Source organism: Klebsiella sp. WOUb02, from assembly GCF_050058015.1.
Taxonomy (GTDB): domain Bacteria; phylum Pseudomonadota; class Gammaproteobacteria; order Enterobacterales; family Enterobacteriaceae; genus Klebsiella.
Window position 1 is genome coordinate 3,226,094 of record NZ_CP170110.1, and the last position, 229,290, is coordinate 3,455,383.

General features: G+C 57.5%; 198 protein-coding genes, 5 tRNA genes, 33 pseudogenes and 1 riboswitch (2 of these 237 only partly in view). Of the genes and pseudogenes, 106 read left to right on the plus strand and 130 right to left on the minus strand.

Annotation, left to right across the window (positions count from 1 at the left end; all coding sequences use genetic code 11):
- Together ABOC21_RS22555 and ytfE are read left to right on the plus strand one after the other, a co-directional pair.
- Positions 1–180: the 3' end of a DMT family transporter gene (locus ABOC21_RS22555; protein WP_426815563.1), read on the plus strand. It extends 795 nt beyond the left edge of the window; only the last 180 of its 975 coding nucleotides appear in the window; the start codon falls outside the window, past its left edge; its stop codon occupies positions 178–180.
- An 82-nt stretch (positions 181–262) separates the two neighbouring features.
- Positions 263–925: an iron-sulfur cluster repair protein YtfE gene (gene ytfE / locus ABOC21_RS22560; protein WP_426813343.1), complete on the plus strand. Its 663-nt coding sequence runs from the start codon at positions 263–265 to the stop codon at positions 923–925.
- Between the two features lie 190 nt (positions 926–1,115).
- On the opposite strand, the pseudogene cycA reads toward ytfE, so the two are convergent.
- The 3 genes and pseudogenes from cycA to ABOC21_RS22575 all read right to left on the minus strand — a co-directional run bounded on the left by cycA (position 1,116) and on the right by ABOC21_RS22575 (position 3,699).
- Positions 1,116–2,520 (minus strand): annotated as a pseudogene (cycA, locus tag ABOC21_RS22565) (D-serine/D-alanine/glycine transporter).
- 307 nt (positions 2,521–2,827) lie between these two features.
- On the minus strand, positions 2,828–3,448 hold the full coding sequence (gene fklB / locus ABOC21_RS22570; RefSeq protein ID WP_426813344.1) for an FKBP-type peptidyl-prolyl cis-trans isomerase: 621 nt from the start codon (positions 3,446–3,448) through the stop codon (positions 2,828–2,830).
- A 26-nt stretch (positions 3,449–3,474) separates the two neighbouring features.
- On the minus strand, positions 3,475–3,699 hold the full coding sequence (locus tag ABOC21_RS22575; protein WP_426813345.1) for a hypothetical protein: 225 nt from the start codon (positions 3,697–3,699) through the stop codon (positions 3,475–3,477).
- Between the two features lie 80 nt (positions 3,700–3,779).
- Between ABOC21_RS22575 and ABOC21_RS22580 the strand changes: the two genes are divergently transcribed.
- Positions 3,780–4,445, plus strand: coding sequence for a LysM-like peptidoglycan-binding domain-containing protein (locus tag ABOC21_RS22580; protein ID WP_426813346.1), 666 nt, complete (start codon positions 3,780–3,782; stop codon positions 4,443–4,445).
- An 85-nt stretch (positions 4,446–4,530) separates the two neighbouring features.
- Here ABOC21_RS22580 and rplI read toward each other — a convergent pair whose 3' ends face one another.
- The 4 genes and pseudogenes from rplI to rpsF all read right to left on the minus strand — a co-directional run bounded on the left by rplI (position 4,531) and on the right by rpsF (position 5,968).
- The gene (gene rplI, locus ABOC21_RS22585) at positions 4,531–4,980 is read right to left on the minus strand and encodes a 50S ribosomal protein L9 (protein WP_041143727.1); all 450 of its coding nucleotides are present in this window, start codon (positions 4,978–4,980) and stop codon (positions 4,531–4,533) included.
- Positions 4,981–5,019: 39 nt separating this feature from the next.
- Complete coding sequence (gene rpsR, locus ABOC21_RS22590; RefSeq protein ID WP_002210155.1) at positions 5,020–5,247, minus strand: 30S ribosomal protein S18; 228 nt, start codon at positions 5,245–5,247, stop codon at positions 5,020–5,022.
- 4 nt (positions 5,248–5,251) lie between these two features.
- Positions 5,252–5,566 carry a primosomal replication protein N gene (gene priB, locus ABOC21_RS22595; RefSeq protein WP_095104380.1) on the minus strand — a complete coding sequence of 105 codons (315 nt, stop codon included), beginning with the start codon at positions 5,564–5,566 and terminating at the stop codon, positions 5,252–5,254.
- 5 nt (positions 5,567–5,571) lie between these two features.
- Positions 5,572–5,968, minus strand: a pseudogene (gene rpsF, locus ABOC21_RS22600) (30S ribosomal protein S6).
- Between the two features lie 340 nt (positions 5,969–6,308).
- Between rpsF and ABOC21_RS22605 the strand changes: the two are divergent.
- Complete coding sequence (locus ABOC21_RS22605) at positions 6,309–6,584, plus strand: DUF1471 domain-containing protein (protein WP_095104384.1); 276 nt, start codon at positions 6,309–6,311, stop codon at positions 6,582–6,584.
- 62 nt (positions 6,585–6,646) lie between these two features.
- Here the strand turns inward: ABOC21_RS22605 and yjfP are convergent, their stop codons facing one another.
- Positions 6,647–7,363: an esterase gene (gene yjfP, locus ABOC21_RS22610; protein ID WP_426813347.1), complete on the minus strand. Its 717-nt coding sequence runs from the start codon at positions 7,361–7,363 to the stop codon at positions 6,647–6,649.
- Between the two features lie 209 nt (positions 7,364–7,572).
- Here yjfP and bsmA point away from each other — a divergent pair, with 209 nt between their 5' ends.
- Positions 7,573–7,881, plus strand: coding sequence for a biofilm peroxide resistance protein BsmA (gene bsmA, locus ABOC21_RS22615; RefSeq protein WP_426813348.1), 309 nt, complete (start codon positions 7,573–7,575; stop codon positions 7,879–7,881).
- A 137-nt stretch (positions 7,882–8,018) separates the two neighbouring features.
- A complete protein-coding gene (gene yjfN, locus ABOC21_RS22620) occupies positions 8,019–8,294 on the plus strand; it encodes a DUF1471 family protease activator YjfN (protein ID WP_164846733.1) in 276 nt (91 codons plus the stop codon).
- Here yjfN and ABOC21_RS22625 read toward each other — a convergent pair.
- Positions 8,285–9,922, minus strand: a complete 1,638-nt coding sequence (locus ABOC21_RS22625) for an isovaleryl-CoA dehydrogenase (RefSeq protein ID WP_426813349.1) — start codon at positions 9,920–9,922, stop codon at positions 8,285–8,287. The genes yjfN and ABOC21_RS22625 overlap by 10 nt on opposite strands.
- A 193-nt stretch (positions 9,923–10,115) precedes the next feature.
- On the opposite strand from ABOC21_RS22625, the gene ABOC21_RS22630 reads away from it, so the two are divergent.
- Positions 10,116–11,411, plus strand: a complete 1,296-nt coding sequence (locus tag ABOC21_RS22630) for an MFS transporter (RefSeq protein WP_426813350.1) — start codon at positions 10,116–10,118, stop codon at positions 11,409–11,411.
- Positions 11,412–11,427: 16 nt separating this feature from the next.
- Here the strand turns inward: ABOC21_RS22630 and rlmB are convergent, their stop codons facing one another.
- The 14 genes and pseudogenes from rlmB to nnr all read right to left on the minus strand — a co-directional run bounded on the left by rlmB (position 11,428) and on the right by nnr (position 27,456).
- Positions 11,428–12,159: a 23S rRNA (guanosine(2251)-2'-O)-methyltransferase RlmB gene (gene rlmB / locus ABOC21_RS22635; protein ID WP_426813351.1), complete on the minus strand. Its 732-nt coding sequence runs from the start codon at positions 12,157–12,159 to the stop codon at positions 11,428–11,430.
- Positions 12,160–12,237: 78 nt separating this feature from the next.
- The gene (gene rnr, locus ABOC21_RS22640) at positions 12,238–14,685 is read right to left on the minus strand and encodes a ribonuclease R (RefSeq protein ID WP_426813352.1); all 2,448 of its coding nucleotides are present in this window, start codon (positions 14,683–14,685) and stop codon (positions 12,238–12,240) included.
- A gap of 38 nt (positions 14,686–14,723) precedes the next feature.
- Positions 14,724–15,149 (minus strand): nitric oxide-sensing transcriptional repressor NsrR, encoded by a 426-nt coding sequence (nsrR, locus tag ABOC21_RS22645; RefSeq protein ID WP_041143718.1) that lies wholly within the window; start codon positions 15,147–15,149, stop codon positions 14,724–14,726.
- Between the two features lie 149 nt (positions 15,150–15,298).
- Positions 15,299–16,597, minus strand: a complete 1,299-nt coding sequence (locus tag ABOC21_RS22650) for an adenylosuccinate synthase (RefSeq protein WP_426813353.1) — start codon at positions 16,595–16,597, stop codon at positions 15,299–15,301.
- 102 nt (positions 16,598–16,699) lie between these two features.
- Positions 16,700–16,897, minus strand: a complete 198-nt coding sequence (locus ABOC21_RS22655; protein ID WP_128879251.1) for a DUF2065 domain-containing protein — start codon at positions 16,895–16,897, stop codon at positions 16,700–16,702.
- A gap of 219 nt (positions 16,898–17,116) precedes the next feature.
- Complete coding sequence (gene hflC / locus ABOC21_RS22660) at positions 17,117–18,121, minus strand: protease modulator HflC (RefSeq protein ID WP_426813354.1); 1,005 nt, start codon at positions 18,119–18,121, stop codon at positions 17,117–17,119.
- Between the two features lie 2 nt (positions 18,122–18,123).
- Positions 18,124–19,381 (minus strand): annotated as a pseudogene (gene hflK / locus ABOC21_RS22665) (FtsH protease activity modulator HflK).
- 65 nt (positions 19,382–19,446) lie between these two features.
- Entirely contained in the window at positions 19,447–20,727 is a 1,281-nt protein-coding gene (gene hflX, locus ABOC21_RS22670; protein ID WP_426813355.1) for a ribosome rescue GTPase HflX, read from the minus strand.
- A 196-nt stretch (positions 20,728–20,923) separates the two neighbouring features.
- Complete coding sequence (hfq, locus tag ABOC21_RS22675) at positions 20,924–21,232, minus strand: RNA chaperone Hfq (RefSeq protein ID WP_426813356.1); 309 nt, start codon at positions 21,230–21,232, stop codon at positions 20,924–20,926.
- 92 nt (positions 21,233–21,324) lie between these two features.
- Positions 21,325–22,275: a tRNA (adenosine(37)-N6)-dimethylallyltransferase MiaA gene (gene miaA / locus ABOC21_RS22680; protein ID WP_426813357.1), complete on the minus strand. Its 951-nt coding sequence runs from the start codon at positions 22,273–22,275 to the stop codon at positions 21,325–21,327.
- Positions 22,268–24,134 (minus strand): annotated as a pseudogene (gene mutL, locus ABOC21_RS22685) (DNA mismatch repair endonuclease MutL). Before mutL ends, miaA begins: the two are co-directional and overlap by 8 nt.
- Before the next feature lie 10 nt (positions 24,135–24,144).
- On the minus strand, positions 24,145–25,482 hold the full coding sequence (amiB, locus tag ABOC21_RS22690; protein ID WP_426813358.1) for an N-acetylmuramoyl-L-alanine amidase AmiB: 1,338 nt from the start codon (positions 25,480–25,482) through the stop codon (positions 24,145–24,147).
- Positions 25,483–25,493: 11 nt separating this feature from the next.
- Positions 25,494–25,952 (minus strand): tRNA (adenosine(37)-N6)-threonylcarbamoyltransferase complex ATPase subunit type 1 TsaE, encoded by a 459-nt coding sequence (gene tsaE, locus ABOC21_RS22695; RefSeq protein ID WP_041143708.1) that lies wholly within the window; start codon positions 25,950–25,952, stop codon positions 25,494–25,496.
- Complete coding sequence (gene nnr, locus ABOC21_RS22700) at positions 25,945–27,456, minus strand: bifunctional ADP-dependent NAD(P)H-hydrate dehydratase/NAD(P)H-hydrate epimerase (protein ID WP_426813359.1); 1,512 nt, start codon at positions 27,454–27,456, stop codon at positions 25,945–25,947. The genes tsaE and nnr overlap by 8 nt, the downstream gene beginning before the upstream one ends.
- Before the next feature lie 13 nt (positions 27,457–27,469).
- On the opposite strand from nnr, the gene queG reads away from it, so the two are divergent.
- Positions 27,470–28,609, plus strand: a complete 1,140-nt coding sequence (gene queG, locus ABOC21_RS22705) for a tRNA epoxyqueuosine(34) reductase QueG (RefSeq protein WP_426813360.1) — start codon at positions 27,470–27,472, stop codon at positions 28,607–28,609.
- Positions 28,610–28,880: 271 nt separating this feature from the next.
- Here queG and ABOC21_RS22710 read toward each other — a convergent pair.
- From ABOC21_RS22710 to ABOC21_RS22720, 3 genes are all read right to left on the minus strand, one after another.
- A tRNA-Gly gene (locus tag ABOC21_RS22710) sits at positions 28,881–28,956 on the minus strand.
- Between the two features lie 23 nt (positions 28,957–28,979).
- Positions 28,980–29,055: transfer RNA gene (locus tag ABOC21_RS22715), tRNA-Gly, on the minus strand.
- A gap of 85 nt (positions 29,056–29,140) precedes the next feature.
- Positions 29,141–29,216, minus strand: a tRNA-Gly gene (locus ABOC21_RS22720).
- Between the two features lie 287 nt (positions 29,217–29,503).
- Here ABOC21_RS22720 and ABOC21_RS22725 point away from each other — a divergent pair.
- A pseudogene (locus ABOC21_RS22725) lies at positions 29,504–30,236 on the plus strand (transporter substrate-binding domain-containing protein).
- A 28-nt stretch (positions 30,237–30,264) separates the two neighbouring features.
- Here ABOC21_RS22725 and orn read toward each other — a convergent pair.
- Positions 30,265–30,810 carry an oligoribonuclease gene (gene orn / locus ABOC21_RS22730; RefSeq protein WP_426813361.1) on the minus strand — a complete coding sequence of 182 codons (546 nt, stop codon included), beginning with the start codon at positions 30,808–30,810 and terminating at the stop codon, positions 30,265–30,267.
- A 94-nt stretch (positions 30,811–30,904) separates the two neighbouring features.
- Here orn and rsgA point away from each other — a divergent pair, with 94 nt between their 5' ends.
- The 3 genes and pseudogenes from rsgA (at position 30,905) to mscM (ending at position 36,435) form a co-directional block, all read left to right on the plus strand.
- On the plus strand, positions 30,905–31,966 hold the full coding sequence (rsgA, locus tag ABOC21_RS22735) for a small ribosomal subunit biogenesis GTPase RsgA (RefSeq protein ID WP_426813362.1): 1,062 nt from the start codon (positions 30,905–30,907) through the stop codon (positions 31,964–31,966).
- A 191-nt stretch (positions 31,967–32,157) separates the two neighbouring features.
- Positions 32,158–33,085, plus strand: a pseudogene (asd, locus tag ABOC21_RS22740) (archaetidylserine decarboxylase).
- A gap of 22 nt (positions 33,086–33,107) precedes the next feature.
- Positions 33,108–36,435 (plus strand): annotated as a pseudogene (gene mscM, locus ABOC21_RS22745) (miniconductance mechanosensitive channel MscM).
- Between the two features lie 79 nt (positions 36,436–36,514).
- Here the strand turns inward: mscM and epmA are convergent.
- Positions 36,515–37,492 carry an elongation factor P--(R)-beta-lysine ligase gene (epmA, locus tag ABOC21_RS22750; RefSeq protein ID WP_426813363.1) on the minus strand — a complete coding sequence of 326 codons (978 nt, stop codon included), beginning with the start codon at positions 37,490–37,492 and terminating at the stop codon, positions 36,515–36,517.
- 273 nt (positions 37,493–37,765) lie between these two features.
- Between epmA and frdA the strand changes: the two genes are divergently transcribed.
- The 5 genes from frdA (at position 37,766) to ABOC21_RS22775 (ending at position 41,701) form a co-directional block, all read left to right on the plus strand.
- Positions 37,766–39,556 (plus strand): fumarate reductase (quinol) flavoprotein subunit, encoded by a 1,791-nt coding sequence (gene frdA / locus ABOC21_RS22755; RefSeq protein WP_426813364.1) that lies wholly within the window; start codon positions 37,766–37,768, stop codon positions 39,554–39,556.
- Positions 39,549–40,283: a fumarate reductase iron-sulfur protein gene (gene frdB / locus ABOC21_RS22760; protein WP_426813365.1), complete on the plus strand. Its 735-nt coding sequence runs from the start codon at positions 39,549–39,551 to the stop codon at positions 40,281–40,283. Before frdA ends, frdB begins: the two co-directional genes overlap by 8 nt.
- 10 nt (positions 40,284–40,293) lie before the next feature.
- Positions 40,294–40,689: a fumarate reductase subunit FrdC gene (frdC, locus tag ABOC21_RS22765; protein ID WP_426813366.1), complete on the plus strand. Its 396-nt coding sequence runs from the start codon at positions 40,294–40,296 to the stop codon at positions 40,687–40,689.
- A 10-nt stretch (positions 40,690–40,699) separates the two neighbouring features.
- Complete coding sequence (gene frdD / locus ABOC21_RS22770) at positions 40,700–41,059, plus strand: fumarate reductase subunit FrdD (RefSeq protein ID WP_426813367.1); 360 nt, start codon at positions 40,700–40,702, stop codon at positions 41,057–41,059.
- Positions 41,060–41,170: 111 nt separating this feature from the next.
- Entirely contained in the window at positions 41,171–41,701 is a 531-nt protein-coding gene (locus ABOC21_RS22775; protein WP_426813368.1) for a lipocalin family protein, read from the plus strand.
- Here the strand turns inward: ABOC21_RS22775 and sugE are convergent.
- The 4 genes and pseudogenes from sugE to efp all read right to left on the minus strand — a co-directional run bounded on the left by sugE (position 41,698) and on the right by efp (position 43,235).
- Positions 41,698–42,015: a quaternary ammonium compound efflux SMR transporter SugE gene (gene sugE, locus ABOC21_RS22780; protein WP_426813369.1), complete on the minus strand. Its 318-nt coding sequence runs from the start codon at positions 42,013–42,015 to the stop codon at positions 41,698–41,700. The two genes, ABOC21_RS22775 and sugE, sit on opposite strands and share 4 nt — an antisense overlap.
- Positions 42,016–42,155: 140 nt before the next feature.
- Positions 42,156–42,302 carry a lipoprotein toxin entericidin B gene (ecnB, locus tag ABOC21_RS22785; RefSeq protein WP_004097935.1) on the minus strand — a complete coding sequence of 49 codons (147 nt, stop codon included), beginning with the start codon at positions 42,300–42,302 and terminating at the stop codon, positions 42,156–42,158.
- Between the two features lie 153 nt (positions 42,303–42,455).
- Positions 42,456–42,587: an entericidin A/B family lipoprotein gene (locus ABOC21_RS22790; RefSeq protein WP_426813370.1), complete on the minus strand. Its 132-nt coding sequence runs from the start codon at positions 42,585–42,587 to the stop codon at positions 42,456–42,458.
- 80 nt (positions 42,588–42,667) lie between these two features.
- Positions 42,668–43,235: pseudogene (efp, locus tag ABOC21_RS22795) on the minus strand (elongation factor P).
- Positions 43,236–43,275: 40 nt separating this feature from the next.
- Here efp and epmB point away from each other — a divergent pair.
- Entirely contained in the window at positions 43,276–44,304 is a 1,029-nt protein-coding gene (epmB, locus tag ABOC21_RS22800) for an EF-P beta-lysylation protein EpmB (protein WP_426813371.1), read from the plus strand.
- A gap of 40 nt (positions 44,305–44,344) precedes the next feature.
- Here the strand turns inward: epmB and ABOC21_RS22805 are convergent, their stop codons facing one another.
- From ABOC21_RS22805 to ABOC21_RS22815, 3 genes are all read right to left on the minus strand, one after another.
- Positions 44,345–44,698, minus strand: a complete 354-nt coding sequence (locus ABOC21_RS22805; protein WP_004856962.1) for a DUF4156 domain-containing protein — start codon at positions 44,696–44,698, stop codon at positions 44,345–44,347.
- A gap of 133 nt (positions 44,699–44,831) precedes the next feature.
- Positions 44,832–46,478: a chaperonin GroEL gene (gene groL, locus ABOC21_RS22810; RefSeq protein WP_426813372.1), complete on the minus strand. Its 1,647-nt coding sequence runs from the start codon at positions 46,476–46,478 to the stop codon at positions 44,832–44,834.
- 44 nt (positions 46,479–46,522) lie between these two features.
- Positions 46,523–46,816, minus strand: a complete 294-nt coding sequence (locus ABOC21_RS22815; RefSeq protein WP_003855929.1) for a co-chaperone GroES — start codon at positions 46,814–46,816, stop codon at positions 46,523–46,525.
- Between the two features lie 232 nt (positions 46,817–47,048).
- Here ABOC21_RS22815 and yjeH point away from each other — a divergent pair, with 232 nt between their 5' ends.
- The gene (gene yjeH, locus ABOC21_RS22820; RefSeq protein ID WP_426813373.1) at positions 47,049–48,311 is read left to right on the plus strand and encodes an L-methionine/branched-chain amino acid transporter; all 1,263 of its coding nucleotides are present in this window, start codon (positions 47,049–47,051) and stop codon (positions 48,309–48,311) included.
- Positions 48,312–48,381: 70 nt separating this feature from the next.
- On the opposite strand, the gene ABOC21_RS22825 is transcribed toward yjeH, so the two are convergent.
- Positions 48,382–48,852 carry an FxsA family protein gene (locus tag ABOC21_RS22825; RefSeq protein ID WP_426813374.1) on the minus strand — a complete coding sequence of 157 codons (471 nt, stop codon included), beginning with the start codon at positions 48,850–48,852 and terminating at the stop codon, positions 48,382–48,384.
- 339 nt (positions 48,853–49,191) lie between these two features.
- Here ABOC21_RS22825 and aspA point away from each other — a divergent pair.
- From aspA to ABOC21_RS22860, 7 genes and pseudogenes are all read left to right on the plus strand, one after another.
- Positions 49,192–50,629: pseudogene (aspA, locus tag ABOC21_RS22830) on the plus strand (aspartate ammonia-lyase).
- A gap of 116 nt (positions 50,630–50,745) precedes the next feature.
- Complete coding sequence (locus ABOC21_RS22835) at positions 50,746–52,047, plus strand: anaerobic C4-dicarboxylate transporter (RefSeq protein WP_426813375.1); 1,302 nt, start codon at positions 50,746–50,748, stop codon at positions 52,045–52,047.
- Between the two features lie 95 nt (positions 52,048–52,142).
- Positions 52,143–52,466: a divalent cation tolerance protein CutA gene (gene cutA, locus ABOC21_RS22840; protein ID WP_426813376.1), complete on the plus strand. Its 324-nt coding sequence runs from the start codon at positions 52,143–52,145 to the stop codon at positions 52,464–52,466.
- A complete protein-coding gene (locus ABOC21_RS22845) occupies positions 52,442–54,247 on the plus strand; it encodes a protein-disulfide reductase DsbD (protein WP_426813377.1) in 1,806 nt (601 codons plus the stop codon). Before cutA ends, ABOC21_RS22845 begins: the two co-directional genes overlap by 25 nt.
- A 35-nt stretch (positions 54,248–54,282) precedes the next feature.
- Positions 54,283–54,858: a transcriptional regulator gene (locus ABOC21_RS22850; RefSeq protein WP_426813378.1), complete on the plus strand. Its 576-nt coding sequence runs from the start codon at positions 54,283–54,285 to the stop codon at positions 54,856–54,858.
- 69 nt (positions 54,859–54,927) lie between these two features.
- Positions 54,928–57,015 carry a DUF1176 domain-containing protein gene (locus ABOC21_RS22855; RefSeq protein WP_426813379.1) on the plus strand — a complete coding sequence of 696 codons (2,088 nt, stop codon included), beginning with the start codon at positions 54,928–54,930 and terminating at the stop codon, positions 57,013–57,015.
- Between the two features lie 115 nt (positions 57,016–57,130).
- Positions 57,131–57,206 (plus strand) — tRNA-Phe (locus ABOC21_RS22860).
- A 777-nt stretch (positions 57,207–57,983) separates the two neighbouring features.
- Here ABOC21_RS22860 and sigJ read toward each other — a convergent pair.
- Both sigJ and ABOC21_RS22870 read right to left on the minus strand, forming a co-directional pair.
- A complete protein-coding gene (gene sigJ / locus ABOC21_RS22865) occupies positions 57,984–58,883 on the minus strand; it encodes an RNA polymerase sigma factor SigJ (protein WP_426813380.1) in 900 nt (299 codons plus the stop codon).
- Position 58,884: 1 nt separating this feature from the next.
- Positions 58,885–59,328, minus strand: coding sequence for a carboxymuconolactone decarboxylase family protein (locus ABOC21_RS22870; protein WP_095104460.1), 444 nt, complete (start codon positions 59,326–59,328; stop codon positions 58,885–58,887).
- A 375-nt stretch (positions 59,329–59,703) separates the two neighbouring features.
- On the opposite strand from ABOC21_RS22870, the pseudogene ABOC21_RS22875 reads away from it, so the two are divergent.
- Positions 59,704–59,817: pseudogene (locus ABOC21_RS22875) on the plus strand (IS110 family transposase); the annotation flags it as partial.
- Here ABOC21_RS22875 and ABOC21_RS22880 read toward each other — a convergent pair.
- Positions 59,814–59,954: a hypothetical protein gene (locus tag ABOC21_RS22880; protein ID WP_426813381.1), complete on the minus strand. Its 141-nt coding sequence runs from the start codon at positions 59,952–59,954 to the stop codon at positions 59,814–59,816. The pseudogene ABOC21_RS22875 and the gene ABOC21_RS22880 overlap by 4 nt on opposite strands.
- Positions 59,955–60,373: 419 nt before the next feature.
- On the opposite strand from ABOC21_RS22880, the gene ABOC21_RS22885 reads away from it, so the two are divergent.
- Both ABOC21_RS22885 and ABOC21_RS22890 read left to right on the plus strand, forming a co-directional pair.
- Entirely contained in the window at positions 60,374–61,342 is a 969-nt protein-coding gene (locus ABOC21_RS22885) for a helix-turn-helix transcriptional regulator (protein WP_426815564.1), read from the plus strand.
- Between the two features lie 195 nt (positions 61,343–61,537).
- Positions 61,538–63,568: a TonB-dependent siderophore receptor gene (locus ABOC21_RS22890; RefSeq protein WP_426815565.1), complete on the plus strand. Its 2,031-nt coding sequence runs from the start codon at positions 61,538–61,540 to the stop codon at positions 63,566–63,568.
- A gap of 100 nt (positions 63,569–63,668) precedes the next feature.
- Here ABOC21_RS22890 and ABOC21_RS22895 read toward each other — a convergent pair whose 3' ends face one another.
- The 5 genes and pseudogenes from ABOC21_RS22895 to ABOC21_RS22915 form a co-directional block, all read right to left on the minus strand.
- On the minus strand, positions 63,669–63,869 hold the full coding sequence (locus ABOC21_RS22895; protein WP_426813382.1) for a LysR substrate-binding domain-containing protein: 201 nt from the start codon (positions 63,867–63,869) through the stop codon (positions 63,669–63,671).
- 85 nt (positions 63,870–63,954) lie between these two features.
- Positions 63,955–64,146 (minus strand): annotated as a pseudogene (locus ABOC21_RS22900) (hypothetical protein); the annotation flags it as partial.
- Between the two features lie 129 nt (positions 64,147–64,275).
- Positions 64,276–65,088: a MetQ/NlpA family ABC transporter substrate-binding protein gene (locus ABOC21_RS22905; RefSeq protein WP_095104466.1), complete on the minus strand. Its 813-nt coding sequence runs from the start codon at positions 65,086–65,088 to the stop codon at positions 64,276–64,278.
- Between the two features lie 17 nt (positions 65,089–65,105).
- Entirely contained in the window at positions 65,106–65,774 is a 669-nt protein-coding gene (locus ABOC21_RS22910; protein WP_426813383.1) for a methionine ABC transporter permease, read from the minus strand.
- On the minus strand, positions 65,767–66,792 hold the full coding sequence (locus ABOC21_RS22915; RefSeq protein ID WP_426813384.1) for a methionine ABC transporter ATP-binding protein: 1,026 nt from the start codon (positions 66,790–66,792) through the stop codon (positions 65,767–65,769). The genes ABOC21_RS22910 and ABOC21_RS22915 overlap by 8 nt, the downstream gene beginning before the upstream one ends.
- 538 nt (positions 66,793–67,330) lie before the next feature.
- Here ABOC21_RS22915 and ABOC21_RS22920 point away from each other — a divergent pair.
- The 5 genes and pseudogenes from ABOC21_RS22920 (at position 67,331) to ABOC21_RS22940 (ending at position 71,272) form a co-directional block, all read left to right on the plus strand.
- A pseudogene (locus ABOC21_RS22920) lies at positions 67,331–68,211 on the plus strand (glycine betaine ABC transporter substrate-binding protein).
- A 9-nt stretch (positions 68,212–68,220) separates the two neighbouring features.
- On the plus strand, positions 68,221–69,765 hold the full coding sequence (locus tag ABOC21_RS22925) for an HAL/PAL/TAL family ammonia-lyase (protein WP_426813385.1): 1,545 nt from the start codon (positions 68,221–68,223) through the stop codon (positions 69,763–69,765).
- Positions 69,765–70,388 carry an ABC transporter permease gene (locus tag ABOC21_RS22930; protein ID WP_426813386.1) on the plus strand — a complete coding sequence of 208 codons (624 nt, stop codon included), beginning with the start codon at positions 69,765–69,767 and terminating at the stop codon, positions 70,386–70,388. The genes ABOC21_RS22925 and ABOC21_RS22930 overlap by 1 nt, the downstream gene beginning before the upstream one ends.
- Positions 70,385–71,017, plus strand: coding sequence for an ABC transporter permease (locus ABOC21_RS22935; protein ID WP_331833680.1), 633 nt, complete (start codon positions 70,385–70,387; stop codon positions 71,015–71,017). The genes ABOC21_RS22930 and ABOC21_RS22935 overlap by 4 nt, the downstream gene beginning before the upstream one ends.
- A gap of 12 nt (positions 71,018–71,029) precedes the next feature.
- Positions 71,030–71,272 (plus strand): ATP-binding cassette domain-containing protein, encoded by a 243-nt coding sequence (locus ABOC21_RS22940; protein WP_426813387.1) that lies wholly within the window; start codon positions 71,030–71,032, stop codon positions 71,270–71,272.
- A 160-nt stretch (positions 71,273–71,432) separates the two neighbouring features.
- Here the strand turns inward: ABOC21_RS22940 and tnpC (ABOC21_RS22945) are convergent, their stop codons facing one another.
- The 13 genes from tnpC (ABOC21_RS22945) to ABOC21_RS23005 all read right to left on the minus strand — a co-directional run bounded on the left by tnpC (ABOC21_RS22945) (position 71,433) and on the right by ABOC21_RS23005 (position 85,442).
- Positions 71,433–73,046 (minus strand): IS66 family transposase, encoded by a 1,614-nt coding sequence (gene tnpC / locus ABOC21_RS22945; protein WP_426811793.1) that lies wholly within the window; start codon positions 73,044–73,046, stop codon positions 71,433–71,435.
- 20 nt (positions 73,047–73,066) lie between these two features.
- Positions 73,067–73,414, minus strand: a complete 348-nt coding sequence (tnpB, locus tag ABOC21_RS22950; protein ID WP_426811792.1) for an IS66 family insertion sequence element accessory protein TnpB — start codon at positions 73,412–73,414, stop codon at positions 73,067–73,069.
- The gene (locus ABOC21_RS22955; RefSeq protein WP_426811791.1) at positions 73,414–73,827 is read right to left on the minus strand and encodes a transposase; all 414 of its coding nucleotides are present in this window, start codon (positions 73,825–73,827) and stop codon (positions 73,414–73,416) included. The genes tnpB (ABOC21_RS22950) and ABOC21_RS22955 overlap by 1 nt, the downstream gene beginning before the upstream one ends.
- Before the next feature lie 23 nt (positions 73,828–73,850).
- A complete protein-coding gene (locus ABOC21_RS22960; RefSeq protein ID WP_426813388.1) occupies positions 73,851–75,464 on the minus strand; it encodes a rhodanese-like domain-containing protein in 1,614 nt (537 codons plus the stop codon).
- Between the two features lie 10 nt (positions 75,465–75,474).
- Positions 75,475–76,677, minus strand: a complete 1,203-nt coding sequence (locus tag ABOC21_RS22965; RefSeq protein WP_426813389.1) for an acyl-CoA dehydrogenase family protein — start codon at positions 76,675–76,677, stop codon at positions 75,475–75,477.
- Positions 76,674–78,068 carry an ABC transporter substrate-binding protein gene (locus ABOC21_RS22970; protein WP_426813390.1) on the minus strand — a complete coding sequence of 465 codons (1,395 nt, stop codon included), beginning with the start codon at positions 78,066–78,068 and terminating at the stop codon, positions 76,674–76,676. The genes ABOC21_RS22965 and ABOC21_RS22970 overlap by 4 nt, the downstream gene beginning before the upstream one ends.
- A 297-nt stretch (positions 78,069–78,365) precedes the next feature.
- Positions 78,366–79,574, minus strand: coding sequence for an acyl-CoA dehydrogenase family protein (locus ABOC21_RS22975; RefSeq protein WP_426813391.1), 1,209 nt, complete (start codon positions 79,572–79,574; stop codon positions 78,366–78,368).
- A complete protein-coding gene (locus ABOC21_RS22980; RefSeq protein WP_426813392.1) occupies positions 79,571–80,566 on the minus strand; it encodes an ABC transporter ATP-binding protein in 996 nt (331 codons plus the stop codon). Before ABOC21_RS22980 ends, ABOC21_RS22975 begins: the two co-directional genes overlap by 4 nt.
- Positions 80,563–81,351, minus strand: a complete 789-nt coding sequence (locus tag ABOC21_RS22985) for an ATP-binding cassette domain-containing protein (RefSeq protein WP_375216067.1) — start codon at positions 81,349–81,351, stop codon at positions 80,563–80,565. The genes ABOC21_RS22980 and ABOC21_RS22985 overlap by 4 nt, the downstream gene beginning before the upstream one ends.
- Positions 81,351–82,196, minus strand: a complete 846-nt coding sequence (locus ABOC21_RS22990; protein WP_375216068.1) for an ABC transporter permease — start codon at positions 82,194–82,196, stop codon at positions 81,351–81,353. Before ABOC21_RS22990 ends, ABOC21_RS22985 begins: the two co-directional genes overlap by 1 nt.
- The gene (locus ABOC21_RS22995; protein ID WP_426815566.1) at positions 82,193–83,119 is read right to left on the minus strand and encodes an ABC transporter permease; all 927 of its coding nucleotides are present in this window, start codon (positions 83,117–83,119) and stop codon (positions 82,193–82,195) included. Before ABOC21_RS22995 ends, ABOC21_RS22990 begins: the two co-directional genes overlap by 4 nt.
- 65 nt (positions 83,120–83,184) lie before the next feature.
- Complete coding sequence (locus tag ABOC21_RS23000; protein ID WP_426813393.1) at positions 83,185–84,258, minus strand: LLM class flavin-dependent oxidoreductase; 1,074 nt, start codon at positions 84,256–84,258, stop codon at positions 83,185–83,187.
- Positions 84,259–84,578: 320 nt separating this feature from the next.
- Positions 84,579–85,442: a LysR substrate-binding domain-containing protein gene (locus tag ABOC21_RS23005; RefSeq protein WP_426813394.1), complete on the minus strand. Its 864-nt coding sequence runs from the start codon at positions 85,440–85,442 to the stop codon at positions 84,579–84,581.
- 403 nt (positions 85,443–85,845) lie between these two features.
- On the opposite strand from ABOC21_RS23005, the pseudogene ABOC21_RS23010 reads away from it, so the two are divergent.
- A pseudogene (locus ABOC21_RS23010) lies at positions 85,846–86,247 on the plus strand (TonB-dependent receptor plug domain-containing protein); the annotation flags it as partial.
- A 699-nt stretch (positions 86,248–86,946) separates the two neighbouring features.
- Here ABOC21_RS23010 and ABOC21_RS23015 read toward each other — a convergent pair.
- Positions 86,947–87,072, minus strand: coding sequence for a hypothetical protein (locus ABOC21_RS23015; RefSeq protein ID WP_426813395.1), 126 nt, complete (start codon positions 87,070–87,072; stop codon positions 86,947–86,949).
- Positions 87,073–87,174: 102 nt separating this feature from the next.
- A tRNA-His gene (locus tag ABOC21_RS23020) sits at positions 87,175–87,264 on the minus strand.
- 408 nt (positions 87,265–87,672) lie between these two features.
- Between ABOC21_RS23020 and ABOC21_RS23025 the strand changes: the two genes are divergently transcribed.
- Genes ABOC21_RS23025 through ABOC21_RS23040 form a run of 4 tightly spaced genes read left to right on the plus strand, consistent with a single transcriptional unit; the run spans position 87,673 to position 90,636 of the window.
- Positions 87,673–87,933, plus strand: a complete 261-nt coding sequence (locus tag ABOC21_RS23025) for a hypothetical protein (RefSeq protein WP_426815600.1) — start codon at positions 87,673–87,675, stop codon at positions 87,931–87,933.
- Entirely contained in the window at positions 87,933–88,880 is a 948-nt protein-coding gene (locus tag ABOC21_RS23030; protein ID WP_426813396.1) for an ABC transporter substrate-binding protein, read from the plus strand. The genes ABOC21_RS23025 and ABOC21_RS23030 overlap by 1 nt, the downstream gene beginning before the upstream one ends.
- Positions 88,877–89,626, plus strand: a complete 750-nt coding sequence (locus ABOC21_RS23035) for a class I SAM-dependent methyltransferase (RefSeq protein ID WP_426813397.1) — start codon at positions 88,877–88,879, stop codon at positions 89,624–89,626. The genes ABOC21_RS23030 and ABOC21_RS23035 overlap by 4 nt, the downstream gene beginning before the upstream one ends.
- A 2-nt stretch (positions 89,627–89,628) precedes the next feature.
- Entirely contained in the window at positions 89,629–90,636 is a 1,008-nt protein-coding gene (locus ABOC21_RS23040; protein WP_426813398.1) for a FecCD family ABC transporter permease, read from the plus strand.
- 93 nt (positions 90,637–90,729) lie between these two features.
- Here ABOC21_RS23040 and ABOC21_RS23045 read toward each other — a convergent pair whose 3' ends face one another.
- Entirely contained in the window at positions 90,730–91,677 is a 948-nt protein-coding gene (locus ABOC21_RS23045; RefSeq protein ID WP_426813399.1) for an AraC family transcriptional regulator, read from the minus strand.
- A 457-nt stretch (positions 91,678–92,134) separates the two neighbouring features.
- On the opposite strand from ABOC21_RS23045, the gene ABOC21_RS23050 reads away from it, so the two are divergent.
- Together ABOC21_RS23050 and ABOC21_RS23055 are read left to right on the plus strand one after the other, a co-directional pair.
- Positions 92,135–92,842: an SDR family NAD(P)-dependent oxidoreductase gene (locus ABOC21_RS23050; protein WP_426813400.1), complete on the plus strand. Its 708-nt coding sequence runs from the start codon at positions 92,135–92,137 to the stop codon at positions 92,840–92,842.
- A 156-nt stretch (positions 92,843–92,998) separates the two neighbouring features.
- On the plus strand, positions 92,999–93,457 hold the full coding sequence (locus ABOC21_RS23055) for a flavin reductase family protein (protein ID WP_426813401.1): 459 nt from the start codon (positions 92,999–93,001) through the stop codon (positions 93,455–93,457).
- A 148-nt stretch (positions 93,458–93,605) separates the two neighbouring features.
- Here the strand turns inward: ABOC21_RS23055 and ABOC21_RS23060 are convergent, their stop codons facing one another.
- From ABOC21_RS23060 to ABOC21_RS23070, 3 genes are all read right to left on the minus strand, one after another.
- The gene (locus tag ABOC21_RS23060; RefSeq protein WP_426813402.1) at positions 93,606–94,580 is read right to left on the minus strand and encodes an ATP-binding protein; all 975 of its coding nucleotides are present in this window, start codon (positions 94,578–94,580) and stop codon (positions 93,606–93,608) included.
- Between the two features lie 66 nt (positions 94,581–94,646).
- Positions 94,647–95,357, minus strand: a complete 711-nt coding sequence (locus ABOC21_RS23065; protein WP_426813403.1) for a response regulator transcription factor — start codon at positions 95,355–95,357, stop codon at positions 94,647–94,649.
- Positions 95,358–95,800: 443 nt separating this feature from the next.
- On the minus strand, positions 95,801–96,694 hold the full coding sequence (locus tag ABOC21_RS23070; protein ID WP_426813404.1) for a LysR family transcriptional regulator: 894 nt from the start codon (positions 96,692–96,694) through the stop codon (positions 95,801–95,803).
- 100 nt (positions 96,695–96,794) lie between these two features.
- On the opposite strand from ABOC21_RS23070, the gene ABOC21_RS23075 reads away from it, so the two are divergent.
- From ABOC21_RS23075 to ABOC21_RS23090, 4 genes are all read left to right on the plus strand, one after another.
- The gene (locus tag ABOC21_RS23075; protein ID WP_426813405.1) at positions 96,795–97,124 is read left to right on the plus strand and encodes a YciI family protein; all 330 of its coding nucleotides are present in this window, start codon (positions 96,795–96,797) and stop codon (positions 97,122–97,124) included.
- A gap of 175 nt (positions 97,125–97,299) precedes the next feature.
- Positions 97,300–97,479: a helix-turn-helix domain-containing protein gene (locus ABOC21_RS23080; protein ID WP_426815567.1), complete on the plus strand. Its 180-nt coding sequence runs from the start codon at positions 97,300–97,302 to the stop codon at positions 97,477–97,479.
- Positions 97,480–97,783: 304 nt separating this feature from the next.
- Complete coding sequence (locus ABOC21_RS23085; RefSeq protein WP_426813406.1) at positions 97,784–98,758, plus strand: aliphatic sulfonate ABC transporter substrate-binding protein; 975 nt, start codon at positions 97,784–97,786, stop codon at positions 98,756–98,758.
- Between the two features lie 19 nt (positions 98,759–98,777).
- Positions 98,778–100,136 (plus strand): LLM class flavin-dependent oxidoreductase, encoded by a 1,359-nt coding sequence (locus ABOC21_RS23090; RefSeq protein ID WP_426813407.1) that lies wholly within the window; start codon positions 98,778–98,780, stop codon positions 100,134–100,136.
- 166 nt (positions 100,137–100,302) lie between these two features.
- On the opposite strand, the gene ABOC21_RS23095 is transcribed toward ABOC21_RS23090, so the two are convergent.
- Positions 100,303–101,094, minus strand: a complete 792-nt coding sequence (locus ABOC21_RS23095; protein ID WP_426813408.1) for a DsbA family protein — start codon at positions 101,092–101,094, stop codon at positions 100,303–100,305.
- 235 nt (positions 101,095–101,329) lie between these two features.
- Between ABOC21_RS23095 and ABOC21_RS23100 the strand changes: the two genes are divergently transcribed.
- From ABOC21_RS23100 to cbpM, 3 genes are all read left to right on the plus strand, one after another.
- The gene (locus ABOC21_RS23100; protein ID WP_426813409.1) at positions 101,330–101,992 is read left to right on the plus strand and encodes a TerC family protein; all 663 of its coding nucleotides are present in this window, start codon (positions 101,330–101,332) and stop codon (positions 101,990–101,992) included.
- Between the two features lie 168 nt (positions 101,993–102,160).
- A complete protein-coding gene (cbpA, locus tag ABOC21_RS23105; protein WP_426813410.1) occupies positions 102,161–103,078 on the plus strand; it encodes a curved DNA-binding protein in 918 nt (305 codons plus the stop codon).
- On the plus strand, positions 103,078–103,383 hold the full coding sequence (gene cbpM / locus ABOC21_RS23110; protein WP_426813411.1) for a chaperone modulator CbpM: 306 nt from the start codon (positions 103,078–103,080) through the stop codon (positions 103,381–103,383). Before cbpA ends, cbpM begins: the two co-directional genes overlap by 1 nt.
- Before the next feature lie 102 nt (positions 103,384–103,485).
- Here cbpM and ABOC21_RS23115 read toward each other — a convergent pair whose 3' ends face one another.
- The 3 genes from ABOC21_RS23115 to ABOC21_RS23125 form a co-directional block, all read right to left on the minus strand.
- A complete protein-coding gene (locus tag ABOC21_RS23115) occupies positions 103,486–103,863 on the minus strand; it encodes a plasmid partitioning/stability family protein (RefSeq protein ID WP_426813412.1) in 378 nt (125 codons plus the stop codon).
- A gap of 9 nt (positions 103,864–103,872) precedes the next feature.
- Positions 103,873–104,829 carry a plasmid segregation protein ParM domain-containing protein gene (gene parM / locus ABOC21_RS23120; protein WP_426813413.1) on the minus strand — a complete coding sequence of 319 codons (957 nt, stop codon included), beginning with the start codon at positions 104,827–104,829 and terminating at the stop codon, positions 103,873–103,875.
- Positions 104,830–105,265: 436 nt separating this feature from the next.
- Positions 105,266–106,612, minus strand: coding sequence for an alpha-glucosidase/alpha-galactosidase (locus ABOC21_RS23125; RefSeq protein ID WP_426813414.1), 1,347 nt, complete (start codon positions 106,610–106,612; stop codon positions 105,266–105,268).
- 241 nt (positions 106,613–106,853) lie between these two features.
- Between ABOC21_RS23125 and melR the strand changes: the two genes are divergently transcribed.
- Positions 106,854–107,789 (plus strand): transcriptional regulator MelR, encoded by a 936-nt coding sequence (gene melR, locus ABOC21_RS23130; protein ID WP_426813415.1) that lies wholly within the window; start codon positions 106,854–106,856, stop codon positions 107,787–107,789.
- A 64-nt stretch (positions 107,790–107,853) separates the two neighbouring features.
- Here the strand turns inward: melR and proP are convergent, their stop codons facing one another.
- Both proP and ABOC21_RS23140 read right to left on the minus strand, forming a co-directional pair.
- Positions 107,854–108,753, minus strand: coding sequence for a glycine betaine/L-proline transporter ProP (gene proP, locus ABOC21_RS23135; RefSeq protein WP_426813416.1), 900 nt, complete (start codon positions 108,751–108,753; stop codon positions 107,854–107,856).
- Positions 108,662–109,357, minus strand: coding sequence for an MFS transporter (locus ABOC21_RS23140; RefSeq protein ID WP_426813417.1), 696 nt, complete (start codon positions 109,355–109,357; stop codon positions 108,662–108,664). The genes proP and ABOC21_RS23140 overlap by 92 nt, the downstream gene beginning before the upstream one ends.
- A gap of 542 nt (positions 109,358–109,899) precedes the next feature.
- On the opposite strand from ABOC21_RS23140, the gene ABOC21_RS23145 reads away from it, so the two are divergent.
- From ABOC21_RS23145 to phnP, 12 genes and pseudogenes are all read left to right on the plus strand, one after another.
- Entirely contained in the window at positions 109,900–110,235 is a 336-nt protein-coding gene (locus tag ABOC21_RS23145) for a zinc ribbon domain-containing protein YjdM (RefSeq protein ID WP_426813418.1), read from the plus strand.
- Positions 110,236–110,468: 233 nt separating this feature from the next.
- Positions 110,469–110,903 (plus strand): VOC family metalloprotein YjdN, encoded by a 435-nt coding sequence (gene yjdN / locus ABOC21_RS23150; RefSeq protein ID WP_426813419.1) that lies wholly within the window; start codon positions 110,469–110,471, stop codon positions 110,901–110,903.
- 160 nt (positions 110,904–111,063) lie between these two features.
- A pseudogene (phnF, locus tag ABOC21_RS23155) lies at positions 111,064–111,790 on the plus strand (phosphonate metabolism transcriptional regulator PhnF).
- Positions 111,791–112,243, plus strand: coding sequence for a phosphonate C-P lyase system protein PhnG (gene phnG, locus ABOC21_RS23160; RefSeq protein ID WP_426813420.1), 453 nt, complete (start codon positions 111,791–111,793; stop codon positions 112,241–112,243).
- Positions 112,240–112,824 (plus strand): phosphonate C-P lyase system protein PhnH, encoded by a 585-nt coding sequence (gene phnH / locus ABOC21_RS23165; RefSeq protein ID WP_426813421.1) that lies wholly within the window; start codon positions 112,240–112,242, stop codon positions 112,822–112,824. Before phnG ends, phnH begins: the two co-directional genes overlap by 4 nt.
- Positions 112,824–113,889 (plus strand): annotated as a pseudogene (locus tag ABOC21_RS23170) (carbon-phosphorus lyase complex subunit PhnI). Before phnH ends, ABOC21_RS23170 begins: the two are co-directional and overlap by 1 nt.
- The gene (locus tag ABOC21_RS23175) at positions 113,882–114,730 is read left to right on the plus strand and encodes an alpha-D-ribose 1-methylphosphonate 5-phosphate C-P-lyase PhnJ (RefSeq protein ID WP_095104511.1); all 849 of its coding nucleotides are present in this window, start codon (positions 113,882–113,884) and stop codon (positions 114,728–114,730) included. The pseudogene ABOC21_RS23170 and the gene ABOC21_RS23175 overlap by 8 nt, the downstream one beginning before the upstream one ends.
- On the plus strand, positions 114,727–115,485 hold the full coding sequence (gene phnK / locus ABOC21_RS23180; RefSeq protein ID WP_426813422.1) for a phosphonate C-P lyase system protein PhnK: 759 nt from the start codon (positions 114,727–114,729) through the stop codon (positions 115,483–115,485). The genes ABOC21_RS23175 and phnK overlap by 4 nt, the downstream gene beginning before the upstream one ends.
- 84 nt (positions 115,486–115,569) lie before the next feature.
- Complete coding sequence (gene phnL, locus ABOC21_RS23185) at positions 115,570–116,256, plus strand: phosphonate C-P lyase system protein PhnL (protein WP_426813423.1); 687 nt, start codon at positions 115,570–115,572, stop codon at positions 116,254–116,256.
- Positions 116,253–117,389: an alpha-D-ribose 1-methylphosphonate 5-triphosphate diphosphatase gene (gene phnM / locus ABOC21_RS23190; protein WP_426813424.1), complete on the plus strand. Its 1,137-nt coding sequence runs from the start codon at positions 116,253–116,255 to the stop codon at positions 117,387–117,389. Before phnL ends, phnM begins: the two co-directional genes overlap by 4 nt.
- Positions 117,389–117,952: a ribose 1,5-bisphosphokinase gene (phnN, locus tag ABOC21_RS23195; protein WP_426813425.1), complete on the plus strand. Its 564-nt coding sequence runs from the start codon at positions 117,389–117,391 to the stop codon at positions 117,950–117,952. Before phnM ends, phnN begins: the two co-directional genes overlap by 1 nt.
- 51 nt (positions 117,953–118,003) lie before the next feature.
- On the plus strand, positions 118,004–118,762 hold the full coding sequence (phnP, locus tag ABOC21_RS23200; protein WP_426813426.1) for a phosphonate metabolism protein PhnP: 759 nt from the start codon (positions 118,004–118,006) through the stop codon (positions 118,760–118,762).
- On the opposite strand, the gene yjdP is transcribed toward phnP, so the two are convergent.
- Both yjdP and ABOC21_RS23210 read right to left on the minus strand, forming a co-directional pair.
- Positions 118,759–119,109: a DDRRRQL repeat protein YjdP gene (gene yjdP / locus ABOC21_RS23205; protein ID WP_426813427.1), complete on the minus strand. Its 351-nt coding sequence runs from the start codon at positions 119,107–119,109 to the stop codon at positions 118,759–118,761. The genes phnP and yjdP overlap by 4 nt on opposite strands.
- Before the next feature lie 83 nt (positions 119,110–119,192).
- Positions 119,193–121,560, minus strand: a pseudogene (locus ABOC21_RS23210) (ATP-binding protein).
- Positions 121,561–121,752: 192 nt separating this feature from the next.
- Between ABOC21_RS23210 and ABOC21_RS23215 the strand changes: the two are divergent.
- From ABOC21_RS23215 to ABOC21_RS23225, 3 genes are read left to right on the plus strand one after another with little or no spacing between them, the layout of a single operon-like run.
- Entirely contained in the window at positions 121,753–123,273 is a 1,521-nt protein-coding gene (locus ABOC21_RS23215; protein WP_426813428.1) for a sugar ABC transporter ATP-binding protein, read from the plus strand.
- The gene (locus ABOC21_RS23220) at positions 123,270–124,271 is read left to right on the plus strand and encodes an ABC transporter permease subunit (RefSeq protein WP_426813429.1); all 1,002 of its coding nucleotides are present in this window, start codon (positions 123,270–123,272) and stop codon (positions 124,269–124,271) included. The genes ABOC21_RS23215 and ABOC21_RS23220 overlap by 4 nt, the downstream gene beginning before the upstream one ends.
- Before the next feature lie 36 nt (positions 124,272–124,307).
- Positions 124,308–125,249 (plus strand): ABC transporter substrate-binding protein, encoded by a 942-nt coding sequence (locus ABOC21_RS23225; RefSeq protein ID WP_426813430.1) that lies wholly within the window; start codon positions 124,308–124,310, stop codon positions 125,247–125,249.
- A 53-nt stretch (positions 125,250–125,302) separates the two neighbouring features.
- Here ABOC21_RS23225 and ABOC21_RS23230 read toward each other — a convergent pair.
- A pseudogene (locus ABOC21_RS23230) lies at positions 125,303–126,029 on the minus strand (response regulator).
- Positions 126,030–126,425: 396 nt separating this feature from the next.
- Between ABOC21_RS23230 and ABOC21_RS23235 the strand changes: the two are divergent.
- Positions 126,426–127,110 (plus strand): annotated as a pseudogene (locus ABOC21_RS23235) (tetratricopeptide repeat protein).
- Positions 127,111–128,020: 910 nt separating this feature from the next.
- On the opposite strand, the pseudogene gltP reads toward ABOC21_RS23235, so the two are convergent.
- Positions 128,021–129,332, minus strand: a pseudogene (gene gltP / locus ABOC21_RS23240) (glutamate/aspartate:proton symporter GltP).
- Positions 129,333–129,746: 414 nt separating this feature from the next.
- On the opposite strand from gltP, the gene acs reads away from it, so the two are divergent.
- The 3 genes from acs to actP all read left to right on the plus strand — a co-directional run bounded on the left by acs (position 129,747) and on the right by actP (position 133,853).
- The gene (gene acs / locus ABOC21_RS23245) at positions 129,747–131,702 is read left to right on the plus strand and encodes an acetate--CoA ligase (RefSeq protein ID WP_426813431.1); all 1,956 of its coding nucleotides are present in this window, start codon (positions 129,747–129,749) and stop codon (positions 131,700–131,702) included.
- A gap of 190 nt (positions 131,703–131,892) precedes the next feature.
- Entirely contained in the window at positions 131,893–132,207 is a 315-nt protein-coding gene (locus tag ABOC21_RS23250; RefSeq protein ID WP_426815568.1) for a DUF485 domain-containing protein, read from the plus strand.
- Positions 132,204–133,853, plus strand: coding sequence for a cation/acetate symporter ActP (gene actP, locus ABOC21_RS23255; RefSeq protein ID WP_426813432.1), 1,650 nt, complete (start codon positions 132,204–132,206; stop codon positions 133,851–133,853). The genes ABOC21_RS23250 and actP overlap by 4 nt, the downstream gene beginning before the upstream one ends.
- Positions 133,854–133,886: 33 nt before the next feature.
- On the opposite strand, the gene ABOC21_RS23260 is transcribed toward actP, so the two are convergent.
- Positions 133,887–134,576, minus strand: a complete 690-nt coding sequence (locus ABOC21_RS23260) for an LrgB family protein (protein ID WP_426813433.1) — start codon at positions 134,574–134,576, stop codon at positions 133,887–133,889.
- On the minus strand, positions 134,569–134,979 hold the full coding sequence (locus tag ABOC21_RS23265; protein WP_426813434.1) for a CidA/LrgA family protein: 411 nt from the start codon (positions 134,977–134,979) through the stop codon (positions 134,569–134,571). Before ABOC21_RS23265 ends, ABOC21_RS23260 begins: the two co-directional genes overlap by 8 nt.
- Positions 134,980–135,082: 103 nt before the next feature.
- Between ABOC21_RS23265 and ABOC21_RS23270 the strand changes: the two genes are divergently transcribed.
- Positions 135,083–135,967, plus strand: a complete 885-nt coding sequence (locus ABOC21_RS23270) for a LysR family transcriptional regulator (RefSeq protein WP_426813435.1) — start codon at positions 135,083–135,085, stop codon at positions 135,965–135,967.
- Between the two features lie 84 nt (positions 135,968–136,051).
- On the opposite strand, the gene ABOC21_RS23275 is transcribed toward ABOC21_RS23270, so the two are convergent.
- The 4 genes and pseudogenes from ABOC21_RS23275 to soxR all read right to left on the minus strand — a co-directional run bounded on the left by ABOC21_RS23275 (position 136,052) and on the right by soxR (position 140,979).
- Positions 136,052–137,698: a Na+/H+ antiporter gene (locus tag ABOC21_RS23275; RefSeq protein ID WP_426813436.1), complete on the minus strand. Its 1,647-nt coding sequence runs from the start codon at positions 137,696–137,698 to the stop codon at positions 136,052–136,054.
- A 149-nt stretch (positions 137,699–137,847) separates the two neighbouring features.
- Positions 137,848–139,198, minus strand: a pseudogene (locus ABOC21_RS23280) (NCS2 family permease).
- A 393-nt stretch (positions 139,199–139,591) separates the two neighbouring features.
- Positions 139,592–140,262: pseudogene (locus tag ABOC21_RS23285) on the minus strand (glutathione S-transferase family protein).
- 257 nt (positions 140,263–140,519) lie between these two features.
- A pseudogene (gene soxR / locus ABOC21_RS23290) lies at positions 140,520–140,979 on the minus strand (redox-sensitive transcriptional activator SoxR).
- A gap of 86 nt (positions 140,980–141,065) precedes the next feature.
- Between soxR and soxS the strand changes: the two are divergent.
- Positions 141,066–141,395, plus strand: coding sequence for a superoxide response transcriptional regulator SoxS (gene soxS, locus ABOC21_RS23295; protein ID WP_426813437.1), 330 nt, complete (start codon positions 141,066–141,068; stop codon positions 141,393–141,395).
- Here soxS and ABOC21_RS23300 read toward each other — a convergent pair.
- The 3 genes and pseudogenes from ABOC21_RS23300 to ABOC21_RS23310 all read right to left on the minus strand — a co-directional run.
- Positions 141,380–142,669: pseudogene (locus tag ABOC21_RS23300) on the minus strand (EAL domain-containing protein); the annotation flags it as partial. The gene soxS and the pseudogene ABOC21_RS23300 sit on opposite strands and share 16 nt — an antisense overlap.
- Before the next feature lie 30 nt (positions 142,670–142,699).
- Complete coding sequence (locus ABOC21_RS23305; RefSeq protein WP_426813438.1) at positions 142,700–143,647, minus strand: IS30 family transposase; 948 nt, start codon at positions 143,645–143,647, stop codon at positions 142,700–142,702.
- Positions 143,648–143,704: 57 nt separating this feature from the next.
- Positions 143,705–144,064, minus strand: a pseudogene (locus ABOC21_RS23310) (CSS-motif domain-containing protein); the annotation flags it as partial.
- A 493-nt stretch (positions 144,065–144,557) separates the two neighbouring features.
- Between ABOC21_RS23310 and ABOC21_RS23315 the strand changes: the two are divergent.
- The gene (locus ABOC21_RS23315; RefSeq protein ID WP_426813439.1) at positions 144,558–144,839 is read left to right on the plus strand and encodes a YjcB family protein; all 282 of its coding nucleotides are present in this window, start codon (positions 144,558–144,560) and stop codon (positions 144,837–144,839) included.
- 55 nt (positions 144,840–144,894) lie between these two features.
- Here the strand turns inward: ABOC21_RS23315 and ABOC21_RS23320 are convergent, their stop codons facing one another.
- The 4 genes from ABOC21_RS23320 to ABOC21_RS23335 all read right to left on the minus strand — a co-directional run bounded on the left by ABOC21_RS23320 (position 144,895) and on the right by ABOC21_RS23335 (position 148,869).
- Positions 144,895–145,737 (minus strand): ABC transporter permease, encoded by an 843-nt coding sequence (locus ABOC21_RS23320; RefSeq protein WP_426813440.1) that lies wholly within the window; start codon positions 145,735–145,737, stop codon positions 144,895–144,897.
- 14 nt (positions 145,738–145,751) lie between these two features.
- Positions 145,752–146,582: an ABC transporter permease gene (locus ABOC21_RS23325; RefSeq protein ID WP_426813441.1), complete on the minus strand. Its 831-nt coding sequence runs from the start codon at positions 146,580–146,582 to the stop codon at positions 145,752–145,754.
- Between the two features lie 68 nt (positions 146,583–146,650).
- Positions 146,651–147,790, minus strand: coding sequence for an extracellular solute-binding protein (locus ABOC21_RS23330; protein ID WP_426813442.1), 1,140 nt, complete (start codon positions 147,788–147,790; stop codon positions 146,651–146,653).
- A 29-nt stretch (positions 147,791–147,819) separates the two neighbouring features.
- Positions 147,820–148,869 carry an ABC transporter ATP-binding protein gene (locus tag ABOC21_RS23335; RefSeq protein WP_426815569.1) on the minus strand — a complete coding sequence of 350 codons (1,050 nt, stop codon included), beginning with the start codon at positions 148,867–148,869 and terminating at the stop codon, positions 147,820–147,822.
- Between the two features lie 172 nt (positions 148,870–149,041).
- On the opposite strand from ABOC21_RS23335, the gene ABOC21_RS23340 reads away from it, so the two are divergent.
- Genes ABOC21_RS23340 through ABOC21_RS23350 form a run of 3 tightly spaced genes read left to right on the plus strand, consistent with a single transcriptional unit; the run spans position 149,042 to position 151,600 of the window.
- Positions 149,042–149,812, plus strand: a complete 771-nt coding sequence (locus ABOC21_RS23340) for an MBL fold metallo-hydrolase (RefSeq protein ID WP_426813443.1) — start codon at positions 149,042–149,044, stop codon at positions 149,810–149,812.
- Positions 149,809–150,828 carry a LacI family DNA-binding transcriptional regulator gene (locus tag ABOC21_RS23345; RefSeq protein ID WP_426813444.1) on the plus strand — a complete coding sequence of 340 codons (1,020 nt, stop codon included), beginning with the start codon at positions 149,809–149,811 and terminating at the stop codon, positions 150,826–150,828. The genes ABOC21_RS23340 and ABOC21_RS23345 overlap by 4 nt, the downstream gene beginning before the upstream one ends.
- A 10-nt stretch (positions 150,829–150,838) precedes the next feature.
- Positions 150,839–151,600 (plus strand): inositol monophosphatase family protein, encoded by a 762-nt coding sequence (locus ABOC21_RS23350; RefSeq protein ID WP_426813445.1) that lies wholly within the window; start codon positions 150,839–150,841, stop codon positions 151,598–151,600.
- A 14-nt stretch (positions 151,601–151,614) separates the two neighbouring features.
- Here ABOC21_RS23350 and ABOC21_RS23355 read toward each other — a convergent pair.
- From ABOC21_RS23355 to ssb1, 6 genes and pseudogenes are all read right to left on the minus strand, one after another.
- Positions 151,615–151,788 (minus strand): annotated as a pseudogene (locus tag ABOC21_RS23355) (hypothetical protein); the annotation flags it as partial.
- Positions 151,789–151,918: 130 nt separating this feature from the next.
- Positions 151,919–152,092, minus strand: a pseudogene (locus ABOC21_RS23360) (fimbrial adhesin EcpD); the annotation flags it as partial.
- Between the two features lie 92 nt (positions 152,093–152,184).
- Positions 152,185–153,529 (minus strand): annotated as a pseudogene (locus ABOC21_RS23365) (carbohydrate porin).
- A gap of 275 nt (positions 153,530–153,804) precedes the next feature.
- On the minus strand, positions 153,805–155,199 hold the full coding sequence (locus ABOC21_RS23370; RefSeq protein ID WP_159237611.1) for an MFS transporter: 1,395 nt from the start codon (positions 155,197–155,199) through the stop codon (positions 153,805–153,807).
- A 45-nt stretch (positions 155,200–155,244) separates the two neighbouring features.
- On the minus strand, positions 155,245–156,333 hold the full coding sequence (locus tag ABOC21_RS23375) for a 1,4-beta-xylanase (protein WP_426813446.1): 1,089 nt from the start codon (positions 156,331–156,333) through the stop codon (positions 155,245–155,247).
- A 498-nt stretch (positions 156,334–156,831) separates the two neighbouring features.
- A complete protein-coding gene (gene ssb1 / locus ABOC21_RS23380; protein WP_426813447.1) occupies positions 156,832–157,362 on the minus strand; it encodes a single-stranded DNA-binding protein SSB1 in 531 nt (176 codons plus the stop codon).
- A 252-nt stretch (positions 157,363–157,614) separates the two neighbouring features.
- On the opposite strand from ssb1, the gene uvrA reads away from it, so the two are divergent.
- Positions 157,615–160,440, plus strand: coding sequence for an excinuclease ABC subunit UvrA (uvrA, locus tag ABOC21_RS23385; RefSeq protein ID WP_426813448.1), 2,826 nt, complete (start codon positions 157,615–157,617; stop codon positions 160,438–160,440).
- Here the strand turns inward: uvrA and ABOC21_RS23390 are convergent, their stop codons facing one another.
- From ABOC21_RS23390 to dnaB, 5 genes and pseudogenes are all read right to left on the minus strand, one after another.
- The gene (locus ABOC21_RS23390; protein ID WP_426813449.1) at positions 160,441–160,797 is read right to left on the minus strand and encodes an MmcQ/YjbR family DNA-binding protein; all 357 of its coding nucleotides are present in this window, start codon (positions 160,795–160,797) and stop codon (positions 160,441–160,443) included. It lies immediately after the preceding gene.
- Between the two features lie 237 nt (positions 160,798–161,034).
- A pseudogene (gene aphA / locus ABOC21_RS23395) lies at positions 161,035–161,749 on the minus strand (acid phosphatase AphA).
- 288 nt (positions 161,750–162,037) lie between these two features.
- Complete coding sequence (gene tyrB / locus ABOC21_RS23400; RefSeq protein WP_426813450.1) at positions 162,038–163,231, minus strand: aromatic amino acid transaminase; 1,194 nt, start codon at positions 163,229–163,231, stop codon at positions 162,038–162,040.
- A 220-nt stretch (positions 163,232–163,451) separates the two neighbouring features.
- A complete protein-coding gene (gene alr, locus ABOC21_RS23405) occupies positions 163,452–164,531 on the minus strand; it encodes an alanine racemase (protein ID WP_426813451.1) in 1,080 nt (359 codons plus the stop codon).
- 137 nt (positions 164,532–164,668) lie between these two features.
- Positions 164,669–166,084, minus strand: a complete 1,416-nt coding sequence (dnaB, locus tag ABOC21_RS23410; protein ID WP_426813452.1) for a replicative DNA helicase — start codon at positions 166,082–166,084, stop codon at positions 164,669–164,671.
- A gap of 63 nt (positions 166,085–166,147) precedes the next feature.
- Between dnaB and ABOC21_RS23415 the strand changes: the two are divergent.
- Positions 166,148–167,130, plus strand: a pseudogene (locus tag ABOC21_RS23415) (quinone oxidoreductase).
- A gap of 459 nt (positions 167,131–167,589) precedes the next feature.
- Here the strand turns inward: ABOC21_RS23415 and pspG are convergent.
- Entirely contained in the window at positions 167,590–167,832 is a 243-nt protein-coding gene (gene pspG, locus ABOC21_RS23420; RefSeq protein WP_426813453.1) for an envelope stress response protein PspG, read from the minus strand.
- Between the two features lie 138 nt (positions 167,833–167,970).
- Complete coding sequence (gene dusA, locus ABOC21_RS23425) at positions 167,971–169,008, minus strand: tRNA dihydrouridine(20/20a) synthase DusA (RefSeq protein ID WP_426813454.1); 1,038 nt, start codon at positions 169,006–169,008, stop codon at positions 167,971–167,973.
- Positions 169,009–169,097: 89 nt separating this feature from the next.
- Between dusA and ABOC21_RS23430 the strand changes: the two genes are divergently transcribed.
- The gene (locus tag ABOC21_RS23430; RefSeq protein ID WP_426813455.1) at positions 169,098–170,192 is read left to right on the plus strand and encodes a tyrosine-type recombinase/integrase; all 1,095 of its coding nucleotides are present in this window, start codon (positions 169,098–169,100) and stop codon (positions 170,190–170,192) included.
- Between the two features lie 779 nt (positions 170,193–170,971).
- Here ABOC21_RS23430 and ABOC21_RS23435 read toward each other — a convergent pair.
- From ABOC21_RS23435 to ABOC21_RS23470, 8 genes and pseudogenes are all read right to left on the minus strand, one after another.
- Positions 170,972–171,577, minus strand: a complete 606-nt coding sequence (locus tag ABOC21_RS23435; RefSeq protein ID WP_426813456.1) for a DUF7736 domain-containing protein — start codon at positions 171,575–171,577, stop codon at positions 170,972–170,974.
- Positions 171,578–171,579: 2 nt separating this feature from the next.
- Positions 171,580–171,855, minus strand: coding sequence for a hypothetical protein (locus ABOC21_RS23440; protein ID WP_426811934.1), 276 nt, complete (start codon positions 171,853–171,855; stop codon positions 171,580–171,582).
- 9 nt (positions 171,856–171,864) lie between these two features.
- Positions 171,865–173,745: a hypothetical protein gene (locus ABOC21_RS23445; protein ID WP_426813457.1), complete on the minus strand. Its 1,881-nt coding sequence runs from the start codon at positions 173,743–173,745 to the stop codon at positions 171,865–171,867.
- 23 nt (positions 173,746–173,768) lie between these two features.
- Positions 173,769–174,347 (minus strand): tail fiber assembly protein, encoded by a 579-nt coding sequence (locus ABOC21_RS23450; RefSeq protein WP_426813458.1) that lies wholly within the window; start codon positions 174,345–174,347, stop codon positions 173,769–173,771.
- Positions 174,347–174,856, minus strand: a pseudogene (locus ABOC21_RS23455) (phage tail protein); the annotation flags it as partial. The gene ABOC21_RS23450 and the pseudogene ABOC21_RS23455, both read right to left, overlap by 1 nt.
- 275 nt (positions 174,857–175,131) lie before the next feature.
- The gene (locus ABOC21_RS23460; protein ID WP_426813459.1) at positions 175,132–175,905 is read right to left on the minus strand and encodes a DUF2612 domain-containing protein; all 774 of its coding nucleotides are present in this window, start codon (positions 175,903–175,905) and stop codon (positions 175,132–175,134) included.
- The gene (locus ABOC21_RS23465) at positions 175,902–177,101 is read right to left on the minus strand and encodes a baseplate J/gp47 family protein (protein ID WP_426813460.1); all 1,200 of its coding nucleotides are present in this window, start codon (positions 177,099–177,101) and stop codon (positions 175,902–175,904) included. Before ABOC21_RS23465 ends, ABOC21_RS23460 begins: the two co-directional genes overlap by 4 nt.
- Positions 177,101–177,454 (minus strand): hypothetical protein, encoded by a 354-nt coding sequence (locus ABOC21_RS23470; RefSeq protein ID WP_426813461.1) that lies wholly within the window; start codon positions 177,452–177,454, stop codon positions 177,101–177,103. The genes ABOC21_RS23465 and ABOC21_RS23470 overlap by 1 nt, the downstream gene beginning before the upstream one ends.
- Before the next feature lie 434 nt (positions 177,455–177,888).
- On the opposite strand from ABOC21_RS23470, the gene ABOC21_RS23475 reads away from it, so the two are divergent.
- From ABOC21_RS23475 to tnpC (ABOC21_RS23485), 3 genes are read left to right on the plus strand one after another with little or no spacing between them, the layout of a single operon-like run.
- Entirely contained in the window at positions 177,889–178,302 is a 414-nt protein-coding gene (locus tag ABOC21_RS23475; protein WP_426811791.1) for a transposase, read from the plus strand.
- On the plus strand, positions 178,302–178,649 hold the full coding sequence (gene tnpB / locus ABOC21_RS23480; RefSeq protein WP_426811792.1) for an IS66 family insertion sequence element accessory protein TnpB: 348 nt from the start codon (positions 178,302–178,304) through the stop codon (positions 178,647–178,649). The genes ABOC21_RS23475 and tnpB (ABOC21_RS23480) overlap by 1 nt, the downstream gene beginning before the upstream one ends.
- A 20-nt stretch (positions 178,650–178,669) precedes the next feature.
- Complete coding sequence (gene tnpC, locus ABOC21_RS23485) at positions 178,670–180,283, plus strand: IS66 family transposase (RefSeq protein WP_426811793.1); 1,614 nt, start codon at positions 178,670–178,672, stop codon at positions 180,281–180,283.
- Between the two features lie 28 nt (positions 180,284–180,311).
- Here the strand turns inward: tnpC (ABOC21_RS23485) and ABOC21_RS23490 are convergent, their stop codons facing one another.
- Both ABOC21_RS23490 and ABOC21_RS23495 read right to left on the minus strand, forming a co-directional pair.
- Complete coding sequence (locus ABOC21_RS23490) at positions 180,312–180,494, minus strand: hypothetical protein (protein ID WP_426813462.1); 183 nt, start codon at positions 180,492–180,494, stop codon at positions 180,312–180,314.
- Positions 180,494–181,249, minus strand: a complete 756-nt coding sequence (locus tag ABOC21_RS23495) for a Gp138 family membrane-puncturing spike protein (RefSeq protein ID WP_426813463.1) — start codon at positions 181,247–181,249, stop codon at positions 180,494–180,496. Before ABOC21_RS23495 ends, ABOC21_RS23490 begins: the two co-directional genes overlap by 1 nt.
- 148 nt (positions 181,250–181,397) lie before the next feature.
- Between ABOC21_RS23495 and ABOC21_RS23500 the strand changes: the two genes are divergently transcribed.
- Positions 181,398–182,015, plus strand: a complete 618-nt coding sequence (locus tag ABOC21_RS23500) for a hypothetical protein (RefSeq protein ID WP_426813464.1) — start codon at positions 181,398–181,400, stop codon at positions 182,013–182,015.
- A 413-nt stretch (positions 182,016–182,428) separates the two neighbouring features.
- Here the strand turns inward: ABOC21_RS23500 and ABOC21_RS23505 are convergent, their stop codons facing one another.
- The 5 genes from ABOC21_RS23505 to ABOC21_RS23525 are packed head-to-tail and all read right to left on the minus strand — an operon-like array spanning position 182,429 to position 186,685.
- Entirely contained in the window at positions 182,429–182,779 is a 351-nt protein-coding gene (locus ABOC21_RS23505; protein WP_426813465.1) for a hypothetical protein, read from the minus strand.
- On the minus strand, positions 182,776–183,804 hold the full coding sequence (locus tag ABOC21_RS23510) for a hypothetical protein (RefSeq protein WP_426813466.1): 1,029 nt from the start codon (positions 183,802–183,804) through the stop codon (positions 182,776–182,778). Before ABOC21_RS23510 ends, ABOC21_RS23505 begins: the two co-directional genes overlap by 4 nt.
- Before the next feature lie 2 nt (positions 183,805–183,806).
- Positions 183,807–184,109 (minus strand): phage baseplate plug family protein, encoded by a 303-nt coding sequence (locus tag ABOC21_RS23515; RefSeq protein WP_426813467.1) that lies wholly within the window; start codon positions 184,107–184,109, stop codon positions 183,807–183,809.
- Positions 184,110–184,709: a phage baseplate protein gene (locus ABOC21_RS23520; RefSeq protein WP_426813468.1), complete on the minus strand. Its 600-nt coding sequence runs from the start codon at positions 184,707–184,709 to the stop codon at positions 184,110–184,112. It abuts the gene before it with no gap.
- On the minus strand, positions 184,709–186,685 hold the full coding sequence (locus tag ABOC21_RS23525; RefSeq protein WP_426815570.1) for a transglycosylase SLT domain-containing protein: 1,977 nt from the start codon (positions 186,683–186,685) through the stop codon (positions 184,709–184,711). Before ABOC21_RS23525 ends, ABOC21_RS23520 begins: the two co-directional genes overlap by 1 nt.
- Here ABOC21_RS23525 and ABOC21_RS23530 point away from each other — a divergent pair.
- Both ABOC21_RS23530 and ABOC21_RS23535 read left to right on the plus strand, forming a co-directional pair.
- Positions 186,676–186,768, plus strand: a pseudogene (locus tag ABOC21_RS23530) (TraR/DksA family transcriptional regulator); the annotation flags it as partial. The gene ABOC21_RS23525 and the pseudogene ABOC21_RS23530 sit on opposite strands and share 10 nt — an antisense overlap.
- Positions 186,769–186,826: 58 nt before the next feature.
- Complete coding sequence (locus tag ABOC21_RS23535) at positions 186,827–187,078, plus strand: pyocin activator PrtN family protein (RefSeq protein ID WP_426813469.1); 252 nt, start codon at positions 186,827–186,829, stop codon at positions 187,076–187,078.
- A gap of 238 nt (positions 187,079–187,316) precedes the next feature.
- Here ABOC21_RS23535 and ABOC21_RS23540 read toward each other — a convergent pair whose 3' ends face one another.
- Positions 187,317–187,805, minus strand: a complete 489-nt coding sequence (locus ABOC21_RS23540) for a cupin domain-containing protein (protein WP_426813470.1) — start codon at positions 187,803–187,805, stop codon at positions 187,317–187,319.
- Between the two features lie 114 nt (positions 187,806–187,919).
- On the opposite strand from ABOC21_RS23540, the gene zur reads away from it, so the two are divergent.
- Complete coding sequence (gene zur / locus ABOC21_RS23545; protein WP_426813471.1) at positions 187,920–188,435, plus strand: zinc uptake transcriptional repressor Zur; 516 nt, start codon at positions 187,920–187,922, stop codon at positions 188,433–188,435.
- 92 nt (positions 188,436–188,527) lie between these two features.
- Here the strand turns inward: zur and ABOC21_RS23550 are convergent, their stop codons facing one another.
- From ABOC21_RS23550 to ABOC21_RS23565, 4 genes are all read right to left on the minus strand, one after another.
- Entirely contained in the window at positions 188,528–188,737 is a 210-nt protein-coding gene (locus tag ABOC21_RS23550) for a CsbD family protein (protein ID WP_426813472.1), read from the minus strand.
- A gap of 126 nt (positions 188,738–188,863) precedes the next feature.
- Positions 188,864–190,180 carry an MATE family efflux transporter DinF gene (gene dinF / locus ABOC21_RS23555; RefSeq protein WP_426813473.1) on the minus strand — a complete coding sequence of 439 codons (1,317 nt, stop codon included), beginning with the start codon at positions 190,178–190,180 and terminating at the stop codon, positions 188,864–188,866.
- A 71-nt stretch (positions 190,181–190,251) separates the two neighbouring features.
- Entirely contained in the window at positions 190,252–190,860 is a 609-nt protein-coding gene (lexA, locus tag ABOC21_RS23560) for a transcriptional repressor LexA (protein ID WP_426813474.1), read from the minus strand.
- 214 nt (positions 190,861–191,074) lie between these two features.
- Positions 191,075–191,443, minus strand: a complete 369-nt coding sequence (locus ABOC21_RS23565; protein WP_426813475.1) for a diacylglycerol kinase — start codon at positions 191,441–191,443, stop codon at positions 191,075–191,077.
- Between the two features lie 129 nt (positions 191,444–191,572).
- Between ABOC21_RS23565 and plsB the strand changes: the two genes are divergently transcribed.
- Positions 191,573–193,996 (plus strand): glycerol-3-phosphate 1-O-acyltransferase PlsB, encoded by a 2,424-nt coding sequence (gene plsB, locus ABOC21_RS23570; protein WP_426813476.1) that lies wholly within the window; start codon positions 191,573–191,575, stop codon positions 193,994–193,996.
- Positions 193,997–194,061: 65 nt separating this feature from the next.
- Here the strand turns inward: plsB and ubiA are convergent, their stop codons facing one another.
- The 5 genes from ubiA to malK all read right to left on the minus strand — a co-directional run bounded on the left by ubiA (position 194,062) and on the right by malK (position 199,196).
- Entirely contained in the window at positions 194,062–194,931 is an 870-nt protein-coding gene (gene ubiA, locus ABOC21_RS23575) for a 4-hydroxybenzoate octaprenyltransferase (RefSeq protein WP_426813477.1), read from the minus strand.
- A 12-nt stretch (positions 194,932–194,943) separates the two neighbouring features.
- Positions 194,944–195,441: a chorismate lyase gene (gene ubiC / locus ABOC21_RS23580; RefSeq protein WP_426813478.1), complete on the minus strand. Its 498-nt coding sequence runs from the start codon at positions 195,439–195,441 to the stop codon at positions 194,944–194,946.
- A gap of 187 nt (positions 195,442–195,628) precedes the next feature.
- Positions 195,629–196,567: a maltose operon protein MalM gene (gene malM, locus ABOC21_RS23585; RefSeq protein ID WP_426813479.1), complete on the minus strand. Its 939-nt coding sequence runs from the start codon at positions 196,565–196,567 to the stop codon at positions 195,629–195,631.
- A gap of 106 nt (positions 196,568–196,673) precedes the next feature.
- Complete coding sequence (locus ABOC21_RS23590) at positions 196,674–197,984, minus strand: maltoporin (protein WP_426813480.1); 1,311 nt, start codon at positions 197,982–197,984, stop codon at positions 196,674–196,676.
- 102 nt (positions 197,985–198,086) lie between these two features.
- On the minus strand, positions 198,087–199,196 hold the full coding sequence (gene malK / locus ABOC21_RS23595; protein ID WP_426813481.1) for a maltose/maltodextrin ABC transporter ATP-binding protein MalK: 1,110 nt from the start codon (positions 199,194–199,196) through the stop codon (positions 198,087–198,089).
- Between the two features lie 368 nt (positions 199,197–199,564).
- Here malK and malE point away from each other — a divergent pair, with 368 nt between their 5' ends.
- From malE to malG, 3 genes are all read left to right on the plus strand, one after another.
- Positions 199,565–200,755 carry a maltose/maltodextrin ABC transporter substrate-binding protein MalE gene (malE, locus tag ABOC21_RS23600; protein WP_426813482.1) on the plus strand — a complete coding sequence of 397 codons (1,191 nt, stop codon included), beginning with the start codon at positions 199,565–199,567 and terminating at the stop codon, positions 200,753–200,755.
- A 120-nt stretch (positions 200,756–200,875) separates the two neighbouring features.
- Entirely contained in the window at positions 200,876–202,420 is a 1,545-nt protein-coding gene (gene malF / locus ABOC21_RS23605; protein WP_426813483.1) for a maltose ABC transporter permease MalF, read from the plus strand.
- 14 nt (positions 202,421–202,434) lie between these two features.
- Positions 202,435–203,325: a maltose ABC transporter permease MalG gene (gene malG, locus ABOC21_RS23610; RefSeq protein WP_045853513.1), complete on the plus strand. Its 891-nt coding sequence runs from the start codon at positions 202,435–202,437 to the stop codon at positions 203,323–203,325.
- A gap of 194 nt (positions 203,326–203,519) precedes the next feature.
- Here the strand turns inward: malG and psiE are convergent, their stop codons facing one another.
- On the minus strand, positions 203,520–203,930 hold the full coding sequence (psiE, locus tag ABOC21_RS23615) for a phosphate-starvation-inducible protein PsiE (RefSeq protein WP_426815571.1): 411 nt from the start codon (positions 203,928–203,930) through the stop codon (positions 203,520–203,522).
- Positions 203,931–204,076: 146 nt separating this feature from the next.
- On the opposite strand from psiE, the gene ABOC21_RS23620 reads away from it, so the two are divergent.
- A complete protein-coding gene (locus tag ABOC21_RS23620) occupies positions 204,077–204,595 on the plus strand; it encodes an N-acetyltransferase family protein (protein ID WP_426813484.1) in 519 nt (172 codons plus the stop codon).
- Positions 204,596–204,597: 2 nt separating this feature from the next.
- A complete protein-coding gene (locus ABOC21_RS23625; protein WP_426813485.1) occupies positions 204,598–205,056 on the plus strand; it encodes an acyltransferase in 459 nt (152 codons plus the stop codon).
- Between the two features lie 44 nt (positions 205,057–205,100).
- Here ABOC21_RS23625 and pgi read toward each other — a convergent pair whose 3' ends face one another.
- Complete coding sequence (gene pgi, locus ABOC21_RS23630) at positions 205,101–206,750, minus strand: glucose-6-phosphate isomerase (protein WP_426813486.1); 1,650 nt, start codon at positions 206,748–206,750, stop codon at positions 205,101–205,103.
- Positions 206,751–207,214: 464 nt separating this feature from the next.
- A riboswitch (Lysine riboswitch) is annotated at positions 207,215–207,447 on the plus strand.
- Between the two features lie 173 nt (positions 207,448–207,620).
- Here pgi and lysC point away from each other — a divergent pair.
- The 3 genes and pseudogenes from lysC (at position 207,621) to ABOC21_RS23645 (ending at position 210,456) form a co-directional block, all read left to right on the plus strand.
- Positions 207,621–208,971: pseudogene (lysC, locus tag ABOC21_RS23635) on the plus strand (lysine-sensitive aspartokinase 3).
- Positions 208,972–209,115: 144 nt separating this feature from the next.
- Positions 209,116–210,039, plus strand: coding sequence for a ketopantoate/pantoate/pantothenate transporter PanS (panS, locus tag ABOC21_RS23640; RefSeq protein ID WP_426813487.1), 924 nt, complete (start codon positions 209,116–209,118; stop codon positions 210,037–210,039).
- Between the two features lie 144 nt (positions 210,040–210,183).
- Entirely contained in the window at positions 210,184–210,456 is a 273-nt protein-coding gene (locus ABOC21_RS23645; RefSeq protein WP_123757723.1) for a DUF3811 domain-containing protein, read from the plus strand.
- On the opposite strand, the gene rluF is transcribed toward ABOC21_RS23645, so the two are convergent.
- Positions 210,453–211,322: a 23S rRNA pseudouridine(2604) synthase RluF gene (rluF, locus tag ABOC21_RS23650; protein WP_426813488.1), complete on the minus strand. Its 870-nt coding sequence runs from the start codon at positions 211,320–211,322 to the stop codon at positions 210,453–210,455. The genes ABOC21_RS23645 and rluF overlap by 4 nt on opposite strands.
- Before the next feature lie 458 nt (positions 211,323–211,780).
- Here rluF and ABOC21_RS23655 point away from each other — a divergent pair, with 458 nt between their 5' ends.
- The 8 genes from ABOC21_RS23655 to pepE all read left to right on the plus strand — a co-directional run bounded on the left by ABOC21_RS23655 (position 211,781) and on the right by pepE (position 218,436).
- Positions 211,781–212,734, plus strand: a complete 954-nt coding sequence (locus ABOC21_RS23655; protein WP_426813489.1) for a sugar-binding transcriptional regulator — start codon at positions 211,781–211,783, stop codon at positions 212,732–212,734.
- 69 nt (positions 212,735–212,803) lie between these two features.
- The gene (locus ABOC21_RS23660; protein ID WP_426813490.1) at positions 212,804–213,607 is read left to right on the plus strand and encodes an SDR family oxidoreductase; all 804 of its coding nucleotides are present in this window, start codon (positions 212,804–212,806) and stop codon (positions 213,605–213,607) included.
- A gap of 9 nt (positions 213,608–213,616) precedes the next feature.
- The gene (locus ABOC21_RS23665) at positions 213,617–214,024 is read left to right on the plus strand and encodes a mannose/fructose/sorbose PTS transporter subunit IIA (RefSeq protein ID WP_426813491.1); all 408 of its coding nucleotides are present in this window, start codon (positions 213,617–213,619) and stop codon (positions 214,022–214,024) included.
- Positions 214,024–214,518 carry a mannose/fructose/sorbose PTS transporter subunit IIB gene (locus ABOC21_RS23670; RefSeq protein WP_426813492.1) on the plus strand — a complete coding sequence of 165 codons (495 nt, stop codon included), beginning with the start codon at positions 214,024–214,026 and terminating at the stop codon, positions 214,516–214,518. The genes ABOC21_RS23665 and ABOC21_RS23670 overlap by 1 nt, the downstream gene beginning before the upstream one ends.
- Before the next feature lie 93 nt (positions 214,519–214,611).
- A complete protein-coding gene (locus ABOC21_RS23675; protein ID WP_426813493.1) occupies positions 214,612–215,409 on the plus strand; it encodes a PTS mannose/fructose/sorbose transporter subunit IIC in 798 nt (265 codons plus the stop codon).
- Positions 215,410–215,420: 11 nt separating this feature from the next.
- A complete protein-coding gene (locus tag ABOC21_RS23680) occupies positions 215,421–216,245 on the plus strand; it encodes a PTS system mannose/fructose/sorbose family transporter subunit IID (RefSeq protein WP_426813494.1) in 825 nt (274 codons plus the stop codon).
- Between the two features lie 75 nt (positions 216,246–216,320).
- The gene (gene sorE / locus ABOC21_RS23685; RefSeq protein WP_426813495.1) at positions 216,321–217,550 is read left to right on the plus strand and encodes an L-sorbose 1-phosphate reductase; all 1,230 of its coding nucleotides are present in this window, start codon (positions 216,321–216,323) and stop codon (positions 217,548–217,550) included.
- A 196-nt stretch (positions 217,551–217,746) separates the two neighbouring features.
- Positions 217,747–218,436 (plus strand): dipeptidase PepE, encoded by a 690-nt coding sequence (pepE, locus tag ABOC21_RS23690; protein WP_426813496.1) that lies wholly within the window; start codon positions 217,747–217,749, stop codon positions 218,434–218,436.
- Between the two features lie 87 nt (positions 218,437–218,523).
- On the opposite strand, the pseudogene ABOC21_RS23695 reads toward pepE, so the two are convergent.
- Together ABOC21_RS23695 and metH are read right to left on the minus strand one after the other, a co-directional pair.
- Positions 218,524–220,158: pseudogene (locus ABOC21_RS23695) on the minus strand (Na/Pi cotransporter family protein).
- Positions 220,159–220,368: 210 nt separating this feature from the next.
- Complete coding sequence (gene metH / locus ABOC21_RS23700) at positions 220,369–224,052, minus strand: methionine synthase (protein ID WP_426813497.1); 3,684 nt, start codon at positions 224,050–224,052, stop codon at positions 220,369–220,371.
- A gap of 195 nt (positions 224,053–224,247) precedes the next feature.
- Between metH and iclR the strand changes: the two genes are divergently transcribed.
- The 5 genes from iclR (at position 224,248) to ABOC21_RS23725 (ending at position 227,829) form a co-directional block, all read left to right on the plus strand.
- Positions 224,248–225,075: a glyoxylate bypass operon transcriptional repressor IclR gene (gene iclR, locus ABOC21_RS23705; RefSeq protein ID WP_426813498.1), complete on the plus strand. Its 828-nt coding sequence runs from the start codon at positions 224,248–224,250 to the stop codon at positions 225,073–225,075.
- Position 225,076: 1 nt separating this feature from the next.
- Complete coding sequence (locus tag ABOC21_RS23710) at positions 225,077–225,505, plus strand: ASCH domain-containing protein (protein WP_426813499.1); 429 nt, start codon at positions 225,077–225,079, stop codon at positions 225,503–225,505.
- 98 nt (positions 225,506–225,603) lie between these two features.
- Positions 225,604–226,266, plus strand: a complete 663-nt coding sequence (locus ABOC21_RS23715) for a CDP-alcohol phosphatidyltransferase family protein (RefSeq protein WP_426813500.1) — start codon at positions 225,604–225,606, stop codon at positions 226,264–226,266.
- Positions 226,263–226,904 carry a lysophospholipid acyltransferase family protein gene (locus ABOC21_RS23720; protein ID WP_426813501.1) on the plus strand — a complete coding sequence of 214 codons (642 nt, stop codon included), beginning with the start codon at positions 226,263–226,265 and terminating at the stop codon, positions 226,902–226,904. The genes ABOC21_RS23715 and ABOC21_RS23720 overlap by 4 nt, the downstream gene beginning before the upstream one ends.
- Positions 226,897–227,829 carry a phosphatidate cytidylyltransferase gene (locus ABOC21_RS23725; protein WP_426813502.1) on the plus strand — a complete coding sequence of 311 codons (933 nt, stop codon included), beginning with the start codon at positions 226,897–226,899 and terminating at the stop codon, positions 227,827–227,829. The genes ABOC21_RS23720 and ABOC21_RS23725 overlap by 8 nt, the downstream gene beginning before the upstream one ends.
- Here ABOC21_RS23725 and aceK read toward each other — a convergent pair.
- Positions 227,820–229,290, minus strand: partial view of a bifunctional isocitrate dehydrogenase kinase/phosphatase gene (gene aceK / locus ABOC21_RS23730; RefSeq protein ID WP_426813503.1) — the 3' portion only. It continues 287 nt past the right edge of the window; the window shows 1,471 of its 1,758 coding nt (coding positions 288–1,758); its start codon lies off the right edge, out of view; its stop codon occupies positions 227,820–227,822. The two genes, ABOC21_RS23725 and aceK, sit on opposite strands and share 10 nt — an antisense overlap.

Consider the following 229,290-nt stretch of genomic DNA (forward strand, 5'->3'; position numbering starts at 1 on the left):
CCGCTTATCGTCTTCGAGACGCTTGCCGGCCTGCTGTATACCTTCCTGCTGCGCCAAAGCCTGCCGCCGCTGCTGACGCTCAGCGGTATCCTGCTGCTGGTCGTGGGCGTTATCTCCGCCGTGCGCGCCCGGCCGGAAAAGCCGCGGCTGGTGGCGCAGGTCAGCGTGAACAGAAAATAGCCTGGTATCCGAAAGGGGTATTTCCTTGCCAATAAGATGCATTTAAAATACAACTTATATTCTTGATGACGAGGTAATTGCTATGGCTTTCCGTGACCAACCTTTAGGCGAGCTGGCGCTGACGATCCCACGCGCCTCCGCGCTGTTCCGTAAATACGACATGGACTACTGCTGCGGCGGGAAACAAACGCTGGATCGCGCGGCATCGCGCAAAGAGCTGGACGTCGCGGTCATCGAGGCGGAGCTGATGAAGCTTGCGCAAGAGCCGGCGGAGCGCGACTGGCGCGTCGCGCCCTACGCCGAGATCATCGACCATATTATCGTGCGCTATCATGACCGCCATCGCGAGCAGCTGCCGGAGCTTATTCTGCAGGCCACCAAGGTTGAGCGCGTGCATGCCGATAAGCCCAATGTGCCGAACGGCTTAACCAAATACCTGACCATGCTGCATCAGGAACTCTCCAGCCACATGATGAAGGAGGAGCAGATCCTGTTCCCGATGATTAAGCAGGGCATGGGAACCCAGGCCGCTGGCCCTATCAGCGTGATGGAAAGCGAGCACGACGAAGCGGGTGAACTGCTGGAAGTGATCAAGCACGTCACCCATAACGTAACGCCGCCGCCGGAAGCCTGCACCACCTGGAAAGCGATGTACAACGGCATTAATGAACTGATCGACGACCTGATGGAACACATCAGCCTGGAAAATAATGTCCTGTTCCCACGCGCCCTTGCCGGAAAATAAATAAAAAAAGGCGCCCGCGGGCGCCCTCGATACTGTCAGTCTTATTGGCCACTCCGGGTGGCCTTTTTTTATGACGGGCGTCCTGCCCGTCCCCCTACGGGCCGTTGCAAGCAACGTTAAAAATCTTTCCCGAAGATTTTTTATGACGGGCCGTTGCAGGCAACGTTAAAAATCTCTCCCGAAGATTTTTTTATTTCGCCAGACGCTTCTTACCGGCAAAGAACCAGCCGGCCGCCAGCAGAATAAACCACAGCGGCGTGACCATCAGCGCTTCGCGCGTATCGGTTTCCAGGGTCAGCAGCACCAGAACGAAGACGAAGAACGCCATACAAACCCAGCACATCAGCTTGCCCAGCGGCATCTTATATTTGGACTGCTCGTGCAGCTGCGGACGCTTTTTGCGATAGACCAGATACGAACACAGAATAATCGTCCAGACGAACATAAACAGAATGGCCGAAACCGTGGTGATCATGGTGAACGCGGAAATCACGCTCGGATTGACCATCAGCATCACCACCCCGCCCAGCAGGCACATGCAGGAGAAGGTCAGGCCCTTCGCCGGTACCGCGCGTTTCGACAGCCTGGCGAACATCGCCGGCGCCTGGCCATCCTGCGCCAGACCAAACAGCATCCGGCTGGTGGAGAATACGCCGCTGTTCGCCGAAGAAGCCGCGGAGGTCAGCACCACGAAGTTAATCAGGCTGGCGGCGGCCGGCAGGCCCACCAGCACAAAGAGTTCGACGAACGGGCTCTTGGTCGGCACCACCGAGCTCCACGGCGTCACCGACATAATCACGATCAGCGCGAAGACGTAGAACATAATAATACGCAGCGGGATCGAGTTAATCGCGCGCGGCAGGGATTTCTCCGGATCTTTGGTTTCCGCAGCGGTGGTACCCACCAGCTCAATCCCGACAAAGGCGAAGACCGCAATCTGGAAACCGGCAAAGAATCCGCTAATCCCTTTCGGGAACCAGCCGCCGTCATTCCACAGGTGAGCAAAAGAGGCTTCCACGCCGGTCGGCGATTTGAAATGCATCAGCACCATCACCAGGCCGACGACAATCAGCGCCACGATAGCGACGATCTTGACCATCGCAAACCAGAACTCCATTTCACCAAACATTTTCACGGTGGCAAGGTTCAGGCTCAGCAGCAGCAGGATCACCGCCAGCGAGGCCACCCAGTCGGAGAGGCCCGGGAACCAGAACTGGGCGTAGGCGGTAATCGCCACAACGTCCGCCATCCCGGTCACCACCCAGCAGAACCAGTAGGTCCAGCCGGTAAAGTATCCGGCCCACGGCCCCAGAAGATCGGCGGCGAAATCGCTGAACGATTTATATTCCAGATTCGACAGCAGCAGTTCGCCCATCGCACGCATGACGAAAAACAGCATGAAGCCAATGATCATATAGACAAAAATGATGGATGGCCCGGCGAGGCTAATTGTTTTACCGGACCCCATAAATAACCCGGTACCGATAGCGCCGCCGATGGCAATCAGTCTGAATATGCCGGTTTGTGAGATTTCGCCGCAGCGATTGTTCCGTCGGAGCCAGCTCTTCAGCGGCGACTTTAACCTGATCTACCATGTGATATTTTCCTGTTATACCTGTCTGTGTTGTTCGAGTCTCTACTGGCCCGTCATTGGTCATTACCCCTGGAAAAGGGCTTATCGATATTAGGTAAGAATCGGAAGGATGAATACTATGATTTAGATATAATGTTAATTTTATGTTTAAAGTGAGTGTTATATCACTCCACTCACGCGAAACAGCTCACAAAGCTACGCCAAAAAATCATTTAAGCAAGATTAAACTCTAACAAAATTCAAACTTAAGCGTTTTACGCTACTTTTAAGCTGCTTCCCCGCCATTAAGGAGAGGAAGCCACTACTGCTTAGATAATATCCAGCAGATCTACTTCAAAAATCAGGGTGCTGAACGGAGGAATCGATGCGCCCGCGCCGCGCTCGCCGTAGGCCAGGTTGTGCGGAATAGTCAGCTCCCATTTTGAGCCAACCGGCATCAGGGTCAGCGCTTCAATCCAGCCGCCGATCACGCCGGTTACCGGGAATTCCGCCGGCTCGCCGCGCGCAACGGAGCTGTCAAAAACGGTACCGTCGATCAGTTTACCGGTGTAGTGCACGCGAACGTGGTCGGTACGCGCCGGGATAGCGCCTTCGCCCTGGGTCAGGACGCGGAACTGCAGCCCGGATTCGGTGCTGTTCACGCCTTCGCGCTCGCGGTTTTCATCGAGGTATTTCTGGCCATCTGCCGCCAGCTCCTGGAAACGTTCGCGGCGTACCGCATCGGCACGTTCGTGAATTTCACGCAGCGCGCGGTGAACGGCTTCAACCGGCACCTGCGGCTGATTGCCTTCCAGCGCATCAACAATACCGGCTACCAGCGCCTCAGGCAGCAGCCCCTGCAGGCCAGATTCGCTCAGCTGTTGTCCAACCTGCAAGCCGATACCGTAACTTGCCTGCGCTTCGATAGTGTCAAAAGTCGGGGTTGCCATCTTTGTTCCTTTTTTGGGTGGAAAATTCATACGCTATAAACTTCGGCCTGCGGGAAGGCGGCGGGCTCCTGAACTGCGGCGGCATAAATAACGCCATACGCGAAGCGAGCCGGCAACCCGAAAGACGACGAGTATAAAGCGGTGGGCAGCATATCAGCCACAGCGCGATGGGTAAAACTTTGTCGCTGGATGATGACAAATCTGAGGGAAACAGAAACAATAGGCAATATCAGGCTGACCTCACGAAACATATCTTTGTCTCGTCCATCAGGAAGTTAGCCATCTATACTCTACGGAGCAGCATAAAAATATGCGGAGCAGGAGGAAAGCCATGCCCGGGCGCTTTGAAATGACACCTACCCTGGCGAAGATCTGGCACGCCCCGGATCACATTCGCATTATGGATCCGCTGCCGCCAATGCACCGTCGGGGCATTATCGCCGGAGCCCTGCTGGTGGTTATCGGCATACTGCTCCCCTCCGAGGACAGCAGCACGTCCGCCCAGGTCAGCCGCGACGCCAGCCTCGACATGCAATCGCAGTCCCAGCCGCAATCGTCATCGTCGCAGGCGATGCCGCTGCCGCCGATTACCTCAACGCCCACGGTAAGCGACGCCGACCAGATGGCGCCGGTAGCCCCGGAGCCCGTTCAGGATGAGCAGCCGGCCGAGCAGCAGAATCAGACCTACTCTCAGCCTCAGCAACAGCAGCAGCAATCTGCGCCGGGAATCGAGCAGCAGTGGCGCACCTATCGCATCGAGTCAGGCAAAACCCTCGCCCAGCTGTTCCGCGACCATAACCTGCCGCCAACCGACGTCTACGCCATGGCTCAGGTCGAAGGTTCGGGCAAACCGCTCAGCACGCTGCAAACCGGGCAAACGGTACAGATCCGGCAGAATGCGAATGGCGTGGTAACCGGCCTGACTATCGATATCGGCGGCGGGCAGCAGGTGCTGTTTACCCGTCAGGCAAACGGCAGCTTTATCCGCGTGCGATAATCGGCGCGCATAAAGCGCCGTGGGGAGCGCAGAAAAGCAAAACGCCGGCACAAGGCCGGCGTCTCGACGCGAGCAGAGTAAAAAATTACTCAGCTACAACGTTAACAACCAGTTTCGCGAATACTTCGCTGTGAACCTGGAAGTCCACTTCGTGCTCACCGGTGGTGCGCAGAACGCCGTTCGGCAGACGAACTTCGCTCTTAGCGACGGCAACGCCAGCTGCAGTTACAGCGTCAGCGATGTCGCGGGTACCGATGGAACCGAACAGTTTACCTTCGTCGCCTGATTTAGACGCGATGGTAACGTTGCCCAGTGCATTGATTGCTTCAGCACGTGCGTTGGCAGCTGCCAGAACGTCAGCCAGCTTGGCTTCCAGTTCAGCGCGACGCGCTTCGAAGAATTCAACGTTTTTCTTGGTAGCTGGAACAGCTTTACCCTGTGGAACCAGGAAGTTACGAGCGTAGCCCGCTTTAACATTAACCTGATCGCCCAGGCTGCCCAGGTTTGCTACTTTATCAAGCAGAATAACTTGCATTACCTTATCCTCTTAAAGTCGTTAATAGACAGCGGCCGATTACTGATGACGATCGGTATATGGCAGCAGGGACAGGTAGCGAGCGCGCTTGATGCAGCGAGCCAGCTGACGCTGGTATTTTGCGCGAGTACCGGTGATACGGCTCGGGACAATTTTACCGCTTTCGGTAATGTAGTTTTTCAGCGTAGCGATGTCTTTGTAATCAATCTCTACAACGCCTTCCGCGGTGAAACGGCAGAACTTGCGACGACGGAAATAACGTGCCATTTGGCTAGTCTCCAGAATCTATCAATTCAATCTGCTCGGCATGCAGAACCATTTTGCTCAGGCCGTTCTTTGCCTTGTGGCAAGAGATGAACCCCCGAACGATTACTGCACTACCGACCGTTATACTGTGAGTAATGGCCTGGTTTTGGTGTCCGCTAATAATAACGGGCATTTGGCACCATGCCTGCCGGTGAAAACCGGCTTCCTCCTGCACTGAACGATGCTCAAGCACGAACTGGCAGTGTGGAATTCCTGACGGGCTGACCTTACGAATTGGCGTCCTGCAGATAGTGCCGGACAGCTCCAGACGGTTGGTCATCAGGATTACTCTTCAGAATCCCCAGCTTCGGAATCATCGGTGGTTTCGTTTGCGAAATCTTCGCGACGCTCACGGCGCTCGTCTTTCGCTTTAACCATCGGAGATGCTTCGGTAACTGCGTGCTTAGTACGCATTACCATGCTGCGGATAACGGCGTCGTTGAAGCGGAAGTTTGTTTCCAGCTCATCGATCGCTTCCTGCGGGGCTTCAACGTTCAGCAGAACGTAGTGAGCTTTGTGCAGTTTGTTGATCGGGTAAGCCAGACTGACGGCGGCCCCAGTCTTCCAGACGGTGGATCGTACCTTCTGCTGCAGTGATTGCACCAGTGTAACGTTCGATCATACCCGGAACCTGTTCGCTCTGGTCAGGATGGACCATAAAAACGATTTCGTAATGACGCATCGAATTGCTCCTTACGGATTATTCAGCCTCCTGTCTGGGTCAGCCGCGGCCCATGGAGGCAAGGAACGTGGTTAAAGGGCGGCTGAAAAATTGACGCGTCATTCTACGTTCGGCGCCCCAGGAAGACAAGCGAATTGCGCAAATAATTCGCACTAACGGCAAAGCCGCGCTAAGTCGGTGATTTAAAATTAATCAACGGCGGCTGCGACACTTTTTTGAACAACTTCATCAGAAATGGTCGCGATGCACCCGGCAGGGAGTGATTACACTTATATCAAGAGTCATCCATAGCCCAAGGGAACCCGGGTTAACGTCAGGACAGTTATAAGGAGCGTTGATTATGAAATACATCCTCATTGCCGTAATGGCTGCGCTTTTATTGAGCGCCAACGCGCTGGCAGCCATCAAAATAGATGGACGCCAGGCACGTAACATGGACGATGTACAGAGCCTGGGCGTTATCTATATCAACCACAATATGGCCACCGAGCAGGAGGCCGACAAGGCCCTTAACCAGCTGAGCGACGCGCAGGGGGCGAAATACTTCCAGCCGATCCTGATCCATGAGCCTGAAAGCAACGGCGCGATCCACGCCAGCGCCGCAATCTATCGCTAACCGCGGATCTTTTACCCCTTCGCCTCCGCTACGGAGACGAAGGGGCCAGCCCGCCGCCGCGCTTAAAGCGTACGCTTAAAGAACCCGACCGTTTCCTCCAGCGCCTCTGGCGTAATGCGATGGCGAACGCCCTGCTGCCAGACGCAGGTCAGGTTGCCGGCCAGGACGCTTTGCTGCAGGGCCTGCTGGAGACGGAAGGTTTCGCCCGGCGGCACCACGTCGTCTTCATCGCCGTGCCAAAGCAGCAGCGGCCTGTTGGCAAGCGTCGCCAGCTGATGGCTGACGTCCCACTCGCTCAGCCGCGCCGCGTCCAGGGAGGGTGAAGGAAACAGGCTCTGCGCCAGGCTGCTGAAATAGCCGGATCCCATCAGGCAGGCGACGCTTTTCAGCTCCGGATGATGGGTCATGATGCCCAGCGCCGTCATTCCGCCCATCGATGCGCCAGCGACCGCCAGCCTGCCGTCCGCAATCCATCCCTGCGCGGCGATCGCGTCGCGCAGCGCGCTGAACTCGGTGAAGTTCTCCAGCAGAATGGGCCAAAAGCGCTGCATTCGCCCTTTTTCATCACCGCGGTAGCGCGCGCCATGCTCCGGGGCATCGGGCATAATGACCCGAAATCCCGCTTCCGCCAGCGCCACGGCAAAATAGCTATAGACCAGCTTCGAAGAGGTGAATCCGTGATAAAAAACGATACACGGCAGAGGCCGGTCTGACGCATTTTGCGGACAGGCATGAAGCACCTCGCCGCCCGCGAGATTACGCACTTCCAGTACAATCATTTATCGTCTCCAGTCTCTAGAGTAGCGCTGTACCATGGGCTAACATATAGCCCATGGCGTGGGTTCAGCCGCGATTTATAATGTTGAGAACTGGGTTACGCTTTCACAACATTTTCATTCGAAAATCGCGTCAGAAATAACAATTCGGGAACATTCCCCGGAAATGTCATTCAGGCTACCACTACACTGTGACTAACAGGAAACGAGATATGGTTATGCGTAGGTTTACACCGTGGCTACTGGCGATCGTTCTGAGCGGCTGTAGCGCCCTGCAGGGAACGCCGGAAGCCCCGCCACCTGCGACCAGTCATCCGCAAGAGATCCACCGTAACCAGACCAGCGGGCTACAAAAAATGGCGACGGTGAGCGTGCTGATGTACGGTTCGCCGATGGATGTTGAAGCTGCGCTGAAGGTCAAAGCAGAAGCGGCTAAAGCGGATTACTACGTCATCATAATGATTGATGACACCGTGGTTCCCGGCCAGTGGTATTCGCAGGCAATTTTGTACCGTAAATAACGATGCAACGTCTTTAACCCCGCTTTACATTGCTTTGCATCCGTTCACGTTCTCCTGTGCATAATAACGTTCAGCCAGTCAACCTGGCAGGACGTTAGCAACGGACTGCCCTCGGGCCACGCAAAATGGAGCTGACGATGAAACGATCATTTACCCTACCCAGCCTGCTGTTTAACGCTACAACGGCGCATACTGCAGCACAGTCCGCAGAGTTTGCCAGCGCGGACTGCGTCACTGGCCTGAATGAAATCGGCCTGATTTCCGTCAACAATATTGCCGGCAGCCAGCAGGACGTCGAGCGTGCCATCGCCGTGAAGGCCGATGAGCAGGGCGCCTCCTGGTATCGCATCGTCCAGATGTACGAGGAACAGCAGCCGGATAGCTGGCGAGTACAGGCCATTCTCTACGCCTGAGGCGCCTGGCGCCCGCGTCCGGTGCCGCGCAGCAGCAGGTCATCCAGCGTTTGCGCGTCCAGCCGCATCCCGCCGCGCGGGTCGAGCATCATTCGACACCAGGCCTGAGCCAGCGGCGGCGAGGCGTAACGCAGCATCTGCGCTCCCGCGCCGAGTCGGTACACCAGCCGGGTTATCTCCCGGCCCTGCTCTTCCGCCGGCCGCCTCAACAGCTGCTGCAGCTGACGCCATGCGCGATCGAAATGGCGATTCTGCCCTTTGACTTCCGCACACTCCGCAGCCAGCAGCTCCAGCGACGCCGGCTGCTTGCTCAGCGCCCGCATGACGTCGAGACACATAATATTCCCGGAGCCTTCCCAGATACTGTTCACCGGCATCTCCCGGTACAGGCGCGGCAGCTCGCTCTCCTCGCAGTAGCCGATACCGCCCAACACCTCCATCGCTTCGGCAACAAACGAGATCCCGGATTTGCAGATAGCGAACTTCGCCGCCGGGGTAAACAGGCGGGCCCACAGCGCCTCCTGCCCATCGTTGCGCCTGTCCCACGCGCGCGCCAGGCGAAATAAAAAGGCGGTTTGCCCCTCAAGCAGCAGCGCCATCTGACCCAGCACCTGGCGCATCATCGGCTGCTCGACCAGGCTTTTACCGAACGCCTGACGCTGAAAGGCGTGATAGAAGGCGACCGACCAGGCGCGACGCATTAGGGCATGGCTGCCCAGCGCGCAGTCGAAGCGGGTCAAACCGCCCATTTTGAGAATTTGCCGTACGCCGTCCCCCTCTTCGCCCACCAGCCAGCCGCTGGCGTCATAGAACTCCACCTCGCTGCTGGCGTTAGAACGGTTGCCGAGCTTATCTTTGAGCCTTTCGAGATGCAGCGCATTGCGCTGGCCGTCCGGCAGCAGGCGCGGCACAAAGAAACAGGAGAGCCCGCCGGGCGCCTGCGCCAGCACCAGGTGCGCATCGCTTTGCGGTACCGAGAAAAACCACTTGTGGCCCACCAGACGATAAAACCCGTCTGCGCTCTTCTCTGCGCGGGTGGTATTGCTCAGCACATCCGATCCCCCCTGCTTTTCCGTCATCCCCATGCCGATCAGCAGCCCGCGCTTCTGATTGCCCGGCGCCAGATGCGGATCGTAGCGGTCGCTCAGCAGCGGCGACAGCCAGTCGCTAAACGGAGCGGGGAGCGACTGCTGCAGCAGAGGCGTAGCGGCGAACGTCATGGTTATCGGGCATAATGTCCCGGCCTCCACCTGCGCATGCAGCATAAAGCGGGCCGCCCGGGCCACGAAAGCGCCGGCGCGCGCGTCCTCTTGCCAGGCGAGATTATGCACCCGGTTAGCGCACAGCCCCTGCATCAGCAGATGCCAGGCGGGATGAAAGCGTACATCGTCAAGCCGCGTGCCGGTCGCGTCATAGCGCAGCAGCTCCGGCGGATTAACGTTCGCCAGCCTCCCCAGCTCCAGCGACTCTGCCGTTCCCAGCTGCTGGCCGATGCTGGCCAGCAGATCGCCATCCCAGGCGGCGCCCTCTCGGGCTACCGCTTCGCGCAGCGCGCTGTCGGACAAGAATAAGTTGCTGTTCAGCAGCGGCGTCGGCTGATTAAACACGGTATGAGTTGGCCAGCGCATAGTGTTCCCTCCGTCAATGGCGTTGTACTCAGTATGGTCAGCCTGGGCCGGGAGCGCCCGCGAGCCGGGTCACAAAAAAACATCCGCCCCTTCGTGAAGCGCATCACAGGCATAAGAATTTAAAATTTCACTGGAAGAAAGTTGTGGAATAATTTATTCACTTGCCGTTTTTTTATTGAAATCAGGATGGCCTATGCAGACCGCGACACGCCCTACGGGCGCGCACAAGCGCGCGCTGATCGCCGGATCTATCGGCAACTTTATTGAATGGTATGAGTTTGCGGTCTACGGCTTTCTGGCGACGGTTATCGCGCGGAATTTCTTTCAGCTGGCCGGCGAGGCGCCGCTGACGGGCCTGATCCTGACCTACGCCTCCTTCGCCATCGCCTTTTTCTTCCGCCCGCTCGGCGCCATTATTTTTGGCCGTATCGGCGATCGCATCGGCCGCAAGCCGACGCTGATCGTCGTCCTGGTGATGATGACGCTCGCCACCGCGGCAATTGGCCTGGTGCCGGTTTATGCCAGCATCGGGGTGGCGGCCCCTCTGATTTTAACCGGGCTGCGCATTCTGCAGGGGCTGTTTGCCGGCGGGGAGTATGGCGGCGCCGTCTCGCTGATGACCGAGTTTGCGCCGCGCGGCAGGCGCGGTCTGTACGGCGCCTGGCAATCCTTCACCGTCGCCCTCGGCCTGCTGGCCGGGGCCGGGATCGTCGCCCTAATCTCCGCGGTGCTGAGCCCGGAAGAACTCCACGCCTGGGGCTGGCGAATTCCGTTCTTCCTCGCCATCCCGCTGGGGATCGTCGCGCTCTGGCTGCGGGTAAAAATGGAGGAGACGCCGGGCTTTCTCCGCCAGCAGCAGCAACGTCAGCATTCGCAGGCCAGCGCCGGCCTGAGCCAGACTCTGAAAGCGATTATCACCGGCATCGGCCGCCTGATGGTCTGGTCCGCAGCAGGCTATACCTACCTGGTGATTATGCCCGCCTACCTGCAGTCGTCGCTGCATACCGGCTTTAACCAGGCGCTGCTGATCGCGGTGATCTCCAATATTGGCTTTGCGTTGACCATTCTTCCCGCCGGGATCCTCAGCGATAAATGGGGTCGACGTAACGTGATGGTGCTGGCCGCGGCGCTGCTGCTGATACTGGCGCTGCCGCTGCTGAAAATTCTTCAGGCAGAGTCCAGCACGCTGCTGATAAAAGGCGCGGTGGTGCTCGTTGCCGGCGGGCTGGTGGGAATACTGGCAGGTCCGGGACCGGCGATGCTGGCGGAAATGTTCCCGACAAGGGTGCGCTATACCGGCCTTGGGCTGGCCTATTCGCTCTCTAATGCGGTGTTTTCCGGCTGCGCCGGGCTGATTATTACCGGCCTGATTAAACAGACCGGTAATCTTGATATTCCGGCTTATTACGTCATGGCGACGGCGGTCGTCAGCATTATTGCGCTGATGACCCTCAATAAGCACGATCACCTGCGCTCGCTGGACGAGTAGCCGCGCCCGGCGTCAATCAGCTGCGCTGGCGCACGGCTTCAAACAGGCAGATGCCGGTCGCGACGGAGACGTTCAGCGAGGAGACGCTGCCGGCCATCGGAATGCTGATCAGTTCATCGCAGTGTTCACGGGTCAGGCGGCGCATCCCTTCACCTTCAGCGCCCATCACCAGCGCCATCGGGCCGGTCATCTTGCTCTGGAAAAGAGTATGGTCCGCTTCACCGGCGGTGCCGACGATCCAGACGTTCTCTTCCTGCAGCAGACGCATGGTGCGCGCAAGGTTAGTCACGCGGATCAGCGGGACGCTTTCCGCCGCGCCGCAGGCCACTTTTTTCGCCGTCGCGTTCAGCTGCGCCGAACGGTCCCGCGGCACGATCACCGCGTGCACGCCGGCGGCATCGGCGCTGCGCAGGCAGGCGCCAAGGTTGTGTGGATCGGTAACGCCGTCGAGAATCAGCAGCAGCGGCTGATCGAGGGAGGCGAGCAGGTCAGGCAGGTCGTTCTCCTGATACTGACGCCCCGGCTTAACGCGGGCAATAATCCCCTGATGCACGGCGCCTTCGCTTTTATCGTCGAGAAACTGGCGGTTAGCGACCTGAATCACCACGCCCTGGGCTTCCAGCGCATGGATCAGCGGCAGCAGGCGTTTATCCTCGCGGCCTTTCAGAATATAGACTTCCTGAAAACGCTCGGGAGCGCGCTCCAGCAGGGCCTGCACCGCGTGGATGCCGTAAATCATTTCACTCATTGATGTACTCGTTGCTTGTTAATATTGCCGTTTCGGCTTTACGGACCGGATGTCCCGGCCCGTAAGATTGATGCCCGCTTACTCAGCGGTTTTCTTTTTCGCCGCGCGTTTCGCTTTGGTTGCCGCCGCTATTTTCTGCGTTTTAGCCGACGGCTTCTTCGCTTTTTTCTCGCCTTTAGGCTGAGCGGCTTTGGGCTGAGACTTGCCTTTTTCTTTACGGAAGGCGCTGTCCGGCTCGAAGTTGGCCTGCTTTCCGACCTGGCGACGACGCCCGGAAGGTTTGCCGGCGTTCGACTTTTTCGCCTTCTCACGTTCGGTCTTGCCGACGTTGCGCGGGGCGCGTTCGCTGGAGATTAGCGAGAAGTCGATTTTGCGCTCGTCCATGTTGACCGCTTCCACGCGGACTTCCACGCGATCGCCCAGCCGGTAGGTCTGACCGCCGGACTCGCCGATCAGCCGCTGCCCGACCTGGTCGAAGCGATAGTAGTCGTTATCCAGCGATGAAACGTGCACCAGGCCGTCGATAAACAGCTCGTCCAGGCGGACGAAGAAGCCAAAGCCGGTGACGCTGGCAATCACGCCCTTAAAGACGTTGCCCACCTGATCCAGCATAAAGTCACACTTCAGCCAGTCAGAGACTTCGCGGGTCGCTTCGTCAGCGCGACGTTCGGTCATCGAACAGTGCGCCCCCAGCTGCAGCATCTCTTCCATGCTGTAGTGCCAGCCGCCGGTTTCGGTGCTATTGCCTTTGTGCCCCTGCTCTTTCGCCAGCAGATACTTAATGGCGCGGTGCAGCGACAGGTCCGGGTAGCGACGGATCGGCGAGGTGAAGTGCGCGTAGGACTGCAGCGCCAGGCCAAAGTGGCCGCGGTTTTCCGGATCGTAGACCGCCTGCTTCATCGAGCGCAGCAGCATGGTTTGCAGCATCTCATGGTCAGGACGATCGGCGATGGAGGTCAGCAGCTCGGCGTAGTCGCGCGGCTCCGGCTTGTTGCCGCCGGGCAGCTCCAGGCCGAGCTCCGCCAGTACCGTGCGGAAAGCGGTGATCGCTTCAGTGGTCGGCTTATCGTGAATACGGAACAGGGCCGGCTCCAGCGCCTTCTCGACGAAGCGGGCGGCGGAGATATTCGCCAGAATCATACACTCTTCGATCAGCTTATGGGCGTCGTTGCGCTGGGTCTGCTCAATGCGCTCGATGCGGCGTTCGGCGTTAAAGATGAACTTCGCTTCTTCACTTTCAAAGGAGATGCCGCCGCGCTCTTCGCGAGCGCTATCCAGAACCTTGTACAGGGTGTGCAGCTCTTCGATATGTTTCACCAGCGGCGCGTACTGCTCGCGCAGCTCACCGTCGCCCTGCAGCATATGCCATACCTTGGTGTAGGTCAGACGCGCGTGCGAGCTCATTACCGCTTCATAGAATTTGTAGCCGGTCAGACGGCCTTTTGACGAAATCGTCATTTCGCAAACCATGCACAGGCGATCGACCTGCGGGTTGAGCGAGCACAGGCCGTTGGAGAGCACTTCCGGCAGCATCGGCACCACCTGCGACGGGAAGTAGACCGAGGTGCCGCGGCTGCGCGCTTCGCCGTCCAGCGGCGTGCCGGGGCGCACGTAGTAGCTCACGTCGGCAATGGCCACCCACAGGCGCCAGCCGCCGCCGCGTTTCTTCTCGCAGTAAACCGCATCATCAAAGTCGCGGGCGTCCTCGCCGTCGATGGTGACCAGCGGCAGGTCGCGTAAATCAACGCGGCCGATCTTCGCCTCTTCCGGCACCTGCTCTTTCAGCACCGAGACCTGTTTTTCCACCGCCGGTGGCCAGGTATAAGGGATTTCATGGGTGCGCAGCGCCATATCGACCGCCATGCTGGTGCCCATGTTATCGCCCAGCACTTCAACAATTTTGCCCACCGCTTTAGTACGACGGGTCGGACGCTGGGTCAGCTCAACGACCACCACAAAGCCCATCCGCGCGCCCATGACTTCTTCCGGCGGGATCAGGATATCAAAGCTCAGACGGCTGTCGTCAGGGACCACGAAGCCCACGCCGGCGTCGGTGAAGTAGCGGCCGACGATCTGGCTGGTTTTTGGCACCAGGACGCGCACGATACGCGCTTCGCGGCGGCCTTTACGGTCCGCGCCCAGCGGCTGCGCCAGCACCTGATCGCCATGAATGCAGGTTTTCATCTGCTCAGACGACAGGTACAGGTCGTCTTTGCGCCCCTCAACGCGCAGGAAGCCAAAGCCGTCGCGATGGCCGATAACCACGCCTTTGAGCAGGTCAAGACGCTCCGGCAGCGCGTAGCACTGACGGCGGGTAAACACCAGCTGCCCGTCGCGCTCCATTGCGCGCAGGCGGCGGCGCAGCCCTTCCAGCTGCTCTTCGCCTTCGATATTCAGTTCTATCGCCAGCTCGTCCCGGCTGGCCGGTTTTTCACGTTTTGCTAAATGATCGAGGATAAATTCCCGGCTAGGGATTGGGTTCGCGTACTTTTCAGCTTCGCGCTCCAGGAAAGGATCTTGTGACATGTCGGTTCCTCCGTTGTCATCTCTGATGAGAGTTTACGTCACTCCACCAGCAATAATTTATAAAGCGGTTGATTCTCTTCAACCAAATCAGCCAGCGTGTAGTTATCCAGTTCCTTGAGAAAACTTTGCGCCGCTTCTGCAAGCGCCTGCTTCAGGCGACAGGCCGGGGTTATGTGGCAGAATTCGCTGCTGCAATTGACCAGCGATAGCGGCTCAAGATCGCGAACCACATCACCAACGCGAATCGTTTTTGCCGGCTTACCGAGGCGAATCCCCCCGTTCTTCCCCCGTACTGCCATAACGTAACCAGAGCGGCTCAGCTGATTGATTATCTTAACCATATGATTACGCGACACGCCGTAGACTTCCGTCACTTCGGAGATACTCGTCATTCGACCATCAGGTAACGACGCCATATAGATAAGCGCTCGTAATCCGTAATCAGTAAAACTCGTTAACTGCACAGCAACCTCAGGGTAAGGGGAAAGCGGTGGATCCGCAGGGTGTGACTATATTGATGATAAACCAGCCGACGCTCAGGCCGCTAATTTATTTGAAATGGGGCGGGTAGGCAGCAAAACAAGGGGCGCCCAACCGGCGCCCCTGAAGATAATTATGCGTCGAACGGATCGCGCAGAATCATCGTCTCGGTACGGTCAGGACCGGTGGAGATAATATCAACCGGTACGCTGGTCAGCTCTTCAATACGCGCGATGTAGTTCAGCGCCGCCTGCGGCAGGCCGCTACGCTCTTTCACGCCGAAGGTGCTTTCGGACCAGCCCGGCATGACTTCATAGATCGGCTCAATACCTTCCCAATTGTCGGCTGCCAGCGGAGTGGTGGTCACTTCGCGGCCGTCCGGCAGACGGTAAGCTACGCAGATTTTCACTTCTTTCAGGCCGTCCAGCACGTCCAGCTTGGTCAGGCAGAAGCCGGACAGGGAGTTGATCTGCACCGCGCGACGAATCGCCACGATATCCAGCCAGCCGGTACGACGACGGCGGCCGGTAGTGGCGCCGAATTCGTTACCCTGCTTGCACAGGAACTCGCCGATGTCATCAAACAGCTCGGTCGGGAACGGACCTGCGCCTACACGGGTAGAGTAAGCTTTGATGATACCCAGAACGTAATCCACATAGCGCGGACCCAGGCCGGAGCCGGTTGCCACGCCACCCGCGGTGGTGTTGGAGGAGGTTACGTACGGATAGGTACCGTGGTCGATATCCAGCAGCGTGCCCTGCGCGCCTTCGAACATCACGAAGTCGCCGCGCTGACGCGCCTGATCCAGCAGATCGGAAACGTCTACAACCATCGCCGTCAGGATGTCGGCAATCGCCATAACGTCATCAAGGACTTTCTGATAATCAACCGCTTCCGCTTTGTAGAAGTTCACCAGCTGGAAGTTGTGATATTCCATCACTTCTTTCAGTTTGCTGGCGAAGGTGGCTTTATCAAACAGATCACCCACGCGCAGGCCGCGGCGAGCGACTTTATCTTCGTAGGCAGGACCGATGCCGCGACCGGTGGTACCGATAGCTTTCGCACCGCGCGCTTTTTCACGCGCAACGTCCAGCGCAACATGATAATCGAGGATAAGCGGACAGGCTTCGGACAGCAGCAGACGCTCACGGACAGGGATACCACGGTCTTCCAGTCCTTTCATCTCTTTCATCAGCGCAGCCGGAGACAGCACAACGCCGTTACCGATGATGCTGGTGACGTTTTCGCGCAGAATGCCTGATGGAATAAGATGCAGGACGGTTTTTTCACCGTTGATTACGAGAGTATGGCCTGCGTTGTGACCACCCTGGTAGCGCACAACATATTTAGCCCGTTCAGTCAGGAGATCGACGATCTTCCCTTTACCTTCGTCACCCCATTGGGTGCCCAGTACGACGACGTTGTTGCCCATTTTTCAAAATCACCGTTTGCTTAAAAATGGATTCTACCATCGCTTTTTCAGAGTTACAGCACTTTTTGCACTCAATATCAGGCAGGTCTGGCCACTTTTTGATCAGCTCAGCGATTTCGTCAACATGTAGTAGATGACTATTCCGGCAACCACAAGACCGCCGCCAAAACGGCGTAATAAATTATCCGGCAGCTGGCTCATCGTGGCGATCATCCGTCGCCAGGCGCGCGGATAAAGCAGCGGACCCAGCCCTTCAAGTACTAAAACCAGCGCTAGTGCCAGCCAGATTGTTGAGTTCATGATTAACCCTTAGAGATAAACGAAACTACCGTCGCCGGACAGCATCAGGGCCTGAGCCAGGATGCTTTTTAGCCGTGTCGCCCATTGTCCGGCATTTTGCGTTGATTATGCACTTTTTTTGAGAAAAAACGTATAACTCGTTGTGTTAAAAGTTATTTCTCAACTCAACAATATAAAAAAGGCGCCTTTCTCAAGGCGCCTTTTCGCTGACTAAATCGCTTATTTACGAGCGGAGTCAGGTGACTTCATGTAGCGGAAGAAATCGCTGTCCGGGCTGAGAACCATGACATCCTGGTTACCCTGGAAGCTGTTCTCATAGGCACGCAGGCTGCGGATAAAGGCGTAGAAGCCCGGATCCTGGCTAAACGCGTCGGCAAACAGCTTCGCCGACTCGGCATCACCTTCACCGCGCGTGATGCGGCCCTGGCGCTCAGCTTCAGCCAGCGTCCTGGTCACTTCATAGTCCGCGGTAGCACGCAGCTTCTCAGCCTCTTCCTGGCCCTGTGAACGGTGGCGACGAGCAACCGCTTCACGCTCGGCGCGCATACGGTTATAAATCGCTTCAGACACTTCGGCCGGCAGGTTGATCTGCTTGATGCGTACGTCGACGACTTCAATACCCAGCGCCGCCATACTGTTCGGGTTAATCACCGGAACCTTACCGTTGGTTTCTGCCGATACGCGCTCCGCCGCTTTGGCGATCGCATCGTCGGCGGCCGGCGTGCTGACTTCATCTTCGGTACCCGCTGAGCCGGAGTTCAGGGCATCGCGGACTTCCAGAGTCAGGCGACCGCGGGAATCGGTTACGATATCCTTCACGTCCAGACGACCGATCTCAGAACGCAGACGGTCAGAGAATTTACGCTTCAGCAGCACCTCGGCCTGGGAAACATCGCCGCCGCCGGTTGCCAGATAGTAACGGCTGAAGTCGCTGATCCGCCACTTGATGTAGGAGTCGACGATCAGGTCTTTCTTCTCTTTGGTTACAAAGCGATCGGCCTGGTTATCCATGGTCTGAATGCGCGCATCCAGCGTTTTCACTGACTCAATCAACGGGATCTTGAAGTGCAGGCCCGGCGCATACACCAGCGGTTTATTTTCGCTATCGCGCAGTACCTTACCAAAGCGCAGCGTAATACCGCGCTCGCCCTCTTTAACCACAAAGATAGACATGTAAAGCACTACCAGCACGATGGCAATAATCGCAATTACAGGTTTACGCATCGTTATTCCCCCTGACGCTGGTAGTCGTTACGCTGCGCGTTGGCGCGACGTTGGTCCATAATGTTGCCATCCGTCGTGGTCGACGTGGTGCTGGCGCTGCTTGAGCTGGAGGCCGGCGGCAGGCGCAGCAGATCGTTCGCAGCGCTGCTATTGCCCTTTGCTGCCGGCGTACCGGCGCCTTTCAGCATCTGGTCCAGCGGCAGAACCATCAGGTTGCCGCCCTTATCGTTAACCAGCACTTTGCGGGTGTGGCTCAGCACTTTTTCCATGCTTTCGATATACAGACGCTCGCGGGTAATTTCCGGCGCGGCTTTGTACTCAGGCAGAATCTTCGCAAAGCGCGCGACTTCACCCTGAGCTTCAAGAACGGTCTGAGTCTTGTACGCACGCGCCTCTTCGAGGATACGCTGCGCGGCGCCGTTAGCGCGCGGCTGAACTTCGTTGGTGTAAGCTTCGGCTTCGCGGATGTACTGCTGCTCGTTCTCACGCGCGGCAATCGCATCATCAAACGCGGCCTTCACCTCTTCCGGCGGACGCGCCGTCTGGAAGTTGACGTCCAGCAGGGTAATCCCCATGTCGTACGGACGAATCGTCTCTTCCAGCTCGCGCTGGGTATCGCTACGAATCACGGTACGGCCTTCGGTCAGAATACGGTCCATGGTGTACTTGCCGATCACGCCGCGCAGGGCGCTGTCGGTTGCCTGACGCAGGCTATCGTCGGCGCTGGCAACGCTAAACAGGTAGCGTTCCGGGTCGGTTACCCGATACTGCACGTTCATCTCAACGCGCACGACGTTTTCATCAGAGGTCAGCATGACGCCGGAGGCCGCCAGTTCACGTACCGATTCAACGTTAACGGCCTGGACGTTATCGATAAAGGTTGGCTTCCAGTTAAGACCCGGCTCAACCAGATGGCTGAATTTCCCAAAGCGAGTCACCACGCCACGTTCCGCTTCCTTGATGGTATAGAAACCGCTGGCAGCCCAGATAATAACCGCGGCGGCGGCAACAATGCCGACAATGCGTCCACCCATAGGGCCGCGAGATCCCTGAGAGCCTGCTAACGCCTCCCGATCCCCCTTTGCCGCCACCAAGACCGCCAAGTTTTTTACTTAACTTGCGGAAGATATCATCCAGATCGGGCGGCCCCTGTTCGCGACCACCTTTATTGCCATTTCCCCCGGAGTTGCCGCCTTGGTTATTGCTGCTCCCCCACGGGTCGCGGTCCTGTCCGTTATTACCGGGCTGATTCCACGCCATGTATATGCTCCATATTTGTTTTTGATATCCCCACAGGGGTTAATATCTTCAGGCAAGCTGCAAGGTCAAATCACGTAATCAACCAGCGCTGGCTCTTGTTTACAGAGGCGACGCCAGTCAACGATCGGCATGCGCACCTGCAGACTCACGCTGCCGTCATCCTCCAGCCACTCTTTTTCTATCGCCTGAAGCTGATAGAACCGACTTCTCAGCCGCCCTTCCTGCGGCGGTAGGCGCAGAGTGCGCTGAGCCACTTCACCGGAAAGTCGTTCCGTCAAAGCCTGAAAAAGCAGCGGTACCCCAATTCCGGTCTGTGCAGAGAGCCAGACCCGAATCGGTTTATTCTCTTCATCCCGGTCAATACGTGGTTCAAAATCGTCAAGCATGTCGATTTTGTTCATCACCAGCAGCACCGGGATCTCATCGGCCTCGATTTCGGCGAGAACCGTATTTACGGCATCAATATTTTCCTGCAGACGGACGTCGGCTGCGTCAATCACGTGCAGCAGCAGCGTCGCCTGACGCGTCTCCTGCAGCGTGGCTTTAAACGCGGCGACCAGATCGTGCGGCAGGTGACGAATAAAGCCCACAGTGTCCGCCAGGACGGTTTCGCCAACGTCAGTGACGTCGATGCGGCGCAGCGTCGGGTCCAGGGTCGCGAACAGCTGGTCCGCCGCGTAAACCTGGGCTTCGGTTATCTGGTTAAACAGCGTTGATTTCCCGGCGTTGGTGTACCCCACCAGCGACACGGTAGGAATATCGGCTTTGGCTCGTGACCGCCGTCCCTGTTCGCGCTGCTTCGATACTTTTTCCAGCCGCCCGAGGATCTGCATAATGCGGTTACGCAGCAGTCGACGGTCAGTTTCGAGTCGGGTTTCACCCGGGCCACGCAAACCAATCCCGCCCTTCTGTCTTTCAAGGTGGGTCCAGCCGCGCACCAGGCGCGTCGCCATATGACGCAGCTGCGCCAGCTCAACCTGTAGTTTCCCTTCGTGGGTGCGCGCTCGCTGGGCGAAAATATCTAAAATAAGCCCCGTACGGTCGATAACCCGGCATTCGCACAGGCGCTCCAGGTTACGTTCCTGGGCCGGACTCAGGGCATGATCGAACAGCACGACCGACGCGCCGGTCGCTTTTACGGCTTCCGCAATTTCGACAGCCTTACCTTCACCAACAAAATATTTCGGGTGCGGTGCTTTACGGCTACCGGTAATCACCTGCATTGCTTCGACACCGGCAGAGGAGACCAGGGATTCAAACTCCTGAAGGTCTTCCATATCTTTGTCTTGCGAAAAATAGATGTGTACCAGCACCGCCTGCTCACCGGCATCATAACGGTCAAACAAGCGTAAACCCCTTCTAAAATACCAGCGGGGAACACAGTCACTCGTGGTCTTTCTGGCTGCGTGAGTATTGGCCTTACTCGTTTACCCCAGCCATTTACGGCTGTAAACGCCTGGGGATTCACTACATGCCGCCTTCCTGCAACCTAAAACTCATCGAGTAAAATCTGGCTCCCCGGTCTGGGAAAACAGCATTACCTTATTCGGCGTCTTCGCTGTCTTGCTGCGGCGCAGAAGAACCCTGCGCGCTACCACCGTGGTGATAGTTGTTTGTACCGCCGCCAGCATTATTGCTGTGATGAGACACCGGGCGAGACGGAACAACGGTAGAAATTGCGTGCTTGTAGACCATCTGGCTGACCGTGTTCTTCAACAGGATCACGAACTGATCGAAAGACTCAATTTGCCCTTGCAGCTTAATACCATTCACCAAATAAATAGAAACCGGAACGCGTTCCCGACGCAAAGCGTTCAGGAACGGATCTTGTAAAGATTGCCCCTTAGCCATTCTCTCTTTTCCTTATATGTATGCTTGTTTTGTACTCAGAACCTTACGATTCTTAAAAAAAATTACGCACGATACAGTTTAATTGTACACGTTCAGTCCTGGCTCGCACCAACTACCTGTAATACTTTGTTGAGCGACTGTTCAGGTTGTTCACTGTCTAACCAGTGAATATCTTCCCAGCCGCGCAACCAGGTTATCTGACGCTTGGCTAACTGTCTCGTGGCGCAAACACCTCGATAAACCATTTCATCATACGGGATCTCGCCATCAAGATATGACCACATCTGGCGGTATCCGACACAACGAATGGAAGGCATATCCGTATGCAAATCTCCGCGGGCAAATAACGCCCCTACTTCTGCTTCAAAACCTGAAGCCAACATCTGATGAAAACGCTGTTCTATGCGTTGATGGAGCAGTTCACGGCTCGCCGGGGCGATGGCGAACTGATGCACCTTATACGGCAGAGCGTCTCCCGAAGTTTGCGTCAGTTCCGTTAAAGTTTTACCCGAAATGAAAAAAACTTCCAGTGCTCGGGAAAGTCTTTGCGGATCATTTGGATGAATACGCGCGGCGGCGACGGGATCGATCTCCTGTAGCTGCCGGTGCAGTGCGTGCCACCCCTGCTCTGCTGCCTGTTGCTCAATCTTTGCCCTGACCTGGGGATCCGCCGACGGTAACGGCGACAGCCCTTCCAGCAACGCTTTGAAATACAACATTGTTCCGCCAACCAGCAGCGGAATGCGCCCGGCAGCGACGATATCCGCCATCTCTGCCAGCGCGTCGCGACGAAAGTCCGCCGCGGAGTAAGCCTCTGCCGGGTCGAGAATATCCAGCAGTCGATGCGGCGCTGCGCTCAGCTCTGCCGCATCCGGCTTGGCCGTACCAATGTCCATTCCTCGATAGATAAGGGCGGAATCGACACTAATCAACTCTACCGGTAAAATTTTACGCAAAGCAATGGCCAGCGCGGTTTTACCGGAGGCCGTTGGGCCCATTAAAAATATTGCCTTAGGCAGGCTCGCCTCAGTTACATCACTCATCTTTCAGGGCATTCATCGCCGAATCCAGGTCAACGGGTTGTAACAGACCACCCGGCGGAGCTTTTACCAGCTGCGGACATAAACGCTCTACGTCCGCCAGCACGCTAATCGCCTGCGCCATATTCCACTGCGCATGCTCGCTCGCCAGATTGCGCGCGATCCACTGCGCGATGTCACCGACGTCAAATGCCTTTCGCTGCGCCAGGTAGCCTATCAGTTCAGGAATCAAGATTTGTAAATTTTGTTGTCTTAAGGGTAAAGGCACCGCGCGAACCGTCAAATGCTGCGCATCGGACTGCAGATCGATCCCCAAAGCCACCAGCGCCGCCTGCGCTTTCGCCAGCGCGTCCTTTTCCGCGCCCGATACTTTTAGCCGCAGCGGGATCAGCAGCGGCTGCCCGCAAACCGGCTCCCCGGCGGGCGTCAGCTGCGCCTGACGCAGCCAGCGTTCGGCCACCGGCAGCGCCAGAAGCGCCAGCCTGCCGTCACGCTCCAGCAGCGCGCAGTCGCCTTTCACGATGGCCAGCACGCGGCCGAAGCTCTGGCTGTGCCCGGATAACCCCTCCGCGGCAGGCGCCGGGGCGCTGCTTTTACGCTCGACGGCCGGCGTCTCCAGCAGCTGCCGATACAGCGCTCCCTGCTGCTTTTGGTATCCCGGCTGCGCGTGCGGCCAGCCGGCGCCGCCTCCGCCTGCCGGGCCGGAGGAGTCGCGCGGCGTTTCGCGGCCGTAGCGCGCCGCGGCCGGCTCACGCGCGGAGAGCGGCTGAGCAAAATGGTTAGCGCCCGCCGCGACCCGGTTCTCCGGTACCTGAAGGCGCGCCGGCTGGCTCTCATCTTCTTCCGCCAGCGGCGCGCTGAGCTGCTGCTGGAGGACGCTCAGCACTCCCTGATAGATAAAATCGTGGACCAGGCGAGACTGGTGAAAGCGCACTTCGTGCTTAGCCGGGTGGACGTTTACATCCACCTGGTGCGGGTCAATCTCAAGGTAGAGGACAAAAGCCGGCTGCTGGTCGGCTCCGAGCTTATCTTCGCAGGCCTGGCGAATGGCGTGGTTGATCAGCCGGTCGCGCATCATACGGCCGTTGACGTAGCAGTACTGGATCTCCGCCAGCGCCGGATTGGTATGCAGCGGATCGGCCACCCAACCGCTAAGGGTCAGATCGCCGTGCTGCCACTCAATCGCCAGCGCCTGCTCGAGGAACGGCGTACCGCAGATAGCGCCCAGCCGCCGCTCGCGCTGGCCGCCCGCGGGTACGGCGCGATACTGGCGCATCGCCTTGCCGTTATGGCTGAGATTAATCGTGACGTCGAAACGCGCCAGCGCGATGCGGCGGACGATTTCATCGATATGGTTAAATTCCGTCTTTTCGGTACGCATAAATTTGCGGCGGGCCGGGGTGTTATAGAACAGATCCAGCACTTCCAGCGTGGTGCCGACCGGATGCGCCGCCGGCTTGACGGTCACGTCCTGATCGCGCCCTTCGGCGTAGGCCTGCCAGGCCTCCTGCTGCTCCGCCGTGCGGGAGGTCAGAGTCAGCCGCGCCACCGAGTCTGATGCTGGCCAGCGCTTCGCCGCGAAAGCCGAGGCTGATGATGGCTTCCAGATCGTCGAGAGAGGCTATTTTACTGGTGGCGTGACGAGCCAGCGCCAGCGCCAGCTCGTCTTTTTTGATGCCGCAGCCGTTGTCACGAATGCGGATAAGCTTCGCGCCGCCGCGTTCGATATCAATATCAATGCGGGTCGCGCCGGCATCAAGGCTGTTTTCGACCAGCTCCTTAACCACCGACGCCGGACGTTCCACCACCTCACCTGCGGCAATCTGGTTGGCGAGCTGCGGCGGTAGGACCTGAATCGGCATGGCTGACTCCTTAATTTATCAACGTCCTGCCAGGCGACGCGGCGCTGGCCGTTTGCGCGGGTTCTCCGCGCGGGGCTGATTGCAGCGGGTGCTGCATAAAGTAATTACGCAGACCGTTATAAATCGCTTCGGCAATCTGCTGCTGATAGCTGTCGCTCCCCAGCAGCCGCTCTTCGCCGGTATTGCTGATAAAGCCGGTTTCGACAAGGATCGACGGAATATCCGGCGAACGCAGCACGCCGAGGCTGGCGTGTTCCGGACGGCGCTTATGGAGATCGCCGACCCGCTGCAACTGGCTCAATACGTCAGTCGCTACATCATACCCGACGCGCTGGGAATGGCCGAACTGTAAATCCAGCACCGCCTGGCTCAGATAGGGATCCGACTGGCTGTTTGCCAGCACGTCGCCCGCGCCGCCGAGCAGCTCGGACTGCTTCTCATGCTGCTCAAGCCAGCCCGCCATTTCGCTATTGGCGCGACGGTTGGACAGCACCCATACCGAAGCGCCGGTGGCGTCACGGTTCGGCGCCGCATCGGCGTGAATCGACACCAGGAAGTTGGCATTCTGCTTACGGGCGACGTCGGAACGGCCCATCACCGAAATAAAGTAATCGCCGTCGCGGGTCATCACCGGCCTGAACATCGGGTCGGCGTTCAGCAGCGTACGCAGCTTGCGGGCAATGGCGATGGTTACGTTCTTCTCTTTGGTGCCGTTCTGGCCGATCGCCCCGGGATCCTGACCGCCGTGGCCGGCGTCGATCGCAATAATAACCTTATCGTCCGTTGCCGCGGCACGAGCGGCCGGACGCGTCGCGGGATGGCTCTCGGTCATAACCATTTGCCGTTCGCTAGCGGATGACTTAAACGGATTGCGCGCGGGCGCCACCGGCACCGGACGCGGCGCGATCGTCGGCGTTTCCACCCGCTTCACGACCGCCGGAGGCGGTGGAGGCGGCGGCGGAACATCGGCGTTAATCGTGAACACCACGGTATAGTTAGAGCCGTTTTGCTGCTTCACCGCGCGGGTTTTGCCATCTTCAGTCAGGTCCACCAGCAGGCGCAGAGACTGCGTATCCTGCGCGGCGCCCGAGCGAATGCTTTTCACCAGGTTGCTGCCGCTAAACAGCAGCGGTAATCCCTGCAGGGTGCCGGTCTGCTTGATATCCAGCGCCACCGTGCGTTTGCCTTGCGGGCTGAAGGAGTATTCGGGATCGCCGATAAAGCTAATGGTAATACGGGCCTGCCGTTCTCCGTTAGAGACCTGGATATCGGATAAGCTTGCCGCAAGGGTCTGCATGCTAAACAGCATCAGCGCCGCGGCCAGCCAGGGGGTTATGCGATATTTCATCCCGCGATCCTTCAGGCTAAACGCGCCAGTAAAGACTCACCCAATGAGGAGACTGCCGTTACGCGCGCCTCACGCCCTTGTGCCTGATACTCAAGATGAATTTCAACATCCGGCTCGGGCAGCACGCCCGCGCCCTGCTGCGGCCATTCAACCAGGCAGATAGCATCGTCAGTAAAATAGTCGCGGATCCCCATAAACTCGAGCTCTTCGGGGTCCGCCAGGCGGTAGAGATCGAAGTGATACACCATCAGGTTTTCGAGGGTGTACGGCTCCACCAGCGTGTAGGTCGGGCTTTTGACATTCCCGCGGTGGCCGAGTGCGTGTAAAAAGCCGCGGCTGAAGGTCGTTTTACCCGCGCCTAAATCGCCATACAGATAGATGACCGTGGCGCCCGTACAGAGCCGCGCAATGCGGTTGCCAAGGTCTAAGGTTGCCTGCTCGTCGGGTAAAGGAATCACTCGGTTAATCATGGTCTACGTCAATCACATCCGGGTTAACAACACGCCTGAGCGTGGAAAAGAGATCGGTCGCCAGCATCCCACGGGCGCCATCTCTGGCAGCCAGTCGGTCTGCGGCTTCGCCGTGCGCCACGCAACCGGCGCAGGCAGCATCATACGGCGTCAGCTTTTGCCCTAACAGAGCGGCAATAATACCGGTGAGCACATCGCCCATTCCGCCGCTGGCCATACCGGCATTGCCGGCATCGATAATACCCATCTCGCCTGCTTCACTGGCCACCACCGTCCCCGCGCCTTTTAGCACGACCACGCCACCATAACGTTTTACCAGACGTTGAGCAGAATGTAAGCGATCGCTTTCAATTTCTGCCACGCTGCAGTTAAGCAGGCGGGCAGCTTCGCCGGGGTGTGGCGTCAGCACGCGATTGTGACGTGTATCGGCATTGATTGCCAGCAGGTTCAACGCATCCGCATCCCACACCATCGGTTTCGCAAAGCTCTCCAGCTGGCGTAGCGCCCGCGTCGCCCATTCGCTTTGGCCGAGGCCCGGACCGATCGCCACCACATCAGCCCACTGCAGGCTTTCATCGAGGCTCTGCGCGGTGAGCTCATCCACCATTAGCTCAGGTCTGGCGGTAATAATCGGCGCAATGTTTTCCGGATGGGTCAACACCCGGACCAGCCCCGCTCCCGCCCGCAGCGCCGCTTCTCCGGTCATCCTGATGGCGCCGGCGGTGCCGCGGGCGCCGCCAACGATCGCCAGCCTGCCGTGATCGCCTTTATGGGAGGTTGCGCGGCGCGGCGGCAGCCAGCCCGCCAGCTGCGAGGCATCAAAGCGCGTCAGCGGGAACGGTTGCCCGGCAAGCCAGCTATCGAGGCCCAGGGAGCAATAGCGCAGCTGACCCACCACGTCGCGGGCTTTACCGGTTAGCAGCCCCGGCTTAAGGGCGATAAACGTTAGCGTGTGGGCCGCATGGATCACCGCCCCCGGCGCGGTTCCGGTCTGCGCGTTGAGTCCGGAGGGGATATCCAGCGCCACTACCGGCGCCGGATGCGCGTTTGCGCGCGCGATCAGCACGGCGGCAGGCCCGCGCGGAGCGCTGCGCAGGCCGGTGCCCAGCACGCCGTCAATAATCAGCGAGATCTCTTCCGGCCAGGCAATATCCGCCGCGTGGATCGTCCCGCCGGCGTTGAGCCACTCTTCGCGAGCGGCATGCGCCTCCTCCGGCAGCGGCTTCTCGCTCTCCAGCGCCAGCAGCGTCACCTCAATCCCTTCAGCCTGCGCCAGGCGCGCAACGACGTAGCCGTCGCCTCCGTTGTTGCCGTGGCCGCAAAGAATTAGCCAGCGCCGGCTGGCGGGGTACTGGCTTCGCGCCAGCTGAAAAGCCGCTTCGCCGGCCCGGCGCATCAGCTCAAACAGGGTCAGCCCGAGGCTATCGGCGGCCTCTTTTTCCGCACGCCGTAGCGCCTCTGCAGGCCAGATGAAGTGTGGTATACTGACAGGGTTTCTCGTCATTGTATGGTCCATCATGTTACAGCCCCTCGATCTCAATAAGTTAGCGCAACAAATCAAGCAATGGGGCACTGAACTAGGGTTTCAGCAGGTGGGTATCACCGATACCGATCTCAGCGTCAGCGAACCCAAACTGCAGGCATGGCTGGACAAACAGTACCACGGAGAGATGGAATGGATGGCGCGCCACGGCATGATGCGCGCGCGCCCTCATGAGCTTCTTCCCGGTACGCTACGCGTCATCAGCGTACGGATGAACTACCTGCCTGCAAATGCCGCGTTTGCCCGCACCCTGAAAGATCCCGGTCTTGGCTACGTCAGCCGTTATGCCCTTGGGCGTGATTATCATAAGCTGCTACGTAACCGCCTGAAAAAACTCGGTGAGATGATTCAGGAACAGTGTGCTTCGCTCAATTTTAGACCGTTTGTCGATTCCGCGCCTATTCTGGAGCGTCCTTTGGCGGAAAAAGCGGGTCTTGGCTGGACAGGTAAGCACTCACTTATTATTAACCGCGATGCCGGCTCGTTCTTTTTCCTCGGCGAGCTGCTGGTTGATATTCCCCTGCCCGTCGATCGGCCGGTCGCCGAAGAGTGCGGGCGCTGCGTGGCCTGCATGACGATCTGTCCGACCGGCGCAATCGTCGAGCCCTATACCGTCGACGCCCGCCGCTGCATCTCCTATTTGACCATTGAGCTGGAAGGCGCGATCCCCGTCGAGTTTCGCCCGCTGATCGGCAACCGCATTTACGGCTGCGACGACTGCCAGCTGATTTGCCCGTGGAACCGCTTCTCTCAGCTTACGGATGAAGAGGATTTCAGCCCGCGAAAAGCGCTGCATGCGCCGCCGCTGGTGGAGCTGTTTGCCTGGAGTGAGAGCCATTTTCTGAAGGTAACCGAAGGTTCGGCAATTCGCCGTATCGGCCATCTGCGCTGGTTACGCAATATTGCCGTTGCGCTGGGAAATGCGCCGTGGGATGAAGCGAATCTCAAGGCGCTGGAAAGCCGCAGAGGTGAGCACTCACTACTCGATGAACACATTGAGTGGGCGGTGGCGCAGCAAATTGACAAGCGCAATACCAACGTCGTTGAGGTGCAGCTGCCTAAAAAACAGCGGCTGGTCAGGGTGGTTGAAAAAGGCCTTCCGCGAGACGCCTGATTCATTCACAGGCTGTGAATAAAAACAAAAACACATTGCGTTTCAACATGCAGACGAACGTCAAGTGATCGTATTAACACTTTGAAATGAAATTTTATTATTAAATTTCAATAAGATGAACTGATATTATTCAAAAGTCGAAGTTTTTCAGCAACAAGTTGCTGACATCTAACCTGTGGATAACTCTGTTTACAGTATTTTCCCGTATGCAACGGAAGGCATCCCCGGCGCGCTATTGCACTGTGGATAAATTGAGCATGAGGAAGAAATTTGGAGCGGGAAACGAGACTCGAACTCGCGACCCCGACCTTGGCAAGGTCGTGCTCTACCAACTGAGCTATTCCCGCTTGGGTGTGGTAACTATCAAATTTGGAGCGGGAAACGAGACTCGAACTCGCGACCCCGACCTTGGCAAGGTCGTGCTCTACCAACTGAGCTATTCCCGCTTAATCTTCGTCTTTCAACCTGCGCTACTTGGGTAGTTTTATCGCAAGCCGAAATCCTGTGATTAGGATAGTGCCTTTCAAATTTTGGAGCGGGAAACGAGACTCGAACTCGCGACCCCGACCTTGGCAAGGTCGTGCTCTACCAACTGAGCTATTCCCGCGTACTTCTTGCCATATTTCTATGGCGTCGTGATTTGCATTTCTGCTTCGTCACGGGAGGCGCATTATACGAGAATTCGATTTAGCTGCAACCCCCCTGCGCGCACTTTTTTTCTATTTTTGTCTGAATGGACATTTTATCGCCATATAGCGCGCTGAATTGTATAAATAAGCAGCGCGTAAGGCAAAATAACTTTTTCCAGCCTTGCTAAAGGCGCAAAATCGCCCCGGTCCGCGGGTGCGATCGCCCCATTGACGGTCAACAACAACGACAAACAGGGAAATGAAAATGAAACAAGCGCTCTCCGTCCTGCTGCCGATCGTGATGGCGATGGGAACGGCATCGGCAACGACGCTGCATTTTGGCACCACGACGGCCAATCCGCCCTTTGAAACCGTCAACGCCAGGAACCAGCCTGCCGGTTTTGATATCGATCTCGCCAGGGCGCTCTGTAAACAGATGCAGGCTGAGTGCACGTTCACCCCTCAGGGCTTTGCGACCCTGATCCCGGCGCTGCGCTTTAAGAAATTCGACGCCATCATCGCCGGCATCGAAGTTATCCCGATGCGCGAAAAGCAGGTCGCCTTTACTCAGCCCTATCGCCAGCAGGCTCTCCGGCGTGGTGGTCACCGCGAAGAATAGCGCCCACGGTTTTGCCGACCTGAAGGGACAAAAGATCGGCGTCGCTAAGGGCAGCATTCACCAGCGCTATCTGCACGATAAGCAAAAAGAGGTGGACGTCGTCTCGTACGATAGCGACGCGGCCGCGTTCAGCGCGCTGCAGGAGGGAGGCATTAACGGGGTGATGAGCGATCGCGCCAGCGCCGAGACATGGCTGCAGGAGAATCCGGATTACGCCATCATCGACGAGCAGGCAACCGATGCCAAATACTATGGCAAGCAGCTGGCGATCGCGGTGCGTCAGGATGATCCTGAGCTGCTCAATGCGCTGAATGCCGCGCTGGAGGTCGTCAAGGCCTCCCCTGAATTCGGGCAAATGGAGCAGAAGTGGTTTAAATAGCCGGGACCGCGTGACCCCGGCAGCATGATTACAGCTTGATAAAGTGCTCGCGGTAGTAGGCCAGCTCCGCCACCGATTCGCGAATGTCGTCCATCGCCTGATGGGTGCCCTGCTTTTTAAAGCCGTTGAGAATTTCCGGCTTCCAGCGGCGCGCCAGCTCTTTCAGGGTGCTGACGTCAAGGTAGCGGTAGTGGAAGTACTCTTCCAGCTCGGGCATATACTTGAAGAGGAAGCGGCGGTCCTGGCCAATGCTGTTGCCGCAAATCGGCGATTTACCCGCGGGCACCCACTGCCTGAGGAAGTCGATAGTCGCCAGCTCCGCCTCGCGATCGCCCACGGTGCTGGCCTTGACGCGCTCCACCAGACCGCTGCCGGTATGCGTGCGCACGTTCCACTCGTCCATCAGCGCCAGCTGCGCGTCAGACTGGTGTACCGCAATGGTCGGCCCTTCCGCCAGAATGTTGAGGTTTGCATCGGTCACCAGGGTGGCGATTTCGATGATGCGATCGCGCTCCGGATCCAGCCCCGTCATTTCAAGATCGATCCAAATCAGGTTGTTTTCATCTGCACTCATGCTATTTTCCACCCTTCTTGCGTGACTATATTCATCTAAAATAGCGTGTATCATAGAGGTTTTGCCCCTACAGGGCGACCAGGAGCCAGTTCGATTGAGTAAAAATAAACTCTCCAAAGGCCAACAGCGCCGCGTCAAGGCCAACCACCAGCGCCGCCTGAAAACGACTTCGGAGAAGGCCGACTACGATGACAATCTGTTTGGCGAGACTTCCGAAGGCATCGTCATCAGCCGTTTCGGCATGCATGCCGACGTCGAATCCGTTGACGGTGGCGTCCACCGCTGCAACATTCGCCGGACGATCCGTTCGCTGGTAACCGGCGATCGCGTAGTCTGGCGCCCGGGCAAAGACGCCGCCGACGGCGTGAGAGTAAAAGGTATCGTTGAGGCCGTGCACGAACGGACCTCGGTCCTAACGCGTCCGGATTTCTATGATGGCGTTAAGCCCATCGCCGCCAACATCGATCAGATCGTCATCGTTTCCGCGATTTTACCCGAGCTGTCGTTAAACATTATTGACCGCTACCTGGTGGCGAGCGAGGCGCTGGACGTCGAGCCGCTGATTGTGCTCAACAAAATCGATCTGCTGGACGAAGACGCCTTAGCGTTCGTCAACGAACAGATGGATATCTACCGCAAAATCGGCTATCCCGTGCTGATGGTATCAAGCCGCACCCAGGACGGCCTGAAGCCGCTTGAAGAGGCCCTCACCGGCCGCATCAGCATCTTTGCCGGGCAATCAGGGGTGGGTAAATCCAGCCTGCTGAACGCGCTGCTGGGCCTCGGCGACGACCTAATCCTGACCAACGACGTCTCTGACAACTCGGGCCTCGGCCAGCACACCACCACCGCCGCGCGCCTCTACCATTTCCCGCACGGCGGCGACGTGATCGACTCCCCCGGCGTGCGCGAATTTGGCCTCTGGCACCTTGATGCGGAACAAATCACCAACGGCTTTGTCGAATTTCACGATTATTTAGGCCGTTGCAAATATCGCGACTGCAAGCATGATACCGATCCGGGCTGCGCGATTCGCGAAGCGGTTGAAAATGGCAGCATCAACGCGCACCGTTTTGAAAACTACCACCGCATCCTGGAAAGCATGAACGAAGTACAGGTAAAAACGCGTAAAAGCTTTTCATCATCCGATGACTGACATTTAAGCTGAACATCGCTATACGCTTCATCCTTCAGGCTGGCTGCGCCGCTCTCCCCGTCCGCATAATGCGCTATGCCGCCGGGGCCCTGATGTCGCCCGGATGAGTTTACGTATAGAATCGACCCCTTTTTTAGATCCCCGACGTGCTGCGGGGGTCAGGAACGACAAATAATGGCCTGGAGGCTACCTTGTTAAACGATCTTAAACTTTCGCTGCAATACATTCTGCCTAAACTGTGGCTTACCCGCCTCGCAGGCTGGGGTGCGAGCAAACGAGCGGGTTGGCTGACTAAACTGGTCATCGATCTGTTCGTAAAGTGCTACAAGGTCGATATGAAAGAGGCGCAGAAGCCCGATACCGCCAGCTACCGCACCTTTAACGATTTCTTTGTGCGACCGCTGCGCGATGAAGCGCGCCCGCTGAACACCGACCCGAACGTGCTGGTCATGCCCGCCGACGGCGCCATTAGCCAGGCTGGGCGCGATTGAAGACGATAAAATCCTGCAGGCCAAAGGCCACAATTACACCCTGGAAGCGCTGCTGGCCGGCAACTATCAGATGGCCGAGCTGTTCCGCCACGGTAACTTCGCGACCACCTATCTGTCGCCGCGCGACTACCACCGCGTGCACATGCCGTGTAACGGTATTCTGCGCGAAATGATCTACGTCCCGGGCGATCTGTTCTCGGTAAACCACCTCACCGCGCAGAACGTCCCGAATCTGTTCGCCCGCAACGAGCGCGTCATCTGCCTTTTCGATACTGAATTCGGCCCGATGGCGCAAATTCTGGTCGGCGCGACCATCGTTGGCAGTATTGAAACCGTGTGGTCCGGTACCGTGACCCCGCCGCGTGAAGGTGTGATTAAGCGCTGGACCTGGCCTGCGGGCGACAGCGAAGGCTCCATTGCCCTGCTGAAAGGCCAGGAGATGGGCCGCTTCAAGCTTGGTTCGACGGTAATCAACCTGTTTGCCCCGGGCAAGGTCAAGCTGCTCGAACAGCTGCAGAACCTTTCCGTGACTAAGCTTGGTCAACCGCTGGCAACCGCCGTTGAGGCCATGCCCACGACCGAAGCCAACGCCAGCACTCTGAGCGGCGATACGCAAGACGAAGGTTAATAGCTGATAAAAGGGTTATGCCGTGCGCCTGATATATATTTTTCTGCTGGCCTGGAGCCTCAGTCTGGGGGCGTACGCAGCGACAGCTCCCGACGCGAAACAGATAGCTCAGGAGCTGGAACAGGCGAAGGCGGCAAAACCCGCTCAGCCTGGAACCGTAGAAGCGCTGCAGACCGCGCTGAACGCGCTCGAGGAGCGTAGCGCTTCCCTCGAACGCACGCATCAGTACCAGCAGGTTATCGACAACTTCCCTAAGCTGTTCCAGACTCTGCGTTCGCAGATCAACAATCTGGCCGATGAACCGCGCCAGGTATCCACGACGCTCTCCTCCGATGCCCTGAACCAGGAGATCCTGCAGGTCAGCAGCCAGCTGCTCGAAGCCAGCCGTCAGGCCCAGCAGGAGCAGGAGCGCGCCCGCGATATCGCCGACTCGCTCAACCAGCTTCCGCAGCAGCAAACCGACGCCCGCCGTCAGTTGAACGACGTTGAGCGTCGCGTCGGCTCGCAGACCAGCAATACGCCGTTGGCACAGGCGCAAAATCTGAGCCTGCAGGCGGAATCCGCACGTCTGAAGGCGCTGGTCAACGAGCTGGACCTCGCTCAGCTCTCCGCCAACAATCGCCAGGAGTTGTCGCGCATGCGCGCCGATCTGGCGCAAAAGCAGAGCAAGTTGCTCGACGGCTACCTGCAGGCCTTGCGTAATCAGCTCAACAGCCAGCGCCAGCGCGAAGCCGAAAAGGCGCTGGAAAGCACCGAGCTGCTGGCGGAGAACAGCGAAAACCTGCCGCCGGAGCTGGTGGCCCAGTTTAAAGTTAACCGCGAGCTGTCGCAGGCGCTGAACCAGCAGGCTCAGCGCATGGACCTGGTTGCTTCACAGCAGCGTCAGGCCTCCAGCCAGACGCTCCAGGTGCGCCAGGCGCTCAATACGCTGCGCGAGCAGTCGCAGTGGCTGGGCGCCTCCAGCCTGCTGGGCGAAGCGCTACGCGCCCAGGTCGCCCGTCTGCCGGAGACGCCAAAACCCCAGCAGCTGGATACCGAAATGGCCCAGCTGCGGGTGCAGCGGCTGCGCTTTGAGGACCTGCTCGGCAGCCAGACGCAGCTCCGCCAGCTGCGCCAGGCCGATGGTCAGGCGCTGACCAGCGAGCAGAATCGCATTCTTGAAGCGCAGCTGCGCACGCAAAGCGAACTGCTCAACTCGCTGCTGCAGGGCGGCGATACGCTGATTCTGGAGCTGACCAAGCTCAAAGTGGCCAACGGCCAGCTTGAAGACGCCCTGAAAGAGATGAACGAAGCGACCCACCGCTATCTGTTCTGGACCTCGGACGTCAGCCCAATCGGTTTTTCATGGCCGCTGGAAATTGCCCACGATCTGCGCCGCCTGGTCTCTCTCGATACCGTCAGCCAGGCTGGGCAAAGCCAGCGCGATGATGCTAACCAGCAAGGAGACGCTGCTGCCGCTGTTTGGCGCGCTGATCCTGGTAGGCTTCAGCATCAGCTCGCGTCGCCACTTCACCCGCTTCCTTGAGCGTTCCAGCGCCCGCGTGGGCAAAGTGACCCAGGACCATTTCTGGCTGACGCTACGCACCGTGTTCTGGTCGATTCTGGTGGCCTCGCCGCTGCCGGTATTGTGGATGACCCTCGGCTATGGTCTGCAATCCGCCTGGCCCTTCCCGCTGGCGGTAGCCATCGGCGAAAGCGTCACCGCCACGGTACCGCTGCTGTGGGTGGTGATGGTTTGCGCGACCTTTGCGCGTCCGAACGGCCTGTTTATCGCCCACTTCGGCTGGCCGCGTAGCCGGGTCACCAAGGCCATGCGCTACTACCTGATGAGCATCGGGCTGATCGTCCCGCTGATCATTGCGCTGATCATGTTCGATAACCTCAACGACCGTGAGTTCTCGGCCTCCCTCGGCCGCCTGTGCTTCCTGCTGATTTGCGGGGCGTTGGCGCTGGTCACGCTGAGCCTCAAGCACGCCGGTATTCCGCTGTATCTCGATAAATCGGGGAGCGGCGATAATATGGTTAACCGCATGCTGTGGAACCTGCTGCTGGGCGCGCCGCTCATTGCCATGCTGGCGGCGGCCATCGGCTACCTGGCGACCGCTCAGGCGCTGCTGGCCAGGCTGGAAACGTCGGTGGCGATCTGGTTCCTGCTGCTCGTGGTCTATCACATCATCCGCCGCTGGATGCTGATTCAGCGCCGCCGGCTGGCCTTCGATCGCGCCAGACATCGGCGGGCGGAAATTCTGGCCCAACGCGCGCGGGGCGAAGATGAGGTCGCGCACTCCAGCAGCCCGGAAGGATCGGCGGAGATCGAAGTCAGTGAAATCGATCTCGATGCGATCAGCACCCGGTCGCTGCGGCTGGTGCGCTCGCTGCTGATGCTGGTCGCCCTGGTCTCGGTGATCGTGCTGTGGTCAGAAATCCATTCGGCGTTCGGCTTCCTCGAAAATATCTCGCTGTGGGACGCGACCTCGACGGTACAGGGCGTTGAAAGCATCGAGCCGATTACGCTTGGAGCGGTACTGATCGCGATTCTGGTGCTGATTATCACCACCCAGCTGGTACGCAACCTCCCTGCGCTGCTGGAGCTGGCAATCCTGCAGCACCTGGATCTCACGCCGGGCACCGGCTACGCGATCACCACCATTACCAAATACCTGCTGATGCTGATTGGCGGCCTGGTGGGCTTCTCGATGATTGGCATTGAGTGGGCGAAGCTGCAGTGGCTGGTAGCGGCGCTCGGCGTCGGCCTCGGTTTTGGCTTACAGGAGATCTTCGCCAACTTTATCTCAGGCCTGATTATTCTGTTTGAAAAGCCGATACGTATCGGCGATACGGTGACCATCCGCGATCTGACCGGCAGCATTACCCGTATCAACACCCGCGCCACGACCATCAGCGACTGGGACCGGAAAGAGATTATCGTGCCGAATAAGGCGTTCATCACCGAGCAGTTTATCAACTGGTCGCTGTCTGACTCCGTCACCCGCGTGGTGCTGACGGTGCCGGCCCCGGCGGATGCGAATACCGAAGAGGTCACGCAGATCCTGATTAACGCCGCCCACCGCTGTTCGCTGGTTATCGATACGCCGGCGCCGGAGGCCTTCCTCGTCGATCTGCAGCAGGGGATTCAGATTTTCGAGCTGCGTATTTACGCCGCCGAGATGGGCCACCGTATGCCGCTGCGTCACGAGATCCATAAGCTGATTCTGGCGGGCTATCGTGAACACGGTATTGATATGCCGTTCCCGCCGTTCCAGATGCGTCTGGAGAGCATCGACGGCAGGAAGAGCAGCAGAGCGATGAGCTCTGCAGGAAAATCCAGCCGCACGGCGGGCAGCCTGTAAGTTCAACCTGGCCGGCGGCTCGTGCGCCGGGTCAGGTTAGCTCTCCGCCCCGGGATGGCCGAAGCGCGATTCGCTCGGGTCAGGCGCGATCGACGGTAAAGGCGATCACTTCGCCGATGCTTTCGGCGCCCAGCGCCAGCATCACCACGCGATCGACCCCCAGCGCCACGCCGGAGCAGTCCGGGAGGCCCGCTTTCAGGGCTTCCAGCAGGTTGCCGTCAATCGGCTGCTGCGGCAGGCCGCGGGCCGCACGCTTGCGGTTATCCTGCTCGAAACGCTGCTGCTGTTCGCGGGCGTCGGTCAGCTCATGGAAGCCGTTGGCCAGCTCAATTCCCTTGTAATAGACCTCAAAACGCTCCGCGACGCGGTGATCTTCGGTGCTGATCTGCGCCAGCGACGCCTGGCTGGCCGGGAAGTGATAGATAAAGGTCGGACGCTCTTTACCGATATGCGGCTCGACGCCCATGGTAAACAGCAGTTGCAGCAGCGTGTCCTTATCTTCTTCCGTATCGGCGATGTTGCTCAGATCGAGCTTAGCCGCCGCTTCGCGCAGCTGGGTCTTGTCGGCCGATAGCGGGTCGAGTTCGAGATGACGCAGGAACGCCTGCTGATAGGAGAGGCTTTCCGCCGGCTGGCACTCCAGCACCTGCTGCAGCAAATCATCGACCTCATTAATCAGACGATACATGTCATAGCACGGACGATACCACTCCAGCATGGTGAATTCCGGGTTGTGGTGACGCCCCATCTCTTCATTGCGGAAGCTGCGGCACAGCTGGAAGACCGGACCGCAGCCCGCGGCCAGCAGGCGCTTCATATGGTATTCCGGGCTGGTCATCAGATAGAGATCCATCCCCTGCGAATAGCCGGGGCCGACGAAACGGGTCTGGAACGGAAAGAGGTGAATATCCGTTACCGTTGCCTGACTCATGCAGGGCGTCTCCACCTCCAGCACGCCACGGTCGGTAAAGAAACGACGAATTTCCGCCATCACAGCCGCGCGTTTTAACAGGTTTGGAATAGACGCGCTCGGCTGCCAGGTTGCCGTCTCGCTCATGGTACTTTCTCCGATTTCAGACAAGGGCACGAAGTCTACTCGTAACCGGCGGGTGAGACAAATTTTGTGCTCGCGGCGGCGTAAAGAATAACGAAAATTTATTCACCGCCAGGAAGCATAAATTGTGTTGATAAATCACCGCATATATCGATAAAAAATCGAACACGTCAATTTTCCCTACCGACCCTAAGGCTATACTCCTTTACCTATAAAGGAGCAGTGACACATTTTCGCCAGCCCGGCGGCGAAATAAACAAAAACTGGAGGAATGTCGTGCAAACTTTTCAAGCCGATCTTGCCGTAATTGGCGCTGGCGGAGCAGGTCTTCGCGCTGCAATCGCCGCAGCGCAGGCTAATCCAAATGCCAAAATCGCACTGATTTCAAAAGTCTACCCCATGCGCAGCCACACCGTTGCGGCTGAAGGCGGCTCCGCCGCCGTAACCCAGGATCATGACAGCTTTGAGTACCATTTTCACGACACCGTCGCCGGCGGCGACTGGCTTTGTGAGCAGGACGTCGTCGACTATTTTGTCCATCATTGCCCGACGGAAATGACCCAGCTTGAACAGTGGGGATGCCCGTGGAGCCGCCGTCCGGACGGCAGCGTCAACGTCCGTCGCTTCGGCGGAATGAAAATCGAACGCACGTGGTTCGCCGCGGACAAAACCGGCTTCCATATGCTGCACACCCTGTTCCAGACCTCCCTTCAGTTCCCGCAAATCCAACGTTTCGACGAACATTTCGTCCTCGACATTCTGGTCGATGACGGCCAGGTCCGTGGCCTGGTGGCGATGAATATGATGGAAGGCTCGTTGGTGCAAATCCGCGCTAACGCGGTGGTGATGGCCACCGGCGGCGCGGGGCGCGTCTATCGCTACAACACCAACGGCGGCATCGTCACCGGCGACGGGATGGGCATCGCGCTCAGCCACGGCGTTCCGCTGCGCGATATGGAGTTCGTGCAGTATCACCCGACCGGCCTGCCCGGCTCCGGTATTCTGATGACGGAAGGCTGCCGCGGCGAAGGCGGCATTCTGGTCAACAAGAACGGCTACCGCTACCTGCAGGATTACGGCATGGGCCCGGAAACGCCGCTCGGCGAGCCGAAAAACAAATATATGGAGCTTGGCCCGCGCGACAAGGTCTCCCAGGCCTTCTGGCACGAATGGCGTAAAGGCAACACCATCCCGACGCCGCGCGGCGACGTGGTTTATCTCGATCTGCGCCACTTAGGCGAGAAAAAGCTGCTGGAGCGTCTGCCCTTTATCTGCGAACTGGCGAAGGCCTACGTCGGGGTTGACCCGGTTAAAGAGCCGATTCCCGTACGCCCAACCGCGCACTACACCATGGGCGGCATCGAAACCGACCAGAACTGTGAAACCCGCATCAAGGGGCTGTTCGCCGTAGGCGAATGCTCGTCGGTCGGCCTTCACGGCGCCAACCGTCTTGGCTCCAACTCGCTGGCCGAGCTGGTGGTCTTTGGCCGCCTCGCCGGCGAGCAGGCCATCAGGCGGGCGGCGGAAGCGACAGAAGCCAACGCCGGCGCGCTGGATGCGCAGACCGCCGACGTCGAAAAACGGCTGAAAGATCTTATCAATCAGGATGGCGACGAGAACTGGGCGAAGATTCGCGACGAGATGGGCATGTCAATGGAAGAAGGCTGCGGGATCTACCGTACGCCGGAGCTGATGCAGAAAACCGTCGATAAGCTGGCCGAGCTGCAGGAGCGCTTCAGGCGCGTACGCATTACCGACAGCTCCAGCGTGTTCAATACCGACCTGCTGTACACCATCGAGCTGGGTCACGGGCTGAACGTGGCGGAATGTATGGCCCACTCGGCCCTTGCGCGTAAAGAGTCCCGCGGCGCACATCAGCGCCTGGATGAGGGCTGCACCGAGCGTGACGACGTCAATTTCCTCAAGCATACGCTCGCATTCCGCGATGCCGATGGCGCCACGCGCCTCGAGTATGGCGATGTGAAGATCACCACTCTGCCGCCGGCAAAACGCGTATATGGCGCAGAAGCGGAAGCAGCCGAGAAGAAGGAGACGAGCAATGGCTGAGATGAAGAACCTGAAAATCGAGGTGGTGCGCTACAACCCGGAAGTGGACACCGCACCGCACAGCGCGTTCTATGAGGTTCCTTATGACGAGCAAACCTCGCTGCTCGATGCGCTGGGCTATATCAAAGACAACCTCGCGGCGGATCTCAGCTACCGCTGGTCCTGCCGGATGGCGATCTGCGGCTCCTGCGGGATGATGGTCAACAAGGTGCCGAAGCTGGCATGTAAAACCTTCCTGCGTGAATACACCAAAGGCATTAAGGTCGAAGCGCTGGCTAACTTCCCGATCGAGCGCGATCTGGTGGTCGATATGACCCACTTCATCGAGAGCCTGGAAGCGATTAAGCCCTATATTATCGGCAATTCGCGTACCCCGGATCAGGGGCCAAACAAACAGACTCCGGCGCAGATGGCGAAGTACCATCAGTTCTCCGGCTGCATCAACTGCGGCCTGTGCTACGCCGCCTGTCCACAGTTTGGCCTTAACCCCGAGTTTATCGGCCCGGCGGCCATCACCCTCGCCCATCGTTACAACGAGGACAGCCGCGACCACGGGAAAAAGGAACGTATGGCGCAGCTTAACGGTCAGAACGGCGTCTGGACCTGTACCTTCGTGGGCTACTGCTCGGAAGTCTGTCCGAAACACGTCGACCCGGCGGCCGCCATTCAGCAGGGCAAGGTAGAAAGCTCGAAAGACTTTCTTATCGCCACCCTGAAACCACGCTAAGGAGTGCATTATGACCACGAAACGCAAGCCCTACGTGCGGCCGATGACCTCCACCTGGTGGAAGAAGCTGCCGTTTTATCGCTTCTACATGCTGCGTGAAGGAACGGCTGTACCGGCCGTCTGGTTCAGCATCATCCTGATTTACGGACTGTTTGCTCTGAAACACGGGGCGGAAAGCTGGGCGGAATACGTTGGTTTCCTGCAAAATCCGCTGGTGGTGATCCTGAACCTGATCGCCCTGGGCGCCGCGCTGCTGCATAGCAAAACCTGGTTTGAACTGGCGCCGAAAGCCGCCAATATCATTGTCAAAGGCGAGAAAATGGGGCCAGAGCCGGTTATTAAAGGGCTGTGGGCGGTGACTGCGATAGCAACGGCGGCGATCCTGCTTATCGCCCTGTTCTGGTAAGGAGGCTGGAATGATCAATCCCAACCCAAAACGTTCCGATGAACCGGTATTCTGGGGGCTGTTTGGCGCCGGCGGCATGTGGAGCGCCATTATTGCTCCGGTGATGATCCTGCTGGTCGGTATTTTGCTGCCGCTGGGCCTGGCGCCCGCTGACGCCTTCAGCTACGAACGCATACTCGGCTTTGCCCAGAGCTTTATTGGCCGGGCATTTCTCTTCCTGATGATCGTCCTGCCGCTGTGGTGCGGGCTCCACCGCATTCATCACACCATGCACGACCTGAAAATTCACGTCCCTAACGGGAAGTGGGTCTTTTACGGCCTGGCCGCCATCCTGAGCGCGGTCACGCTGGTCGGCGTATTGTTTATCTAAGCGTCCCGATGCCCGGTAGCGGAGTGTTACCGGGCTCTCTTTTGCAGAATATTTCCCCGTTTTTTCCCCGCCAGAATCTACACTTAGCAAAAAACCAGTAAGGAAAATAGTATGCGTCTGCTGCCAATGGTTGCCGCTGTTGCCGTCTCGTTTCTGGTTGTTGCCTGTAGCACCCCGACGCCTCCGCAGGGCGTGACGGTGGTCAGTCCGTTTGATACCCAGCGCTATCTCGGCACCTGGTATGAAATCGCCCGCTTCGACCATAGCTTTGAGCGCGGCCTGGAGAAGGTCACCGCCACCTACAGCCTGCGCGACGACGGCGGGCTGAACGTCGTCAACAAAGGCTATAACCCCGATCGCGGCATGTGGCAAAAAACGGATGGCGTGGCCTACTTCACCGGCGAGACCAATCGGGCAGCGCTAAAAGTCTCCTTTTTTGGCCCCTTCTACGGCGGCTACAACGTGATTGCGCTGGATAAGGATTATCGCTACGCGCTGGTGTGCGGACCGGATCGGGATTACCTCTGGCTGCTGGCGCGCGCGCCGAAAATCGAGCCGGAAGTGAAACAGCAGATGCTGGATATCGCCTCCCGGCAGGGCTTCGACGTGAGCAAACTTATCTGGGTCAACCAGCGCTATTAATGGGCGCTGAGCTTGAGGCCGATAATACCGATGACGATGCACGCCAGGCTGGCAATACGCAGCGGGCTGGCGGACTCGCCCAGTAACACAATACCGGCAATCGCCGCGCCGATAGCGCCAATGCCGGTCCACACCGCGTAAGCGGTGCCTACCGGCAGCGTTTTCATCGCCCATGACAGCAGCGCCATGCTGACCACCATCGCCACGATGGTGATGACGCTGGGTAGCAGGCGGCTAAAACCGTGGGTGTACTTCAGACCAACCGCCCAGACCACTTCCAGCAGACCGGCGATAAACAAAATTAACCAGGACATAAGGCTCCCTTGATGGGGCCGTCCCCGGATGCGGTACGCTTACGGGTCGTCCCGCAAGGTGAGTGAAAAAGCGCAGATATTATAAAACAGTAGCGCAGGAGATGAAAAGAACGGTACGGCCGGCGACCGTACCGTCAGGTCTATTGCTGGGCTTTCGTCGCCGCGCCGGAAATGGCACTGCCGCCTTCCGAAATATCCTGACCGACGCCGCGCGTTGTATTACATGCGGTCAGCACAGAGGAGAGAGCCAAAACCGTAAAGAACGCTGCAATCGCTTTTTTCACCATAATGTCATCCTTATTTACCAGTTTTAGTTATCGTGCCCTATAAGCATAGACAAACTGACCAGATATGAAGGGATCTCAGCGTTTTTTAAGAACAAAAGCGATGCGGTACGCCAGGAAGCGCAAATTCAGAAGAAGAGGAGAGAAAGTCGGTGCTTAGCTGGCGGCGTGAGAGATGGCGTGTCCCAGGCTGCGGATATCTTCCCCAACGCCGTGGACCGTATGACAGCCGGCCAGCAGAGCGCCGCTAAGCAGCAGCAGTGCCATAAGCTTTAAGCTGTTGTTCATCGTCCTTGCCTGCTTATCGGTAGCTTGCGCGTCATAGAGGGCGCAGCATCGCTGCTGCGCCAATCATCTGATGACGTGAATTACTTCACGCGGGATACGTATTCGCCAGAGCGGGTATCCACTTTAATCACTTCGCCAATCTGCACAAACAGCGGAACTTTAACCACTGCGCCAGTGGTCAGGGTCGCCGGTTTACCGCCGGTGCCCGCGGTGTCGCCTTTCAGACCCGGATCGGTTTCAACGATTTCCAGCTCAACGAAGTTCGGCGGGGTTACGGAGATAGGCTGACCGTTCCACAGGGTCACGATGCACTCAGCCTGATCCAGCAGCCATTTCGCGTTATCGCCAACGGCTTTCGCATCGGCAGCCAGTCTGCTCGAAGGTGGAGTTGTTCATGAAGTGGTAGAACTCACCGTCGTTGTACAGGTAAGTCAGGTTCATATCGACAACGTCTGCGCCTTCAGCGGAGTCGGTAGACTTGAAGGTTTTTTCTACGCGGGTGCCGGTCAGCAGGCGACGCAGCTTAACGCGGGCGAAAGCCTGACCTTTTCCTGGTTTTACGAATTCACTCGCTTCAACGGCATAAGGTTCACCGTCCATCATGATTTTAAGACCGGCACGAAAATCGTTGCTATAGTAAGTCGCCATAAGGCCCTCTGAAATTGTTAATTGGTAGCTAAGCCACAAAATGGCGCATATTGTAACCCTAAATACCCCATCCAGAGAAGATTGGTTAACGCAACTTGCCGATGTTGTGACCAGTCCTGATGAACTGCTGCATCTTTTAAATGTAGACGCTGATGCAAACTTATTGGCGGGGCGCGACGCGAAGCGCCTCTTTGCGCTGCGCGTTCCCCGGGCCTTCATCGCCCGCATGGAGCGAGGAAACCCCAACGATCCTCTTTTGCGTCAAGTACTTACTTCGCAGGAAGAGTTCATCGCCGCCCCCGGATTTTCCACCGACCCGCTGGAGGAACAGCACAGCGTGGTGCCCGGACTGCTGCACAAATACGCCAACCGCGCGCTGCTGCTGGTTAAAGGCGGCTGCGCGGTAAATTGTCGTTATTGTTTCCGCAGACACTTCCCGTACGCCGATAACCAGGGCAATAAGCGTAACTGGCAGGCGGCGATGGACTATATTTCCGCCCATCCGCAGCTCGATGAGATTATTTTTTCCGGCGGCGACCCGCTGATGGCGAAAGATCATGAGCTCGACTGGCTGCTCACCGAGCTGGAGGCGATCCCGCATATCAAACGCCTGCGCATTCACAGCCGGCTGCCCATTGTGATCCCGGCGCGCATCACCGAAGCGCTGACGGCGCGTTTCGCCCGCTCCTCGCTGCAGATACTGCTGGTGAACCATATCAACCACGCCAATGAAATCGACGCCGAGTTTCGCGCGGCGATGGCGCGTTTACGCCAGGCTGGCGTTACGCTGCTTAATCAAAGCGTGCTGCTGAGGGGGGTCAACGATAGCGCGCAGACGCTGGCTAATCTGAGCAATGCGCTATTTGATGCGGGGGTGATGCCGTATTACCTGCACGTGCTGGATAAGGTCCAGGGCGCGGCCCACTTTATGGTCGAAGATGAAGAAGCCCGGGCCATCATGCGCGAGCTGCTGACGCTGGTATCCGGCTATATGGTACCGAAGCTGGCGCGAGAAATCGGCGGCGAGCCGAGCAAGACGCCGCTGGATTTGCAGCTACGGCAGCGCTAGCGTTCCTTCCCCTCTCCCCAATGGAGAGAGGGGAAAGCGATCAGTTCGGGCACTTATAGACCTGACCGTTCATTTCGCTATCGGTCGGCACAAAGCTCGACAGCAGGTTCTGCGTCGGGCTGCTGACGCCGTAAATCACGTTGCCGCCCATTGCCGCGGCCTGGTTACGCAGCGCATTAGCCGCGCCGCGCATAGAGCCACCCTCGTCGCCGTTCTGCCCGGAGAGCCAGTTGCTCTGTTTACCCGTCGCGGTCCCCAACAGCTGGCAATCCGCCCCCGGCTTATCTTCAACAAAGCGTACGCTCTGCCCACCTGAGCTCAGTTCGTTGCTGGAACTGCAACCCGCTAACAGTAGTGCTGCGCCGACAATCCCTGCTAAATATCTTACCTGCATGTTATTCCCCATGATCAATGAGCTGGACGCGCTGGCCCGGATGTACACCTTATACTAAAAAGAGGGAAAAAAGAAAAACCCCCGAGCATTTCTGCCCGGGGGTTTCTTTGTTTCTAAGGGGTAGAGCACATGATTACATCATGCCGCCCATTCCACCCATACCGCCCATGCCGCCAGCAGCACCTAAGTCAGGCGCATCGCTTTTCGGCAGATCGGTCACCATGCACTCGGTGGTGATCATCAGGCCAGCAACGGAGGCCGCGTACTGCAGCGCAGAACGGGTCACTTTAGTTGGGTCGAGGATACCGAAGTCGATCATGTTGCCGTATTCTTCGGTCGCCGCGTTGTAACCGTAGTTACCTTCGCCCGCTTTCACGTTGTTAGCTACCACCGACGGCTCTTCACCGGCGTTGGATACGATCTGACGCAGCGGCGCTTCCATTGCGCGCAGCGCAACTTTGATACCGACGTTCTGATCTTCGTTCTGAGCAGTCAGGCCAGCCAGTTTAGCCGCAACGCGCACCAGCGCGACGCCACCACCGGCAACCACGCCTTCTTCTACCGCAGCACGGGTCGCGTGCAGGGCATCGTCAACGCGCGCTTTCTTCTCTTTCATTTCAACTTCGGTCGCTGCACCGACTTTGATAACCGCAACGCCGCCTGCCAGTTTAGCAACGCGTTCCTGCAGTTTTTCACGGTCGTAGTCAGAAGTCGCTTCTTCGATCTGCTTACGGATCTGAGTCACGCGGCCCTGGATAGCGCCTTCTTCACCCACGCCATCGATGATGGTGGTGGTGTCTTTGTTGATGACAACGCGTTTTGCCTGACCCAGGTCTTCCAGAGTCGCTTTTTCCAGCTCCATACCGATCTCTTCAGAGATAACGGTACCGCCGGTCAGAGTTGCGATGTCCTGCAGCATAGCTTTACGACGGTCGCCGAAGCCCGGAGCTTTAACCGCAGCCACTTTAACAATGCCGCGCATGGTGTTAACCACCAGGGTCGCCAGCGCTTCGCCTTCAACGTCTTCAGCGATGATAACCAGCGGCTTGCCGGCTTTCGCTACCGCTTCCAGAACCGGCAGCATTTCGCGGATGTTGGAAACTTTTTTGTCAGCCAGCAGGATGAACGGGCTTTCCAGCTCAACGGCACCGGTTTCCGGCTTGTTGATGAAGTACGGGGAGAGGTAGCCGCGGTCGAACTGCATACCTTCAACTACGTCCAGTTCGTCTTCCAGACCGGTACCGTCTTCAACGGTGATCACGCCTTCTTTACCGACTTTATCCATCGCTTCAGCGATCAGTTTACCTACGGTTTCGTCGGAGTTAGCGGAGATAGTACCAACCTGAGCAATCGCTTTAGAGTCGGAGCACGGTACGGACAGGGATTTCAGTTCTTCAACGGCGGCAACGACGGCTTTGTCGATACCACGTTTCAGATCCATCGGGTTCATGCCCGCAGCAACGGCTTTCAGGCCTTCAGCGATGATCGCCTGAGCCAGTACGGTTGCGGTGGTGGTACCGTCGCCCGCAGCGTCGTTCGCTTTAGAGGCAACTTCTTTCACCATCTGTGCGCCCATGTTCTCGAACTTGTCTTCCAGCTCGATTTCACGCGCTACGGAAACGCCGTCTTTAGTGATGGTCGGTGCGCCGAAGGATTTGTCCAGAACAACGTTACGGCCTTTCGGGCCCAGAGTCACTTTAACTGCATCTGCCAGTACGTTTACGCCGCGCAGCATTTTCACACGAGCGTCGTTACCGAATTTTACGTCTTTAGCTGCCATTTTTATCTTTCCCTTAAATTCGTATGTTCAGTGTCGTTCGCAGATTAGGCTTCAACAATCGCCAGGATGTCGCTTTCGGACATGATCAACACTTCTTCATTGTCGATCTTTTCAGATTTCACGCCGTAGCCGTCGTTGAAAATGACGATATCGCCAACTTTCACGTCCAGAGGCTGCACGGTTCCGTTTTCCAGGATGCGGCCCTTACCGACAGCGATGATTTCGCCACGAGTTGATTTGGCTGCCGCAGAACCGGTCAGAACGATGCCGCCAGCAGATTTGGTTTCAACTTCTTTACGTTTGACGATCACACGATCATGTAACGGACGAATACTCATTGATAGCTCTCCTTTGAGAAAGTCATTATCAGTTATGGATGACACCGGCCCGTATACGGTTTTCCGGCTAGTGACCTGAGAGATGGGGATGGACTTTTACTGCTTCAAGGGGCGAAATGAAAAAAAATTTTTCGCGCGTCCGGGCGGCACACGTTCACGGCGCGTCGGTCAGACATCATAAGCAAAAACGATTGTGATACCATTCGGGTTTTGCCGGCGACAGGGTTGCATCATGAGTGGTTTGAAACAGGAGTTGGGGCTGGCTCAGGGAGTGGGTCTACTCTCCACATCATTACTGGGCACCGGCGTCTTCGCCGTTCCCGCGCTGGCCGCGCTGGTTGCGGGTGATAACAGCCTGTGGGCGTGGCCGGCGCTGATCCTGCTGGTCTTCCCGGTAGCCATCGTCTTTGCCGTACTCGGCCGCCACTACCCCAGCGCCGGCGGCGTGGCGCATTTCGTCAGCATGGCGTTCGGCCCTCGCATGGAGCGCGTCACCGGCTGGCTATTTTTATCGGTCATTCCGGTCGGATTACCCGCCGCTTTGCATATCGCCACCGGCTTTAGCCAGGCCCTGTTTGGCTGGCACGACGGCCAGCTGCTGTTCGCTGAACTGGGGACGCTGGCCATTATCTGGTGGGTGGGTTCGCGCGGAGCCAGCTCCAGCGCCAACCTGCAAACGCTGGTAGCGATACTGATTGTGGCCCTGATTGTCGCCATCTGGTGGCGCGGCGGTATCGATCCGGCGAGTATCCCCTTCCCGGCGCCGCAGAATATCGACCGGCCGCAGCTTTTTGCCGCGCTGTCGGTCATGTTCTGGTGCTTCGTCGGCCTTGAAGCTTTTGCCCACCTGGCTTCCGAATTTAAATCGCCGGAGCGCGATTTTCCGCGCGCGCTGATGATTGGCCTGCTGCTGGCCGGTACGGTCTACTGGGCCTGTACCGTGCTGGTGCTGCATTTTCACGCCTACGGCAAGGAGATGGCCGCCGCCGCATCGCTGCCGGATATCGTGGTGCGCCTGTTCGGCGTACAGGCGCTGTGGATCGCCTGCGTTGTGGGCTACCTCGCCTGCTTCGCCAGCCTCAATATCTATATTCAGAGCTTCGCCCGCCTGGTCTGGTCGCAGGCGCAGTACAGGCCGCAGAGCCGCCTCGCCCGCCTGTCGGCCCGGCAAATCCCGCGCAATGCGCTCAATGCGGTGCTGGCCTGCTGCGTTATCAGCACCCTGGGCATCTACTGGCTCGATATCAACCTCGACGCGCTGATCGTCTACGCCAACGGCATTTTTATTATGATTTACCTGCTGTGTATGCTGGCGGGCTGCCGGCTGCTGCAGGGACGCTATCGGGTGCTGGCGATCATCGGTAGCGTGCTGTGCCTGCTGCTGCTGGCGATGGTCGGCTGGAAAAGCCTGTACGCGCTGACGGTGCTGGTGGCGCTGTGGCTGCTTTTACCCCGGCGCCGACCGCTGAGCGAAACCCCGGGCGCTCGCCAATAAAAAAGCCGGATCGCGCTGCGCGTATCCGGCCTGTCGCTCCACGCGCCCGGCGGCTGCCGGGCCGGCTGGATTAGCGATCGTCTTTGTGATCCAGACGGTCGCGCTCATCATCTTTACGCTGATACTCTCCGTCAAAGGTCTCACCGCCTCCGGTTCCGGCGCTAAATCCGCCGCCCGGCATCCGGCTAAAGCGCAGATGCGGCATCAGCTTCAGGGTCAGGTGTTTTTGCACCGGCGGCAGCAGCAGAAGCAGGCCGAGGAAGTCGGTAAAGAAACCCGGTATCAGCAGCAGTAGGCCGGCAATAATCAGCGATACGCTTTTGATCATTTCCGCCGCCGGGCTTTCGCCGGCCGCCATTTTTTGCTGCATCAGCATCAGGTTTTTAAAACCCTGGTTGCGCACCAGCGACATCCCGACCACCGAACTAAAAATCACTAAAATCAGCGTCAGCAGCACGCCCAGGACATGGGAAACCTGGATAAAGATCGAGATTTCAATATAAACGTATAAAAAAAAGGCCAAAAACGGAATCCAACGCACCGGCGTCTCCTTCATTGGCGTGCGCCGCTATCGGCACCCGCAGCTTTAAGATGTGCTATTCGCATCCCATCAATATTGGGCTAACGCGACACATTTCAATCAGCAGAAACGCTTATTTTTTTCAAGAACTGCAAAGCGGTGACTCATTTCACAGATTAATAATTCTTATAGACCCCACTACATAATAAGTGATCAAGATTACTGATATTCGCTATCATCAGCATATGATCGTGGGCACCAGGCCGATTAAGGAAATAATCTTCGGCGAGAAAATGCGCTTAACCCTATAAATTCTGCGTATTTGGTGAATTCATTGGCAGCTTGAAAAAGAAGGTTCACATGTTAAACAACATTCGTATCGAAGAAGATCTGTTGGGTACCAGGGAAGTTCCAGCTGACGCCTACTACGGCGTTCATACTCTGAGAGCGATTGAAAACTTCTACATCAGCAATAGCAAAATCAGCGATATTCCCGAGTTTGTACGCGGCATGGTGATGGTGAAAAAGGCCGCTGCCATGGCCAACAAAGAGCTGCAAACCATTCCTAAAGGCGTTGCGAATACCATTATTGCCGCCTGTGATGAAGTGCTGAATAACGGCAAGTGCATGGATCAGTTCCCGGTTGATGTGTTCCAGGGCGGCGCGGGGACCTCCGTCAACATGAACACCAACGAAGTGCTGGCGAACATCGGCCTTGAGCTGATGGGCCACCAGAAAGGCGAATACCAGTACCTGAACCCCAACGACCACGTTAACAAATGCCAGTCCACTAACGACGCCTACCCGACCGGTTTCCGCATCGCGGTTTATGCCTCCCTGCTGAAATTAACCGATGCCATTCACCAGCTCGGCGAGGGCTTCCAGAGTAAGTCCGTTGAGTTCCAGGACGTGCTGAAAATGGGTCGTACCCAGCTGCAGGACGCGGTACCGATGACCCTTGGTCAGGAATTCCACGCCTTCAACGTGCTGCTGAATGAAGAAACAAAATGCATTCTGCGTACCGCAGAGTCTGCTGCTGGAAGTGAACCTCGGCGCCACCGCCATCGGTACGCGCCTGAATACCCCGGACGGCTATCAGCAGCTGGCGGTACAAAAACTTGCGGAAGTCAGCAACCTGCCGGTTATTCCGGCGGAAGACCTGATTGAAGCCACCTCCGACTGCGGCGCCTACGTTATGGTGCATAGCTCGCTGAAGCGCCTGGCGGTGAAGCTGTCTAAAATCTGTAACGACCTGCGCCTGCTCTCTTCCGGCCCGCGCGCTGGCCTGAACGAAATCAACCTGCCGGAGCTGCAGGCGGGTTCGTCCATCATGCCGGCCAAGGTTAACCCGGTGGTGCCGGAAGTCGTCAACCAGGTGTGCTTCAAGGTGATCGGCAACGACACCACGGTCACGATGGCCTCCGAAGCCGGCCAGCTGCAGCTGAACGTGATGGAGCCGGTCATCGGCCAGGCGCTGTTCGAGTCCATTCATATCCTGACCAACGCCTGCTATAACCTGCTGGAGAAATGCGTCAACGGCATTACCGCCAACAAAACGGTGTGCGAAAGCTACGTTTACAACTCCATCGGCATCGTCACCTACCTCAACCCGTTTATCGGCCACCACAATGGCGATATCGTCGGCAAGATTTGCGCCGAAACCGGTAAGAGCGTGCGGGAAGTGGTGCTGGAACGAGGTTTGCTCACCGAAGCGGAGCTGGACGATATTTTCTCTCCGCAAAACCTGATGCACCCGGCCTATAAAGCAAAGCGTTTTACCGATGAAAGCGAACAGTAAGCTTTCAGGTTAAACTAGCCAAAGGCATGTCAGCAATGACATGCCTTTTTGCTTTTCTGGGTTTACGAAATGACAACAATTCAATATCAACTTGTTAAAAAACAAGGAAGGAACATATGTTTGGTGCAGAACTTGTTATTGTCCTGCTGGCTATCTACCTGGGAGCCAGGCTGGGTGGCATCGGTATCGGATTCGCCGGGGGACTGGGCGTCCTCGTCCTGACCTTAATATTTCAAATTAAACCCGGCGCGATCCCCTTCGACGTCATTGAGATCATCATGGCGGTCATCGCCGCGATTGCCGCCATGCAGGTTGCCGGCGGTATGGACTATCTGGTCAGCCTTGCAGAGCGTTTGCTGCGCCGTCATCCGAAGTACATCACCTTTCTCGCCCCGCTGGTCACCTGGTTTATGACGGTCCTCGCCGGCACCGGCCATACCGCCTTCTCGACCCTGCCGGTGATCACCGAAGTCGCAAAGGAACAAGGCATTCGCCCCTCCCGCCCGCTGTCGATTGCCGTGGTGGCTTCGCAGATTGCGATTACCGCCTCGCCAATTTCCGCCGCGGTGGTGTTTTTCGCCGGCATTCTTGAGCCGCTGGGCGTCAGCTACCTGACGCTGCTGGCAATCTGTATTCCGGTGACGCTGATCGCCGTGATGATCACCGCCGTGGTGTGTAACTTCCTCGGCTGCGAGCTGAAGGATGACCCGATTTACCAGGCGCGCCTGGCGAAAGGGGAAGTCAAACTGCGCGGAAGCCAGGTGTTCAAGCTGAAGCCGCACGCCAAACGCTCCGTGCTGCTGTTCCTGATCGGCATCGTCGCGGTCATGTTCTACGCCACCGCCATCAGCGATACCGTCGGGCTGATTCAGAACCCGGTGCTGCCGCGCAACGAAGCGATCGTGGTCTTCATGCTGACCATCGCCACGTTGATTAGCATCACCAGTAAGATCGATACCAGCGAAGTGCTGAACGCCAGCACCTTTAAATCCGGGATGAGCGCCTGCGTCTGCGTGCTCGGCGTCGCCTGGCTGGGCGATACCTTCGTGAAGGCGCACATCTCTGATATCCAGGCCGTGGCGGGCGATCTGCTGCACAACTACCCGTGGCTGCTGGCGGTGGTGCTGTTCTTCGCCGCGACCCTGCTCTACTCCCAGGCCGCCACTACCAAAGCGCTGATGCCCGCGGCGCTGCTGCTCGGCGTGAGCCCGCTGACCGCTATTGCCTCTTTTGCCGCGGTCTCCGCGCTGTTCGTCCTGCCGACCTACCCGACGCTGCTGGCGGCGGTCGAAATGGACGACACCGGCTCTACCCGAATCGGCAAGTACGTCTTCAACCACGCCTTCCTGATCCCCGGGGTGATCGCCATTACCCTGTGCGTCATTTTGGGGTTCGTCATCGGCGGCATCGTGCTGTAAAACTGCTTAAATTCGGGCCACATCGTGGCCCGTTTCATTAATCCCCCCGCAGCTTGCGTGCTATAGTGCCTCTTTTCGCTGATACGAGGTTCACGATGACTACGCCTGATGCCGTTGTTGTACTCTGTACCGCGCCGGATGAAGCGACCGCCCAGGATTTAGCGGCCAAAGCGCTGGCAGAAAAACTGGCCGCCTGCGCCACTCTTCTGCCGGGCGCGACCTCCCTCTACTACTGGGAAGGCAAGCTCGAGCAGGAGTATGAAGTGCAGATGCTGCTCAAAACCGACCGCGCCCATCAGCAGGCGCTGCTGGAGTGCCTGAAGTCCCATCACCCGTATCAAACCCCCGAATTACTGGTTTTGCCCGTCACTCACGGAGACACTGATTACCTCTCATGGCTCAACGCATCATTACGCTGATTCTGCTGCTCTGCAGTACGTCCGCCTTCGCCGGGCTCTTTGATACGCCCGGCCGCTCAAATTTTGTGCCCGCTGACCAGGCTTTTGCCTTTGATTTTCAGCAGAGCCAGCACGAGATAAACCTGACCTGGCAAATCAAGGAGGGTTACTATCTCTACCGCAAACAGATCAAGCTCAGCGCCGCTGACGCCGCTTTTATTGAGCCATCGCTGCCGTCCGGCGAGTGGCACGACGATGAGTTTTACGGCAAAAGTGAGATTTATCGCCAGCGGCTAAGCGTGCCGGTTACGCTCACCCAGGCCGCCAAAGGGGCTACGCTGACCGTGACCTGGCAGGGCTGCGCCGACGCCGGTTTTTGCTATCCGCCGGAAAGCAAAGTGGTGCCGCTCAGCGCGGCGCTGGCGCTCTCCAGCGATGGCCAGTCTCCCGCTCGTCCGGCCCTTCCCGGCGTCGGAGAGCCGAAGCTTAACCCGCCGCTCCCGGTAGAACCGCGTCCGGCGCTCGCGGAGCAGCCGCTGGTGACAACCGCCGCGCCCTCCGCGTCGGACCGGTCCGTCACCGCGAGCGGCCAGCTTCCGTTTTCCGCGCTCTGGGCGCTATTAATTGGTATCGGTATCGCATTTACGCCCTGCGTACTGCCGATGTATCCGCTGATCTCTGGTATCGTGCTCGGTGGCGAACGCCGGCTCTCCACCGCCCGCGCTCTGCTGCTGGCGGTTATCTATGTCCAGGGGATGGCGCTAACCTATACCGCGCTGGGTATGGTGGTTGCCGCAGCGGGCCTGCAGTTCCAGGCGGCGCTGCAGCATCCGTACGTGCTGATCGGCCTGTCGGCGGTCTTTATTCTGCTGGCGCTGTCGATGTTTGGCCTGTTTACCCTGCAGCTGCCGTCATCGCTGCAGACGCGTCTGACGCTGATGAGCAATACCCAACGGGGCGGTTCAGCCGGCGGCGTGTTTGCCATGGGCGCCATCGCCGGGCTTATCTGCTCGCCCTGTACGACGGCGCCGCTGAGCGCGATTCTGCTGTACATCGCGCAAAGCGGTAACCTGTGGCTGGGCGGCGGCACGCTGTATCTTTACGCGCTCGGCATGGGGCTGCCGCTGATTCTGGTCACCGTGTTTGGCAACCGCCTGCTGCCGAAGAGCGGCCCGTGGATGGCCCATGTGAAGACCGCGTTTGGTTTTGTTATCCTGGCGCTGCCGGTCTTTTTACTGGGGCGCATTGTGGGTGAGGTCTGGGGTCTGCGCCTGTGGTCGCTGCTGGCGGTGGCCTTCTTTAGCTGGGCATTTATCACCTCCCTCGGCGCCACGCGTCCGTGGCAACGCATCGTGCAGATCGTGCTGCTGGCCGCCGCGCTGGTGAGCGTTCGTCCGCTGCAGGATTGGGCGTTCGATGCGCCGACGGCGCAGCAGCAGGCGCACCTCGCGTTTACCCGCGTCAGCACCGTCGATGAGCTCGACCGCGCGCTGGCGCAGGCTAAAGGCCGACCGGTCATGCTCGATTTGTACGCTGACTGGTGCGTTGCCTGTAAAGAGTTCGAAAAATACACCTTTAGCACACCGGAAGTGCAACAGGCCCTGAAAGATACCGTTCTGTTGCAGGTAGATGTTACGAAGAACAGCGCGCAGGACGTAGCCCTGCTGAAGCATCTGCAGGTGCTCGGCCTGCCGACGATTCTGTTCTTCAATGCGCAGGGAGAGGAGCAGCCCGCGCAGCGCGTAACCGGCTTTATGGATGCCGCGGCATTCAGCGCCCATTTGCGCGATCGGCAACCGTGAACGACACTTTAGGAGGTAAAATGGAGGAGAAAACCGTGCAACGTGAAGATGTTCTGGGTGAGGCCATACAAATTCTTGAAACCGAAGGTATCGCCAACACCACGCTGGAGATGGTCGCCGAGCGCGTTGCTTATCCGATCGATGACCTCAAGCGCTTCTGGCCAGACCGCGAAGCGCTCCTGTATGACGCCCTCCGCTATCTCAGCCATCAGGTTGATACATGGCGTCGCCAGCTGCTGCTGGACGAGACGCTAACGACGGAGCAGAAGCTGCTGGCGCGCTATGCGGCGCTGACCCGCTGCGTGAGCAATCACCGCTATCCCGGCTGCCTGTTTATTGCCGCCTGTACTTTTTATCCGGATGCTCAGCATCCGATTCATCAGCTGGCTGAACAGCAGAAGCAGGCTTCGCTCGCCTATACGCACGAACTGCTGACCCAGCTGGAAGTGGACGATCCGGCGATGGTCGCCAAACAGATGGAGCTTATCATCGAAGGCTGTCTGAGCCGTCTGCTGGTGAAGCGCAGCCAGGCCGACGTCGATACCGCCCAGCGCCTGGCGGAAGACATCCTGCGCTTTGCCCAGTGTCGAATGGGCGGCGCGTTAACCTGATTCCGATATCTTAACCGATCCTTCGCGCATATAATTTCCCTCTCACCGATATGCTGACAGGGTTTTTATATGCGTTCTCTCCTTTGGGCTGCCATCATCGGGCTATGTCCGATATCGCTGCTGGCGGCTCCCGTACAGGGTTTTTCTTTCGCGTATAAAGACTGGGAAGCGGCCTGCGATAATACCGGCACCTGCCGGGCCGCGGGCTACGGCGTCAACGTTGGCGAAGTCAGCGTTCTGCTAACCCGCAGCGCAGGCCCGGAGCAGCGCGTAAGCGGCCAGGTGACCTTTGCCCAGACCGATCGTGATATTCCCCCTGACGCCACCGTTCGCCTGCTGATCGACAATCAGGATCGCGGGACGCTGGATGCCAAAGACGACAGCCACTTCCGCTTCGATAGCACGCAAACGGCCGCGCTGATTCAGGCCCTCGAGCATGAAAGCCGGATTGAGATTTCGCTCAACGGAGAGCGCAAACCGCTCTCGAGCGCGGGCAGCAGCGCGGTGTTTCTCAAGATCGATGAATTTCAGCAGCGCCTGGGTACCGCGGATGCGCTGCTGCGCAAAGGCGATGCCGACGATAGCAATACGCTGAACGCGCTGCCCGCCCCGGAGATTATCGCCGCCCCCACGCTCGCCAACGCGCAGCCGGAACCGCTGACCGCCAAACAGAGTCAGCGCTTCCTGCCGGAGCTGGTCCCGCTGCTGAATAGCCGCTGTGATGACTGGCAAAACAAAGATATTCCCGCGCAGGAGCGGCAAATCACCGCCACCGCGATCGATAAAAGCCATTTGCTTCTCCAGGCGCTGTGCTGGCGGGCCGCCTATAACGACGGTTACGCCATGTGGGTGGTGGATAGCGCGCCGCAGGCTAAACCTCAGCCGATCTCCACCGATGCCTCCAGCTATGCCGATGGCGTCATCGCGTTCTTCAACAAGGGCCGCGGCATCGCCGACTGCGTGAGCGGGGAGGAGCGGGTCTGGGATGGCAAAGCGTTTGTCCAGAGCCTGAAATATACCACCGGCATGTGCCGCGAAATCACCCCCGGCGGGACCTGGATGCTGCCGACCTTCGTCAGCCAGGTGCGCCCAAAGCAGCAGAAAGACGCCGATAATCTCGCGCTCAAGGCGCTGTATAGCGCCGTGCTGAAAGAGCAAAAGGCCAATCCGGAGCTGGAGCTAAATAAAATCGCCGAGCAGTTCCCGCTCACCGGGCACGTCACCAACTTTACGCTGACCTATGCCGACGATACTTTAGTGTCAACAAACAAGCCTTCCGCCGATATCAGCGACGATGAGTGGCAGGCGTTTCTTCATTCTGATATCAGCGCTGATTCGGAAAACGGCAAGGTCAGCTTCACGCTTATCGACCTCGATAACGACGGCAGGCGCGACTTAATAATCGATAGCTACGTCGGCGGAACCGGCTTGTTCAGCTATACCGGGGTCTTAAAACGCGGTGATGACACCTTCGATAGCGTCAACGGCAGCGATAGCGATGACGACGATGATTTTGACGCCGGCGTGCCCGGCGCGCTGTACTCCCTCAACGGGCGCGGGGCCAACCAGTGGAGCCGGTGGGTCAGAATTAACGGCCAGGTATATGCGCTTTGGTACAACGGCCAGTTTGGCGAGGATAATCTGTATCTGCTGCGTCCGTTCAGCCCGACGGACAGGACCCCTGCGGTGACGATTCGCTACCGCTATACGCTGGATACCATCAGCTCGCCGGAGAAAGACCAGCCGTTAACGCCGGCGCTGAATGCCAGGGATAAGGCGGATTTACTTAAGTCGCTGGAGATCATGCAGGGCAGCCTGCTGAAGGATAAGCCGCAAACCGATAGCGACGCGCCAATTTGCCCCATTCCTCCCGGCACCTCCTCCGACGACGCGGATAACTACTACAGCGGCATCCCCTCCAACTATATTTATGAAACGGTAGCCTATATTCCCGTCTGGCTGAACGATAAATGCTTCATCGGCACGATTTTTAGCCACCACGGGACCTACCGCCACGGCGTCGATGCGGAGATTACCATCAGCTCGCCGCGCGAAGATGAAGAGGTGATCGGCGACTATACCCTCTCCGGTTTACGCCACGTCATCTCTGCGGTCAGCGGCTGGAAAATTCGTCAGGGCGACAACGGGATGATGTGAATAATGGCCAAAACGCGGCGTCTGATGCAAAACTGCCGCAAAGTTAAGCAATCGGCAGGAAAATCAAGAAATGTGGTTGACGCGCGAAGTGGATTACGGTTTAATGCGCCCCGTTGCCCGGATAGCTCAGTCGGTAGAGCAGGGGATTGAAAATCCCCGTGTCCTTGGTTCGATTCCGAGTCCGGGCACCACAATTTAGAAGAACCAGCCTACGGGCTGGTTTTTTGCTTTTCTGCAGCCGGACTCTCCATCGAACTACGTTCGATTATTCGCCGCCAGCGGCTCCCCCCTGCGGGGCCGGCGCGACAGGCGCGCCGTTCAACGCCTTCGGCGTTAGTCCGAGTCCGGGCACCACTATTCAGAGAACCCAGCCTATGGCTGGGTTTTTGCTTTTCTACAGCCGGACTCTCCATCGAACTACGTTCGATTATTCGCCGCCAGCGGCTCACCCCTTCGGGGCCGGCGCGACAGGCGCGCCGTTCAACGCCTCCGGCGTTAGTCCGAGTCCGGGCACCACAATTTAGAAGAACCAGCCTACGGGCTGGTTTTTTGCTTTTCTGCAGCCGGACTCTCCATCGAACTACGTTCGATTATTCGCCGCCAGCGGCTCACCCCTTCGGGGCCGGCGCGACAGGCGCGCCGTTCAACGCCTCCGGCGTTAGTCCGAGTCCGGGCACCACTATTCAGAGAACCCAGCCTATGGCTGGGTTTTTGCTTTTCTGCGACCGGACTCTCCATCGAACTACGAAGGATTTCGTCTGCGCCAGCACTTCCACTCCGGCACGATGGTTAACCCCGTGACAGTAATGCCAGCCCTGGCATCAGCCCCGTTTCCACACAGGAAATCCACAACCTGCGGCGACGGGAGTGATAAAGCCACTGGCCGTTTTCACTTGCCAGGTTAGGCTCTAAAAACAGAACGTCACGAAACCCGTTGGGTTTTATCCAGTGACTGGAACATTGCATTTTTAGCGCAGGGGTATTTCCCATAAACGTCCGAGTCGTGAAAGCTTGTCCGGGTTGCGTACAATAAATATCTGCGCAAGATAGCCATCGATATCAAGAGCAAAACTGACTGCCGCTACGATATGGTTTTGGTCAAAGAGCAAAACGCCTTGCAGGCCGTTGATGCGCGCAGGTCGCCATTCATAGGTTCGCCAAAACGCAGACAGTTTACCGCCGATGAACTCAAGAACGTCGATTTTGCCGATAATCGGTGTCGGATTGGCGGAAACTTTGCCGCCGCCATCCGCTCTGAGCGCAATATCTTCTGACAGCAGAGCAGAAAGCGGTTTGATATTCCCGGTTTCCACCGCGGCTTTGAAAGAGGCAAGCAACGCTTCCTGCCGTTCCTCTGGAATAACGCTACATACCTGCGGGTGGCCAACCTTTTCCCGCGCACGTGACACCAGTTTACGACAGGTTGCCTCTTCTGCGTCCAAAGTTATGGCAAGATCTGCATAGGGGAGGTCAAAGATATCATGAAGCAAATACGCCGCGCGTTCGCGGGGCGTAAACCTTTCGAGCAGTAGCATAAAGGCCATTGATAGCGATGATGAAAGGTCCAGCATTTGCTGCTCGGATGTTTCAACGGCCATTGTCTGAAGAGGTTCCGGAAGCCAAACGCCGATATAGTCAGTGCGAGCCTGCTGCGCGCCGCGCAGCAGATCAAGGCAGCGACGAGTACAGACCGTAGTCAGCCAGGCAGCTGGATTCAGGATTGTGCGGCGATCCACATGCAGCCACTTAATAAAGGTGTCTTGCACAGCATCTTCCGCATCGGCCAAAGAGCCTAAAATGCGATAGGCGAGGCCGTTCAGAAACGGCCTTCTGGATTCAAACAGATCTGCGTACTTTTCGTCTTGCATATTAATGGCCGGAAATATGGATTCTATTCCAAAGATTTATCATAGTGATATTGGCGGTCAGCGCACTAATTTCCTCCTCAGAAAAGTGCTCACGCAACTCCGCGCGCAGAGGGCCATAATCGGTGTGACGTTCAAGCCGCGTTAGCGCCTCCGTCCAGGCTAACGCCGCCCGTTCGCGAGGCGTGAAATCATCGACATGCCTCCATACTATCAAGCTGTCCAGACGAGCATCGGTTTCACCGTCCTCGCGAGCCTCTTTGGTATGCATTTTGACACAGTAGCCACAGCCGTTGATTTGCGAAGCACACAACAACACGAGATGGTAGATCTTACGTTCCAGACCGTGCGAGTCGATACTGCCATGCACTTTCAGCAAGGCGGAGAAAACATTGGCAATAGTTTGCGAGTGATTTACCGGGGCGGTATTCATTAAAGGTGTCGACATTTCAATTCCTCATTTATGTAGTTAGCACATAAAGATGACGAATGAGAGAGGTGAGTTGTGACCGTCCGGACAATAAAATTTATTAGCTCAGACCTGATCTGACAGTTACCGGTTATTTATACAGGTGCCTTTTCCAGCTCTCAGGAATGAAATCCCCTGAGGCTGACGGGGAATCTTTCGTAGCTTCTTACAATACATCTCACGGATAGTATCGAGGGCGCCATTAAGAGGTAAGGCGGCCGGAGTGCCTCTCAGTTACAGGGCCGAACCGGCAGCAACTGGCCAGTATCCTGCAGCAGCTGGCATCCACAATGTGATATCCAGCGCGTGGCCGTTCAGAAGTCAGAAGGTCATGTAAAACCACATCCATACATTGATAAGGAACGGCGCGGATTTAATAAAACGACCGTGGCGGTCGCTAACAAAAACGCGAGAATAATCTGGTCGATGCTGAGAAATGAGACCGAGTATCAGGCAGTGGGAAGTTAATACCCGGCCAGAAAAGTTGCAGCGTACTGAGAAATGGCGACAGGTTGCACCTGCACAATCGGAACCTGATTTTTATACTGGCCTTTGAGGCCGTCCAGTTGTTGAGGCGATTGCGTGCGGATTACCCATTTGGGCACAGATTTTCCTGATGCCGGATAGATGTAAGTAACAACCCAAAACCAGATTCAGTACTTGCAAAACAGAAGTAGTCCATGGATGTAAAATGTTGCCACGGAAATCCCCATCTTTCTGCAGGCTTCCCCGACGCGGGTGCCGGTTTCAGCGCAAATGCAATCTGTTCTTCGATATAGCGGCTCTTTTTCATGGCAATAAGCCTCTCTGTGAGCAGGAATAAAGACCGGATACTTCAGTTTAGACTGGCACTGTTTTCAGGGAGGAGATCAAGTCCATAAATGACTCTGAGGTGGCTGTTAAACCCGTGGCGATTCAAAAGAACCGCCGATATAAGTGAGAATAATTATCGTTTCCTCTTGTTCGTTATATCTCTTTGGTCTGATAATACTTCACCATCGTTTCCTGATTTCCTGTGACGAATATGACCAACCACCACGCCGCCACGCCGTCGGCGCAATCATTTTTAGTTGAAGACTTCTTAGATTTTGGCGAACGTTATGGAATCGACTACCGTTTCCCGACGCTTTCGTCTCGCAACAGTTGTGATAAAGATCGGCACACTGTCGTACGAGGGAGCGTTGAAGAGACGTTGCTGCCATCAGGTATTCAACTCACCCATTCCCACGTGCAGGTTATGCAGCCGTATGAATCCACTTCGCTGCGTAGTTCACCGATGTGCTCGCTGATCGTTCTGGAGGGTTGCTTACGTATCCGGCTGGGCAAGCGGTATTTTATCGTGCGTCCAGGGATGGCGCTAACCACCCGACTAGGCGAGCAATGGGTGATGAACGTTAGTCATCAGGCGGATGCGCAATTGAAGACGATGGTGCTGGGATTCTCTCCTGAGAGCCTGCAGCTATCGCCAGCAATGGCCGATCTGTTATCCGAATGGGGGCAGATGAAATATCCTTGCTGTCTATGGTCCGTGCCGGAGTATTTACTGGCCGGCATCCATGCGGCCCTGGCGTGCAGCTCCCCGCTCATAACACGCCAGTTGCTGTTGGACGGGGTGGCAATGCAGGTTCTGGGGCATGCAATGATGGCGGAATGCCCGGTATCGCCACTGTTCCCTCCCGGCGAGTGGGGACGGCTTGAAGGCGTACGTCAGCGACTGGAGCAGCAGCCGCAACAGGAGCATACGCTGTACGAGCTGGCGCGCAATGCGGCAATGAGCCCCAGTAGCCTCAGCGCTAAGTTCCGTCAGGCGTATGGCGACTCAGTGTTCGATTACCTGCGTGACCGTCGGCTGGCGCTGGCGTATCAGCATCTACAACAGGGTTACAGCGTCCAGCAGGCGGCCTGGATGTCCGGCTATCAACACGCCACGAATTTTGCCACTGCTTTTCGCCGCCGCTACGGTATCGCACCAAGCGCGGTACGCAATAGTTAACCTTCTTTTGTTGTTGCTCATACATAACTCATCGCCGCGCATAGCCTGAAAACGGCACGATGCAGTGATAATGACGTTTCCTGCGCTTTAAATAATGAGGATTTGATAATGGGGATCGCCTTTACGCTGAAACGTTCTGTTTTTTTGTGTGGTCTGGCAGCCACCGTTCCCTCCTGCGGCTTTGCCGAAGATAACATGACGGTTATTGGCTCTACAGTGGACTCTGCGGATGCACCAACCAGCGGCTACACGGTTACCAGCAGTAAAGGAGCGACCAAAACAGACAAACCGTTGATCACCACCGGGCAGTCGATTTCAGTCATTACCCGTCAACAGATGGAAGATCAAGGCGCTTTAACTGTCAATGAAGCGCTGAACTACACCGCCGGAGCTTTCACCAACTTTGCCGGCGCGGCAACGCGCTATGACACGGTGTCTCTGCGAGGGTTCCACGGTAGCGACGTCGACAACGTTTTCCTCGATGGTCTGCGGCTGATGAGTGATGCCGGTAGTTATAACGTGTTACAAGTCGATCCCTGGTTCCTGGAACGTATTGACGTGATTAAAGGGCCGTCCTCCGCACTGTATGGCCAGACTGTCCCTGGAGGTCTGGTGATGGAGACCTCAAAAAATCCGCTGTTCACAGAACAGGGTCATATACGCCTGCTTGGCGGCAGCAATAACACCAAGGGGGCCGCTTTTGATTACACCAACGCGATTAACGATCAGCTGGCGTTTCGCCTGACTGGACTGACGCGTTCCAGCGATACACAGTACCAGCACACGCGTGAAGAAAAATACGCCATTTCTCCGTCGCTGCTCTGGCAACCCGGTGAAGATACCTCGCTACTACTGCGAGCCTATCTGGAAAAAGCGCCTTCCGGGGGTTACCACAGCGCTGTACCGGGCGAAGGCAGCATTACCGAACATAACGGCTATAAACTGAGTAATGGTTTCTATGATGGCGACAGTAGCCTCGATCAGTTTAAACGCCGCCAGCAGATCTATAGTCTGGCGTTTGCGCATCGCTTCGACGAAACCTGGGCATTCCGCACTAATGCCAGTTATTCCCACTCTAATGTCGATCTCGATCAGGTGTATCAGATAGGCTGGGACTCCAGCAATTCGGACTTGTTGAATCGCTACTATTCCGGCTCGCGATCATCCCTGGACGCCTGGGCGATCGATAACCAGTTGGAAGCGGACTTCAACACCGGTGATCTCCAGCATAAAGTCGTGCTCGGTGCGGAATACCATCAGTACAAAAACGATCTCAGAGACGCGAGCGGCTACGCTAATCAGTTGAACGCCCGTACAGGGGAAGCCGTAGGAGCCCGTTATAATTACGACTTCTATGGCAGTCAGCGGCGTTACTATCAGACGGGGATATATCTGCAGGATGAGGCGGTGTGGAACCGTTGGCATTTGGATCTTTCTGGCCGCTATGACCGCATTGTGTCACAGACGGATACCTACTCAACCGGTGTAAAACACCGCCGTCAGGACGACAATGTCGGCGGCCGAGCTTCATTGCTTTATGCTTTCGACCACGGTATTTCACCTTACGTCAGCTATAGTCAGGCTATTACGCCACAGTCGCTGTCCGGGCAGGACGGCAGTATCCTGAAACCCACCACCGCAGAGCAGTATGAAGTCGGGGTGAAATACCAGCCGGTTGGCACCAGGGATCTCTACAGCATTGCGATGTATGATCTGACCCAGAAAGACGTGGGCAACCGCATCGTACGTGAGGCTTACTACGAGCCGGTAGGGAAAGTGCATTCGCAAGGGATCGAGCTGGAAGCGCATAACCAGCTGACGTCGAATTTGAGCATCATCGCCAGTTATACCTTAAGCCGGGTGCGCTTTAAGGACGCGGTTGACGGCAACGATGGCCACACACCGTACCTGTCCCCCAACTCTATGGCTTCCGCCTGGGGGCGCTACCAGTTTGATTACGGTTTGTCCGCAGGCGCAGGCGTGCGCTACATCGGTAAACAGTGGGCTGATAACGAAAACAGTACCCGTTTAGCGTCTGTCACGCTGATGGATGCTTCCGTACGCGCGGATCTCGGAGCCTGGAACAGCAGTCTGAAAGGAGCCTGGCTACAGGTGAACGCTAATAACTTGACCGATCGTAAATATGTGGCCGCCTGCTACGGTACCGGCTATTGCTACTGGGGAGCTGAACGCGCCATCGTTGCCACCGTGGGTTACGATTTCTGATCTTTAGCGCCTTGAGCCCTTCGATAACCAGGGTATCCATACCTGTAGCTGGAAGGGTCGTTAAGCAGCAAACTGTAACGGTGTGACTGCTCCTCGCTGTTTATGGCGGGAAGCAGTCGCTGTTCAGATATCTTCGCAACTCATCAATAAATGTTCGAACACGCGCTGGTAGATGTCTGCGGCTGGGATATATGACATGGACGGCGAGCTCTGCCGCACTTATTCCCGGCAAAACTTCTACCAGCTTGCCTTCGCTCAGTCTCCGTTTCACAACAAAGGGGGGGCAAGAGTCCGATCCCATTCCTTCCGTCGCTGCGGCCCGGATGGGGGGGAGTTCACCAGCGGGGAGTACATGCAGATGACCGCCGCTCAAAACGTGGCGATGAGTTACGGGCGTTAACCCCCCGATGTGGGCTGATATTTATCGTAGCCCGGAGGTAGGACATTTCGGCGTTGAGAGCCGCCTCAAGGCCGATTTTCTTCAGGAGGAGAGCGAACTGGCTGAGATCTTCAGAGATTTTGAGATTTTTGGCCAGTTCGTTAGCCAGAGCCTGCAACTGTTTTTTTGTCCATAACACAACCTGTTTTTGATGGTGGATTGAACCTATCAAAATCAGGCAATGACACAATCTTATGTACAGCCTCACAAAGCCGGCTTTTCCACGCTATTTCAGTTCCCCCAGTCCGAAACCTCAGACGGTAAAAACTCAGTTACTGACAGGGATCACCGCGCCTTTATACTTAGTGCGGATCCAATCCTGAATCTCTTTTGAGTGCAGCACGGCCACCAGCGCCTTAATATCCGGCTTATTCTCATCACCGCGGTGCACGGTAATAATATTAGCATACGGGTTATTCTCACCGCTCTCTACCGCGATAGGATCTTTAACTGGGTTAAGGCCCGCATCAATCGCATAGTTGGCGTTAATCACCACCGCATCGCCTTCATCATTGTTATACATCTGCGGCAGCAACGCGCCCTCAACGTTAGGCAGGAACTTCAGGTGCTTCGGGTTTTCAACGATGTCGGTAATGCGCGCATCAATCTTGCTCACGCCTGGCTTCAGCTTAATCACGCCCTCTTTCTCAAAGATAGACAGAATCCGCCCCTCTTCCGCCACCGCATCGCGCATAATCACTTTGCCGTTCTCCGGCAGGTCTTTCAGTGACTTAAACTTCCTGGAATAGATACCGATTGGCTCGATATGAATTGCGCCCGCGCTGACAAAATCATAGGTCTTATCGCCCGCGTGATCTTTCAGTACGCTGTTCAGATATGGAATATGCTGGAAATAGTTAGCATCTATATCATGGCTCGCCAACGCAGTGTTCGGCAGGATGTAATCCTGGAACGGTTTGATCTCCAGATCGATACCCTGCTTCGCCAGAATTGGCTTCGCTTGCTCCAGAATTTCAGCGTGCGGTACGTTGGATGCGCCAACGGTCAACGTGTCCGCCCATGCGCTGAGGCTCATGGCACCCAGGGTTGCTGCAGCCAGCAGCGTCAGTGTTTTTTTCATTTAGATTTTCCTAAAAGTTAACGTTTATCGAGCCATGTGGTCAGAACATCACCTAAAAACTGGATGACAAAAACAATCACCAGAATCATTACCGTCGCTACCAGAGTTACATCACCGTGGTTACGTTGAAAACCCTCAAGATATGCCAGATTACCCAGGCCACCTGCGCCAATGACGCCTGCCATCGCGCTGTAGCTCACCAGCGCAATCAGCGTCACGGTAATACCGGAAACCAGGGCGGGCGAAGACTCCGGCAACAGCACGCGGAAAATCAGCGTACTCAACCGCGCGCCCATTGAGCGCGACGCTTCAATCACGCCTTTATCCACTTCGCGCAGGCTAATCTCCACCAGACGGGCATAGAACGGTGCCGCACCTACAATCAGCGCGGGCAGCGCTGCGTTTGCGCCGAGAATGGTGCCAATCAGAGTTTTGGTAAACGGGATCAGCAAAACGATCAAAATAATGAAAGGAATGGAGCGGAACACATTTACCAGAATGGAAATCACGCCGTAGATGGCGCGGTTCTGGAACAGGCCACCGCGCGCAGTCAGAAACAGCGCCAGTCCAAACAGGATGCCAAGCACAAAGGTCGCCAACCCGGAAAGTGCGGTCATATACAGCGTTTCACCGGTGGCTGCCCACAGCTGGTCAACTTTCAAATGCGGGAACAGAGACTCAAACATGTTTTACCACCTCGGTTGAAATTTCATGGGCGTGCAGATCGGCCAGAATGCTTTCCAGCTGCGTGCCAGAGGCAGGAACCTGCAGCCACAGCTCACCAAAGGTGCCGTTGGCAGTTTGCATCATCTTTCCGTGCAAAATATTAAATGGCAGGGCGTACTTCAGTATCAACTCACCGACGATCGGCTGCTGAGTGTTCTGCCCAACGAAGGTCAGTTTCAGCACAGATCCCGCCCCAGCATCCACCAGGTCGGCATTAAACGGAGTATCGGCGCTGCTGTATACGGCGGTCTGTTTCACGAACTGGCGGGTGATTGGCTGCTGCGGGTGGGTAAAGACCGACAATACCTCGCCCTCTTCCACAATGCGGCCCGCTTCCATCACCGCCACGCGATGACAGATTTTGCGTACCACATGCATCTCGTGAGTGATCAGCACAATGGTCAGCTTCAACTTGCGGTTGATATCCAGCAGCAGATCGAGGATCGCGTCGGTAGTCTGAGGGTCAAGCGCCGAGGTAGCCTCATCGCACAGCAGTACATCCGGGCTGTTGGCCAGCGCACGGGCAATCCCCACTCGCTGCTTCTGACCGCCGCTCAACTGGGAGGGATAAGCACGTTCTTTACCGCTCAGGCCGACCAGCTCAATTAGCTCCCGCACCCGGCGCTGGATCATCGCCTTTGGCGCCCCGGCAATTTGCAACGAGAAGGCGATGTTTTCACTGACGGTACGCGACCAAAGCAAATTAAAATGCTGGAACACCATGCTGATTTTCAGCCGTGCCCGGCGCAGCGCTTCGCCGCTGGCCTGAGCAATATCCTGGCCGCTAATCATCACACAGCCGGAAGTGGGTTTTTCCAGGCCGTTCAACAAGCGAATTAGGGTACTTTTCCCCGCACCGCTGTAGCCGATAATCCCGTAAATCTGGCCCTGTTCAACCTGCATACTGACGTTGTCAACGGCGGTAACCTGACCGGAACGGACATTAAATATTTTAGAAACGTTGCGTAAAACTATCATCCATCTCCAGCCTGTTTTCTGCCGTCACATCAGCAAATATATTGATTAATTAAACTGATTATTATATGTGAATTATTGATAGAACTAATTCCCAAATGATATTAAGCAGGAAGGAAACTATTGGAAATGACTGAAATGATATGAATTATATCTATAAAGAATATAAACGTAGCTATTGAACCTCTGGCGTTCTGAAAACAGGGGATTTTGGGACAGGGCTGCAACGAAATGATTGCACCACTGGACGGTGGCGCTGAATGTGGTATCAGACCGGCATTTGCACTTCTATGAATTCCTATTTTTTGATTCAACAGGCGGGCGTAAAAAGTCTTTCCGATAGACAACTGGAATAACCCTCAGCTGCCTGAAACGCCTATCTGGAGTACTTATTTAGCGAGGAGAGAATCAACAGAGCTTGCTTTGCAATTTTCGTTATAAGAAAGAATGAATTTCTATTTCATCCCTCATCCTTATGCTGCTAGCTTCGCTGGTTTGTATATACAAGTAAATTCATGCTTTTTTTTCGGAGATACCGGGGATGAACATAAAAAACAAACTGGCAGCATCCTGGCTGGCGCTGGGTCTGATTACCGTGCAGGCGCAGGCAGCAGATTTCGTTGTTGGCAGTAAAAACTTTACCGAACAATATATCCTGGCGGAAATTTATGCCCGGGCGCTGGAGCAGTCGGGCCTCTCCGTTGAGCGTAAAACAAACCTGGGCGGAACCTTAATCGCCCACGCGGCTCTGCTGAAAGGCGAAATTGATATGTATCCGGAATATACCGGTACGGCGCTCAGCGCGGTGGTGAAAGGCACTCCCTCCTCCGACGCCGCACAGGTATTTAAACAGGTCAGCGACGCCTACCAGCAGCAATACCATCTTACCTGGCTACAGCCTGCCGGCGTGAACAACGGCTACGCCTGCTGGTTAGCAAACAGACGGCAGAAAAATACCACCTGAAAACGCTCTCCGATCTCGCTAAAGCCGCTCCGCAACTGACTATTGGGGCAGGCGCAGAGTTTGGCGATCGCCAGGACGGTCTGAAAGGGCTGGAGCAAACCTATGGCATTAAATTTAAAGCCTTCCGCCAGTTTGCCAAAGTCGGCCTGCGTTACGACGCCCTTGCTGCCGGGCAAATCGACGTAGCAAACGGCTTTGCCACCGACTGGCAAATCGCTGAAAACCAGTACGTTGCGCTTGACGATGACAAACACCTCTTCCCTCCTTACGAAGTTGCGCCGGTTGTGCGCAACGCGGCACTGCAGGCGCATCCCCAGGTTCGCGACATTTTAAATAACGTCAGCCAACTGCTTGATAACGCCACCATGCAAAAACTGAATGCGGAAGTGGAAAAGAATAAAGAAGAACCGAGCGATGTGGCGGAAGACTTTTTGCGCAAAAAGGGCCTAATCAAATAGGGTACGATCGTGACAACGACACTTATGCTGGGTGATGTACCGCTCACGCTTGAAGACGTGCGGGCAGTCGCCGACTGCGGCCAGACTGTCGCGCTGGGAACGCAGGCGCAGCAGGCCATTGGCGCATCTTTTGATTTTCTGATACGCAGCATCAGCGCCGGAAAGCGTATCTATGGCGTCACCACCGGACTCGGCGCAAATGTCGATACCACGGTACTGCACGCGCAGGGCGGCCGCCACGATGAGGATCTGCTGCAGGCAATTCAGCGGCGAATCCCGCTGGCGCGGGCAGTGGGCGTAGGGCCGCAGGCAACGCCTGCACAGGTCCGCGCGATAATGCTGGCGCGTCTTGCGGGCCTGGCACAGGGCGCATCGGGCATTTCTTTGCCCGTGGTGCAGACGTTGCTGGCCTTTCTCAACGAAGGTATTCATCCCCGAGTTCCGCTTATCGGTTCGATCGGCGAAGCGGATCTCGCGCCGCTGGCGCATATCGGCCGTGCGCTCGTTGCCGATGGCGAGGCCGAATATCGGGGCTCGGTGGAATCGGTCTCCACATTGCTGAACCAGACTGGAGTGGCGCCTGCACCGCTGCGCGGAAAAGACGGGCTGGCGCTTGTCTCATCCAATGCCGCAAGCGTCGGCCTCGGTGCGCTGCTTCTGCTGGATATAGCCCGGTTAATAAACGCTCACGCGGGTGCCATAGCGCTCTCGTTTGAATCGTTTCGCGCCAACGTTACGCCGCTAACGCCCTGGGCGGCGCGAATGCGCCCTGCGCCGCAGCAGGCAGAAACCGCCGCCTGGCTGCTGTCGCTTCTGGATGGCAGCCCGCTGCTCCAGCCCGACGGCACACGCGCCTTGCAGGATCCGCTCAGCTTCCGCTGCGTCGCACCGGTGCTGGCCTGCGTGCGCCACGCCTGGCTAAATGCGCGCGCGGCGGTCGAACTGGAACTCAACAGCGCCGACGACAACCCCGGCCTGCTGGCAGAGCCGGAACTGGTGCTGGCAAATGCCAATTTTGACGTCACGCATCTGGCGCTGGCGCTGGAAAGCCTCGGGCTGGCCCTCGCCCGCCATGCCACGTGCAGCGGTGAACGCATCATGAAACTGATGTCGCCCGCCGCCAGCGGCCTGCCGCGTTTTCTCACCCGCCACACCGGGCAGACAGGTTTCGCCACGCTGCAAAAAACGGTTTCCGCACTGGTCAGCGATATCGCGCACCATGCCCAGCCGCTCTCCCCACTGACAATACCGGTGGCCGATCGGGTTGAAGATTACGCCTCGCAGGCAATGGGCATCGTAGCCAAAACCACGCGACTCATGGAAAGCCTACGCTATCTGGTAGCAATTGAACTTTTGGTGGCTGCGCAGGCGCTGGATCTTCAGGAGGCCCCGCAGCCCGGGCGCTATGCAGCGGCGCTACATGACAAAATCCGCGCCCGGGTGGCGCCGCTGGATGAAGACCGCGCCAGCGCTGGCGACATTTCCATTCTGGCCGACGCGATAATGCAGCCGGAATGGCTTGCAAGCCAGGCCGTATTGCTGGAGACATCCTGATGCGCTGGGCGACACGACACTATGACGACATTCTACTGGCGCTCTGGCAGCACCTGGTACTGGTCGGCGCCGCGATGCTGATGGCGTTCGTTATTTCGCTGTTTCTCGGCATTACCACCGCCCGCCGCCCGCGGCTGTACGCGCTGGTGATGACGGTAACCGGCATGATTTTTTCCATTCCTGGGCTGGCGCTATTCGCCCTGCTCATTCCGTGGCTCGGCATCGGCATGCTGCCGGCTATCGTCGGATTGACGGCCTATGCGCTGATGATCCTCACCCGCAATATTGCTGCCGGTTTTCACGCTGTTCCGCTGGACGTCCGCGAAGCAGCGCGGGGAATGGGGTACGGCACCTGGCGCAATCTGCGCGAGGTGGAGCTGCCGCTGGCGCTACCGTTCATCATCACCGGCCTGCGCATTACCACCACCACGCTTATCGGCATCGCTACGGTCGCGGCATATATCAACGCCGGTGGGCTTGGCTCGATTATTCTCGCCGGGCTGGATCAGCGCTATCCGGAGAAAATATTTATCGGCGGCGGATTAACGTCACTGCTGGCGATCGGCGCGGATCTGTTTTTTGTCCGGCTCCAGCGGCGTATTTCACAAGGGAGAAGCCAATGATAACGCAGGCATGGCAATGGGTGCTGGATAACCAACCGCTGTTCTGGCAGGCGGTGTGGCAGCATCTGACGATGTGTGGGCTTGCGCTCAGCATCGCCCTGATTATTGCGATCCCGACGGGTGTGCTGATCGCAAACCTCCCTCGCCTCGCCTTTATCATCACCAGCGGCACCAGCACGCTGCGGACGATCCCAAGCCTTGCGATCCTTGCGGCAGTTATGCCGTTTCTCGGCATTGGCCTGCTGCCCTCGGTCGTCGCGCTGGTGGTGCTGGCCGTGCCGCCGATTTTGCTCAACACGTGCACCAGCATTCAGTCCGTTAACCCGGATACGCTCTCAGCGGCGCACGGCATGGGGCTCACCCCCTGGCAGGTAACAGGCAGAATCGTGCTGCCTTTGGCGGCCCCCGGTATCCTCGCCGGCTGTCGTACCGCCGCCGTACAGGTGGTCGGCGGAGCGGCACTGGCGTCATTTATCGGCGGCGGCGGTCTGGGTGATTTTGTCACCACCGGCATTGCCATCATGGACATGTCGCGCCTGTTAGTAGGCGCGGTGCCAATTATTCTGCTCGCTGTGGGTATCGAAGCGCTTTTCGCCCTGCTGGAGCGTCTGTTTTATCGACCTGGTTAAAGGGCTAATCTAATGATTAAACTGGAAAATATTAGCAAAATTTATCCCGGTTCGCCGCGTAAAGCGCTTGACGATCTCTCCATCACGTTTGAAGAGGGAACCACCACGGCCCTGATTGGCCCTTCCGGCTGCGGCAAAACCACCACCATGCGCCTAATTAACCGCCTGGAACAGCCCACCTCCGGGCGTGTCTGGGCAACCGGACTCTCCATCGAACTGCGTTCGATTTTTCTTTATTCCGCTGTAGGGACATAGCTGTTCTGTGCTAGCCCTGTCAGCACCCCGCTCCCCCATGTCCCTACAGCGTAACTGCTTTGCGAAGCCCTGCCTTACTTGCCTGTCAATCGAATGCCACCTGAAACTATTTTTCCCCCATCACCGGCGTAAGCGCCCCATAATGAACGTGGCGTAAGGATTATTTTACGGAGGATAGGTTCCAGGGCAGCAGCTCATGTACCCGGTTTGAAGGCCAGTCGTTGATCTTGCTTATCACCTCGCACAACCAACCTTCCGGCTCCACACCGTTCAGTTTGCAGGTGCCAAGCAGGCTGTAGATGATGGCTGCTGCCTCACCCCCGTTGTCAGAGCCGAAGAACAGGTAGTTCTTTCTGCCAACCGCCACCGCGCGCAGCGCGTTTTCTCCGATGTTATTGTCGATTTCCACCTGACCGTTACGGCAGTACTCATTCAGGGCGTGCCACTGTTTCAGTATGTACGCGAACGCCTTCGCCGTCTCCGCGTGAACCGACAGCGTCGTCATTTGCGCCTCTATCCACTCGTGCAGCGATGTCATCAGCGGAACCGACCGTGCTTTTCTTATCTGCAGCCGTTTCCCGGCCGGGCTGCCGCGTATTTCCGCCTCGATGGCATACAACGCACCTATACGGTTCAGCGCTTCATTCGTCATTTCTGTCGGGCGTCGAACATGCTCATCGTGGATTTTCCTTCTGGCATGCGCCATGCACGCTGCTTCTCTGATGTGCCCGGACTCATACAGCGTGTCGTAAGCACCGTACGCATCTGCCTGAAGCACGCCTCTGTACCCTGAGAGATGTCGCTGAGGATGTTCCCCCTTACGGTCCGCTGAGTACGAGAACCAGACTGCCGGCGGTTCTGGCACCCCGGCGTTACGGTCATCCCGGACGTAGACCCACAGCCGACCGGTTCGCGTTTTACCACTCCCGGGCTCCAGCACCCTGACCGGCGTGTCATCAGTGTGCACCTTGCCAGCCTGCATAACGTACTGGTTGAGCGCCTCATGCAGCGGACGAAGCCGGTTGCCCATCATCGCGACCCAGCGGACCATCGTGTTACGGCTCAGCGCCAGTCCATGACGGGCGTAGATTTCTGTCTGCCGGTACAGCGGCGTATGCTCCACATATTTTCCGACCAGGATGCGGGCCAGCAGGCTGCTGCCCACACGACTGCCTTCTACCGGCTTTGCCGGGAGCGGGGCCTGCACGATAACGTCGCACCGGCTGCACGCCAGCTTCGGTCGGACCGTTTCGATGATTTTAAAGGCGGTTTTGATGATCTCCAGTTGCTCAGAGAGAGTTTCTCCCATCACCTTCAGCTCTCCACCACATGACAGGCAGACGCTGGTCGCTGGCAGTAAGGTCTGTGTTTCCCGAGGCAGGTCGGCTGGCAGCGGTTTTCGGGCGGTGTGGCGGGTGGGTTTTTCTGGCGTCGTTTGCGACACGACAACACTATCTGCTGGTATATCCGGTACCGGCTCGTTGCCATTCAGGCAGGTTTTTGCCGCCTCCAGTCGGCTTTCCAGCTCTGACAACCGTTTCTCTGCCTGGCGGATTTTGTTTTCCAGCTTATTACGGCTCTTTTCCGAACTCTGACCGAACAGCATTCGCCGTAGTTTATCCAGCTGTGCTTTCAGGCGGTTGATTTCCTGCTCATAACCCGCCACCTGGCCTGCATACTGGCGCAACCGGGTCTGCTGGTCGTTCAGCATCGCCCGCTGTTTACGCAGCATGGCTTTTAACTGGTCGATATCGTCAGGGAGTTCATTTTTCATACACCCGACATTACAACAGGTTACACCCGCAGGCCAGGACGTTGTGATGACTGTGGATGTTTCCAGTTGAGGCCTTCCAGCAGCATAGCCAGTTGCGCCGGGGTCAGATGGATCTTCCCGTCGCTGACAGCGGGCCAGACGAAGTGTCCACGCTCAAGACGTTTGATGAACAGGCACAGACCATCCTCATCGGACCACAGTAGCTTTACCATATCACCACGGCGCCCCCGGAAGATGAACAGGTGGCCGCTGAATGGGTCCTCGTTGAGGACATTCTGCACGCGGGAGGCCAGGCCGTTGAAGCCGTTTCTCATGTCGGTAACGCCCGTCACCAGCCAGATGCGGGAACCCGCAGGAAGGGATATCATCAGCCACCTCTCTTCAGTTCGCGAACCAGAGCCGACAGCATGGCCGGGGTGAGGTTGCCGGACAGCTTCAGGCGTGCACGGCCGATACTGACCTCACAGCATTGCCCGGCATCCGGTGGCAGGCTTTGCGCTGATGCTGCCGGGAGCTCGGGCAGCGCGGGTCGTGAGTATTCGGTGGTCACAACAGGAACGATATCGTCACTGATAATGGCCGGTGCTGGGGGTGTATCAGATGGCTCATCAACCAGATGACGATAGCGCTGACGCCAGGTGAACAGCAGGTTGTCATTAATCCCGTTCTGGCGGGCAAGCCGTGCCACGCAGGCACCGGGTTGCAGTGATCGCTGAACCAGGTCGAGTTTGAACGGCATGGAGTAGGTAGCCCGCTGGCGTGGGACTGTCGGTTGGGTCATTTGTGATAGAGTCCATTTAAAAATTAAGTGGACTCTATCATCACCGGATTAAAGGTACGTCGACAGACGTCGTTGCCGGGGCGCTTACTCACCGGCTTAAATACACTTTTTTCTGATGGATGCAGCCGTTGCCATAATCCCTGCTCCCATGCCAGATATTGCCGTGCGGCGGCTTTGTTACCCTTATGGCGATCGTGAGTAAAAAACAGATAATCGATACGCTCGGCATCCGGCGGGAAGTCCTGTGTCACCGTCACAAACCCGCCCGCAGCCTGCCATGCGGTGACTCCCCCAACCAATAGCCCACGGACCGGATGATCAACGGCAAACCAGGCTGCCTGTTGCGGATCATCACTGACGAGCACCACATCACTGGCATCCACATCAATCACATGCGAGCGTGTCACCCATTCGCTGCCGGGGATGTGGCCTTCACGATAGCTCTGGCTACTGCGAATATCCCATACTCTTAGCGGCCGCTCGCCCAATAGCCCTGCTTGTAACTGGTCAGGACTGATAAGTGGTAACACCGGCGCTACGGGAGTCTCCACAATATGCTGAACATTTTCGCGCAGGCCTGCCGCGATCCCGCCTTGCAGAATAAAGGCCTGATGCCCCATTTGCCGTAACCAGTAGGCGGTAACTGGCGCTCGTACATTTTCTGAATCCAGCAACACAAGACGGGCATTGCGCACGCCAACAAACTGGTCCGTCGCCTGTTGTAACTGACCACCTGGCGCATGTTGAGCACTCGCTAATGTCCCGGCCAGAAACTCTGCTTCAGTGCGCACATCCAGCAGGTAAACCGTATGCTGCTCTACAATCCACGTCTTAACCTCTTCAGGGGAAACCCAGCTTGCGCCTGCGCTTTCCGCCAGTATTCTGGCGCGGTTAACGCGCTCATCGGTAACGTCGGTCTCATCCGCATAATGCCGATTTTGCTGATGTTCAAGTTGATAGTCCGCCAGCATCCACCCTTGCGTGCCATTCTCCAGAGCATATACCGGATTTTTGACGCCTAAATCGATTAGCGATTGTGCGCCAATAATACTGCGGGTACGCCCGGCGCAATTGACCACCACTGGCGTACTGTCATCACGGATGAGATTCCCGATGCGTACGCTCAACTCACCGTTCGGGCAACAAACGCTGCCCGGAATACTCATTCTCTGGTATTCAGCGAAAGGCCGCCCGTCCAGAATCAATAACGGTTTACCGCTATTAATGTGCGAATGTAGTGCATCGGCGGATATCGCCGGGGTGTGCCGGATGGCTTCCACCTGCTCGCCAAAGGTTTTTGAGGGTACATTTACCCCTTCAAACAGGCTGTAGCCTGCCTGTGACCAGGCCAGGGTTCCGCCAGACAACAAATACACCCGCTGATAGCCAATCGCGATTAAACGACGAACTGCCGCAGCTGCCACACTTTTTTTGCCATCGTCATACACCACGATCCGCGCACGGCGGCTGGGAGCCAGCCGGGTAATATCCAGTTCAAGTCGGCTATAAGGCAAAGGTACGGCAAAAAACAAATGCCCTTCGCCATATTCGCCATGTTCACGTACATCAAAAACGGCCAGTTCCTGGCCGTCGCCCAGCCATTGTTCCAGACAGGCGACATTAATTTCTGCGATCATTGTGGATCCTTTAATACAGGTAGCTTACCGGAGGCGGATGATGGTTAACGCGGTAGTTGCCGATGGCGCGATATTTCCAGGCAACGGGATCGTGGGTGGTGTGAGTACGTGCATTACGCCAGTGACGATCAAATCCATACTGGCGTAGCGTCATCGAGGCGCCGCCGACATCAAACATCACCTGGCTGGCAAACAGCGCAGATTCATTGGCGATGGCCTTCGCTTCGGCGGTGATCACTGCGGCATCAATGGCAAGTTGCTCAATCTCCTCTGCCGCTGCGCCGGAAAAACGCGCCCTCGCCGCACATTCAATCTGTTCCGCGGCCAACAAAACCAGCGCTTCTGCACTATGCGTACGCGCCGCGATCTCACCCACCTTATGCAACAGATAGGGATCTTTATTGCCCTGCGGCTGTCCGCTCTCTTTCACCGAGCGTACCTTACTGCGCGCCCAGTTAGCTGCATCGGCAAGCGCCGCCTGAGCAATACCGACCTCAATAGCGCAATGGATAATTTGCGATGCTGACCCTGTATGGTGCCGCTGCTGTTGCCAGAGATGAACGCGCATAATCTCATGCTCTTCGACCCGGATATCATGAAGTTCAGTGCGCCCGCTGAGCGTGCCGCGTTGCCCCATGCCGGACCAGTCATCATGCAGGATCACACCATCACGATCGGCTGGGATCACCACCAGCACGTACTCATTGTTCTCATCCAGTGCCAGCACTTTCAGCAACTGCCCCATCAGCGCACCGGTGCTGTAATGTTTTTCCCCGGACAGGCGGTAAGCCTCTGCGCTGCGGATTAAGCGGGTACGTACCTCTCCGCGGAACTGGCCGCCCAGTTCCGCGGAGGCGCCGCCGACTAATATTCCCTGCGCGAGTTTTGGCAGAAACAGATCGCATTGCGCAGGGGTCGCCATCAGACGGGTACGTTCAACAAACACGAAATGCGGCAGTAGCGCCTGTGCAACGGAGGGATCGCCCTTCGCCAGCGCCGCTACCAGCCGTACGAGATCTGGCACCGTGCCGCCTGCGCCACCGTACTCAACAGGCACGCGCAACGCGCCCAGACGCAGATCGCGAACACGGGCGAACGCGGAAAAATTCGCTTTCCCTAGCCGATCGTACTCTGCCGATTCATCCGCAAGCTGTCGGCCAAGCATCAGCGCGCTGTCCAGCAACTTTTGCGGAGTTAACCCGTGGGCACTCACGATTTTTTCTCCAGCCAGGCATCGGCAAGAGTGGAGTAAAACAGCATCGGCCCTTTACGTAGCCCCTGAAGTTGCTTCGAATAGAAACCGAAGAACTTCAATTCCAGCAGATTGACGGAGGCGACGTCGGACTGCACCAATTCCTGCATCTGCCAGATGTATTGCTTACGCTTCTCCACATCCCCTTCCTGCTGAATGCCTTCGATGATGCGATCCATCTCCGGGTTGTTGTAGCCCGACTCATTGCTGGAGGGAGTACCGGGTTTGATGTTCTGGCTCCAGAAACGGCGGGTGACGCCAATTTGCGGATCGGGATACGCGGAGTACCACTGAGAGAAGGTATCAAAATCATATTCGCCAAACACCCGCCGGATCATCGCCGCCAGTTCAAGGTTAACCAGCTCAATCTCAATACCGACGCGCTTAAGCTGCTGCTGCATATACTCCGCAGCGCGCAGATAAACCTGTCCATAAGAGACTTCAGTAATATGGTTAATACGCAAACGCACGCCGTCCGGCCCACGTTTCAGGCCTGCTTCATCCAGCAGTTGCTCCGCTTTTTCCGGTGAAAATTCATGCTGCGGTAAACCGGGTTTGAAAAACTGCTTCTGGAAGCTCGGCACGCAGCTTTCAGCCACATTAGCCAGTCCGTACCAGACAATTTCTGCCAGCCCTTTTCTGTCGATAGCATGGGCAAACGCCTTACGCACCCGCACATCCTGGAAAGGCTTTCGTCTGAAGTTGAAATCGAAAAAGAAGATCGGCGCTGGAACTTGCCACCCTTCGGTGTCCAGCACCAGATCGGGGTTAGCGGCAAGGCGGGCGACATCGCTTTCCGCCACCGGGTTATTGGCGGCAAACTGAATATCATTACTTTCCAGCGCCACGCTGCGCGCGCCAGCATCCGGCAACATTTTGAAGATAATGCGGTCCAGATAGGGTTTACCGGTATCCCAGTAATCATCATTACGCTCAAGCACAATATGGCTGCCGCGCACCCACTCTTTAAACTTAAACGCCCCGGTGCCAACGGGTTTTACATTCCACGGGTTGGTAAGCGGATTGATGCCCTCATACAGATGCTTTGGCACAATCTGCGTTTCCGTACCAAACAATACGGACCAGAGAACCGGTGCCGGGCCTGTGAGGCGCAGGATCACGGTATGGTCGTCCGGGGTTTCAACTGAAGTCACTTTGGCGAAGTTCGACGCGCCGCGCGGGTGTGTTTTCTTCACCACATTCAGAATTGACCACTCCACATCCGCCGAGGTAAACGGATGACCATCGTGCCACTTCACGCCTTTGCGCAGATGGAAGGTGATCGATTTGCCATCCTCTGACTGTTCCCACGACTCGGCCAGCCTGCGGCTGTGGCTTATAATCTTTGTCATAAGTCACCAGTCCATCAAAGATGCTGGAGGAGACCACCACCGCCGGGCTGGAAATATTGATCCCGGCCACCAGCCCTGCTGGTTCTGGCGTCACGTTGGCGAACAGGGTTCCTCCTTTTACCACGCCTTCGCCGGATGCCTGACTGGCGACCTGCGCCGCAATGGCCGACGGAAGGAAACCGGAAGCAGCCAGCGCCCCGCCACTGATGGCCATCATCTCCAGCAGACGACGACGGCTGATATGCAACGAATCCGAAGATTTCATGCAACCTCCTGAGCTTATTTATTAAGTTAGTGTTAGTAAGAGAAGGTCAGCGGCGGTAATTCACCATTGACGTAAAAATCCCCCAGCGTGCGATATTTATACGCCAGCGGATCGTGTGTGGTATGGGTACGAGCGTTGCGCCAGTGACGGTCGAGGTTGCGCGTACGCACAGTCGCCGAAGCGCCGCCGATGTCGAACAACCACTGGGATACCGCAAGCGAAGCTCGCGTTGATACGGTTTTGGCTTCGGCCACCGCCAGTGACGCCTGAGCCGCCAGTTGTTCACAGACATCAACCGCCTGCCGACTAAAACGAGCCTTTGCCGCCGTTTCCAACTGCGTGGCCGCACTGAGTACCAGCGCCTCTGCCGCCCGGCAGTGTGCCGACATCTCCCCGACGATGTGTAGCAGATAGGGATCTTCATTGCCGCTGCTCACGCCGCTCTCTTTCACCGGCCGCACATGCTGGCGGGCAAAATCGAGCGCATCATCCAGCGCCGCCTGGGCGATACCGGCGTCGATGGCACAATGGACGATCTGTGCCGCCGCCCCGGCATGATGGCGTTGCGTGCGCCACGGCTCCATAACAAGGATTTCCGCAGGTTCGACACGGACATTGTGCAGTTCCGTGGTGCCGCTGGCGCTGCAACGTTGCCCCATCCCGTTCCAGTCATCATGCCGGATAATGCCAGGCCTGTTGGCCGGAACGATGGCGGAAACCATCTGGCCATGCTCATCCAGACAGCGGATCTTCAGCCAGTCGCCAAACAGCGCCCCGGTGCTGTAATGTTTGACGCCGTTTAAACGGAAATAGTCGCCTTCCGTGGTAAGCCGCGTTTGCAGTTCGCCGCGGAACTGCCCGCCGCGCTCAGCCTCTGCGCCGCTAAACAGATAACCTGCCGCTGCCAGTGATAAAAAATTTTTTTTCTGCGCTTCTGTGCCCATCAATAGCAAGCGCTCAACAAACACCACATGTCCGAGAAAGGCCTGCGCCACGCTGGCGTCACCGCGAGCCAGCGCCAGATATTGCTGTACCACATCGCACCAGCTTCCCCCTGCGCCACCTGCTGATATCGGAACTCGCAGCGCTCCGAGACGCAATTGACGCATCTGCGCGAATACGTCAAATGGCATGATGCGCCCGGCATCACGGGCGGCTGCCTGCTGCGCCAGCCGAGTTGAAAGTTCGCGCGTGGCGATAAGCAGAACTTCAGCGTCCGGCGCTGAATGTAAATTCGTCATGATACGGCTCTCCTGATGATTAGCGTCTGCTCTGAAGGGATATACGGATGGTGACAGGCAAGCTGGTGCCCCATGCCATGCTCTGCCAGTGAAGGCGATCGCTTGCGGCAATCTGCCTGTACATAAGCGCACCGTTGCTGAAAGCGACAACCTTCGCTGAGTTCGTAAGGATTGACGGGAGGTTCTTCATCCGGAGGAGCCTGTCGCAACCGCCTCTGGTCCGGGCTGGCGCCGGGAATAGTGCTGAGTAACAACCGGGTATAGGGGTGCGCGGCGTGGCTCCATAGCTGAGCACCGGGAAGGATCTCGACAATATGTCCGGCATACATCACGGCGATACGCGAGGCGATGCTGGCCACAACCGACAAATCATGGCTGATAAACAGAATGGAGACGCCGGTACGCTGCTGCAATGCCTGTAACAGATCGACAATCTGCTTTTGCAGGCTGACATCCAGCGCCGAAACCGGTTCGTCGCAGACGATAAGCTGCGGCTGCGGCGCCAGCGCGCGGGCAATGTTCAGCCGCTGACGTTGCCCGCCGGAAAGCTGATGCGGGAATCTGTCCATCAATGAGCGGTCCAGCCCCACATCGTTGAACAGCTGCGCGGCTTTTTCACGCCGCGCCTGGCGCGACAAACAGCTATGCAGACTGAGCGGCAGTTCAATGGCTTTTCTGGCGCGCTGGCGTGGATCGAGGGCAGAAAGCGGGTCCTGAAATACCATCTGGATCGCCCGACGTAGCGGACGCAATTTCCGCGCCGACAAGGTTGCCAGATTGGTTTCGCGAAAGTGAATATTGCCATTCTGCACCGGCTGTAACCCCACAAGCGCTTTACCCAACGAGGTTTTACCGCAGCCTGACTCGCCAATCAGGGCCAGCACTTCACCCTCGTCAATATGAAAACTGACGTCATCAACGGCGGTAAAGCTGCCGGATGGCGTGGCATAACGCACGGTCAATTGTCGTACATCCAGTAAATGGCTGCTCATAGCTTCCCCTCCGCCAGAGGACGTGCATTCATCAATTGTCGGGTATAGGCATGCTGCGGCTGATGATAGAGCAGCCCGGCGGGCTGAGTTTCCAGGCATTCGCCATTGCGCAGTATCGCCACCCGGTCGGCCAGTTCAGCCACCACGCCCAGGTCATGAGTAATCAGCAAAATGGCGGTGCCAGTTTCCTGTTGTAGAGCGACAAGCAGCCGGATGATTTGAGCCTGAATAGTGACATCCAGCGCCGTGGTTGGCTCATCGGCAATAAGCAACACCGGGTTACCTGCCAACGCCATCGCGATGACCACGCGCTGACGCATGCCGCCGGATAGCTGATGTGGATAACTGGCATAACGCTGTTCGGCTAGCGGAATCCGCACCTTATGCAGCAGCGCCAACGCGCGCGCTTTTGCTTCTTTACGCCCCACCCGATGATGAAGCCGGACCGCTTCCGCGATTTGACTTCCTACCGTCATCAGCGGATTGAGCGCAGAGAGCGCGTCCTGAAAAACCATGCCGATGCGCCCACCGCGTAAATTGCGCAAGCCATCCTCACTGAGATAGCGAAGATCTTGCCCTTCGAAACAGAACCGGTCTGCGGTGATGTTTGCCTCTGCGGGTAATAGCCCAAGCAGCGCATAGCCGGTGGTCGTTTTACCGCTACCCGATTCGCCGACCAGCGCCAGCGTCTCGCCGGTTTCAATCGAAAAACTCAGCCGTTTTACCGCGGGCTGGCTCTGCTCGCGATAAGTAATGGTGAGGTTTTCCACCTCCAGCAGCGCCATTATTGCAATCTCCCTCGTTGTGGATTAATAACGTCGTTGATAGCCCGGCCCAGCAGACTGAGTGAGGCTACGGTAAAGAAGATGGCGGTACCCGGAATGGCGGAGATATAGACGGCGCTGCGCAACACATCTCTTCCCTGGCCGATCATGCTGCCCCAGGAGACAACGTTGGGATCGCCCATTCCGAGAAACGCCAGCGCGGCTTCGGTCAGAATGGCATGACCAACCAGCATCGCCAGCATCGCTACCACCGGAATAAGTACGTTAGGAAGAATGTGCACCAGCAGAATGTGGCTGTTACGCATCCCCATCACCTTGCCCGCCTGCACAAAATCAAGGTTACGCAGACGACGCGCTTCGCCACGGGCGATACGCGCCACGTTAGGCCATGAGGTCGCAGCGATGCCGAGGGTAATCGTCGACAGGGTCGGCCCGAGGATCAACACCAGCACCAGGGTGAACAGCAGTGAAGGCATAATCTGGAACAGTTCGGTAATGCGCATTAACTGGTTATCAACCCAGCCGCCATAAAAACCGGCAAAAGTACCGACCAGTAACCCCATCAGCGCAGTCAGTAACCCTGCGGCAAGCCCGACAGAGAGCGATAGACGCGCTCCCCAGGCAATGCCGCTCCAGATATCGCGACCCAGCGTGTCTGTACCGAGCAGATGCGCCATATTCTGGCCTGGAGCGAGATACGGACGGGCAATCATCGCCGTGGGATCGCCGTTGGTGATCCAGGGGGCCAGCAAAGCAATGGCGATAACCAGCAACAGCCCCAGCGCGCCAAACCATCCGCCCGCGTGGGTTATGCCCGGAGACTTTAGCAAGCTTAGGGGGCTCATAGGCGCCCCCCGCTGCGGCTACGGGGATCGAGCGCGGCATGGATCAACTCGGTCAGCAGGTTCACCACCACCACAAACAGCGAGGTGACAAACAAAATACCCAACAGCAAATTCACGTCGCGCGTCGAAACCGCAGATAGCGCCAGCTGGCCCAGGCCCGGCCAGGCAAATACCGTTTCAATAGTGACGGAGCCGCTTAACATTGCGCCAAATTGCAGGCCGGTTAGCGTCACCACCGGTAATAAGGCGTTGGGAACGATATGACGCCAGATCAGACGAAAACGGCTGCACCCCTTAGCCCGTGCGGTACGAATAAAATCTTGCCGTGCAAAACTGCGCACCGACTCCTGCATCAGGCGGATATAAAGCGCAAGATAGCTGAAAGCGAGACAACCAGCGGGCATAAGCAGATGGCGCGTCACATCCCAGACGTGCTCAAGTCCGGTGAAATCTGAACCCATCGTGCTGGCGCCGCTGGAAGGCAGCCAGCCCAGCTTGACGGTAAACACCACCACGACCATAAGACCAAGCCAGAACACCGGCATGGCAAAACCCAGGGTGGCGATAAGACCAATAACACGTTCAACGGCAGGTTTTCGGGTTACTGCGGCAATCACGCCAAGCAGCGTACCAAGCACAACAGCAATAGCCAGCGACACCCCCATCAGCAGCAAGGTAGATGACAGCCGTTCAAGGATAAGTTGCGACACCGATTCGCTGTAACGAAATGACCAGCCAAGATCAAAACGCAGAACATTTCCCACATAAGAGAAAAACTGCGTCATCAACGGCTGGTCACTGCCAAACTGGCTTCGCAGCTGCGCCATAAACTCCGGCGTCGCCGCCCCCGCTTCCCCGGCGATAACATCCGCCAGATCGCCTGGCACTGTTTTCAGCAGGAAAAAATTCACAATCACTACCATGCACGCCACCGGCAGAGCCTGTAAGACTCGCGCCAGCAACGGATGAATCCGGAAACGTGATGACTTCACAGACGCAACCCCGCCTGTTTCATCAGCGGCAGGACAGCCTCGCCAAAGTAAGCAAGATCCGGCGCATAGTCATAAAACGTCAATTGCACGCCATCGCAGCCCGCCTGATGCAGGCGTATCAGGTACTGGACAATTTGCTCCGGCGAACCGACAAGTTGGATATTCCCGCCGACGATTTTCTGGTCGCGCTGATGGCCGAGAAACGCCTGGCTGTCTCGTTTTTGCGCAGAGGCGAAGAAGTTATCCACCGCGACGGAGTCCTGCGCCGCAACAATAGCGCGATAATAATCCCAGGCCTCCTGTTCCGTCGGGCGGCAGATGATCATCGGATTGATGAGCGTGCGCAACGTACGCCGCTGCAATGCGGCGGCCGCCCTTACGCGCGCGGTGTGTGCAGGTAAAGCCGCCAGCGCCGCTTCAATCTCAGCACCCGCAGGACTGGTGATAAACACCAGATCGGAGTGACGAGCAGCGTAATCTATTCCCGCCTGCGAACCGGTGGCGTTGACCAGCAATGGCCGTCCGTAACGCGGTTTCGCCGTCACCCAGCCCTCTTCGCTGGACCAGAATTCACCATGAAAAGTGACCTGATCATTGTTAACCCAGTAACGTTTGAGCAGATCGACGAACTCCTCCGCCATGCGGTAGCGCGTATCATGTTCGATTTGCGGCGTGCCAAACATGCGCGCATAGCTATCCTGATTGCCAGTGACCATATTCAGCCCCCAGCGGCCGCCGGAGATTAAATCCAGCGATGCGCCAAAACGCGCAAGATGCAAGGGATGCCACGGCCCGTAGAGAATATGCAAGGTGGAGATCAGCAGAATGCGCGAAGTGACCGCGCTCAGCGCCGCCGTGGTCATAAACGGATCGATGCTGTGTTCGCGATAACGGATATCGCCGCCATATCCCCCTTTCGGATTCCACTCGGCGAGGCCGAACACCAGATCGAATCCTAACGCCTCCGCATCAAGAGTGAGTTGCTTGTTGTAATCAAAGCGCCAGTCCGTGGTGCGTGGCAGCTGCGACGGGCTCCAGCCTCCGTTTTGAATCGGTAGAAACAACCCCAATAAAAAAGGCTGCTGGAGCACGGTATATAGTGGACTACCCGCAATATCTGCCGGTGATACGTCATGAACATCTGAAATAAGCGAAGTCATTATCGGCCCGGTTCTGGTGAGGTGATGGGCAGATACTAGAGAGCATTATTTTCAGGCAGAAATGAGAATTTGAGATTTGTTTATGCTTTTTCAGAGAATGGGAAAATGACGACCATAAGGAATGATGTGTAATTCTTTAAATATAAACAAATTACTTAAAATAACCCGGACTTTTCAACATCACAAACCATCAAAAATACTAATGTATTTTATAAGCGATCTAATAGTTATCAGTTGTTCCTGAACCCACTGGCGACTAATTCAAATGCCTGTTTCACCAGCGTCTGGCTGGTGCCGGGGCGAACCCACAAATAAAACTGCGTATCCGGTAAGCGCGGCAAACCATCACTTTCACCAAGGACACGCATATCGCTATCCAGTAACTCAATACTGCGGGCAGTGACGCCGAGCCGGGCCTTAACCGCTGCTTTGATCCCCAGCAGATTGGATGTGGTATATGCCGGTAACCAGCGAACCTGAGCGGCATCCAGCGCCTCGATAGCAACACGACGAAAAATACTGGGATAATCTGCCAGAATAAGCGGCACCTGCGCATGCGGACGATGCTGGTATTGCGCCGAACAGATCCAGACCGTTGGCGAAGTGCGCAGCAGAACGCCTTCCAACTGAGGATCGAAGCGGGTTGAAATGGTCATATCCACTTCTCCACGATGCAGCGCCTCCATCAAAAACGGGCTACGGCCCACATCCAACTCAATATTAAGCGAAGGCGCCCAACGGGCGATCTGGCTGAGTAGCGGCGGCAGTAAGGTGTCGGCAACATCATGGGGGGAACCAATCCTCAACACGCCGGTGAAACGACTGTCTTTTAATGAACGCATGGCATCATCGTTGAGCAATAACAGGTCACGCGCATAGCTGAGCAACTGCTGCCCCTGTTGCGTCAGGCGTTTTGTTCTGCCCTCTTTTTCAAACAGCGTGGTGCCGACTAGCGTCTCAAGACGTTGCATCTGCTGGCTTACCGCTCCCTGCGTTCGGCCTAACCGGATACCGGCTTTGCTAAAGGTGTGCAAATCAGCTACCGCGATGAAGGTACGCAAGAGTTCAATATCAAGATTTTCTGCATCAGGCATATATCGATGGGCCTTTATGGGTGCCAGGAGGGCCATCTTAATATCAAGACCAGCGATGTTTTAAATGCCTATTTAGCAAATAGACGAGCCTGTATCAGATTATCCCGTCGCCATCAGGCTTGCTATGGACTGACCCCCAGTAGACATTTCCTCTGCTCACGACGGGCGCTTTTCAAAGACCCCGGCAATACTCCTGGGTTAACGCCTACGGGGAAAAGATCTTATTACGCCAATGGAAACGTCACAATTCTCCGGCAAACCGATTGTTTCCCGGCGGCTCTGTTGCCGTTGTTAATTAAATCCCCAAAACCCCCTCTTCTCACCCAATCGCATTGACCTACTTTTTTTCTCTCACATTAAATGTGACATTATAACATAACATTTAATAATTTGATGGCGAACGATGAAACTTAAGCCCTCTTTGCTGGCTCTCGCAGTCGCAGTAAACATTGCACCTCTGACTTATGCAGCAGATGAAACCCTGGTGGTCACCGGCAGCGGCGCGTCCGACGATGCCGCCCTGGCCGATTCTGCGCTTCTCTCCTCCGGTTCGGCCTCGCGCCTCGGTCTGAGCGATAAACAGACGCCGCGCCATACGGAAACCCTCAGCGCCAGAACCATCAAAGCGCAGGGGAAACGGACCCTCACCGAAGTCGTCGAGAGCGCGCCGGGGATGTCCGGCACCAGCTCGCCAACGCTCGCAAACAGCGTTTCGCTGCGCGGCTTCTCCGGCGTCTCCTGGCTGCTAAACGGCGTAGCGGTACCCGGCAGCACGATTCAAATTGCCGATCCGGTGCATTACGAAAACGTCGATATCCTCTACGGCACCGGCTCGGTTTTGAACGGACTGAGCTCCGCCGGCGGCAGCGTCAACCTCACCTCGCGTAAAGCCACCTTTGGCCGCCAGCCGGTGGAGGCCGACTATAGCTGGTCAAGCTATAACAGCCATCGCGCCCATATCGGCGCGGGAGGAACGCTGGTTGAGGGAATGGCCGCCGGCCGCGTGGACGTCAGCGCCGCCAGTACCGGCACCCAGGTTGAGAAAGAGCGAAACCGTCCGGAACGCGTCAGCGCGCAGCTCCTGCTGACGCCGACCGCGAACACCCAGATAACCTTTGATATCGACCGTAGCTTAACGGATATGCGTAATCCCTACTTCGGCACGCCGGTTATCAATGGCAAAGTCGATCGCGATTTACGTCATGTGAACTACAACAACCTTCAGGATGCGCATATCCGCAGCCAGGCGACCTCATTCCAGTCAACCCAGTCCTGGTTCGCCACGCCTGATTTGACCTTTGAAAACCAGTTCTACTATTACAAAGGCTTCCGCGAATGGCAGAACGTTGAGCGCTACTATCAGGCGCAGAAGGCGGGCTACGTAACCCGCGATTCTTATGGCGATATTGCGCACGATGACAAGCTGACGGGCAACCGGACCATGGTCACCTGGGATCGCCCGATTGCGTCATTCGCCAACCGCGTGACCGCCGGCGTCGATTTTTCAAAACGTGAATTCCAGTACTACTCCAACGGCTTCCCCGGCGGGGAAGATGTTCTGCTGACCGACCCGGCCGCCAATGATTTCCGCGCCGGCGCCGGCGGCAAGATGCGCTCGCCCATCCGCCATATCACCCAGAATCAGTATGCCCTGCTGCTGGAAGACAACCTGAATATCACCGATGCCGTCGCCCTGTTAAGCCAGGCGCGCTACACCAATCTGGACACGCACTGGCACTATCAGCAGGATAATCAAACCCGCGATCGGAACTATAGCTTCATAAGCTTTGGCCTGGGGCCGAGCTGGGCCATTAACGATAGCTGGACGCTGTATGCCAACTATTCCACGGGCAAAGAGCCCGGCAGCGATATCTTCTTTATCAGCCCCGAACAGACGTCGCTGCCGCTTACCGCCGTTCGCCAATATGAAGCGGGCATAAAAGGAACGTTCGAGCGCGGCGCAATCAAGCTCGCCGTTTACGATCTGCAGAAAAAGAATCTTTACCAGCAGTCGGCAACCCAGACGGAAGTCTGGAACGCGGTTGGCAAGCAGACCTCTCGCGGCATCGAATTAAGCGGGTCGCTTAAGCCGCTGGATAGCGTCACCCTGACAGGTAATGCCGCCTATACCCACGCGCGCTTTGACGATTTCAAACAGGGTGCGCAGGACCTTTCCGGCAACCGGCCGCGCTACGTTCCAGAGTGGACCGCGAACCTTGCCGGGCGCTATATGCCGACTAATAAACTAGGTCTCGGCGCACAGCTCCACTACGTGGGCAGCAGCTATAACGATGACGCCAACACCAACAAAATGGGGGATTACACCACTCTCGACCTGAACGCCGATTATGCCGTGCTGAAGGACGTTATCGTGGGCACCCGCGTGCGTAACCTGACGGATCGTTTCTATACCTGGCAGCGAACCTATGCCGGGCAGGAGATGATTGCGCCAGGCCGCACTTATGAAGCCTATATCAACATGCGCTTCTGATGAGACGCCTGGCCTACCTCGCTCTGCTGGCAGCCTCTGCCAGCTTTGCTCATCCCGTGACCTTGCAAAACTGCGGGCGCTCCTGGACGTTTGCGCATGTCCCACAGCGGACCATTGTCTATATGCCTACCGCGGTGGAAAACATGCTCGCGCTGCGCCTGGGGGATGCCATTATCAGCGCCGTCGGCTACCGGCCGGATGAAGATAGCGCGCCGTCTCCCTGGTACCAACCGCTAGCGGCGCGTCTCGATGATGCCCCCTGGTCGGCGGAAGCCCTGCTGGCCTTGCGGCCAGATTTTATCTATTCCGGCAGCTACTACTGGTTTAACAGCCCGGAAACCGCCGGTCGGGAAAGGATGGCCGAATGGGGCATCGCCAGCTGGCTGATTGCAGGGATGTGCAATGGCCTGCAAAGCGCTTCCCCTGCGTCCGCCACCTTCGCCAGCATCTATGCCGAGCTGCGCAATATTGCGCGTATTTATGCCGTAGAACCGCGCGCCGAGGCGCTGATCGCCGATCTGAAGCAGCGGGTCGCCGCCGACAGCCGCATAAAGCTGCCGCCGAGAACGCTGATGTGGTGGTATTCCGGGACCGCGACCCCTTATGTGGCGGGCGGTCATGGCGCGGCGGAGCTGCTAACCCAAACCATCGGCAGCAAAAATATCTTTTCCGATAGCAAGGAACTGTGGCCCGCCATGAGCTGGGAGGTGATCGCCGAACGAGATCCCGACTACCTGATTCTGGGCGATCTGCGCCGGGGCGGCGCCGGCGACAGCGCCCGCAGCAAAATCGATTTTCTGGAACATTACCCGCTCACCGCCGGCATGAAGGCGGTGAAAGCAAAGCGTTACATCATTTTACCCGGCTACGACATGGACGCTTCCGCGCGTTCGGTGCTGGCCCTTCACCGACTTGTCATGCAAATACACGCTAAGGAACAACCATGACTTTTCCCGCCCGCGAATTACTCAAGAACTGGGATCAACAACAAAGCGCCTACATCGCCCACCGCGAAGCGCGCTATAGCGCCGCGCTGGAAGTGCTGGCGATGAGCTATGGCGAAGCCTTCCACGCGGTGGATCTGGCCTGCGGCCCGGGCTCGTTTAGCCTGCGTATTCTGCAACGTTTTCCGGCGGCAACCGTCACGGCCATTGACCTCGATCCGCTGCTGTTGACGCTGGCCAAAGAAGCGTTATCTGAATACCAGGAGCGCATTCAGTTCCTCAGCGGCGATATCGCCGCGGCGGATTGCTTCGCCGCTATTGCCGACAGGCCCCAGGCGGTGGTTTCCAGCACCGCCATCCACTGGCTGCTGCCGGAGCAGCAGGTGGCGCTGTATCGCAACGTTTTTAACCTGCTGGATGACGGCGGGATGTTCATCAACGCCGACCACCAACGCTTTGACCAGCGTAGCCCGCGTCAGACGCTGCTTGCCCGGACTCATGACGACAGCACCCAGGAAAAGGCCTGGGCCGCCGGCGTGCAGGACTGGGACGGCTGGTTTGCCGCGGCCAGTCGTTATCCCGAGCTGGCCGCGCAACTCGATGCGCGCGCCGCCGTCTTTACCGACCGCCCGACGCCGCTGGCCACCACGGTAGAATTCCAGCTCGCCGCCCTGCGCCAGGCCGGTTTTACCGAAACCGGCACGCTGTGGCAATTCCTCGATGACTATATCGTCGCCGGCTGGAAATAATCATGCTGCGTTCCCCCGCCTTGCGCCTCGCCATGCTGCTTCCGGCGCTGCTGCTGGCCCTGGGCATGGCCATTATGTACGGCCCGGTGACCTTCTCCATGCAGGAGGTGGCGCACGCCGTGCTGGCAGGCTACTGGCATAGCGATACGGCGGGAACGCTTCATCAGCGGATCGTCTGGTCCCTGCGCATGCCGCGCTCCCTGCTGGCGGCCCTCGCCGGTAGCGCGCTGGCGCTGGCCGGGACGGTTCTCCAGTCGCTGACCCGCAATCCCCTTGCCGACCCCTGGGTGCTGGGCATTTCATCCGGCGCGGGCCTCGGGGCGGTGCTGGTCATTGCGCTCGGCCTCAGCGTGGGGTGGGCCTCGGTCCCTGCCGGCGCGTTCGGCGGCGCCATGCTGGCTTTTGCGCTGGTGCTGCTGATGGCGCGTAAATCGCTATCCGGCCAGTCCAGCCGCTTTGTGCTGACCGGCGTCGCCGTGACGCAGCTGCTCTCCGCGGCCACATCGTTGATTACGCTATGGAAAACGGATGCCGACACCACGCGAGGCGTGATGTTCTGGCTGCTGGGGAGCTTCGCTCAGGCATCCTGGCTACAGGTAGCGCTCTGCGCGGCGGCGCTGCTGCCGATATTTCTGATCTGCTGGTGGCGGGCAATAGAGCTGGATGTCCTGACGTTCGGCGGCACGACGGCGGCGTCGCTCGGCGTGGAGGTCGGCACGATCAAGCTGGCTCTGTACTGCCTGCTGACCCTGTTAACGGCGGTGGTTGTCGCCTGCTGCGGGGCTATCGGTTTTATTGGGCTCACCGTACCGCATATCGCCCGCATGCTCATTGGCCACCGCCATCGCGCGCTGCTGCCGGCATCCATGCTGTGCGGCGCTATCTTTACCGTGCTGGCCGATACCCTCGCCCGCACGCTGTTTACGCCGCGCGAGCTCCCCGTCGGCATCCTGACGGCGATGCTCGGGGTGCCGCTATTTCTGTTCCTTATCTCGCGAACTTCACGGTAAAAACGGCCCCCGGCGCAGAAGTAAAATCATCCATTCGATAACCTGAGTGCCCCTCGTCTGCTAAGCGGCAGCAAAGACATACAGGCTTGCGGACTAATGCGTCGACGTGGCCGCTTCAAGCTGAGCGGGCTCCATCAAGGCAAATGCTGAGCGCATTTTACGCGCCTCTTCTCCCGGGCTACGGCCAAATAGCCGTTTGAATTCACGATTAAACTGCGATGCGCTTTCATAGCCAACCCGGGCCGCGGCCCCCGCGGCGGTAACGTTGTCGCGGATCATCATCAATCGCGCCTGGTGCAGCCGCACCGATTTGATGTACTGAATGGGCGAAGTGGCCGTCACGGTCTTAAAGTGCACGTGGAAAGCCGGCACGCTCAGGCCCGCCTCGCGCGCCAGTAAAGCCACGTCGAGGGGCTGGGCGTAGTCGCTGTGAATACGCCGTAGCGTACGCGCGATGCGACCAAAGTTGCCATGACAGGCCAGCGCGGCGCGGATCGCCCCTCCCTGTTCGCCCAGCAGAACGCGAAAGCTCAGCTCCCGCACGATGCCCGGCCCCAGAACCCGGGCTTCAAGCGGCGAGCGCAGAGCCCGCAGCAGGCGCACGGTCGTATCTGCCAGCGTGTCGTCCAGCCGCGTCGAGACAATGCCGACAGGCGTGCCGTACGCCGCGCAGGGGTGCTGATCTACCGCGATGACAAGGTCCGCGACGGCGGTCATGTCCAGACGAACGGTGACGGCCAGCAACGGCTCTTCCGGGCTGGCATCGGTCTCGCTTGAAAACGGCAGAGGTACCGACAGCACCAGATAGTGCAGAGGATCGTAGCGGTAGACCCGATCGGCCAGATAGCCGCGCTTGTGTCCCTGGCAGACAATGACGATGCTCGGTTCATAGAGCACGGGCGTGCGGGGCAACGCCTCATCGGCGCGGATCAGGCGCACGCCATCCAGCAGGGTACGGGTATGCCCTTCGTACGGGGCAAGCTGCCGAATCAGCGCCACCATTTCGGACTGTAGGGATACGCAGGGTCGTCTTTCTGACATGGAGTAGACCTATTCAACTGACTTTCCGCGAGTATTGTTGCCCTTTGAATACGTAAAGATCAATGCGCCGAATAGGATTAGGCAAGGACGCAAGAGGCTTAGACCTGATGCGCACAGGCCCCCCTCATTATGATACCAGCGTGTTCAATATCCCACGGCGATCCCTTTGACGGTCGAAGACGGGCAAGGACGGTGCCAAACCTGCCGTATCCGCAACCGTCAGGATAGTCGTACTTACCGGTATCAGTAGCGGTACTACGCCGTTCAGCCATGCCACGCATTTTTCAGCATCAGGAGTTGTCATCTATGCAACAACAAACATACCCGGCAAAAGTTTGGTTCATCACCGGTGCCGCACGCGGCATCGGTCTGTCGCTGGCCCGTCAGGCGCTGGCCCAAGGCGATGCGGTAGCCGCGACGTCTCGCACGCTGGCCAGCCTGCGCCAGGCATTCGGCGATGACGGCGCTCAGTCTGCTGGGGCTGGAGGTGGATTTGGTGAACGAAGCAAGCGTTCAAACGGCGATCGACAAGACCATCGCGGTCTTCGGCCGCATCGACTACGTCGTCAATAACGCCGGCTACGGCCAGCAGGGCACGATCGAAGCCTTGACAGACGCCGAGCTGCGGCGCAATTTCGAGGTCAACGTATTCGCCCCCCTGCACGTTCTGCGCCATGCCCTGCCGCACATGCGCGAGCAGCGTAGCGGCCACATTTTCAACGTGGCGTCCATAGTAGGATTTCAGGGAGGCTATGCCGGCTGGGGCAGCTACGTTGCCAGCAAGTTCGCGCTGGCCGGCCTGAGCGAAACCCTGGCTGCCGAACTGGCAGAGCTGGGCATTAAGGCCACGGTGGTCTATCCGGGTCCCGTACGCACCGGATTTTTGTCCAGGAATACGCTGGTCGTGGCTCAGCGCTCAATCGCTGAATACGCCGAGGCCCAGGCCTCGCTCGATCTGCATCTCAACGGGCTGGACGGGAAGCAGGCGGGCGATCCCGATAAGGTCGCCGCCCTGATCCTACAGGCTGCCAGCGCCGCCGAGCCGCCGGTGCACCTGTTCGCTGGGCAGATCGCCATCGCCCTGGCGGAGCAGAAAATGCAGGCGGTTCATCGGGACCTGGAGGTGTGGCGAAACGCGTCCGACGCCACGGATTTTACCGAGTAATAACCCGCGCTTCGGGGGAGCCACTGCCCCCGAGCCTGCCGCTCTGGAGGAGATATCATGCCTGACAGCCTGCCCGCGGAAAAAGCGTACCGCATTCTTGAATCCGGACCCATTATCCTGGTGTCCACCCGATCGGCCGAAGGTCGAGCGAATCTCATGACGGTGGGTTTTCACATGATGATGCAGCACGAGCCGCCCCTTGTCGGCGTGGTTATTGGCCCCTGGGACTACAGCCACCGGGCGCTGTCCGATACGGGCGAGTGCGTGCTGGCCGTGCCAACGGCGGACCTCGCAGAGATAACGGTCGACATCGGCAATTGTTCGGGAGAAACGCTCGACAAATTTGCGCATTTCGGCCTGACGCCCGCCAGCGCGCAAACGGTCAATGCGCCGCTGGTACGCGAATGCTGGGCAAACCTGGAGTGCCGGGTCGTCGACGATAGCTGGGCGCAGCGCTACAACCTGTGGGTGCTGGAAGTCAGCCGGATATGGCTTGACGCCGCGCGCCAGGACGTGCGCCTAATCCACCATCAGGGCGATGGCCGCTTCAGCGTGGATGGCGAGACCATCGACCTCGGTGAAAAGATGGTGAAATGGCGCTACCTGATGGATTGAAGCCATCACGTTAGATAATAGCGGGAAAGAGGCCCGGAATAGGGACCACTCCCGGCTCGCTCCGCGGATACCCGATATATAAGCCCTGCCGATCGTTGATACGTCATACGGCAATAGAACAAATACGCAGGATGCCCGCAGGCCGCCGCTAGCTGTCCCGCAACGTCATGCGAAAACTGACGCCCCCCAGCCTGCTGGGCTCACAGAAGACCTGCCCACCATGAGCCAGGGCGATGGCTCGCACCACCGACAGACCTAGCCCGGACGCGCCAGCGGGCGAAGAAGAGCCGTTATCCGCACGATAAAAAGCGTCGAAGATTCTTTCCCGCTGTGCGGATGCGATCCCCGGCCCTTCATCCTCCACCACAATTTCAATATTACCGTCCTGTCGACGGCAGGAGACCGCCACTTTGCCCTGGGCCGAGTAATCCAGCGCGTTATGCAGCAGCGCCAAAATGCTCTGCTTAATGCGGAAAACATCGATATAGCATGTCATATCGTCAAGCTGCTGCACCAGCTCCTTCCCTTTCCCGGCAAACTGCGGCTGCAGCGTGAGCAGGAGATCGTACATTTCACTTTTCAGATCAACAAATTCGCGGAACAGACGCAGCTGACCGGTATCAGCAAGGCTGATAAGACGCAAATCCTCAATCATGTGTATCAGGCTGTCGGTGTGCTTAATCAGCCCGGCGAGATTGCTGCTATCAAGCTGGATGACGCCGTCATGAATACCCTGCAAATTAGAACGGAGCACCGTGACCGGCGTACGTAGCTCATGGGCAATGGCGGCGTTCCACTCTTTCATATCCAGCGACATCCGCTCGAGCTTTTCCGCCATATGATTGAAATCGCTGACCAGATGATCCATTTCAGTAATGTGATATTTTCCCGTGCTGGCACGAGCCGACAGCTTACCCTCGGCGATTTGGCGAGCGCTATCAACAATCGAGGAGATAGGCGTGATCATGCCGCTGATAAAGCGCAGCGACAGGCCGATGGCGATGGCAATGGCGATAAAGATGGCAATCAAAGCGTTGAAATAATCGCTGGTTGTGGTTGTTTCAAACGCCGTGCCGTTGACAATCCATGAATAGAGGTAGCAGACCAGAAATGAAATGATCATGCTGATACTCGCCACTCTAACTGAGAAGAAAAATAGCCAGTAGCGGATGCTATACTTTTTCACGCGTTAATCCCCCAGTCGGTAGCCAAAGCCGCGAATGCTCTCAGGTACAAAATTAACGCCTACTTTTTCCAGCTTTTTACGTAACTTACTGATATGGCTATCAACCGTACGCTCCCCCGCGCTGCTTTCGGCAAAGCAGGCGTCGAGTATCTCGGTTCGGCTAAACACCCGCTTCGGGTAGCGAATCAGATGCAGCAAAATGCGGTATTCGGTGGACGTCAGCAGATTAGAAATATCGGCGCGTTCGGGGCCAACCAGCACCTGGTGCGTCATTTGATTGATATACATATGCTTAGTCTGGTAAATCTTGCGCACATCATCCCTGGTATGATGACGCAGTCGCTTCAGGATCACGAGGATACGCGCAATCACCTCACTCGGATTGAACGGTTTTATGACATAGTCGTCCGCGCCGGTGCGCAGCGCGTAAACCTTATCGGCATCGGTGTCCAGCGCGGTCAGCATCATTATCGGCGCATCGCTGAATCTGCGGACCTCTTCTAAAACGGCCCAGCCATCTTTGCCCGGCATAATAATATCGAGGATGATAAAGTCTGGCTCATGCTGCTGTATATAATTAACCGCCTTAACACCATCATCCGCATGAAAAACAATGAAGCCTTCGCGATGTAAATACGCCATCAGCGCCCTGGCGATATCCCGATCATCTTCAGCCAGGACAATTTTTATTTCGTTGCCTGAGGATGATTTCATTTATTAACACTTCTCCACGTACTCTCCATATAACCTCCACATAAAAGAGAAAATGGTCGATAACATCTCCACATCAAAATCAACTGTAATATTAACGACTAAAAATTTTTTTACCACACTCAGCGGATTTTTATTTTATAAAGCAATAAGTCATTGTAATTATTTACTTAATGATCATTGGTAACGGCCGAATTATTCATCAAGCCTGGATTCAGGAGCGCTCGATGAGAAAATCATATATTACCGTCGTAATATTACTGACTCTTACTGCTGCCGCCTCTTCAATGGCGGAAATGAATGTCTCAGGAGCGCAAAAAATTGTTCGCAACAGCTGAAGTGCTGAAGAACTCATCCACTCCTCAAACCCGGATATAGAGTAATATTTTTTAACGACCAAAACACCTGATGTATTTTGTCAGGTGTTTTATTTTCCGGGGTAGCAGTTAGTTAAAATAGTCACTGAGCTCATCAACCAGAATTCTATAACGCGTCTCTTTTAGCCGCGAAGGGTCGTACAGCAGATTCATCGTGCGTTCGGGAAACGTATAGTCAGCCAGAATAGCGACTAATCGCCCCTCCTTAATAGGCTGCTCAAGCCCCTTTTCATAACCAATCAGAACCCCAACACCTTTCAACGCGGCTTCAAGCATGGCGCCCCAGTCGTTAACGATCAGCCGTGAAGTCACCTCGACTTCAATGAGCCCCTTCGTGCTGTAGAAGGGCCAGCGATGGGTTGCTCCCTCAAACCACGGGGAGAAACCCAGACATTCGTGATCGGCGAGATCGGCGGGATGAAGTGGCCAACCGCGCCTTTCCAGGTATCGGGGGGCCGCACAGGCAATAAGCCGATATGCGGATAGCGGTTTGGCTGCTAATCGCAGGTTGGCGTCAAGTTCGCCGATGCGGATCGCAGCATCACATCCTTCAGCAGCCGGATTGATGACCTCATCAGATAACGTGAGCTCAACGCGGAGTTGCGGATAGCGCTGGAGAAACTGGCTGACGAAGTGCACCAGCGCATAGCGTCCAAACGTGACCGGGGCATTTAAGCGAAGCATTCCGGAAAGGGATTCAGCCGCTCCGTTCGCTTCACTATCAGCATCATCAATGGCCTGCAGAATGGCTTCGCAGCGCCGAAAGTACTGGCTACCGGCAGGCGTAAGGCTGTGTTTGCGCGTCGTTCTGTTAAGCAAACGAGCCGACAGCTGTTTTTCCAGCGTGGCGATATGGCGAGCCACCATTTGCGGAGACATCCCCAGCCTGTCTGCCGCCGCGACAAAAGAGCCTTCCCGCACCGCGGCAACAAAAACGCGAAGACCGGTAAGTTTATCCAGCATTAACAACTCCTGATTGTTTCACAACCCAATACCAGCCTATTTTAAATACTGTCAGCGGTCATTATGCTTCTGTTTCTTCACCATCGAGCAGGAACAGACTATGGGTATCTATATTGTAAGAATGGACCATCCGGAAGGTACGGAGTGGAATACGTTTGTTCGGGAGCATGTAATCTACCTGAAGGATCTTATCCAAAAAGGCAAACTTATTGCATCGGGACCACTGAAGAACACCCCGCTACGAGCGGGTTTTCTGATTTTCAGGGCCGATAGGGTGGAAGACGTTCAGGATATGGTGAATGCGGATCCTTTTATGCGCCAGGATCTTATCGCGCACCTGGATATTCAGGAATGGGACCCGCTGTTTGGTCAGCTTAGCGCCCTATCGAGCCACGTTACGGCCAAAGAGCTGCAGGATCTGGTTGACTGAACCTGATTTCACGACTGCCAGAACCCTGCCGTTATCGCAGTTCACGAGATGCCGTCGCATTCGTGGTCAGTGGGCTTGCTTGCCCGCAAATGCGGGCCGTCACGCTCCGGTTTCGCCCATCGGTTCAGCACAATAATGGACATCTGCGCTATCGAATCTCCTTCAGCAATGGCGGATTACCCTCGCGAAAGATGCGCTCTGGTCGGGTACGTCGACAATCGGCGAGATTGCCTTACAGGGCGAATTTCAATCCTTAAGCGCTTTTAGTTCGGCATTCAGCCGCATCGCCGGCTGTTCCCCAAAGCAATTTCGCGAGGGTTATACGCGGCAGCCAGGCGCCGAATCTCAATCCTGATAAAATATAGAAATAAGATACATCGCCGGCAGCCCCAAAAACATTTATAAATAACAACCTTTTCAAAATGTCATAAAATCCCCTCTCGGGAATTCGAAACTAATTATCGGCACGGTGCCGCCAGTTATCCTCTGAGCCATTAACCATCAGTCCTTCACGCCGAATGCAAAATACCACCATAATAAATTTTTTTATGCGGATATCGCATAACCAAATGACATTTTCTGGTAAGCCCTACATCCTCATTGACCGAACTCGCGGAGAAGATATCATTAAAAAATAAACATAAAACGGGCATCATCCAATGAATAAACTAAAACTTAACATTACCAGAAATTTTATCGCCATCATCGCCCTGCTGTCACTTATATCCGTTAATGTCTCAGCGGCGCCGCAAAAAGTATTAAGAGTGGGCTATCAGAAATTCAACTCCATTAATATATTAAAAGGAAGCGGTGAGCTGGAAAAGGCGCTAAAAGACCAAAATATCACGGTTAAATGGTACGAATTTGCCGCCGGTCCCCAGCTGCTGGAGGCGTTAAGTACCGGCGCTATCGATATCGGCCATGCCGCTGATGCTCCGTCGGTGTTTGCTCAGGCTGCGGGTAAATCAATTACATATCTCGCCGTCGAGAAGCCTAATCCTCTCGGGATCGGTATCGTGGTTAACAATAACTCGGCCATCAAATCGGTTGCGGATTTAAAAGGGAAAAAGATTGCTACCGGTCGTGGATGGAATGCGCAATATTTATTAGCGCTGGCGCTGAAACAGGCCGGGCTAACTTATCAGGATATCAAACCGGCTTACGTCAGCAGCGCGGCCGATGCCACCGCTGCGCTGGAGTCAGGCAGCGTGGACGCCGCAACGCTGTGGGATCCGTTCCTCGCAGCCGCAGAAAAAAAATTGCCGGTACATGTTCTTCGCAGCGGAGAAGGCCTGAGCAATAACCGGACATTTTATTTAAGCACCACAGATTTTGTGAACAATAATCCACAGACGGTTAAGATCTTCTTCTCCCGGTTGGAAAAAGTCAGCCAGTGGGCAAATAACCATCCAGAAGAAGTCGCGGAAAAGTTAGCTCCGCAGTTGGGCATAACGCCAGACGTTTTGCTATTAGCGACTAAAAGACGAAACTATGAGGCGGGAGCAATAACGCCGCCGGTCATCAAAGAGCAGCAGCAGGTTGCGGATACTTTCCAGGAGTTAAATCTTATTCCGCAGAAAATCACCGTCGGGGATATTGTTTACCCAAAATCTTTCGTAAAAAATAATCCATAACGAGCGGGAGATTGCCATCATGGCGGTAAAAAAAATCAGATTTAATGCCTTTACGATGAATTCAACCACCCATCAGTCTCCCGGGCTATGGCGGCATCCGAACAACAGAAGCGGCGAACACAACAGCATTGAATACTGGCAAAACCTGGCCCGCTTGCTTGAAAAAGGATTATTTGATGCGGTTTTCATCGCTGATGTTATGGGAGTTTATGATGTTTATAAAGGGAATGCGCAAGCCTCTATTAAGGGAGGAGTACAGTTTCCGGTTCACGATCCTTTATTGATTGTTCCGGTGATGGCCGCCGTAACGCAGAATTTAGGTTTCGGCGTGACCTTCTCCTTAACCTATGAGCACCCCTTTCCTTTTGCACGCAGGATGTCCACCTTAGACCATTTAACCAATGGCCGGGTCGGCTGGAATATCGTCACCGGTTATTTAGATAGCGCAGCCCGGAGCCTCGGCCTGGATAAGCAGCTGGATCACGACCAGCGTTATGACCTTGCCGATGAATATCTGGAAGTATTGTATAAATTATGGGAACACAGCTGGGAGGACGAGGCGATTATAAAAGATCCGGATACCGCCCAATATCTCGACGCGCAGAAAATACATAAAATAGACCATCAGGGTAAATACTTTACCCTTTCCGCCTATCATTTGACCGAACCTTCTCCTCAGAGAACGCCGGTACTGTTTCAGGCAGGGACTTCCGCGCGGGGAAGAACCTTTTCCGCCAGACACGCGGAGTGCGTTTTCATTAGCGGGCCCACCAAAAGCGTGATCAGGAAAATGGCCAGCGATCTCCGCGAGAGCCTGCGAGCGTCCGGCCGCAGCCCCCACGAGCAGCTCATTTATGCGCAGGCTTTACTCATTGTGGATGTAGATTCTCAGCGCGCCCGGGAAAAATTAGATGACTACATACGCCATATCGATTTCGAGTCGGCAATATCGTTACTCTCCGGCTGGACGGGTCTCGATCTTTCTGATTTAAAACCCGATCAGGTTATTGAATATATTGAGAATAACGCTGGAAGATCGGCGCTGGCCTCTTTTACCCGCAGCAACCCAAACCATAAATGGACCGTCGCTGAAGCGGTGAAATTTATCGGGCTCGGCGGCCGCGGGCCGATTATCGTCGGCTCGCCCGCGGAAGTGGCCGGCCAGCTCGAGGAGTGGATTGACGAAACCGGCGTTGATGGATTCAACTTAACCTACGGCATCGCGCCGGGTGATTTTAGCGCAGTGATAGAATTACTGATCCCGGAATTACAGCAAAGAGGCCGCTATCCGCAGGCGTATTCCGATGGAACGCTCCGACACAAGCTATTTGGTCAGGGTAACCGCATCAGAAATAACGGAACCTCGACGCCGCGGTAGCAGGTATGGCTTATCCATAACCAGCCCCGCTGGCGTGCTTTACGGGCTTTGCGCATAAAACCCGGGGCGGTAACCTAATCGACCCGCGGGCGTATAGCATAAATATCAAAGGCGGCTTGCGCCTCCCCGCGCGGCGGAGGTGTACGCATTCAGCGCCGCCTGACCATCAGTTACCGCCGGCTTTTTTGATCGCCGCATCCAGCGAGTCTTTATCGGCAAGACCCGGGAAGACGGTGATAGTGGCTTCGGTCGCCCCGGTGGTCGGCATGACGATAACGCCCGGCGTGCCGCTTAAGCCAATCTCCTGCGCCAGCTGGTTAGTCGCCTCAAGCGCCGGCTCAACGTCCGCGGCCTTTTTCGCGTCGAAATTGACCTTCTTCACCTGCTGCTGAATATCCGCCGCCGTCAGCTTGCCCTCGTTATGCCCGGTGGCATAAATCCCGTTGTGGTAGGTCAGGTAGGCTTCCGCCCCCAGTTGCTGGTAAATCTGCATCCCGGTTTTCGCCGCGGTCAGCGACGTTTCCCAGCGGCTACCGAAAATAGGCCACTCTTTAAAGGCGAAGCGGGTCTGCGGATTTTCCTTAATCACCTGCTCCATCACCGGCGCCAGGCGGCTACAGTAAATGCACTGGTAATCAAAGAATTCGATCACCGTGACCTTGCCATCCGCCGGTCCGTAGGTCGGCGTATTTTTATCCTGGGTCAGCGCGGCCTGGTTCTTAATCACCGCCTGGGTCGCGGCGCTGGCCTGCTGCTCTTGCTGAATCTGCTGCAGCTTCTGGCTTGCCTGCAGCAGCACCTCCGGATGAGCGACTAAATAATCCGCGGCAATTTTGCCGATGCGCGCTTCCTGCTCCGGCGTAAAGGTGGCTGCGGGGGCATCAGCGGCGATAGCCAGGGCCGGAAGCAGCGTGGCGCTAATCAAGGCGAGGGTCACTATTTTTTTCGAGCCGGACATGAGGATGATCCTTGCGATAGGTAAACGGCAGGTAAGTCTGTTGAGACAAAGTAGCACTCTTTTACCCGCGAATAATCATCAGGCGATGCATTGATTCGTAACTTTATTTTTCAACCACGGGCAGACGCGCCGCCGCTGCTATTCACCCGAACGGTGGTCAACGCGGTCGAACGGGAGTACCCTTGCCCCTCCCTTTACCCTGGGGAAGGCGCTTTCCCGGTTAGATGAGTCAGGCATGAACGAGCTAGTTATTCAGTGGGATTTTACCGTCATTTTGCTGCAAATCATCGCTATCGACCTGCTGCTTGGCGGCGATAACGCGGTGGTCATTGCCATGGCCTGCCGCAAGCTGCCGCCGCATCTGCGCACTAAAGCAATCATTATCGGCACCTTTGGCGCCATCGTGGCCCGCGTGCTGCTGCTGGTCGTGGCGATCTATCTGCTCTCTTTACCGTGGCTCAAAATAATCGGCGCTCTGCTGCTGCTATGGATTGGTATCAGGCTGGTCGCCAATCAGGAGGAGAACGAAGAGGTCAGCAACTCCAGCAGCCTGTGGCGAACCGCCGTCACCATCACGGTGGCAGACGTCATTATGTCCCTCGATAACGTGCTGGCGGTGGCCGCCGCCGGCAAGGGCCACCTGATTCTGGTGGCGCTGGGGGTACTGATCAGCATTCCGATCATCGTCGCGGGCAGTAAGCTGGTGCTGGCGATATTGAATCGTTTTCCGTCCATTGTCCTGCTGGGCGGCGCGTTAATCGGCTGGATTGCCGGCGCCATGCTGGTCACCGATCCGACCATTATTCAGCTGTTCCCCACGGCGCCGGACGCGCTCCCGACAATCGCCGGGGCCGCTGGCGCCGGGCTGGTGATCGCCGAAGGGCTGCGTCGAAGCTAGGGTAAAAATTCAGGCCAGCGGGCCGCTCGCCGCTCGCCGCTCCCTCTTTCGCCGTCGATCCCGACGGCGTCAAGTTTCAGGCACATTCCTCTCACAGGCGTTTTCATTTGCCCTAAGCTTAATGGGGAAAGTTGTTACCACCCCACTTTGTGAAAATGAGATAACGATATGGAATTAAAGGATTATTATGCCATTTTAGGGGTTAAGCCAACGGACGATCTAAAAACCATTAAGACCGCCTACCGTCGCCTGGCTCGTAAATATCACCCCGACGTCAGCAAAGAAAGCGATGCTGAAGCCCAGTTTAAAGATCTTGCCGAAGCCTGGGAGGTGCTGAAAGACGAGCAGCGCCGCGCGGAGTACGACGAGCTCTGGCAGCATCGCAACGATCCGCACTTTGGCCAGCAGCAGGCCCCCCACGAGCAGAACTACAGCCAGCAGGACTTCGACGATATCTTCTCCTCGATGTTTGGCCAACAGGCGCACCACGCCCGGCGCCAGCAGGCCGCACGCGGCCACGATTTAGAAATCGAAGTCGCGGTATTCCTCGAAGAGACGCTTGCCGAACAGACCCGCACCATCAGCTACAGGCTGCCGGTGTATAACATTTTCGGCATGGTCGAGAGCGAAACGCCTAAAACGCTGAACGTGAAAATCCCCGCCGGCGTCAGCGACGGCCAGCGCATCCGCCTGAAGGGCCAGGGGACGCCGGGCGAGAACGGCGGGCCGAACGGCGACCTGTGGCTGGTTATCCATATTGCCCCGCATCCGCTGTTCGATATCGTGGGCCATAACCTGGAAATCGTCCTGCCGCTGGCCCCGTGGGAAGCCGCGCTGGGCACTAAGGTGACCGTCCCCACCCTCAAAGAGAGCATCCTGCTGACGATCCCCGCAGGCAGCCAGCCGGGTCAACGCCTGCGCATCAAAGGCAAAGGGCTGGCGAGCAAAACCGCCACCGGCGACCTGTTTGCGGTCATAAAAATCGTTATGCCGCCGAAGCCAAACGAAAAAACCAGCGCGCTCTGGCAGCAGCTCGCGGACGCAGAGGCGAGCTTCGAGCCGCGTAAAACATGGGGGAAAGCATAATGGCGAAGATGACAGTGACGTTCTCCATCACCGAGTTTTGTCTGCATACCGGCATTTCTGAAGACGAGCTTAGCGAAATCGTCGGCCTCGGGATGATTGAACCGCGCCAGCCGCAAACCGAGGTCTGGCTGTTTGACGACAGCGCGGTAACGATCGTGCACCGCGCGGTGCGCCTGCGCCGCGAGCTGGAGCTCGACTGGCCCGGTATCGCCGTGGCGCTGACGCTGCTGGATGAGAACGCGCGCCTGACCCGCGAGAACCGGCAGCTGCACCAGCAGCTGGCGCGCTTTCTGACCCACGGCTAATCTGCCCCCTCCCGGCTTGCGCTACGCAGAGCCGGGCGACGGAAATGAACTTCGTCTCGTCGCCCGGCCCAGACGTTAAGCCGCTATCCGCGAAAGCGGGGCTTAATCCGGCAGCGAGCCGGCAAGATTACGGGCGGAAATGCTCTCCGTCGCCTTCACCTCTTCTGCCACCGGTGCCGGTGCCGGCGCCGCCGGCGCAGCATTCGGAGCAGAGGCCGCGACGGCGGGCTGAATTTCCAGAAATGATGCCAGCATCGTACGCAACATCTCCGGCCGGGTATCTTCCGCCAGTAACGCCGCCAGCATTGACGGTAAGCGCCCGTCAATTTCTCCCAGCGCGAGGCCGGCCAGCAGGGCAGTACGCGACATTTCGCCGCGATCGCCACGATGATGGGCCTCAATTTTGGCATCGGCAAAGCGCTCGCTGGCGCTGATATCCGGGCGCAGGTAAATCAGAACCTTTCTGCGTTCCAGAGTCATACCCGCTCCTTAGCCTATTATTTTCAGACCGCGAACCAGCGCAAACTGCGGTTCATCAGCGACCACAAAGCGATCGTCACGCAGGCCTACCCGCGCGCGGATGGCGTCCGCCACCAGCGGCGCGCCGCCGCCAATCACAATCACGTGAGAATAGCCCTTAAAGCTATCAATGGTCGTCAGCACGCGCGTGGTGAGCCGCTCGATGCTTCCGGCAATCACCTTTTTCACATCGGAGACCGCATCCGGATCGTTGATGTTGTCAGCCAGATAGGCATCGTCATCGCGGTTAATGATGATCTGATCGACGTTGTAGCTGGAAGTGTCGGTATTCGCTCTGGCCAGCGCCAGCTTCACCGCATCGGTTACCAGCGATACGCCCAGCTTCGGGTCGCCAAAAATGCGCGAAACCGAGGTCATCTGGCCGGCCACCATCGAGATATCCAGCGTGGTGCCGCCCAGGTCGACAATCAGTACGGAGTGTGACGGTTTAAGCTCATCGCACAGGCTGATACCGGCCGGGATAGACTCCGGGCGCACGGTGACTTTGGTGATATTGAACACTTCGCCTTTGTTGAGTTTGACCGCGCGGCGCAGGCTCTTTTTCTTGCGTTCGATATTGTCGAGGCGGTACTGGGCATCTTCGTCGTAAAACTCGGTCAGCGGCAGCGTCACCACGATCTCCACATCCTGCGGCTCAAGTCCGCTGGTCAGCAGAGCGTGATGCACGGCGATGGAGTTCAGCGGGCTGTACTGCCATTCGATATTGTTGGTCGGCAACGCATCCGGCGTAATCAGGTCGAAAGAGTACTTCTCCTCATCCACGGTGTAGTTATAGGGCTTCCCGGTACCGAAGGTGGCGGACCATCCACGCTTGAAGCTGTTCGGGCTGATATGGGTCAATGTTTCACCATCTTGTTCCCACAGCATTTTGATATTGGTTGAACCATCATCGATAAAAATGCGCATCGTATCGCTCCGTCTCTGCGACAAATAAGAGAAAAAATAAGACTACAAAAGAGTAGCAAGCGTTAGGCGACCGCGCAATAGCGCAAAAAAGAGACAATTCTGAGAAATTAAAGAGCCATATCAGATAAAATTAAAATCAACGACCGCAAAAAGAGAACAATTAGAGAATTAATAGATAACTATCAGAGATTAACTTCTTGTGCTTTTTGGTGAAAAATGAAGAGAAAACCCGCGCTAGCTCAGCGAATTTTCGCCTACGCTCGCGCAAAATCCGCGGGTTTTATCATCTGCCGCGGCGTCGGCCATAGCGCAGCGCGTCATCTTTTATGATGCTGCGGCCCGTTCAGGGTGTCGGGGAGATTTCGGCGGGGATGCCGCGGGAAATGAAATTGCGGCGGATATCGTCGGGCCCGGCGGCCCGACGACGGAGGAAGGATTAACGCCGCAGCCAGGCCGGCAGCCAGTCGCCGTGGCTGGCTATCAGATCGTCCACCAGCGCATAGATTTCCTCAATTCCCAGCACCGCCGCGGTGTGCGGATCCATCATCGTCGCGTAATAGACGTAATCGCGGTTCTCGGTGAGGATCGCCTCGGTCAGCAGGGTCTGGACGTTGATGTTGGTTTGCATCAGCGCCGCCAGGTGCGCGGGCAGCTTGCCAACTTTGGTGGGCTGAATACCGTTGGCGTCCACCAGGCAGGCGACCTCCACGCAGCACCCTTGCGGCAGGTTGTCGATCAGCCCGTCGTTGCGCACGTTGCCGTATACCACGCTCGGCTCGCCGGTCCAGATGGCGTTCATAATCGTGCTGGCGTACTCGCGCGAGGGCTTAATATCGATGCGATCGCCGGTTTTATACATCTCCAGCTCTTTATGCCAGTTCGCCACCTGCTCGACGCAGCGCTTCGGATATTCATCCAGCGGCACCTGATAGCGGGCGATCAGGTCTTCACGCCCCGGCTTGATAAACCACGGAGTATATTCAGCGAAGTGCTCCGACGATTCCGTCACGAAGTAGCCCAGCTTTTTGAACATCTCATAGCGAACGATATTCTGGCAGCGCGAGTTCTCGCGGTGCTTCGGCGCGCGCCCTTCGGCAAAGGCCTGCAGCATGTCCGGATAGATGCTGACGTAGCTGCCGTCGCCCCTCTTTTTCTCCAGCGACAGGTAGAACGCCATGTGGTTAATACCGGCGCAGCGGTAGCGCAGATCCGCCGGGTCGAGATCAAGGTCGTGCGCCAGCTCTTCCGCCGTGCCCTGCACGGAATGGCACAGGCCAACCTGCTTGATATGCGGATAGCGCGCGTACATCGCCCAGGTGTTCATCGCCATCGGGTTGACGTAATTGAGCATCGTCGCGTTCGGGCAGACCTCGGTCATATCGTCACAGATGCGCCACAGGTGCGGAATGGTCCGCAGCGCCCGCATAACCCCGCCCGGACCGAGCGTATCGGCGATGGTCTGCTCCAGCCCGTGTCGCTTGCAGACCTCAAAATCGGTTACCGTACACGGCTGGTAGCCGCCAATCTGGAAAGCGACCACCACAAAATCCGCGTCCATCAGCGCGGCCTTCTGGTCGCGATGGCAGCTAATTTCGCCGTGAGCGCCGATGGAGTCCATCAGCTTTTGCACCACGATATGCGACTCTTCCAGGCGGTCGGCGTCGATATCCATCAGCGCGATATGCGCCGATTTCAACGCCGGGCGCTGAAAAACGTCGCCGAGAATATTTTTAACGAAAACCGTTGAGCCAGCGCCGATAAAGGTAATTTTTGGGGCAGACATAGTGCTCTCTCCGAAAGGTCATTGAACACCCGCAGCGTGACACGCCGGACGCGCCGCGCGCTGCCCTCTTCCCGGCAGAGCATTCCCGGAAACTCAGATCGGCCGTTACCCGCCACAAAATCTAAGCTTTCGGGAACAATATGGCGGAAAAGGAGAGAAAACGGGCGCTTTAATCCGCTAGGATAGGCGTATACCGGTGCAAAAAAACAGCAACTATGACGATTCAGGAATCCGCAGCCTCATGGAAAAAACACTTACGCCGCCTCCCGACTCGTATATGAGCAGCAGCGACGAGAAAAACACCCGCAGCCCGCTGGCGCTCTACTCTGAGTATCAGCGCATGGATATTGAGCTGCGCACCCCGCACGCCATGACCACCAGCCACTGGCACGGTCAGGTGGAGGTTAACGTCCCTTTCGACGGCGACGTGGAGTATCTGATTAACAACGAGGTAGTGAGCATCAAGCAGGGCTATATCACTCTGTTCTGGGCCTGTACGCCGCATCAGCTCACCCGCCCCGGCAGCTGCCGGCAAATGGCCATCTTCAACCTGCCGATGCATCTGTTTTTGTCCTGGCCGCTGGACCGGGAGCTGATCAACAACGTGACCCACGGGATGGTCATTAAATCCCTCGCGGCGCAGCAGCTCAGCGTCTTTGAGGTCCAGCGCTGGCAGCAGGAGCTCGCCAGCGACAACGAGCAGATCCGCCAGCTGGCGATCGAAGAGATCGCCCTGATGCTCAAGCGCTTTAGCCTCTCTGGCTGGCAGCCGATTCTGGTCAACAAAACCTCGCGAACGCATAAGCACAGCGTCTCGCGGCACGCGCAGTTTTACGTCAGCCAGATGCTCGAATTTATCGCCGCGCACTACGATCGGGCGCTGACCGTCGATGCGGTTGCCGAACACGTTAAGCTCAACCCCAACTACGCGATGGGCATTTTTCAACGGGTGATGCAGCAGACCATGAAGCAGTACATCACCGCCATGCGTATTAACCACGTCCGCGCCCTGCTCTGCGACACCGACAAAACCATCCTGGATATCGCCCTGACCGCCGGCTTTCGCTCCAGCAGCCGCTTCTACAGCACCTTTAGCCGGTACGTCGGCATGCCGCCGCAGCAGTACCGCCGGCTCAGCCGGGAGCGGCGACGGAGCCTGCCGCCGGATGGCGCCTGAGCGGCCATAAAAAATGCCGCCCGGGAGGCCCGCGGCGGCATTGTTGTCGTTCCTGGCGAATGAATTAGTCGTTAATTCGCGGGTGCTGGTCCACCAGGCGGGAACGTTTCGCCTGCAAATCGGCGATTTCCTGATCGATATCTTCGATTTTGTTTTCGATGTTATCGTAGTGCTCGCCGAGGATCTCTTTCGCTTCCTGAATATCCGATGCCGCAGGCGTCGCCCCTTTCAGCGGACGGTTCGCCGTCTCCTTCATCGACACGCCGGTGATCAGGCCGATAACCGCAATCACCATCAGATAGTAGGCCGGCATCATCAGGTTCTGCGTGCTTTCCACCAGCCAGGCCGCCAGGGTTGGCGTCAGACCGGCAATCAGCACCGAGATGTTGAAGGCGCTGGCCAGCGCGCTGAAGCGGATATGGGTCGGGAACATCGCCGGCAGCGAAGAAGCCATCACCCCGATAAAGCAGTTCAGCACCACCGCCAGCAGCAGCAGGCCGGCAAAAATCAGGCCGATAACGTTGCTGTTAATCAGGATAAAGGCCGGAATCGACAGAGCGAACAGCGCCACGCTGCCAATCAGAATAAACGGACGGCGGCCGAAGCGGTCGCTGAGCATGCCGATAACCGGCTGCACAAACAGCATCCCGACCATAATCGCGATGATAATCAGCACCCCGTGATCTTCCGAGTAGTGCAGGTTATGCGACAGGTAGCTCGGCATATAGGTCAGCAGCATGTAGTAGGTCACGTTGGTGGAGATCACCAGACCGATACAGGTCAGCAGGCTACGCCAGTGTCTGGTGGCAATCTCTTTGAACGAGACCTTCGGCCCATCCTGCAGCCCTTCGCGATCGCCCTGCTCGAGGGTATCAACGTGCTGCTGGAACGCCGGAGTCTCTTCCAGCGCGTGGCGCAGATAGAGGCCGATAAGCCCTAACGGCAGCGCGAGGAAGAACGGCAAGCGCCAGCCCCAGGCTGAGGAAGTTCTCCTCGCCGACCACGCTGGAAATCAGCACCACCACGCCCGCGCCGAGGACAAACCCGGCGATGGAGCCGAAGTCCAGCCAGCTGCCCATAAAGCCGCGTTTACGGTCGGGCGAATATTCGGCGACGAAGATCGAGGCGCCGGTATACTCTCCGCCCACCGAGAAGCCCTGCGCCATCTTACACAGCAGCAGCAGAATCGGCGCCCAGATACCAATCGACGCGTACGACGGAATCAGGCCAATACAGAAGGTACTGATCGACATGATAACGATGGTTATCGCCAGAATTTTTTGCCGACCGTACTTATCGCCCAGCATGCCGAAGAACAGGCCGCCTAGCGGACGAATCAGGAACGGAACGGAGAATGTCCCTAGCGCGGCAATCATCTGCACGCTGGGATCGGCATCGGGGAAGAAGACTTTACCTAAGGCGTAGGCCACGAAGCCGTATACGCCGAAATCGAACCACTCCATCGCATTACCCAGCGACGCCGCGGTGATCGCTTTTTTCAGCTTGCCATCGTCAATGATGGTCACATCCCGCAGAGTGATTGGCTTTACTTTTTTCCTTTTAAGCATATTTTTCCTCTAAAGCTTCGCCGTGAGCGCACGAATCTCCGCCAAACAGCAATACCGTTTGCGTCGTGCGTTGGGAGCGGCGAATTGCCGTGCTCCTCTTCTCAAGCGTAGCAGGTTTGCCTGCACTGTCTGCTGACAGTCCGTACAACCGAACCTGTTGACGCCTGCTCTGGCGTAAATGAATCAATAAATAGAGCTACGAATAGACCTGATGAATTTACGAACTCGCCTTTTTACCCTAACAGCGTTTAAATTTGGGATCAACTTCACGAAAAATTGTTCGCCATATTATCGGGACGAGCAGCATTAATAAGCGCAATGAAGATGCGCAAGCAGTGATTTATTTGTGAATATCCCCTGACCGGCAGCACGGTGAATATCGCCGATATTTGATCGAAAAACAGAATATCCCCGCTGCGGTATCCGCGGAAAAAGTGGCCGACAAATGGCCGGCAGTGCGCTATAATAGCAGCCACTTTCGGCTATCAGCCGCCTTTTAGCGGGCCAAGGGCCTGTTTTATACAGTAATCACGAGGAACGCCATGCAACTCCCACAGTGTCCTAAATGCCATTCTGAGTACACCTATGAAGACAACGGCATGTTTATCTGCCCGGAATGCGCCCATGAATGGAACAATGCCGAACCGGCCGAAGAGAATGATGCGTTGACGGTGAAAGACGCCAACGGCAATTTACTCGTCGACGGCGACAGCGTCACCGTGATTAAAGATCTGAAGGTTAAAGGCAGCTCTTCGATGCTGAAAATCGGCACTAAAGTGAAGAATATCCGCCTGGTAGAAGGCGATCATAACATCGACTGCAAAATTGACGGTTTTGGTCAGATGAAGCTCAAATCCGAGTTCGTCAAAAAGAACTAACGCTATTTCCTCCTCGCAGGATCGTTATTTTCCCGGCAAGCCCCAGCGGCCGGGGAAATAAACGCATATACCCGGGCGCCATCGCCGCCTGTTTCCCGCCTCATCCGCCATGATTGCGCGCCGCCTGGCGCAGGCCGCTATTTTCTCCGCCCTCCTCCTGACCTCGCCGCCTGGCTTAAATCGCCATGCACCCTCTACGCTTAATGGGTCATTCGTTATCTGAGGTCATGATTATGTCTTTAAGCCCCCATATCGCCTTTAGCGGCAACTGCGCTGCGGCCATCGCGTTCTACCAGCAGGCGCTTGGCGCGGAGCTTGTCCACCAGATCACCTACGGCGAAATGCCGCAGAATATGCGGGACGCCGAGGACGGCTGCCCTTCCGGCCAGCATCTCTCCGCCGACTGTATCGCCCACGCCAGCCTGCGCGTGGCGGGTAGCGAGCTGATGCTGTGCGACAGTCCCACCAGCGACGGCGAACGCTACGCCGGCTTCACCCTGGTACTCGACACTCAGGACCTGGATGAGGGTAAACGCTGGTTTGACGGCCTCGCCGCTGAAGGACGCGTCGAAATGGCCTGGCAGGAAACCTTCTGGGCCCACGGCTTCGGCAAACTTTTCGATCGCTTCGGCATCCCGTGGATGGTGAACGTCGTCAAGCAGCCTTAACGCTTTCCCTGCGGGCGGGTTCTCCCGCCCTGTCATCGCCCTGGCGCTAACTCTTCATCCTGCGGTCATTATGTTTTAACCGCAATGTCACAAAAACAGGTCAGGATCGGGCCACTCTCAGAGGGAAATCCCTTCTTCTGCTTAGTGAGGCTCGACTGACATGTACTTATCCAGACATCCGACCAGTTATCCAACCCGGTATCAGGAAATTGCCGCCAGGCTTGAGCAAGAGCTTCGTCATAACTACCGCTGCGGCGACTATCTGCCCGCGGAGCAGCAGTCTGGCCACCCGCTTTGAGGTCAACCGCCATACCCTGCGCCGGGCGATAGACCAGCTGGTTGAACGCGGCTGGGTGCAGCGCCGTCATGGCGTCGGCGTGCTGGTGCTGATGCGGCCGATCGACTATCCGCTGAACGCCCAGGCGCGCTTCAGCCAGAACCTGCTGGAGCAGGGAAGCCATCCGACCAGCGAAAAACTGCTGTCGGTGCTGCGCCCGGCCAGCAGCCACGTCGCCGAGGCCTTTGCCATCAACGAAGGCGATAACGTCATCCATCTGCGCACCCTGCGCCGGGTGAACGGCGTCGCGCTGTGCCTGATCGACCACTACTTCACCGACCTGCGTTTCTGGCCCGCGCTGCAAACCTTCAGCCAGGGTTCGCTGCACGATTTTCTGCGCCAGCAGCTGGACGTCGAGCTGACCCGCGCGCGCACCAAAATCAGCGCCCGCCGCGCGCAGGCCAAAGAGAGCAACATTCTGGGGATCCCCAACATGGCGCCGCTGCTGTGCGTAAGAACCCTCAACCACCGTCCCGGCGAACAGAACGCGACGGAGTACTCCGTCAGCCTGACCCGGGCGGACATGATCGAATTCACCATGGAGCACTGAATGCACTTTGATACCGCAACCCGCCAGCGCTGGATGTCCGTGCTGGCCCACAGTGAACCGCAGGAGCTGCAGGCGCGGATGCAGACCCTGCAGCTGGCGCCGCAGTACGAATCCATTCGCGCCCCGGAGACCGGCCTGGTGCAGCTGCAGGCGCGCATGGGGGGCATCGGCGATCGTTTCTTCGCCGGGGACGCCACCCTGACCCGGGCGGCGATCCGTCTCGCCGACGGCACGATCGGCTACAGCTGGATACTGGGGCGCGATCGCCTCCATGCCGAACGCTGCGCGGCCATCGATGCGCTGATGCAGTCGCCGCACCACTTTCATTCCTTAATGGAAACCCTGATTACCCCGCTGGAAGAACTACGAAGCGCGCGCATTGAAGCCCGACGCGCCGAAGTCAACGCCAGCCGGGTAGATTTCTTTACTCTGGTTCGCGGAGATAACGCATGACCCTACAAACCGCCTTTACCCTACCGGCGCAGGATGCCCAACACAGTTTTCGTCGCCTGCTGAAGGCCATGAGCGAGCCGGGCGTGATCGTCTCCCTGCAGCAGCTGCAGCACGGCTGGCAGCCGCTGAACGTCGCCTCTACCAGTCTTCTGCTGACCCTCGCCGATCGCGACACGCCGGTATGGTTTACCGCGGCGCTGCATAACGATCTTGTCGGCCAGAATCTGCGTTTTCATACCGGCGCGCCGCTGGTTGAGCAGCCGCAGCAGGCGGTCTTCGCCGTCACCAACGAGCGTATCAGCGCCGAACAGCTGAACGAGCTCTCCGCCGGCACCGTTGTCGCTCCGGAATCCGGCGTAACGCTGATCGTCCAGCTCCCCAGCCTTAGCGGCGGACGCATGCTGCGTCTGACCGGCGCCGGCATTGCCGAAGAGCGGATGATCGCTCCGCAGCTGCCGGACTGCATCATTGATGAACTGACCGAGCGCCCGCACCCGTTCCCCTTAGGCATTGACCTGATCCTCACCTGCGGAGAGCGTCTGCTGGCCATCCCGCGCACCACCCACGTGGAGGTTTGCTAATGTACGTTGCCGTCAAAGGCGGTGAGAAGGCGATAGTCGCCGCTCACGCCCTTCAGGAACACAAACGACGAGGCGATGGACGGCTTCCTGAAATTAGCGTGGAACAGATTACCCAGCAGGCTGAACCTGGCGGTTGACCGGGTGATGACCGAAGGCGGCATCGCCGATCGCGAGCTGGCGGCGCTGGCGCTCAAGCAGGCCAGCGGCGATAGCGTCGAAGCCATTTTTTTACTCCGCGCCTACCGCACCACCCTGCAGCGGCTGGCGGTGAGCGAGCCGGTAAATACCGCCGAAATGCGTCTGGAGCGCCGCATTTCGGCGGTCTATAAAGATATCCCCGGCGGCCAGATGCTCGGCCCGACCTATGACTACACCCACCGCCTGCTCGATTTTACCCTGCTGGCCAACGGCGAGACGCCGGCGCTGAAAACCACTGAGCAGCCGCCGGAAGCCACGCCGCACGTCTTTAACCTGCTGGTACAGCAGGGGCTGGCGAAAGCGGAACGGCAAACCCTCGCCGAGCCTGACGATATCACCCGCAGCCCGCCGGTTTACCCCTGTTCGCGTTCATCGCGCCTGCAGCAGCTGGTGCGCGGCGACGAAGGCTACCTGCTGGCGCTGGCCTACTCGACCCAGCGCGGCTACGGCCGCAACCACCCGTTTGCCGGTGAAATACGCAGCGGCTACGTGGCGGTAGAGATCGTCCCGGAGGAGCTGGGCTTTGCGGTCAATATTGGCGAGCTGCTGATGACCGAATGCGAAATGGTCAACGGTTTTGTCGCTCCGCAAGACGAGCCCCCGCACTTCACCCGCGGCTACGGCCTGACCTTCGGCATGAGCGAGCGCAAAGCGATGGCGATGGCGCTGGTTGACCGCGCGCTTCAGGCGCCGGAGTACGGCGAAGAGGCGGCCGGCCCGGCGCAGGATGAAGAGTTTGTGCTGGCCCATGCCGATAACGTCGAGGCCGCGGGCTTCGTTTCGCACCTTAAGCTGCCCCACTATGTCGATTTCCAGGCCGAACTGGCGCTGCTGAAACGCCTGCAACGGGAGAACGAACGTGGCTAACACCCTCTCCGGCTATAACTTCGCCTATCTTGATGAGCAAACCAAGCGCATGATCCGCCGCGCCATTCTGAAAGCCGTCGCCATCCCCGGCTATCAGGTGCCGTTCGGCGGCCGCGAAATGCCGATGCCCTACGGCTGGGGCACCGGCGGCATCCAGCTGACCGCCAGCCTGATTGGCGAGAACGACGTGCTGAAGGTGATTGACCAGGGCGCCGACGACACCACCAACGCGGTATCGATTCGCCAGTTCTTCACCCGCGTGACTGGCGTCGCCACCACCGAACGCACCGAAGACGCGACGCTGATCCAGACCCGCCACCGGATCCCGGAAACGCCGCTAACGGAAGATCAGATCCTGATCTTCCAGGTGCCGATCCCGGAGCCGTTGCGCTTTATCGAGCCGCGCGAAACCGAAACCCGCACCATGCACGCGCTGGAAGAGTACGGCGTGATGCAGGTAAAACTGTATGAAGATATTGCCCGCTTCGGCCACATTGCGACCACCTACGCCTACCCGGTGAAGGTCAACGGCCGCTACGTGATGGACCCGTCGCCAATCCCGAAATTCGATAACCCGAAAATGCACATGATGCCGGCGCTGCAGCTGTTCGGCGCCGGGCGCGAAAAGCGCATCTACGCGGTGCCGCCGTTTACGCCGGTGGAAAGCCTCGATTTCGACGATCACCCGTTCACCGTGCAGGAGTGGGATGAGCCCTGCGCCATCTGCGGCTCGCGCCACAGCTATCTTGATGAAGTGGTGCTGGATGACAGCGGCAAGCGCATGTTTGTCTGCTCCGATACCGACTACTGCCGCCAACAGAGCGAGGCGCAACAAAAATGAGCCAACCGTTACTTGCGGTCAATAATCTGACCCACCTCTACGCGCCGGGCAAGGGTTTCAGCGATGTCTCTTTTGAACTGTTCCCGGGGGAAGTGCTGGGCATCGTCGGCGAATCCGGCTCCGGCAAAACCACCCTGCTGAAGGCCATCTCCGCGCGCCTGGCGCCGCAGCAGGGCGAGGGGCTGTACCACAACCGCTCGCTGTACGCGATGAGCGAAGCGGATCGCCGCCGCCTGCTGCGCACCGAGTGGGGCGTGGTGCATCAGCACCCGATGGACGGCCTGCGGCGCCAGGTTTCAGCGGGCGGCAATATCGGCGAACGCCTGATGGCCACCGGCGCGCGCCACTACGGCAATATTCGCGCCACCGCCGGGCGCTGGCTGGAAGAGGTGGAGATCCCGGCATCGCGCATCGACGACCTGCCGACCACCTTTTCCGGCGGCATGCAGCAGCGCCTGCAGATCGCCCGCAATCTCGTCACCCAGCCGAAGCTGGTGTTTATGGATGAACCCACCGGCGGACTGGATGTGTCGGTACAGGCGCGCCTGCTCGACCTGCTGCGCGGCCTGGTGGTGGAGCTGAACCTTGCGGTGGTGATTGTCACCCACGATCTCGGCGTTGCGCGCCTGCTGGCTCACCGCCTACTGGTGATGAAGCAGGGTCAGGTGGTGGAAAGTGGTTTAACCGACCGGGTGCTCGACGATCCGCACCATCCCTATACCCAGCTGCTGGTGTCGTCGGTCTTGCAGAACTAGCCCGCGACACATTCGCTGGGTCAGGTAGCCCAGAGGGGCGCATCGCGCCGCCTGCGGGGAAACTCAGGCACTATGAGGCAACAAATGAACGCTATCCGCGTTGAAAACGTACATAAAACCTTTGTCCTGCATCAGCAAAACGGCGTTCGCCTGCCGGTGCTCGCCGACGCTTCGCTAACGGTTAACGCCGGAGAGTGCGTGGTGCTGCACGGCCATTCCGGCAGCGGTAAATCAACCCTGCTGCGCTCGCTTTACGCCAACTATCTGCCGGATAGCGGGCATATTCACATCCGTCACGGCGACGAGTGGGTGGACCTGGTGAACGCCCCGGCGCGCAAGGTGCTGGAGGTGCGTAAAACCACCATCGGCTGGGTCAGCCAGTTCCTGCGGGTCATCCCGCGGATTTCAGCGCTGGAGGTGGTGATGCAGCCGCTGCTCGATCTCGGCATTCCGCGCGAAGCGTGCGCCGCTAAGGCCGCGCGCCTGCTGACGCGCCTGAACGTCCCGGAACGCCTGTGGCACCTTGCCCCGTCCACCTTCTCCGGCGGCGAGCAGCAGCGGGTCAACATCGCCCGCGGCTTCGCCGTTGACTATCCGATCCTCTTACTCGACGAGCCTACCGCCTCCCTCGACGCCAAAAACAGCGCCGCGGTGGTGGAGCTGATTAACGAAGCCAAAGCGCGCGGCGCGGCTATCGTCGGCATTTTCCATGATGAAACAACACGCAACCTGGTGGCCGATCGGCTGCATCCGATGGGAATAACAGCATGATTATCAACAATGTAAAACTGGTTCTCGAAGATGAAGTGGTGAACGGTTCGCTGGAAGTGCAGGAGGGCATGATCTACGCGTTTGCCGAAAGCCAAAGCCAGCTGCCGCAGGCAATCGACGGCGAGGGCGGCTGGCTGCTGCCGGGGCTCATCGAGCTGCATACCGATAATCTTGACAAGTTTTTTACCCCGCGCCCGAAGGTTGACTGGCCCGCCCACTCGGCGATGAGCAGCCACGATGCGCTAATGATCGCCAGCGGGATCACCACCGTGCTGGATGCGGTGGCCATTGGCGACGTCCGCGACGGCGGCGACCGGCTGGAGAATCTGGAGAAGATGATCAACGCCATCGAAGAGACGCAAAAGCGCGGCGTTAATCGCGCCGAGCACCGCCTGCACCTGCGCTGCGAGCTGCCGCACCACACCACCCTGCCGCTGTTTGAGAAGCTGGTTGGCCGCGAGCCGGTGAGCATGGTCTCCCTGATGGACCACTCTCCGGGACAGCGCCAGTACGCCGACCGCAGCAAGTACCGCGATTACTATCAGGGAAAATATCATCTGACCAACGAAGAGATGGACCGCTTCGAGGAGGAGCAGATGGCGCTGGCGGCGGCCTGGTCGCAGCCGAACCGCGAGACCATCGCCGCCATCTGCCGCGAGCGGAAAATCGCCCTCGCCAGCCACGATGACGCCACCCGCGAACATGTCGTCGAATCACACCAGCTTGGCAGCACGATCGCCGAATTTCCTACCACCTTAGCCGCCGCAGAGGCCTCGCGTCAGCACGGCATGAACGTGCTGATGGGAGCGCCGAATATCGTGCGCGGCGGCTCGCACTCCGGCAACGTCGCCGCCCACCGGCTGGCGGCCGATAATCTGCTGGATATTCTCTCATCCGATTACTATCCCGCCAGCCTGCTGGATGCCGCCTTCCGCATCGCCGATGACGACGGCAACCGCTTCACGCTGCCGCAGGCGATTCGCCTGGTGAGCAAAAATCCGGCGCAGGCGCTGGGGCTAGGCGATCGCGGAGCCATTGCCGAAGGTAAACGCGCCGACCTCGTGCTGGCCCATCGCCGCGGGGAGCATGTGCATATCGACCACGTCTGGCGTCAGGGAAAGAGGGTCTTCTAATGTCCGGGAAACTGATTTGGCTGGTGGGGCCTTCCGGCTCAGGAAAAGATAGCCTGCTGGCGGCGCTCCGCCAGCGCGAGCACTCGCAGCTGCTGGTTGCGCATCGCTATATTACGCGCCCCTTTAACGCCGGGAGCGAGAATCATATCGCCCTCAGCAAGCAGGAGTTTTTCAGCCGCGCCGAGCGTCAGCTTTTTGCCCTCAGCTGGCACGCCAATAACAATTACTACGGGATTGGCATCGAAATTGACCTCTGGCTGCACGCCGGTTTCGACGTGGTGGCCAACGGCTCCCGCGCACACCTGCCGCAGGCCCGGGCGCGCTACGCCGACGCCCTGCTGCCCATCTGCCTGCAGGTCACGCCGGAGGTGCTGCGCCAGCGCCTGCAGCAGCGCGGCCGGGAGAACGAAACGGAGATCGCCCAGCGGCTTGAGCGCGCCGCGCGCTACGCGCCGACGGACTGCCTGACGCTGAATAACGACGGCACCCTCGGGCAATCGGTGGAGCAGTTCTTCACGCTGCTGCGCCGCCGCTACGCCCGACAAGAGAATCAGCATGCCTGACCGTCGGCGACGCGAAACCTTCATGTTAAAAAAGCGCCGTGAGGAGGAAGTATGAGCCTGACTATTCGCTTAAGCGGAACCGGCGGCGCCCAGCTGGTGCCGGTCTTCGGCTGCGACTGCGCCGCCTGCCGCCGCGCCCGTATCGATGAGGTCCACCGCCGCCGTCCCTGCAGCGCGACGGTGAAGTTCAACCACGCGGTGACGCTGCTCGACGCCGGACTCCCGGACCTGATGGAGCGCTGGCCCGCCGGGAGTTTTCAGCAGATTTTGCTCACCCACTATCATATGGATCATGTCCAGGGCCTGTTCCCGCTGCGCTGGGGCGTGGGGGCGCAGATCCCGGTATTTGGGCCGCCGGATGAAGAGGGCTGCGACGATCTCTTTAAGCATCCCGGGCTGCTGGATTTTAGCCATACCGTCGCCCCCTTCGTGGTTTTTGAGCTGCAGGAGCTCAGGGTGACCCCGCTGCCGCTGAACCATTCGAAGCTGACGTTCGGCTATCTGCTGGAGTCGGCGCACAGCCGCGTGGCGTGGCTGGCGGATACCGCCGGGCTGCCGGAAAAGACGCTGAAGTTCCTGCTCAATAACCAGCCGCAGGTGATTATTATCGACTGCAGCCACGAGCCGCGTCCGCAAACCCCGCGCAACCACTGCGATTTAAATACGGTGCGGGCCATCAACCTGATCGTTGGCTGCCCGCGCGTCATTCTTACCCATATCGGCCATCAGTTTGATGCCTGGATGATGGACAACTCGCTGCCGCCGGGGTTTGAGGCGGGCTACGACGGTATGGAGATCGTGCTGGATTAGTAGTCGTCATCCAGCCGCCGGCGATCGTTCTCTAACTGCCGACGGTCCTGATCCAGCTGGCGCTGGCGATCGTCAAGCTGGCGGCGGCGATCGTCCAGCTGACGCAGCCGATCGTCATACTGGCGTTGGCGATCGCGGCTTTGCTGACGACTCTGCTGATAACGCCCGTCATCATCGCGGCCGTCGCTATAGCGATCGTCGTCATCGGAGCGGCTATCGCCTGGGCTGTATGCGTCATTAATCGCCTGCTGAATATTGCCGATGGCGTCGTCAATAAGATCGGCGTGCGCAAGCTGGCTGCTCAGCGACAGGGTGCAGAGGATCAAAGCGGTCAAATAGCGTTTCATAGGGCCAGTCTCTTCGGGGGGCTGGCCCTACGGTAATCAACGACCGCCGCGGCGAGTAGCGGAGGAATCTCAATTAGATGCCGCTAGCGGGGCGCAACCACGGCGCTCCGTAGCGCCTGCTGCAGCTGGGCGCGGGTGAAGGGCTTACGCAGCAGCTCGACGTCCGGCAGCGCGGGATTATGCGCCGGGCGCAGATCCTGACCGCTGATCAACAGCAGCGCCACCGTCGGGAAGCGACGCTGCGTTTCGTTAATGACCTCCGCGCCGCTCAGCCTTCCCGGCAGCATCAGATCGCTGATTAGCAGCGCGATATCCGGCGAAGCCTCCAGCATCTGCAGCGCCTGCTCGCCGCTGGCGGTTTCCAGCGTCAGCCAGCCGAGCTGATGCAGCTGCTCGCACAGGGTCTGGCGCACGTCCGCCTCATCCTCAAGCACCAGCGCCAGCCGCTCGGCGCCGCTCTCCCGCTCGGCCTCGGGCAGCAGCCCGCTGGCCGTCGCCTGTACCGCCGCGCGCGGCAGCTGCAGGCGCACCGTCGTCCCCTGACCCGGCGCGCTTTCAATCGTCACCCTTCCCCCCGACTGGCGCACGAAGCCGTACACCATCGACAGCCCGAGGCCGCTGCCGCTGCCGGTTTGTTTGGTGGTAAAGAAGGGTTCAAACACCTGCGCTTTCACCTCCAGCGACATCCCGCAGCCGTGATCGATCACCTCCAGCGCCACCATATCCTGCCGCCGCCCGTCGCTGCGCGCCACGCGCTGGTTCCAGCTGCGTATTCTTATCACCCCGGGGCGCCCCTCCATCGCATCCCGCGCGTTCATCACCAGGTTGATAATAGCGTTTTCCAGCTGGCCGACGTCAATCCACGCCGGCCAGGCGGGGGACTGCGCTTCAATCTCGAGGCTCAGCGCCGCCGGCAGAGAGTGGCGCATCAGTTCGCCGAGGTTCTCCAGCAGCGGCTTCATCTCAACGGCGTGCGGATGCAGCGACTGCTTGCGCGAGAAGGCCAGCAGCCGCTGGGTCAGCAGCGCGCCGCGTTCGGCGGCCTTGCGCGCTCGCGAGATGCGCGCCGCGTCGTCCTCGTGGGGCTGAACCAGCTCCAGGCTGCCGATAATCACCGCCAGCAGGTTATTAAAATCGTGCGCCAGGCCGCCGGTCAGCTGGCCGACGGCTTTCATTTTCTGACTATGGAGCAGCGCCTGCTCCAGCCCCTTGCGCTCGGTGCGATCGAGCACTACGTTGACCAGCCCGCGCCCCGGCACCGGGCTGAAGCGCAGCTCAATCGTCCGGTCGTTGGCCAGCTGCAGCTCCTGCGGTTTCGGCAGCGGCGAAGCGAGGTTGGCCCGCATGTGTTCCGCAAGGGTCGCCGCCCGGCTCAGCAGCTGCTGGTAGTGCATGCCGCGCTGCAGATCGTTTGCCGCCAGCCCGAGCAGCAGCGGATACTGCGGATTCCACACCACCAGCAGCCCCTGATTATCAAACAGGGCAAAGCCGTCGCGCATCGCGTGAAAGGTGGTCTCCAGCAGGGTGCTTTTCTCCTTCAGCAGCTGGGAAGTGTGGGCCAGCGAGGCGGTGTTGCGGGCGAAGACGTTGAAGGCGCGCGCCAGCTCGCCCAGCTCATCGCGCCGCTGCAGGGCGGGCACCGAGACGAGGTTCTCGCCGTGAGCCAGCCGCGACATGGCGCGGGAAATGGCGGTCAGATTGGAGCCAAGATTGCGGTAGATATACCAGCCGGCGCAGCCGGTGATCGCCAGCGCCAGCAGCGCCGACAGCAGAATAAACATGCTGATGGAGCGCAGCTCCTGATGGCTTTGCGCCGCCCGCAGCTCCGAAGCCTGCGCCACCCTGGCGACATACTGATTAATATCGCTGTTCAGCAGCGCCACCAGCGCCTTGATATGGAACATATACCAGCCGATCGCCAGATCGCTCTCCTCCAGGCTGGGCCGACAGCGGCTCCAGCCTGGCAAGCTCGGTCTTAAAATCCGCAAGGATCCGGGCCTGCGTCGGGTCGACGCCGGTTGGCGGCAGGAAGCCCATCACCTCATCCAGCTGCTGCACGATTGAGCGCGGCGTTGAGGTGTGGATGGCGGCGGCGATCAGCCGATCCATCTCCGCCAGCCGCCGCGGATCGATCGCCGGCGCGCCGGGCCGATCGCGCAGATCCTGCAGATGGCGCAGATAGCTCTGGTTCTGATATAGCGAACTGAGCAGCTCATTGCGCTGCAGATGCCGGCGCTGGCCGCGCTCCAGCATGCCGCCTACGCTCTGCTGCAGCTCGTTGCTGCGGCGAATAATGCTGGCGACCAGCGCCAGCTCCTGCAGCAGGCTGGCGTGGCGAAAGCCCAGCACTGCCACCCCGGCAACCATCAGCGTCACCGCCACCATCAGCAGGTTAAACGAAAGCAGGCGTCCGCGGGCGCTGGTGAAAAACGGATAACGATGGGATGACATGGTCGGCTCCGCGCTAGTTTTGTTTATCCTGGCGGCTGGCGGCTGGCGGCGGCGACGGGGAGAGTAACGTTGCGTAATTGTGATCAAGGTTAACTATTCATCAATATGACAAATATGAACGGCTTCTGACATTTTGCATTTATCAGCCTGTGGTGCACTGCCGCTATCGACCTCTCTCGCAGGAGACCCTGTATGCCAGCAACGCCGGTACTATCCATGCGCAATATTGCCAAAGCCTTTGGCAAATTTTATGCGCTGAAAGGCGTCGATCTGACGGTCTGGCCCGGCGAGATCCACGCCCTGATGGGTGAGAACGGCGCCGGGAAAAGCACGCTCATGAAGATCCTCGCCGGCGCCTATACCGCCACCAGCGGCGAGATCCTGATCGACGGTAAACCGCACGCCATCAAAGGGCCAAAGGACGCGCTGGCGGCGGGCATCACGCTGATTTATCAGGAGATGCAGCTGGCCCCCAACCTCACCGTCGCCGAAAATATTTTCCTCGGCAGCGAGCTGGCGCGCGGCGGGATGGTGCAGCGCAAAGAGATGCAGAACCAGGCCCAGGCGGTCATTGACCGTCTTGGCGCCCAGTTTAAGGCCAGCGATCGGGTGATGAAGCTGACCATCGCCGAGCAGCAGCAGGTGGAGATCGCCCGCGCCCTGCACCGCAACAGCCGAATTCTGGTGATGGATGAGCCTACCGCCGCCCTCTCTTCGCGCGAAACCCAGCGCCTGTTTGAGCTGATTCTGCGCCTGCGCGATGAGGGCATGGCGATCATCTATATCAGCCACCGCATGGCGGAGGTTTATGAGCTGTCCGATCGCGTCAGCGTCCTGCGCGACGGCCAGTACGTCGGCAGCCTGACCCGCGACAGGCTCAACGCCACCGAGCTGGTGCGCATGATGGTGGGCCGTCCGCTCAGCGACCTGTTCAACAAAGAACGCGATATTCCGCTCGGCCAGCCGCGCCTGCGGGTGCAGGATTTGACCGACGGCAGCAAGGTGAAGCCGAGCAGCCTGGTGGTACGCGCCGGGGAGATCGTCGGCCTCGCCGGGCTGGTGGGCGCCGGCCGCTCCGAACTGGCGCAGCTGGTTTTCGGCGTGCGCAAGGCGAGCGGCGGCGTGATTGAAATCGACGGCGAGCCGGTGGTGATCCACTCGCCGCGCGAGGCTATCGATCTCGGCATCGGCTTTCTTACCGAGAACCGCAAAGAGCAGGGGCTGTTCCTCGAACTGGCGGCGCAGGAAAACATCACTATGGCGACGCTGGAGCGCGACGCCAGCTGGGGCATGCTCAACCGTAAGAAGGCGCAGAGCATCTCCGATTACGCCATCTCCCTACTCAATATTCGCGTCCCGCATTCTCAGGTGCGGGCGGGCGGCCTTTCCGGCGGCAACCAGCAAAAGCTGCTGATCTCCCGCTGGGTGGCGATCGGTCCGCGCATTCTGATCCTCGATGAGCCGACGCGCGGCGTCGACGTCGGCGCCAAGAGCGAAATTTACCGCATCATGAACCAGATGGCGCGTCAGGGCGTGGCCATTCTGATGATCTCCAGCGAATTACCGGAAGTGGTCGGCATGAGCGACCGGGTCTACGTGATGCGCGAAGGCGCTATCGTCGGCGAACTGCAGGCCGATGAGATCGGCCAGGAAAGCATAATGACGCTGGCCACCGGCGTTAACGACTCTCACCTTAAGGCGGAACAACCATGACAACGCAAAAAGAGACCGCCGCCCGGCCGGTGGCAAAAGCAGTGTCGGCGAAAAAAATGCTGATGGGCGATCTGATGCAAACGGTCGGCATCCTGCCGATTTTAATCCTGATCGTCGCGGTATTTGGCTTTATTGCGCCGAACTTCTTTACCGAAAGCAACCTGCTGAACATTACCCGCCAGGCGTCCATCAACATCGTGCTCGCGGCGGGCATGACCTTTATTATTTTGACCGGCGGGATCGACCTGTCGGTCGGCTCTATCCTCGGCACCACCGCGGTGGCGGCGATGGTGGTCTCTCTGATGCCGGAGATCTCCCTGCTCTCCATTCCGGCGGCGCTGATGCTCGGCCTGCTGCTGGGCCTGTTTAACGGCGCGCTGGTCGCCTTCGCCGGGCTGCCGCCGTTTATCGTCACGCTGGGCACCTATACCGCGCTGCGCGGGGCCGCCTATCTGCTGGCCGACGGCACCACGGTGATTAACTCCGATATCAGCTTTGAATGGATCGGCAACGATTATCTCGGGCCGGTGCCGTGGCTGGTGGTGATCGCCCTGGCGGTGATTGTGGTGTGCTGGTTCATTCTGCGCCGCACCACGCTCGGCGTGCATATCTACGCGGTGGGCGGCAACATGCAGGCCGCAAGGCTTACCGGCATCAAGGTGTGGCTGGTGCTGCTGTTCGTCTACGGCATGAGCGGCCTGCTCTCCGGGCTCGGCGGGGTGATGAGCGCCTCGCGGCTGTACAGCGCCAACGGCAACCTCGGCGTGGGCTATGAGCTGGACGCCATCGCCGCGGTGATCCTCGGCGGAACCAGCTTCGTCGGCGGTATCGGCACCATCACCGGTACTCTGGTGGGGGCGCTGATTATCGCCACCCTCAATAACGGCATGACGCTGATGGGCGTCTCCTATTTTTGGCAACTGGTGATCAAAGGGGCGGTGATCATCATTGCGGTACTGATCGACAAATACCGTACCCGACACCATCAAAGTGCATAACAACAATACCAATACCCTACGAGTGAGGAAGATAATATGCGTTTGAAACCGTTAGCGATCGCGCTCTGTGCCGGCACGCTGCTGGCCGCAGCGCCGTTCACCCAGGCTAAAGAACTCAAATCCATCGGCGTGACGGTCGGCGATCTGGCCAACCCGTTCTTCGTGCAGATAACCAAAGGCGCCGAGCTGGAAGCCCGCAAGCTGGCCGGGGATGGCGTCAAAGTGACGCTGGTTTCCAGCGGCTACGATCTCGGTCAGCAGGTCGCGCAGATTGATAACTTTATCGCCGCGAAGGTCGACATGATTATCCTTAACGCCGCCGACTCGAAGGGCATTGGCCCGGCGGTGAAGCGGGCGAAAGACGCCGGTATCGTGGTGGTGGCGGTGGACGTGGCCGCCGAAGGCGCGGACGCCACCATTACCTCCGATAACACCCAGGCGGGCGAAATGGCCTGTAAATACATCACCGACCGCCTGAAAGGGAAAGGCAACGTGGTGATTATCAACGGACCGCCGGTTTCTGCGGTACAGAACCGCGTCGAAGGCTGTCAGACCGAGTTCAAGCGCCACCCGGATATCAAAGTGCTGTCGTATAACCAGAACGCCAAGGGCAGCCGCGAAGGTGGTCTGGAAATTATGACCTCGCTGCTGGCCGCCAATCCGAAAATCGACGGCGTATTTGCGATTAACGATCCAACCGCTATCGGCGCCGACCTGGCGGCAAAACAGGCCCAGCGTAACGAGTTCTTTATCGTTGGCGTCGACGGCAGCCCGGACGGGGAAGAGGCGCTGAAGCGCAAGAATTCGCTGTTTGTCGCCACCCCGGCCCAGGACCCGCAGGTGATGGCGGCGAAGGCGGTAGAGATTGGCTACGACATCCTGCAGGGCAAACCGGCGCCAACGGCTCCGGTGCTGATCCCGGTGACGATGATCGATAAAAGCAACATCGGCACCTATAAAGGCTGGACCGTGAAGTAAGCGGGATCGGTCGGGCAATCCCCGGGAAACCTCCGGGGTGAGCCCCTTCGCGGCTACGCCGCCTTATCGCCGTGGATAACGTCCGCGGCGAACACATAGCCCAGGCCGCGCATGGTTTTGATCAGCGCCGGCTGATGCGGGTTAAGCTCAATCTTGCGCCGCAGGCGCATGATCAGCACGTCAATCGTCCGGTCAAACACCTCGATGCTCTCGCTATGGGTCAGCGTCAGCAGCTGTTCGCGGTTCAGCACCCGCCGGGCGTTCTGCGCCAGCGCCAGCAGCAGGCCATATTCACCCTGGGTCAGCGGCACCGGCTGCTGCTGAGGGTTAAACAGCTCACAGCGGCCGGTATCCAGCCGCCAGCCGTTAAAAATCAGCCCCGTCCCGCTGCCGCTCTCCGCCGCCAGCGCGCCGCTGCGCCTGAGCACCGCTTTCACCCGCGCCACCACCACCCGGGAGTTAAACGGCTTGCCGATATAGTCGTCGGCGCCCATCTCCAGCCCCACCACGACGTCGGCCTCGCTCCCGAGGCCGGTCAGCATCACCACCGGCAGTTCGGGCCTGCTGGTGCTGCAGCTGCTGCAGCACCAGCAGGCCGTTGGTATCGGGCAAAATCATATCCAGCAGGACGAGGGAAATATCCGCCCGCTGCGCCGCCACCGCCAGCGCTTCGCCGCCGGTTTGGCACACCAGCACGTCAAAAACGTGCGCGCTGAGCACATCGGCCAGCAGTTCGCAGATTGCGCTGTCGTCATCAACAACCAAAATGACCGGTTTCATAGCTTGCCTCTGCCCGCCGGGAATGATGTCTGTATGATTAATTCAGCAAACCAACTCCGACAAATCCATTGCCGGATAGCGTTTCTTCAACCCATGTCACAACTCCGCCCGCCTCGGCACGTCAAAACTGACGACGCCCTGCTTTTCGTCGGCGTTTCTCCCAAAAAGCCGGCGTATCATCAGGAAGTCCCTGCGTAGCGACGGCGGCCAGACCGTTTATCCGCAGCAGCGCGTCGCGCCTTTCCGGGATGCGGATCGGCCCTTCCGGCGGCGCGATGCTTACCGGAGGAACAAATTTATCGCCCCGGTTTCAGCCTCCCGGCGTAGCGGCCTGTCATTTTCTTCTCCTACGCCTGCCTTTATACTGTTAGCTGTATCCCTAATAGATAATAAAAAATGAAATACCTCTATTTATTGCTGGCGCTGGTCTCCCTCGCTGCAGGTGCCGTGGAACCCGGCAGTCAATACAAACAGCTGGCGGAATCGGGCGACCCGCGCGCGCAGTACTACCTCGCCGATACCTACGTCAGCTCCGGCGATTACCCGCAGGCCGAATACTGGGCGCAGAAGTCGGCGGCCAGCGGCGATGGCGACGCGCTGGCGCTGCTGGCCCAACTGAAGATCCGTAACCCGCAGAACGCCGACTACAAGCAGGCCAGGCAGGCTGGCGGAAAAGTCGGTGCAGGCGGGAAGCAAGGCCGGGGAGATCGTTCTTGCCCGGGTGCTGGTTAATCATCAGGCCGGCAAGCCGGACTATTCGCACGCCATCACCCTGCTGCAGGACGCGGCCCAGGACCCGGAAAGCGACTCCGCCGTTGACGCGCAGATGCTGCTCGGGCTGATTTACGCCAGCGGCGTGCAGACTGCGGAAGATGACGCCGCGGCCACGCTCTATTTTAAACGCAGCTCCTCGCTGTCCCGCACCGGCTACGCCGAATACTGGGCCGGGATGATGTTCCAGCAGGGGGAGAAAGGCTTTATCGAACCCAATCAGCAGAAGGCTCTGCACTGGCTAAATGTCAGCTGCCAGGAGGGGTTTGATACCGGATGCGAGGAGTTTGAGCGGATAACCAAGGGGTAGCCTCTTCGCGCCTGGATGGCTTTTTTAGGGTGGTTTGGACGAAAGCCGTGTTTTAAGTTCCGTTCATATTCCGTGGAATGTTCCGTTCACCATCGGTCCCGCATACTTCTGTTTCCTGCGGCATAGGTGAACGGCCCAGGGCCGGTTTCGCCCGGCCCTGGGGACCCGGCATCCCGGCAAGAAAAATCGTCGCTGCGCGATACCTTCGTCTCCGCCGTCTGGCTTTTCGGGGACGGCAAGAGGTAACTTCCCTGTAAGGCTTGCCTCCGCCAGCATCCATGCTGGCGGCCCCGGCCAGCCGCCTGCGCCTCAGCGATTTTTAGCCGGCCCAACCCCCCTGCTGCATGTCCTGATGCCTCATGGCTGCATAGTTATTGCTGAAAAAGCCTTCAGCAATGATATTGCGACTTAATTGCCACGGGCTGACAGCGAGGGGGTTAAGGCGCATCAAGAAAACTGGCGGGAACGCAGGCGCGCATCCAGGACTGGCCGCGAGGACAAAAACGCCGGGAGCGTTTTTGAACGACGTTAACGTCGGCCCCGAAGGGGTGAGTCCCATGGATGGGACGAATAAAGCGGCCAGAGAGGCAGGTCGAGACAGGGACGTCGAGTCCTGCCCGGTCCGCCAGATGAAGCCGGAGTGAAGCGTACCGCGCAGCGGCAGTTTTCAGCGCCATGCCGGGGGCCACGGGGGGCGGGCGAAACGCCCCCCGTGCCGTTCACCCGCAGCAGGGATGAGAAAAGCGCAGGACTCATCGTGAACGGAACATTCCACGGAATATTCTGCCGTAACCTGGCATATCGCACATAAACGATCCAGCCTTCGCCCAAACCACCGTTGGCTGGAATCCCTGCTCGACGATAAAAAAAACCCGGCGCATGGCGCCGGGCTTGCTGTTTCACCGCGCGTTTACTGCGCGGTCTTATCAAATTTCCCCAGCACCTCACGCTCATACGCCAGCGCTTTCTTACGGTCAAATTTGTGTTCCCACTTGGCAATAACCAACACCGCCAGAGCATTCCCCACCACGTTCAGCGCGGTACGCGCCATATCGAGGATACGGTCAACGCCGGCAATAAAGGCCAGGCCTTCCAGCGGGATGCCCACGCTGCCCAGCGTCGCCAGCAGCACCACGAAGGAGACGCCCGGCACGCCGGCAATCCCTTTCGAAGTCACCATCAGGGTCAGCACCAGGGTAATCTCCTGCCACAGCGACAGGTCAATCCCGTACAGCTGGGCGATAAAGATCGCCGCAATACTCTGGTATAACGTAGAACCGTCGAGGTTAAAGGAGTAGCCGGTCGGCACCACGAAGCTGGTGATTGAGGCCGGCGCGCCGTAGGCCTCCATCTTCTCAATAATACGCGGCAGCACGCTCTCGGAGGCTGGCGGTGGAGTACGCGAGGATCAGCTCGTCCTTCAGGATGCGAATCAGGATCCAGATGCTCAGGCCGCAGAAACGCGCGACCAGCCCCAGCACCACCAGCGCAAAGAACAGAATCGCGAAATAGACCAGAATCACCAGTTTGGCCAGCGGCCACAGGGAGGCGAAGCCAAAGGTGGCGACGGTCACCGAGATCAGCGCAAATACCCCTACCGGCGCGTAGCGCATCACCATGTGCGTCACTTTGAACATGGTCTCGGAAATGGAGCGGAAAACGGTCACCAACGGCTCACGATGCGTTGCCGGCAGCGAAGAGAGGCCGAGGCCGAAAAGCACCGAGAAGAAGATAATCGGCAGCATGTCGCCTTTGGCCATCGAGGCGACGATATTGGTCGGCACCAGCGACAGAATCGTCCCCATCAGCCCGTGCGCGTGGCTTTGCACCTCCGCCGTCGTACTTTGGTATTTCGAAATATCAACCGCCGCCAGCTGTGACATATCAATACCGCTTCCCGGCTGGAAAACGTTGGCCAGGGTAATCCCCAGCACGATGGCCACCGTGGTGATCACTTCAAAGTAGATAATCGTCTTGGCGCCAATGCGCCCCAGCTGCTTAGCGTCGCCAACGCCCGCAATCCCGACCACCAGCGTCGAAATCACAATCGGCACCACGATCATTTTGATCAGGTGGATAAAGATATCGCCCGCGGGCGTCAGAAGATTAGAAATGAGCCAATCACGATTTTCGGCATGGTAATGCAGGTAGCTACCCAGGAGTATGCCCAGCACCAGGGCCAGCAAAATTTGCCAGGCCAGGCTGACTTTTGTTTTTTTCATCACTACAGACTTCCTCAATGAAAGGCACCATTACCGAAGGTAATGTTACCCACTGAAAGGGGTATGAATTGTGTTGCGTTGCTCTATGGGATTTTTTAACGCGCGGTATGAGTATCATTTGCACGGCATGCTGCGCAAGCCTTTAAGAACAGACCTTTACTCTGGTTTTATGCATAAAGCCGCTAATTCTCCCTACTTATATTGCATAAGTATCTGTTATAAAAAAAATTTAATCGATTCCATTTCTATAAATTCACTGACGAAATTATTGCACTCAAAAGTTTCATTTGATTAATTTTCATTCAGTTGAATTAATGCGTGATCTGCCCCCCAAATAGCAAACAAAGCGCTCAAAGTCCCTACTCTTAACGTTTATTTGACATATATTTAACAATCCAAAGGAGAAAAAAAGCCATGAGCCAAATACACAAACACTCTATTCCCGCAAATATTGCGGACCGCTGCCTGATTAACCCGGAACAGTACAAGGCGCAGTACCACCAATCCGTGACCGACCCCGACGCGTACTGGGGCGAGCAGGGTAAAATTCTCGACTGGATTCGGCCCTATACGCGGGTGAAGAACACCTCGTTTGCCCCGGGCAACGTCTCTATCAAATGGTATGAAGACGGAACCCTGAACCTGGCGGCTAACTGTCTCGATCGCCACCTCGCGGAGCGCGGCGAGCAGACGGCCATCATCTGGGAAGGCGACGACGCCAGCCAGAGCAAGCAGATTACCTACCGCGAGCTGCATCGCGACGTGTGCCGCTTTGCCAACGCCCTGCTCGGTCTCGGGATCAAAAAAGGCGACGTGGTCGCTATCTATATGCCGATGGTGCCTGAAGCGGCCGTCGCGATGCTGGCCTGCGCCCGCATTGGCGCCATCCACTCGGTTATTTTCGGCGGCTTCTCGCCGGAAGCGGTGGCCGGGCGCATCATCGACTCCAGCTCGCGGCTGGTGATCACCGCCGACGAGGGCCTGCGCGCCGGTCGCGCCATCCCGCTGAAGAAAAACGTCGATGACGCGCTGAAAAACCCTAACGTGACCAGCATTGAAAACGTGGTCGTCCTCAAACGTACCGGGGGCAAAACGGAGTGGCACGAGGGTCGCGACCTGTGGTGGAGCGATCTGCTGGAAAACGCCAGCGACCAGCATCAGCCGGAAGAGATGAACGCCGAAGACCCGCTGTTTATCCTCTATACCTCCGGCTCAACCGGCAAGCCGAAAGGCGTTCTGCACACCACCGGGGGTTACCTGGTATATGCGGCGACGACCTTCAAATACGTATTCGACTATCACCCCGGCGACATCTACTGGTGCACCGCCGACGTTGGCTGGGTAACCGGCCACAGCTACCTGCTGTACGGCCCGCTGGCCTGCGGCGCGACGACGCTGATGTTCGAAGGGGTACCAAACTGGCCGACTCCGGCGCGCATGTGCCAGGTGGTGGATAAACACCAGGTGAGTATTCTGTATACCGCCCCGACGGCGATCCGCGCGCTGATGGCCGAGGGTGATAAGGCCGTTGAAGGCACCGACCGCTCTTCCCTGCGCATTCTGGGCTCCGTCGGCGAGCCGATCAACCCGGAAGCCTGGGAGTGGTACTGGAAAAAAATCGGCAACGAGAAATGCCCGGTGATGGACACCTGGTGGCAGACCGAAACCGGCGGCTTTATGATCACCCCGCTGCCGGGCGCCATTGAGCTGAAGGCCGGCTCCGCCACCCGTCCGTTCTTCGGCGTGCAGCCGGTGCTCGTCGATAACGAAGGCACGCCGCTGGAAGGGGCCACCGAAGGCAACCTCGCCATCGCCGACTCCTGGCCTGGCCAGGCGCGTACCCTGTTCGGCGACCATGAGCGCTTCGAGCAAACCTACTTCTCGACCTTTAAAAATATGTACTTCAGCGGCGACGGCGCGCGCCGCGACGAGGATGGCTACTACTGGATAACCGGCCGCGTGGACGACGTGCTGAACGTTTCCGGCCATCGCCTGGGCACCGCCGAAATTGAATCGGCGCTGGTTTCACACCCGAAAATCGCCGAAGCGGCGGTAGTCGGCATTCCGCATAACATCAAAGGCCAGGCTATTTACGCCTACGTGACGCTGAATCACGGCGAAGAGCCTACGCCGGAGCTGTACGCGGAAGTGCGCAACTGGGTGCGGAAAGAGATCGGCCCGCTGGCAACCCCGGACGTGCTGCACTGGACCGATTCGTTACCGAAAACCCGCTCCGGTAAAATCATGCGCCGCATCCTGCGCAAGATTGCCGCCGGCGATACCAGCAACCTCGGCGATACCTCAACGCTCGCCGATCCTGGCGTGGTGGAAAAACTGCTCGAAGAGAAGCAGTCCATCGCAATGCCATAGTCAATACGTACTGATTCCCTACACCCTCTCCCCAATCGGGGAGAGGGCATAAACATAAAACCTTCCTGAGGATTCCAGGCAGCAGGAAAGCGGTAAGCAGGCGGATCCCCGGCGGTTAGCTGCCGGGCGGATGTGTGCTGCCGACGTCCCGCGCGTGGATGACGAAAGGAATACCTCTGGAGACGCTATGATGAATGATCAAATTTGTCAGCGGATAGAAAATAGTGCGCATTTCAGGGAGTTAGTTGCAACCCGGCAAAGGTTTGCCGCCATTTTGTCAATCATCATGCTGGTTATCTACGTCGGCTTCATTTTGCTTATCGCCCTTGCCCCCGGCTGGCTCGGGACGCCGCTGCACGCGGGAACCAGCGTCACCCGCGGGATCCCCATCGGCATCGGCGTTATCGTTATCTCCTTCGTGCTCACCGGGGTTTACGTCTGGCGCGCCAACGGTGAATTCGACCATTTGACGAAAAGCATTATCAGCGAGGTGCAGGCATCATGAAGAAAGTTCTGACGGCGCTTGCCGCCACGCTCCCCGCCGCCGCGAACGCCGCCGACGCCATTACCGGCGCGGTGCAGCGTCAGCCGACAAACTGGCAGGCGATTATCATGTTCCTGATCTTTGTCGCCCTGACGCTCTATATCACCTGGTGGGCGTCAAAACGGGTACGCTCGCGCAAAGATTACTATACCGCCGGGGGGAACATCACCGGCTTCCAGAACGGTCTGGCGATTGCCGGCGACTTTATGTCGGCCGCCTCTTTCCTCGGGATCTCCGCGCTGGTTTATACCTCCGGCTACGACGGGCTGATTTACTCGCTCGGCTTCCTGGTCGGCTGGCCGATCATTCTGTTCCTGATCGCCGAACGCCTGCGCAACCTCGGACGCTATACCTTTGCCGACGTCGCCTCCTATCGCCTGAAGCAGGGGCCAATCCGCACCCTCTCCGCCTGCGGTTCGCTGGTAGTGGTAGCGCTGTACCTGATTGCGCAGATGGTCGGCGCGGGCAAGCTTATCCAGTTGCTGTTCGGCCTTAACTACCACGTTGCGGTGGTGCTGGTCGGCGTGCTGATGGTGCTGTACGTGCTGTTTGGCGGCATGCTGGCGACCACCTGGGTACAGATCATCAAGGCGGTCCTGCTGCTGTGCGGCGCCAGCTTTATGGCCTTTATGGTGATGAAGCACGTCGGCTTCAGCTTCAATAACCTGTTCAGCGAAGCGATGGCGGTCCACCCCAAAGGGGCGGCGATCATGAGCCCCGGCGGGCTGGTGAAAGACCCGATATCGGCGCTGTCGCTCGGGCTGGGGCTGATGTTTGGTACCGCCGGCCTGCCGCACATTTTGATGCGTTTCTTCACCGTGAGCGATGCGCGCGAAGCGCGTAAAAGCGTATTCTACGCCACCGGCTTTATGGGCTACTTCTACATCCTGACCTTTATTATCGGCTTCGGCGCCATCATGCTGGTGGGCGCCAATCCGGCGTTTAAAGACGCGGCGGGCGCGCTTATCGGCGGCAACAACATGGCAGCAGTGCACCTCGCTGACGCGGTGGGCGGCAATCTGTTCCTCGGCTTTATTTCGGCCGTGGCTTTCGCCACCATCCTTGCGGTGGTCGCGGGCTTAACCCTCGCCGGCGCGTCGGCGGTCTCTCACGACCTCTACGCCAACGTCTTCCGTAAGGGCGCCAGCGAGCGCGACGAGCTGCGGGTATCAAAAATTACCGTGCTGATCCTCGGCGTGGTGGCCATTCTGCTGGGGATTTTGTTCGAAAATCAGAACATCGCCTTTATGGTTGGACTGGCGTTCTCGATTGCCGCCAGCTGTAACTTCCCGATCATTCTGCTGTCGATGTACTGGTCGAAGCTGACCACGCGCGGGGCGATGGTTGGCGGCTGGCTGGGGCTGCTGACCGCCGTTATCCTGATGATCCTCGGCCCGACCATTTGGGTGCAGATCCTCGGCCATGAGAAGGCTATCTTCCCGTACGAGTACCCGGCGCTGTTCTCGATTGCCATCGCCTTTATCGGTATCTGGTTCTTCTCCGCCACCGACAACTCGGCGGAAGGGCTGCGCGAGCGCGAGCTGTTCCGCGCCCAGTTTATCCGTTCACAAACCGGTATCGGCATCGAACGCGGCCAGGCGCATTAAGCCTCTTAACCCCGGCCGGACGGCCGGGGCTCATCAAAACATCAGCAGGCGCACCAGCGGCGCCGCCAGCACCATCACCACTCCCGAAAGCATCATCACCAGGCTGGCGACAACGCCCTCCTGCTGCCCGAGCTCGTAGGAGCGCGCGGTTCCGGCACCGTGCGAAGCGGCGCCGAATCCCGCCCCTTTCGCCATCCCTGCTCGAATCGACAGACGCAAAAACAGCACGTCGCCGATCGCCATGCCAAATACTCCGGTCACCACCACAAACAGCGCGACCAGATCCGGCTGGCCGCCGAGGGGCCGGGCCGCGGCCAGCGCAAACGGCGTGGTGACCGAACGCACCGCCAGGCTGCGCTGAATCTCATCGGAAAGGGTGAACAGGCGCGCCAGCCAGACCGAGCTGCAGACCGCCACGATTGAGGCCGTCACGACTCCGGCGCTCAGCGACATCCAGTGGCGTTTAATAATCGCGAGGTTGTCATATACCGGCACGGCGAAAGCGATCGTCGCCGGCCCCAGCAGCCACAGCAGCCAGTGGGCCTCACCCATATAGCTTTGATATGAAATATGGCCAAAGACCAGAATCAGCACCAGCAGGAGCGGGGTAAAAACCAGCGGCATCAGCGGCAGCTTGTGAAAGCGGCGGTAGAGGCGTTTATTGGCAAAATAGAGCACCAGCGTCACGATCAGGCACAGGATGCTCAAATTGAGATCACTCATGCTTCATCCTGCTGATTTCGTAGCGATAAACTTTATCCACCACCCACGCCGTGACGCCCAGCACCAGCGTCGTGCTCAGCGCAATCACCAGCAGAATGCGCCAGCCGTCCATCAGCAGCAGCTGGGTGTAGTTGACCACCGCCACTACCGCCGGCACGAAGAACAGCAGCATTTCCGCCAGCAGCCAGCGGGCGCCGGCGCGCACCCAGTTCAGCGGGATCACCCGGCAGACGATGAGCGCCAGCAGCATCAGCATGCCGACCAGATTTGCCGGAAGCGGCAGGTGCAGCCAGTTAACCAGATACTGAGCGCAGACAAACAGCCCGGCGTAAACCAGTACCTGAAGCGGCACCTGAAGGCGTTGCACAACGAAGGGGGTAACGCGAGCCGGCGCGAAGGCCATGAGCGATATTCCTGAAAAAGAAGCCAGGCGAGCAGTATAGTGAGCCGCCAGGTTGGACAGAAATGAATTAAAATCATCACAGGCATAGTTTCAGGGAATAATTATGGATATCCGCACGCTGCGTTATTTTGTCGAAGTTGTCCGCCAGCAGAGCTTCACTCGCGCGGCTGAAAAGCTGTTCGTCACGCAGCCCACCATCAGCAAGATGCTAAAAAACCTCGAAGATGAGCTCAACTGTACGCTGCTTATTCGCGACGGCCGCCGGCTCCTGCTGACCGATACCGGCCGGGTGGTTTTCGAGCGCGGACAGGCGATTCTCGGAGAATTCCGCCAGCTGGAATCCGAGCTTAGCGATATTAACCATCTGCATAAGGGCATTCTGCGGCTGGGGATCCCGCCGATGGTCGGGATGCTGATGGCCGAGCCTATCGGCCTGTTTCGTCAGCGCTATCCGGGCGTAGAGCTGAAAATTGCCGAGTTCGGCGGCCTGACCGTGCAGCAGGCGGTCAGCAACGGCGAGCTGGATCTGGCCATGACCGCGCTGCCGGTCGATGAGGAGAGCGGCCTGGCGACGCTGCCGCTGTTCAACCATCCGCTGTGCGTGCTGGCGCCGAGAACGCCGCAGTGGGAGCGCGTCAGCTCGCTGTCGCCGCAGGAGCTCGCCGCCCATCCGCTGGTGATTTATAACGAAGATTTTGCCCTCAGCCAGCAGCTGATGCAGCTGTTTAGCGAACATGAGGTGAAGCCCAGCATCGCGGTGCGCAGCGGGCAGTGGGACTTCCTCGCCGCGATGGTTCAGGCGGGAATTGGCGTGGCGATTCTGCCGCAGCCGATTTGTGAACGCCTCGAGACCCGACATTTCTGCACGATCCCGCTGCAGAGCGGGCTAAGCTGGGAGCTGGGGATGATTTGGCGGGAGGGCGTTTACCTGTCGCATAGCGCCCAGGCGTGGCTGGCATGCAGTAAGCGCTTCTGGCTCAATGAGTAAGCGCCCGGAGGCGGCGCGCTGCGCCGGTCCGGGCGATCCACGACAGACTATCCACCGCACGGCCCCGACCGGGCGCGGCGGCGACTATTGATCTTCGATTAACAGCGCTTCCAGCAGGTCAAGGTCGTGCAGCAGCTTCTGCAGCGTCTCGTTGCTGATCTGGCGGGTGGCGCGCAGATGATACAGCTCGCCGCGCTCTGAACGCAGCGCCGCCAGGCGGAAGCGGCGCTCAAGCTGCTCTTCGAGGATCGAGGTTTCCACGTCGTTGCGCCCGTCGACCCGCCGGCGCAGGTTACCAATTACCCGCGAGCTGACCTCGGTCAGCAGCTGGTTATCGATATTCTCTTTGGTATCCGCCGCCAGCCGCTCCTCCATTTTTTGAATCGCCACGATCGCCACGTCCGCGGTGGCCGCGCGCGCCAGGCGCTCCTCTTTGCGCTGCTGAACATGGTCGGTCGACTCAATGTGGCGCAGCAGAATCGGTAGCGCGATCACGCCGACAAACAGCGAGAACAGAATCACCCCGGCGGCAAGGAACACCAGTTCATAGCGCGCCGGGAATACGTCGCCGCTCGGCAGCAGCAGCGGTATCGACAGCACGCCGGCGAGGGTGATCGCCCCGCGCACCCCGGCCACCGAGGAGATCAGCAGCTCGCGGGTGGTCCAGGAGCCAAACTCCATCGGCTTATTTTTCAGGAAGCGCTGGCTGAGCTTGCGCATCGTCCACAGCCAGCCAAAACGGACCAGCATCAGCGCGGCGTAAATCAGGACAATATCGGTAAACAGCATCCAGGTTTCGACGTTGGGATCCGCCTCCGCCGCCACCAGCGAGCTCGACAGAATATCCGGCAGCTGCAGGCCTAACAGCAGGAACACCATGCCGTTAAACACGAACTCCAGCATCGCCCAGGTGCTGTTGGCGCGCAGGCGCATCGCCAGCGGCGCGGTGCGCATCACTCCGGAACGCGTGATGGTCATCCCCGCGGCGACCGCGGCCAGAATCCCGGAAAAACCGATGTGTTCGGCGATCAGGTAGGAGGCAAACGGCAGCAGGAACAGCAGCACAATCTGCGTTGCCGGCTCATCGCCGCCCCAGCGGCTGAGGAAGCGCATCGAGCGACCGTACAGCCAACTGACGACAAAACCGGCGAGGATGCCGCCTACCGCCACCTTGAAGAACTCGACCGTCGCGCCGCCGACGGTAAAGACCATCGTGCCCATCGCCACCGCGACGGCAAACTTCAGCGAGACCAGGCCGGAGGCGTCGTTCATCAACGCTTCGCCCTGTAGTATCCCCATAATTTTTTTCGGGATCCGCCCTTCACCGACAATCCCGGAGAGCGCAACCGCATCGGTTGGCGACAGCACCGCCGCCAGCGCAAAGGCCGGGATCAGCGGAATACCTGGGACTATCCAGTAGATGAGGTAGCCGATCCCCACCACCGTCACCAGCACCAGCGCCAGCGCGAGGCCAAAAATCTCTCGCCCGTGCTCGATGAACTCGCGGGTCGGCGTCTTCCAGCCGTCGGCAAAAAGCAGCGGCGGAATAAAGAGCACCAGGAAGAGTTCAGGATCGAATTCGACGTGCAGGCCGAAGGTAGGCCAGGCCAGCAGCGCGCCGATGGCGATCTGGATTAAAGGTAGCGGAACCTGAAAGGGCAGTACGCGTGTAACCACCCCGGAGAGAGAGACCACGAGGGTCATGATGAGTATGGTAAAGAATATTTCCATGTGTTCCCTGTTTGCTGCGTGTTCTTATTTTTACATCTGAGGCGTCATGTCTCGAAATGATACGCTACCCAGATTAACGCAAAAGGAAACAGGATGTGGCTTAAAAATTAAACGGGCGGCCTGAGCCGCCCGCTATCAGCAAAAATAGCTTAAATTGCCCAACCGCCGGCGTAGAAGATAACCAGCGCCGCGGCGATGATCACGGTGCCGAGGTTCAGCTTGCGCCACTCCCCGGAAACCAGACGCCCGATAACCAGCGACGCGAAGCCGATCATGATGCCGGTCACGATGTTGCAGGTCAGCACGATAAAGACCGCGGTAATCAGGCCCGCCATCGCATCGACAAAATCGTTAAAGTCAATTTTCGCCACGTTGCTCAGCATCAGCAGGCCGACGTACATCAGCGCCGGAGCGGTGGCGTAGGCGGGAACCAGATAGGAGAGCGGAGAAAGGAACAGAATCAGCAGGAACAGCACGCCAACCGTCACCGCGGTCAGGCCGGTTTTACCGCCGGCGGCGGTACCCGCGGCCGATTCGATATACACCGCCGCCGGCGCCGCGCCGACCAGGCCGGAGAAAACGCTGCTCAGGGAGTCGGTGGTCAGCGCTTTACCGCCGTTGATGATCTGCCCGTCTTTATCCAGCAGGTTCGCCTGCCCGGCGACCGCGCGAATGGTGCCGGTGGCATCGAAGACCGCCGTCATCACCAGCGCCAGCACGCTCGGCAGCACCACCGGATTCAGCGCGCCGATGATATCGAGGCTGCCGATCAGCGAGTTGCCTTTGTCGTCGCTCAGCGACGGCATGGCGAAAATCCCGGAGAAGTGGACGTTAGGGTCGAAAATCAGGCCGACGATCGATACGCCGATAATGGTCAGCAGGATGCCGCCCGGCACCTTCATTTTTTCGAGGCCGATAATCACCGCCAGCCCCACCAGCGACATAATCACCGGGAAGCTGTCGAAATGCCCCAGCGTTACCGGCAGGCCGTCCAGCGGGTTCTTAATCACCAGTCCCACGCCGTTGGCGGCGATCAGCAGCAGGAACAGGCCGATACCGATGCCGGTGCCGTGCGCAACGCCCTGCGGCAGGTTGCGTAAGATCCAGCTGCGAATGCCGGTTGCGGAGATAATGGTAAACAGCACGCCCATCAGGAACACGGCGCCCAGCGCAACCGGGATACTGATATGCTGCCCCAGCACCAGGCTGAAGGCGGTAAAGGCGGTCAGCGAGATAGCACAGCCGATTGCCAGCGGCAGGTTGGCCCACAGCCCCATAACCAGAGAGCCGACGCCCGCCACCAGGCAGGTGGAGACAAACACCGCCGCCGGTGGGAACCCGGCTTTACCCAGCATGCCCGGTACCACGATGACCGAGTACACCATCGCCAGAAAAGTGGTTAAACCGGCAACAATCTCCTGACGCACGGAGTCTGCCGCGAGCCGAAATTTTAAACCAGGCGTCTAATGAACCGCCGGTACGCGCTGAAGGCGTAGACATAGAAAACTTCCCCTGAGAATTTTTATCATTCGTCGGTATGCGTGGTGGACCATCCACTGCCAGTTCAACGCGATCTCCTTGTGCTATATCGCAGCGCCAGGGGGGCTGCAAAAAAAGCAAACGTTTAACTCCGCGCATACAATACGGTGGTCAAAATTACTTTGCTCACCCCCTGTTAGCAGGATAAATAGCGAGCAAAATAATAAGGCAAACGATTATCCAGCCTTTAGATGGCCCTTTTCAACTGAAGTTTGTCGTCTTTCGCTAAATTTCGCTTATGACGTTCAGGAAATAACCAGCCGATGCGCAAACGTTATCGTCTATGCGCAATCTGCTAACATTTTTGCATTGCGCCGATAGCAATTCGCGCCGGCCATCGTAAAAGGTGATGCCTCAGGCACCCGGTAGCGTAAAGGGGCCGCCGCGCTCGATGGCGAGCTGCCAGGCCGGACGTTGTTCGATACGCTGCGTCCAGCGGGCGATGTGCGCAAGGCCGTCGATTCCGCCGCGCGACTGCAGCGCCAGCAGCGGAAAGCTCATCTGGATATCGGCCATGCTCAGGTTTTCGCCGGCGAACCACGGCCATCGGGAGAGGTGATCTTCGATAAAGCCGGCGTGGGTGGCAATCTGCCGATCCAGCCAGGCTTTCTGCATCCCCTTCCCCAGCGCGCCGCCCAGCGTGCGCATGCCAAACGGCACCGGGGCCTTGCCGAGGCGGGAAAAGACCAGCTTCATCAGCATCAGGGGCATCAGCGAACCTTCGGCATAGTGCAGCCAAAAGCGGTACTGCAGCCTGTCCGCCATCGCCTGGGGCCGCAGTACTGCTGTGTGCTATCGTAGGTCTCCTGCAGATATTCGAGTATCGCCCCGGATTCCGCCAGCACGTAGCCGTTGTCCTCCACGACCGGGGATTTACCCAGCGGATGAATGTTTTTTAGCTCCGGCGGCGCCAGCATATTTTTCTGCCGTGGATAGCAGACAAGCTGATAGGGCAGCTGTAGCTCCTCCAGGGCCCAGAGCACGCGCTGCGATCGCGATTGATTCAGGTGATGTACCGTCAGCATGGGTCTCTCCCGTCATTTGTTCAAATTAACTATAGGAACTGGCGGCGAATGACGGGAAAATTTCGCCGAAATAAACGAGTAGACGTCAGGGGATGTGCCACAATTAAATTGTCGGCGCAATCCGGAACCTCCATCAACCGTTGCGCAATACTGAGGTGAGCCGACGTCGGGGGAAACCCTCCTGCGAAACAGCGGGATAGAGCGAAAGACAAAGACCGGAAAACAACTAAAGCGCCCTGTTGTGGCGCTTTAGTTTTTTAATCATCCTCCAGCAGTCGCGCGCCGGTTCCCTCTTCGCCCAGCTTGTCTCCCGGGTTGCGCAGCGGGCAGTCCCGTCGCGACAGGCAGCCGCAGCCAATGCAGCCATCCAGCTGATCGCGCAGCGCGGTCAGCGTATGAATACGCCGGTCCAGCTCCTCCCGCCACACCGACGACAGACTGCTTCCACTCTTTGGCGCTTAAGTTGTGGCCTTCGGGCAGGACGCCAAAGGCGTCGCCGATGGTGGCCAGCGGAATGCCGATGCGCTGCGCAATCTTGATAATCGCCACCGCGCGCAGCACGTCGCGACGATAGCGCCGCTGGTTGCCGGCGTTGCGCTGGCTGTGAATCAGCCCTTTGCTTTCATAGAAATGGAGCGCCGAGACGGCAACGCCGGTACGTTTTGCCACTTCGCCCGGGGTCAGCAGCATTTTAATACGGGGTGATTTATTTTCCATAAAGCGCTTTACCTCAAGTTAACTTGAGGAATTATACTCGCCCGCAGACAAAACGACGAATCGAGAATTGAGAGAGAGGCCGCTTTATGTCCCATCAGTATATTATCCAAACGCTTATTGAATGGATTGATGAACATATCGATCAACCACTTAACATTGATGTAGTCGCCAAAAAGTCGGGGTACTCGAAATGGTATCTTCAGCGGATGTTCCGCGCCGTTACGCATCAGACGCTGGGCGATTACATTCGTCAGCGCCGGCTGCTGCTGGCCGCGGAAGCCCTCAGAACCACCCAGCGCCCGATCTTTGATATCGCGATGGATCTGGGCTACGTCTCGCAGCAGACGTTTTCACGGGTGTTCCGCCGGGAGTATGACCGCACCCCCAGCGACTATCGCCATCAGATTTCCGCCTGACAGCTTTGCGCGCAGGAGCTAAGCCGGGCTGGCGCCTTAATCAACCACTGCTTAAACTCCTGCACCGGCATCGCCTTCGCAAAGTGCCAGCCCTGGCAGTAGCGAACGCCGCGCTTCTGTAGCCACTTAACCTGCTCCAGCGTTTCTACGCCCTCGGCCACGGTTTTCAGGTGCAGGCTGCGCGCCATCTCAATAATATGCTCGGCGATCATATGGCTGGTGCCGTGGGTTGTCAGCGTATCGATAAAGGACTTATCGATCTTGAGAATATCCACGTTGAGCGAAGAGAGGTTATGCAGGTTGGAGTAGCCGGTGCCGAAATCATCGATGGCAACTTCATATCCCGCTTCGCGAAAGGCCTGGATCACCGGCGTCGTTTTCTGCACGTCAATAAACCCGCGCTCGGTCACTTCGATTTTAATCTGGTTGATGCACACCGCATGGCTTCGCGCCTTTTCACTAATCTGGCTAATCAGCCGCGCGGAGTGGAAATCCGTGGCCGAGAGGTTAATCGCGACGTACAGCTGAGGATGGCTGGCGAGGAACTCGCCCATATCGGCAAACACCTCATCCACCACGTAGTCCGTCACCTGCGCGATCAGCCCTTCGTTTTCCGCCAGCGGGATGAACTCAGCCGGACTCATCACCGGACCATCGCGCCCGGGCCAGCGCAGCAGCGCTTCGGCCCCGACGCAGCGGTTCGTTTTAATATCAACGATCGGCTGATAGTGCAGGCACAGCTGGCGGCGGCACAGCGCGCGCTGCAGCATGCTGCGCGGGGAGTGATACTGCCGCCGGGTTCTCAGCCACATCAGTAAAATCAATGAGCTACAAATCAGGCCCAGCGGCAGGGTAATCATTATCTGGTCATATAAATTTTTATAATAGCCAACGCGCGAGGTGGACATGATCACCGCAATAGGGCGCTTCGCCGAATGGGCAACGGTGTAGACCCGGCGATCCTGCTGGAAAAAGGTATCTTCGGGGCGGATCAGCGGACGTAGCGCCGCGGCGTCGGTATTTTTGCTGACGGAGAAAAACTGATTCGTTTTGGTATCGAACAGACCGTAGGCTAAATCTCTATCGCTGGATATGAGCGTACTATAGGAAAGTGGGTTAATCACCGCGACATAGTGGCCGCGCTGCATATAGGTCATGGCAAAACCGGGATAAAACGGCGTGTCGCGATAGTAATAGATAGCGACATCCGGCTTCTTTGTATAATTAGCCGTCTCGATACGCCATGCCGTATCGGGGCGAACGGCGGTTGAGCAAAAGGGCGGATTCAAGTTCGAAGTGCAACGCTAAGCCGCCTTTCTTAACTCTGCAAAGACCACTGAAGGCTGCCGGAATTTGAGGCATTTTCGTGGCCTGCTGTTCAGTGCTCCCTGGTACTTGCGGAGCTCATCATCCGTCACTGCTGTCAGGTCAGTTCCTTTGGGGATAAACTGCCTCAACAGCCCATTGGTATTCTCATTTAGCCCACGTTCCCACGAAGCATAGGGGTGAGCGAAGTAGGTTTCCGTTTCCAGGGCCGCTGCGATCTCTTTGTGCTGAGTAAACTCCCCGCCATTGTCGAACGTGATGGTATGGCAGACATCTTTGTAGCCGCTCAGCATCGAGATAATGGCTGTGGCCACTTCGGCTGAATCTTTCGAAAACACCTTTTTCGTCAGATAAATACGGCTTTTACGCTCGACCAGCGTCACGATGGCTCCGGTGCCTTGTTTACCCAGAACCAGATCCGCTTCCCAGTCACCCAGTCGGGTACGAGCATCAACAACGGCCGGTCTATGCTCGATGGATACGGCGTCAGGTATCGGACTTCGCTTTTTACCATAGCCTTTGCGATAGCGGCGTTTACCCTGCCGGAGGAGCTTGTATAGTTCGCCGCCAATGGCTTTATCAGCCTGAACATGCTGGTAAATCCACTCGTGACTAACCGGTCTGCCGATGATACGGCCAACGGCGCTGATCTGTTCCGGACTCCACAGCCAGTTTAGCGCAGCCTCAACAAAGAAGACCGTATCCTCGTGCATCCTGCGTTTGCCGGCCCCTTTACGGCGGCTGGTACTGAGCTTCTGTGCTGCCGCTGGCTGGTAGCCATCTACAGAACGATTACGACGCAGTTCCCGCGAGACCGTTGATTTGCTGACGTCTAAGCGGCGGGCAATCTCTGCCTGACTCACTTTATCTTCACACAACAGGGCTATCTGGTATCGTAACCCTTCGGTTAGCTGCTGATATTTCATAGTGACTCGCTCATCTTTGGTCGGAAGAGCAGGATAGCTTATCGGCAGCTAACCGTCCCTCCATCCACATGACCGAGCGTTGCACTTATTATCTGAATTCGCGAAGAAGTCAGCGCCTTTCGCATAGATTAAATCATCGACGTAAAGCAGGCTGCGAACAATATCCAGCATATATCGCTGATGCTGCGGCGAACATATTATCCCCTGGTATTGCAGGGCCTTTCCCCGCGCCTGTTCGACCTCATGAATAACCATTTCGGTTTGCTGCAGCGCCAGTTGAGAAAACGAGCGGAGCTGGTCGTCAGTTTCCACCCTCGCCCGGTGTTGAGCAAGCCACGCTGCCACAACCACTGGCAGCAGGATGAACAGGGTAATACCGAATATTCTCAACGCCTTATGCGACACACTACGACTCATTTCCGCTTTATATCCATGCGATACGCCTTAGTCACGGTAAAAGCCCACAATGGCAGATGCCTACTCTTATACAACACTCAGTCATTTAGCAATCGGCTATTTGGCGTAAAAACCATACACCTGATAATGATGAATAATACTAATTTATAGAACAATCGAGAAACATTCTCGACATAATGAGAGCGGCGCCGCGTTTATAAGTATGGCAAAAAAAAGAGTCCAGCGTATTAAAGCGCCAGCTTTGCCGTCATGGCGGACGTGGCTATGGCTCGCCGCGCCATTAACCACAATATTAAAATGGTTTATGAGTACATAAAAAACGCAATTTTTGGCTGGTGAATAAAAGAACAAACGTGATATAGTTCACACATCCTGATGAAACGGAAACATTGTTTCATTGTTCGTTTGTTTGCCCGTCGATAGCCAGAGCGCCACGTCATCGTCAGTCTCGCCAGGTTGTCAAAGGCCCCGACTTTCTTTGAGGATCAGGTCAATGGCTTCCATTACTACCAGTGTCATACTCCTACGCTGGCCGCTGGTGAGCGCGGTGCTGATGTTTTTAGCCAGCTCGATGAATATCCAACTGCGTAAAAGCGATTATGCCGGCTTAGCGGTCATCTGCAGCGGCCTGGGGCTGGTCGCCGCCTGCTGGTTTGCTACCGGCCTGCTCGGCATCACGCTGCTGGATGTCGCCAAAATCTGGGGCAATATTAAAGACGTCATGGTTGGAGTGATGAGCCAGACGCCGCCAGAGTGGCCGATGATGATAACCTGATAGTAAAAAACGCTTCCCATCGGGAAGCGTTTTTTATTGGCGGGAAGTTTGCGCGCTATTTCCCCATTTTCGCCAGCATTTCCGGGCGCATAAATTTATGAATAACCAGCATAAACAGCAGCGACGGCACTAATAAAATCAGCGCGGTAATAGACGAGACCTGATAGTTCCCCGACATGCTGGCGTTGTAAAGCAGCAGCGGCAGCGTGGTGATATCCGGCGCGCCGACAAAAAAGGTGCCGGTAAACTCATCCAGCGACTCCAGAAAGACAAAGATGCTGGCGGCGATTATCCCCGGCGATGCCTGGGGCAAAACGATATGCCAAAACGTATACACCGCCCCGGCTCCCAGATTGCGCGACGCTCTTGCCAGCAGCGGATCGACCGCCGAGAATGCCGCCACGCAGATCCATACCGAATACATCAGCCCGTGCACGCTATGCACCAGCACCACGCCGGCCACGGTGCCGTTGAGCCCCCACTGATAGAAAAGCCGGGCAATATTCATATATACCGTCAGGTTAGGGAACGCCTGCGGAATAAGAAACAGCAGCATAAAGCCCACCCGCAGCGGCATTCCTCGCCTCGATAGCGCATAGCCGGCGGGGATCGAAATCAGCAGGCACACCAGCACCGACAGCACGGCAATCAGTACGCTGGTCAGCAAAGAGCCGGAGACATCGCTATAGGGGCTGAACACCTGATACCAGTATTTCAGCCCCCACTGGCTGGGCAGGGCGTGGGGAAAGAACCAGCTTTCGGCCACCGTCCAGATAAGTAGATTCAGCAGCGGGCCAAACATCGCCAGCAGCATCAGAACCAGCAGCAGCGTCTGCAGCGGCAGGCTGGCGCTCAGCTTTCTCCGCCCTTTCGCCAGCAGCGTCGCGGGTGGCGTCATCGTAACCTCCTTCATCATTCTCCCCCTTTTTGCCGCAGGCTATGGCGCAGATAAAACCACGACAGCGCGCCGCAGATAAGCAGCGAAACCACGCCCAGGGCGTTAGCCACGGCGTAATCCCCGTAGGAGTTCACGCGAAACGCCATATCAACGGTGATCATCGTCGGCGTGCCGACGCCTATCATCAGCGGCACCGACAGCACCGACATCATGGTGACGGTCGAGAGCACCAGCGCCACGCCGATAGCGGGCAGCACCTGCGGCAGAATAATATCGAACAGGATCCGCGGGCGAGAGGCGCCGAGGTTGCGCGCCGCCAGAATTTGCGACTGCTCAAGCGCCGCCATAGCGCCGCAGATCAGCAGCGTGGCGAACGCCAGCTGCTTCCAGACGAAGGTGATAATGATGCCCTTCCAGCCCAGCCAGGAGATAGTCTCCATCGGGGTGAGTAGATCGCTGGCGACCAGCGCGTTGTTCATGAGGCCGTTTTTGGCCAGAAAGGTACGCATCATCTGCGCCGCAACGATAAAAGGAATAAACAGCGGCAGGCGATATAAAAATGCCAGCATCCGCACAATCGGCCGGCAGGAGGACAGGGTAATCACCGCGGAAAGGGTGATGGAAATCAGCGCCAGCAGCGCCACGGAGCTCAGCACGACGATCAGCGTAAACAGAATATCGTTGGAGTAGAGCGCATAGACTTTGCGGAAGTGGGCCAGGGTTAGCCGCTGCGCATCGTCGGTAAAGGCGGCAATCAGCGAGAAGCCCAGCGGATATAAAAACAGAACGGCGATGGTCAGCGCGGCGGGAGCAACCAGCAGCAGATATTTCAACGAAATACGCATAGCAAACCTGATATCAGCAGAGAGAAACGCCCGGGCCGACGCGCGGCCGCCCCGGGCATCGACAGAGATTAGTTGGCGACCTGGCTTTCGTAGCCTTCTTTAATATCGTCAAAATAGGCGGTAATCGGGAAGCTTTTGCCATATTCCGCCAGCGCCTGCGGCGAGATCTCAGCAAACAGCTTTTGCCACGTCCCCGCATCCAGCTGCGGTTTAACGTGCTGCGCATCGATGCCCGGATACCAGTTAAACTGCTTCACGATCCCCTGCGCCTGCACCTCCGGGCTGGTCGCCAGCGCGATAAATTCGCGCGCCAGCTGCGGATTCGCCGCCTTCGCCGGGGTCACGTAATACATCGGCTGTCCCGGCATGCCCGGCGCCAGCAGGGACAACTTGATCGACGGCGGCAGCTTGCCCTGATCTTTCCAGCTGTAGAACATGTCCACCCATACCGGCCCCATCGCGATCTCCCCGCGGGTCAGCATATCGAGCGTCCCGGCGTTCCCCGGCGTAAAGGTGACGTTTTTATTAAAAGCCTTCAGCTTTTCATAGGCCTGGCTCCAGTTTTTCTCCACGCCTTTATCGTACGGCAGGGAGGAGAGGCGCTGGGCGTCGGTGCCGTAGGCGTACATCCAGCCCACCACGAAGCTGACCCCGGACATGCCGTTTTTAATCCCGTTATAGCCGAAAGCCTGCGGGTTTTTCTGCGTCCAGGCCACCAGCTCATCGTAGGAGGCCGGCGGGGTTTTGATCGTCTCGCTGTTCCAGGCAATGGCGGTCTGGCTTAAAAACATCGGCATCACGTAGCCGTCGACGTTAACGCCGAGGGCGTTTTTAGCGTTATCGGCGGTGACCAGGCTGCCGGTCTTAATCTGCGAGCGGTACTTCGCCAGCAGCCCCTTCTGGACCAGATCGCCACCGGCGTTTTGATGCACCACGGCAACGTCAATATCCCAGCTGTCGGCGCCGCTCTCCTTCTGCGCCGTCAGCTTTTCGATAATTTTGTTCGATCCCGCGTCCCCCGGCCCGGTGCCGATGACCTGCACCTTGACGCCCGGATGCGCGGCCTCGAACTTCGGCCCCAGCCAGGTTTTTACGTAATCCACCATATTCTGATCGCCCGCCGTCGCGACGTTCAGGATGGTGTCGGCCTGCGCGCCGTAGCTCAGGAGTACGGCGGTCGCTATCGCAACGTTTGTTTTAGTAAACATGGTTTATCCCCAGAATGAACACGATGATGTCAACTTGCATGAGATGAAGGAAAAATATGCAGCGCCGGCGTTGGCACGTGCAGCCTGACCGGCGAGCTGGCGGGCCAGCAGCGGGTAGAATCCGCCAGCAGCAGGCGATCGCGACAGCGCACGCTGTGGCGATATAAATGGCCGAGGAAGGCGCTTTGTTCGACGATGCCGTCAAGCGTCAGCCCTTCCCGCGGCGCGGTATCCGCTAATGAAAAGAGCGCCGCGTCGGTGCTGCGGAAATAGATCACCTGCTCGTCAGAATGCGCATCTGAATATGCCGTTGGGCTGCGCCAGTGAATGCCGTCGAGGGTGCGGATATCGCGGCTATTTATTTTATTATCGGCCCCCATAAAATCGGCGACAAAAGGCGTAGCCGGACGTTGATATATCTCTTCCGGCGTCCCTAACTGCTCAATTCTGCCGTTATTTAATACGGCGACACGATCGGCCATCACCAGCGCTTCCTGCTGGTCATGGGTGACAATTAATGAGGTAAAGCCGAGCTTCTTTTGCAGCGCTTTTATTTCATGACGGACGTTAAGGCGGACTTTGGCATCCAGATTGGAGAGCGGTTCATCCAGCACCAGCACGTCCGGCTCAATCGCCAGGGCGCGCGCCAGGGCAACCCGCTGACGCTGGCCGCCGGAAAGTTCGGTCACCTTCATCTCCGCCAGCCCCGGGAGGTTGACGATATGCAGCAGCTCCGCCACCCGGCGGTCGATATCGTCGCCACGCCACCTGCGCAGCTTCAGGCCGTAGCCGATATTACGGGCCACCGTCAGATGCGGCCACAGCGCATAGCTTTGAAAAACCATCGTAATATTGCGCTGCTCCGGCGCGCTATGGGTAATCGCCCTGCCGGCGACGACGATCTCCCCGCTCTGCGCCGGGATAAAACCGCAGAGCGCATTTAGCAGCGTGGTTTTGCCGCAGCCCGATGGCCCCAGCAGGGCGATCATCTCCCCCTTCTCTACCGCCAGATCGATATTATGCAGAACAACCTTATCGCCGTAGCTAATTCTCAGATTGGCAATGTGCAGATAGCTCATATTCGGTACCCAAAACTCTTCTGTAGGCATTTTTTTATTTATTCACGCCGGGATGAACACGTGTTCATTTGGCTGTAAAAAAAATGCAACCTTGACTCGACATGATGTGAGCCTACTTTGTCGGGTATTTGTGACAATTTAATTAAGTGCGAATTTTTTTTGGCGAGGGTAAATGAAAATAGACGTTCTTGGCTGCGGCAGCGCGTTCTCAGAGAGCCAAAATAGCTCTGCGCTGCGCATTATTGATGATGAAAATCGTCAGTGGCTAATTGATTGCGGCCCTACCATTCCCCGCGCCCTGTGGCAGCGAGGGGGCGATATTAACGATATCGATGCCATTTACTTCACCCACATCCATCCGGATCACTGTACCGGCCTGACGGCGCTGCTCAACTACTGGAAAAGCTTTTCCCGCCACAAGCCGCTGATTATCTACAGCCAGCCGCAGCAGCGTCCGGTGCTGATGCAGTTGGCGCAGCTGGCAAACTGGCCGGAAGCCACACTGTGCTTTGCGATTGAGTGGCGCGACAGCGCTCCGGCGTGGAGCTGGCACGACTGGCAGATCCGTACCGCCGAAACCCGGCACGAGCTAACCAACCGCGCGATCCGCATCACCATCGCCGGGAAAAGCCTGTTCTACAGCGGCGACGGCCGCCCGACGCCGCAGTCGATCGCGCTGATGGCGGGCGCAGACCTGGCGTTTCAGGAGTGCGCTTCGCTCGCCGCGCTGAGCGATGACGCCTCCCACGGCGATTTTCCGGCCTGCCTGACGCTGTTTCAAACGCTGGCGCTGCCGGCTATGGGGCTGTATCACTGCTATGACGCGATTCTGCCGGCGCTGCGCACGGCCTGCCGGCCATGGAGCGGGTTGTTCGTCAGCCAGGACGGCTTACAATACGATCTTCATCAACCCCCGCGCAGCGGCGAGGAGAATCCGGCATGAGCGCGCAATTCCGCAAGCAGAGCGTCACCGCCCAGGACGTTGCCCGGCGCGCCGGCGTCTCGCGCGCGGTCGTTTCCCGGGCGCTGAGCAATAACGGTAGCATCTCGCCGGCCGCCCGCGAACGGGTGCTGCGCGCCGCGGAAGAGCTGGGCTATCAGGTCAACTTTCTCGCCCAGGGGCTCAACCGCCGGCGCAGCCACCTGATCGGAGTGATCGTTTCCCGCATCAACGATCCGTTTCGCAGCAGCCTGCTCGACGGGCTGCTGAGCGAGATCCAGCGCCGCGATTTTCAGGCGCTGGTCAGCGAGATCCGCAGCGAGCAGGATCTGGCCCAGACCCTTCGCCGCTTTGCGCAGTTTCGCGTTTCCGGGGCGATCGTCACCTCCGGCCAGCCGCCAGAGTCGCTGGTCTACGAGTTCGCCCAGCAGCAGATTCCGGTCGTCGGCATTAACCGCCAGCCCAATATTCCCTGCGTCGATTACGTCTGCTCGGATAATGTCGCCGGGGCGACGCTGGCCGCCAGGCAGCTGGTGGCTGCCGGCTGCCGCCGCTTTGGCTGGTTAAACCATCGCCATTCGACCTGGGCTGGACAAATGCGCGGCGAAGCGTTCTATCAGGCGCTTACCGAACTTGGGGTCGATACGCGGCGCGATCTTCAGCCGCTGTTTGCCTCGCTTGAGGGCTACGAGGGCGGGCTGCAGGCCGCTGCCGACGCCGGCGATGCGCTGGAGGGGATTTTTTGCGCCAACGCGCAGCTGGCCTGCGGCTTTCTCGACGGCATGCGCCAGCGCGGCAAAGAGGCCCCGGCGGATTTTCAGCTCATCGGGTTTGATAACACGCCGCAAACGGCGCAGTACAGCTACCGGCTCACCACTCTGCATCAGGACGTGGCGGAGATCTCCCGCCAGGCGCTCACCCGCCTGCTGGAGCGGGCCAGCGATCCGCTACAGCCTTCACGCACCACGTGGGTGAAGGTCGATTTAATTCACCGGCGCACGTCGCCATCAACCACATAAGAGCCAGGCTATGACGGAAGAACAGCAGCAGTCGCTATGCAATTTGATTCGCCAGTTGGGTACGCGCGCGCAGGAGCTGCGCGATGCGGGGCTGCAGGTGGATAAAAAAGCGCGTCAGGATTTTGTTTCGCAGGCCGACCTTTTCGTCGAGCAGGAGATAAAAACCTGGCTGGAGGCCCACCGCCCGGAGGACGGTTTTCTCGGCGAAGAGAGCGGCCTGCGGGCCGGGGAACAGGGAACCTGGGTCATTGACCCTATCGACGGCACCACCAACTATATTCTGGGCATGGATTACTGGTGTATTTCTCTGGCCTGGGTCAGGCAGGGCGCGCTGGAGCTGGGAATTATCTACGCCCCGGACCGCAACGAGTTTTTCTTCGCCCGCCGCGGCGAAGGCGCATTTCTCAACGACAGGCGCCTGACGCTGCGCGAGCCGGACCCGGAAACGGTGGTGATTGGCATGGGACGATCCAGCCGGGCGCCCGCCGCCGACTACGCCCGCATGCTTGAGCGGGTGATTGACGCCGGCATGGAGTATCGCCGCTTTGGCGCCGGGGCGCTGATGCTGGCTCACGTCGCCGCCGGCCAGGTGCACGCCTATTATGAGGCGCATATGAACAGCTGGGATGCGCTGGCGGGTATCCTGCTGATTGTTGAAGCGGGCGGCGCGAGCAGCGACTTTTTGGCCAACGACGGCCTGCTCGGCGGTAACCTGGTGCTGGCCGGTTGCCCCGGCGTCCAGTCGCGCCTGATGGCCCTGACGGGCAGCTAACCGCCCGCTGGCGGCTACGGGCAGTCGTTGGATATTTTGATAAATCTATCGTTGTAAATAATGTACTTGTCGCCAGGCTTGCGCAGTGCGGCCTGGCGTACCAAGTCGCCTGGGCGTAAATACCAGGCGTCGCCGCCCTCTTCCGTTGCCGAGCATCCGGGCTTAATCAGCAGCTTAAACCAGGTGTTATTGTTCAGCACCCGCTTCGCGGCAAAGCTCTCTTCCGCCCCCAGCGAGAAGGTCAGGTTACCGAGCGATATGGCCTCACCAACCGCCGGCAGGCAGAGGGCCAGCCGCCACGCCATCAGGCGTATCGTATTAGTTAACATTTCGCCACGTCGCCTGAACCCGAATTTCACCTGAAGCGCTCACTTCGCCGAACCAGCCTTCATCGTCGATAGTTTTCAGCGAAATCCCGTCATTCATCGGGATGGAGAACTTCACCGCGGTTTTATTCATCACACCAGGATCGCCTGAAGCATCGTTCCACGGCGGGAGAATCAGTCAGGGGAGTAAGGTGGGTAGATCGCGCTTACCGGCGGTGCGTCCGCGGCCCGGGAAACCCTCCCGGGCCGCTGGCCCTATCAGAAGAAATATTTAAAGCGCACCCGCGCGCCATAGCGTTCATCGGTATTGCCGGTTTTCGTTGCCGACGAGTCCAGCCACGATGCGTAAGCCCCGAGGTAAATATTAAAGTTCGGCATATCCATAATATTCGGCAGTCTGCCATGAGGCGTGAATGGTATGGATGTCATAGCGTCCCGGCGCCAGAATCGCGCAGTCGCCGTCGCACTCCGCGCTCACGCCGGACAGATTGAACTGGTCGATTTTGTTATGCGCGTAGATATAGCCCAGCTCCACGCGATGCCATAGCGCATTGATACCGGCGCTGAAGTCCTTTTCGTCCGCCGCATCCAGATACGCGGTGCTCAAATTGACTACCGCGCCATCCTGCGGATCGGCCTTCTGCGTATTCCAGCTTAGGGTCATTCCGTAGCCGGTACGGCTGGATTGATCGACCCAGCGGCCATTTTGGTCCTGATAACCGTAGGCGTTATTCACGAGGTTACTCTCCAGCGCCGCCGCCACCGACCAGGCGCCAGAGCGCCACGCCGCCACCGGACGCACGTAAACCACGTTTTTACGGTTATCCAGCGCATTGCCGTGATAGCTCTGGTCAACAAACAGCGAGCTACCGTCCTCCACCAGCGTATTGACCTCAAAATACCAGTTATCAAGGGTTTTGCTGAGCAGGAAGTTGCCGCCGCTGCTGCTGCGCCCGCGCCCCTCTTTCATCATATAGATATAGCCATAGCCGTCGCTGTACAGATCGTTCGCCGTATTACCAGAATACTGAATAAACGTATCCTGATTCAGCGGGAACATATCGTAGGCTTCGAAGCGCCCGATTTTAATTTTCCAGTCATCTTCCTGGCCAAAGAAAAACGCCGCGTCATCAAGATTCATTTTCCCGTTCATATCCGCCAGCGGCTGCACGCTAAACCCGGCATATTTACCGTTAGCGCCTTTACGCAATCCATCAAAGCCCAGCAAAATTCGTCCGTTAATATCCCAGCGCTCTTTATCTCCCGGCGCCCAGTTTTTATTAGCGCTGGTTTTTATCGAGGTCAAACTACCGGTACGGCTGGCGCCGTCCATATTAAACTCGACGTCGCCGTAGAATTTTATATCGCCATAATCATTAAGCTGTAAAGCGGGTTTTGCCGGCGCGGCGCTGGCTACCGCCGCCGGTTTATCCTGACGTTTTAGTTGGTGGATCTCCGCCTCCGCGCTGGCCGCCCGCTGCTCGGTCGCCTTCAGCCGTTGTTCCATTTGCGCCAGTCGCTCCTCAAGGGATAACGACGCTTGTGCATTGACCACAGGGGTAAATAAAGACGTCAGAAAACATCCGACCCAGATTTTATTCATCGGTAAAGCCTTTTATTATTTAATTAAACGAAGTTTATTTTTAGAGTTTATGAATAAAGCATGACGCTGATAATAATAATAACCCGCCCATCGTCACGGACGGGTTATTAACGACAGTAACAATATTATTCGCGCGACCGGGCTGCGGCGCCAGCACCCCACGGCGACATAAGCGCAGGGCTATTCAGGCCTGCCGGTCTATTTTCTCCTGAGGATCTATCTCCGCACAGGAATATCATCAACGATTCCCCGGATGGTATATTTTATCGGCGTAACTAGTTTATCGGCAGCGGCTGCTTCAGATTGTCCTCACTATCGTTTTCCGGACGCGCAGCCTGTCGGCGCTCCGCCAGTAAAGCGCAAATCTCCGCGTGCTTATCTTCCGTAAAGGTGTAGCGCGACATGCAGCCCATACGAATCAGCGAGCCAACTGCCGGCAGCAGACAGATACCGAAGAACAGTCCGTTAAGCACGCTCTCGCTTTGGCTGGCCGCCTGCGGCACGTAGCCTATCAGCGTCAGAAATACGCCGATTAATCCGCCGCCGACGGCCACCGACATTTTGCCGGTAAACGTTTGTCCGGAGAAGGTAATCGCCGCACAGCGCTTGTTGGTGTGATATTCGGCGTATTCAATGGTATCGGCAATCATTGACGAGGTCAGAATATTGGACATCATCACAAACAGCGTGCTTAAACCCAGCAGAATAAAGAGCAGCATCGCGTGCTGATAGCCGGCAAACCACATCACCACGCGCACCAGAATATCCAGCCCGCAAAGGATCATAAACAGCTTTCGCTTCTGCATTCTGCGCGTCAGCATCGGGGCCACGAGGCACAGCACCGCGGCGACAATCCCCATAATACCGATCGCCATTTGCAGCCCGCCGTCGCCCATATTGTAGATAAAGAAATAGATGTAAATCCCGCCGGCGACGTTGTGGAATATGCAGAAAAAGAACGACAGCAGGACGATAAATAGCGGCTTATTTTGCCGCAGATTATGGAAGGTATCGCGCATGGTGACCTTTTCCGGGCCGGCCTGCACGCGCTCTTTAATCTGGAAAAAGCCGTTCAGCATCAGCGGCAGGCCGACCATCATCATCACCAGCGCCGCCATAAAATAGCCCTTATCGTTGCTGTATTGGGCAAAGAACGCCGCAAGCCTGGGGAAGAAGATATTGGCGCAGGCGATACCGGCATTGACCCCCAGCATTGCCGCCGTCACCGCACGGGTGCGCTGACCGGAGTCGTTGGTCATCACCGAGGACATCGACCAGAACGGAATATCCGATATTGCGTACAGCGTGCCCCACAATATATAGGTCACCCCGGCGTAGATAATCATAGTGGTCATATCTGCTTCGATTTTATAAAACGCCAGCAGCGTGACCCCGGTAATTAACAGCGGCGCAATCAGCAGGAAATGACGAAACTTACCAAAGCGGCTGTTAATGGTATCCATAATGCTGGCGAACAGCGGGTCGTGAACCGCGTCCCACGCGCGCGCAATAAGGAAAATCGTACTCGCCGCCAGCGCCGAGATCCCCAGCACATCGGTATAAAAATAGTTAATAAACGAGCCCACTAAACCAAAACTAAAACACTGACCTAAACCATAGCCAAAATAAGACCACAACTCCCGAGACGGTATTTTCATTGTCGTTGCCATAGTGCGTACCCTAATCCCGGCGGCGCACCGCCGGATATATTATTATTATGCCCGTGACGGCTGGGCAATGTGACGAAGCCTGCGCATAAGCGCAATCTCTTTGCGGGAGAACGGGATCCCATTCTCTTCAAAGACGTCGTGGAACCAGAGCCGGCAGTAATCGACAGACTCCTTCATCACCACCGGCCACGGTAGCCACGTCTGGGTTTTACCGCGCACCAGGCCCCACTGGTAAGGGGCGACTTTCGCTATATACATCAGCGGCAGCTGCTCTTCGATGGTGCTGCCGACGTGGCGAGCCAACCATTCGGTGCAAAAAAGCGGCCGCTCCAGCTGCTGGAGCTGCTGGATAATCGCCGTCATGCGGGCGGTATTGGTGTAGGCGTGATAGCTGATCACGTCCGAAAGCGCCAGCGCGGCCCGATCCAGCGGATGCTGGTAGAATGTCTCTCCTTCAACTTCCTCCGGCAGGCGCCACGCGCAGACGGTGAGCGGCTGCGTCGGGTCCTCTTCCCTCGCCCAGCGGAAAGCGAGCTCCATCAGCTCCTGGGCATAGGTTTCCAGCTTTTCGTCGTACAGCACCTCAACCGTACCGGTGGCAAAGATGCCGCGATTGCCCGGCTCGTTATAGAGATCCCACAGCAGAACGCGCTTATCGTCGCGGAACTGGCGGATAACGTCGCGGATATAGCATTCGATCTGCGGCCAGCAATCCCGGTCGCAAACCTTATCCCGCCCGGGGCTCGCCGCCGCCTGGCTGTTGTGCTTGCCGGGTACCGGCGGCTTTTGCGGCCCCAGGTAGGGTTCGTCGCCCGAAAAACCGCAGTCGTCCATCAGCGTCAGCATGGTGCTAAAGCCGTGGCTATCCGCAATTGTCAGGAAACGTCCGATGCGGGCCATCAGGCCATCGCGATCGGCCTCCCAGACGATAAACGGCAGGTTGATGCGCAGCGTGTTGTAGCCCGCCTCCGCCGCCCAGCCCAGTTCGCGATCGATGGTTGGCGCATCGAACGTCTCCTCCTGCCAGATATCGGTCCAGTTGACCGCCGTCGAAGGAAGATAGTTAAACCCGCAAAGCCAACCCTGCTGCTGATACCACGCCTGCGCCTGCTCTTTACTCCACTGCTGTTTCATCGCTGCTCCTGACTGCTGATAATAATTAGCTAATAAATATTAGTTACGGCATAAATGAGCAAATAGCGGCGTTCAGAAAAGAGATAATCCTCACAATCCTGAGGCCCTGATGGAGATGAAACGTGATCGACTGCGCAGAAGACGCGGAGCGAGAGAATGGGGCTATTTAGCAAGAGGGGGAAGAGAAGGATTAGGACGCGGCGGAACGAAATAAAAATATTAACCATTTGTTTATAAAATATAATTTATTTAAAAGCGACGTCAGGTGCGGCGGTCTCCTCCGGCCCGCAGTCGGAGCGGGAAGCTAAGAAGCGCAGACGGGAAATGGGGACAGGAAGCAGGAAGCAGGAAGCAGGAAGCAGGAAGCAGGAAGCAGGAAGCAGGAAGCAGGAAGCAGGAAGCAGGAAGCAGGAAGCAGGAAGCAGGAAGCAGGACATATTAGTACAAAAAAACCCTGCCACAGCAGGGTTTATGATTCTCAGACCGCCGTTCTAAAACTCAGAACGGGATGTCGTCATCGAAATCCATCGGTGGTTCATTAGAAGGCGCTGCCGGAGCCTGCTGCTGCGGACGAGACTGCGCGCCGCCGCTGAACTGGTTCTGGTTGCCGCCCTGCGGCTGCTGAGGCTGACCCCAACCGCCCTGCTGCTGACCGCCGCCTGCCGGAGCGCCGCCGCCCTGACGGCCGCCCAGCATCTGCATGGTACCGCCAACGTTGACCACGACTTCGGTGGTGTATTTCTCAGTACCGGACTGATCGGTCCATTTGCGGGTACGCAGCTGGCCTTCAATATAAACCTGCGAGCCTTTACGCAGGTATTCGCCAGCCACTTCAGCCAGCTTGCCAAACAGCACGACGCGGTGCCATTCGGTCTGTTCTTTCATTTCGCCGGTCTGCTTATCGCGCCAGGATTCGGAAGTCGCCAGCGTGAAGTTAGCGACAGCGCCGCCACTTGGCATGTAGCGTACTTCCGGGTCCTGCCCCAGATTACCGACGAGAATCACCTTGTTTACGCCTCTGCTGGCCATGATCGAATCTCCTGAATACGTTTCTTAATAAGTGTAAACCGGTAATACTAACACCACAAAGGTGCATTTTGATAGCTGGGACGGCGATTCCAGTAAACATCTTATCGCTATACAATTTTTCACCATCAACCCCCGTCACCATTCCAATACTGTATATTCAAACAGGTCGGATTGTGCCATAATTAGCCGTTTCCGCCGTTTGTTCTTCATACAAACCAGGCAATCCGTGTATCTACCTACCGGGAAAGGTGAATGGATAAGATCGAAGTTCGGGGCGCCCGCACCCATAATCTCAAAAACATCAACCTCGTTATCCCCCGCGACAAGCTGATTGTCGTCACCGGGCTTTCAGGGTCAGGCAAATCCTCGCTGGCTTTCGACACGCTGTATGCCGAAGGGCAGCGCCGCTACGTTGAATCGCTCTCCGCCTACGCGCGTCAGTTCCTGTCGCTGATGGAGAAGCCGGATGTCGATCATATCGAGGGGCTGTCGCCGGCGATTTCCATCGAACAGAAATCAACGTCCCATAACCCCCGCTCTACGGTAGGCACCATTACCGAAATTCACGACTATCTGCGTCTGCTCTACGCCCGCGTCGGCGAGCCGCGCTGTCCGGACCACAACGTCCCGCTGGCGGCGCAAACCGTCAGCCAGATGGTCGACAACGTGCTTTCCCAGCCGGAAGGCCAGCGCCTGATGCTGCTGGCGCCGATTATTAAAGAGCGTAAAGGCGAGCATACCAAAACCCTGGAAAACCTGGCCAGCCAGGGCTACATCCGGGCGCGGATCGACGGCGAAGTCTGCGATCTCTCCGATCCGCCAAAGCTTGAGCTGCAAAAGAAACATACCATCGAAGTGGTTATCGATCGCTTTAAGGTGCGCGACGATCTCGCCCAGCGGCTGGCCGAATCGTTTGAGACCGCGCTGGATCTCTCCGGTGGGACCGCCGTTGTCGCCAATATGGACGACCCGAAAGCGGAAGAGCTGCTGTTCTCCGCCAACTTCGCCTGTCCGATTTGCGGCTACAGCATGCGCGAGCTGGAGCCTCGGCTGTTCTCCTTCAACAACCCCGCCGGCGCCTGCCCAACCTGCGACGGCCTGGGCGTGCAGCAGTACTTCGATCCCGAGCGGGTTATCCAAAACCCGGAGTTGTCGCTGGCGGGCGGCGCGATCCGCGGCTGGGATCGGCGTAACTTCTATTATTTCCAGATGCTGAAGTCGCTGGCTGAGCATTACCAGTTCGATATCGAAGCGCCGTGGGGCACCCTCAACGCCGACGTGCAGAAAGTCATTCTGTCCGGCTCTGGCAAAGAGAACATTGAATTCAAGTACATGAACGATCGCGGCGATACCTCCGTGCGCCGCCATCCGTTCGAAGGCGTTCTGCACAATATGGAACGTCGCTACAAAGAAACCGAATCCAGCGCGGTGCGCGAAGAGCTGGCGAAGTTTATCAGCAACCGCTCCTGTACCAGCTGTGATGGAACCCGCCTGCGCCGCGAAGCGCGCCACGTATTCGTCGAAAATACGCCGCTGCCGACGATCTCCGATATGAGCATTGGCCACGCGATGGACTTCTTCAACAACCTGAAGCTCTCCGGCCAGCGGGCGCAAATCGCGGAAAAGGTGCTGAAGGAGATCGGCGATCGCCTGAAGTTCCTCGTCAACGTCGGCCTGAACTACCTGACGCTCTCGCGTTCGGCAGAGACGCTGTCCGGCGGTGAAGCCCAGCGTATCCGCCTCGCAAGCCAGATAGGCGCCGGGCTGGTCGGGGTGATGTACGTTCTCGACGAGCCGTCCATCGGCCTGCATCAGCGCGACAACGAACGCCTGCTCGGGACGCTGATCCACCTGCGTAATCTGGGTAATACGGTCATTGTCGTTGAGCATGATGAAGACGCGATTCGCGCCGCCGATCACGTGATCGATATCGGTCCCGGCGCTGGCGTACACGGCGGACAGGTGGTGGCTGAGGGCACGCTGCAGGATATTATGGCGGTGCCGGAATCCCTGACCGGCCAGTACATGAGCGGCAAGCGCAAGATTGAAGTACCTAAACAGCGCGTAGCCGCCGATCCGCAAAAGGTGCTGAAGCTAACCGGCGCACGCGGTAACAACCTGAAGGACGTTACCCTGACGCTGCCGGTGGGCCTGTTTACCTGCATTACCGGCGTCTCCGGTTCCGGTAAATCAACGCTGATTAACGACACGCTGTTCCCGATTGCCCAGCGCCAGCTCAACGGCGCGACTATCGTCGAACCGGCGCCGTATCGCGATGTGCAGGGGCTGGAACATTTCGATAAGGTTATCGATATCGACCAGAGCCCGATTGGACGCACGCCGCGCTCTAACCCGGCAACCTATACCGGCGTGTTTACGCCGGTACGCGAACTGTTCGCCGGCGTGCCGGAATCACGTTCACGCGGCTACACGCCGGGGCGCTTTAGCTTTAACGTTCGCGGCGGCCGCTGTGAAGCCTGTCAGGGCGATGGCGTCATCAAGGTCGAGATGCACTTCCTGCCGGATATCTACGTGCCGTGCGACCAGTGCAAGGGCAAGCGCTATAACCGCGAAACGCTGGAGATTAAGTACAAAGGTAAGACTATCCATGAAGTGCTGGATATGACTATCGAAGAGGCGCGCGAGTTCTTCGACGCCGTGCCGGCGCTGGCGCGTAAGCTGCAAACCCTGATGGACGTTGGCCTGACCTATATCCGCCTTGGCCAGTCGGCAACCACGCTGTCCGGCGGCGAAGCCCAGCGCGTGAAGCTGGCGCGCGAGCTGTCGAAGCGTGGAACCGGGCAGACGCTCTATATTCTCGATGAGCCGACGACCGGTCTGCACTTCGCCGATATTCAGCAGCTGCTGGAAGTCCTGCATCAGCTGCGCGATCAGGGCAACACCATCGTGGTCATTGAGCACAACCTGGACGTTATCAAAACCGCGGACTGGATAGTGGATCTCGGGCCGGAAGGCGGCAGCGGCGGCGGGGAAATTCTCGTCTCCGGGACCCCAGAGACGGTTGCCGAGTGCGAAGCCTCGCACACCGCGCATTTCCTCAAACCGTTGCTGGGCTAATCACGGCGAAAGCTGCTGTCGGGCCGGCTCCGACAGCAGCCGAACCGCCTGCTGATAAGAGGCGTCGACCAGGTAGTAAATCTGCGAATCCGGCAGCGAACCGTCAAGGAACACCGTACTCCAGTGGGCCTTGTTCAAATGCCGGCTAGGGCGAACGTCAATGTGCTGCTCCCGCAGGAGCTCGGCGAGTTCCGGGCTGGCCTTCAGCGACACCGCAGGGCGCTTATCCTCCACCTCTTTGACCATCGCAAACAGCACGTCCGACACTTTAATCTGCGTGGCCTTCCAATCGCTGTGCTCGCTTTGCTCCGCGCCAGGTTTGGCCATGCAGTAGAGCAATAACTCCGAAATTGTCATCTAATCTTCCCCCATGAGCGTCGCGACGCGATGGCGCGAACCGCCGTGAATGCGATATTCCGTGAGCCACACCGCAGCCCGACTGTCGATGTCAGATAAGCCATCCATGCTGCGAATGAATCTTTCTAAGTGTGCAGCAATAAGCGAAAAGGTAAACCTTCCGGGACGGATTTTGTACAAAAAAACGGCAGCCCGCTGGCTGCCGCTGTTGCTCGCTATCATTTCATCCGCAGGCGATCAGTAATCGGAGTTCACAATCACCTCTTCCCCCTGGGCCCCGGCCATCGGTAAAGGCTTCCAGGAGGAGTTGGAGGCGCGCAGAATGCGAATACCTCGCGCGCCCGCTTCCCGGGCTGCGCCAATATCGTTATCCGAGTCGCCGTAGAAAACCTTAATGTTTTTCTCCTGCAGCCACTGGGTTTTCGTATTCTGTCCCGGCTTATCGCCGGCAAAAATGACCGGATTCATGCTTGTCGCGGGGATCAGGAAATCATCCTGCAGGGTTTTCGATACCGTTTCGGTTTTGGTCTGACTGCGGCCGGTCACAAAATAGATGCTATCGCCGCGCTTTACGTGCATCGCAATCAGTCTGACGCGCAACCTCTTTCGGCATGCTGAAATCATCCCAGCCGTTGTTCATTTTTTCCCAAAACTCGGGGTTTTTCAGGTAGGCGTCGCTGCCGGGAGAGAATGTTTTCTGGCCGCGCCAGAATCCTGGGCTGGAAAACAGCACGGTATCGTCAATATCAAAACCTACCGCAATCGGCGGGCGCCCCAGCAGGCTATTTTCAATCTGCGCCACCGATACCCAGTGAATCGGCGCCTGTTCAGCGAGCTTAGCAACGTTGGTTCCCGTCGAGAGGGGCTGCGGCATCGAGGCGCGGGCAACGACGGCGCTATTAAGCGTCAACAGCAGGCAGGCGGCCCCGAAGGCCAGAGTAATTTTGCGCATATTTATCCCTATAGACGTCATCATTCAGACTGCCTCTTTGACGGCCACGATTAGCCGAACGCTCCCTTGGGGCTTAGACGCATTTTGCCTGATGCCGAGTGCAAATAATCGAATAATTATAATTTTCAATAATGTGGGTGCTTATAAATTCACCATGACCTTAACCCCGGCATCCGGTGATGAAAAGAGGTTTCTGCTCGAATGTCATAGAAAAAGAGAATGATCACACTTCAGGAAGGGAATTGCCCTCTCCTTTATACGCCGGAAAGGGCCAGATATTGCCGGGGGTTATATCACTGCAGAAAATGCCTGCGCCACGCGCTGGACGTTGCGCGAGTTAAGGCCCGCCACGCACATCCTGCCGCTGGAAATCAGGTAGACGCCAAACTCTTCGCGCAGGCGATCGACCTGAGCGGCGCTGAATCCCGTGTAGCTAAACATCCCTCGCTGCTTGAGCAGATAGTCGAAATTAACGCCGGGTACCGCATCTTTCAGGACGTTCACCAGCTCCTGGCGCATCGCCAGAATGCGCGTGCGCATCTCCTCGACTTCCGCCAGCCATGAGGCCTTCAGCTCCGCGTCGTTCAGCACGGCGGCGACAACCTGCGCCCCGAAGCTCGGCGGGCTGGAGTAGTTGCGGCGTACGGTCGCCTTCAGCTGCCCCAGAACGCGGTTCGCGGTCTCTGAATCTTCGCAAACCACCGACAGGCCGCCGACGCGCTCGCCGTAGAGGGAGAAGATTTTCGAGAACGAGTTGCTGACCAGCATCGGCATGCCGGCGCTGGCAATCGTGCGGATCGCCCAGGCATCATCGTCCATTCCCGCGCCAAAGCCCTGATAGGCGATGTCGAGGAAAGGGATCAGGCTGCGCGCTTTCAGCACTTTTGCCACTTCATCCCACTGGGCATGGCTCAGATCGGCGCCGGTCGGGTTATGGCAGCACGGATGCAGCAGCACGATGTCGCCTTCAGGCAGCGTCCGCAGCGTCTCGAGCAGCGCCTCAAAGCGCACGCCGTTGGTCTCATTATCAAACCAAGGGTAAGTACTTACTTCGAAGCCAGCCCCTTCAAAGATGGCGATGTGGTTTTCCCACGTCGGATCGCTGACCCATACGCGGGCCTGCGGGAAGTAGCGCTTGAGGAAATCCGCACCCACCTTCAGCGCGCCGGAACCGCCCAGCGTCTGAATAGAAGCGACGCGCTGCTGCAGCAGTACCGGATGCCCGGCGCCAAACAGCAGCGGCGCAATGGCGCTACGGTAAGGATTCAGGCCTTCCATCGGTAGATACAGCGAGGCACCGTGCGGCTGCGCGTTAAGGCGCGCTTCCGCTTCCGCCACCGCCTGCAGCTGCGGGATAATGCCGTCTTCGTTATAGTACAAACCGATGCTGAGGTTTACTTTGTCACTCCGCGGATCTTCTTTGAAACGCTCCATCAGGGAAAGAATGGGGTCGCCAGCGTAGGCGTCAACTTTCTGAAACACGCGATGTTTCTCCAGGTTTACAAAAGGCAGGTAATAACACAATAAACCGGAAGCCGTGGCAGGTCGAGAGGATGTTGGCGGATTGCCGACGTCGATCGTCCCATGGAGCGCAACCGGGTTTTTTCCCGGCTCGCGGCGTTAACGCCGCAGCCGGGCCGTCGCATATCGCCCCGGTCCCGCTAATCGTAGCGCCACCGGGGAACGTTGCGGCAAATCGGGGTTAATCGACGTACTTCATCGCAACGCGAGAAGTCAGGCGCGTGATAAGTTCGTAAGCACTTACTTTTGTAATTTCTGCAATCCGTTCAACGGGTAAACCTTCCCCCCACAGCACTACCGGGTCGCCGGACTTATCCTGCGCCTCGGGGCCGAGGTCCACGCAGATCATATCCATTGCCACGCGGCCGACAATCGGCACTTCCCGACCGTTAACCAGCACCGGCGTACCGGACGGTGCGGCGCGCGGATAGCCATCGCCGTAGCCCATCGCCACTACGCCCAGCCGGGTATGGCGTTCGCTAATCCAGGTCCCGCCGTAGCCCACCGGCTCACCCGCTTTATGCTCGCGGACGGCAATCAGGCTCGAGGTCAGCGACATCACCGGCCGGCAGCCGAAATCGGCCCCGGTGGAGTGATTCTCCAGCGGCGAAACGCCGTAGAGAATAATGCCCGGACGCGCCCAGTCGAAGTGCGACTGCGGCCACAGCAAAATCCCGCCGGAGGCGGCGATAGAGCGCAGGCCCGGCTTGCCATCGGTAAAGGTGGTGAAGATATCCAGCTGCCGCTCGGTGGCCCCGCATTCCGGCTCATCCGCCCGGGCAAAGTGGCTGACGACATTCACCGGCTGGCGGACGTTTTTACAGCGGCTCAGGCGCTGGTAGAACGCCTCCGCCTCTTCCGGCAGCACGCCCAGCCGATGCATGCCGGTATCGAGCTTCATCCAGACGCTAACCGGTTCGCTCAGCTCCGCGTTTTCCAGCGCTGCCAACTGTTCGGGGCTATGCACCGCCGTTTGCAGCCGCTGGGCGGCAATAACCGGCAGGTCGGCGGCCGCAAAAAAACCTTCCAGCAGCAGGATAGGCTGAGTGATGCCGCCCGCCCGCAGGCGTAGGGCTTCTTCAAGACGGGCGACGCCAAAGGCGTCGGCATCAGGGAGCGTTCGCGCGGTCTCGATAAGACCGTGTCCGTAAGCGTTCGCTTTCACGACTGCAACGAGCTTGCTGGCAGGCGCCAGTTCACGCAGGCGTTGCAGGTTGTGTCGCAGAGCGCGGCGGTTAATGACTACAGTTGCCGCTTGCATTTCAATTCCTTAATAAAAGAATCGCCGGTATCCATCGCGCTGCGGGGAGACGACAGGCCCGGGAGCCCCGGAACAGGCTAAGCGATCGAGGCGGGCGGGCGAGTCAACGTACCAGCGGCGTGCAGGACTACGGAGATTTACTCATCATCATACTGAGGGCCGGCATAGTTATCGAAGCGCGACCATTGCCCGTTAAACGTCAGACGTACCGTACCAATTGGGCCGTTACGCTGCTTACCAATAATAATTTCAGCGATGCCTTTCAGGTCGCTGTTCTCGTGATAAACCTCATCACGATAGATAAACATGATTAAGTCGGCATCCTGCTCGATAGAGCCTGATTCACGCAGATCGGAGTTTACCGGGCGCTTATCGGCGCGCTGTTCCAGCGAGCGGTTAAGCTGCGACAGGGCCACCACCGGCACCTGCAGCTCTTTGGCCAGCGCCTTCAGCGAGCGAGAAATTTCAGCGATCTCCAGGGTACGGTTATCGGAGAGCGAAGGTACGCGCATCAGCTGCAGGTAGTCGATCATAATCAGGCCGATCCCGCCGTGCTCGCGGGCGATACGCCGGGCGCGGGAACGCACTTCCGTCGGCGTCAGGCCGGAGGAGTCATCGATATAGATATTGCGCTTTTCCAGCAGAATGCCCATGGTGCCCGAAATTCGCGCCCAGTCTTCATCATCGAGCTGGCCGGTACGAATGCGGGTCTGGTCGACGCGCGACAGCGAGGCCAAAGAACGCATCATAATCTGCTCAGATGGCATCTCGAGGCTGAAGATAAGCACCGGTTTATCCTGCAACATCGCCGCATTTTCGACGAGGTTCATCGCAAAAGTCGTCTTACCCATCGACGGACGCGCCGCGACGATGATTAAATCCGACGGCTGCAGGCCCGCGGTCTTTTTATTGAGGTCGTCATAGCCGGTATTCACGCCGGTGACGCCGTCGTGCGGCTGCTGGAACAGCTGCTCGATACGCGCCACGGTGGCATCAAGCACTTCGGCGATATTTTTCGGACCTTCGTCTTTATTGGCGCGGCTTTCGGCGATCTTAAAGACCCGGGATTCCGCCAGATCGAGCAGGTCTTCGCTGGTGCGGCCCTGGGGGTCAAAGCCCGCTTCGGCGATTTCGTTCGCCACCGAGATCATCTCGCGGACAACCGCCCGTTCGCGCACGATATCGGCATAAGCGCTGATGTTCGCCGCGCTTGGCGTATTTTTTGACAGTTCAGCCAGATAGGCGAAGCCGCCCACGCTGTCCAGCTGCCCTTCGCGCTCCAGCGATTCCGCGAGCGTAATAAGGTCAATCGGGCTGCCGGTTTCCTGCAGGCGGGCCATTTCAATAAAGATATGCCGGTGCGGACGCGTGTAAAAGTCTTCCGCAACCACGCGCTCGGCAACGTCGTCCCAGCGCTCGTTGTCCAGCATTAAACCGCCCAACACCGACTGCTCCGCTTCAATCGAGTGCGGCGGTACTTTCAGCCCGGCGACCTGCGGATCGCGAACCCGGGGTTCAGTCTGGGGTTTGTTGAAGGGTTTATTTCCTGCCATATTGAATGGAATTCCCGCTATAGAAATTGGCTCGAAAGGTTACCACATAGTTCAGGAGGAAGCATGGCAACACGTATTGAATTTCACAAGCACGGTGGCCCGGACGTTCTGCAGGTGGTGGAGTTTGTGGCACGGGATCCGGCGGAACACGAGATCCAGGTAGAGAATAAAGCCATAGGTATCAACTACATCGACACCTATATTCGCAGCGGCCTCTATCCGCCCCCTTCACTTCCGAGCGGATTAGGTACCGAAGCCGCCGGCGTGGTGAGCAAGGTCGGGCGCGGCGTCACGCATATTAAAGCCGGCGATCGCGTCGTGTACGCCCAATCGGCGCTGGGCGCCTACAGTTCGGTGCATAACGTCCCCGCCGATAAAGCCGCGATTTTGCCTGCGGCCATCTCCTTCGAGCAGGCGGCGGCCTCCTTCCTTAAGGGGCTGACGGTCCATTATCTGCTGCGTAAAACCTACGAAATCAAAGCCGGCGAGACGTTCCTGTTCCACGCCGCGGCCGGCGGCGTCGGGTTGATTGCCTGCCAGTGGGCGAAAGCGCTGGGCGCAAAGCTGATCGGCACCGTCGGCAGCGCGCAAAAGGCGCAGCGCGCGAAGCAGGCCGGAGCCTGGGAGACGATTAACTACCGTGAGGAGAATATCGTCGAACGCCTGAAAGAGATTACCGAGGGGAAAAAGGTTCACGTGGTCTATGATTCCGTGGGCAAAGACACCTGGGAAGCCTCGCTCGACTGTCTGCAGCGCCGAGGATTGATGGTCAGCTTCGGCAACTCTTCCGGACCGGTTACCGGCGTTAATCTGGGGATCCTCAACCAGAAAGGCTCGCTGTACGTGACCCGCCCTTCTCTGCAGGGCTATATCACCAGCCGCGAAGAGCTGATGGAAGCCAGTAACGACTCTTTTCGCTGATCGCCAGCGGAGTGATTAACGTCGACGTCGCGGAGAGTCAAAAATATCCGCTGGCCGACGCGCGACGCGCGCACGAGATTCTCGAAAGCCGCGCCACCGAAGGCTCAAGTCTGCTGCTGCCGTAATAGCAAAACGTCCTGCCGTTTGAGATATGCCGGGAAGCCCTCCCTAAATAATTCGGGCTACAGGAAGGCGGCAAGATAACGAATCCCCGGGAGCTTACTCCAGTAAGTGACCGGGGTGAGTTAACGCAGCCAACGCACCTGTAGTCTGAAGTATGACGGGAAGCCCTCCCTAAATAATTCGGGCTACAGGAAGTCGGCAAGATAGCGAATCCTCGGGAGCTTACTCCAGTAAGTGACCGGGGTGAGTTAACGCAGCCAACGCACCTGTAGTCTGAAGTATGACGGGAGGGGGGAAAAGTTTAGGGCTTCCAAATGGAAGCCCTGACTTTTTTTTAGTTCGGCTGTATGTAGGGTACAGCGCGATGAATTCATTAACGCGCTAATAGTGACAGATTTAATAAGCAAAACCTACGCTGTTTTATGCAAAATTCCTCAGGTTGTGACCGACCACTCACTCCCTTAATAACGCCAGCGGTTGTTGCTACGGTAGCGGGTAATTTTTGGCGTATTTATCGCCCGAATCACCCATACCGCCGCAACGACCAGCAGCAGCCACGGCAGCAGCTTAATCATCATCGCAAACAGACCGCCGACGAACATCAGCGCCGTCGCCGCAACGATGGCGGCAATAATGCCCAGCAGCGACACGCCGGTCATTAGCAGCATGACGAAAAACCCAATAATAAATAGCAGTTCCAGCATCGTCTTCTCTCCCAGGCAATAACCCTCATTGCTCAGATATTACAAGAAGCGTGCCAGGTATAATTTATTGAATTTAAATAAAAACGCCCCAAAGCAAGCTTCAGGGCGTGGCGTATTTGACTAAAATTTAGCGAAACGTTAACGCTTATCGGCAACCAGCTTCAGCGCGTGTTCCAGAACGTTAATATCGGCACCGGCCTTATGCGCGTTCTCACTCAGGTAGCGACGCCACTGGCGAGCGCCGGGGATCCCATGGAACAGGCCCAGCATATGGCGGGTCACGTGGCCAAGATAGGTCCCGTTGCTCAGCTCACGCTCAATATAGGGATACATGGCGCGCACCACGGCAACCGGGTCAGCATCCGCGCCATTGGCCGCAAAAATCTCCCGATCAACCGCGGCCAGCATACCTGGATTCTGGTACGCCTCGCGCCCCACCATCACGCCGTCCATATGCTCAAGGTGCAGCTTCGCCTCTTCCAGCGAGCGGATCCCACCGTTGATCGCCATCGTCAGATGCGGAAAATCACGCTTTAGCTGATAAACGCGCGGGTAGTCCAGAGGCGGGATTTCGCGGTTCTCTTTTGGGCTCAGGCCGGAGAGCCAGGCCTTGCGGGCGTGAATGATAAACATGTCGCATTCGCCCTTCCCGGATACGGTCTCGATGAAATCACACAGGAAGGCATAGCTATCCTGGTCATCAATGCCGATGCGGGTTTTTACCGTCACCGGAATCGACACCACGTCGCGCATCGCTTTAATGCAGTCGGCAACCAGCTGCGCATTGCCCATCAGGCAGGCGCCAAACATCCCGTTCTGCACGCGGTCAGACGGACAGCCGACGTTGAGGTTGATCTCATCGTAACCGCGCGCTTCCGCCAGCTTCGCACACTGCGCCAGCGCCGCCGGATCGCTACCGCCCAACTGTAGCGCAACCGGATGCTCCTCTTCGCTATAGGCCAGATAGTCGCCTTTACCGTGAATAATCGCCCCGGTGGTCACCATTTCGGTGTACAACAGCGTATGGCGCGTCAGCTGGCGCAGGAAGTAGCGGCAGTGCCTGTCGGTCCAGTCGAGCATCGGGGCGATGCTAAACCTGCCACACCAGTACTTTCCTGATTCATCAGGCACTGCGCTGTTTTGAAAGTTTTTTTTATTCTCGACATTTTGGTGCATTTTTACACATTCTATTGTATTTTTACTTTCTCAGTACACCAATTAGTACACCTTGCAAATGGTGTACCGGAAAGCAAGGCGGTTACATAATGGCCTACTATAACATAGTTAAGCGACCGCTGGCCGATGGCACAATCCGCTATCGCTGCACAGTCGGTATTAAAGCAGGCGGCAAGCACCTACACCGGGAAACTCGGACATTCAGCAAACAAGCAATGGCGAAGTCGTGGGGCAGTCGCCGCGTTCTTGAACTGGAAGCTGATGGTGTACCAGATACCAGCAGCACCAGCCAGATAACCACAGGTGAACTGATCACCAAGTATACAAATGATCCGGCGTTAGGGGGTCACGCGCGGCGCACCAAACGCTACGTACTCGACATGCTGGCCGACTGCGACATTGCCAGGATACCCCTTGTAGATTTAGCCGTTACCGATGTGATCACCCATTGCCGGGAGCGAGCAGGGGCAGGAGCGGGGCCAGCAACTGTAAGTCAGGATGTAAGCTACTTGTCCGGAGTTCTGGCGTCAGCAAAACCTGTTTACGGTATTGAGTATACCGATAACCCGGCGCGGGACGCCCGACCGGTATTAATTCAGATGGGCCTGATTGGCAAATCTAACCGGCGCAGCAGGCGCCCGGTGGGCGATGAACTCGACAGGCTGGCAGAGGGACTTAGGGCGCGGAGCTTGCATAGAAGCGCAATAATTCCATTCATAGATATCCTGCGTTTCTCTATTTTTAGCTGCATGCGCATTGGAGAGGTGTGCCGGTTGCGCTGGGAGGATGTCGATAACGACGAGAGAGCGGTACTGGTCCGTGACAGGAAAGATCCCAGGAAAAAGGAAGGAAACCATATGCGAGTAGCCCTCCTTGGTGAGGCATGGGATATAGTGCAGCGCCAGCCACGTACCACTGACCTAATTTTCCCTTATAAGCCTACATCCGTCACCGCTGGCTTCCAGCGCGTACGCAACGCGTTGGGTATTCAGGATTTACGTTATCACGACCTGCGACGCGAAGGGGCAAGCCGTCTGTTTGAGGCAGGATTCAGCATTGAAGAGGTCGCACAGGTTACCGGCCATCGATCGCTGAATATTTTATGGCAGGTTTACACTGAGCTATTTCCGAAAACGCTGCATGAAAAGTTTGATAAGTTGCAGAAAAGCAAAAAGATTGAGTAGAATCGCGAATGGTGATCTCCTGCCTGAGTCACTACCCCCACCCGGCAACTCTGACATGCGGCTGTCGGGTGGGAACTCAAATCGGGCAGTCATCCCGACGCAGATCGTTAACGGAAAATGTGACTACGCCGTAAACACCCTCACCCTCTATCGCCTCACCATCCACTGTTGTTAGCGCATCGCCCGCTACCTTTGTTCAGATGAAATATTTTAAACAAACAACTCCTTAAACCCTCCATTTTTCCACCAGTTTGATGAATTATCATCTGAAAACCTCATTGCTATGAGGTCTGGAGCTACGATGGGGCTCCTGAATGTGTGTAGCATATTTCACTGTCGAATTTGACACCGCCTTTCTCTGGGCGGTTTTTTTCTTTATCGATGAGGTTCTGTTTTGGGACTTGAAACAACCTTCGTCTGCATGCTGGTTCTGTTGGCAATGAGTTTACTTATCTCATGAAGTTAATGCCTTCGACGGCCATACCACCTGAGCCATATCTCTCTTTTTCCATATTTTTTCCATATTCTTTATGTATAAAGAGAGCGTTCACAGGGAAGTGAACGCATTGAGTTAATGAATAAAAAATAGGTAGCACGTAAACCTGGTTCCCCTCGTTCCAACGAGGGGCTTTTTACCTTGATCCGTCAGCGGGAAAATATTTGTAAACCGTTTTCACGCCCACCCCGATCACGTCCGCGACCTGCTGCTGGTCGCGCCTATCAATTTTCTGACAGGTGCAAGCTACTGATGTATGCGCTTATGCTGAGCATCCACAAGATTAGCAAAGAGACAGAAATTCCTCTTTGTAAAGGCAGATGATTTTATCCTGCCCGATTGACGGTAGTTCAGAATTAACGATTTTCCGGCCAAGGCGCTTTTCAAGGTCAGCATAGAACTTATCAACGTCGCCCAGAAGCATTCCCGTATAGCCAGTAACGATGACGGCCTGTTCTTCTGTCAGCCTGTTGTCACTTTCCGGGTGCGCATATGGGCAGAGCTTTGCGTAATCATCTTTGTACAGGGCGCTGATTTTTTCCTGCCCCACGGCAGCCAAGGTAATATCTCCCACTGGCTCACCTAAGCGCTTTTCGATATCAGCTTTTAGCGCTGCTATGCTGCATGCAGCAAAACCGGTAAAACCAGAGATGATTAACGCCTGCTCCGGTGTCAGTTTTTTGACTCCGCCCTTCGCCGCCTTATTCTCTTCCTTCCTGATGAGCACCAGCGCCAGCTTTGCTTCGGCGAGTTGGTTATCGTTTTCCTCTTTGTCTCGTGAGAGCCTTTGCATGTGAGCATTGAGAAGCGCATTGCGGGTGGAATACAACTCGATTTCAAGCTCAACTTCGCGCTTGCTCTTTTTCAGTAATTCTTCTTTATTCGCCATTTTTATTCACCGTAGAATTTAGTCAGGAACGCCTCGGCCTCGGAAACGAGGTCGTCTTCATCTTCAAAATTAAACTGTTCAACCCGTTCGAGATAAACCCCACTGTCGATATCAAATTTAATCGTGTGCACGGCGTTGGCGATATTATTCGCGGAGTCGATTACTTCAGCGCTGATAACGTCAATGCTCAGTACGACATCAACATTGGAAGCATAGGGGGCGCCAAACCCCATATATGTGGTATGGCGCTCTATGCTCTTTGAAACTGAAATTGTCATATAAACCTCTTATGCGGTGTATTTAGCCAGGATGTACCAGTATGTGCCGTCAGTCTCTAATATCACTCCGCCACGGGCAGGGATGCTGAATGAGCCTGCGCCAAATTCAAACGGGCCGGTCAGTGCAAGGGCGTACGTGGCGCTCAAATTTTTAACTGTGAGTTTTTTGTTTTTCATGCGTGTCGGCATAATGATGGCGTCACCAGCTGCTGCGGGGGTCGCAAACGTCACCCCGGCAAAACCTGACACGGTCTCCCCGATAGATGTCGTGGTCGAGTACTCTTTTGGAGTCTGCCACGAGCCGGTTTCGTCCATGCCGGTGATGAAGTTGTTGACATTATCAATAATCCTCAGCGCCTGGAGTTGAGGGTTTTTTATCGTTACGCCGTACTGGTTCGTCCAGACATAAATCCCGTTCGTGGAATTGACGTCATAAAATCCATAAAAGCAATTGCCGACAGATGGTGTGTTTGCAAAGCCATATCCGCTAGCACCGTCTGAGTGATTAGCATAATTGCGGAATCCAAAAAACGAATTACCCCTTGCCTGATATGCATTCATAATGTTGTACAAACCATTACTGATGACGTCCTGACCGTACCCGCTACCCGCAGCGGCCGCTTTGTTGTTTCTCAGATTTAACTCTTCCCCAACCATCTGAGAAGCGTCTGAGTCTTCATTTAGTGAGACAATAAAGTTCCTGCCAAATATTTTATTGCTGGGAACTAACTTCATCGTCGATCCGTCAGTTGGAACACCTGTAACAGTTCCATTACTTCCGGCCTTATACCAGGTATCTTCGATGTATATCGTAGTGCCCACCACACCCAAAACAAATGTTGTCCATGACCCAACACTGGTATCTGAGTCAACGACATTAATAACCTGTTTGGCACATACCTCAGAAATAATATCCCCGGGCAAATCGGTACACGTGACGCTGTCGGCGGAAAAAACGGTATTTGAACTCGTCAGCAGTGTGGGCTGTCCTACAAGGTGTCCGTACAGCAAAGACTGAGCACGCTCAGGGTTTTTCGATAAGTCGGCTGATGTGGCAAAGCCTGATATTGATGACTGAGGTTCACCGGCCATCGGGCTTAACTGGTTCCGCAGAGCCATGACTACTGAACGGTCGTACGGGCCATCGCAGTATTTGAAGAGCTTAGCCCCCATGTTCGGCAGCAGATACTGGTCATATCCGAGATAGGGAATGCGCAAAGAGGTTGCGCGGGCCCTGGCCTCGGCTTCAATGCCCAGCGGGTTAACTGCGTCTCTGTCTCCTCCAAAATCCATAAGGCTCATCGACTCAGCGTTTTTGTCATGCTGAGTTCTATGAACGGCGCCGTCCACTGTCAGTTTTGCAGCAAGTAAATAGTCTCCCATACCCTCTTCGCCTGAACCCAGGTTTTGGCGAAGAGTATCGCCATCCATAAGAACGAAGTGAGTCACATCATTCGCAAAACTGGTTGCGTCGGTACCGGTCGTCGTAAATCCGACATCTGTGGTGGCATTCAGGCGGTAGTACTGGTCGTTATACCGAACGTACTGATTGCGGGCGCTGAACTGAAACGGTCCGTCTTCATAGTCGCCGAGAAACACGTAACCGGAGCTATCAAGAAACGCCTGGAAGCGGCTTTCTTTATCCGCCTGAGCCACATCAAAAGCACTTTCCTGTTCCACAATTTGAGATGCGAAACGAGATTGAAAGTCACTCAAATTTACAGTGAATGCAGATTCCATCCCAAACCATGACATGCGACTACGGCCAAGTCGATCCGTCCAGAATGCTGATGTTATGTCGTTAAGAAAAAGGTCCATATTTTGCGCATTGTCGAAAACGTTGCGCATGTCTGCCGACGGGACCGGGTCCCGAGTTAAATAAAATGGCATAGGGGTATTACCTCAGAAACAGATCAGGCAGGAATTTCAGGCCAGGCGATATCGGGTGCGGTAGAGGTATCGATGCGACTCAAAGCAACGCGGTATTTTTTCCACTCAGTCAGTTGCGCGACTTCATCATCGGTCTGGATACCAAGCTCTACGGCATCACTTAGAGGGGCTATTTTTTCGTTTGCCTTACGCATTAACTCTGTTAATAGCTCAGTGGCGCTAACTACTTCGGCCTGGTGTTTGGCTTCCGTATCGTTAACCCAGTTAGCGCCATCCCATTTTTGATAGCTATCAGCAGGTGCCTTCGTCGTTACCCCTTCCGGCAACTCTCCGAGTGCTGAAATCTCAACAGGCTCGCCTGATGCAGTGCTGTAGACGATCTGTCCGCGATGGTCCTCGATAAGGGACCACTGGCCCGCGGCGGCATTGAAAACCGCTGTTTCCCCGGGGACTATTTCGGGTGGTGAACTTTGAGTGCTGCAGGCAGGCAAGCCAGTGTGAGGCGGGATCGACAATTCTTCAACGCCCACTAACTCCCCCGTATCGTCGCTGATATGATAAACGGTTACCACCTGAGTTTTGTCAGACATTTCAAAAACCATTATGCGAGCCTCACGATGTAGTTAAATGCGATGTTTTTAACGGTGTTTTCTGCATTACCCGCAGCATCGACCGTGATTGTGTGTGAGTGGGCCCCAATAACGACGGAGTGTGTGTGCGCCCCTGCAGTGGATGTTGTGCCAAAGGTTCTCCCACTGTTGCTACCAACCTCCTGATCGCTTCCGCCCTGCTTCTGCATTCCCGAGCCCCACGTGTGGGCGTGGTCGCCGTTGCTGCTTGTCGTTTTAGTGCCGAGATCGGTCGATGTGGCCGACGCTGTGTGAGAGTGTGATTTAACGCCATCCTGTTCCTGGGACAGCACCTCACGCCCGGTAGCCGGCTTCCCCTTAATGGTCCAGCCTCGCATGTCTGGAATGACACCTGACGGGTAAGCTGTAGCCAGTAACGGGTATGCCGTAAGGGTGAATGTCTGCCCCTGCATGAAAGCGAAATCGCCGTCGGCCGGCAAGGTATCAGAGGGCCAGGGGATTGGGGTGCCAACAGGCAGAGAACTCCGTGCAACTGCATTAACTGAAGTGATTAACAGGGATACCAGTTTTGCTGTATCGCCATCATCAAGAACATCTTCACCGGTTGTTTCAGCCATAAACTGAGCCAGCACGCTAGACATGACCGAACTCTGCCGAAGGGCTTTATTTATCTGAGATGACCGAGCTATTCCAGCTGTAAATCCCGTAGCTAAAGCAATTAACGCTTCCCATTCTGTTTGTGAAACAACATTAGAGCCTGCTGCGATAGCAAATGGCTTAAAATTATTAACTGGCATCAGAAGTTCGCTCCCCATGCGCCAGCTTCAAAGCCGGCGATATAGTCGTTTTCCACATCAAATCCAAAGAATTTATACCCGTTAGAGGGTGTTACCGTTTCCCTGACTCTTACCCCGGCTGCTTTCACGGTAAGAAGTCCAGCACGAATAACAAAAACAAATTCAGCAGGTAATTTGTCTATGGGGTTGATATCGTATCTTGAGGGTACGTAATCGGCAGGAAGAGCAACGAACGGCCCCCGGTTCATGCCGGAGTCAAATATTAGTCTGTCTATTTCCGGCATCAGATATTCATCATCGATAACAATAAGGACTGAGATGCTCATATCCTGGTTGTCGACAATAATCATTTTTATTCCGGTACCGGCGAGCGCTGTTTCCAGAATATCCGGCAACGTGCCATTCTGGCCGTTCCAGTTGTTTATCCCTATGCGGGCTTTTAGTACGACCCGATAAACATCGTCGCTCAGGTAGGTTAATGCGTCCGTAGACTGATAAGGACCCAGCCAAACCCCCTGATCCCAACCGACCCTTTCTTTATCCCATTCAAGAAAAACGCCTGAAATAGGTGCCGCCACCGTGCGATCTACACCAATCCACCTCCCGAGAATATCCAGTTGGTCGCCAACGGCGGTATCAACATCAAAGGCGGCGATGAGTCCGGCAGTCGCAGCAGAAACGTCAATTAGCGGCCGGGTGGATAAATCAACGTGAGCGAAGAATTTGGGCTTACCGGCATGGTAATTGGTGATCAAGTCGGTGTATTTGCTCATGGCGTCACCACCAGCACAATGTTATCCACGCTGCAGGATGCCGATTCATCATAGGCAACCACTACATTAGCCGCGGCTACGTCATCGGCAGAGCGACCAATCAGCAGCTCCATGATGTCGTAATAACGTGCGTTACCGCCGCTGACGACGCCCAGGTTAGCCGGGGAATAAACGCGGCTCAGCAGCACACTGTCACCGATGGCCAGAGAGTTGATATATGCAGCCACGGCCGCCTTGATCTCGTCACCGACCTCAGAGCTATAACCCGTCAGGGCCTGGAGCGTTATCGACACGTAGATCGGCACATCCACCGGGCGGGAGAAGCGGATGGTATAGGGGTTGCCGTATTTGTCGGTGACTATCACGGCCGTCGTACCATAAGTGGATACGCCCTGCCCTTTAACGCTTCGGATAGTGTTAGCGATTTCCGTTGCATCACCACCCTCGACAATCGCCGAGATCGAGTGCGGAGGCAGTCCGTTTGAATCCGTCACCTCCTGGTCGTTCTCAAACAGCTTGTGACGGGTCACGCCTTCAACGTTGGCAATCGCACCGTCTACAGCATCAAATGGCGTGAGAGACGCCAGTGCGACGCTTTGCGACTGCCTTACGCGTAGCTCTGCATCTGTTTCCGCTGCTACGCCTACAGTGGCCGCCAGCGGGTTAGTTACCGAGGCCCATCCGCGCGTAGGTGTGTTGATGCCGTTTACCGACCCCGCCACCGCGGCGACTGCTCCCGAGTTCGCACAGGTGGCCGTAGCTACCACTGTCCCGTCGGAGCCAATGACCACCGTTGCAGGCAGATTCCAGACCACGCTGTTTGTGTCGCGTACCGAGCCGTTGGTGATGGTCGTACCGACGGTACCGGTAAGCAGCAAATCGACAGTTGAATTTGTCGCTGCGCGTCGGGTGATGCCGTTAATTTTGACGTTGCTCGTCAGTGCGTCACCCAGCGCCGTCGCCGGCGAGAATGACCTGTAAACCGAGATGGCCGTGTTATTGGCGTCGTGAATGGCCAGCGCCACCAGCGCCACCATCTGGCCGTCTTTGCTGTCTGGTTCCAGATAGGCATCACTGCCGTAGATTTGCTGGAAATATCCGGTGATGGTGTCCAGCACAGTTTGATAATCGGGCGCACTAATCCCCTCAGCGGTTACCGTTGCCGATAAGCCGAGTGTATCGAGGTCCAGGGCCATTACGCCTCCGAGGTTACTGTGGTTGTCCCGTAGAGGGTTTCTACCGTTGCTGTGAACGTTACACGGCGCGTGCGGCCGTCAACTTCGGTGTTAAATTCGGTGATAGAGCTCACCCCCCGCGTTTCCAGGATGCGCCTGCGGATAGCCAGGTTGTAGGTATCTGGTCGTTGTTTGCCGAGGACTGACTGAATCCAGGGTGTTCCCTCCGTGGTATCGAGGAACCACTGACCGTACCAGAGCAGGAAGCGCGTTTTAATGGCCTGCGCGACTGCCTCCGGAGAGTTCACCAGCCAGGTATCATCGCCCCGGCCGAAAGTGTAATCCCCGTCATCATCTTCTCGACGGTAGCGCATCAATACCCTCCACGTCCTCGAAAGCCGCCCTCATTTGCTTAGCCATTTCCTCTGCTGGCATTCTTCCGGTTAACGAACACAATCCCGGGCAAATTAATGTTTCAACCGCCAAATGCTTTGCCTCTTTGAGCGCAGCGAGGAACGACAGATAGGCATTATTTGTTGAACTAACATCTTCAGGGATTTCCATGGTTGGAGACACAATGAGAAATTTAGGGTGCTGGGGACCAAATCCCATTGCGTGTACAGATAGCGCACGCCCTATAGGTAGAAAACCGTCGAACCTTTCAGCTATTGCAGACTGGACACGCACCTGCAGTTGATAACCAAAAGCGCTTAGATATACGTAAGCGCCCCGGCAACGACGTCTGTCGACGTACCTTTAATCCGGTGATGATAGAGTCCACTTAATTTTTAAATGGACTCTATCACAAATGACCCAACCGACAGTCCCACGCCAGCGGGCTACCTACTCCATGCCGTTCAAACTCGACCTGGTTCAGCGATCACTGCAACCCGGTGCCTGCGTGGCACGGCTTGCCCGCCAGAACGGGATTAATGACAACCTGCTGTTCACCTGGCGTCAGCGCTATCGTCATCTGGTTGATGAGCCATCTGATACACCCCCAGCACCGGCCATTATCAGTGACGATATCGTTCCTGTTGTGACCACCGAATACTCACGACCCGCGCTGCCCGAGCTCCCGGCAGCATCAGCGCAAAGCCTGCCACCGGATGCCGGGCAATGCTGTGAGGTCAGTATCGGCCGTGCACGCCTGAAGCTGTCCGGCAACCTCACCCCGGCCATGCTGTCGGCTCTGGTTCGCGAACTGAAGAGAGGTGGCTGATGATATCCCTTCCTGCGGGTTCCCGCATCTGGCTGGTGACGGGCGTTACCGACATGAGAAACGGCTTCAACGGCCTGGCCTCCCGCGTGCAGAATGTCCTCAACGAGGACCCATTCAGCGGCCACCTGTTCATCTTCCGGGGGCGCCGTGGTGATATGGTAAAGCTACTGTGGTCCGATGAGGATGGTCTGTGCCTGTTCATCAAACGTCTTGAGCGTGGACACTTCGTCTGGCCCGCTGTCAGCGACGGGAAGATCCATCTGACCCCGGCGCAACTGGCTATGCTGCTGGAAGGCCTCAACTGGAAACATCCACAGTCATCACAACGTCCTGGCCTGCGGGTGTAACCTGTTGTAATGTCGGGTGTATGAAAAATGAACTCCCTGACGATATCGACCAGTTAAAAGCCATGCTGCGTAAACAGCGGGCGATGCTGAACGACCAGCAGACCCGGTTGCGCCAGTATGCAGGCCAGGTGGCGGGTTATGAGCAGGAAATCAACCGCCTGAAAGCACAGCTGGATAAACTACGGCGAATGCTGTTCGGTCAGAGTTCGGAAAAGAGCCGTAATAAGCTGGAAAACAAAATCCGCCAGGCAGAGAAACGGTTGTCAGAGCTGGAAAGCCGACTGGAGGCGGCAAAAACCTGCCTGAATGGCAACGAGCCGGTACCGGATATACCAGCAGATAGTGTTGTCGTGTCGCAAACGACGCCAGAAAAACCCACCCGCCACACCGCCCGAAAACCGCTGCCAGCCGACCTGCCTCGGGAAACACAGACCTTACTGCCAGCGACCAGCGTCTGCCTGTCATGTGGTGGAGAGCTGAAGGTGATGGGAGAAACTCTCTCTGAGCAACTGGAGATCATCAAAACCGCCTTTAAAATCATCGAAACGGTCCGACCGAAGCTGGCGTGCAGCCGGTGCGACGTTATCGTGCAGGCCCCGCTCCCGGCAAAGCCGGTAGAAGGCAGTCGTGTGGGCAGCAGCCTGCTGGCCCGCATCCTGGTCGGAAAATATGTGGAGCATACGCCGCTGTACCGGCAGACAGAAATCTACGCCCGTCATGGACTGGCGCTGAGCCGTAACACGATGGTCCGCTGGGTCGCGATGATGGGCAACCGGCTTCGTCCGCTGCATGAGGCGCTCAACCAGTACGTTATGCAGGCTGGCAAGGTGCACACTGATGACACGCCGGTCAGGGTGCTGGAGCCCGGGAGTGGTAAAACGCGAACCGGTCGGCTGTGGGTCTACGTCCGGGATGACCGTAACGCCGGGGTGCCAGAACCGCCGGCAGTCTGGTTCTCGTACTCAGCGGACCGTAAGGGGGAACATCCTCAGCGACATCTCTCAGGGTACAGAGGCGTGCTTCAGGCAGATGCGTACGGTGCTTACGACACGCTGTATGAGTCCGGGCACATCAGAGAAGCAGCGTGCATGGCGCATGCCAGAAGGAAAATCCACGATGAGCATGTTCGACGCCCGACAGAAATGACGAATGAAGCGCTGAACCGTATAGGTGCGTTGTATGCCATCGAGGCGGAAATACGCGGCAGCCCGGCCGGGAAACGGCTGCAGATAAGAAAAGCACGGTCGGTTCCGCTGATGACATCGCTGCACGAGTGGATAGAGGCGCAAATGACGACGCTGTCGGTTCACGCGGAGACGGCGAAGGCGTTCGCGTACATACTGAAACAGTGGCACGCCCTGAATGAGTACTGCCGTAACGGTCAGGTGGAAATCGACAATAACATCGGAGAAAACGCGCTGCGCGCGGTGGCGGTTGGCAGAAAGAACTACCTGTTCTTCGGCTCTGACAACGGGGGTGAGGCAGCAGCCATCATCTACAGCCTGCTTGGCACCTGCAAACTGAACGGTGTGGAGCCGGAAGGTTGGTTGTGCGAGGTGATAAGCAAGATCAACGACTGGCCTTCAAACCGGGTACATGAGCTGCTGCCCTGGAACCTATCCTCCGTAAAATAATCCTTACGCCACGTTCATTATGGGGCGCTTACAGATATACAGCATCTATTCCGCCATTCATCCAGCCATAGCTATTTGCAGGGGAGACTATTGCATCCCCATTTACATCTCTGATATCCCCACAGAAAGTTGTGACCGAATCGACACCACTAAACGCTGCCTCCAGCGCTTGAATCACATCTTTGTTCAAATCAGAAAATATAATTCTCATTACTCCGGCGCTCCCGTACTGTCGTTACCACGCTCAACCCCGGCGTGCGTGTGCGTCATTAGACTCTTACCGCCAGCAGTCACGTCGTTGGTTACGGTGACCGGGCCGTGCATCGTGGCAGAGCCTCCGCTCTCACCCATTCCTTGCGACAGATTGCCGTTGATTGTCTCGTTGCCGTTAAGGATGATTTCAGGAGAGGTTATTTCCGTGCCGCCGTCAGCGCTGGCCGTCAATTTACCCGGCGTTTTAACGGTGACGTCATGACCTGCTGCCACCTCAATAAACGCCGATCCGTCGTCGGTACGCAGCTGCGCGGCTGTAGTGCTGATGCCGCTGATTTTCTTCGCCTGCGACTGCGGACCAACAATACAGAATGCATCCGATAAATCGTGCATGCGCCCGTCTACCGGCTCCTGTATGCCTCCGCTCTGCCACCAGAAATCAATGCAGCGGTCGGCAAATATCACCAGGCATTCATCGCCGGCGCTGACGGGAAATGTCAGCGTGCAGCCACCACCGCGGGGGAAAACGACAGGAACGTCCACCAGCAGCGGCAGGTTTACCGAAACCTCGACGCCTGATTCGTCCTGCTCTGCACCTTTAATGGCTGGTTGAACAACAGCGGTGACGGCATCGGGATCAAATGACTGAATGATGCCGGGAATGGAGACACGCATCGCGGACATGATCGCCTGCGCCAGATGCGCGTCGGCCTGCTCTTTACTACCGAGCTGGGAGTTTAGTGCTACGGGCATTTGGTTACTCCGGGCATTAAAAAAGGCCGCCCATTGGCGACCTGTATAAATGTCATGATTATTTTGTGTGTACTGAGCCGCATCTATTGAACTATGATGGTGTTCATCTGAGCGTTCAAAATTTACACTACTGTAAGCAGGTATACCCATGTTAGGCATGAGTGCGTTAGCTTTTATCACACCAGAACTTCCCAAGCTGGATGAGATGATCAGCGGCGTTTCTTCCAGTATTGAGCGTCCGCTTAATGATTTTGAAAGAAATCATAACAATGCGGTGCCTGAGAAAACGGTAAAAGAAGTTATGTTAAGAGTCTACAATTCGCAAGATATCGCCGACAAAGCATCCTCTGAAGCTAAACGCGTTACTAATGTTTTGTTGCATGGTACCGCGCAAGAAATTGAATCTTTGCATATTGTTGACGACTCTGTGATTCGTGAACTGCATGAGAGGGCTACCTACATTGAAAATGGTGTCCACAGGATCAAGTATGCCTTTTTCATTGCTCGTTCAAACCCAGCCTGGCACCCACACATCCGGACGCTCAAGCACTTAGAACTTCGCCTAATCCCATCATACGAAAATTATGTAAAAAACGTTAAAGAGCTGGCTGATACCGCGCAGCACTTCATCCCCACGGATGAGGGATTTGAGTTTGATATTAACGAGTTAAGCTCTGGTATTGAATCCCAAGAGGTTACAGCCCCTTCTTGGGTTAAAACAAACGATGATTTTATTAAATGGGTGAGAGAGTACAATAAAAAATGACTTTCACTGTAAACTACTCAAATCATTTCTTAAATAAAATCAGCGGCATAAGCAATGTGGAATTGATACTTATTAATAATTTCACATCTCATTTCAAAAAGAACGGTTTTTCTGCTCTGCCTGGTAGAAACAAGGAGTCTACAGGCCTAAGTAAAGCTTATTATGACAGGATTAGACTCATACAGTACGCGTTAACAAACAAGCTTTGGCATTACCATGTTGGACACATTCAATATAACCAAGTTAAAGCTTTTGGTGATTGGACATCAGAGTACGTTGTGCATTATCAGAGGTTAAACGACAAATCCATAAGACTTGTTTCTTATAGTCAGCATCCGCCATTTATTATGCCAAAGCCAAGCACCTTAATTTAATATATGGGCAGGGCAGATAACTGCCCATCGTTGCAAGTATTACTTCACCCTCTGGCAGTTATAAGTCCAGAACTCTCGGGGCTCGTCCATGTTCTTGCGGATCACTTCGACGTTGAGAATGGGCTTTCCGTTTCTGCGGATATAGTCCATCCCTAACCATCTACCAGTTTCAGGCGAAGGAATCATCCATTGAATTTTTACGTTGTCGTAGTCTTCTGGTTTACCTAAGAAGGTGATTTTTTGAGTCTCTGGCTTCCGCCCATTGATTAGGGTAAGGCCGTCCGCGTTAGCCTTTAAATAAAAATCACCGCACTGTAGAGCAGCAAGCACCTGTCCGCTAAAAGACATGACAAAAACGGATACCAACAATGCTGACTTGGCAAAATTCATCCCAGATCCACCTTTGCAACTGTCGACTGACTCATTAAATCCCGATCTCCCTTCGCCAGACAGAGCAAATCCATATACCACGCCTGCCCGCGAGTATCGCCAGTATAGTCAATACTGCCGACAATGTAATCACCATCGGTATTGATTGCAGCCAGCTGCGACCCAGGAAGCCCATCGACATAGATATTGCCGTCTGTGGTGGTTTCGCCTAATACCCCCGGAGACTGCCCGATTTGGTCATTGCCGAGAGCCTGACGATATACCGAGGCCTGATCCAGTCTGATGAGCCCACCCAGCTTTATGTTCGGGTTTATCAGGCAACGAACGTTAACGCCTGCACCCATTGTCTGCTGTGGCATGCCGATCAGGCCGGTATCGGCGTTCAGCACGATCGCCTCCTGGATATATTTGTCCTCAGGAAGGATATGCACCTGGTTGTTTTCATACCACCAGTTGGCTTTGCATTGCCCTGCCAGCCCGAACATCAGGCGCCCGGTATTCTGGTAAATGGTACGCCCGCGGGGGAAAACAGTTGAGCCGAAATCGGGCGTGCTACCTTCAGATATTCCGTATGGCCTTAATGACTGCATGCCGAGATCAAACAGGTCTGCGTGCTTCCAGCCAGCCGCAACCGTCGTTTTCACGCTCGCGTTCAGGTGCCCTTCCCAGCCATCGATACACTGGATGAGCACCCAACTATCGGTTACGTTCTCCTTACCGGTAATGGTAAACCGAATGTCACCATTGAAAATCAGACCGATATTTTTATCCGGGTATTCCCCGCTGTCATCAGCTGCGCCGTTGTATCCGGCGATAGCTCTGATCCGGGTAAACTCTTTGCCCATTATCCGGTTTTGAGTTTCAGGCGCCAGATTGTAAATTTTGAAGTTGCCGACGAACCCGTTAAAAATGGTGGCCGGCATCTTCTGTATGTTAAACGTCACCTTGAAATCTGACAGTGAGATGCCATCACCCTTATCGTCGATAAGCTGCAGCTCAAAATGCCGCATCCAGTTTTGAGACATGATCACTCCGTTACTACGTAAAGGTGGCTCTTAGTGCCGAGGTCTGCTGCCGTTGGGTTGTCGTTCGCCGGGTCATCACAGACAACATAGAGCGAAAACCCGAGGCTCATGTAATGATATTGGGCCAGCAGATCAGCGCCGGTAATCAGGGGAATACCCTTGATCAGGTCGGCGCCGCTGCTGTCCATGATATCGAGACACCAGAACGCAGCACGCCAGGTAATCGACATCTGAAAGTTCTGCCCCGCCAGGGTAATCGCAAATTTCTGGTTGTCAGGTGACAGCGGTATTTCTGATACGGTCATTTACCCTCCAGAAAAGAAGCTTACGCCCCGGCTTAGCAATGACTCATCTTTAGGCGTTGGAGTTTTAACGCCTGAATTTTGCACCGCTGAGGTGTTCGCGCCCTCTTTCATATTTTCCTTTGCGGCCACGCTGACCGTCTGCGTTTGGGTGGTGATAACCTCCCTCAGCGTAACCGTTGCCATCAGGACATTTTCACTGGCGCGATCGGTGGTCACATCCAGAGTCCGGATCACCATATTGGTATACTGCCGCTTGCCTGTGGTTACGTCGATGAGCTGTCTTTCCTGCTGCATTTTAAGCAGCTCGGCATAAACCTCTTTCGGGCCCATGCTGTTGAGCGGCGTTGACAGTCCAATGTTTCGGGTGTCGTAGAAATCAAGCAGTGAACCACCACCAGCGAAACCGATCTCCATTACCACTTCAGAGGGTCGGCGATAGGCATGGTCGGAGATAAAGCCAGTCCCGGCGTTGGTTGCCCTCTCCACCGGGTGTTCGGTTATTTCCAGCGCATCGCTATGCCGTTCAGTAACAACTACGTCGGGGATCATCAGTCCAATGCGCCGGCTCTGCTGCTGGAACAGCGTAGATAGAATATCCATCAGCTCGGCCCCCTCGCCAGTTGCTGGGTTGAGCGTGCATTAACATTCGCCTGATTGTCAGCAACGATTTTACCGGCCTCCCTTGGGTCGCTGACACCAGAGATATTGATGACCGTATTCTGGTTCAGCGTCGCGCCACCACCCGGCATATTGCTCATCACCCGGGGTATGTAGTTTCTGGTCTCCTGCGGCATCAGCGCCATGCCGTACTTCTGCACGTTACCGATCCCCCAGTTATATGAGGCCAGAGCCCTGCCAAGATCGCCGCCGTTCCTCTGCAGGAGCATCGAGAGATACCGCGCCGCCGCTTCCGCCGACTTCATCGGGTCAAACACGTCATTACCGCGTAGCCCCATATCGCGGGCGGTACCCGGCATAAACTGGAACATCCCTTTGGCGCCTGCGCCAGACACGGCAAACTGATTACCGCCGGATTCTGTCAGGGCGACGCTGCGGAGCAGGCCCGCCGGTAGGTTATACAACGCCTCCAGCTTGCCCATCATCGGAGCCATCCAGCCCAACAGTTGAGCGCCTGCTTTAGTGGCCTGAGGTCGTTTAACAGACTGCCCGTATTGAGTAGCTTCACCGCCAAACCAGCCAGTAACAGCCTGCCCAATACTACGCGGGTCAAACCCGGTTTTATTCTGAATCCAGTTAGCCGCGCCGTTAGCACTGTCTGTCACCGCATCTGGTGGCGCACTATTGCCGCCTTGCTTTAAAAGCTGCCTGGCATAAGCTGCTGCGTCTGACCATCGGCCTTCGTCAATAGCATTGAGAAGTTTGCCGATGATATCCAGCATCTTGCTAAGCTCATCAAATTGCTTTTTCAGGCTATCGAATTCGAACTTAATCGACCAGGTTTTGGGGTCGATACCGAAGAGCCTTATCAGCTCGTCCTTGAGGCGCTTAATGCCTGACCATAGCTTGTCAATGGCGCTAAGGGCCAAAGTTATTGCCGGTTCCCATGCCTTCCAGTCGATAAGGCTTTTGCCGCCTTCTTTCCATGTCTTGTAATCGTCGTACAGCAACAGGATTGCGCCAGCCAATGCCAGCACCCAGGTAATGGGAGACGCCATCATCGCCGAGTTGAGCAATCGCCAGACCACCACAAGCCCACCAAGTGTTTCAATGAGGGCCTTGGTATCGTCATTCAGACCTTTCCACCAATTCTTGACGTCAATGGCAGCCTGAATAAGCCGGTATACAATCCGACCTACTGCTTCCCCCATCCAGAGGATGCCCTTAACCGTCGCGGTGATCGCCCCTTCGATTTTCGGGAAGTTATCCAGAATCTGACGGCGCAGGGTGTCAATGGAGCCTGCCAGTCCGTTAGCCAGATTAGAGCCGATTTTATCCCGCGCCATGCCTGCCATAAGACCGAAGGAGCGAAGCGAGGTCATGAACTTATTTGAGCTGACGGCGGCCACATCGGCGTTATAGCCAATCGCCTTTGCCATTGCGGTATATTCGGCGCTGAACTGGCCGATACCGCGACGCATTGCCATCAGGGTATTTTCATCAATACCCAGCATCTGCGCGTACTGGTTAGCACGATAGTACGGCATGCTGCTAAGACGCTGGCCGACGCCGGTGAAGATCGTCGCCATATCCCGCATGTTGCCCTTAGCATCGCGGGTCTGAACGCCCAGGCGATTCAGGAACCCCTCGGCGCCAGGGTTGTTACGTACGAACCGTGACAGGTTTTCCAGTGAGCCGCGGGCGGCGTCCACGCTGCCGCCCATCTGGCTGACGGCATACCCTATCTGTTTGATACCTTGCACCGTTGCACCGGTGCGCTGGGAAGCCCAGTACAGGTTATCGAGGCTACTGGCGATTTTGGCGGTGAACGCAACGACCGACGCAGCGGCCAGTTCGATCTTAGCACCCAGCTCGATCGCCTTGAGTGTTGTTCCAACAATCACAGCATCAAATTTTCTGGCGCCAGCCTCGTCAACGTTAAGCCGCCATTGCGAAATGTCGCATCAACCATAACGCAGTTTCAGCTACTCACTGCTGTTGCTGCGGCGACGAAATACCGGAACGGCGCCGGGAAGTGGTTAAGCGGATGTTTGAGCGCTGGTGCCACTGTCGTGGCCTGAAAGTGGTGTGAGGTGGGTATGAATACTATGTTTTTGCTGATGGCTGAATTTGAGACATCCACGATACCACTGTCGGTTATTGCAGAGCGATATCTTGGTATGCGGCCGGCAACGGCGGATAAAAAAGCGGGCTGTGGTGAGTTACCGATACCCACTTTCCGTGTGGGTGACAGCCAGAAATCCCCGCGAATGGTTCATGTTGCCGATCTCGCGGAATTCATTGATATGCGCCGAAAAGCCGCTAAAGATGAGTTAAAGAATTGCAGATAGTTTATCGTTTTGGTACACCAATAGTACACCGTGATAACACAACCATCTGTTTATTAAGATGTATAACTCCCATCGAGCATCGGGGCGATGGAAAAACGGTGGGCAGCAAAAGCGGTTGGCGTTGATTCTGGCATCATGGCGAATAAATAGGCATCCGGGTAAAAAGGGGCGCTACTATAGCACAAAGATAAACCACAGGCGCATAGCGCCAATGGCCGTATCCGAGGTGGAAAAAAGGCTATTTCCTGCGCGGCTTACCGTCGTGAGGGCCGAAGAACTGCGGCGGATGGTCGACCCAGCGATCCTGACGCGTCGCGGCGTAGCCGGGGTTAAGCGGATAGTAGATCCGGTTAAATTTTTTGTTCGCTTCGCCTACCACCAGCAGGCACGCCTCCTCCTCGGTGTTATTCAGGAAGGTATGGCATACCCCGGTACCGGCGGGAAAACCGACGCAATCCCCCGGCTCCAGCTTCCACAGATAGCCGTTTATCCACACCTCCGGATACCCCTCCAGCACGTAGATGAACTCTTCTTCATCGCTTTCCGCATGCGGATAAGAGGTGCGCCGTCCCGGCGGCAGGCGCTCATGATGGATCCCCAGCCGGTTTAGCCTTAGACCGCGGGCCAGCGGCGCGCCGATGGAAAAGAGCTCGCCGCTGTCGGGGTAGGTGGCGTCATCCGGCCCCTCCAGCTCGCGCCAATGTCGAATGCAATCAGGTCGTTTCATCGTTTTCTCCCGAAAATGAGATGCATCAGGTATAGCACAAACCGTGGGTTCTCGGCGTTTTGCCTGGATCGTGATAAAGTAACAACTTCATCGTTACGCAACCAGAGGATGCTCATGGATAAGTCCACTTCGCAAGACATGTTAGCGCATGCTGAAAAGCTCTGCGCGCAGCGGGGCGTGCGCCTGACTCCGCAGCGCCTGGAAGTGTTGCGCCTGATGAGCCTGCAGCAGGGGGCAATCAGCGCCTACGATTTGCTCGATCTCCTGCGCGGTAAAGAGCCGCAGGCCAAGCCGCCAACGGTCTATCGCGCGCTGGAGTTTCTGCTGGAGCAGGGTTTCGTGCACAAGGTGGAATCGACCAACAGCTACGTGCTGTGCCATCTGTTCGATCAGCCAACCCACAGCTCAGCGATGTTTATCTGCGATCGCTGCGGGGTGGTGAAAGAAGAGTGCGCGGAAGGCGTGGAGGACATCATGCATACGCTGGCGGCAAAAATGGGCTTCGCCCTGCGCCATAACGTGATTGAAGCGCACGGCCTGTGCGCGAGCTGCGTCGAGGTAGAGGCCTGTAACGCGCCGGATCGCTGCCATCACGACCACACGATTCAGATGAAAAAGAAAGCCCGCTGAGGCGTTAGCCGCAGCGGGAATCAGGGGTTTTCGCACATCCTTGTCACATTCGGGCAGGCAATAACAAAGGGTTAACGCTCTAAATCTGCTCGCTACCAGCGGTAGTCATTTTTGGTTTCCCAGTCGGACACCTCTTTCTCCGCCCGATCTTTCGCGTAGCCGTAACGCTCCTGGATTCGACCGACCAGCTGGTCGCGCTTGCCCTCGATGACGGTCATATCATCGTCGGTAAGCTTGCCCCACTGCTCTTTCGCTTTACCTTTTAACTGTTTCCAGTTACCGCCGATTTCGTCTTTATTCATAATTCAGTCCTCATCGTTCGGTGAGTTAACAGCCCGCTGTGTGCCGGACATAGGATTAACTATAGATGAGAATGCTGGGTTAATTTTATTATTCGGAATCTTTAACCATATTAACGACAGAATGCGTTATGAAAACCAGGTTCCGCGCCGCCAGTGCCGTCGCCAGATCAGCGCCAGCGACAGGCCCCGCAGCGCCAGGAATACCGTCAGCGCCAGCCACAGGCCGTGGTTACCGAGTACCGGCAAAGTCAGCAGGGTTAAGGCAAAGCCCGCAGCGGCCACCGCCATGCTGTTACGCATTTCTCTGCCGCGCGTCGCGCCGATAAACATCCCGTCCAGCAGATAGCACCAGACGCCGATCGTCGGCAGAATCATCTGCCAGAACAGATAGCGGTCGGCGAGCTGCTGGAGCGAGGGTATCGAGGTCAGCAGAGCGATAATCTGCTCTCCCGCCACGCTGTAGATCAGCGCAAAAGCCAGCGCGACCGTGCCAGACTGTCGGCAGGCCGCACGCCACACCTCCAGCAGCCTGCTGCCATCGCGCGCGCCGTAGGCCTGCCCGGAGTGGGCCTCCACGGCGTAGGCAAAGCCGTCTAACGCATAGGCGGTGAAGGTCAGCATGGTCATCAGGATGGCGTTCACCGCCACGATATCGCCCCCCAGACGCGCGCCAAACACGGTCACCGCGCCAAAGCAGAGCTGCAGCAGCAGGGAGCGCAGCATGATGTCGCGATTCAGGGCCAGCAGCCGCCGGATATCGCCGCGCCAGGCGCCCTTGAGCATAGCGAACGACACGCCGCGCAGCGTCAGTACGCGTTTCGCCATCAGCAGGCCAATGATAAAGGTGGCGTATTCGGCGCTCACCGTCGCCAGCGCCGCGCCCTGCACGTTCATGTGCAGGCCCATCACCAGCCACAGGTCGAGGACGATATTCAGCAGGTTGCCGACAATCAGCAGGATCACCGGCGCGCGGGCATACTGGACGCCCAGCAGCCAGCCCAGCAGCACCAGGTTCGCGAGCGAAGCCGGGGCGCTCAGCCAGCGAATTTCGAGGAAACGCCGGGCCTGCTCCAGCACCGCTTCGCTACCGCCGACGATATGCAGCGCCAGGTTAATGAGCGGCATACGAAACAGAACGATCAGCAGACCGGCGGCCAGCGCCAGCCCAAGCGGCTGCACCAGCGCGCGCGCCAGGCGAACGGGATCCTTTGCGCCGAACGCCTGCGCCGTCAGGCCGGTGGTGCTCATGCGCAGAAAGAGCAGCAGCATGAACAGAAAGCTGGTCGCCGTAGCCCCGACCGCCACGCCGCCGAGGTAAACCGGGCTATCAAGATGGCCGATAACCGCCGTATCCACCAGCCCCAGCAGCGGGACGGTGATATTGGAGAAAATCATCGGTAGCGCCAGGCGCCACAGGGCCTTATCAGCAGCATTAAAAAGCATGGGGAAGAGCCTGAGCGAGGAGAGACAGCGCAGCATCATGCATCGGACGATGCTGCGTTAAGAGAGGACGCTTATAGCCATTCGCCGTTGCGAATGACGCCGACGGCCAGACCTTCAATGGTAAAGTTTTGCTCGCGAAGGTTCACCACGATCGGTGAAAACTCGCTGTTTTCCGGCAGCAGTTCGACGACGTTACCCTGCTTTTTCAGGCGTTTTACCGTCACTTCTTCGTCGATACGCGCGACCACAACCTGCCCGTTACGCACGTCCTGCGTTTTGTGTACCGCCAGCAGATCGCCGTCCAGAATACCAATGTCCTTCATCGACATTCCGCTGACGCGCAGCAGGAAGTCGGCGTTCGGCTTGAACATGGCCGGATCGACCTGGAAGTGGCCTTCGATGTGCTGCTGCGCCAGCAGCGGCTCGCCGGCGGCGACGCGGCCAATCAGCGGCAGGCCGGGCTCTTCTTCAGTCAGCAGACGGATACCGCGGGAGGCACCGGAAACGATCTCGATAGCGCCTTTACGCGCCAGCGCTTTCAGGTGCTCTTCCGCCGCGTTTGGAGAACGGAACCCCAAGCGCTGAGCAATTTCCGCACGCGTCGGCGGCATGCCCGTCTGGCTGATATGATCCCTGATGAGATCAAACACCTCTTGCTGCCTGGTCGTTAACGCTTTCATCCCGCCCCCTGGGTGTATATACAGTTATGCTGTGAGTATATACAGCTAACGGTGATTTTGGAATCAAATTTCACACAAAAATCAGGAGATTCTTTTCTTTTGCCGCCCGCTACGGCCGGTTAGCGCGAAGGGAGTTGCGGCGAAGCGCTGCTGCTCCACGCGGCGCAAAAAAAGCCGCACGGAGGGCGACCGGGCGGCCTGATGCTGCGGAAGCTTAGCGATAGTGCGCCCACAGCAGCGTCACCCAGACGATCAGCGCGATGGCGATCGCCAGAAATACCGCCGCGGAACCCATATCCTTCGCCCGTCCGGAAAGCTCATGGTGCTCAGGGCCAATCCGGTCCACCACCGCCTCAATCGCGCTATTAAGAATTTCGACTATCATCACTAACAGGACCGAGCCTATCAACAGCACGCGCGTAACGGCGTCAACATCCAACCAGCAGGCGATCGCAATGGCAATAACGGTGGCGATACCTTCCTGACGAAAGGCGGCCTCATTTATCCATGCCGCACGAAAACCTTTCCAGGAATACCCTGCCGCTTTAATGATTCGGGTTAACCCGGTGGTATTATTGGCCATCAAAAGAACCTTTTTATGTAAATGACGTCAATGAGTGTACGCGTTTGCCGCGTGGCAACGGAAATTTTGCGCACTTTCTGTTATTCTTGCCGCGCATTTGCATGATTAACCAGAGGCTTCACATCGTTTATGTCCGGCTGGCAACGAATTTACTATAAATTACTGAATTTACCATTACGGCTGCTGGTAAAAAGCAAGTCTATTCCCGCAGAGCCTGCTCAGGAACTGGGACTGGATACCTCGCGTCCGATTATGTACGTTCTGCCCTATAACTCGAAGGCAGACCTGCTGACGCTGCGCGCGCAGTGCCTGGAGCACGATTTAGCCGATCCGCTCGAACCGCTGGAAATCGACGGTACCCTGCTGCCGCGTTACGTCTTTATCCACGGCGGCCCGCGCGTCTTTACCTACTACACGCCGAAAGAAGAGTCCATCAAGCTGTTCCACGACTACCTCGATCTGCACCGCAACCACCCTGACCTCGACGTGCAAATGGTGCCGGTTTCAGTGATGTTTGGTCGTGCGCCCGGGCGCGAAAAGGGCGAACTCAATCCGCCGCTGCGCATGCTTAACGGCATTCAGAAATTCTTCGCCGTGCTGTGGCTGGGCCGCGACAGCTTCGTGCGCTTCTCGCCGCCGGTGTCGCTGCGCCGAATGGCGTCCGAGCACGGCACCGATAAAACCATTGCCCAGAAGCTGGCCCGCGTGGCGCGTATGCACTTCGCCCGTCAGCGCCTGGCCGCCGTCGGCCCGCGCCTGCCGGCGCGTCAGGATCTGTTCAACAAGCTGCTGGCGTCAAAAGCCATCGCCCGCGCGGTGGAAGACGAAGCCCGCAGCAAGAAAATTTCCCACGAGAAGGCGCAGCAAAACGCCATCGCGCTGATGGAAGAGATCGCCGCCAACTTCTCCTACGAGATGATTCGCCTGACCGACCGCGTGCTGGGCTTTACCTGGAACCGCCTGTATCAGGGCATTAACGTTCACAACGCCGAGCGCGTGCGGCAGCTGGCGCACGAAGGGCACGAGATCGTCTACGTTCCGTGCCACCGCAGCCATATGGACTACCTGCTGCTCTCCTACGTGCTTTACCACCAGGGGCTGGTGCCGCCGCATATCGCCGCCGGCATCAACCTCAACTTCTGGCCGGCAGGGCCGATTTTCCGCCGCGGCGGCGCGTTCTTTATTCGCCGGACGTTTAAGGGCAATAAGCTCTACTCAACGGTGTTCCGCGAATATCTTGGCGAGCTGTTCAGCCGCGGCTACTCGGTGGAGTACTTCGTCGAGGGCGGACGCTCCCGTACCGGGCGCCTGCTGGATCCGAAAACCGGCACCCTATCGATGACTATCCAGGCGATGCTGCGCGGCGGCTCCCGGCCAATTACGCTGGTTCCTATCTACATCGGCTACGAGCACGTGATGGAGGTCGGGACCTATGCCAAAGAGCTGCGCGGCGCGACGAAAGAGAAAGAGAGCCTGCCGCAGATGCTGCGCGGCCTGAGCAAGCTGCGTAACCTCGGCCAGGGATACGTTAACTTCGGCGAACCGCTGCCGCTGATGACCTGGCTCAACCAGCACGTGCCGGAGTGGCGCGAGTCTATCGATCCTATCGAAGCCATCCGCCCGTCGTGGCTGACGCCGACGGTAAACAGCATCGCCTCCGATCTGATGGTGCGCATCAACAACGCCGGCGCGGCGAACGCCATGAACCTGTGCTGTACCGCTCTGCTGGCGTCGCGCCAGCGTTCGCTGACCCGCGAACAGCTGACCCAGCAGCTGGAGTGCTATCTCGACCTGCTGCGTAACGTGCCCTACTCTCCGGATGCGACCACGCCGCCGGCTACCGCCAGCGAGCTGATTGACCACGCGCTGAAGATGAATAAATTCGAGGTCGAGAAGGACACCATCGGCGACATCATCATCCTGCCGCGCGAGCAGGCGGTGCTGATGACCTACTATCGCAACAACATCGCCCATATGCTGATGATGCCTTCTCTGCTGGCGGCGATTGTCACCCAGCATCGGCGAATCACCCGCGCGGAGGTGCTGCGTCACGTCGAGATGTTCTATCCGCTGCTGAAGGCCGAACTGTTCCTGCGCTGGGAAAAAGCAGAGCTGGCGAGCGTTATCGATGCGCTGACCGCGGAGATGCAGCGTCAGGGCCTGCTGGCGCTGAGCGATGACGAGATAAGCATCAACCCGTCGCACTCCCGCCTGCTGCAGCTGCTGGCCGCCGGGGCGCGCGAAACCCTCCAGCGCTACGCCATCACCTTCTGGCTGCTGAGCGCGAATCCGGCGATTAACCGCAGTTCACTGGAGAAAGAGAGCCGTACGATGGCCCAGCGCCTGTCGGTGCTGCACGGCATCAACGCGCCGGAGTTCTTCGATAAGGCGGTATTCAGTACGCTGGTGCTGACGCTGCGTGATGAAGGCTATATTAGCGATACCGGCGACGCCGAGCCGGAAGAGACGCTGAAGGTTTACCAGATGCTGGCGAACCTGATTACATCGGACGTGCGTCTGACGATTGAAAGCGCCGCGCAGGATGAAGCGTAGCGCCTGAGACTTGCCCCGGCTTGCGCTACGTAAGCCGGGGGGAGTCAGGATCCTGCCAGAGAAAACTAGGCCATATAGCCCATCGCCAGACCGAGGAACAGCACCAGCCCGACGTAGTTATTGTTTAAAAACGCTTTAAAGCAGTCGTCGCGTTCACGACGGAAAATCAGCTTCTGCTGCCAGAAAAACAGCCCCGCGGCAATAAACAGCGACCAGTAATACTCCCAGCTCAGACCGTTCAGCCACCCTACCGCCGCCATCATGACCAGCACCGCGATCTGCAGCATGCCGATAATCAGGCGATCGTTTTCGCCAAACAAAATCGCCGTCGATTTGATGCCGATTTTAAGGTCATCGTCCCGGTCAACCATCGCATACTGGGTATCGTAGGCCACCGCCCACAGAATGTTGGCGAGGAACATCAGCCAGCAGCTCAGCGGCAGCGATTCGCTCACCGCGGAGAAAGCCATCGGAATCGACCAGCCAAACGCCGCGCCCAGCACCACCTGCGGCAGGTGGGTGTAGCGCTTCATGAATGGATAGACCCACGCCAGCGCCAGCGCCGCCACCGACAGCAGAATGGTCATGGTATTGAGGGTCAGCACCAGCAGGAACGAGAGCAGCACCAGCACGACAAACAGCACCCGGGCCTCTTTCTCCGTCACCTCCCCGCTCGGCAGCGGACGACGCGCGGTACGTTTAACGTGACCGTCAAATTTGCGGTCGGCGTAGTCGTTGACCACGCAGCCGGCGGCGCGCATCAGCCACACCCCGGCGACAAAGACGGCCAGGATCCACAGCGGCGGAATACCCGGCGTCGCCACCCATAGCGCCCACAGCGTCGGCCACAGCAGCAGCAGCGCGCCGATCGGTTTGTCAGTACGCATCAGGCGGTGAAACGCCAACAGCTTATTCTGCGTCAGACTCCACTCCATTTTCTCTTCCTCTTAATACAGCGGCGATGCGGGCAGAAACAGTTCAGTCAGCAGCAGCGGTTTACCGCTCAGCCGCAGGCGGGAACGACGCCCCCAGAGCTCTGCATAACGCCCAATTTCAATAAAATCACGGGTTAACGTCGAAGACGTGAACAAATAGCGGCCCAGCGGCGTCTGCCCAAGCTGCTGCAGCGCCAGTTCGGGACCGCTCAGCGTCGATTCCGGGACGATAGTGCGCCCGGCCAGCCAGGGGTCATTATCGGCGCAGAGAATGATTTCCCGCAGCCAGTAACGCGCTTCATCCGGCAGCAGCGCCTCTTCACCGACCAGCGCCTCGCGTCCGACGAACGCTTCGTTGACCAGCATAACGCTAACCTTTTTCCCTTGTTGCTCAAAGCGTTTGGTCATTGAGTCTTCCAGCAGCAGCCAGTCGCGCAGCGAGGGTTCGAGCGGGGGCATAGCGGCAAAATAGCGCAGCGCACGCAGTTGCGTAAGCGCAGGATGTGACATGCCTGATTCTCCGATACATAACGTGTAGGCATTGTATCGCAGAATAGGCCGATCGGGGCGGGCAAACATCAAGATACGATCTTCCGCGCAACAGCCATGCAACAGAAGCCGCGCGCGAGAAAAAAAGGTGCGTCCAGGCGGACGCACCTAAAGGCTGTGCCTAAACATCAGCATTGTGGGGAAACGATCACCCCTTGCCTTTTACACTGCTGATAAAGGTGGAACGGGCAGATTTCGAGCCAAGGCGCTCGGCTTCGTTCATCAATTTGAGGGCTTTATCGATATCTCCTTTCGCAACCGCCTGCTTGATGCCGTTGTTAAAGTAGGTTTCCGTATCGTCCAGCATCGGCTCGCTCTTCGCCGCCGGCGCGGCGACCGGGGCCGGAGCGGCGACCGGCGCGCTGTATACCGGCGCGGCCGTATTACCAACGGTCACCGGACCCGGGCCGGAGGAGCCAAACAGCGGGCCGACCAGCACGCTGGAGCCGGAAGAGGTTTTCACTTTCAGACTCAGGGAACCTTCGGTGGTATGTCTGGCAATCGGGTCCGGAATATCCGGTACCGCGTTACCGGTACCTTTGGCGTAGGCCTTCGCCGGATCGATTAATTTGGTGGTCTGCTGCAGATCCTGCGGCGTGGTAAAGACCAGGACGTAAATCTTTTGCTGACCCAGCGCCGGCGTCAGGCGCATCACCCCTTCGAGGCGATCCGGACTCATCACGCCCGGCTCCAGGTAGGTAAAGTAGCTGCTGGGGAAGTACGCAGATGGCGTCATATTCTGGTCGAGGATCAGCACGTTCGGCGCAAAAACGCTGGTCTGTTTGTTCACTTCGCTGGTCAGCGTAATGGTCAGCTCACCGATATTCGCCGGGACGCTGTAAGCCGCCACCGGCCCGGTGATACCGGCGATATTCAGCGACTGTCCTGCCGTCGCTAAGCTGGTGGTCTGGGTCTTCGATTGATCGACCGGCGTCCAGGTTAACTGCTGTAGCGCGGAGGTGGGGATCGTCGGCGCGGCAGAGGTGTTCTGCGGCACAAAATTCACATCAGCAAAACTGACTGCGGGTACGCTGGCCAGCAGGCCGGCGGACAGGCAGAGGGCAACGAGACTTTTCTTCATTTTCATTGTTATCACCTCAATTCCGATGGCCGAGCGGTAGCCAGGCAATAGCTCGCAGGGCCTAAGATAGAGAGGGGCTTACGCCCCTCTGCTCATGACAGGTCAGGTTGGATTACCACCAGATTTCCATCTGGGCGCCGAAGGTCCACTCGTCGTTATCGCCACGGCTGAAGGTCTTCGCGGAGGTGTCGTTATACGCTACGCCGGAGGTGTAGCCAGCACCGGAATCGCCGTTCGCGTAGCCCCATTTCTCATCCCACTTGGCGTAGGTTGCGAATACGCGGATTGCCGGACGGGACCAGATGCTGTCGCCAGCCTGCCACTGCTGTGCCAGGGTGATTTTGTACTGGTTGTTGTTGTCGCCAGTTCTCTGTGACTCGACGTTGTCGTAGCCAACTTCCAGCAGGGTGCTCATGATCGGCGTCCATTTGTACATTGGACGTACGCCGACGGTCCACCATTTGGTGCCGTTGTTGTTGTCCAGGTTGATATCCTGGTACATACCGACGTACATCAGATCCCAGCTATCGCCCAGCGAGATCGCACCGTGGTCAAGCACGCGCCACAGGGAGCCGTCGTTGTTGATGCTGCCGCCCTGCGGAACGCCTTTACCGTTGGAGGTCATCGAGTCGGTGGCGTACTGCAGTACGAACTTGTTGTAGCCCTTCAGCATGCTCTGGGTGTGTTCAGCGGTCAGCATCCAGCCGTCTTTAGACGCGTCCGGCTGCAGGTAGTAGTTATCCGGAACGTTGGTGTGACCGTAGTCGACGCCGAGCTCCAGGGTGCCGCCTGGGTTGATTTCCATCTGCGCTAAACGCACGTCGAAGACGTCGTTCGGCACCAGGTTGTCATAAATACGGTTGCCCAGCGCATCGCGTTCAGCGAAGGTGGCAGAACCGCCGGACTCAGAAGAACGGGTTGCCGCCAGAGACAGCTTACCGAAGCCCAGATCGATGTTTTCGATACCAGCACCAGGACCTGAAATATCCCAGTAGTAGAAGTCGATCATGTGAACGTCATGACGCTGGTAGAAACGCTTACCGGCCCAGATGGTGGAACCTGGCAGCCAGTCGATCAGGTTTTTACCCTGCACGTTGGCTTCACGGAATGCCGGGCTGGTTGATTCCCAGTCATTCTGCTGCGATACGGAGTACGCGACGTTAGTATCGAAGTAGAAGCTCTTATCACCTTCTTTCCAAACTTCCTGGCCCAGTTTTAATTCCGCATAGGTTTCACATTCGTTACCAAGACGGTATTTACTTTGAGCACCGGTTGCCTGGAAGCACTGCTGTTCGCCACCGCTGCCGGTCCAGCCGATACCGGAACGAGCATAGCCGTGGAAATCGACGGCCATCGCCTGAGCAGACATAACGCCTGCTGCGACGGCGACCGCCAGTGGAAGTTTGCGCAGAGTAATCATCATTCTATCTCCTGAGATCATTGCTTTTCTTTGAACACTTCACCCGTCGTGCTGCCTGCTGCTGCTGCAGCGCTAAGGGGTTCGCGTTTTTTTTAATGGGAAGCCTTATACGCCTGGCTCTTTATGCAACCGACGACACGCCGTGCCATCCTCACGGAATAAATGGCAACGTTCCGGCGGCAAACCGATGGCGAATGTAGCTCCCTCTTTTACCAACACCACGTCGTTCTGGCGGTAGACCAGGTTCTGACGGATGGCGGGGATCTGGATATGAATTTGCGTTTCGTGACCAAGCTGCTCAACCACCTGCACTTCCCCTTCGAGGGTCACGTCGGCGATATCGCTGGGCAGCAGATGTTCCGGGCGGATGCCTAAGGACATATTGGCCCCAACCTGAACGCGGGCGCTGTCTACCGGCAGCCAGACCTGCTGGCGGTTTGGCAGCTCCACCTGAACCTGCTCAATGGCGGTTGCGGTGACTTTCACCGGCAGGAAGTTCATCTTCGGCGAGCCAATAAAGCCCGCAACGAAGCGATCGGCCGGGTAGTGATACAGCTCAAGCGGTTTCCCTACCTGCGCTACGCGACCCGCATCCAGCACCACAATCTTGTCGGCCAAAGTCATCGCTTCAACCTGATCGTGGGTCACGTAAATCATCGTGCGCCCCAGCCGCTTATGCAGGCGGGAGATTTCGATACGCATCTGCACGCGCAGCGCGGCATCGAGGTTGGAAAGCGGTTCATCCAGCAGGAATACGCGAGGCTCCGCCACCAGGGTACGACCGATTGCCACGCGCTGACGCTGGCCGCCGGAAAGCGCCTTAGGTTTACGCTCAAGCAGGTGCGCCAGCTGCAGCACTTCAGCCACCTGGGTGACGCGCTGGTTGATCACATCTTTTTTGGCGCCGGCCAGCTTCAGGCCGAAAGACATATTTTCTGCAACGGAGAGATGGGGGTAGAGCGCGTAAGACTGGAAGACCATGCCGATGCCGCGTTCCGCGGGTGGGATATCGTTCATCCGCGTTTCGCCGATAAACAAATCACCGCTGGTGATGGTTTCCAGCCCGGCGATCATACGCAGCAGGGTAGATTTGCCGCAGCCCGATGGCCCGACAAACACCACGAACTCCCCTTCCTGGATGTCGAGATTGATATCTTTCGATACCACCACGTCTCCCCAGGCTTTCGTTATATTCCGCAGCTGTACGCTCGCCATGCCATCTCCCTTCCTTACAACTTGTCACTTAAAGACACATTCAAGATGGGCTGACTATGCGGCATTCATTAACCTGATGAATCCTCCACCCCCGGCTTTTTTATGGGGGAGGAGACGGGAGGATGAGAGATTGCGTCTCGCTGCCGGGGACGGCGCGCCAAAGCCAATTTCGTGACACAGGTTGCAAAAATAGCCGCCTTTTTATGTGCTCCACGCCCCAATACCGGCGTTTCTGCAAGCCAGATCACACAAACCAGGGGTGGGGCGTAGACATAGGGAGGATGGAAAGGGGTTGTTAAAAAAGGAAACTCATCACCGTTAAGCCACCTAAGTGTATCCACAAGCACGTCACCAAAAAGGACTGGTATATGAAAATCAAAACCGGCGCCCGTATCCTCGCGCTGTCTGCACTGACCACGATGATGTTTTCCGCCTCTGCCCTCGCCAAAATTGAAGAGGGTAAGCTGGTCATCTGGATTAACGGCGACAAGGGCTATAACGGCCTCGCTGAAGTGGGCAAAAAATTTGAAAAAGACACCGGGATTAAGGTCTCCATCGAACACCCGGATAAGCTGGAAGAGAAATTCCCGCAGGTTGCGGCAACCGGCGATGGCCCGGATATCATCTTCTGGGCGCACGACCGCTTCGGCGGCTACGCGCAGTCCGGCCTGCTGGCCGAAATCTCCCCGGACAAGGCTTTCCAGGACAAACTCTATCCGTTCACCTGGGACGCGGTGCGCTATAACGGCAAGCTGATCGCTTACCCTATCGCGGTTGAAGCGCTGTCGCTGATTTACAACAAAGACCTGGTGCCGAACCCGCCGAAAACCTGGGAAGAGATCCCGGCACTGGATAAAACGCTGAAGGCGAAAGGCAAGAGCGCGCTGATGTTCAACCTGCAGGAACCGTACTTCACCTGGCCGCTGATCGCCGCCGACGGTGGCTATGCGTTCAAGCTCGAAAACGGCAAATATGATGTCAAAGATGTCGGCGTGGCCAGCGCTGGCGCGAAAGCGGGTCTGACCTTCCTGGTCGATCTGATCAAGAACAAACACATGAATGCTGATACCGATTACTCCATCGCTGAAGCGGCGTTCAACAAGGGCGATACCGCGATGACCATCAACGGTCCGTGGGCATGGGCGAATATCGATAAGAGCAAAATCAACTACGGCGTGACGCTGCTGCCAACCTTCAAAGGCAAAGCGTCTAAACCGTTCGTCGGCGTACTGAGCGCCGGTATCAACGCCGCGAGCCCGAACAAAGAGCTGGCGAAAGAGTTCCTCGAAAACTATCTGCTGACCGATCAGGGTCTGGACGAAGTGAACAAGGATAAACCGCTGGGCGCCGTTGCGCTGAAATCCTTCCAGGAGAAACTGGAAAAAGATCCGCGTATCGCCGCCACCATGGCGAACGCCCAGAAAGGCGAAATCATGCCGAACGTACCGCAGATGTCCGCCTTCTGGTATGCCGTACGCACCGCGGTTATCAACGCAGCTAGCGGTCGTCAGACCGTCGATGCCGCGCTGAAAGACGCACAGGCTCGAATCACTAAGTAACCCTGCTAGTCCCCTCTCCCTTCTCGGGAGCGGGTCGGAGTCCAGGCCAGCCAGGCCCCGGACCGACCCGCTGTCCTGAGGGGAGAGGGAGAACAAAATACGTTGTAGAGGATGATCCCCATGGATGTCGTTAAAAAGAAACACTGGTGGCAAAGCCCGCAGCTGACATGGTCTGTGATTGGCTTGCTGTGCCTGCTGGTGGGTTACCTTGTTGTTTTGATGTACGCCCAGGGGGAGTACCTGTTTGCCATCCTGACGCTGATTTTAAGCTCGGCTGGCCTGTATATCTTTTCTAACCGCAAGGCCTATGCCTGGCGCTACGTCTATCCGGGTCTCGCCGGGATGGGGCTGTTCGTCCTGTTCCCGCTGATCTGCACCATCGCTATCGCCTTTACCAACTACAGCAGTACCAACCAGCTGACCTTCGAGCGCGCGCAGCAGGTTCTGATGGACCGCTCCTTCCAGGCCGGCAAAGCCTATAACTTCTCGCTGTATCCGGCGGGAGATGAGTGGAAGCTGGCGCTGACCGATGGCGACAGCGGCAAAAACTACGTTTCCGACGCGTTTAAGCTCGGCGGCGTGCAGAAGCTGGCCCTGAAAGACGCCGATGCTCAGCCGGAAGGCGAGCGTGCCAACCTGCGCGTGATTACCCAGAATCGTACCGCGCTGAACCAGCTGACCGCCGTGCTGCCTGACGACAGCAAGGTCATCATGAGCTCACTGCGTCAGTTCTCCGGCACCCGGCCGCTGTATACCCTGGCGGCCGACGGCGAGCTGACCAACAACCAGAGCGGCGTCAAATACCGGCCGAATAATAAAGTCGGCTTCTATCAGTCAATCAACGCCGACGGCAGCTGGAGCGGCGAGAAGCTCAGCCCGGGCTACACCGTGAGCATCGGCTGGGATAACTTCACCCGCGTCTTTACCGATGAAGGTATCCAGAAACCGTTCTTTGCCATCTTCGTCTGGACGGTGGTCTTCTCGATCCTGACCGTGATCCTGACCGTGGCGGTCGGTATGGTCCTCGCCTGCCTCGTACAGTGGGAGTCCCTGAAAGGGAAAGCAATTTACCGCGTCCTGCTAATTCTGCCCTACGCCGTACCGTCGTTTATCTCGATTCTGATTTTCAAAGGGCTGTTCAACCAGAGCTTCGGTGAGATCAACATGATGCTCAGCGCGCTGTTCGGCATTAAGCCGGCCTGGTTTAGCGACCCGACCACCGCGCGTTCGATGATTGTGATCGTCAACACCTGGCTGGGCTACCCGTACATGATGATTCTGTGCATGGGCCTGCTGAAAGCGATTCCTGACGACCTGTACGAAGCATCGGCAATGGACGGCGCCGGTCCCTTCCAGAACTTCTTTAAAATTACGCTGCCGCTGCTGATCAAGCCGCTGACGCCGCTGATGATCGCCAGCTTCGCCTTTAACTTTAACAACTTCGTGCTGATTCAGCTGTTAACCAACGGCGGCCCGGACCGTCTCGGCACCACCACGCCGGCGGGCTACACCGACCTGCTGGTGAGCTACACCTACCGTATCGCCTTCGAAGGCGGCGGCGGTCAGGACTTCGGTCTGGCGGCAGCGATTGCCACCCTGATCTTCCTGCTGGTAGGCGTGCTGGCGATCATTAACCTGAAAGCTACACGAATGAAATTTGATTAAGGAGGGCTCTGAACATGGCTATGGTACAACCCAAATCTCAGAAGCTGCGTCTGCTCACCACGCACCTCCTGCTGCTCATTTTTATCGCGGCGATTATGTTCCCGCTGCTGATGGTTATTGCTATCTCCCTGCGCGAGGGTAACTTCGCCACCGGCAGCCTGATCCCGGACCAGATCTCCTGGGAGCACTGGCGGCTGGCGCTGGGCTTCAGCGTCGAACACGCTGACGGCCGCGTCACCCCGCCGCCGTTCCCGGTGCTGCTGTGGCTGTGGAACTCGGTGAAAGTGGCCGGGATCACCGCCATCGGCATCGTGGCGCTCTCCACCACCTGCGCCTACGCCTTCGCCCGCATGCGCTTCCCGGGCAAGGCCACCCTGCTGAAAGGGATGCTGATTTTCCAGATGTTCCCGGCGGTGCTGTCGCTGGTTGCCCTGTACGCCCTGTTTGACCGCCTCGGCCAGTATCTGCCGTTTGTCGGCCTGAACACCCACGGCGGCGTTATCTTCGCTTACATGGGCGGCATCGCGCTGCACGTCTGGACCATTAAAGGCTACTTCGAAACCATCGACGGTTCGCTGGAAGAAGCGGCGGCGCTGGACGGCGCGACGCCGTGGCAGGCCTTCCGTCTGGTTCTGCTGCCGCTGTCGGTGCCGATTCTGGCGGTGGTCTTTATTCTGTCGTTTATCGCCGCGATTACCGAAGTTCCGGTTGCGTCCCTGCTGCTGCGCGATGTGAACAGCTATACGCTGGCGGTTGGCATGCAGCAGTACCTCAACCCGCAGAACTACCTGTGGGGCGACTTTGCCGCGGCGGCGGTGCTCTCCGCCATCCCGATTACCGTGGTCTTCCTGCTGGCGCAGCGCTGGCTGGTCAACGGTCTGACCGCGGGGGGAGTGAAAGGTTAAGTTTCATTGTTATACCCGCCCCAAATTTCAGAGGAGGGATGGCGGCTCAGTTGCTGTACACGAACCCCAACCGGGTACGGCAGCCGCCTCCCTCAGCTGAAAAAGTAAGGCAAATGCCACTGCTATCCTCAACTGGACCCTACATAAATTAAATTTGTGACTGTTGGTCAGCGGCCGCTGGAGGCCGCTTTTTTTTATTCGCGCTTCAGGCGATTGGAGTTACACAGCCACAGCGTAATCACCAGCAGCAGGATCGCCGCGGAGTAGATCAGCACCGCCATCGGCGAGTCGTGGTCGACGATAATCAGGCGCACAATCGCGGTAATACCGATGTAGACGAAATAGCGCAGCGGGAAATGAAAGCCCGACTCAAAGTACTTCACAATCAGCGCGATAAACTCGAAATAGAGAAAATAGACCACCAGCCCTTCCACCAGCTTGTACTTGCTGACCGGCTCCGGAGTAAACAGCACGTGCGCCAGATGGAAGGTCTCCTTGCCGAGAAAGACCACCAGAATCACGCCCAGGCACAGCAGCGCCAGGTTCAGAACGGCCTGCATGGCCGTCGCAATAAAATTCACCAGCGGACGATAGACCGACGGCATACGCACACCTCTTATCTTCATTATTCCTGCCGATCTGTATAACGCAAAAACGTGATCCAGATCGATATTATTCGTTAACTTTTTGCGTCCGTTGCGCCAAATGTAACAATCACTTGCCACACTGGCGGGTTAAAAAGGAGACAGCCATGCTGACAATACGTACGGCGCAGCGGGAGGACGCGGCCCTGCTCGGCGAAATGGGCGACGCCAGCTATCGCCACCACTTCGCCCACCTCTGGCACAGCGCCAGCGAACTGGAGCGCTTTATCCAGCAGGAGTATGCCGCCGAAGCCCTGCAGCGCAGCCTGGCCGAGGCAAACTGCCGCTGGCTAATCGCCGAAGACCAGCGCCCGATAGGCTTCGCCAAATTCACGTATCGCCAGCGAATTGAGCCCGACGGCCCGCAGGGCACCCTGCTGCATAAGCTCTATCTACTACCCGGCGAAACGGGGCATCGCTACGGCGAACGGCTTTTTAGCGCCGTCGAAGCGCGGGCTAAAGATGAGGGCGAACGCTGGCTGTGGCTGGAAGTGCTGGCCGCGAATACCGGCGCCCGGCGCTTCTATGAGCGCCTGGGCATGCGGCATATTAAAGACACCGTTTTTCGCTCCGCCACCCAGCAAAGCACCCTGCATATTCTGGCCAAACGGATCGGAGAGGAATAATCATGCACACGCTTCGTGATACCGGCGTTCGCAACGTCGAAAGCGGCGAAAATGTGGTGATCTACCAGCCCGCTAACCTTTACAACTGTCGCCTCGGCGATAACGTCTTCGTCGGGCCGTTCGTCGAGATTCAGGGCAATACGACGGTCGGGGCAGACACCAAAATCCAGTCCCATACCTTTATCTGCGAGTACGTTACCCTCGGCGAACGCTGCTTTATCGGCCACGGCGTGATGTTTGCCAACGACATGTTCCGCGACGGTAAGCCCAACGCCGATCGCGAGAGCTGGGGAAGAATTGTGGTGGGCAACGACGTCTCTATCGGCAGCGGGGCAACTATTCTGGCGGTCAGCATCTGCGACGGCGCGGTGATTGGCGCGGGCAGCGTGGTCACCCGCTCGATTAGCGAGAAAGGCGTGTGGGCGGGAAATCCGGCGAAATTATTGCGCCGTCTGCCATAAAAAATGCCGGCCCTGAGGCCGGCATTGAAGCGGATTAACGCTGATTACGCGCGCCAGGATTTATAGCGGTTAATCAGGCCGTTGGTCGAGCTATCGTGGCTGCTGACGTCAGCGCCATCTTTCAGCTCCGGCAGAATACGGTTAGCCAGCTGTTTACCCAGCTCAACGCCCCACTGGTCGAAAGTGAAGATGTTAAGGATCGCGCCCTGAGTGAAGATCTTATGTTCATACAGCGCGATCAGCGCGCCGAGGCTGAACGGGGTGATTTCACGCAGCAGGATCGAGTTAGTCGGGCGGTTACCTTCGAAGACTTTGAACGGCACCACGTGATCCAGGGTTGCCGGATCTTTACCCTGATCGCGATACTCCTGCTCAACCACGTCACGCGATTTGCCGAACGCCAGCGCTTCGGTCTGGGCGAAGAAGTTGGACAGCAGCTTCGGATGGTGGTCAGAGAGCGGGTTGTGCGTGATCGCAGGCGCGATGAAATCGCACGGCACCATTTTGGTTCCCTGGTGGATCAGCTGGTAGAACGCATGCTGGCCGTTGGTGCCAGGCTCACCCCAGATGATTGGGCCGGTCTGGTAATCCACGGCGTTGCCGCTGCGGTCAACGTATTTGCCGTTAGACTCCATGTTGCCCTGCTGGAAATAGGCAGCAAAGCGGTGCATATACTGGTCGTACGGCAGAATCGCTTCGGTCTCTGCGCCGAAGAAGTTGTTGTACCAGATACCGATCAGCGCCAGCAGCACCGGCAGGTTTTGCTCGGCCGGCGTGGTGGAGAAGTGTTTATCCATCGCGTGCGCGCCGGACAGCAGCTCAACGAAGTTGTCAAAACCAACGGAGAGGATGATCGACAGGCCGATCGCCGACCACAGGGAGTAGCGGCCGCCAACCCAATCCCAGAATTCAAACATGTTGGCGGTGTCGATACCAAACTCGCCCACCGCTTTACCGTTGGTGGAGAGCGCCGCGAAGTGTTTCGCCACGTGTTTGTCATCGCCGGCGGTTGCCAGGAACCAGTCGCGCGCGCTGTGGGCGTTGGTCATCGTTTCCTGGGTGGTAAAGGTTTTTGATGCTACCAGGAACAGCGTGGTTTCCGGATTCACGCCTTTCAGCACTTCCGCAATGTGGGTGCCGTCGACGTTGGAAACAAAGTGCATATTGAGGTGATTTTTGTACGGACGCAGCGCTTCGGTCACCATAAACGGACCGAGGTCGGAGCCGCCGATGCCGATGTTAACCACGTCGGTAATCGCCTTGCCGGTATAGCCTTTCCAGCTGCCGGAGATGATCGCTTCGGAGAAGGCTTTCATCTTCTCCAGCACCGCGTTGACTTCCGGCATCACATCTTTGCCGTCAACGATGATAGGGGTATTGCTCCGGTTGCGCAGCGCGACGTGCAGCACGGCACGATCTTCGGTACGGTTGATTTTCTCGCCGGAGAACATCGATTTGATGGCGTCTGCCAGCTCGGTCTCTTTGGCCAGATCCTGCAGTTTCGCCAGCGTCTCTTCGGTAATGCGGTTTTTGGAAAAATCCACCAGCATCAGATCGTCGAAGGTTGCGGAAAACTTAGTAAAACGATCGCTATCTTTAGCGAAAAGCTCGCTGATAGTGACGTCTTTCATTTCATCAAAGTGTTTCTGTAGCGCCTGCCAGGCAGATGTCTGCGTTGGGTTGATGTTTTTCATGAGCAATACTCTTCTGATTTGAGAATTGTGACTGCGGTCGATTGTAGCGCCGGAGGCAAAAAATTGTGATGATTTTTGTGTTATGCCGTTGACGCGCGTCAGGAACAGGGCCAGATCAGGGTAAAAAACCACTACCAGTATAGACATAAACTCGGGCAAAGCGCCCCGAGGCAGCGCGCGGGGGATCGTCCGCGAACGTCGGGCAGAGCGGCGGACTCCCGGCCACCGGGCGGCGGCCCGCCGGAGAGCGGCCGGCCTCATCATAAGGCTTTTTGCTGTTAATCGCCCGCGTATGAAAAATCCGCATAACCGCAGCGTTGACATACCCCCTCCGAAGCCTTTATATAGCTGCACTGCCTGCGTATTACCAGGTATGTATTGCTCGCGCATTTCACGCTACAGCGAAAGGGTATGGCAGGGGCTATCATGACCAGCGCCCCCAGGCAAAGTGAAAGACGTCGGTAATTGCCAGAAGAGGTGCGTTGCCCAGGTAACCGTATTGGAGGAACCAGTCCGGGGAAAATACGTGAGGGGGAGCAACGCCGAGGTGAAAGAGCGTCTGGTACGTTCATCACCGGCCACAGGGGCTGAATCCCCTGGGTTGTCACCAGAAACGTTCGCAGTCGGGCGTTTCATACTCAGGAACTGACGCAAAAGGTCGGGGAACGGGTCTACAAGGTGGAGCACTTCTGGGTGACATCGTAGCTGTTTATCTCTCTGCGCCCACCCTGTTTTTCGCTCTTCCCTTGTGCCATGGCTGAATAATTTGGCCTGGCTTATTAAGACATTTTATGACTGTTAGGTTGCGTCCAGCCCAAACCCAATCAGGAATCGTTTTAATAAGTCAGGCCCCCCTGACACGAGGTTGTTATGACAGATTTAGTTGTAGCCAAATTCGGCGGCACCAGCGTTGCCGATTTCGATGCCATGAATCGCAGCGTTGACGTTGCGCTGATTGATGAAAACACTCGCGTGGTGGTGCTGTCCGCCTCTGCGGGTGTTACCAATCTTCTGGTTGCCTTAGCCGACGGGCTGGAACCCACCGAGCGTTTCGATAAGCTTGAAGCGCTGCGCCAGATTCAGTTCAATATTCTTGAACGCCTGCGCTATCCCAACGTGATTCGTGAAGAGATCGAGCGCCTGCTGGAGAACATCACCACTCTGGCGGAAGCCGCGGCGCTGGCAAGCTCGACGGCGCTAACCGATGAGCTGGTCAGCCACGGCGAACTGATGTCCACCCTGCTGTTTGTCGAAATCCTGCGCGAGCGCGGCATTGCCGCCCAGTGGTTTGACGTGCGTAAAGTGATGCGCACCAACGATCGCTTCGGCCGCGCCGAGCCCGATATCGCCGCCCTGGCTGAGCTCACCCAACTGCAGGCTGACGCCGCGCCTTGCCGAAGGGCTGGTAGTCACCCAGGGCTTTATCGGTAGCGAAGCGAAAGGCCGCACCACCACCCTCGGTCGCGGAGGCAGCGATTACACCGCCGCCCTGCTGGGCGAAGCCCTCAACGCCAGCCGCGTCGATATCTGGACCGACGTTCCGGGGATCTACACCACCGACCCGCGCGTTGCCCCGGCGGCAAAACGCATCGACGTTATCGCCTTTGCCGAAGCCGCAGAAATGGCCACCTTCGGCGCCAAGGTGCTGCATCCGGCCACGCTGCTTCCTGCGGTGCGTAGCGATATCCCGGTCTTCGTCGGCTCCAGCAAAGAGCCGAAAGCCGGCGGCACCCTGGTGTGCAATAAAACCGAACGCCCGCCGCTGTTCCGCGCGCTGGCGCTGCGCCGTCGCCAGACGCTGCTGACCCTGCACAGCCTGAATATGCTGCACTCCCGCGGCTTCCTGGCCGAAGTGTTCGGCATTCTGGCGCGCCACAATATCTCCGTGGATCTGATCACCACGTCGGAAGTCAGCATTGCCCTGACCATGGACACTACCGGCTCAACTTCCGCTACCGATACCCTGCTCACCCAGGCACTGCTCACCGAGCTCTCCTCCCTGTGCCGCGTAGAAGTGGAGCAGGATCTGGCGCTGGTGGCGCTGATCGGCAACGAGCTCTCAAAAGCCTGCGGCGTCGGCAAAGAGGTCTTCGGCGTACTGGAGCCGTTCAACATTCGCATGATCTGCTATGGCGCATCCAGCCATAACCTCTGCTTCCTGGTGCCGGGCGCCGACGCGGAGAAGGTCGTGCAGAAGCTGCATCATAATTTGTTTGAATAATATTCCTTCACGCGATAAATATTACCTATAGCCGGGCTCGAACCCGGCTTTTTTATAACTATATCAACACAACCTACTCGCAATCGTTCGGGCAGCGGGCACAGCCGGCCTGGAAGATGACGAGCCAATGGCAAGGAAAACAACATGCTCGCTATGCTGACACGGCTGTTCCCGCTTTGGGCGCTGCTGCTCTCCGTTCTTGCCTATTACACGCCGACCACCTTTACCCCTATCGGCCCCTGGGTTACCACCCTGCTGATGCTCATCATGTTCGGGATGGGCGTGCACCTGAAGCTGGACGACTTTAAGCGCGTGCTGTCGCGCCCGGCGCCGGTGGCGGCGGGGATTTTTCTGCACTACCTGGTGATGCCGCTCGCCGCCTGGGCGCTGGCGCTGCTGTTCCGCATGCCGCCGGAGCTGTCGGCCGGGATGGTGCTGGTGGGCAGCGTTGCCAGCGGTACGGCATCTAACGTAATGATCTACCTGGCGAAAGGCGATGTGGCGCTCTCGGTCACCATCTCTTCCGTCTCCACGCTGGTTGGCGTGGTGGCGACGCCGCTGCTGACGCGCCTGTACGTCGATGCGCATATTCAGGTCGATGTCGCGGGCATGCTGCTCAGCATCCTGCAAATCGTGGTTATCCCGATTGCGCTGGGGCTTGTCATTCACCACCTGCTGCCGAAGGTGGTCAAGGCGATCGAGCCTTTCCTGCCCGCGTTTTCCATGCTCTGCATTCTGGCGATCATCAGCGCCGTGGTGGCCGGCTCCGCTTCGCACATTGCCTCCGTGGGCCTGGTGGTGATAGTCGCGGTGATCCTGCATAACGCCATCGGGCTGCTCGGCGGCTACTGGGGCGGGCGTCTGTTTGGCTTCGACGAGTCGACCTGCCGCACGCTGGCCATTGAGGTAGGGATGCAAAACTCCGGACTGGCGGCGGCGCTGGGGAAAATCTACTTCGGCCCGCTTGCCGCCCTGCCCGGCGCGCTGTTCTCGGTCTGGCACAACCTTTCCGGATCGCTGCTGGCCGGCTACTGGTCCGCTAAGCCCACCGAGAAGAAAAAGAAGTAACGCCACGCCTTCATCGCCCGGACAGGCCGCTTACGGCGCCTGGCCGGGCGTTTTCCCGCCCTCTCCGCGCCCGGCGCGTAACCAGACTGTCAGTCGACCCGGTATTGCCGTACACTGAATTATCGGCTGACTGAGGGTTCTACTATGGCACTTCCCCGCATTACGCAACAAGATATGACCGAGCGCGAGCAGCGCGAGCTAAAAACGCTGCTGGACCGGGCGAGAATCGCGCACGGCCGCCTGCTGACCAACGCGGAAACCAACGCCGTCAAAAAAGAGTACATCGATAAGCTGATGGTGCTGCGCGAAGCTGAGGCGAAAAAGGCCCGCCAGTTAAAGAAAAAGCAGGCCTATAAACCCGACAGCGACGCATCATTCTCCTGGTCGGCGAACACGCCGACGCGCGGCAGACGCTAGCGCCCTTTCTTTTTCCGTCCCGGCTGGTTAAAACGTTTGCCGTTTGCCGCCGGGCGCCCCTTCTCGCTGCTCTTTTCCACGTTCACCACCGGACGCTTGATGCCCGCCGTTTTCGGCTTCGCTTTCGCCTTCGGTTTGGCCTCAGAGGACGAATTCTCGATCAGCTTAAATAGCGCAACCAGCTCATCATCCGTCAGATCGCGCCACTCGCCGAGGGGTAATCCCGACAGGCCGATATTCATAATCCGCGTACGCTCAAGCTTCGTCACCTCATAGCCAAAGTGTTCGCACATCCGGCGAATCTGCCGGTTAAGCCCCTGAACCAGGGTAATGCGGAAGACGAACGGCGCCTCTTTTTTCACTTTGCACTTCTTCGTTACCGTGCCGAGGATCGGTACGCCCGCCCCCAGCCCGCGCACGAACTCGTCGGTCACCGGCTTATCGACGGTCACCAGGTACTCCTTTTCGTGATCGTTGCCGGCGCGCAGGATCTTATTCACCAGATCGCCGTGGTTGGTCAGGAAGATCAGCCCCTGGGAGTCTTTATCCAGCCGGCCGATAGGGAAAACGCGCTTGCTGTGATTCACAAAATCGACGATGTTGTCGCGTTCGCTGTCCTCGGTAGTGCTGACGATCCCCACCGGTTTATTCAGCGCGATAAACACCAGATCCTCCGCTTCACGCGGCTCGATGAGCTGGCCGTTGACCTTCACGACATCGCCCGGGGCGACCCGATCGCCAATGGTGGCGCGCTTGCCGTTGAGGAAAACGTTGCCTTGTTCAATGTAGCGATCCGCCTCGCGACGCGAGCAAATTCCGCTTTCACTGATGTATTTATTGAGTCGGGTTGATGAGTCGGGCAGCATGACGTCTCCTGAAACACTTCATCCTTCAAGTTGTCTCCGCGTTGGCTACGCCGACCACATAGATTTCTATGCTGCCGGGAGTTCGTTCTCCTGCCGCCTCGATAAAACTTGAACGCTTTTATGGGTAAAGCGAGAAATATACCTCAGCCGGCGGGCAATCGAAAATAATCACGCGCCGGCGCCCTGGCGCTAAATGTGATCTGCCGCGTCTTTCTACACAAAAGTGTCCTGCGGAACCGCCTGCAACTTTGCCCGGTGAAAATAAGCAGAATCAAGCGATTAGGCAATCCGGCACAAAGGTGCCAGCCGCCGGCGAGCGGATAAACAAATGTGCAATACAAACGCCCGCCATAGCCTAATGAAACGGGTGAAAATTGCTTTGTGGTCGGTCGTTGATGGGGTTATATCAGATCAAGGTAGCGACAACGTGATTTGCACAAACGTGCAGGAGCCCGCAGATGACCGCCGAAAATAGCGACGATATCCGCTTAATCGTGAAAATTGCCCAGCTCTATTATGAGCAGGACATGACCCAGGCGCAGATTGCCCGCGAGCTGGGTATTTACCGCACCACGATTAGCCGCCTGCTAAAACGCGGCCGCGAGCAGGGCATCGTCACCATCGCCATCAACTATGACTACAACGAAAACCTGTGGCTGGAGCAGCAGCTGAAGCAAAAATTTGCCCTTAAAGAGGCGGTGGTGGCTTCCTGCAGCTCGGCGCAGGAAGAGGACCAGCTCAATACCATCGGACAGCACGGCGCTCAGCTGGTCGATCGGCTGCTGGAGCCCGGCGATATTATCGGCTTTTCCTGGGGACGCGCGGTGCGGGCGCTGGTCGAAACGCTGCCGCAGGCCAGCCAGTCGCGGCAGGCGATCTGCGTACCGATTATCGGCGGCCCCTCCGGTAAGCTGGAGAGCCGCTACCACGTCAACACCTTGACCTATAGCGCGGCGGCGAAACTGAAGGCCGAGTCGCATCTCGCCGACTTCCCGGCGCTGCTGGAAAATACCCTGATCCGTAACGGCATCATGCAGTCCAGCCACTTTCAGACCATCTCATCCTACTGGGACAATCTGGATATTGCGCTGGTGGGGATCGGCTCCCCGGCGATCCGCGACGGCGCGAACTGGCACGCGTTTTACGGCAGCGAAGAGAGCGACGATCTCAACGCCCGCCAGGTCGCCGGCGATATTTGCTCGCGCTTTTACGATATCAACGGCGGCGTCGTTGAAACCAATATGAACGAAAAAACGCTCTCTATTGATATCGCCCGGTTGAAGCACGCGCGCTATTCCGTGGGTATCGCCATCGGCGCGGAGAAATATAGCGGGATCGTCGGCGCCCTGAACGGCGGCTACATTAACTGTCTGGTCACGAACAGAGAAACCGCCGAGCTATTGCTGAAATAAAATAAGAAGCTCTATTCACGCAGCCGGCGCTGCGCGGACTCCCTTTATCTAAATAACGAGAATACGACGATGAAAACATGGCTAAACCTCAAAGATAAAATAGTTATTGTCACCGGCGGCGCCTCCGGAATCGGGCTGGCCATTGTCGATGAATTAATTAAGCAAGGCGCCAGGGTGCACATGGCCGATATTCACGGCGGCGATAAATATCATGATAGTGAAAATTATACGTTCTGGCCGACAGATATTTCCCACGCCGGCGAAGTGAAGCACAGCATCGAGCAAATTATTCAGCGCGGCGGACATATCGATGGCCTGGTGAATAACGCCGGGGTTAACTTCCCCCGGCTGTTAGTTGATGAAAAGGCCCCCGCCGGCCGCTATGAGCTGAATGAAGCGGCCTTTGAGAAAATGGTCAACATTAACCAAAAAGGCGTCTTTTTAATGTCGCAGGCGGTCGCCCGGCAGATGGTGAAGCAGCGCGCGGGGGTGATTGTTAACGTCTCGTCAGAAAGCGGGCTGGAAGGCTCTGAGGGCCAGAGCTGCTATGCGGCCACCAAGGCGGCGCTGAATAGCTTCACCCGTTCATGGTCGAAGGAGCTGGGAAAACACGGTATCCGCGTGGTGGGCGTCGCGCCGGGTATTCTGGAAAAAACCGGGCTGCGCACGCCGGAGTATGAAGAAGCGCTGGCCTGGACCCGCGGCATCAGCGTTGAACAGCTGCGCGAGGGCTACAGCAAAAACGCGATTCCCATCGGCCGCGCCGGGCGTTTGAGCGAGGTAGCGGACTACGTTTGCTACCTGCTTTCAGAGCGTGCGAGCTATATAACCGGAGTAACCACTAACATTGCCGGCGGTAAAACCCGCGGTTAAGGAGATCCTATGGTCAACGCTATTTTCTGTGCCCACGGCCAGCTGGCCTGCGCCATGCTGGATTCCGTCCGCATGGTCTACGGCGACGTCAGCGTCAGCGCCGTGGCGTTTGTCCCCGGAGAAAATACCGGCGATATCGCCGCTAAGCTGGAAAAGTTAGTAAGTACCCACAACACTGGTGAGTGGCTGATTGCCGTCGATTTGCAGTGCGGTAGTCCGTGGAACGCCGCCGCCGGGCTGGCGATGAACAACCCGCAGCTGCGGGTGATCAGCGGTCTCTCTCTGCCGCTGGCGCTGGAGCTGGTGGATAACCAGCACTCCATGACCGTCGATGCCCTGTGCGACCATTTGAGCGCCATCGCCAGCCAGTGCTGCATGGTCTGGCGGCTCCCGCAAACCGTTGAGGAGGATTTCTGATGAACGTGACTCTCGCCCGCATCGATGACCGGCTGATCCACGGCCAGGTGACCACCGTCTGGTGCAAAGTGGCCAATGCCCGGCGCATTATTATCTGCAACGACGATGTGTATAACGATGAGGTACGCCGAACCTTACTCCGCCAAGCCGCGCCGCCGGGAATGAAGGTTAACGTCGTTAATCTCGAAAAAGCGGTGGCCGTTTATCATAATCCGCAATATCAAAACGAATCCGTTTTTTATTTATTTACTAATCCCCAGGATGTCTTAACGATGGTCCGCCAGGGAGTGAATATTGCCACCTTAAATATTGGCGGAATGGCCTGGCGACCGGGTAAAAAACAATTAACCAAGGCGGTCTCATTAGATGAAGCGGATATTCATGCGTTTCGCGAACTGGATAAATCAGGCGTCAGCCTGGATTTACGCGTCGTCGCCTCGGATCCGTCGGTAAATATTCTCGATAAAATAGCCGAACAGTCCATTACAGAATAAAAAAAACAGCGCCGGTCTTAATCTGCGGACCTCAACGACGCCATATTCATGCCGTAACAGGCAGGGATTCTTATACCCTCAAGGTGACATATTATGGAAATAAGTACCCTACAAATAATAGCCATATTTATTTTTTCCTGTATTGCCGGAATGGGCAGCGTGCTGGATGAGTTCCAGACCCACCGCCCGTTAATCGCCTGTACGGCGATCGGTCTGATTCTCGGTGATTTAAAAACCGGAATTATGCTCGGCGGCACCCTGGAGCTGATCGCCCTCGGCTGGATGAACGTCGGCGCGGCGCAGTCTCCGGATTCAGCCCTCGCCAGCATCATTGCGGCCATTTTAGTCATCGTCGGCCAGCAAAGCATCGCGACCGGTATCGCCATCGCCCTGCCGGTTGCCGCAGCCGGACAGGTGCTGACCGTCTTTGCCCGCACCATTACGGTGGTCTTCCAGCACGCGGCGGATAAAGCAGCCGAAGAGGCCCGCTTTCGCACCATCGATCTGCTGCACGTCTCGGCGCTCGGCGTTCAGGCACTACGCGTCGCCGTTCCGGCGCTGGTGGTGTCGATGTTCGTCAGCGCCGATATGGTCAGCAGCATGCTGAATGCCATTCCGGAATTCGTGACCCGCGGCCTGCAAATTGCCGGCGGTTTTATCGTCGTGGTCGGCTACGCCATGGTCCTGCGCATGATGGGCGTGAAATATCTGATGCCCTTCTTTTTCCTTGGTTTTCTCGCCGGCGGTTACCTCAACTTTAGCCTGCTGGCCTTCGGCGGCGTGGGGGTCATCATCGCGCTGATTTATATCCAGCTCAATCCGCAGTGGCGCAGGCCTGAACCCCAGGCTACCGCCGCCTCTTCCACCGCCCTTGACCAACTTGACGACTGATGGAGCCGACCATGGAACAGAAAAAACTCACGCAAGGCGACCTGGTTAGCATGTTTCTGCGCTCCAACCTGCAGCAGGCCTCTTTTAACTTCGAACGTATTCATGGCCTGGGATTTTGCTACGACATGATCCCGGCGATCAAGCGCCTGTACCCGCTGAAGGAGGATCAGGTTGCGGCCCTCAGGCGTCATCTGGTGTTCTTCAATACCACGCCCGCGGTTTGCGGCCCGGTGCTGGGCGTCACCGCCGCGATGGAAGAGGCGCGCGCCAACGGCGCGGCGATTGACGACGGCGCGATTAACGGCATCAAGGTCGGGCTGATGGGTCCGCTGGCCGGGGTCGGCGATCCGCTGGTCTGGGGAACCCTGCGCCCGATTACCGCCGCGCTCGGCGCTTCGCTGGCGCTCTCCGGCAATATTCTTGGCCCGCTGCTGTTCTTCTTTATTTTCAACGCGGTACGCCTGGCTATGAAGTGGTACGGCCTGCAGCTTGGCTTCCGTAAAGGGGTCAATATCGTCAGCGATATGGGCGGCAACCTGCTGCAAAAGCTCACCGAAGGCGCCTCAATCCTCGGCCTGTTCGTCATGGGCGTGCTGGTGACGAAGTGGACCACCATCAACGTGCCGCTGGTGGTCTCCCAAACCCCGGGCGCTGACGGCGCCACCGTCACCATGACCGTACAGAACATCCTCGACCAGCTTTGCCCGGGCCTGCTGGCCCTGGGGCTGACCCTGCTGATGGTGCGCCTGCTCAATAAAAAGGTGAACCCGGTATGGCTCATTTTCGCCCTGTTTGGCCTCGGGATTATCGGTAACGCGCTGGGCTTCCTGTCCTGATCTTTCGCCCCGACGCGCCGTCGGGGCGGTTTCAATAAACTAACCCCGCAAGATAAAGGGGATGAGGTGGTAAATATGAAAACGACGGCTCTACGTCTTTATGGCAAACGCGATCTGCGCCTGGAAACCTTCGAACTCCCGGCCATGGGGGAGGATGAAATTCTCGCCCGGGTGGTGACCGACAGCCTGTGTCTCTCCTCCTGGAAAGAGGCCAATCAGGGCGAGGACCATAAAAAGGTCCCGAACGATGTTGCGCTCAACCCGATTATCATCGGCCATGAGTTTTGCGGCGAAATCCTCGCGGTCGGCAAAAAGTGGCAGCATAAATTCCACGCCGGCCAGCGCTACGTGATTCAGGCCAACCTGCAGCTGGCGGATCGCCCGGATTGCCCCGGCTACTCCTTCCCGTGGATCGGCGGTGAAGCCACCCACGTGGTGATCCCCGACGAGGTGATGACCCAGGACTGTCTGCTCTGCTGGGAGGGTGAAACCTGGTTTGAAGGCTCGCTGGTTGAGCCGCTCTCCTGCGTTATTGGCGCCTTCAACGCCAACTATCACCTGCAGGAAGGCACCTATAACCATACGATGGGCATCCGCCCGCGGGGACGCACGCTGATCCTCGGCGGCACTGGTCCGATGGGCCTGCTGGCGATCGACTATGCCCTGCACGGCCCGATCAACCCCTCTCTGCTGGTGGTCACCGACACCAATCAGCCCAAGCTGAGCTACGCCCGTCGGCACTATCCTTCAGAGCCGCAAACCCTGATCCACTACCTCGACGGCCGTGACGCCAGCCGGGAGACGCTGATGGCGCTGACCGGCGGCCACGGGTTTGACGATATTTTCGTTTTCGTGCCGAAAGAGGAGCTGGTTACCCTGGCCTCCTCGCTGCTGGCCGCCGACGGCTGCCTGAACTTCTTCGCCGGCCCGCAGGATAAACAGTTTAGCGCGCCGGTTAACTTTTACGACGTCCACTACGCCTTTACCCACTACGTCGGCACCTCCGGCGGCAACACCGATGATATGCGCGCCGCCGTTGCGCTGATGCAGGCGAAAAAGGTGCAGGCGGCGAAAGTGGTGACCCATATTCTTGGGCTCAACGCTGCGGGCGAAACCACCCTCGATTTACCGGCCGTCGGCGGCGGCAAAAAGCTGGTTTACGCCGGGAAATCCATTCCGCTGACCCCGCTGGGCAACATTGCCGATCCGGAGCTGGCGGCAATTATGGAGCGCCATCACGGGATCTGGTCCGGCGAAGCCGAACAGTATCTGCTGGCCCATGCGGAGGATATTAGCCATGATTAATCGCGAGTCGCAGGCTGCGGCGACGCGGCGTGTCGCAACCTGACAACATCGTGAGCCACATCAGCGAGCACGGGGGCAAGCGGTGGTAGGATCGCCAGCCGACTTTGTCATTATGGCCATACCAAAAGCGTTCAGGCCGTTTGCGGCTCCGCCAGGCGCAAACGGCCTGAACGACGGCGGTTATCACGGAGAAAAGATGGAACTACTGCTACTCAGTAACTCAACCCTGCCCGGCAAGGCATGGCTGGAACACGCGCTGCCGGTCATTTCCGGGCAGCTGAACGGCCGCCGTTCAGCGGTGTTTATCCCTTTCGCCGGCGTCACGCAGAGCTGGGATGATTACACCGCCAAAACCGCCGCGGTCTTTGCCCCTCTTGGCGTAACCGTCACGGGGATCCACAGCGTCGCGGACCCTGCGGCGGCAATTGAGACCGCCGACGTGGTCATCGTAGGCGGCGGCAATACCTTCCAGCTGCTCAAAGAGTGCCGCACGCGCGGCCTGCTGGCGCCGGTGGTGGACGTGGTCAGGCGCGGCGCGCTCTATATCGGCTGGAGCGCCGGCGCCAATCTCGCCTGCCCGACCATCCGCACCACCAACGATATGCCGATCGTTGACCCGCAGGGGTTTGACGCCCTGGGGCTATTCCCGCTGCAGATTAACCCGCACTTCACCAACGCCCTGCCGGAAGGACACAAGGGCGAAACCCGCGAACAGCGGATCCGTGAGCTGCTGGTGGTGGCGCCGGAGCTGGTGATTATCGGTTTACCGGAAGGAAACTGGATTCAGGTTGCGCAGGGACACGCCACCCTCGGCGGCCCGAACCCGACGCTGGTGTTTACTGCCGGAAAAGAAGCGGTCCCTGTCGAAGCCGGACACCGCTTTTAATCACTATCCCGCTCTCCCCGCCGGGGAGAGCCGCTAGCCTGGCCGGCGCAGCGCCCGCGGGATGTTACCGGGGCGCTGCGGCCGGTCTTAATAATCATCCCGCTCGTCATCTTCGTCCGGCTGCTCCATCACGCTGTAGGCAACCGAACAGAACAGCGAGTTGAGACGCTTCATATCGCCCAGCAGCCCGAGATGCAGCGAGTCTGGTTTCAATGCTCTGCACGTTCTGCTGATGGAGGCGATCGACGTGCGCGTGCGAGTAGCGGCGGTTCATAATGCGGAAACGATGCTTGTTGCGGCGCAGGCGCCGGGCGCTCGGGACGTCGCTGGAGAAGAAGACCGACATCGCCAGCTGGAGGTTGCTCAGCAGACTGATCGTACAGGCCGTCCAGCTCCTTCAATCCTTCAACGGAGAACGCCCGCCGCGCGGCCAGCGATTTATCGGCAATTTCGCTGCCCATTCTCTCAACGATATCGGACGCCTGCTCGAGGTTGAGCGCCATTTCGATAATCTCCGCCCAGCGGCGAGACTCCTCTTCGGCCAGTTCATCTTTCGGCATCCGCGCCAGATAGAGCTTGATGGCGGTATAAAGCACGTTGATATCGTCCGCCAGCCGGCGAAGCGCCTTCTCTTCCCGCGGCTCGCCGTGCATCACCTTGCGCAGGCCATCCAGCATCTGCTCCATGGCGTCGCCAATGCGCAGCGTCTCGCGCGCGGCGTTGGCCAACGCCAGGGCCGGCGTATCCAGCGCCGAGGGATCCAGATGCTTCGGCTTCAGGTGCAGATCCTGATCCGGCTCTTCCTGAATCAGGCGCCTGCAGAGCCGGGCCATCGGCTCGGCGAACGGCACCATCGCCACGCAGCGGATCAGGTTGTAGAAGACGTGGAAGTAAATCACCAGCTCCGCTTCCGGTAACGGCAGCCTGTGCATCGCATCGGCCAGCAGGTGGACAAACGGCAGGATAATCAGGCTGCCCACCAGCTTAAATAGCAGGCTACCAAGCGCGACGCGGCGCGCGGCGGCGTTGGCGGCGCTGTTGTTGATCATCGCCAGGATCCCGGAGCCAAGGTTCGCGCCAATCACCAGGCATAGCGCAACCGGGAACGAAATCACGCCGGTGGAGGTGAGCGTGGCGGTTAACAGCACCGCCGCGAGGCTGGAGTAGCTCACGATGGCGAACATGGCGCCAATCAGCGCATCCAGCATGATATCGCCGGTCAGCGAGGCGAAGATAACCTGCACGCCGTTGGCCTGGGTGATGGGGTGCACCGCCTGCACGATCAGCTCCAGCGCTAATAAAATCAGCCCCAGCCCGATACCGACCCGCCCCAGCCTGTCCGGCGCGGGTTTGCTTGCGGCCAAGGAAGAAAATCACGCCGATAAAAATCAGCAGCGGCGAGAGCCAGGAGAGGTCGAAAGTCAGCACCCTCGCCATCAGCGCGGTCCCCACGTCGGCGCCCAGCACAATCACCAACGCCGGCGCCAGCGCGACCAGATCCTGGGCCACAAACGAGGTGACCAGCATGGTGGTGGCGTTGCTACTCTGCACCAGGGCCGTGACGCCAATACCGGCGCAGAAGGCGAGCGGCTTTTTCTCGACGCTACTGCTGAGAACGGATCGCAGGCGTGCGCCATAGACGCGCATCACGCCGGTACGAACGATATGGGTGCCCCAAACCAGCAGGGCGACGGCAGAAAGCAGGTGTAGCAGAGTTAACACGGATTGTTGTTCTCCTTATTATCCGACGGATAAATGCAGATAACCCGATACGGAACTCCCCCGGCGACGCTGTGCGTAGCCGGGCTACATCGTCCGGGCGTTCTGAATCAATACCCCAGTATAAGGGTTTAGCAGCAATAAAGAGACAGGGCGCCATCGGAGCGCCCTGTAAGTTGTAAGATAAGATGACAAATTTGTGACAGTCTGCGGCTAGTCCGCGTCGTAGCCCAGGTTCGGCGCCAGCCAGCGCTCAACTTCGCCAGGGGTCATTCCTTTGCGCAGCGCGTAGTCCTCCACCTGATCGCGCTGGATCTGCGCCACGGCGTAGTACTTGCTGTCCGGATGGCTGAAGTACCAGCCGGAAACCGAGGCGCCCGGCCACATGGCGTAGGACTCAGTCAGCTTCATGCCGGTATGCGCCTCCACGTCCAGCAGCTCCCAGATAACGGCTTTTTCGGTATGCTCCGGACAGGCCGGATAGCCCGGCGCCGGGCGAATCCCCTGATAGTTCTCGCGGATCAGCTCCTCGTTGCTCAGGTTCTCGTTGGCGGCATAGCCCCAGTAAACCTTGCGCACGCGCTCGTGCAGATACTCCGCAAACGCCTCGGCCAGACGGTCGGCGATCGCCTTAACCATGATTTTGTTGTAATCATCGTGCTGAGCGTCAAAGGCCTCGGCCAGGGCATCTTCCTCCAGCCCGCCGGTAACCGCGAACGCGCCAAGATAGTCGGCCTTACCGCTCAGCTTCGGCGCGACAAAATCGGCGAGGCAGTAGTTAGCAAACCCGACTTTCTCGGTCTGCTGACGCAGGTGATGGCTGACGGTCAGAACGTGGGTGCGCGTCTCGTCGCGGTAGATTTCGATGTCGTCGCCGACGCGGTTAGCCGGGAATAATCCCACCACCCCGCGCGGGTTCAGCGACTTCTCCGCGCTCAGCTTGTCCAGCAGATCGTTGGCATCTTTAAATAGCCGCTGCGCCTCTTCGCCCACCACTTCATCCTCGAGGATGCGCGGGTATTTCCCGGCCAGCGACCAGGTCATAAAGAACGGCGTCCAGTCGATATAGTTACGCAGCGTTTCGATGCTGGCTTCGACCTCCTGCACGCCGAGGCGATGGGCCACCGGCGGCGTATAGCTTTCCCAGTCGAACGCCAGATCGTTTTCGCGGGCGGCCGCCAGGGTGACCGGCGGGGTGCGCGGCTTCTTGCGTCCGTGCTGGATCCGCACGGCTTCGTACTCTTTACGCGTACGGGCGACAAAATCATCGCGCTGGGTAGCCGAAAGTAAGGCTGAGACCACGCCCACGGTACGCGAGGCGTTCTGCACGTAGACCGTCGGACCGCTATAGTTCTGCTCGATTTTTACCGCCGTATGCGCTTTGGAGGTGGTGGCGCCGCCAATCAGCAGCGGCAGGGTAAAGCCCTGGCGCTCCATCTCTTTCGCCACGTTGACCATTTCATCCAGCGACGGGGTAATCAGCCCGGAGAGGCCGATCAGATCGGCATTCACTTCACGGGCGGTTTTGAGGATTTTGTCCGCCGGGACCATCACGCCCAGATCGATGATTTCGTAGTTATTACACTGCAGCACCACGCCGACGATGTTTTTACCGATGTCGTGCACGTCGCCTTTGACGGTGGCGATCACCATCTTGCCGTTGCTGGAACCTTTTTCTTTGCTGGCTTCAATATAGGGTTCGAGGTAGGCCACCGCCTGCTTCATCACGCGGGCCGATTTCACCACCTGCGGGAGGAACATTTTACCCTCGCCGAACAGATCGCCCACCACGTTCATGCCGTCCATCAGCGGACCTTCAATCACCTCGATGGGGCGGGCCGACTGCTGACGCGCCTCTTCGGTGTCGAGCTCGATAAATTCGGTGATCCCTTTCACCAGCGAGTATTCAAGACGCTTTTTAACGTCCCAGCTGCGCCATTCCGCCTGCTGGGCGTTGGCGGAGTCGTCCGTTTTGCTGCCGCGATACTTTTCCGCCAGCTCCAGCAGGCGATCGGTGCCCTCGTCGTGACGGTTGAGGATCACGTCTTCGACGGCATCGCGCAGCTCGGCGGGCAGGTCGTCATAAATCGCCAGTTGCCCGGCGTTAACAATCCCCATGTCCATGCCGTTGCGAATGGCGTAGTAGAGGAAGACGGCGTGAATCGCCTCGCGGACCGGATCGTTGCCGCGGAAGGAGAACGAGACGTTGGAGACGCCGCCGGAAATCAGCACGTGCGGCAGCTCGCGTTTGATATCTTCACAGGCGCCGATAAAGTCCTGCGCGTAGTTGTTGTGCTCTTCAATACCGGTCGCCACCGCGAAGATATTGGGGTCGAAGATGATATCTTCCGGCGGGAAGCCCACCTCTTCGGTCAGAATTTTGTACGCCCGGCGGCAAATCTCGATTTTGCGCGCGCGGGTATCGGCCTGGCCCTGCTCGTCGAAGGCCATCACCACCACGGCGGCGCCGTAGCGGCGCACTTTTTTAGCATGATCGATAAACGGCTCGATCCCCTCTTTCATCGAGATAGAGTTGACGATGCCTTTGCCCTGAATGCACTTCAGCCCCTTTTCGATGACCTCCCACTTCGAGGAGTCGATCATAATCGGCACGCGAGCAATATCGGGTTCGCCGGCAATCAGGTTGAGGAAACGCACCATCGCCGCTTCCGCGTCGAGCATCCCCTCGTCCATGTTGATATCGATAATCTGCGCGCCGCTCTCGACCTGCTGGCGGGCAACGTCCAGCGCTTCGTTATATTTTTCTTCTTTAATCAGCCGCTTGAACTTCGCAGAGCCGGTCACGTTGGTCCGTTCGCCGACGTTAACAAACAGGCTGTCGTCGCCGATATTCAGCGGCTCGAGGCCGGAAAGGCGGCAGGCTACCGGGATTTCCGGCAGCGCGCGCGGCGCGAGACCGGCCACGGCGCGCGACATGGCCGCGATATGCTCCGGGGTGGTGCCGCAGCAGCCGCCGACGATATTCAGGAACCCGGATTCCGCCCACTCGCGAATCTGCGCGGCCATAGTATCGGCGTCCAGATCGTATTCGCCAAAGGCGTTCGGCAGGCCCGCGTTGGGATGCGCGGTGACGTAGCATTCGGCGATGCGCGAGAGTTCCTGCACGTACTGGCGCAGCTCGTCCGGGCCGAGGGCGCAGTTGAGGCCGAAGGTGAACGCATCGGCGTGGCGCAGCGAGTTGTAAAACGCTTCAGTGGTTTGCCCGGAGAGCGTGCGTCCGGAGGCATCGGTGATGGTGCCGGAGATCATGATCGGCAGCTCCACGCCCAGCGCCTCAAACTCCTCTTTCACGGCAAAGATCGCCGCTTTGGCGTTGAGGGTGTCGAACACCGTCTCGATCATAATCAGGTCGACGCCCCCTTCCACCAGCGCCTTCGTTGACTCACGGTAGGCTTCCACCAGCCCGTCGAAGGTGATGTTGCGGTAGGCGGGGTCGTTAACGTCAGGAGAGATGGAAGCGGTGCGGTTAGTCGGGCCGAGGACGCCCGCGACGTAGCGCGGCTTGTCCGGCGTCCGGGCGGTCCACGCGTCGGCGCTGGCGCGCGCCAGCTTTGCCGCGGCAAAGTTGATTTCCGCCGACAGGGATTCCATCTGGTAATCCGCCATCGCGATAGTCGTCGAGTTAAAGGTGTTGGTTTCAATGATATCCGCCCCGGCCTCGAAGTAGGCATCGTGAATGGCGCGGATCACGTCCGGCTTGCTGAGCACCAGCAGGTCGTTATTGCCTTTCAGATCGCAGGGCCAGTCGGCAAAGCGCGCGCCGCGGAACTCCTCTTCACTCAGACGATAGCCCTGGATCATGGTGCCCATGCCGCCATCCAGAACCAAAATACGTTTTTTTAACTGCTGATGCAGTTGCTCAACTTTGCTGCTCACACTCGCTCCCGACAACGCTCAACCAGACCGAAAAACTCAACGAACCATACTGGCATAAACCACAGGGGCGGGAAAGGGAACGGCGGACAATATGAGACATGTTCAGCTTCACTCATCCGATCAGTCCGGTTGTGATTGCAAAATGGGAGAATAAAACGAAAACTATTTCCACGATACAGAAAAAAGGAATCTGCGATGGCCACTCCCGTTCCCGCAAAGCGCGGCAGAAAACCCGCGACGCCCGCCGCCCCTCAGGCTGGCGGACAGGTTCAGTCGCTTACCCGTGGGCTAAAATTACTCGAATGGATTTCTGAATCGCACAGCAGCGTCGCGTTAACCGAGCTGGCGCAGCAGGCCGGCCTGCCGAATTCGACAACCCACCGCCTGCTGACGACCATGCAGCAGCTGGGCTTCGTGCGCCAGGTGGGCGAGCTCGGACACTGGTCGGTAGGCGCCCACGCCTTTGTGGTCGGCAGCAGCTTTCTGCAAAGCCGCAACCTGCTGGCCATCGTGCACCCTATTTTACGCCAGCTGATGGAGGACTCCGGCGAAACGGTTAACCTGGCGGTGTTGGATCAGAGCGACCACCAGGCGATTATTATCGACCAGGTGCAGTGCACGCAGCTGATGCGCATGTCGGCGCCGATTGGCGGCAAGCTGCCGATGCACGCCTCCGGCGCGGGTAAAGCCTTCCTGTCACAGCTGAGCGAAGAGCAGGTCACCGGCCTCCTGCACCGCAAAGGCCTGCACGCCTACACTCACGCCACGCTGGTATCGCCGGTGCATCTGAAAGAGGACCTGGCCCAGACCCGCAAGCGCGGCTACTCCTTCGATGACGAAGAGCATGCCCTCGGCCTGCGCTGCGTCGCTTCCTGCATCTATGACGAACACCGCGAGCCGTTTGCCGCAATCTCCATCTCCGGGCCCATCTCGCGGATAACCGACGATCGCGTCACAGAGCTGGGCGCGCTGGCGATTAAAGCCGCCAAAGAGGTGACTCTGGCCTACGGCGGGGTTCGCTAACATGAACGATCTGCAGGCCCTTTGGCGGCAGCGCTATCCCGGCGCCTTTTGCTGGTCATTTGGCGACTCCCCCGAGCTGGCCGACGAGCTGGCGGCGCTGGTTATCGCCGGCAAAAAGCGCGGCACCTGCGGCTCGCTTGCCAGCTATCGGCAGGCAAATCCGCCGGTCCCCCCCGGCGCCTGGCACATCGTGCTCAACGGCGCCGGCGAGCCGGTTTGCGTTATCCGTACTCTGGCGCTCAGAATTATTCGTTTTAATGAGATGACCGCGGAGCTTGCCGCCCTGGAAGGCGAAGGCGATTTGAGCCTACGCTACTGGCAGCAGGCTCATCGGGCGTTTTTCGAGCGTGAAGGGAGTTGGTCGCCGGAGATGGAATTGGTTTACGAAGAGTTCGCGCTGATCGAGGCTGCCGATGCGCCGCTGCCCTGAACCGCGAGCGAGATGACCCTGGACTACTGCGGTATGCGCTAATTTCCGCGAAAGCTGTATATAATATGTGCTCTTAAAACAAAAATGAGCACGCAACTATGGAAAAGGAAATCCAGGATCGCCGCCCCATCCGGGCACGCGAGACTCGCTGGGCCACCGCCGCCGCGCGGTATCTACGCCGTAAAGGCTGTACGCCGAACGGTATCTCTCTCTTCAGTATCGCCTTTGCCGCGCTCTCCGCCCTGTGCTATCTGGCCGCGTGGCGGGTTGAGGACCAAATCGGGCAGCGGATCCTCTTTATCGCCGCCGCCGTCGGCATTCAGGGACGATTAATCTGCAACCTTCTTGACGGGATGGTCGCCGTCGAGGGCGGTCTGCGCAGCCCGGCAGGCGCCGTCTATAACGAACTTCCCGATCGCGTATCCGACACGCTGCTGCTGCTCGGCGTGGGCTACGGCATCACGCTTTACCCGTCGGCGATCGCGCTCGGCTGGGGCTGCGCGCTGCTGGCGGTCGCCACCGCCTATATCCGCCTGCTTGGGGGCACCTGCGGGCTACCCCAGCGTTTCAGCGGACCGATGGCCAAACAGCATCGCATGGCGCTGCTGACCGCGGTTTCGCTGCTGGCCGCCACGTTTCCGCAGTGGAGCCAGCAGGGCTTTGTGGCGGTCCTGTGGCTGATTCTGGTCGGCGCCTTCTTCACCTGTATCAGCCGCGCGCGGCTCATTATCCAGGATCTTAACGCAGGAGAATCACCATGAGTTTCTCGCCGGATAAAACGCTGGTGCGCGCGCTGCTGGTCAGCGTATGTCGGCTGCTGACGGGCATTAAATCGCGCTGGAGATCCACTCCGCAGCCCGGGCAGGCCACGCTCTATTTCGCCAACCACAGCAGCCATCTCGACGGGCTGGTGATCTGGGCCAGCATGCCCACCGCGATGCGCGACAACGTCCATCCCGTTGCCGCCGCGGATTACTGGAAAAAGAGCCGCCTGCGCCGCTACCTGGCCTCCCGCATCTTCGGGGCGGTGCTGATTGAGCGTAAAGGCCGGGCGGCGTCGCCATCCTCAGGCGAAGATCCCCTCGCGCCGCTGGTTGCCGTGCTGGAAAACAGCGAGTCGCTCATTTTCTTTCCCGAAGGCACCCGCGGCAGCGGTGACGAGCTGGGCGAGTTTAAAAGCGGCCTGTACCATCTGATGCAGCGCCACCCCGACGTCCGGCTGGTGCCCGTCTGGCTGGAAAACCTGAACCGGGTGCTACCGAAAGGCTCCAGGCTGGTGGTACCGATTATCTGCAGCGCCACCTTCGGCGAACCGCTGGATGGCCCGGCGGAAGGCGAAACAAAAGCGGCGTTTTTAGCCCGCGCGAAATCAGCGCTGGAGGCGCTATCCCATGCGTAATATCGATCATCAGCTCCTGCTGCTGCTGGCGGGATTGTTTTCCCTACTGGTTATTGCGAGCCTGATTGGCTATCTGCTGTCGCTCAGAAAGCAGAACGAAACCATCGCCAATCTCAACGCCAGAATTCGCGCCTGGTGGGTCATGTGCATCATTTCGGTCTTCGCCATGCTCATCGGCCCCATCGGCTCGGTGATTTTGTTTGCGCTGATGTCCTTCTATGCGCTGCGCGAATGCGTCACCCTGACCCCCACCCGCCGGGGCGACCACGAGGCGCTGTTCTGGTGCTTTTTCGTGATTCTGCCGCTGCAGTACCTGCTGGTGGGGATCGAATGGTACAGCCTGTTCGTGATATTTATTCCGGTTTATGCGTTCCTGTTTATTCCCGCCCGCATCGCGCTGGCCAGCGATACAACCCACTTCCTCGAGCGCAGCGCCAAGATTCAGTGGAGCCTGATGATCGCGGTGTACTGCGTCAGCCATGCGCCGGCGCTGCTGATGATCGATATTCCAGGTTTTGCCGGCGAGAACATCAAGCTGGTGCTGTTCATGATGATCGTCGTGCAGATTTCTGACGTGCTGCAGTACGTATTCGGCAAGCTGTGGGGCAAACGCCCTATCGTGCCGAAGCTGAGCCCGAACAAAACGGTGGAAGGCTTCGTGGGCGGGATTCTCAGCGCCAGCCTGGTGGGTGCGGCCCTGTTCTGGGTTACGCCGTTCAGCATGATTCAGGCCTTCTTCATCTCTCTGCTGATCACCCTGCTGGGGTTCGCGGGCGGCCTGTGCATGTCGGCGATCAAGCGCGATCGGGGAGTGAAAGACTTTGGCGCCATGCTGGAAGGGCACGGCGGCATGATGGACAGGATTGATTCCCTCTGCTTTGCCGCGCCGGTGTTCTTTCACGTGGTGCGCTACTTTTACACCTGACCGGCGCCTTCCGCCTGCCGCATCGCGCCGTAGCGCACGCAAAAGCGCTGGCGGCGGCGGTAGGCGTAGACATCTTCCACGTGGCCGTGGCGAATGCGCGTCTGCAGCTCCCGCCAGTAGTCGGCCCGCAGCAGGTCGGCGTGCATCTCCTCAAACAGCGGCCCGATACGCGGGTCCGCGCACAGCCAGTGGCGGAACTCTTCCGGGAAAACGTCCCCCGGCGACACGCTATACCACGGCTCGCTCGCCAGCTCATCTTCCGGATAGCGCGGCGGCGGGATCTCGCGGAAATTAACCTCCGTCATGTAGCAAATCTCATCGTAGTCGTAGAACACCACCCGGCCGTGGCGGGTCACGCCGAAGTTCTTAAATAGCATGTCGCCGGGAAAGATATTGGCGGCGGCCAGCTGGCGAATGGCATTCCCGTACTCCTCGACCGCATCGCGCAGCGCCTGGCCGTCAACCTGCTCCAGCCAGATGTTCAGCGGCACCATGCGCCGCTCGATATAGAGATGGCTGATGGCGATCCGATCGCCGAGATCGGTAATTTTAGCCCCGGCTTCCGATTGCAGCAGCGCCATCAGCTGCGGCGCGATTTGCCGCTTATCCAGCACGAAGTTTTCAAACTCCTGGGTATCGGCCATGCGCCCGACGCGGTCGTGCTCCTTAACCAGCTGATAGCAGGCGCGGACGTGGGCGGCGGTCATCTCCTTTTGCGGCGCGAAGCGGTCCTTGATGATCTTAAATACCCGGTCGAAGCCCGGCAGGGTAAAGACCAGCATCACCATCCCACGGATGCCCGGCGCCTCGATAAACTGCTCGTCGCTGCGGGCGATATAGTGCAGATATTCGCGATAGCTTTCCGTTTTTGCGTGCTTCTGGCAGCCAATCGCCATGTACAGTTCGGCGGTGGTTTTCCCCGGCAGGATCTCGCGCAGCCACTCAACCAGTGCCCCGGGCAGCGGGGCGTAAACCATAAAATAGGAGCGCGCGAAGCCAAAGACGATGCTCGCCTCCGCGTGGGTGGTCAGGCAGGAATCAATAAACAGCTCGCCTTCATCGCTGCGATGGACAGGCAGCAAAAAGGGCAGCGTCGCCACCGGCGTCACCAGTTTGGCGACCAGCCAGGCCGCCTTATTGCGATAGAAGAGTTCGTTGGCTATTTGCAGATGGGAGCGGGAGAGCATCTCGCTGCCGAGCGCTTCCTCCAGACTGGCCGTGATATAGCCAATATCCCGCGCCTTATTTTGCCATGCCAGCCGCAGGGGGAGATCGGATAATACCTTGTTTAATAACGTTTCCCAGCCGCGCTCGGGGAAAAACGTTTTCGCCAGCGGACGGGGAATTGAGCGGAAGCTGCGCTCCGGCTGCGAGCTGAAAATAAAGAGCCGCTCGGGAGTCAGCGAGCGGTGGTCAAACAACCGACAATAGACGGAATTGAAAAAGCTCTCCGCAATTTCG

Coding starts and splice junctions, on each gene's coding strand:
- ytfE (WP_426813343.1), top strand. CDS start 263: ATGGCTTTCCGTGACCAACCTTTAGGCGAGCTGGCGCTGACGATCCCA.
- fklB (WP_426813344.1), bottom strand. CDS start 3,448: ATGGCAACCCCGACTTTTGACACTATCGAAGCGCAGGCAAGTTACGGT.
- ABOC21_RS22575 (WP_426813345.1), bottom strand. CDS start 3,699: ATGTTTCGTGAGGTCAGCCTGATATTGCCTATTGTTTCTGTTTCCCTC.
- ABOC21_RS22580 (WP_426813346.1), top strand. CDS start 3,780: ATGCCCGGGCGCTTTGAAATGACACCTACCCTGGCGAAGATCTGGCAC.
- rplI (WP_041143727.1), bottom strand. CDS start 4,980: ATGCAAGTTATTCTGCTTGATAAAGTAGCAAACCTGGGCAGCCTGGGC.
- rpsR (WP_002210155.1), bottom strand. CDS start 5,247: ATGGCACGTTATTTCCGTCGTCGCAAGTTCTGCCGTTTCACCGCGGAA.
- priB (WP_095104380.1), bottom strand. CDS start 5,566: ATGACCAACCGTCTGGAGCTGTCCGGCACTATCTGCAGGACGCCAATT.
- ABOC21_RS22605 (WP_095104384.1), top strand. CDS start 6,309: ATGAAATACATCCTCATTGCCGTAATGGCTGCGCTTTTATTGAGCGCC.
- yjfP (WP_426813347.1), bottom strand. CDS start 7,363: ATGATTGTACTGGAAGTGCGTAATCTCGCGGGCGGCGAGGTGCTTCAT.
- bsmA (WP_426813348.1), top strand. CDS start 7,573: ATGGTTATGCGTAGGTTTACACCGTGGCTACTGGCGATCGTTCTGAGC.
- yjfN (WP_164846733.1), top strand. CDS start 8,019: ATGAAACGATCATTTACCCTACCCAGCCTGCTGTTTAACGCTACAACG.
- ABOC21_RS22625 (WP_426813349.1), bottom strand. CDS start 9,922: ATGCGCTGGCCAACTCATACCGTGTTTAATCAGCCGACGCCGCTGCTG.
- ABOC21_RS22630 (WP_426813350.1), top strand. CDS start 10,116: ATGCAGACCGCGACACGCCCTACGGGCGCGCACAAGCGCGCGCTGATC.
- rlmB (WP_426813351.1), bottom strand. CDS start 12,159: ATGAGTGAAATGATTTACGGCATCCACGCGGTGCAGGCCCTGCTGGAG.
- rnr (WP_426813352.1), bottom strand. CDS start 14,685: ATGTCACAAGATCCTTTCCTGGAGCGCGAAGCTGAAAAGTACGCGAAC.
- ABOC21_RS22650 (WP_426813353.1), bottom strand. CDS start 16,597: ATGGGCAACAACGTCGTCGTACTGGGCACCCAATGGGGTGACGAAGGT.
- ABOC21_RS22655 (WP_128879251.1), bottom strand. CDS start 16,897: ATGAACTCAACAATCTGGCTGGCACTAGCGCTGGTTTTAGTACTTGAA.
- hflC (WP_426813354.1), bottom strand. CDS start 18,121: ATGCGTAAACCTGTAATTGCGATTATTGCCATCGTGCTGGTAGTGCTT.
- hfq (WP_426813356.1), bottom strand. CDS start 21,232: ATGGCTAAGGGGCAATCTTTACAAGATCCGTTCCTGAACGCTTTGCGT.
- miaA (WP_426813357.1), bottom strand. CDS start 22,275: ATGAGTGATGTAACTGAGGCGAGCCTGCCTAAGGCAATATTTTTAATG.
- amiB (WP_426813358.1), bottom strand. CDS start 25,482: ATGAAATATCGCATAACCCCCTGGCTGGCCGCGGCGCTGATGCTGTTT.
- tsaE (WP_041143708.1), bottom strand. CDS start 25,952: ATGATTAACCGAGTGATTCCTTTACCCGACGAGCAGGCAACCTTAGAC.
- nnr (WP_426813359.1), bottom strand. CDS start 27,456: ATGACGAGAAACCCTGTCAGTATACCACACTTCATCTGGCCTGCAGAG.
- queG (WP_426813360.1), top strand. CDS start 27,470: ATGTTACAGCCCCTCGATCTCAATAAGTTAGCGCAACAAATCAAGCAA.
- orn (WP_426813361.1), bottom strand. CDS start 30,810: ATGAGTGCAGATGAAAACAACCTGATTTGGATCGATCTTGAAATGACG.
- epmA (WP_426813363.1), bottom strand. CDS start 37,492: ATGAGCGAGACGGCAACCTGGCAGCCGAGCGCGTCTATTCCAAACCTG.
- frdB (WP_426813365.1), top strand. CDS start 39,549: ATGGCTGAGATGAAGAACCTGAAAATCGAGGTGGTGCGCTACAACCCG.
- frdC (WP_426813366.1), top strand. CDS start 40,294: ATGACCACGAAACGCAAGCCCTACGTGCGGCCGATGACCTCCACCTGG.
- frdD (WP_426813367.1), top strand. CDS start 40,700: ATGATCAATCCCAACCCAAAACGTTCCGATGAACCGGTATTCTGGGGG.
- ABOC21_RS22775 (WP_426813368.1), top strand. CDS start 41,171: ATGCGTCTGCTGCCAATGGTTGCCGCTGTTGCCGTCTCGTTTCTGGTT.
- sugE (WP_426813369.1), bottom strand. CDS start 42,015: ATGTCCTGGTTAATTTTGTTTATCGCCGGTCTGCTGGAAGTGGTCTGG.
- ecnB (WP_004097935.1), bottom strand. CDS start 42,302: ATGGTGAAAAAAGCGATTGCAGCGTTCTTTACGGTTTTGGCTCTCTCC.
- ABOC21_RS22790 (WP_426813370.1), bottom strand. CDS start 42,587: ATGAACAACAGCTTAAAGCTTATGGCACTGCTGCTGCTTAGCGGCGCT.
- epmB (WP_426813371.1), top strand. CDS start 43,276: ATGGCGCATATTGTAACCCTAAATACCCCATCCAGAGAAGATTGGTTA.
- ABOC21_RS22805 (WP_004856962.1), bottom strand. CDS start 44,698: ATGCAGGTAAGATATTTAGCAGGGATTGTCGGCGCAGCACTACTGTTA.
- groL (WP_426813372.1), bottom strand. CDS start 46,478: ATGGCAGCTAAAGACGTAAAATTCGGTAACGACGCTCGTGTGAAAATG.
- ABOC21_RS22815 (WP_003855929.1), bottom strand. CDS start 46,816: ATGAGTATTCGTCCGTTACATGATCGTGTGATCGTCAAACGTAAAGAA.
- yjeH (WP_426813373.1), top strand. CDS start 47,049: ATGAGTGGTTTGAAACAGGAGTTGGGGCTGGCTCAGGGAGTGGGTCTA.
- ABOC21_RS22835 (WP_426813375.1), top strand. CDS start 50,746: ATGTTTGGTGCAGAACTTGTTATTGTCCTGCTGGCTATCTACCTGGGA.
- cutA (WP_426813376.1), top strand. CDS start 52,143: ATGACTACGCCTGATGCCGTTGTTGTACTCTGTACCGCGCCGGATGAA.
- ABOC21_RS22845 (WP_426813377.1), top strand. CDS start 52,442: ATGGCTCAACGCATCATTACGCTGATTCTGCTGCTCTGCAGTACGTCC.
- ABOC21_RS22855 (WP_426813379.1), top strand. CDS start 54,928: ATGCGTTCTCTCCTTTGGGCTGCCATCATCGGGCTATGTCCGATATCG.
- sigJ (WP_426813380.1), bottom strand. CDS start 58,883: ATGCAAGACGAAAAGTACGCAGATCTGTTTGAATCCAGAAGGCCGTTT.
- ABOC21_RS22870 (WP_095104460.1), bottom strand. CDS start 59,328: ATGTCGACACCTTTAATGAATACCGCCCCGGTAAATCACTCGCAAACT.
- ABOC21_RS22885 (WP_426815564.1), top strand. CDS start 60,374: ATGACCAACCACCACGCCGCCACGCCGTCGGCGCAATCATTTTTAGTT.
- ABOC21_RS22890 (WP_426815565.1), top strand. CDS start 61,538: ATGACGGTTATTGGCTCTACAGTGGACTCTGCGGATGCACCAACCAGC.
- ABOC21_RS22895 (WP_426813382.1), bottom strand. CDS start 63,869: ATGGGATCGGACTCTTGCCCCCCCTTTGTTGTGAAACGGAGACTGAGC.
- ABOC21_RS22905 (WP_095104466.1), bottom strand. CDS start 65,088: ATGAAAAAAACACTGACGCTGCTGGCTGCAGCAACCCTGGGTGCCATG.
- ABOC21_RS22910 (WP_426813383.1), bottom strand. CDS start 65,774: ATGTTTGAGTCTCTGTTCCCGCATTTGAAAGTTGACCAGCTGTGGGCA.
- ABOC21_RS22915 (WP_426813384.1), bottom strand. CDS start 66,792: ATGATAGTTTTACGCAACGTTTCTAAAATATTTAATGTCCGTTCCGGT.
- ABOC21_RS22930 (WP_426813386.1), top strand. CDS start 69,765: ATGCGCTGGGCGACACGACACTATGACGACATTCTACTGGCGCTCTGG.
- ABOC21_RS22935 (WP_331833680.1), top strand. CDS start 70,385: ATGATAACGCAGGCATGGCAATGGGTGCTGGATAACCAACCGCTGTTC.
- ABOC21_RS22940 (WP_426813387.1), top strand. CDS start 71,030: ATGATTAAACTGGAAAATATTAGCAAAATTTATCCCGGTTCGCCGCGT.
- tnpC (WP_426811793.1), bottom strand. CDS start 73,046: ATGAAAAATGAACTCCCTGACGATATCGACCAGTTAAAAGCCATGCTG.
- tnpB (WP_426811792.1), bottom strand. CDS start 73,414: ATGATATCCCTTCCTGCGGGTTCCCGCATCTGGCTGGTGACGGGCGTT.
- ABOC21_RS22955 (WP_426811791.1), bottom strand. CDS start 73,827: ATGACCCAACCGACAGTCCCACGCCAGCGGGCTACCTACTCCATGCCG.
- ABOC21_RS22960 (WP_426813388.1), bottom strand. CDS start 75,464: ATGATCGCAGAAATTAATGTCGCCTGTCTGGAACAATGGCTGGGCGAC.
- ABOC21_RS22970 (WP_426813390.1), bottom strand. CDS start 78,068: ATGACAAAGATTATAAGCCACAGCCGCAGGCTGGCCGAGTCGTGGGAA.
- ABOC21_RS22975 (WP_426813391.1), bottom strand. CDS start 79,574: ATGACGAATTTACATTCAGCGCCGGACGCTGAAGTTCTGCTTATCGCC.
- ABOC21_RS22980 (WP_426813392.1), bottom strand. CDS start 80,566: ATGAGCAGCCATTTACTGGATGTACGACAATTGACCGTGCGTTATGCC.
- ABOC21_RS22985 (WP_375216067.1), bottom strand. CDS start 81,351: ATGGCGCTGCTGGAGGTGGAAAACCTCACCATTACTTATCGCGAGCAG.
- ABOC21_RS22990 (WP_375216068.1), bottom strand. CDS start 82,196: ATGAGCCCCCTAAGCTTGCTAAAGTCTCCGGGCATAACCCACGCGGGC.
- ABOC21_RS22995 (WP_426815566.1), bottom strand. CDS start 83,119: ATGGTAGTGATTGTGAATTTTTTCCTGCTGAAAACAGTGCCAGGCGAT.
- ABOC21_RS23005 (WP_426813394.1), bottom strand. CDS start 85,442: ATGCCTGATGCAGAAAATCTTGATATTGAACTCTTGCGTACCTTCATC.
- ABOC21_RS23015 (WP_426813395.1), bottom strand. CDS start 87,072: ATGGCGGATGGGCGAGCGCATCTTGCCGCCGGCGCCGGCGCGGAAATC.
- ABOC21_RS23025 (WP_426815600.1), top strand. CDS start 87,673: ATGCCGACTAATAAACTAGGTCTCGGCGCACAGCTCCACTACGTGGGC.
- ABOC21_RS23030 (WP_426813396.1), top strand. CDS start 87,933: ATGAGACGCCTGGCCTACCTCGCTCTGCTGGCAGCCTCTGCCAGCTTT.
- ABOC21_RS23035 (WP_426813397.1), top strand. CDS start 88,877: ATGACTTTTCCCGCCCGCGAATTACTCAAGAACTGGGATCAACAACAA.
- ABOC21_RS23040 (WP_426813398.1), top strand. CDS start 89,629: ATGCTGCGTTCCCCCGCCTTGCGCCTCGCCATGCTGCTTCCGGCGCTG.
- ABOC21_RS23045 (WP_426813399.1), bottom strand. CDS start 91,677: ATGTCAGAAAGACGACCCTGCGTATCCCTACAGTCCGAAATGGTGGCG.
- ABOC21_RS23050 (WP_426813400.1), top strand. CDS start 92,135: ATGACGGCGCTCAGTCTGCTGGGGCTGGAGGTGGATTTGGTGAACGAA.
- ABOC21_RS23055 (WP_426813401.1), top strand. CDS start 92,999: ATGACGGTGGGTTTTCACATGATGATGCAGCACGAGCCGCCCCTTGTC.
- ABOC21_RS23060 (WP_426813402.1), bottom strand. CDS start 94,580: ATGATCATTTCATTTCTGGTCTGCTACCTCTATTCATGGATTGTCAAC.
- ABOC21_RS23065 (WP_426813403.1), bottom strand. CDS start 95,357: ATGAAATCATCCTCAGGCAACGAAATAAAAATTGTCCTGGCTGAAGAT.
- ABOC21_RS23070 (WP_426813404.1), bottom strand. CDS start 96,694: ATGCTGGATAAACTTACCGGTCTTCGCGTTTTTGTTGCCGCGGTGCGG.
- ABOC21_RS23075 (WP_426813405.1), top strand. CDS start 96,795: ATGGGTATCTATATTGTAAGAATGGACCATCCGGAAGGTACGGAGTGG.
- ABOC21_RS23085 (WP_426813406.1), top strand. CDS start 97,784: ATGAATAAACTAAAACTTAACATTACCAGAAATTTTATCGCCATCATC.
- ABOC21_RS23090 (WP_426813407.1), top strand. CDS start 98,778: ATGGCGGTAAAAAAAATCAGATTTAATGCCTTTACGATGAATTCAACC.
- ABOC21_RS23095 (WP_426813408.1), bottom strand. CDS start 101,094: ATGTCCGGCTCGAAAAAAATAGTGACCCTCGCCTTGATTAGCGCCACG.
- ABOC21_RS23100 (WP_426813409.1), top strand. CDS start 101,330: ATGAACGAGCTAGTTATTCAGTGGGATTTTACCGTCATTTTGCTGCAA.
- cbpA (WP_426813410.1), top strand. CDS start 102,161: ATGGAATTAAAGGATTATTATGCCATTTTAGGGGTTAAGCCAACGGAC.
- cbpM (WP_426813411.1), top strand. CDS start 103,078: ATGGCGAAGATGACAGTGACGTTCTCCATCACCGAGTTTTGTCTGCAT.
- ABOC21_RS23115 (WP_426813412.1), bottom strand. CDS start 103,863: ATGACTCTGGAACGCAGAAAGGTTCTGATTTACCTGCGCCCGGATATC.
- parM (WP_426813413.1), bottom strand. CDS start 104,829: ATGCGCATTTTTATCGATGATGGTTCAACCAATATCAAAATGCTGTGG.
- ABOC21_RS23125 (WP_426813414.1), bottom strand. CDS start 106,612: ATGTCTGCCCCAAAAATTACCTTTATCGGCGCTGGCTCAACGGTTTTC.
- melR (WP_426813415.1), top strand. CDS start 106,854: ATGGAAAAAACACTTACGCCGCCTCCCGACTCGTATATGAGCAGCAGC.
- ABOC21_RS23140 (WP_426813417.1), bottom strand. CDS start 109,357: ATGCTTAAAAGGAAAAAAGTAAAGCCAATCACTCTGCGGGATGTGACC.
- ABOC21_RS23145 (WP_426813418.1), top strand. CDS start 109,900: ATGCAACTCCCACAGTGTCCTAAATGCCATTCTGAGTACACCTATGAA.
- yjdN (WP_426813419.1), top strand. CDS start 110,469: ATGTCTTTAAGCCCCCATATCGCCTTTAGCGGCAACTGCGCTGCGGCC.
- phnG (WP_426813420.1), top strand. CDS start 111,791: ATGCACTTTGATACCGCAACCCGCCAGCGCTGGATGTCCGTGCTGGCC.
- phnH (WP_426813421.1), top strand. CDS start 112,240: ATGACCCTACAAACCGCCTTTACCCTACCGGCGCAGGATGCCCAACAC.
- phnK (WP_426813422.1), top strand. CDS start 114,727: ATGAGCCAACCGTTACTTGCGGTCAATAATCTGACCCACCTCTACGCG.
- phnL (WP_426813423.1), top strand. CDS start 115,570: ATGAACGCTATCCGCGTTGAAAACGTACATAAAACCTTTGTCCTGCAT.
- phnM (WP_426813424.1), top strand. CDS start 116,253: ATGATTATCAACAATGTAAAACTGGTTCTCGAAGATGAAGTGGTGAAC.
- phnN (WP_426813425.1), top strand. CDS start 117,389: ATGTCCGGGAAACTGATTTGGCTGGTGGGGCCTTCCGGCTCAGGAAAA.
- phnP (WP_426813426.1), top strand. CDS start 118,004: ATGAGCCTGACTATTCGCTTAAGCGGAACCGGCGGCGCCCAGCTGGTG.
- yjdP (WP_426813427.1), bottom strand. CDS start 119,109: ATGAAACGCTATTTGACCGCTTTGATCCTCTGCACCCTGTCGCTGAGC.
- ABOC21_RS23215 (WP_426813428.1), top strand. CDS start 121,753: ATGCCAGCAACGCCGGTACTATCCATGCGCAATATTGCCAAAGCCTTT.
- ABOC21_RS23220 (WP_426813429.1), top strand. CDS start 123,270: ATGACAACGCAAAAAGAGACCGCCGCCCGGCCGGTGGCAAAAGCAGTG.
- ABOC21_RS23225 (WP_426813430.1), top strand. CDS start 124,308: ATGCGTTTGAAACCGTTAGCGATCGCGCTCTGTGCCGGCACGCTGCTG.
- acs (WP_426813431.1), top strand. CDS start 129,747: ATGAGCCAAATACACAAACACTCTATTCCCGCAAATATTGCGGACCGC.
- ABOC21_RS23250 (WP_426815568.1), top strand. CDS start 131,893: ATGAATGATCAAATTTGTCAGCGGATAGAAAATAGTGCGCATTTCAGG.
- actP (WP_426813432.1), top strand. CDS start 132,204: ATGAAGAAAGTTCTGACGGCGCTTGCCGCCACGCTCCCCGCCGCCGCG.
- ABOC21_RS23260 (WP_426813433.1), bottom strand. CDS start 134,576: ATGAGTGATCTCAATTTGAGCATCCTGTGCCTGATCGTGACGCTGGTG.
- ABOC21_RS23265 (WP_426813434.1), bottom strand. CDS start 134,979: ATGGCCTTCGCGCCGGCTCGCGTTACCCCCTTCGTTGTGCAACGCCTT.
- ABOC21_RS23270 (WP_426813435.1), top strand. CDS start 135,083: ATGGATATCCGCACGCTGCGTTATTTTGTCGAAGTTGTCCGCCAGCAG.
- ABOC21_RS23275 (WP_426813436.1), bottom strand. CDS start 137,698: ATGGAAATATTCTTTACCATACTCATCATGACCCTCGTGGTCTCTCTC.
- soxS (WP_426813437.1), top strand. CDS start 141,066: ATGTCCCATCAGTATATTATCCAAACGCTTATTGAATGGATTGATGAA.
- ABOC21_RS23305 (WP_426813438.1), bottom strand. CDS start 143,647: ATGAAATATCAGCAGCTAACCGAAGGGTTACGATACCAGATAGCCCTG.
- ABOC21_RS23315 (WP_426813439.1), top strand. CDS start 144,558: ATGGCTTCCATTACTACCAGTGTCATACTCCTACGCTGGCCGCTGGTG.
- ABOC21_RS23320 (WP_426813440.1), bottom strand. CDS start 145,737: ATGACGCCACCCGCGACGCTGCTGGCGAAAGGGCGGAGAAAGCTGAGC.
- ABOC21_RS23325 (WP_426813441.1), bottom strand. CDS start 146,582: ATGCGTATTTCGTTGAAATATCTGCTGCTGGTTGCTCCCGCCGCGCTG.
- ABOC21_RS23330 (WP_426813442.1), bottom strand. CDS start 147,790: ATGTTTACTAAAACAAACGTTGCGATAGCGACCGCCGTACTCCTGAGC.
- ABOC21_RS23335 (WP_426815569.1), bottom strand. CDS start 148,869: ATGAGCTATCTGCACATTGCCAATCTGAGAATTAGCTACGGCGATAAG.
- ABOC21_RS23340 (WP_426813443.1), top strand. CDS start 149,042: ATGAAAATAGACGTTCTTGGCTGCGGCAGCGCGTTCTCAGAGAGCCAA.
- ABOC21_RS23345 (WP_426813444.1), top strand. CDS start 149,809: ATGAGCGCGCAATTCCGCAAGCAGAGCGTCACCGCCCAGGACGTTGCC.
- ABOC21_RS23350 (WP_426813445.1), top strand. CDS start 150,839: ATGACGGAAGAACAGCAGCAGTCGCTATGCAATTTGATTCGCCAGTTG.
- ABOC21_RS23370 (WP_159237611.1), bottom strand. CDS start 155,199: ATGGCAACGACAATGAAAATACCGTCTCGGGAGTTGTGGTCTTATTTT.
- ABOC21_RS23375 (WP_426813446.1), bottom strand. CDS start 156,333: ATGAAACAGCAGTGGAGTAAAGAGCAGGCGCAGGCGTGGTATCAGCAG.
- ssb1 (WP_426813447.1), bottom strand. CDS start 157,362: ATGGCCAGCAGAGGCGTAAACAAGGTGATTCTCGTCGGTAATCTGGGG.
- uvrA (WP_426813448.1), top strand. CDS start 157,615: ATGGATAAGATCGAAGTTCGGGGCGCCCGCACCCATAATCTCAAAAAC.
- ABOC21_RS23390 (WP_426813449.1), bottom strand. CDS start 160,797: ATGACAATTTCGGAGTTATTGCTCTACTGCATGGCCAAACCTGGCGCG.
- alr (WP_426813451.1), bottom strand. CDS start 164,531: ATGCAAGCGGCAACTGTAGTCATTAACCGCCGCGCTCTGCGACACAAC.
- dnaB (WP_426813452.1), bottom strand. CDS start 166,084: ATGGCAGGAAATAAACCCTTCAACAAACCCCAGACTGAACCCCGGGTT.
- pspG (WP_426813453.1), bottom strand. CDS start 167,832: ATGCTGGAACTGCTATTTATTATTGGGTTTTTCGTCATGCTGCTAATG.
- dusA (WP_426813454.1), bottom strand. CDS start 169,008: ATGCACCAAAATGTCGAGAATAAAAAAAACTTTCAAAACAGCGCAGTG.
- ABOC21_RS23430 (WP_426813455.1), top strand. CDS start 169,098: ATGGCCTACTATAACATAGTTAAGCGACCGCTGGCCGATGGCACAATC.
- ABOC21_RS23435 (WP_426813456.1), bottom strand. CDS start 171,577: ATGGCGAATAAAGAAGAATTACTGAAAAAGAGCAAGCGCGAAGTTGAG.
- ABOC21_RS23440 (WP_426811934.1), bottom strand. CDS start 171,855: ATGACAATTTCAGTTTCAAAGAGCATAGAGCGCCATACCACATATATG.
- ABOC21_RS23445 (WP_426813457.1), bottom strand. CDS start 173,745: ATGCCATTTTATTTAACTCGGGACCCGGTCCCGTCGGCAGACATGCGC.
- ABOC21_RS23450 (WP_426813458.1), bottom strand. CDS start 174,347: ATGGTTTTTGAAATGTCTGACAAAACTCAGGTGGTAACCGTTTATCAT.
- ABOC21_RS23460 (WP_426813459.1), bottom strand. CDS start 175,905: ATGAGCAAATACACCGACTTGATCACCAATTACCATGCCGGTAAGCCC.
- ABOC21_RS23465 (WP_426813460.1), bottom strand. CDS start 177,101: ATGGCCCTGGACCTCGATACACTCGGCTTATCGGCAACGGTAACCGCT.
- ABOC21_RS23470 (WP_426813461.1), bottom strand. CDS start 177,454: ATGCGCTACCGTCGAGAAGATGATGACGGGGATTACACTTTCGGCCGG.
- ABOC21_RS23475 (WP_426811791.1), top strand. CDS start 177,889: ATGACCCAACCGACAGTCCCACGCCAGCGGGCTACCTACTCCATGCCG.
- tnpB (WP_426811792.1), top strand. CDS start 178,302: ATGATATCCCTTCCTGCGGGTTCCCGCATCTGGCTGGTGACGGGCGTT.
- tnpC (WP_426811793.1), top strand. CDS start 178,670: ATGAAAAATGAACTCCCTGACGATATCGACCAGTTAAAAGCCATGCTG.
- ABOC21_RS23490 (WP_426813462.1), bottom strand. CDS start 180,494: ATGAGAATTATATTTTCTGATTTGAACAAAGATGTGATTCAAGCGCTG.
- ABOC21_RS23495 (WP_426813463.1), bottom strand. CDS start 181,249: ATGCCCGTAGCACTAAACTCCCAGCTCGGTAGTAAAGAGCAGGCCGAC.
- ABOC21_RS23500 (WP_426813464.1), top strand. CDS start 181,398: ATGTTAGGCATGAGTGCGTTAGCTTTTATCACACCAGAACTTCCCAAG.
- ABOC21_RS23505 (WP_426813465.1), bottom strand. CDS start 182,779: ATGAATTTTGCCAAGTCAGCATTGTTGGTATCCGTTTTTGTCATGTCT.
- ABOC21_RS23510 (WP_426813466.1), bottom strand. CDS start 183,804: ATGTCTCAAAACTGGATGCGGCATTTTGAGCTGCAGCTTATCGACGAT.
- ABOC21_RS23515 (WP_426813467.1), bottom strand. CDS start 184,109: ATGACCGTATCAGAAATACCGCTGTCACCTGACAACCAGAAATTTGCG.
- ABOC21_RS23520 (WP_426813468.1), bottom strand. CDS start 184,709: ATGGATATTCTATCTACGCTGTTCCAGCAGCAGAGCCGGCGCATTGGA.
- ABOC21_RS23535 (WP_426813469.1), top strand. CDS start 186,827: ATGAATACTATGTTTTTGCTGATGGCTGAATTTGAGACATCCACGATA.
- ABOC21_RS23540 (WP_426813470.1), bottom strand. CDS start 187,805: ATGAAACGACCTGATTGCATTCGACATTGGCGCGAGCTGGAGGGGCCG.
- zur (WP_426813471.1), top strand. CDS start 187,920: ATGGATAAGTCCACTTCGCAAGACATGTTAGCGCATGCTGAAAAGCTC.
- ABOC21_RS23550 (WP_426813472.1), bottom strand. CDS start 188,737: ATGAATAAAGACGAAATCGGCGGTAACTGGAAACAGTTAAAAGGTAAA.
- dinF (WP_426813473.1), bottom strand. CDS start 190,180: ATGCTTTTTAATGCTGCTGATAAGGCCCTGTGGCGCCTGGCGCTACCG.
- lexA (WP_426813474.1), bottom strand. CDS start 190,860: ATGAAAGCGTTAACGACCAGGCAGCAAGAGGTGTTTGATCTCATCAGG.
- ABOC21_RS23565 (WP_426813475.1), bottom strand. CDS start 191,443: ATGGCCAATAATACCACCGGGTTAACCCGAATCATTAAAGCGGCAGGG.
- plsB (WP_426813476.1), top strand. CDS start 191,573: ATGTCCGGCTGGCAACGAATTTACTATAAATTACTGAATTTACCATTA.
- ubiA (WP_426813477.1), bottom strand. CDS start 194,931: ATGGAGTGGAGTCTGACGCAGAATAAGCTGTTGGCGTTTCACCGCCTG.
- ubiC (WP_426813478.1), bottom strand. CDS start 195,441: ATGTCACATCCTGCGCTTACGCAACTGCGTGCGCTGCGCTATTTTGCC.
- malM (WP_426813479.1), bottom strand. CDS start 196,567: ATGAAAATGAAGAAAAGTCTCGTTGCCCTCTGCCTGTCCGCCGGCCTG.
- ABOC21_RS23590 (WP_426813480.1), bottom strand. CDS start 197,984: ATGATGATTACTCTGCGCAAACTTCCACTGGCGGTCGCCGTCGCAGCA.
- malK (WP_426813481.1), bottom strand. CDS start 199,196: ATGGCGAGCGTACAGCTGCGGAATATAACGAAAGCCTGGGGAGACGTG.
- malE (WP_426813482.1), top strand. CDS start 199,565: ATGAAAATCAAAACCGGCGCCCGTATCCTCGCGCTGTCTGCACTGACC.
- malF (WP_426813483.1), top strand. CDS start 200,876: ATGGATGTCGTTAAAAAGAAACACTGGTGGCAAAGCCCGCAGCTGACA.
- malG (WP_045853513.1), top strand. CDS start 202,435: ATGGCTATGGTACAACCCAAATCTCAGAAGCTGCGTCTGCTCACCACG.
- psiE (WP_426815571.1), bottom strand. CDS start 203,930: ATGCCGTCGGTCTATCGTCCGCTGGTGAATTTTATTGCGACGGCCATG.
- ABOC21_RS23620 (WP_426813484.1), top strand. CDS start 204,077: ATGCTGACAATACGTACGGCGCAGCGGGAGGACGCGGCCCTGCTCGGC.
- ABOC21_RS23625 (WP_426813485.1), top strand. CDS start 204,598: ATGCACACGCTTCGTGATACCGGCGTTCGCAACGTCGAAAGCGGCGAA.
- pgi (WP_426813486.1), bottom strand. CDS start 206,750: ATGAAAAACATCAACCCAACGCAGACATCTGCCTGGCAGGCGCTACAG.
- panS (WP_426813487.1), top strand. CDS start 209,116: ATGCTCGCTATGCTGACACGGCTGTTCCCGCTTTGGGCGCTGCTGCTC.
- ABOC21_RS23645 (WP_123757723.1), top strand. CDS start 210,184: ATGGCACTTCCCCGCATTACGCAACAAGATATGACCGAGCGCGAGCAG.
- rluF (WP_426813488.1), bottom strand. CDS start 211,322: ATGCTGCCCGACTCATCAACCCGACTCAATAAATACATCAGTGAAAGC.
- ABOC21_RS23655 (WP_426813489.1), top strand. CDS start 211,781: ATGACCGCCGAAAATAGCGACGATATCCGCTTAATCGTGAAAATTGCC.
- ABOC21_RS23660 (WP_426813490.1), top strand. CDS start 212,804: ATGAAAACATGGCTAAACCTCAAAGATAAAATAGTTATTGTCACCGGC.
- ABOC21_RS23665 (WP_426813491.1), top strand. CDS start 213,617: ATGGTCAACGCTATTTTCTGTGCCCACGGCCAGCTGGCCTGCGCCATG.
- ABOC21_RS23670 (WP_426813492.1), top strand. CDS start 214,024: ATGAACGTGACTCTCGCCCGCATCGATGACCGGCTGATCCACGGCCAG.
- ABOC21_RS23675 (WP_426813493.1), top strand. CDS start 214,612: ATGGAAATAAGTACCCTACAAATAATAGCCATATTTATTTTTTCCTGT.
- ABOC21_RS23680 (WP_426813494.1), top strand. CDS start 215,421: ATGGAACAGAAAAAACTCACGCAAGGCGACCTGGTTAGCATGTTTCTG.
- sorE (WP_426813495.1), top strand. CDS start 216,321: ATGAAAACGACGGCTCTACGTCTTTATGGCAAACGCGATCTGCGCCTG.
- pepE (WP_426813496.1), top strand. CDS start 217,747: ATGGAACTACTGCTACTCAGTAACTCAACCCTGCCCGGCAAGGCATGG.
- iclR (WP_426813498.1), top strand. CDS start 224,248: ATGGCCACTCCCGTTCCCGCAAAGCGCGGCAGAAAACCCGCGACGCCC.
- ABOC21_RS23710 (WP_426813499.1), top strand. CDS start 225,077: ATGAACGATCTGCAGGCCCTTTGGCGGCAGCGCTATCCCGGCGCCTTT.
- ABOC21_RS23715 (WP_426813500.1), top strand. CDS start 225,604: ATGGAAAAGGAAATCCAGGATCGCCGCCCCATCCGGGCACGCGAGACT.
- ABOC21_RS23720 (WP_426813501.1), top strand. CDS start 226,263: ATGAGTTTCTCGCCGGATAAAACGCTGGTGCGCGCGCTGCTGGTCAGC.
- ABOC21_RS23725 (WP_426813502.1), top strand. CDS start 226,897: ATGCGTAATATCGATCATCAGCTCCTGCTGCTGCTGGCGGGATTGTTT.